General features: G+C 34.9%; 213 protein-coding genes, 2 tRNA genes, 1 other RNA gene, 2 pseudogenes, 1 riboswitch and 6 other annotated features. Of the genes and pseudogenes, 54 read left to right on the top strand and 164 right to left on the bottom strand.

Going from position 1 to position 215,666, the window contains the following annotated elements:
* Positions 1 to 207: 207 nt before the first annotated feature.
* Positions 208 to 1,299 (bottom strand): GPR endopeptidase, encoded by a 1,092-nt coding sequence (gene gpr, locus ACXYMZ_RS09585; RefSeq protein ID WP_458948169.1) that lies wholly within the window; start codon positions 1,297 to 1,299, stop codon positions 208 to 210.
* Between the two features lie 245 nt (positions 1,300 to 1,544).
* Here gpr and rpsT point away from each other — a divergent pair, with 245 nt between their 5' ends.
* Positions 1,545 to 1,811, top strand: a complete 267-nt coding sequence (rpsT, locus tag ACXYMZ_RS09580; protein ID WP_458948168.1) for a 30S ribosomal protein S20 — start codon at positions 1,545 to 1,547, stop codon at positions 1,809 to 1,811.
* 93 nt (positions 1,812 to 1,904) lie between these two features.
* Here rpsT and holA read toward each other — a convergent pair whose 3' ends face one another.
* Entirely contained in the window at positions 1,905 to 2,924 is a 1,020-nt protein-coding gene (gene holA / locus ACXYMZ_RS09575) for a DNA polymerase III subunit delta (RefSeq protein WP_458948167.1), read from the bottom strand.
* A 149-nt stretch (positions 2,925 to 3,073) separates the two neighbouring features.
* Between holA and ACXYMZ_RS09570 the strand changes: the two genes are divergently transcribed.
* The gene (locus ACXYMZ_RS09570) at positions 3,074 to 3,208 is read left to right on the top strand and encodes a YqzM family protein (protein ID WP_458948166.1); all 135 of its coding nucleotides are present in this window, start codon (positions 3,074 to 3,076) and stop codon (positions 3,206 to 3,208) included.
* 114 nt (positions 3,209 to 3,322) lie between these two features.
* Here the strand turns inward: ACXYMZ_RS09570 and ACXYMZ_RS09565 are convergent, their stop codons facing one another.
* The 11 genes from ACXYMZ_RS09565 to ACXYMZ_RS09515 all read right to left on the bottom strand — a co-directional run bounded on the left by ACXYMZ_RS09565 (position 3,323) and on the right by ACXYMZ_RS09515 (position 12,025).
* Entirely contained in the window at positions 3,323 to 5,608 is a 2,286-nt protein-coding gene (locus ACXYMZ_RS09565; protein ID WP_458948165.1) for a DNA internalization-related competence protein ComEC/Rec2, read from the bottom strand.
* 28 nt (positions 5,609 to 5,636) lie between these two features.
* Positions 5,637 to 6,191 (bottom strand): ComE operon protein 2, encoded by a 555-nt coding sequence (locus ACXYMZ_RS09560; protein WP_458948164.1) that lies wholly within the window; start codon positions 6,189 to 6,191, stop codon positions 5,637 to 5,639.
* Between the two features lie 70 nt (positions 6,192 to 6,261).
* Positions 6,262 to 6,870 carry a helix-hairpin-helix domain-containing protein gene (locus ACXYMZ_RS09555; protein ID WP_458948163.1) on the bottom strand — a complete coding sequence of 203 codons (609 nt, stop codon included), beginning with the start codon at positions 6,868 to 6,870 and terminating at the stop codon, positions 6,262 to 6,264.
* Positions 6,871 to 7,000: 130 nt separating this feature from the next.
* Complete coding sequence (locus tag ACXYMZ_RS09550; protein WP_458948162.1) at positions 7,001 to 7,747, bottom strand: class I SAM-dependent DNA methyltransferase; 747 nt, start codon at positions 7,745 to 7,747, stop codon at positions 7,001 to 7,003.
* Positions 7,748 to 7,750: 3 nt separating this feature from the next.
* Entirely contained in the window at positions 7,751 to 8,107 is a 357-nt protein-coding gene (gene rsfS, locus ACXYMZ_RS09545; RefSeq protein ID WP_458948161.1) for a ribosome silencing factor, read from the bottom strand.
* Positions 8,108 to 8,111: 4 nt separating this feature from the next.
* A complete protein-coding gene (gene yqeK, locus ACXYMZ_RS09540) occupies positions 8,112 to 8,678 on the bottom strand; it encodes a bis(5'-nucleosyl)-tetraphosphatase (symmetrical) YqeK (RefSeq protein WP_458948160.1) in 567 nt (188 codons plus the stop codon).
* Positions 8,668 to 9,234 (bottom strand): nicotinate-nucleotide adenylyltransferase, encoded by a 567-nt coding sequence (locus ACXYMZ_RS09535; protein WP_458948159.1) that lies wholly within the window; start codon positions 9,232 to 9,234, stop codon positions 8,668 to 8,670. The genes yqeK and ACXYMZ_RS09535 overlap by 11 nt, the downstream gene beginning before the upstream one ends.
* Before the next feature lie 17 nt (positions 9,235 to 9,251).
* Positions 9,252 to 9,542 carry a ribosome assembly RNA-binding protein YhbY gene (gene yhbY / locus ACXYMZ_RS09530; RefSeq protein WP_458948158.1) on the bottom strand — a complete coding sequence of 97 codons (291 nt, stop codon included), beginning with the start codon at positions 9,540 to 9,542 and terminating at the stop codon, positions 9,252 to 9,254.
* A 1-nt stretch (position 9,543) separates the two neighbouring features.
* A complete protein-coding gene (aroE, locus tag ACXYMZ_RS09525) occupies positions 9,544 to 10,389 on the bottom strand; it encodes a shikimate dehydrogenase (protein WP_458948157.1) in 846 nt (281 codons plus the stop codon).
* An 18-nt stretch (positions 10,390 to 10,407) separates the two neighbouring features.
* Complete coding sequence (gene yqeH, locus ACXYMZ_RS09520) at positions 10,408 to 11,508, bottom strand: ribosome biogenesis GTPase YqeH (protein ID WP_458948156.1); 1,101 nt, start codon at positions 11,506 to 11,508, stop codon at positions 10,408 to 10,410.
* A 1-nt stretch (position 11,509) separates the two neighbouring features.
* The gene (locus ACXYMZ_RS09515) at positions 11,510 to 12,025 is read right to left on the bottom strand and encodes a YqeG family HAD IIIA-type phosphatase (protein WP_458948155.1); all 516 of its coding nucleotides are present in this window, start codon (positions 12,023 to 12,025) and stop codon (positions 11,510 to 11,512) included.
* A 396-nt stretch (positions 12,026 to 12,421) separates the two neighbouring features.
* Between ACXYMZ_RS09515 and sda the strand changes: the two genes are divergently transcribed.
* Positions 12,422 to 12,562, top strand: a complete 141-nt coding sequence (gene sda / locus ACXYMZ_RS09510; RefSeq protein ID WP_458948154.1) for a sporulation histidine kinase inhibitor Sda — start codon at positions 12,422 to 12,424, stop codon at positions 12,560 to 12,562.
* 139 nt (positions 12,563 to 12,701) lie between these two features.
* On the top strand, positions 12,702 to 13,412 hold the full coding sequence (gene sigK / locus ACXYMZ_RS09505; protein WP_458948153.1) for an RNA polymerase sporulation sigma factor SigK: 711 nt from the start codon (positions 12,702 to 12,704) through the stop codon (positions 13,410 to 13,412).
* 58 nt (positions 13,413 to 13,470) lie between these two features.
* Here sigK and mtnN read toward each other — a convergent pair whose 3' ends face one another.
* The 19 genes from mtnN to cymR form a co-directional block, all read right to left on the bottom strand.
* The gene (mtnN, locus tag ACXYMZ_RS09500; protein WP_458948152.1) at positions 13,471 to 14,157 is read right to left on the bottom strand and encodes a 5'-methylthioadenosine/S-adenosylhomocysteine nucleosidase; all 687 of its coding nucleotides are present in this window, start codon (positions 14,155 to 14,157) and stop codon (positions 13,471 to 13,473) included.
* Between the two features lie 31 nt (positions 14,158 to 14,188).
* Positions 14,189 to 14,863, bottom strand: coding sequence for a YrrS family protein (locus ACXYMZ_RS09495; protein WP_458948151.1), 675 nt, complete (start codon positions 14,861 to 14,863; stop codon positions 14,189 to 14,191).
* Positions 14,864 to 15,109: 246 nt separating this feature from the next.
* A complete protein-coding gene (locus ACXYMZ_RS09490; RefSeq protein WP_458948150.1) occupies positions 15,110 to 15,751 on the bottom strand; it encodes a hypothetical protein in 642 nt (213 codons plus the stop codon).
* A 255-nt stretch (positions 15,752 to 16,006) separates the two neighbouring features.
* Entirely contained in the window at positions 16,007 to 16,690 is a 684-nt protein-coding gene (locus ACXYMZ_RS09485; RefSeq protein ID WP_458948149.1) for a hypothetical protein, read from the bottom strand.
* Positions 16,691 to 17,306: 616 nt separating this feature from the next.
* Entirely contained in the window at positions 17,307 to 17,783 is a 477-nt protein-coding gene (greA, locus tag ACXYMZ_RS09480; RefSeq protein ID WP_458948148.1) for a transcription elongation factor GreA, read from the bottom strand.
* A gap of 150 nt (positions 17,784 to 17,933) precedes the next feature.
* The gene (udk, locus tag ACXYMZ_RS09475; RefSeq protein ID WP_458948147.1) at positions 17,934 to 18,563 is read right to left on the bottom strand and encodes a uridine kinase; all 630 of its coding nucleotides are present in this window, start codon (positions 18,561 to 18,563) and stop codon (positions 17,934 to 17,936) included.
* A 15-nt stretch (positions 18,564 to 18,578) separates the two neighbouring features.
* Positions 18,579 to 19,220: an O-methyltransferase gene (locus tag ACXYMZ_RS09470; protein WP_458948146.1), complete on the bottom strand. Its 642-nt coding sequence runs from the start codon at positions 19,218 to 19,220 to the stop codon at positions 18,579 to 18,581.
* A gap of 95 nt (positions 19,221 to 19,315) precedes the next feature.
* Entirely contained in the window at positions 19,316 to 20,431 is a 1,116-nt protein-coding gene (mltG, locus tag ACXYMZ_RS09465; protein ID WP_458948145.1) for an endolytic transglycosylase MltG, read from the bottom strand.
* 186 nt (positions 20,432 to 20,617) lie between these two features.
* Positions 20,618 to 20,908 (bottom strand): DUF1292 domain-containing protein, encoded by a 291-nt coding sequence (locus ACXYMZ_RS09460; protein ID WP_458948144.1) that lies wholly within the window; start codon positions 20,906 to 20,908, stop codon positions 20,618 to 20,620.
* 13 nt (positions 20,909 to 20,921) lie between these two features.
* Positions 20,922 to 21,335, bottom strand: a complete 414-nt coding sequence (ruvX, locus tag ACXYMZ_RS09455) for a Holliday junction resolvase RuvX (protein WP_458948143.1) — start codon at positions 21,333 to 21,335, stop codon at positions 20,922 to 20,924.
* The gene (locus tag ACXYMZ_RS09450; RefSeq protein WP_458948142.1) at positions 21,336 to 21,602 is read right to left on the bottom strand and encodes an IreB family regulatory phosphoprotein; all 267 of its coding nucleotides are present in this window, start codon (positions 21,600 to 21,602) and stop codon (positions 21,336 to 21,338) included.
* A 93-nt stretch (positions 21,603 to 21,695) separates the two neighbouring features.
* Positions 21,696 to 24,341 (bottom strand): alanine--tRNA ligase, encoded by a 2,646-nt coding sequence (gene alaS, locus ACXYMZ_RS09445; RefSeq protein ID WP_458948141.1) that lies wholly within the window; start codon positions 24,339 to 24,341, stop codon positions 21,696 to 21,698.
* Positions 24,342 to 24,469: 128 nt separating this feature from the next.
* Positions 24,470 to 24,669, bottom strand: a binding site (T-box leader).
* A 43-nt stretch (positions 24,670 to 24,712) separates the two neighbouring features.
* The gene (locus ACXYMZ_RS09440) at positions 24,713 to 25,780 is read right to left on the bottom strand and encodes an AI-2E family transporter (protein WP_458948140.1); all 1,068 of its coding nucleotides are present in this window, start codon (positions 25,778 to 25,780) and stop codon (positions 24,713 to 24,715) included.
* A gap of 65 nt (positions 25,781 to 25,845) precedes the next feature.
* Positions 25,846 to 26,031 carry a hypothetical protein gene (locus ACXYMZ_RS09435; RefSeq protein ID WP_458948139.1) on the bottom strand — a complete coding sequence of 62 codons (186 nt, stop codon included), beginning with the start codon at positions 26,029 to 26,031 and terminating at the stop codon, positions 25,846 to 25,848.
* A 63-nt stretch (positions 26,032 to 26,094) separates the two neighbouring features.
* Positions 26,095 to 28,407, bottom strand: coding sequence for an SF1B family DNA helicase RecD2 (gene recD2 / locus ACXYMZ_RS09430; protein WP_458948138.1), 2,313 nt, complete (start codon positions 28,405 to 28,407; stop codon positions 26,095 to 26,097).
* A gap of 25 nt (positions 28,408 to 28,432) precedes the next feature.
* Complete coding sequence (locus ACXYMZ_RS09425; protein ID WP_458948137.1) at positions 28,433 to 29,095, bottom strand: tetratricopeptide repeat protein; 663 nt, start codon at positions 29,093 to 29,095, stop codon at positions 28,433 to 28,435.
* 15 nt (positions 29,096 to 29,110) lie between these two features.
* The gene (gene mnmA, locus ACXYMZ_RS09420) at positions 29,111 to 30,223 is read right to left on the bottom strand and encodes a tRNA 2-thiouridine(34) synthase MnmA (RefSeq protein ID WP_458948136.1); all 1,113 of its coding nucleotides are present in this window, start codon (positions 30,221 to 30,223) and stop codon (positions 29,111 to 29,113) included.
* A gap of 14 nt (positions 30,224 to 30,237) precedes the next feature.
* On the bottom strand, positions 30,238 to 31,380 hold the full coding sequence (locus ACXYMZ_RS09415; RefSeq protein ID WP_458948135.1) for a cysteine desulfurase family protein: 1,143 nt from the start codon (positions 31,378 to 31,380) through the stop codon (positions 30,238 to 30,240).
* Positions 31,381 to 31,459: 79 nt separating this feature from the next.
* Complete coding sequence (cymR, locus tag ACXYMZ_RS09410) at positions 31,460 to 31,879, bottom strand: cysteine metabolism transcriptional regulator CymR (protein WP_458948134.1); 420 nt, start codon at positions 31,877 to 31,879, stop codon at positions 31,460 to 31,462.
* A 200-nt stretch (positions 31,880 to 32,079) separates the two neighbouring features.
* Between cymR and ACXYMZ_RS09405 the strand changes: the two genes are divergently transcribed.
* Together ACXYMZ_RS09405 and ACXYMZ_RS09400 are read left to right on the top strand one after the other, a co-directional pair.
* Positions 32,080 to 33,390, top strand: a complete 1,311-nt coding sequence (locus ACXYMZ_RS09405) for a replication-associated recombination protein A (protein ID WP_458948133.1) — start codon at positions 32,080 to 32,082, stop codon at positions 33,388 to 33,390.
* Positions 33,391 to 33,435: 45 nt separating this feature from the next.
* On the top strand, positions 33,436 to 34,077 hold the full coding sequence (locus tag ACXYMZ_RS09400; protein ID WP_458948132.1) for an RsfA family transcriptional regulator: 642 nt from the start codon (positions 33,436 to 33,438) through the stop codon (positions 34,075 to 34,077).
* Between the two features lie 84 nt (positions 34,078 to 34,161).
* On the opposite strand, the gene ssrS is transcribed toward ACXYMZ_RS09400, so the two are convergent.
* From ssrS to hisS, 3 genes are all read right to left on the bottom strand, one after another.
* Positions 34,162 to 34,336: non-coding RNA, 6S RNA (gene ssrS / locus ACXYMZ_RS09395), on the bottom strand.
* A 180-nt stretch (positions 34,337 to 34,516) separates the two neighbouring features.
* The gene (gene aspS, locus ACXYMZ_RS09390) at positions 34,517 to 36,295 is read right to left on the bottom strand and encodes an aspartate--tRNA ligase (RefSeq protein ID WP_458948131.1); all 1,779 of its coding nucleotides are present in this window, start codon (positions 36,293 to 36,295) and stop codon (positions 34,517 to 34,519) included.
* Between the two features lies 1 nt (position 36,296).
* The gene (gene hisS / locus ACXYMZ_RS09385) at positions 36,297 to 37,577 is read right to left on the bottom strand and encodes a histidine--tRNA ligase (protein WP_458948130.1); all 1,281 of its coding nucleotides are present in this window, start codon (positions 37,575 to 37,577) and stop codon (positions 36,297 to 36,299) included.
* Positions 37,578 to 37,654: 77 nt separating this feature from the next.
* Positions 37,655 to 37,872 (bottom strand) — a binding site (T-box leader).
* 175 nt (positions 37,873 to 38,047) lie between these two features.
* Between hisS and ACXYMZ_RS09380 the strand changes: the two genes are divergently transcribed.
* Positions 38,048 to 39,118 (top strand): N-acetylmuramoyl-L-alanine amidase, encoded by a 1,071-nt coding sequence (locus tag ACXYMZ_RS09380; RefSeq protein ID WP_458948129.1) that lies wholly within the window; start codon positions 38,048 to 38,050, stop codon positions 39,116 to 39,118.
* A gap of 43 nt (positions 39,119 to 39,161) precedes the next feature.
* Here ACXYMZ_RS09380 and dtd read toward each other — a convergent pair whose 3' ends face one another.
* The 6 genes from dtd to ACXYMZ_RS09350 form a co-directional block, all read right to left on the bottom strand.
* The gene (dtd, locus tag ACXYMZ_RS09375; protein WP_458948128.1) at positions 39,162 to 39,608 is read right to left on the bottom strand and encodes a D-aminoacyl-tRNA deacylase; all 447 of its coding nucleotides are present in this window, start codon (positions 39,606 to 39,608) and stop codon (positions 39,162 to 39,164) included.
* A gap of 30 nt (positions 39,609 to 39,638) precedes the next feature.
* Entirely contained in the window at positions 39,639 to 41,843 is a 2,205-nt protein-coding gene (locus ACXYMZ_RS09370) for a RelA/SpoT family protein (RefSeq protein ID WP_458948127.1), read from the bottom strand.
* A gap of 165 nt (positions 41,844 to 42,008) precedes the next feature.
* Positions 42,009 to 42,521 (bottom strand): adenine phosphoribosyltransferase, encoded by a 513-nt coding sequence (locus tag ACXYMZ_RS09365; protein WP_458948126.1) that lies wholly within the window; start codon positions 42,519 to 42,521, stop codon positions 42,009 to 42,011.
* On the bottom strand, positions 42,511 to 44,826 hold the full coding sequence (gene recJ / locus ACXYMZ_RS09360; protein WP_458948125.1) for a single-stranded-DNA-specific exonuclease RecJ: 2,316 nt from the start codon (positions 44,824 to 44,826) through the stop codon (positions 42,511 to 42,513). Before recJ ends, ACXYMZ_RS09365 begins: the two co-directional genes overlap by 11 nt.
* A 78-nt stretch (positions 44,827 to 44,904) precedes the next feature.
* Positions 44,905 to 47,154 carry a protein translocase subunit SecDF gene (gene secDF / locus ACXYMZ_RS09355; RefSeq protein ID WP_458948124.1) on the bottom strand — a complete coding sequence of 750 codons (2,250 nt, stop codon included), beginning with the start codon at positions 47,152 to 47,154 and terminating at the stop codon, positions 44,905 to 44,907.
* A gap of 38 nt (positions 47,155 to 47,192) precedes the next feature.
* The gene (locus tag ACXYMZ_RS09350; RefSeq protein ID WP_458948123.1) at positions 47,193 to 47,480 is read right to left on the bottom strand and encodes a post-transcriptional regulator; all 288 of its coding nucleotides are present in this window, start codon (positions 47,478 to 47,480) and stop codon (positions 47,193 to 47,195) included.
* Positions 47,481 to 47,596: 116 nt separating this feature from the next.
* Here ACXYMZ_RS09350 and spoVB point away from each other — a divergent pair, with 116 nt between their 5' ends.
* Complete coding sequence (gene spoVB, locus ACXYMZ_RS09345; RefSeq protein ID WP_458948122.1) at positions 47,597 to 49,147, top strand: stage V sporulation protein B; 1,551 nt, start codon at positions 47,597 to 47,599, stop codon at positions 49,145 to 49,147.
* A 68-nt stretch (positions 49,148 to 49,215) separates the two neighbouring features.
* Positions 49,216 to 49,593: a TIGR04086 family membrane protein gene (locus ACXYMZ_RS09340; RefSeq protein WP_458948121.1), complete on the top strand. Its 378-nt coding sequence runs from the start codon at positions 49,216 to 49,218 to the stop codon at positions 49,591 to 49,593.
* Between the two features lie 160 nt (positions 49,594 to 49,753).
* Here the strand turns inward: ACXYMZ_RS09340 and yajC are convergent, their stop codons facing one another.
* From yajC to ACXYMZ_RS09250, 18 genes are all read right to left on the bottom strand, one after another.
* Positions 49,754 to 50,011 carry a preprotein translocase subunit YajC gene (yajC, locus tag ACXYMZ_RS09335; RefSeq protein WP_458948120.1) on the bottom strand — a complete coding sequence of 86 codons (258 nt, stop codon included), beginning with the start codon at positions 50,009 to 50,011 and terminating at the stop codon, positions 49,754 to 49,756.
* A gap of 45 nt (positions 50,012 to 50,056) precedes the next feature.
* Complete coding sequence (gene tgt / locus ACXYMZ_RS09330; protein WP_458948119.1) at positions 50,057 to 51,199, bottom strand: tRNA guanosine(34) transglycosylase Tgt; 1,143 nt, start codon at positions 51,197 to 51,199, stop codon at positions 50,057 to 50,059.
* A gap of 15 nt (positions 51,200 to 51,214) precedes the next feature.
* Positions 51,215 to 52,240, bottom strand: a complete 1,026-nt coding sequence (gene queA, locus ACXYMZ_RS09325; RefSeq protein WP_458948118.1) for a tRNA preQ1(34) S-adenosylmethionine ribosyltransferase-isomerase QueA — start codon at positions 52,238 to 52,240, stop codon at positions 51,215 to 51,217.
* Between the two features lie 20 nt (positions 52,241 to 52,260).
* On the bottom strand, positions 52,261 to 52,458 hold the full coding sequence (locus tag ACXYMZ_RS09320) for a DUF2905 domain-containing protein (RefSeq protein ID WP_458948117.1): 198 nt from the start codon (positions 52,456 to 52,458) through the stop codon (positions 52,261 to 52,263).
* Positions 52,455 to 53,459 carry a Holliday junction branch migration DNA helicase RuvB gene (gene ruvB, locus ACXYMZ_RS09315; protein WP_458948116.1) on the bottom strand — a complete coding sequence of 335 codons (1,005 nt, stop codon included), beginning with the start codon at positions 53,457 to 53,459 and terminating at the stop codon, positions 52,455 to 52,457. Before ruvB ends, ACXYMZ_RS09320 begins: the two co-directional genes overlap by 4 nt.
* 18 nt (positions 53,460 to 53,477) lie before the next feature.
* Complete coding sequence (gene ruvA, locus ACXYMZ_RS09310) at positions 53,478 to 54,074, bottom strand: Holliday junction branch migration protein RuvA (RefSeq protein WP_458948115.1); 597 nt, start codon at positions 54,072 to 54,074, stop codon at positions 53,478 to 53,480.
* A gap of 109 nt (positions 54,075 to 54,183) precedes the next feature.
* The gene (locus ACXYMZ_RS09305) at positions 54,184 to 54,918 is read right to left on the bottom strand and encodes a YebC/PmpR family DNA-binding transcriptional regulator (protein WP_458948114.1); all 735 of its coding nucleotides are present in this window, start codon (positions 54,916 to 54,918) and stop codon (positions 54,184 to 54,186) included.
* A 110-nt stretch (positions 54,919 to 55,028) separates the two neighbouring features.
* A complete protein-coding gene (locus ACXYMZ_RS09300) occupies positions 55,029 to 55,565 on the bottom strand; it encodes a YhcN/YlaJ family sporulation lipoprotein (RefSeq protein WP_458948113.1) in 537 nt (178 codons plus the stop codon).
* Between the two features lie 134 nt (positions 55,566 to 55,699).
* Entirely contained in the window at positions 55,700 to 56,440 is a 741-nt protein-coding gene (gene nadE, locus ACXYMZ_RS09295; RefSeq protein ID WP_458948112.1) for an NAD(+) synthase, read from the bottom strand.
* An 83-nt stretch (positions 56,441 to 56,523) separates the two neighbouring features.
* The gene (locus ACXYMZ_RS09290; protein WP_458948111.1) at positions 56,524 to 57,426 is read right to left on the bottom strand and encodes a LysM peptidoglycan-binding domain-containing protein; all 903 of its coding nucleotides are present in this window, start codon (positions 57,424 to 57,426) and stop codon (positions 56,524 to 56,526) included.
* Between the two features lie 487 nt (positions 57,427 to 57,913).
* A complete protein-coding gene (pheA, locus tag ACXYMZ_RS09285; RefSeq protein ID WP_458948110.1) occupies positions 57,914 to 58,768 on the bottom strand; it encodes a prephenate dehydratase in 855 nt (284 codons plus the stop codon).
* Positions 58,769 to 58,790: 22 nt separating this feature from the next.
* Entirely contained in the window at positions 58,791 to 60,071 is a 1,281-nt protein-coding gene (gene obgE / locus ACXYMZ_RS09280; protein ID WP_458948109.1) for a GTPase ObgE, read from the bottom strand.
* Entirely contained in the window at positions 60,072 to 60,596 is a 525-nt protein-coding gene (locus ACXYMZ_RS09275; RefSeq protein WP_458948108.1) for a Spo0B domain-containing protein, read from the bottom strand.
* Between the two features lie 160 nt (positions 60,597 to 60,756).
* A complete protein-coding gene (gene rpmA / locus ACXYMZ_RS09270) occupies positions 60,757 to 61,047 on the bottom strand; it encodes a 50S ribosomal protein L27 (protein ID WP_458948107.1) in 291 nt (96 codons plus the stop codon).
* A gap of 14 nt (positions 61,048 to 61,061) precedes the next feature.
* Positions 61,062 to 61,391, bottom strand: coding sequence for a ribosomal-processing cysteine protease Prp (locus ACXYMZ_RS09265; RefSeq protein ID WP_458948106.1), 330 nt, complete (start codon positions 61,389 to 61,391; stop codon positions 61,062 to 61,064).
* Between the two features lie 12 nt (positions 61,392 to 61,403).
* Positions 61,404 to 61,712, bottom strand: a complete 309-nt coding sequence (gene rplU / locus ACXYMZ_RS09260; RefSeq protein WP_458948105.1) for a 50S ribosomal protein L21 — start codon at positions 61,710 to 61,712, stop codon at positions 61,404 to 61,406.
* 14 nt (positions 61,713 to 61,726) lie between these two features.
* Positions 61,727 to 61,804: a sequence feature (ribosomal protein L21 leader region), on the bottom strand.
* A gap of 70 nt (positions 61,805 to 61,874) precedes the next feature.
* Positions 61,875 to 62,585 carry a site-2 protease family protein gene (locus ACXYMZ_RS09255; protein WP_458948104.1) on the bottom strand — a complete coding sequence of 237 codons (711 nt, stop codon included), beginning with the start codon at positions 62,583 to 62,585 and terminating at the stop codon, positions 61,875 to 61,877.
* Between the two features lie 130 nt (positions 62,586 to 62,715).
* Positions 62,716 to 63,477 carry a peptidoglycan DD-metalloendopeptidase family protein gene (locus tag ACXYMZ_RS09250; RefSeq protein ID WP_458948103.1) on the bottom strand — a complete coding sequence of 254 codons (762 nt, stop codon included), beginning with the start codon at positions 63,475 to 63,477 and terminating at the stop codon, positions 62,716 to 62,718.
* A gap of 122 nt (positions 63,478 to 63,599) precedes the next feature.
* Here ACXYMZ_RS09250 and ACXYMZ_RS09245 point away from each other — a divergent pair, with 122 nt between their 5' ends.
* Positions 63,600 to 64,073, top strand: coding sequence for a GNAT family N-acetyltransferase (locus ACXYMZ_RS09245; RefSeq protein ID WP_458948102.1), 474 nt, complete (start codon positions 63,600 to 63,602; stop codon positions 64,071 to 64,073).
* A gap of 53 nt (positions 64,074 to 64,126) precedes the next feature.
* On the opposite strand, the gene minD is transcribed toward ACXYMZ_RS09245, so the two are convergent.
* The 8 genes from minD to ACXYMZ_RS09205 form a co-directional block, all read right to left on the bottom strand.
* Positions 64,127 to 64,924, bottom strand: a complete 798-nt coding sequence (gene minD, locus ACXYMZ_RS09240; protein WP_458948101.1) for a septum site-determining protein MinD — start codon at positions 64,922 to 64,924, stop codon at positions 64,127 to 64,129.
* Complete coding sequence (gene minC, locus ACXYMZ_RS09235) at positions 64,917 to 65,603, bottom strand: septum site-determining protein MinC (RefSeq protein WP_458948100.1); 687 nt, start codon at positions 65,601 to 65,603, stop codon at positions 64,917 to 64,919. Before minC ends, minD begins: the two co-directional genes overlap by 8 nt.
* 44 nt (positions 65,604 to 65,647) lie before the next feature.
* Positions 65,648 to 66,181: a rod shape-determining protein MreD gene (gene mreD, locus ACXYMZ_RS09230; protein ID WP_458948099.1), complete on the bottom strand. Its 534-nt coding sequence runs from the start codon at positions 66,179 to 66,181 to the stop codon at positions 65,648 to 65,650.
* Positions 66,181 to 67,071: a rod shape-determining protein MreC gene (mreC, locus tag ACXYMZ_RS09225; protein WP_458948098.1), complete on the bottom strand. Its 891-nt coding sequence runs from the start codon at positions 67,069 to 67,071 to the stop codon at positions 66,181 to 66,183. The genes mreD and mreC overlap by 1 nt, the downstream gene beginning before the upstream one ends.
* 15 nt (positions 67,072 to 67,086) lie before the next feature.
* Entirely contained in the window at positions 67,087 to 68,124 is a 1,038-nt protein-coding gene (locus tag ACXYMZ_RS09220; RefSeq protein WP_458948097.1) for a rod shape-determining protein, read from the bottom strand.
* Positions 68,125 to 68,358: 234 nt separating this feature from the next.
* A complete protein-coding gene (radC, locus tag ACXYMZ_RS09215; RefSeq protein ID WP_458948182.1) occupies positions 68,359 to 69,033 on the bottom strand; it encodes a RadC family protein in 675 nt (224 codons plus the stop codon).
* A 168-nt stretch (positions 69,034 to 69,201) separates the two neighbouring features.
* Positions 69,202 to 70,014 (bottom strand): hypothetical protein, encoded by an 813-nt coding sequence (locus ACXYMZ_RS09210; RefSeq protein ID WP_458948096.1) that lies wholly within the window; start codon positions 70,012 to 70,014, stop codon positions 69,202 to 69,204.
* Positions 70,015 to 70,107: 93 nt separating this feature from the next.
* On the bottom strand, positions 70,108 to 71,388 hold the full coding sequence (locus ACXYMZ_RS09205) for a bifunctional folylpolyglutamate synthase/dihydrofolate synthase (protein ID WP_458948095.1): 1,281 nt from the start codon (positions 71,386 to 71,388) through the stop codon (positions 70,108 to 70,110).
* 70 nt (positions 71,389 to 71,458) lie between these two features.
* Here ACXYMZ_RS09205 and ACXYMZ_RS09200 point away from each other — a divergent pair, with 70 nt between their 5' ends.
* Positions 71,459 to 72,334, top strand: a complete 876-nt coding sequence (locus tag ACXYMZ_RS09200; protein ID WP_458948094.1) for an ATP-grasp domain-containing protein — start codon at positions 71,459 to 71,461, stop codon at positions 72,332 to 72,334.
* A 246-nt stretch (positions 72,335 to 72,580) separates the two neighbouring features.
* On the opposite strand, the gene ACXYMZ_RS09195 is transcribed toward ACXYMZ_RS09200, so the two are convergent.
* Positions 72,581 to 72,961, bottom strand: coding sequence for a hypothetical protein (locus ACXYMZ_RS09195; RefSeq protein WP_458948093.1), 381 nt, complete (start codon positions 72,959 to 72,961; stop codon positions 72,581 to 72,583).
* Between the two features lie 316 nt (positions 72,962 to 73,277).
* Positions 73,278 to 75,920, bottom strand: a complete 2,643-nt coding sequence (locus ACXYMZ_RS09190; RefSeq protein WP_458948092.1) for a valine--tRNA ligase — start codon at positions 75,918 to 75,920, stop codon at positions 73,278 to 73,280.
* Between the two features lie 49 nt (positions 75,921 to 75,969).
* Positions 75,970 to 76,197, bottom strand: a binding site (T-box leader).
* A 113-nt stretch (positions 76,198 to 76,310) separates the two neighbouring features.
* Between ACXYMZ_RS09190 and ACXYMZ_RS09185 the strand changes: the two genes are divergently transcribed.
* On the top strand, positions 76,311 to 76,499 hold the full coding sequence (locus tag ACXYMZ_RS09185) for a hypothetical protein (RefSeq protein ID WP_458948091.1): 189 nt from the start codon (positions 76,311 to 76,313) through the stop codon (positions 76,497 to 76,499).
* Here the strand turns inward: ACXYMZ_RS09185 and ACXYMZ_RS09180 are convergent.
* From ACXYMZ_RS09180 to hemA, 4 genes are all read right to left on the bottom strand, one after another.
* Positions 76,496 to 77,500 (bottom strand): hypothetical protein, encoded by a 1,005-nt coding sequence (locus ACXYMZ_RS09180; protein WP_458948090.1) that lies wholly within the window; start codon positions 77,498 to 77,500, stop codon positions 76,496 to 76,498. The genes ACXYMZ_RS09185 and ACXYMZ_RS09180 overlap by 4 nt on opposite strands.
* 60 nt (positions 77,501 to 77,560) lie before the next feature.
* A complete protein-coding gene (locus ACXYMZ_RS09175; RefSeq protein WP_458948089.1) occupies positions 77,561 to 78,409 on the bottom strand; it encodes a LysM peptidoglycan-binding domain-containing protein in 849 nt (282 codons plus the stop codon).
* Between the two features lie 142 nt (positions 78,410 to 78,551).
* Positions 78,552 to 79,832 carry a glutamate-1-semialdehyde 2,1-aminomutase gene (gene hemL / locus ACXYMZ_RS09170; RefSeq protein WP_458948181.1) on the bottom strand — a complete coding sequence of 427 codons (1,281 nt, stop codon included), beginning with the start codon at positions 79,830 to 79,832 and terminating at the stop codon, positions 78,552 to 78,554.
* 3 nt (positions 79,833 to 79,835) lie between these two features.
* The gene (gene hemA / locus ACXYMZ_RS09165) at positions 79,836 to 81,128 is read right to left on the bottom strand and encodes a glutamyl-tRNA reductase (RefSeq protein WP_458948088.1); all 1,293 of its coding nucleotides are present in this window, start codon (positions 81,126 to 81,128) and stop codon (positions 79,836 to 79,838) included.
* A gap of 129 nt (positions 81,129 to 81,257) precedes the next feature.
* Between hemA and ACXYMZ_RS09160 the strand changes: the two genes are divergently transcribed.
* Positions 81,258 to 81,743 (top strand): LiaI-LiaF-like domain-containing protein, encoded by a 486-nt coding sequence (locus tag ACXYMZ_RS09160; protein ID WP_458948180.1) that lies wholly within the window; start codon positions 81,258 to 81,260, stop codon positions 81,741 to 81,743.
* A 237-nt stretch (positions 81,744 to 81,980) separates the two neighbouring features.
* Here ACXYMZ_RS09160 and yihA read toward each other — a convergent pair whose 3' ends face one another.
* From yihA to ACXYMZ_RS09100, 12 genes are all read right to left on the bottom strand, one after another.
* On the bottom strand, positions 81,981 to 82,562 hold the full coding sequence (yihA, locus tag ACXYMZ_RS09155) for a ribosome biogenesis GTP-binding protein YihA/YsxC (RefSeq protein WP_458948087.1): 582 nt from the start codon (positions 82,560 to 82,562) through the stop codon (positions 81,981 to 81,983).
* Complete coding sequence (gene lon / locus ACXYMZ_RS09150; RefSeq protein WP_458948086.1) at positions 82,552 to 84,879, bottom strand: endopeptidase La; 2,328 nt, start codon at positions 84,877 to 84,879, stop codon at positions 82,552 to 82,554. The genes yihA and lon overlap by 11 nt, the downstream gene beginning before the upstream one ends.
* Before the next feature lie 235 nt (positions 84,880 to 85,114).
* A complete protein-coding gene (gene clpX / locus ACXYMZ_RS09145) occupies positions 85,115 to 86,392 on the bottom strand; it encodes an ATP-dependent protease ATP-binding subunit ClpX (RefSeq protein WP_458948085.1) in 1,278 nt (425 codons plus the stop codon).
* A gap of 243 nt (positions 86,393 to 86,635) precedes the next feature.
* Positions 86,636 to 87,925 carry a trigger factor gene (tig, locus tag ACXYMZ_RS09140; RefSeq protein ID WP_458948084.1) on the bottom strand — a complete coding sequence of 430 codons (1,290 nt, stop codon included), beginning with the start codon at positions 87,923 to 87,925 and terminating at the stop codon, positions 86,636 to 86,638.
* A gap of 117 nt (positions 87,926 to 88,042) precedes the next feature.
* Positions 88,043 to 89,017 (bottom strand): tetratricopeptide repeat protein, encoded by a 975-nt coding sequence (locus ACXYMZ_RS09135; RefSeq protein ID WP_458948083.1) that lies wholly within the window; start codon positions 89,015 to 89,017, stop codon positions 88,043 to 88,045.
* 123 nt (positions 89,018 to 89,140) lie between these two features.
* Positions 89,141 to 89,214: transfer RNA gene (locus ACXYMZ_RS09130), tRNA-Arg, on the bottom strand.
* 1 nt (position 89,215) lies between these two features.
* A tRNA-Gly gene (locus ACXYMZ_RS09125) sits at positions 89,216 to 89,289 on the bottom strand.
* Positions 89,290 to 89,443: 154 nt separating this feature from the next.
* Positions 89,444 to 90,040 carry an XTP/dITP diphosphatase gene (locus ACXYMZ_RS09120; protein WP_458948082.1) on the bottom strand — a complete coding sequence of 199 codons (597 nt, stop codon included), beginning with the start codon at positions 90,038 to 90,040 and terminating at the stop codon, positions 89,444 to 89,446.
* Complete coding sequence (gene rph, locus ACXYMZ_RS09115) at positions 90,009 to 90,803, bottom strand: ribonuclease PH (protein ID WP_458948081.1); 795 nt, start codon at positions 90,801 to 90,803, stop codon at positions 90,009 to 90,011. Before rph ends, ACXYMZ_RS09120 begins: the two co-directional genes overlap by 32 nt.
* A gap of 122 nt (positions 90,804 to 90,925) precedes the next feature.
* Positions 90,926 to 91,990 carry a GerMN domain-containing protein gene (locus ACXYMZ_RS09110; protein WP_458948080.1) on the bottom strand — a complete coding sequence of 355 codons (1,065 nt, stop codon included), beginning with the start codon at positions 91,988 to 91,990 and terminating at the stop codon, positions 90,926 to 90,928.
* Between the two features lie 108 nt (positions 91,991 to 92,098).
* Positions 92,099 to 92,911 (bottom strand): glutamate racemase, encoded by an 813-nt coding sequence (gene racE, locus ACXYMZ_RS09105; RefSeq protein WP_458948079.1) that lies wholly within the window; start codon positions 92,909 to 92,911, stop codon positions 92,099 to 92,101.
* An 18-nt stretch (positions 92,912 to 92,929) separates the two neighbouring features.
* Entirely contained in the window at positions 92,930 to 93,382 is a 453-nt protein-coding gene (locus ACXYMZ_RS09100) for a MarR family winged helix-turn-helix transcriptional regulator (RefSeq protein WP_458948078.1), read from the bottom strand.
* A gap of 299 nt (positions 93,383 to 93,681) precedes the next feature.
* On the opposite strand from ACXYMZ_RS09100, the gene ACXYMZ_RS09095 reads away from it, so the two are divergent.
* Complete coding sequence (locus tag ACXYMZ_RS09095) at positions 93,682 to 93,906, top strand: helix-turn-helix domain-containing protein (protein ID WP_458948077.1); 225 nt, start codon at positions 93,682 to 93,684, stop codon at positions 93,904 to 93,906.
* Between the two features lie 46 nt (positions 93,907 to 93,952).
* Here the strand turns inward: ACXYMZ_RS09095 and ACXYMZ_RS09090 are convergent, their stop codons facing one another.
* The 4 genes from ACXYMZ_RS09090 to ACXYMZ_RS09075 all read right to left on the bottom strand — a co-directional run bounded on the left by ACXYMZ_RS09090 (position 93,953) and on the right by ACXYMZ_RS09075 (position 97,665).
* Positions 93,953 to 94,411 (bottom strand): acyl-CoA thioesterase, encoded by a 459-nt coding sequence (locus ACXYMZ_RS09090; RefSeq protein WP_458948076.1) that lies wholly within the window; start codon positions 94,409 to 94,411, stop codon positions 93,953 to 93,955.
* 65 nt (positions 94,412 to 94,476) lie between these two features.
* Positions 94,477 to 95,241 carry a succinate dehydrogenase iron-sulfur subunit gene (sdhB, locus tag ACXYMZ_RS09085; protein WP_458948075.1) on the bottom strand — a complete coding sequence of 255 codons (765 nt, stop codon included), beginning with the start codon at positions 95,239 to 95,241 and terminating at the stop codon, positions 94,477 to 94,479.
* 20 nt (positions 95,242 to 95,261) lie between these two features.
* On the bottom strand, positions 95,262 to 97,013 hold the full coding sequence (sdhA, locus tag ACXYMZ_RS09080; RefSeq protein WP_458948074.1) for a succinate dehydrogenase flavoprotein subunit: 1,752 nt from the start codon (positions 97,011 to 97,013) through the stop codon (positions 95,262 to 95,264).
* Positions 97,014 to 97,044: 31 nt separating this feature from the next.
* The gene (locus tag ACXYMZ_RS09075) at positions 97,045 to 97,665 is read right to left on the bottom strand and encodes a succinate dehydrogenase cytochrome b558 subunit (RefSeq protein ID WP_458948073.1); all 621 of its coding nucleotides are present in this window, start codon (positions 97,663 to 97,665) and stop codon (positions 97,045 to 97,047) included.
* 387 nt (positions 97,666 to 98,052) lie between these two features.
* Here ACXYMZ_RS09075 and ACXYMZ_RS09070 point away from each other — a divergent pair, with 387 nt between their 5' ends.
* Positions 98,053 to 98,487 (top strand): YslB family protein, encoded by a 435-nt coding sequence (locus ACXYMZ_RS09070; protein ID WP_458948072.1) that lies wholly within the window; start codon positions 98,053 to 98,055, stop codon positions 98,485 to 98,487.
* Between the two features lie 43 nt (positions 98,488 to 98,530).
* Here the strand turns inward: ACXYMZ_RS09070 and uvrC are convergent, their stop codons facing one another.
* From uvrC to ACXYMZ_RS08995, 15 genes are all read right to left on the bottom strand, one after another.
* Positions 98,531 to 100,333 carry an excinuclease ABC subunit UvrC gene (gene uvrC / locus ACXYMZ_RS09065; RefSeq protein WP_458948071.1) on the bottom strand — a complete coding sequence of 601 codons (1,803 nt, stop codon included), beginning with the start codon at positions 100,331 to 100,333 and terminating at the stop codon, positions 98,531 to 98,533.
* Between the two features lie 83 nt (positions 100,334 to 100,416).
* Positions 100,417 to 100,731 (bottom strand): thioredoxin, encoded by a 315-nt coding sequence (gene trxA / locus ACXYMZ_RS09060; protein WP_458948070.1) that lies wholly within the window; start codon positions 100,729 to 100,731, stop codon positions 100,417 to 100,419.
* A 149-nt stretch (positions 100,732 to 100,880) separates the two neighbouring features.
* Positions 100,881 to 101,852, bottom strand: coding sequence for an electron transfer flavoprotein subunit alpha/FixB family protein (locus ACXYMZ_RS09055; RefSeq protein WP_458948069.1), 972 nt, complete (start codon positions 101,850 to 101,852; stop codon positions 100,881 to 100,883).
* Positions 101,853 to 101,877: 25 nt separating this feature from the next.
* A complete protein-coding gene (locus tag ACXYMZ_RS09050) occupies positions 101,878 to 102,651 on the bottom strand; it encodes an electron transfer flavoprotein subunit beta/FixA family protein (protein WP_458948068.1) in 774 nt (257 codons plus the stop codon).
* Positions 102,652 to 102,680: 29 nt separating this feature from the next.
* Complete coding sequence (locus ACXYMZ_RS09045; RefSeq protein WP_458948067.1) at positions 102,681 to 103,454, bottom strand: enoyl-CoA hydratase; 774 nt, start codon at positions 103,452 to 103,454, stop codon at positions 102,681 to 102,683.
* A gap of 95 nt (positions 103,455 to 103,549) precedes the next feature.
* Positions 103,550 to 104,143 carry a TetR/AcrR family transcriptional regulator gene (locus tag ACXYMZ_RS09040; RefSeq protein ID WP_458948066.1) on the bottom strand — a complete coding sequence of 198 codons (594 nt, stop codon included), beginning with the start codon at positions 104,141 to 104,143 and terminating at the stop codon, positions 103,550 to 103,552.
* A 101-nt stretch (positions 104,144 to 104,244) separates the two neighbouring features.
* A complete protein-coding gene (locus ACXYMZ_RS09035) occupies positions 104,245 to 105,945 on the bottom strand; it encodes a long-chain-fatty-acid--CoA ligase (RefSeq protein WP_458948065.1) in 1,701 nt (566 codons plus the stop codon).
* 272 nt (positions 105,946 to 106,217) lie between these two features.
* Positions 106,218 to 106,628: a DUF350 domain-containing protein gene (locus ACXYMZ_RS09030; protein WP_458948064.1), complete on the bottom strand. Its 411-nt coding sequence runs from the start codon at positions 106,626 to 106,628 to the stop codon at positions 106,218 to 106,220.
* A 28-nt stretch (positions 106,629 to 106,656) separates the two neighbouring features.
* Positions 106,657 to 108,996 (bottom strand): endonuclease MutS2, encoded by a 2,340-nt coding sequence (locus ACXYMZ_RS09025; protein WP_458948063.1) that lies wholly within the window; start codon positions 108,994 to 108,996, stop codon positions 106,657 to 106,659.
* An 11-nt stretch (positions 108,997 to 109,007) separates the two neighbouring features.
* Positions 109,008 to 110,726 (bottom strand): DNA polymerase/3'-5' exonuclease PolX, encoded by a 1,719-nt coding sequence (polX, locus tag ACXYMZ_RS09020; RefSeq protein WP_458948061.1) that lies wholly within the window; start codon positions 110,724 to 110,726, stop codon positions 109,008 to 109,010.
* A 150-nt stretch (positions 110,727 to 110,876) separates the two neighbouring features.
* Positions 110,877 to 111,422 (bottom strand): CvpA family protein, encoded by a 546-nt coding sequence (locus tag ACXYMZ_RS09015; protein ID WP_458948060.1) that lies wholly within the window; start codon positions 111,420 to 111,422, stop codon positions 110,877 to 110,879.
* Positions 111,423 to 111,425: 3 nt separating this feature from the next.
* Positions 111,426 to 111,689 (bottom strand): cell division protein ZapA, encoded by a 264-nt coding sequence (zapA, locus tag ACXYMZ_RS09010; RefSeq protein WP_458948059.1) that lies wholly within the window; start codon positions 111,687 to 111,689, stop codon positions 111,426 to 111,428.
* A gap of 213 nt (positions 111,690 to 111,902) precedes the next feature.
* Positions 111,903 to 114,332 (bottom strand): phenylalanine--tRNA ligase subunit beta, encoded by a 2,430-nt coding sequence (gene pheT, locus ACXYMZ_RS09005; protein ID WP_458948058.1) that lies wholly within the window; start codon positions 114,330 to 114,332, stop codon positions 111,903 to 111,905.
* Between the two features lie 14 nt (positions 114,333 to 114,346).
* Entirely contained in the window at positions 114,347 to 115,381 is a 1,035-nt protein-coding gene (gene pheS / locus ACXYMZ_RS09000) for a phenylalanine--tRNA ligase subunit alpha (RefSeq protein WP_458948057.1), read from the bottom strand.
* A gap of 334 nt (positions 115,382 to 115,715) precedes the next feature.
* A complete protein-coding gene (locus tag ACXYMZ_RS08995; RefSeq protein WP_458948056.1) occupies positions 115,716 to 116,453 on the bottom strand; it encodes a TrmH family RNA methyltransferase in 738 nt (245 codons plus the stop codon).
* 128 nt (positions 116,454 to 116,581) lie between these two features.
* On the opposite strand from ACXYMZ_RS08995, the gene sspI reads away from it, so the two are divergent.
* The 3 genes from sspI (at position 116,582) to ACXYMZ_RS08980 (ending at position 118,294) form a co-directional block, all read left to right on the top strand.
* Positions 116,582 to 116,803, top strand: coding sequence for a small acid-soluble spore protein SspI (gene sspI / locus ACXYMZ_RS08990; RefSeq protein ID WP_458948055.1), 222 nt, complete (start codon positions 116,582 to 116,584; stop codon positions 116,801 to 116,803).
* 89 nt (positions 116,804 to 116,892) lie between these two features.
* A complete protein-coding gene (locus ACXYMZ_RS08985) occupies positions 116,893 to 117,372 on the top strand; it encodes a DinB family protein (protein WP_458948054.1) in 480 nt (159 codons plus the stop codon).
* Between the two features lie 286 nt (positions 117,373 to 117,658).
* On the top strand, positions 117,659 to 118,294 hold the full coding sequence (locus ACXYMZ_RS08980; RefSeq protein ID WP_458948053.1) for a lytic transglycosylase domain-containing protein: 636 nt from the start codon (positions 117,659 to 117,661) through the stop codon (positions 118,292 to 118,294).
* Positions 118,295 to 118,334: 40 nt separating this feature from the next.
* On the opposite strand, the gene ACXYMZ_RS08975 is transcribed toward ACXYMZ_RS08980, so the two are convergent.
* Positions 118,335 to 119,420 (bottom strand): M42 family metallopeptidase, encoded by a 1,086-nt coding sequence (locus ACXYMZ_RS08975; RefSeq protein ID WP_458948052.1) that lies wholly within the window; start codon positions 119,418 to 119,420, stop codon positions 118,335 to 118,337.
* A gap of 89 nt (positions 119,421 to 119,509) precedes the next feature.
* The gene (locus ACXYMZ_RS08970) at positions 119,510 to 119,995 is read right to left on the bottom strand and encodes a dUTP diphosphatase (protein ID WP_458948051.1); all 486 of its coding nucleotides are present in this window, start codon (positions 119,993 to 119,995) and stop codon (positions 119,510 to 119,512) included.
* Positions 119,996 to 120,186: 191 nt separating this feature from the next.
* On the opposite strand from ACXYMZ_RS08970, the gene ACXYMZ_RS08965 reads away from it, so the two are divergent.
* Positions 120,187 to 120,579, top strand: a complete 393-nt coding sequence (locus ACXYMZ_RS08965) for a sigma-w pathway protein ysdB (protein WP_458948050.1) — start codon at positions 120,187 to 120,189, stop codon at positions 120,577 to 120,579.
* A 23-nt stretch (positions 120,580 to 120,602) separates the two neighbouring features.
* Here the strand turns inward: ACXYMZ_RS08965 and ACXYMZ_RS08960 are convergent, their stop codons facing one another.
* The 5 genes from ACXYMZ_RS08960 to infC form a co-directional block, all read right to left on the bottom strand.
* Positions 120,603 to 121,184 (bottom strand): TVP38/TMEM64 family protein, encoded by a 582-nt coding sequence (locus ACXYMZ_RS08960; protein ID WP_458948049.1) that lies wholly within the window; start codon positions 121,182 to 121,184, stop codon positions 120,603 to 120,605.
* A gap of 122 nt (positions 121,185 to 121,306) precedes the next feature.
* Positions 121,307 to 121,576, bottom strand: coding sequence for a DUF1294 domain-containing protein (locus tag ACXYMZ_RS08955; RefSeq protein ID WP_458948048.1), 270 nt, complete (start codon positions 121,574 to 121,576; stop codon positions 121,307 to 121,309).
* A gap of 63 nt (positions 121,577 to 121,639) precedes the next feature.
* Positions 121,640 to 121,999, bottom strand: coding sequence for a 50S ribosomal protein L20 (gene rplT, locus ACXYMZ_RS08950; RefSeq protein ID WP_458948047.1), 360 nt, complete (start codon positions 121,997 to 121,999; stop codon positions 121,640 to 121,642).
* Positions 122,000 to 122,052: 53 nt separating this feature from the next.
* Complete coding sequence (gene rpmI, locus ACXYMZ_RS08945) at positions 122,053 to 122,247, bottom strand: 50S ribosomal protein L35 (protein WP_458948046.1); 195 nt, start codon at positions 122,245 to 122,247, stop codon at positions 122,053 to 122,055.
* 84 nt (positions 122,248 to 122,331) lie between these two features.
* Entirely contained in the window at positions 122,332 to 122,838 is a 507-nt protein-coding gene (infC, locus tag ACXYMZ_RS08940; RefSeq protein ID WP_458948045.1) for a translation initiation factor IF-3, read from the bottom strand.
* 71 nt (positions 122,839 to 122,909) lie between these two features.
* Positions 122,910 to 123,040: a sequence feature (ribosomal protein L20 leader region), on the bottom strand.
* A gap of 124 nt (positions 123,041 to 123,164) precedes the next feature.
* Between infC and ACXYMZ_RS08935 the strand changes: the two genes are divergently transcribed.
* Positions 123,165 to 123,335 carry a DUF5325 family protein gene (locus ACXYMZ_RS08935; protein ID WP_458948044.1) on the top strand — a complete coding sequence of 57 codons (171 nt, stop codon included), beginning with the start codon at positions 123,165 to 123,167 and terminating at the stop codon, positions 123,333 to 123,335.
* A gap of 13 nt (positions 123,336 to 123,348) precedes the next feature.
* Here ACXYMZ_RS08935 and ACXYMZ_RS08930 read toward each other — a convergent pair whose 3' ends face one another.
* Both ACXYMZ_RS08930 and ACXYMZ_RS08925 read right to left on the bottom strand, forming a co-directional pair.
* Positions 123,349 to 124,155: an inositol monophosphatase family protein gene (locus ACXYMZ_RS08930; RefSeq protein WP_458948043.1), complete on the bottom strand. Its 807-nt coding sequence runs from the start codon at positions 124,153 to 124,155 to the stop codon at positions 123,349 to 123,351.
* Between the two features lie 128 nt (positions 124,156 to 124,283).
* On the bottom strand, positions 124,284 to 124,481 hold the full coding sequence (locus ACXYMZ_RS08925; protein WP_458948042.1) for a hypothetical protein: 198 nt from the start codon (positions 124,479 to 124,481) through the stop codon (positions 124,284 to 124,286).
* Positions 124,482 to 124,731: 250 nt separating this feature from the next.
* Here ACXYMZ_RS08925 and ACXYMZ_RS08920 point away from each other — a divergent pair, with 250 nt between their 5' ends.
* A complete protein-coding gene (locus ACXYMZ_RS08920) occupies positions 124,732 to 125,349 on the top strand; it encodes a YktB family protein (RefSeq protein WP_458948179.1) in 618 nt (205 codons plus the stop codon).
* 42 nt (positions 125,350 to 125,391) lie between these two features.
* Here the strand turns inward: ACXYMZ_RS08920 and ACXYMZ_RS08915 are convergent, their stop codons facing one another.
* Together ACXYMZ_RS08915 and ACXYMZ_RS08910 are read right to left on the bottom strand one after the other, a co-directional pair.
* Positions 125,392 to 125,661 carry a UPF0223 family protein gene (locus ACXYMZ_RS08915; protein ID WP_458948041.1) on the bottom strand — a complete coding sequence of 90 codons (270 nt, stop codon included), beginning with the start codon at positions 125,659 to 125,661 and terminating at the stop codon, positions 125,392 to 125,394.
* Between the two features lie 11 nt (positions 125,662 to 125,672).
* Positions 125,673 to 126,629 (bottom strand): NAD(P)H-dependent flavin oxidoreductase, encoded by a 957-nt coding sequence (locus ACXYMZ_RS08910; RefSeq protein ID WP_458948040.1) that lies wholly within the window; start codon positions 126,627 to 126,629, stop codon positions 125,673 to 125,675.
* Positions 126,630 to 126,905: 276 nt separating this feature from the next.
* On the opposite strand from ACXYMZ_RS08910, the gene ACXYMZ_RS08905 reads away from it, so the two are divergent.
* Positions 126,906 to 128,147 (top strand): hemolysin family protein, encoded by a 1,242-nt coding sequence (locus ACXYMZ_RS08905; RefSeq protein ID WP_458948039.1) that lies wholly within the window; start codon positions 126,906 to 126,908, stop codon positions 128,145 to 128,147.
* A 270-nt stretch (positions 128,148 to 128,417) separates the two neighbouring features.
* A complete protein-coding gene (locus tag ACXYMZ_RS08900; protein WP_458948038.1) occupies positions 128,418 to 129,185 on the top strand; it encodes a SurA N-terminal domain-containing protein in 768 nt (255 codons plus the stop codon).
* Positions 129,186 to 129,299: 114 nt separating this feature from the next.
* Here the strand turns inward: ACXYMZ_RS08900 and ACXYMZ_RS08895 are convergent, their stop codons facing one another.
* From ACXYMZ_RS08895 to ACXYMZ_RS08865, 7 genes and pseudogenes are all read right to left on the bottom strand, one after another.
* Positions 129,300 to 130,163, bottom strand: a complete 864-nt coding sequence (locus ACXYMZ_RS08895; protein ID WP_458948037.1) for a polysaccharide deacetylase family protein — start codon at positions 130,161 to 130,163, stop codon at positions 129,300 to 129,302.
* A 109-nt stretch (positions 130,164 to 130,272) separates the two neighbouring features.
* Complete coding sequence (lpdA, locus tag ACXYMZ_RS08890) at positions 130,273 to 131,682, bottom strand: dihydrolipoyl dehydrogenase (protein ID WP_458948036.1); 1,410 nt, start codon at positions 131,680 to 131,682, stop codon at positions 130,273 to 130,275.
* 4 nt (positions 131,683 to 131,686) lie between these two features.
* A complete protein-coding gene (locus ACXYMZ_RS08885) occupies positions 131,687 to 132,982 on the bottom strand; it encodes a dihydrolipoamide acetyltransferase family protein (protein WP_458948035.1) in 1,296 nt (431 codons plus the stop codon).
* Positions 132,983 to 133,007: 25 nt separating this feature from the next.
* Complete coding sequence (locus ACXYMZ_RS08880) at positions 133,008 to 133,985, bottom strand: alpha-ketoacid dehydrogenase subunit beta (protein ID WP_458948034.1); 978 nt, start codon at positions 133,983 to 133,985, stop codon at positions 133,008 to 133,010.
* Between the two features lie 3 nt (positions 133,986 to 133,988).
* Complete coding sequence (gene pdhA, locus ACXYMZ_RS08875; RefSeq protein WP_458948178.1) at positions 133,989 to 135,032, bottom strand: pyruvate dehydrogenase (acetyl-transferring) E1 component subunit alpha; 1,044 nt, start codon at positions 135,030 to 135,032, stop codon at positions 133,989 to 133,991.
* Between the two features lie 336 nt (positions 135,033 to 135,368).
* A pseudogene (locus tag ACXYMZ_RS08870) lies at positions 135,369 to 135,590 on the bottom strand (DUF2188 domain-containing protein); the annotation flags it as partial.
* A 116-nt stretch (positions 135,591 to 135,706) separates the two neighbouring features.
* On the bottom strand, positions 135,707 to 136,378 hold the full coding sequence (locus tag ACXYMZ_RS08865) for a YkyA family protein (protein ID WP_458948033.1): 672 nt from the start codon (positions 136,376 to 136,378) through the stop codon (positions 135,707 to 135,709).
* Positions 136,379 to 136,564: 186 nt separating this feature from the next.
* On the opposite strand from ACXYMZ_RS08865, the gene def reads away from it, so the two are divergent.
* From def to rnjA, 3 genes are all read left to right on the top strand, one after another.
* Positions 136,565 to 137,116 (top strand): peptide deformylase, encoded by a 552-nt coding sequence (gene def / locus ACXYMZ_RS08860; protein WP_458948032.1) that lies wholly within the window; start codon positions 136,565 to 136,567, stop codon positions 137,114 to 137,116.
* Positions 137,117 to 137,737: 621 nt separating this feature from the next.
* On the top strand, positions 137,738 to 137,947 hold the full coding sequence (locus tag ACXYMZ_RS08855; RefSeq protein WP_458948031.1) for a DNA-dependent RNA polymerase subunit epsilon: 210 nt from the start codon (positions 137,738 to 137,740) through the stop codon (positions 137,945 to 137,947).
* 3 nt (positions 137,948 to 137,950) lie between these two features.
* Positions 137,951 to 139,618 (top strand): ribonuclease J1, encoded by a 1,668-nt coding sequence (gene rnjA, locus ACXYMZ_RS08850; protein WP_458948030.1) that lies wholly within the window; start codon positions 137,951 to 137,953, stop codon positions 139,616 to 139,618.
* 50 nt (positions 139,619 to 139,668) lie between these two features.
* Here the strand turns inward: rnjA and ACXYMZ_RS08845 are convergent, their stop codons facing one another.
* From ACXYMZ_RS08845 to cbpB, 4 genes are all read right to left on the bottom strand, one after another.
* A complete protein-coding gene (locus ACXYMZ_RS08845; protein WP_458948029.1) occupies positions 139,669 to 140,334 on the bottom strand; it encodes a potassium channel family protein in 666 nt (221 codons plus the stop codon).
* Between the two features lie 111 nt (positions 140,335 to 140,445).
* On the bottom strand, positions 140,446 to 142,188 hold the full coding sequence (locus tag ACXYMZ_RS08840) for an ABC transporter ATP-binding protein (protein WP_458948177.1): 1,743 nt from the start codon (positions 142,186 to 142,188) through the stop codon (positions 140,446 to 140,448).
* Between the two features lie 115 nt (positions 142,189 to 142,303).
* On the bottom strand, positions 142,304 to 144,055 hold the full coding sequence (locus ACXYMZ_RS08835) for an ABC transporter ATP-binding protein (RefSeq protein ID WP_458948028.1): 1,752 nt from the start codon (positions 144,053 to 144,055) through the stop codon (positions 142,304 to 142,306).
* Between the two features lie 152 nt (positions 144,056 to 144,207).
* The gene (cbpB, locus tag ACXYMZ_RS08830) at positions 144,208 to 144,657 is read right to left on the bottom strand and encodes a cyclic-di-AMP-binding protein CbpB (protein ID WP_458948027.1); all 450 of its coding nucleotides are present in this window, start codon (positions 144,655 to 144,657) and stop codon (positions 144,208 to 144,210) included.
* A 455-nt stretch (positions 144,658 to 145,112) separates the two neighbouring features.
* On the opposite strand from cbpB, the gene ACXYMZ_RS08825 reads away from it, so the two are divergent.
* From ACXYMZ_RS08825 to ACXYMZ_RS08815, 3 genes are all read left to right on the top strand, one after another.
* Positions 145,113 to 145,964 (top strand): metallophosphoesterase, encoded by an 852-nt coding sequence (locus ACXYMZ_RS08825; RefSeq protein WP_458948026.1) that lies wholly within the window; start codon positions 145,113 to 145,115, stop codon positions 145,962 to 145,964.
* Between the two features lie 104 nt (positions 145,965 to 146,068).
* Complete coding sequence (locus ACXYMZ_RS08820; RefSeq protein WP_458948025.1) at positions 146,069 to 146,647, top strand: SCO family protein; 579 nt, start codon at positions 146,069 to 146,071, stop codon at positions 146,645 to 146,647.
* Between the two features lie 131 nt (positions 146,648 to 146,778).
* Complete coding sequence (locus ACXYMZ_RS08815; RefSeq protein ID WP_458948024.1) at positions 146,779 to 147,252, top strand: YkyB family protein; 474 nt, start codon at positions 146,779 to 146,781, stop codon at positions 147,250 to 147,252.
* 5 nt (positions 147,253 to 147,257) lie between these two features.
* On the opposite strand, the gene ACXYMZ_RS08810 is transcribed toward ACXYMZ_RS08815, so the two are convergent.
* Complete coding sequence (locus tag ACXYMZ_RS08810) at positions 147,258 to 147,596, bottom strand: hypothetical protein (protein WP_458948023.1); 339 nt, start codon at positions 147,594 to 147,596, stop codon at positions 147,258 to 147,260.
* Positions 147,597 to 147,715: 119 nt separating this feature from the next.
* Here ACXYMZ_RS08810 and ACXYMZ_RS08805 point away from each other — a divergent pair, with 119 nt between their 5' ends.
* A complete protein-coding gene (locus tag ACXYMZ_RS08805; RefSeq protein WP_458948022.1) occupies positions 147,716 to 148,624 on the top strand; it encodes a DMT family transporter in 909 nt (302 codons plus the stop codon).
* Positions 148,625 to 148,707: 83 nt separating this feature from the next.
* Here the strand turns inward: ACXYMZ_RS08805 and ACXYMZ_RS08800 are convergent, their stop codons facing one another.
* The gene (locus ACXYMZ_RS08800) at positions 148,708 to 148,866 is read right to left on the bottom strand and encodes an FbpB family small basic protein (protein WP_458948021.1); all 159 of its coding nucleotides are present in this window, start codon (positions 148,864 to 148,866) and stop codon (positions 148,708 to 148,710) included.
* Positions 148,867 to 149,096: 230 nt separating this feature from the next.
* Between ACXYMZ_RS08800 and lepB the strand changes: the two genes are divergently transcribed.
* The 4 genes and pseudogenes from lepB to ACXYMZ_RS08780 all read left to right on the top strand — a co-directional run.
* Positions 149,097 to 149,618, top strand: coding sequence for a signal peptidase I (gene lepB, locus ACXYMZ_RS08795; RefSeq protein ID WP_458948020.1), 522 nt, complete (start codon positions 149,097 to 149,099; stop codon positions 149,616 to 149,618).
* Between the two features lie 278 nt (positions 149,619 to 149,896).
* Positions 149,897 to 151,054, top strand: coding sequence for a zinc-ribbon domain-containing protein (locus tag ACXYMZ_RS08790; protein ID WP_458948019.1), 1,158 nt, complete (start codon positions 149,897 to 149,899; stop codon positions 151,052 to 151,054).
* A 32-nt stretch (positions 151,055 to 151,086) separates the two neighbouring features.
* Entirely contained in the window at positions 151,087 to 152,226 is a 1,140-nt protein-coding gene (locus ACXYMZ_RS08785) for a S1C family serine protease (RefSeq protein WP_458948018.1), read from the top strand.
* A gap of 141 nt (positions 152,227 to 152,367) precedes the next feature.
* Positions 152,368 to 152,448 (top strand): annotated as a pseudogene (locus ACXYMZ_RS08780) (YjcZ family sporulation protein); the annotation flags it as partial.
* Positions 152,449 to 152,515: 67 nt separating this feature from the next.
* On the opposite strand, the gene ACXYMZ_RS08775 reads toward ACXYMZ_RS08780, so the two are convergent.
* Complete coding sequence (locus ACXYMZ_RS08775) at positions 152,516 to 153,880, bottom strand: TrkH family potassium uptake protein (RefSeq protein WP_458948017.1); 1,365 nt, start codon at positions 153,878 to 153,880, stop codon at positions 152,516 to 152,518.
* Positions 153,881 to 153,899: 19 nt separating this feature from the next.
* Positions 153,900 to 154,310, bottom strand: a complete 411-nt coding sequence (locus tag ACXYMZ_RS08770) for a YwpF family protein (RefSeq protein WP_458948016.1) — start codon at positions 154,308 to 154,310, stop codon at positions 153,900 to 153,902.
* Between the two features lie 187 nt (positions 154,311 to 154,497).
* Here ACXYMZ_RS08770 and ACXYMZ_RS08765 point away from each other — a divergent pair, with 187 nt between their 5' ends.
* From ACXYMZ_RS08765 to spoVAE, 6 genes are all read left to right on the top strand, one after another.
* Positions 154,498 to 155,232 carry a hypothetical protein gene (locus ACXYMZ_RS08765; protein WP_458948015.1) on the top strand — a complete coding sequence of 245 codons (735 nt, stop codon included), beginning with the start codon at positions 154,498 to 154,500 and terminating at the stop codon, positions 155,230 to 155,232.
* 22 nt (positions 155,233 to 155,254) lie between these two features.
* Entirely contained in the window at positions 155,255 to 155,995 is a 741-nt protein-coding gene (gene nfsA / locus ACXYMZ_RS08760) for an oxygen-insensitive NADPH nitroreductase (protein ID WP_458948014.1), read from the top strand.
* Between the two features lie 128 nt (positions 155,996 to 156,123).
* A complete protein-coding gene (locus ACXYMZ_RS08755) occupies positions 156,124 to 156,579 on the top strand; it encodes a hypothetical protein (protein ID WP_458948013.1) in 456 nt (151 codons plus the stop codon).
* Positions 156,580 to 156,603: 24 nt separating this feature from the next.
* A complete protein-coding gene (gene spoVAC / locus ACXYMZ_RS08750) occupies positions 156,604 to 157,077 on the top strand; it encodes a stage V sporulation protein AC (protein WP_458948012.1) in 474 nt (157 codons plus the stop codon).
* Positions 157,077 to 158,093, top strand: coding sequence for a stage V sporulation protein AD (gene spoVAD, locus ACXYMZ_RS08745; RefSeq protein ID WP_458948011.1), 1,017 nt, complete (start codon positions 157,077 to 157,079; stop codon positions 158,091 to 158,093). The genes spoVAC and spoVAD overlap by 1 nt, the downstream gene beginning before the upstream one ends.
* A complete protein-coding gene (gene spoVAE / locus ACXYMZ_RS08740; protein ID WP_458948010.1) occupies positions 158,090 to 158,440 on the top strand; it encodes a stage V sporulation protein AE in 351 nt (116 codons plus the stop codon). Before spoVAD ends, spoVAE begins: the two co-directional genes overlap by 4 nt.
* A gap of 38 nt (positions 158,441 to 158,478) precedes the next feature.
* On the opposite strand, the gene ACXYMZ_RS08735 is transcribed toward spoVAE, so the two are convergent.
* The 3 genes from ACXYMZ_RS08735 to ACXYMZ_RS08725 form a co-directional block, all read right to left on the bottom strand.
* Entirely contained in the window at positions 158,479 to 159,462 is a 984-nt protein-coding gene (locus ACXYMZ_RS08735) for a zinc-binding dehydrogenase (RefSeq protein WP_458948009.1), read from the bottom strand.
* A 201-nt stretch (positions 159,463 to 159,663) separates the two neighbouring features.
* Positions 159,664 to 160,239: an energy-coupled thiamine transporter ThiT gene (thiT, locus tag ACXYMZ_RS08730; protein WP_458948008.1), complete on the bottom strand. Its 576-nt coding sequence runs from the start codon at positions 160,237 to 160,239 to the stop codon at positions 159,664 to 159,666.
* Positions 160,240 to 160,333: 94 nt separating this feature from the next.
* Positions 160,334 to 160,439: riboswitch (TPP riboswitch) on the bottom strand.
* 55 nt (positions 160,440 to 160,494) lie between these two features.
* Positions 160,495 to 162,276: a M3 family oligoendopeptidase gene (locus ACXYMZ_RS08725; protein ID WP_458948007.1), complete on the bottom strand. Its 1,782-nt coding sequence runs from the start codon at positions 162,274 to 162,276 to the stop codon at positions 160,495 to 160,497.
* Between the two features lie 305 nt (positions 162,277 to 162,581).
* Between ACXYMZ_RS08725 and ACXYMZ_RS08720 the strand changes: the two genes are divergently transcribed.
* Complete coding sequence (locus tag ACXYMZ_RS08720; protein WP_458948006.1) at positions 162,582 to 163,118, top strand: YceI family protein; 537 nt, start codon at positions 162,582 to 162,584, stop codon at positions 163,116 to 163,118.
* A 46-nt stretch (positions 163,119 to 163,164) separates the two neighbouring features.
* Here the strand turns inward: ACXYMZ_RS08720 and ACXYMZ_RS08715 are convergent, their stop codons facing one another.
* The 4 genes from ACXYMZ_RS08715 to ACXYMZ_RS08700 all read right to left on the bottom strand — a co-directional run bounded on the left by ACXYMZ_RS08715 (position 163,165) and on the right by ACXYMZ_RS08700 (position 168,291).
* Positions 163,165 to 164,025 carry a VanW family protein gene (locus tag ACXYMZ_RS08715; protein WP_458948005.1) on the bottom strand — a complete coding sequence of 287 codons (861 nt, stop codon included), beginning with the start codon at positions 164,023 to 164,025 and terminating at the stop codon, positions 163,165 to 163,167.
* Between the two features lie 303 nt (positions 164,026 to 164,328).
* Positions 164,329 to 165,537: an NAD(P)/FAD-dependent oxidoreductase gene (locus ACXYMZ_RS08710; protein WP_458948004.1), complete on the bottom strand. Its 1,209-nt coding sequence runs from the start codon at positions 165,535 to 165,537 to the stop codon at positions 164,329 to 164,331.
* 404 nt (positions 165,538 to 165,941) lie between these two features.
* Positions 165,942 to 167,648 (bottom strand): GMC family oxidoreductase N-terminal domain-containing protein, encoded by a 1,707-nt coding sequence (locus tag ACXYMZ_RS08705; protein WP_458948003.1) that lies wholly within the window; start codon positions 167,646 to 167,648, stop codon positions 165,942 to 165,944.
* On the bottom strand, positions 167,632 to 168,291 hold the full coding sequence (locus ACXYMZ_RS08700) for a gluconate 2-dehydrogenase subunit 3 family protein (RefSeq protein ID WP_458948002.1): 660 nt from the start codon (positions 168,289 to 168,291) through the stop codon (positions 167,632 to 167,634). Before ACXYMZ_RS08700 ends, ACXYMZ_RS08705 begins: the two co-directional genes overlap by 17 nt.
* Positions 168,292 to 168,467: 176 nt before the next feature.
* Between ACXYMZ_RS08700 and ACXYMZ_RS08695 the strand changes: the two genes are divergently transcribed.
* A complete protein-coding gene (locus ACXYMZ_RS08695) occupies positions 168,468 to 169,022 on the top strand; it encodes a DUF421 domain-containing protein (RefSeq protein ID WP_458948001.1) in 555 nt (184 codons plus the stop codon).
* Positions 169,023 to 169,169: 147 nt separating this feature from the next.
* Here the strand turns inward: ACXYMZ_RS08695 and ACXYMZ_RS08690 are convergent, their stop codons facing one another.
* Positions 169,170 to 171,323, bottom strand: a complete 2,154-nt coding sequence (locus tag ACXYMZ_RS08690) for a type IA DNA topoisomerase (protein ID WP_458948000.1) — start codon at positions 171,321 to 171,323, stop codon at positions 169,170 to 169,172.
* 218 nt (positions 171,324 to 171,541) lie between these two features.
* Here ACXYMZ_RS08690 and ACXYMZ_RS08685 point away from each other — a divergent pair, with 218 nt between their 5' ends.
* Complete coding sequence (locus ACXYMZ_RS08685) at positions 171,542 to 172,279, top strand: pirin family protein (protein ID WP_458947999.1); 738 nt, start codon at positions 171,542 to 171,544, stop codon at positions 172,277 to 172,279.
* A gap of 48 nt (positions 172,280 to 172,327) precedes the next feature.
* Here ACXYMZ_RS08685 and ACXYMZ_RS08680 read toward each other — a convergent pair whose 3' ends face one another.
* Positions 172,328 to 172,999, bottom strand: coding sequence for a PspA/IM30 family protein (locus ACXYMZ_RS08680; RefSeq protein WP_458947998.1), 672 nt, complete (start codon positions 172,997 to 172,999; stop codon positions 172,328 to 172,330).
* Between the two features lie 448 nt (positions 173,000 to 173,447).
* Positions 173,448 to 174,566, bottom strand: a complete 1,119-nt coding sequence (gene ald, locus ACXYMZ_RS08675) for an alanine dehydrogenase (RefSeq protein ID WP_458947997.1) — start codon at positions 174,564 to 174,566, stop codon at positions 173,448 to 173,450.
* A 246-nt stretch (positions 174,567 to 174,812) separates the two neighbouring features.
* Here ald and ACXYMZ_RS08670 point away from each other — a divergent pair, with 246 nt between their 5' ends.
* Complete coding sequence (locus tag ACXYMZ_RS08670) at positions 174,813 to 175,241, top strand: universal stress protein (protein ID WP_458947996.1); 429 nt, start codon at positions 174,813 to 174,815, stop codon at positions 175,239 to 175,241.
* Between the two features lie 52 nt (positions 175,242 to 175,293).
* Here the strand turns inward: ACXYMZ_RS08670 and ACXYMZ_RS08665 are convergent, their stop codons facing one another.
* Both ACXYMZ_RS08665 and ACXYMZ_RS08660 read right to left on the bottom strand, forming a co-directional pair.
* Positions 175,294 to 176,493: an acetate kinase gene (locus ACXYMZ_RS08665; protein ID WP_458947995.1), complete on the bottom strand. Its 1,200-nt coding sequence runs from the start codon at positions 176,491 to 176,493 to the stop codon at positions 175,294 to 175,296.
* A 24-nt stretch (positions 176,494 to 176,517) separates the two neighbouring features.
* Positions 176,518 to 177,498 (bottom strand): class I SAM-dependent methyltransferase, encoded by a 981-nt coding sequence (locus tag ACXYMZ_RS08660; protein ID WP_458947994.1) that lies wholly within the window; start codon positions 177,496 to 177,498, stop codon positions 176,518 to 176,520.
* Positions 177,499 to 177,681: 183 nt separating this feature from the next.
* On the opposite strand from ACXYMZ_RS08660, the gene ACXYMZ_RS08655 reads away from it, so the two are divergent.
* Positions 177,682 to 178,479 (top strand): NAD kinase, encoded by a 798-nt coding sequence (locus ACXYMZ_RS08655; RefSeq protein WP_458947993.1) that lies wholly within the window; start codon positions 177,682 to 177,684, stop codon positions 178,477 to 178,479.
* A 101-nt stretch (positions 178,480 to 178,580) separates the two neighbouring features.
* On the opposite strand, the gene ACXYMZ_RS08650 is transcribed toward ACXYMZ_RS08655, so the two are convergent.
* The 5 genes from ACXYMZ_RS08650 to refZ form a co-directional block, all read right to left on the bottom strand.
* Positions 178,581 to 178,772, bottom strand: a complete 192-nt coding sequence (locus ACXYMZ_RS08650) for a small, acid-soluble spore protein, alpha/beta type (RefSeq protein WP_458947992.1) — start codon at positions 178,770 to 178,772, stop codon at positions 178,581 to 178,583.
* 107 nt (positions 178,773 to 178,879) lie between these two features.
* Positions 178,880 to 180,079: a tRNA uracil 4-sulfurtransferase ThiI gene (thiI, locus tag ACXYMZ_RS08645; protein ID WP_458948176.1), complete on the bottom strand. Its 1,200-nt coding sequence runs from the start codon at positions 180,077 to 180,079 to the stop codon at positions 178,880 to 178,882.
* Positions 180,080 to 180,085: 6 nt separating this feature from the next.
* Entirely contained in the window at positions 180,086 to 181,225 is a 1,140-nt protein-coding gene (locus ACXYMZ_RS08640; RefSeq protein ID WP_458947991.1) for a cysteine desulfurase family protein, read from the bottom strand.
* 197 nt (positions 181,226 to 181,422) lie between these two features.
* Positions 181,423 to 183,117, bottom strand: a complete 1,695-nt coding sequence (gene ezrA, locus ACXYMZ_RS08635; protein WP_458947990.1) for a septation ring formation regulator EzrA — start codon at positions 183,115 to 183,117, stop codon at positions 181,423 to 181,425.
* 190 nt (positions 183,118 to 183,307) lie between these two features.
* A complete protein-coding gene (gene refZ, locus ACXYMZ_RS08630; protein ID WP_458947989.1) occupies positions 183,308 to 183,913 on the bottom strand; it encodes a forespore capture DNA-binding protein RefZ in 606 nt (201 codons plus the stop codon).
* Between the two features lie 169 nt (positions 183,914 to 184,082).
* Here refZ and ACXYMZ_RS08625 point away from each other — a divergent pair, with 169 nt between their 5' ends.
* Positions 184,083 to 184,562, top strand: coding sequence for a GAF domain-containing protein (locus ACXYMZ_RS08625; protein WP_458947988.1), 480 nt, complete (start codon positions 184,083 to 184,085; stop codon positions 184,560 to 184,562).
* A 59-nt stretch (positions 184,563 to 184,621) separates the two neighbouring features.
* Here ACXYMZ_RS08625 and ACXYMZ_RS08620 read toward each other — a convergent pair whose 3' ends face one another.
* Positions 184,622 to 186,436: a sensor domain-containing diguanylate cyclase gene (locus tag ACXYMZ_RS08620; protein WP_458947987.1), complete on the bottom strand. Its 1,815-nt coding sequence runs from the start codon at positions 186,434 to 186,436 to the stop codon at positions 184,622 to 184,624.
* Between the two features lie 413 nt (positions 186,437 to 186,849).
* Between ACXYMZ_RS08620 and rpsD the strand changes: the two genes are divergently transcribed.
* Positions 186,850 to 187,452 (top strand): 30S ribosomal protein S4, encoded by a 603-nt coding sequence (gene rpsD / locus ACXYMZ_RS08615; protein WP_458947986.1) that lies wholly within the window; start codon positions 186,850 to 186,852, stop codon positions 187,450 to 187,452.
* 60 nt (positions 187,453 to 187,512) lie between these two features.
* Here the strand turns inward: rpsD and ACXYMZ_RS08610 are convergent, their stop codons facing one another.
* Both ACXYMZ_RS08610 and ACXYMZ_RS08605 read right to left on the bottom strand, forming a co-directional pair.
* Complete coding sequence (locus tag ACXYMZ_RS08610; protein ID WP_458947985.1) at positions 187,513 to 188,553, bottom strand: lipid II:glycine glycyltransferase FemX; 1,041 nt, start codon at positions 188,551 to 188,553, stop codon at positions 187,513 to 187,515.
* A 32-nt stretch (positions 188,554 to 188,585) separates the two neighbouring features.
* The gene (locus tag ACXYMZ_RS08605; RefSeq protein WP_458947984.1) at positions 188,586 to 189,806 is read right to left on the bottom strand and encodes a carboxylate--amine ligase; all 1,221 of its coding nucleotides are present in this window, start codon (positions 189,804 to 189,806) and stop codon (positions 188,586 to 188,588) included.
* Positions 189,807 to 190,085: 279 nt separating this feature from the next.
* Between ACXYMZ_RS08605 and cuyB the strand changes: the two genes are divergently transcribed.
* Positions 190,086 to 190,883 (top strand): cysteate racemase, encoded by a 798-nt coding sequence (gene cuyB / locus ACXYMZ_RS08600; RefSeq protein WP_458947983.1) that lies wholly within the window; start codon positions 190,086 to 190,088, stop codon positions 190,881 to 190,883.
* Between the two features lie 66 nt (positions 190,884 to 190,949).
* On the opposite strand, the gene motS is transcribed toward cuyB, so the two are convergent.
* The 4 genes from motS to tyrS all read right to left on the bottom strand — a co-directional run bounded on the left by motS (position 190,950) and on the right by tyrS (position 194,897).
* The gene (gene motS / locus ACXYMZ_RS08595; RefSeq protein WP_458947982.1) at positions 190,950 to 191,687 is read right to left on the bottom strand and encodes a flagellar motor protein MotS; all 738 of its coding nucleotides are present in this window, start codon (positions 191,685 to 191,687) and stop codon (positions 190,950 to 190,952) included.
* Between the two features lies 1 nt (position 191,688).
* Positions 191,689 to 192,510, bottom strand: a complete 822-nt coding sequence (gene motP, locus ACXYMZ_RS08590) for a flagellar motor protein MotP (protein WP_458947981.1) — start codon at positions 192,508 to 192,510, stop codon at positions 191,689 to 191,691.
* 173 nt (positions 192,511 to 192,683) lie between these two features.
* Entirely contained in the window at positions 192,684 to 193,418 is a 735-nt protein-coding gene (locus ACXYMZ_RS08585) for a FixH family protein (protein ID WP_458947980.1), read from the bottom strand.
* A gap of 204 nt (positions 193,419 to 193,622) precedes the next feature.
* Complete coding sequence (gene tyrS, locus ACXYMZ_RS08580; protein ID WP_458947979.1) at positions 193,623 to 194,897, bottom strand: tyrosine--tRNA ligase; 1,275 nt, start codon at positions 194,895 to 194,897, stop codon at positions 193,623 to 193,625.
* Between the two features lie 61 nt (positions 194,898 to 194,958).
* Positions 194,959 to 195,171, bottom strand: a binding site (T-box leader).
* A gap of 118 nt (positions 195,172 to 195,289) precedes the next feature.
* Here tyrS and ACXYMZ_RS08575 point away from each other — a divergent pair.
* From ACXYMZ_RS08575 to ACXYMZ_RS08555, 5 genes are all read left to right on the top strand, one after another.
* The gene (locus tag ACXYMZ_RS08575; protein WP_458947978.1) at positions 195,290 to 198,277 is read left to right on the top strand and encodes a transglycosylase domain-containing protein; all 2,988 of its coding nucleotides are present in this window, start codon (positions 195,290 to 195,292) and stop codon (positions 198,275 to 198,277) included.
* Between the two features lie 125 nt (positions 198,278 to 198,402).
* Positions 198,403 to 199,053, top strand: a complete 651-nt coding sequence (locus ACXYMZ_RS08570; protein WP_458947977.1) for a GNAT family N-acetyltransferase — start codon at positions 198,403 to 198,405, stop codon at positions 199,051 to 199,053.
* A gap of 2 nt (positions 199,054 to 199,055) precedes the next feature.
* Positions 199,056 to 199,706, top strand: coding sequence for an acetoin utilization AcuB family protein (locus ACXYMZ_RS08565; protein WP_458947976.1), 651 nt, complete (start codon positions 199,056 to 199,058; stop codon positions 199,704 to 199,706).
* Complete coding sequence (locus ACXYMZ_RS08560) at positions 199,703 to 200,872, top strand: acetoin utilization protein AcuC (protein ID WP_458947975.1); 1,170 nt, start codon at positions 199,703 to 199,705, stop codon at positions 200,870 to 200,872. The genes ACXYMZ_RS08565 and ACXYMZ_RS08560 overlap by 4 nt, the downstream gene beginning before the upstream one ends.
* A gap of 73 nt (positions 200,873 to 200,945) precedes the next feature.
* Entirely contained in the window at positions 200,946 to 202,421 is a 1,476-nt protein-coding gene (locus tag ACXYMZ_RS08555; RefSeq protein ID WP_458947974.1) for a Mur ligase family protein, read from the top strand.
* 46 nt (positions 202,422 to 202,467) lie between these two features.
* On the opposite strand, the gene ccpA is transcribed toward ACXYMZ_RS08555, so the two are convergent.
* Entirely contained in the window at positions 202,468 to 203,478 is a 1,011-nt protein-coding gene (gene ccpA / locus ACXYMZ_RS08550; protein ID WP_458947973.1) for a catabolite control protein A, read from the bottom strand.
* A gap of 416 nt (positions 203,479 to 203,894) precedes the next feature.
* Complete coding sequence (locus ACXYMZ_RS08545; protein ID WP_458947972.1) at positions 203,895 to 204,968, bottom strand: bifunctional 3-deoxy-7-phosphoheptulonate synthase/chorismate mutase; 1,074 nt, start codon at positions 204,966 to 204,968, stop codon at positions 203,895 to 203,897.
* Positions 204,969 to 205,173: 205 nt separating this feature from the next.
* Between ACXYMZ_RS08545 and ACXYMZ_RS08540 the strand changes: the two genes are divergently transcribed.
* Positions 205,174 to 207,315, top strand: coding sequence for a cell division protein FtsA (locus ACXYMZ_RS08540; protein WP_458947971.1), 2,142 nt, complete (start codon positions 205,174 to 205,176; stop codon positions 207,313 to 207,315).
* A gap of 91 nt (positions 207,316 to 207,406) precedes the next feature.
* On the opposite strand, the gene ACXYMZ_RS08535 is transcribed toward ACXYMZ_RS08540, so the two are convergent.
* The 8 genes from ACXYMZ_RS08535 to ACXYMZ_RS08500 form a co-directional block, all read right to left on the bottom strand.
* On the bottom strand, positions 207,407 to 207,967 hold the full coding sequence (locus tag ACXYMZ_RS08535) for a YtxH domain-containing protein (protein WP_458947970.1): 561 nt from the start codon (positions 207,965 to 207,967) through the stop codon (positions 207,407 to 207,409).
* A gap of 26 nt (positions 207,968 to 207,993) precedes the next feature.
* Entirely contained in the window at positions 207,994 to 208,401 is a 408-nt protein-coding gene (locus ACXYMZ_RS08530; protein ID WP_458947969.1) for a DUF948 domain-containing protein, read from the bottom strand.
* A gap of 245 nt (positions 208,402 to 208,646) precedes the next feature.
* Entirely contained in the window at positions 208,647 to 209,966 is a 1,320-nt protein-coding gene (gene murC / locus ACXYMZ_RS08525) for a UDP-N-acetylmuramate--L-alanine ligase (RefSeq protein ID WP_458947968.1), read from the bottom strand.
* A 125-nt stretch (positions 209,967 to 210,091) separates the two neighbouring features.
* A complete protein-coding gene (locus tag ACXYMZ_RS08520; protein ID WP_458947967.1) occupies positions 210,092 to 211,198 on the bottom strand; it encodes a nicotinate phosphoribosyltransferase in 1,107 nt (368 codons plus the stop codon).
* Between the two features lie 272 nt (positions 211,199 to 211,470).
* On the bottom strand, positions 211,471 to 213,570 hold the full coding sequence (locus ACXYMZ_RS08515) for a DNA translocase FtsK (RefSeq protein WP_458947966.1): 2,100 nt from the start codon (positions 213,568 to 213,570) through the stop codon (positions 211,471 to 211,473).
* A gap of 139 nt (positions 213,571 to 213,709) precedes the next feature.
* Complete coding sequence (ytpR, locus tag ACXYMZ_RS08510; protein WP_458947965.1) at positions 213,710 to 214,312, bottom strand: YtpR family tRNA-binding protein; 603 nt, start codon at positions 214,310 to 214,312, stop codon at positions 213,710 to 213,712.
* Between the two features lie 20 nt (positions 214,313 to 214,332).
* Positions 214,333 to 215,139, bottom strand: a complete 807-nt coding sequence (locus tag ACXYMZ_RS08505; protein ID WP_458947964.1) for a DUF1444 domain-containing protein — start codon at positions 215,137 to 215,139, stop codon at positions 214,333 to 214,335.
* Between the two features lie 31 nt (positions 215,140 to 215,170).
* Positions 215,171 to 215,488, bottom strand: coding sequence for a thioredoxin family protein (locus tag ACXYMZ_RS08500; RefSeq protein ID WP_458948175.1), 318 nt, complete (start codon positions 215,486 to 215,488; stop codon positions 215,171 to 215,173).
* Between the last annotated feature and the right edge of the window lie 178 nt (positions 215,489 to 215,666).

The following is a 215,666-nucleotide window of genomic DNA, read 5'->3' as shown; positions in this document are numbered from 1 at the left end:
GGATTTGGACGGGTTACCACCTGACTATATCCATTATAAAGGACTTTTTCTTTGCATCATAGTAAATTAGTGAAGATTATGGGTATTTTAAATATTTCGTATTAATTAATGCAACGCTAGTGAAATCTAGTAAATTTTTAATAGAGTAAACATAAATAAACCACAAGGGGATTTTTATAATATAAAATCATCCTCTTGTGGTTTATCTTATCGTGTAAAGTTTGATGCATTTTGATTTGTAATATTATCATGGAGTGCATCGTTAATACCGTTAGCTAATAAATGTGCCATATCAAGCATAAATCCATCAACTTCTTTTGGAGTAACCATTAAGTTATATCCAATCGGAGTTAGCACTTCTGAAATTAACTTCCTTTTTTCATCCTCTGTTAGACCACCAACTATACCCAAAACCGTTTCTCTTTGTTCTTGGTCTGGTAAATCATTTTCTGTTAATTTTTTATTTCCGAAAGCAAAACCTGCTGGTGCTAAGGCTTTCCCAGGCCTATCTTTTTCTTCCCATTCTCTGCCGAAGTGCTTTAACAAGAAATCAATTGTATCACTTGTGATCGTAACTGCATCAACGACTGTAGGTACTCCTACTGCTATAACGGGTATACCAAGCGTTTCGTAACTTAATTCTTTTCTTTTATTTCCCACTCCTGAACCTGGGTGTATACCTGAATCAGATAATTGAATGGTTTCGTTCACTCTCTCAATGGAGCGGGAAGCTAAGGCATCTATCGCTATGATAAAATCTGGCTTTGCTTGCTCTACAATCCCTAATACAGTATCACTTGTTTCAATTCCAGTGATACCCATAACACCAGGAGTTATTGCCGAAACAGGACGATAACCATCGGCAACTGTTTCATATTCGAGTTTAAATAAATGACTCGTAATTAAAATCTTTTCAACTGTCATTGGTCCCAATGCATCTGGTGTCACGTTCCAATTTCCTAACCCAACTACTAAACCTTGCGCATCTGGGGGGATATTATTTTTCTCTAGCAATTGGCGAAGCTCCTTTGCAAAGACGCCTGCAGCTAATTCTTGTTTTTTCGTGTCCTGCAATTTTACCCCGTCAGCATAAATGGTTACATATCTTCCTTGTTTTTTACCGATATTCTCTTCGCCTAGTTGATCGATGTCAACATATGATATTTTTACATCATCTACCATTCGCTCTTTAAAAACTACGCCTTCTAATTCTTTCGTTTTCTTTTCTGTACTTACATACATATCACGGGCTTCAACAGCTAAATCTGTCCGGACTTGAAAATCTTTTGGCTCTACCATATACATAACACCTTTCATTTCATCATCTTTTTATATTTTTAAGCTAAAATATGTTATTATTAGAATGAACCAAAATGTAGAATTCATACAGACAGCATTCGATATTAACAATTCTATTGAAAACATTTGTACATTTTGATAAAATAACTCTTGTTAATGAAAAAGCGAATGATTGAAAATGAAGTGTATAAATTGGTATGCTTTTATTAACCACAGATTGTCATGCTATTTTAGGAGGTGAAAAAATGGCTAATATTAAATCAGCAATTAAACGTGTAGAAACAAACGAAAAGAAACGCTTAGAAAACCAAGCGAAGAAATCTGATATGCGTACTTCTATCAAACAAGTTGAGAAATTTGTTGAAGCAAACGATGTTGAAAACGCACAAGCAGCATTGAAAACTACTTTGAAAAAGATTGATCAAGTAGTACAAAAAGGTATCATCCACGAGAATAATGGAAATCGCCATAAAACTCGTCTAATTAAAAAAGTTAACGGACTTGGAGCGTAAGGCTCTGGTGCAATAATAGAAGTGGATATTAACCACTTCTTTTTATTTTGTTTACTTTCAAAAAAAACGATCCTTCTATGGGATCGTTTTTCTTTATGCTGCTTCGATTAATTCGTAAAGAAGTAATTCAAATGCCAGATCTTTTTCGACTTTTCCTTGTTTTATGTTTGCGTCGGTATCTGCTAGTTGAATCATGATTCGCTCTAATTTATCTACGGTAAATTGTTTCTCGCGATTTAATGCTATTTTTACCACATATGGATGGACTCCAAGCTGTTTCTGGATTTGAAACTGGCTATAGCCTTGTTGTTTTAAAAGTTTAACTCGAAGAATAGATCTAAATTGAAAAGCAATTAAGCCAATCATCGCAATTGGTTCTTCTTTCATTTTTAATAAATCCTTAAAAATTGTTATTGCTTTTTGAAGATCCCTTGCAATCACTGCATCGACAAGCCTCAATGAAGAACTATTTGTTGTATGTGATACTAAATCTTCTGCTATTTCCTTTGTAATAACTCCATTTGAACCAGCATAAAGCGCTAATTTATGTATTTCATTTTCTAATTGGTGCAAGTTAGTAGAAAGCTCTGTTTCAAATATTTCAAATGCTTCCTTTGAAATTGTTATATTTAATTGCTTTGCTACTGAGTCGATCCATTGATTTAGTTCACGATCCTTTATTGCGTTACATTCTGCAACAACGGTTTGTTTTTTAATTTGCTTACTTATTTTTTTACGCTCATCAATTTTCTCATAAGGAGCAATAATAACTAAAGTTGTATAGTCAACAGGTGCTGATAAATATCTCTCAAGAGCTAAAACATCGTGTTCAAAAGGAATTTTATCTGGTTTCGCTTTTAAGAAGACTGGATTTGTAGCTATAACTAATTTTTTTTCACTAAAGAATGGATAAGTTTCAGCATCATTGATTACTTCTTCTATGGGAGTTTCTTCTAAATCATAGACAGATAAACTATCCTCATCATCTTTTGTGACCTTTTCAATCAGCTGTTTTTTTAAATTTTCACGAAAATATGCTTCTGATCCATATATGAAATAAACAGGTTCTATCTTGTTTTTCTTAATATTTTTTAAAACTTCCATGTATGACATTTTGCTTCACCCCAGATTTATTATATAATAACCCTATAGAAAAGAATAGTTATGAAGGATAATTTGAGTTTTCTACAACAAATGGTATTTCGAGTAGATTTTTATGGTGATTTATCTTATAATTAAAAAGGATGATAGGAGGGGTAATGATGAATGAATTTGAAAAGAATCCACAACATAAAGGTAACGATATAATTGAAGCTGGTACTGGGTTTGTATTCTCATTTGTATTCTTTTTTCTTATTTTTGGTATTGGAGTAGTATTTAGTGTTTTAGGTGGTTAATACATAACCTAACTTAAAAATTTAATGCATCGGAACAAAAGAGACTTTTTAGAAGTCTCTTTTTTATTGTTTGTCTTTGTTATGAGCATAAACACTCTGAAAATAATGCCTCTATTACTCATTCTTAAATATAAAAAAACTACCTGCCTCATCAATATACTGATACTGGACCGCCCCATGTTTGTCCGTTCTAAAGATTTGGATCTTTTGGTTTGTTAGTGTTTCTATGACTTCATTTGTCGGATGTCCGTAACGATTATTATTACCCACGGGAATTAAAGCTATTTTTGCATTGATTTGCTCAAGAAAATCCTGATCAGTAGACGTACTACTTCCATGATGTGCAACTTTCAATACGTCTACATTTAGCTTATACTTCTTAATTAATTCTTTCTCTTCTTCTTTTGTAATATCCCCTGTAAACAGCCAAGTCTTTCCACCTATTTCTGTATAGAGTACAAGTGAATTCTCATTTGATTTTTGTTTATCTCGAATTGGTGATAAAACTGTTAATGATTGTTCATTTAGTTTAATCGTTTTTCCCTGAGTTAAAGAATATATATTCACTTTTGACCGCTCTATTTCTTCTAAAAATTGTTCATTTACTGGAAAATATTCACTCACAAATATATCTTCCACTACTCCATCTTCAATCATGTATTTCACACTGCCAATATGATCTAGGTCATCATGAGTGAGAAAAAGCGCATCTATTTTATGAATACCTTTCGAACGCAAATACGGTTGAATGACTTGTTTATAAACTGTATTTGTTGGCTCCATATCTTCAAACGAAAACCGAGCGCCAGCATCGATCATATACACCCCTCTCCGATGTGGTTGCTCAATAATAAATGCATCGCCCTGTCCGATATCTAACATCGTAACATAGCCTCTTGGCGATAAATAAGGAGTAGACGCATAACCTATAATTAACGATATTAATAAAAGGAATGCTATAAAAGCATGTTTAGATCTTTTATTCTGCAAATAAAAAAACGCAGTCAATAAAATAACATAGTAAATAAGATAAAACCATAAAGGAATATCTGTTAGAAAAAGAGGAAAGTCTAGCCAACGATCAACCCACTGAATCATAGTAATCACTATATGATGAGTCCCAATAAAGAAATTATCAAAGATCGCAAGGAGTGTATTTGGCAAGAATGAAAGTAACAGAAGGATAAACATAAAAGGAATAACAAAAAGCGAAAAATATGGAACTACCAATAAGTTTAATATGATGGATAGTGGTTGCAAAATGGAGAAATAATCTAGCTGTAAAGGGAGAATAACAATTTGAGAGACAAAGCTGATCATAAGTATTTGGTATGCCGAGGACGGTACAGTGGCTAACCATTTTTTAGTTAAAATAATACCAAATGTAACGACAAACGAAAACTGAAACCCGATATGATAAATCAAGTATGGTTGAAAGAAGATCAAAATTAGAAAGACGAGGCTAATTACATCTTGAACATAAAATTTAATTTGCATTTTCTTTGCTAGTAGAAGCAATACAACCATAAATACAGCACGCAATACGGAAGGTTGCCCTCCTGCTAAAACAGCATAAATAGGAAGGGATAAAAGTACAATTGTTTCTGCTTTTTCTTTTGTAAGCAAATTAAGCTTTACCAATCCAAAATAAACGATAGCCACTATAATGCCTATATGGAGCCCTGAAATGGCTAATAAATGGGATAAACTCCACCTTTGAAAGGTATCTAGTACTTGTTCATCAATTTCTGAGCGTTCACCTAGAACAAGTGCTTTTAACCATGCACGGGTATATGGACTTAGCTTACTTGGAGCTTCGTCTAATAGCTTTAATCTTAACGTATAAAAACGTTGGAAGAATAAGGAACCCTCACATTCAATATTAGTCAATTCTTTTAGGACAATTTGATAAGAGATGTTTTTTGTTAATAAATACTTTTGATAATTAAATTGACCCGGGTTTGTTGCTTCTGCTGGTAGTTCTAATTCACCAATCACACTACAAGCTGCTCCATATTTTAATTGTCTTAATTGAAGAGAATTGATCTCCTCATCATTAGGAAAATATAAAATAATAATTCGTTGGTTAAGGGTTGTTTCTTCTATTACTAGCTCTATTTTATTCGAATTGAAAACTGGTTCACTAACAATTTTCCCATGAAAATTTTCCTGCTCATACCCAACCAATTCTTCACTAGCTACAATTTCAAGTGATGGAATGTGATGAAAATAGTAGAAAAAACTAAGAATCGCTAATGAAAAGGTCAATAAGGAAATTCGTTTATCATAAAAAAGATAAAACAACCAAATAAAAGCTAGTAAGAAGAGGTTTATATTTAAGATTACGGATAGAGCCGCAAGTAGTACTGTCAATGCAATAAGGTGCCAATGACCTCTCATTTACCTCCCCCTTACAAGCTAAAAATAGTTATTTTCCTAAGAACAATCGCTGTGCTTCTTTCTTTAATTCTTCCGTTTCACTAGACTCTTCTAAGTGATTTAATAACTCGCTTACTAATTGAGTTTTTTCCTGGAAATTAGTATCTACCGCTAAATATTCAAGCTCAACTTTTTTAGTTGCAACCCCAGCTTCCTCGAAAAGCATAATAGCATACTCATGGTTTCGATAGTCTTCAGCGTAAAAAACTGTCTGAATACCGCTTTGAATAAGCTGTTTACAACATTGTAAACAAGGAAAATGCGTAACATAAACATCTGCGCCTTCAGTTGGCACACCAAATTTCGCACACTGTAATAGAGCATTTGCTTCCGCATGAACCGTACGAACACAATGTCCATCAATGACATAGCATCCATCATCGATACAATGAACACTACCTGTTACACTACCATTATATCCACCAGCAATAATTCGTTTGTCTCTAACTATCGTTGCACCAACCATTAATCTTGTACAAGTACTTCTTAATGCGAGTAAATGACTTTGTGCCATAAAATACTGATCCCAAGATATTCTTTCCAAGTTAAATCCCCCTAAAAGTCTTCTTTTTCAATAGTTTACCCGTGCTGTAAGTTAGAAGTCAATCAAACACTTAAGGAATCTGAATTTGATCGATAAAATTCTGTAAAGTTTTCTCTCCAATTCCCGAAACTTGCAATAAATCTTCTGGAACCCTAAACATACCGTTTTCTTCACGGTACTGAATAATTGCCTGTGCTTTTGAAGGCCCAATGCCATTTAACGTCTCAATTTCTTCTCGAGTTGCATAATTTATTCTTACTTTCCCTCCTGTAGAAGGTGAAGGAGAATTTTCTACCAACGCACCATCTTCTGCAATTTTCGGGACAATAATTATCATTTCATCCTGAACCCTTTGGGCAAGATTGATTTGCGTTTCATCTGCATTTTCTGTAAAACCTTGTGCAAGTTTGATCACATCGTTAACTCTAGAATCTATCTTCAACTCGTATACTCCCGGCTTATTTACTTCACCTTTTATATCAACTAGAATAATATCCGACTCTATTGTTTGGACCTCATTCACAGCTGGATTTGACTGTTCGTCATCACCAACAGCTACCAGTCCAGATGATTGATGGGCTATCCGGTTAACATTAGAATCATTTGTGAATAAGAAAAAAATGACGGCTACCAAACAACCAGCTACAACAAAGATTATCTTCTTTAATGTTTCGGTCAAATTGAAATCACTTCCTTTGTAGGGGGTTAGTACAGAGATAAATAAGTGGAATTTGGGGTTAATAGATTCTATTCGACATCTTCTCTAAAAATCCTGCAAACAAAAAAAGGGAGAGATTTTACTATTATCTCTACCCTTTTATAGCTGAAAAGAATATTCTTGAAGGATTTTCACCTAAGTTTTCTACTTTTGTAGAAAAATCAGCATATACTTTGATATTTTCGAATCCAGATTCTATTAAAATATTTTTATAAAAATTTATTTTATAGGTTCTTTGGACGTGCTGCTCGTCAAACCTCTCATATTTACCTTCCTGTAAATAAAAAAAGGTTAAATCATGATACATTTCTCCTTGTTCATCACCTGGGGAACATTTCCAGATATAAGAGATTTCATCCTCTACTTCGGCAAATGTCTGACCTAGATAATATTCCTCTATATATTCTAAATCATGGACATCGAACAAGAAAATTCCACCTGGTTTTAATGTATCATTTATATTTTTCATCGTTTTCGAAAGCTCTTCTGGCTCCGTAATATAATTTATTACATCACAATAGCTAATTGCTACATCATAATTACTTAATCCATCTAGTTCTCTCAAATCCTGTTGTAACCACTGGATATTTAATCGTTGTTCTGTTGCTTTTTGGCTTGCAATCGCAAGCATATCTGATGAGTAATCAACGCCTGTCATCTCATATCCTTTGCTTGCTAACTTCGTCGTTATTTCACCAGTACCACAACCAAAATCAACCATACGTTTGGTATCACCCGAATGATTTTTTAAGATCTCTTCAGTAAAAGAAACCCATTCATCATATGGGGCATGCGCCATTAGATAATCATATAAATTTGCCATTTGTTGATAAGACATAAGTTATCTCTCTTGTCCAATCTGTAATGGAAGCTCTCTTGCGTCGCCCCAAAGTCTTTCTAGATTATAATAACTTCTTTCATCCTTATGGAAAATATGACAAACAACATCACCTATATCTAACAGGACCCATCTTGCTTGTTCCATTCCTTCCATTCTATTCACGTTTATTCCACGCTCTTCCATTTTATCTTTAATTCCGCGAGCAATTGCTTGCACTTGTCGCTCCGTATTTCCGTGACATATTAAGAAATAATCTGCAACCAAGGATACTTCATTCATATCAAGCGCAATTATATTTTCAGCAAGTTTATCATCACAAGCCTCTGCAACTGCATTAACAACATCTATTGTATTCATCCATTTATCCCTCCATTTTTTTGTGTAGATCATTATAAGCAAATACCGAATCCGGATATAGCGTTACTTCTTTATTTAAAAGATGTTGCAACGTATTTCTAGAAATTAACCAGCATGCTAGATCAAGGTTTTCATTCGCAGCTTGACGAACTTCGGTTAATCCTGGGAAATTCCGGCCAGGTTCAATATAATCTGCAAGGTAAATAATTTTATCTATTTGAGACATACTTGCTTTTCCAGTTGTATGGTAACGAATCGCACTTAAAATATCTTCATCAACTATTCCGTATTTTTCTTGTACGACAACTGCTCCCACTGGACCATGCCATAATTCAAAGTGAAAATCTAATAAATCTTTTGGTAAATCAGAGGACAGAATAAGTCTTTTTAATTCATCTAAGGGGAACTCTTTTGCATAATCATGAAAAACAGCTGCTAGCTTAACTTTCCCAACTTGTGCATTATATCTTTTTGCTAGAGATTCGGCAACTTCAACAACCCGCATCGTGTGTGAAAACCGTTTTTCGCTTAGCATCGCTTTAACAGCAGCTACCGCTTCATTAAATTCCATAAAGATGTTCTCTCCTTATATAGTCGTAGACCTCATTTGGCGTAAAATATTTAATTGAGCCACCGTCAAGTAACCGATCGCGAAGTTTTGTAGAAGAAATATCAATTAGAGGAATTTCTACTTTTATGATTTCATATGGCGACTCAAGGCTATACCCTGTTCGCTTCACACCTACAAAACGTACGAGTTTAACTAATTCTTCGATGTCTACCCAATGCGGTAAATAGTCTACCATATCTCCACCAATAATAAAATAGAATTCACAATTTGGGTATTGCTTGTTTAATTCTTTTATTGTGTCGATAGTATATGACTTTCCTGAACGATTTATTTCTATTGTGTTGATTTTAAAAGCAGGATTATCCTCAATTGCAAGTTCAGTCATTTTAATTCGATGGTTCGTTTTTGTGTTAGAACTATCTTTATGAGGAGGTATAGATGTTGGAATAAACCATACCTCTTCTAAATCTAACGCTAGTCGAACTTCCTCGGCAATAATTAAGTGGCCAAGATGTGGCGGATCAAATGTGCCGCCTAATATCCCGATTTTCCTCATAGAAACTCCCACCCGATTTATGGTAATTTGATTTCTTTATTCGTTAGTGACTCTTTATAGAGCACAATATTATTTCCGATGATTTGTACAATTTCTGCATTTGTTTCCTCTGCTAATTCAGTTGCTATGGAGTCTTTATCTTCTGAAGCATTTTGTAAAACACTTATCTTAATTAATTCTCTTTTCTCTAGAACATCAGCTATTTGACTAACCATATTTTCATTTACACCTATTTTTCCTACTTGAAATATCGGTTTTAAATGATGTGCCTCTGCACGTAAGAAACGTTTTTGTTTTCCTGTTAACATATTATCTTCCTTCCAAAATATCTTGTAGTTGAATATCCATATTTGTAACACTGACATTTTTGCCTGTCCATATTTCAAAAGCATACTGTGCCTGATAAAGTAACATTGTATGTCCTAAATGAATATTTGCATTTAAAGCTTCTGCTTGTTTTAAGAACTTTGTCTTCATTGGCTGATAGACAATATCACTTACGACTGCATTCTTTTTTAACTTATTTATTTTCAATGGTGTTTGCTCTTCATTTGGCTCCATGCCTAAGGATGTCGTTTGAATAATTAAATCATATTGGTCGAGAACCTTATCGACTTCTTCTAAAGTATATATTTTAGTATTCGTATTCCCTTTATTTAAAGAAGCAATTATTTCAGCTTTTTCAATTGTACGATTGGTAATATCCACTGTCTGTATTGGTTCTTTCGTCAATGCATAGTAAATAGCTCTAGACGCACCACCACTACCAATAATTAATACCTTTAAGTTCTTATTTGAAAACAAACTTGGATAATTACTTTTTATAGCACGTAAATACCCTGCACCATCCGTATTATAGCCAATCCATTTGCCATCCTGCAGTAGGACTGTATTTACCGCTCCCATTACTTGAACTGTTTCGTCTACCTCATCCAGATAATCTATGATCTTTTCTTTATAGGGAAATGTTATATTAAAACCATTGAGATTTCTCTCTTTCAATTCACTTATTTTCAAATCAAAATTATCGTCTGGATGAATTTCAAATAAGGAATATTCCCCTTCAAGACCTGCTTTTTGTAAGAAACTCTTATGAAGCCAAGGAGACATAGAATGTTGAATTGGATAACCGATTAATGCGAAATTTAACGACATATCATTTCTCTCCTAACCTTATATTAGAGGGTTTCTCAAAGATACTGCAATCCCCTTAGGACTATGAACAACGACTGTAGATTGTTCACCTGTGACCGTTATCCAACCTAAGCCAGGGAAGATAATATCCGTTCTTCCGTCTGTTAACTTATAAGCATGTTCTGTAAATGCAGGTAGTAAATCTTGGCTCTCCTCATTTGGTGGTTGTAATAACTTTCCATGATGCTTTCTAAATAATTCATCAGCATTTTCCAATTTCGTACGATGAATTTCTAATTCATTTGAGAAATAACAAATAAATGATTGCCTTTCTCCTTTAACAAAGTCAATCCTTGCTAAACCACCAATATATAATGTCTGTTGATCATTCAATTGATAAACTCGAGATTTAATTTCTTTTCTTGGAGTGATTACTTTTAAATCTTCTGCAGAAAGGAAGTGCGAAATCTGCTGTTTATTAACAATCCCCGGTGTATCTATCAAATTAGATTTGTCATCCAAAGGAATCTTTATGAAACCAAGTGTCGTTCCTGGGAAATAAGAAGTTGTGATTACATTATTATGACCTGTCGAATCCTTAATTAAAGTGTTAATGAATGTTGATTTACCAACGTTCGTAGTACCGACAATGTAAACATCTTTTCCTTTTCGATAAAACTCAATTTCATCTTTTAATTCATCAATTCCAGTTTTCTTAACGGAAGAAATTAAGAAGACATCTTTAACCTTAATTCCTGCATCTTTTGCTTCTTTCTTTAACCATTGAATTAACTTATTTGGATTAGTCGATTTTGGTAGTAAATCTAATTTATTACCTACCAAAATAATCGGATTATCTCCAGTTATTCTAGGTAAACTCTTAATAAGCGTCCCATTTACATCAAAAATATCAATAATATGGACAATTAGACCTTTTGATTGGCTAATACTAGATACCATATTTAAAAAATCATCATCAGTTATTGGTACATCTTGTGTTTCATTATAATGTTTTAATCTAAAGCAGCGTTGACATAGTATTGTTTCTTTCTCTAAAGCTGATTCAGGTGTGTATCCAAGACCATTTTTGTTCGTCGTTTGTATTTCGGTCCCACAGCCTTGACATTGTATTGTTTCCATTTTACTCCTCCCAGCTAATCTTACCTTTTGAACGGAAATAGTTTAAGATTCTTCTTTCGATTTTTCGGTTAAATTTAGTGATTTTTGCGTCTGTTTCTACAATAGGTACAACTAAAATCGTGTAAAAACCTGCTGAATTACCACCCAGCACATCTGTTAAAAGTTGATCTCCTATTACAACAACTTCGCTTCGGTCCAATCCCATCTCTTTAGCAACTCTTTTAAAAGCTCTGCTTAGAGGTTTTCTAGCACTATAAACATATGGAGTTCCAAGTGGATCTGAGAATGCTTTTACTCTTTCTAGCTTATTATTAGATAAAATAGTAACTTTTATTTCGTGTTGCTTCATTAACTCGAACCATTTAACAATCTCTGGCGTAGCATTTTTTACATCCCAAGCAACAAGCGTATTGTCTAAGTCAGTAATGATACCTTTTATTCCTCTTGCTTTCAAAGCTTCTGGTTGAATATCAAATATAGTTTTTACATTTTCATTAGGTAAAAAGCGCCTTAACAATATTTACACCTCATTATAGTTCTATTCACAAAACGATTGTATTTGAGTTTTTTAAATCAATCTCTTCCTTATAATATCCTAGTTGCGAATAAAGTTAAACCTGCAATAGGTAAATTCATGCAATTTCACGATATATCTTAGAAATAAGTTATCCGTTTATTTAAGAATATGCCAAAAAATTTGATCAATCGTTCGACAAATTGTGACAAGCGCTTTTTTGTGGATAACTTTACACACAAAATGCCCCCTTCTATGTAAACAATTAAACAACTTATTAATCATTTATGCACAAGTTATCTACAGTTAACTGTAGATAACATCTAACTTGTCCTCAAATAAGAAACATGGTAGATTAACTATAGTAAATAATTAACCATGCATTAGGAGGGACTCATAATGCAAAATTTATCAGATGAATTACTACTTGAATCGTACAACACAGCCAGAAAATTAAATTTGAACGAAGACTTTTTATCCTTGATGAAAAAAGAAATCGAAAAAAGGAGGCTTGTAAAAGAGAAGAGTACTTCTTGTTAAGACTTCAACTTCCACGCTCGATCATTACTTCATAAAGATAATTTCACAAGGACAAACACAAATTAAGCTCTTGTGTCATACACTTAACTATGGGCAATCGCCTATAGTTATGTACTTTGACTTTAGGAGGTGTTTGTATTTGTCAGGAATATTATCTACACTCGCTATATTAATAAAAGAAACCATCTATTTTGTTTCCTACATTAAGAACCATGCCTTTCCCCAGCCTCTTTCATCAGATGACGAAGCAAAATACCTAAAAGCCATGCAAAATGGAGACGGTGAAGCTAGAAATAAACTTATCGAACATAACTTACGCCTAGTTGCCCATATTGTGAAAAAATTCGACAATACCGGTGAAGATACAGAAGATCTAATTTCCATTGGTACGATTGGGCTTATTAAAGGTGTAGAAAGCTTTTCAACAGATCGTGGAACCAAACTTGCTACTTATGCTGCTCGGTGTATTGAGAATGAAATCCTCATGCACCTAAGAGCGCTCAAGAAAGTGAAAAAAGATGTTTCGCTTCATGATCCTATTGGCCAAGATAAAGAAGGTAACGAGATAAGTCTCATTGATATACTGGAAGCAGAGAATCAAAACATTATTGAATTTATCCAGCTAAATATGGAAGTCGATAAAATTCAAGAATTCTTCCGTGTGTTGGATAACCGCGAGAAAGAAGTCATTGTTTATCGTTATGGATTACATGATAAAGAAGAAATGACTCAAAGAGAAATTGCTAAGAAGTTAAATATTTCTCGTAGCTATGTATCACGAATCGAAAAAAGAGCATTGATGAAAGTTTTTCATGAGTACTATCGTCAAGAACGCCAGAAAAATAATTAAATGATTAAAAATGAAAAGAGCATTCTTCCCAATAATACTGGGAGGAATGCTTTTTAAGTTAGAGCTTTTGAACAACATTCATAATCAACTCAGCTGCGTTTTTAGCTGCTTTTTCTAAAAACTCATCGAATGAATTAGCAGATTCTTTTCCTGCAATATCTGATAATGCACGGATAACAACAAATGGCGTACCATACTGATGACAAACTTGTGCGATTGCTGCAGCTTCCATTTCAGCTGCAATCATTTGCGGGAACCTTGCACGAGCTTCTTCAACCTTAGTGGTCTCTTCCATGAAAGAATCTCCTGTAGCGATCATTCCAATTTCGTGATTTATATCAAACGATTGAACAACACCTTTTGTTAAATCAATAAGTCTTAGATCTGCTTTAAATGTCTCAGGTAGACCTGGTACTTGACCGTAGGCGTAATTAAATGAAGTTACGTCTACATCATGATGAACAACTTCACTCGAAATGACGAGATCACCCACATCTAGATTTTCAGAATACCCACCAGCAGAGCCTGTGTTAATAATTAAATCTGGTGAAAATCTTTCCATCATAATTGTTGTTCCCATGGCAGCATTTACCTTACCAATACCCGACTGAAGTAAGATTACTTGTTTACCCATTAGTTTTCCTTGAATAAAGCGACTTTTAGCTACTTCAACTTCTTGCGCCTCTTCCATGTTTTCTAATAAAAGTGCAATCTCTTCATCCATTGCGCCAATAATTCCGATCATCTAATAACCTCCTGGTTTGTATAAACTAATTTTAAATGTCATTTTCAACTAATACTTCGACCATTGTGGGCTGCCAACCTTCGTTATCAACCCAAGATAGATAAACTCGATAAAAGTCAGTATAAGCACTATTTGAAACAGTCGAAATTACTTTTTGGTAGCCACCATTCCCTACCCAAATTTCATTTATATCGTCTTCAGCCAATCCTGTTACCATAGAAACTGCTCGTTTTATTTCAATTCTATCTGCTGAACCTTCAGCGAATACAGTTTCGTGAGGGCCTGTCTGTTCTGTCCCGATAGGAGGCCAATTACCTGTGATGACTTCAATGACATTATCATCATCTGATTCTGATACTTCCACTTCAACATCATCAAATTCAGGGTTAGTCTCTTCTTCATCAGAGTTATTCTCTGATTCATTTTCGTTTGTTTCTTCATTATCATTATCTTCATTGGAGTTATCACTTGATTTCGTGTCTTCATCATTATCTTCTTCCTCAACTTCAATAAAGAAGCCTTCATCTTCAGTTTGTTCGTCCTCTAGAGGGCTATCGTCTGCAACTTCATCCCCACCACCGAAAATCCATATTCCTATTAGCAACACAACGAGCACGGCAGCAATGATAAGAGCATATTTAATGAAGATATTATTTCTGCGACGCTTTTCAAATTTCTTTAAGCGAGTACCATTCATATCGTCCATCATGGAACCTCCTTCATCAACTAAATTAAAGTATATGACAATACAAATATTATTTTTAACTATATAGAATTCTATTATAGTATTTAATATGTTTAGCGACAACTGTAACAGAAAAAAATACAACTGCTTCAATATCGAAACAGCTGTTTTTACTATCAGATAAAATTCAATTGCTACTCACGTAAATTATCAATTCACTACACTATCTACTGTTTCTGTTGAATCATAATTTTAAGTAATGACACCTTATTCATGTCTTGCCATGTTATCAGGAATAACCCAGATAACTTGGTTACTCGTACCAGCTGCTACGTTACCTTCAGCCTTACCAAAGAAATATTCATCAGCTGTATAAATGTCCCCTATAAACTGAGCATTCTTTTCTTCGCCTGGTTGTATTTCACCTTCAAAAACTTCAAGACTGTCAAACATCTCCGCACCATTAGAAGAACCAGAGGCTTCCAAATCGTCTGTAATTTCCATATCGTACATTATTTCTTCGGCGAGAATAACATTGTCACCAATATTTTTAAAAGTTAGTTCTAGAACGATTAGTTCATCAAATAAAGAAGGTTCACCATCTAGTTCAGAACCTACAATTTCTGCAGAATGCAATGTAACTTCATAAGTTCCTAATGTAGTTTGAAAAACGCCAGTATCACCAATTGTAAGATCACGTTGATCCTCCTGAGTTACTTCAAATAAGCCGTTCGATGAGTCGGATGTGCTTTCGATATCATTACTATCTTCAGTTGCTGCTCCCTCTTCCTCAGCCTCAGTAGTTATAGTTGCACTTTTATCATTATCATCATTATCGTCACTTGTACTACACGCTGACAATGTAAAAATAAATAGAATCAAACTAAGTAAAATCATTGCTTTCTTCATTATGAATCCTCATTTCTTTCATTTTCATTTGTGATGCATAGATAATTTTCAAATGAGCAAAGTTCGATCGCCAACCCGCGTATCCTCTATGGTTCTTCAATAGCTTTTATTTCGTTTTCTGTAGTTTCACTCTTCTTTTTCCGATGTTTAAGTAATTGCTAATTCTTATGATACTGAACATTCCTCAATATTTCCTATACCACTTGCAGCTTGAAATATGTATAGGGACAAATCATAAGTTTATCCCTAAGGTATTTATTCGTCTCTAGTTTCTTCATCCAAGATAGTAAACCTTATTTCGTTATGACCTCCAGAAGCGACTGATCCTGAACTTGAACCAAAATAGTATTCATCAGCAGTTCTAGTATCTGCTATAAACTGCGCTTCCCTTTCTTCACCTGGTGCGATTCTACCTTCGAAGAATTCGATACTATCAAAAGAAGCAGCTGCATTCGTATTATCAGAGCCTTCTAAATCTGTTCTTATTCCAAGGTTTATCATGACATCTTCAGCAATAATTGGTAAATCACCGACATTCTTAAATGTCATCTCTAATAGAATGATTTCATCCAATAAAGCTTCTTCTCCATCAAGTTCTGTACCAACCATCTCTGCAGTATGAACCGTTAATTCATAAGTACCAATAGATGTTTGAACAAGCGCAGTATCTCCTAGTCTTAAATCAGTTTGAGCCTCTTCCGTCACTTTGAAAGAGCTGTTCATCGTATTAGACCCTGTTCTTGTTCTACCACCCTCTACTTCTTCGTTACTTTCTTCCTCATCTTCTTCCTGTGTATCCTCTGGTTCAATATCATCAGTTACTTCAGTTTCTGAATCTTGATTCTCATCTGTAGTTGTTTCTTCAGCATCATTGCCACAAGCAGCTAGCAATGTAACGGAAAGTAGTCCCGTTAGTAATAACAATAATAGTTTCCTCATTTTGACCTCCATATAAACTAAAAGCAAATTAATTATGATTTTTAACTTTTTCACGAACGTTACACCTAATATTACTAAATTGTTCACAAAATGGTAAGGCTTTTTATTAAAAACAGTAGTTGTTACCTATGTTACAATTATTAATATATTGAATTCATTGGAATTATCTAATGAATTCAATGTAGATTTTGCTTAAAAGCTTTTGTTTTAAGTAAGAGTCAATTCCTACGTACGGATTTTAGCTAATTTTCTCCTTAACTAGATTTAGACTCTATTGAAAATGATAGTTTTTAAAATCTTCATAAAGAGAAGTTTTTTAAAAAATAGAAGCAAGATAGGTAATTCAAAGCCAGAATACTATAGTATTAAATATCCATTAATTATAACGACTGAGTAATTAGACTTATTTGTAACGTATCTGTAATATAAATGTAATAATAACTATTTTATTTATCCCTAGTAAAGTATTAATTAGGTTAGTTTGATTCATCAAAAATTACAATACTATCTGACACTCAAATGAAATTCTATTTGAAATTAAAATAAACATATGCTTACAAAAAAACCAAGTCTGCAATGAGACTTGGTTTTTATTTGTTCTATTATTAGTTTCTTACTATTCTACTTTCGTAATACGCACCTGAATGTCCCCACCTGGAGTATTTACAGTAACCTCTTCGCCAACTTCTTTTCCAAGTAAGCTTTGTGCAATTGGTGAGTCATTTGAGATTTTACCTTCAAATGGATCTGCTTCAGCACTACCTACAATAATATACTTTTCTTCTTCACCATCTGGAAGCTCTTGGAATGTAACGGATTTACCTAATGAAACGATATTTGAATTCGTATCATTATTTTCTATAATAACTGCATTACGAACCATTTTTTCAAGTTGAGTAATTCTTTGTTCAACAAATGCTTGTTCTTCTTTTGCAGAATCATATTCCGAGTTCTCTGAGAGATCACCAAAATCACGAGCGATTTTAATTCGCTCAACAACCTCTTGTCTTCGATCAGTTTTTAAAAATGTTAACTCTTTCTCTAATTTCTCTTTTCCCTCTTCTGTCATATAATAGCTTTTCTCTATAGACATCTAAAACACTCCTTTATAATTTCCAACATTTACACGTTGATTTACATTAGTTAAGATATAATGTATGCGCTTCATTTCTAAATATGAAGAGATACTATCCACCATCATGGCAGATTTTCTTAGATAATTCAATATCTATTTGAAGTTTACTTACATTTTATTTGATAAAATTGTTGAAATTTTACTTGCAAGTATGTCAATTGCTACTCGATTTTCTCCACCTTCAGGAATAATGATATCCGCATATCGTTTTGTTGCTTCAATAAACTGTAAATGTGCTGGTCGCACACTAGTTAAATATTGATCAATTACTGAATCAAGGCTACGACCTCTCTCCTTGATGTCACGTAGTAATCTGCGAATAATTCTTAAATCAGCATCTGTATCAACAAATACCTTAATATCCATCAGATCCCGTAGTTCGGCATCCTCTAATATTAATATACCTTCGACGATAATTACATCCTTAGGCTCCATTGGGATGACTTTATCAGATCGTGTATGCATTTTATAGTCATACACTGGTTTTGAGATGATTTGATCCTTTAATAGATCCTTTATATGCTGAATTAGCAGTTCATTATCAAATGCTAATGGATGATCATAATTTGTATTTAATCTTTCTTCAAACGATAGATGACTTTGATCTTTATAATAATAATCCTGTTCTATTACCAAGATAGATTTATCAGTGAATTGATCAAAAATAGCTTTTGTAACTGAAGTTTTTCCACTTCCACTTCCACCTGCAACACCTATTACTAATGGTTTATTATTCACTGCAATTTATCTCCCTTAATCTTTCTTATAACTTATCATCACGCCATCTCCGAGCGGGATAATTGATGTAATATATTCTGGATGTAAACTAACACTTTTATTATAGTTTCTGATTTTTTTTACCATATTTCTTAATCGTTTCGGAGCAAGCTCAGGTTGTAAAACATATCCTCGAAAAAGAACATTATCAGTAACGATAATTCCGCCCTTACACAACAGTGGGTGTGCAAGTTCAAAAAAGTCTTGGTACTTACCTTTTGCAGCATCAATAAATATGAAATCAAATGTCACATCATCTATTGTTAGTTGATCCATTACTTCTAAAGCATCACCAAGATGAACTGTGATTTGTTTCTCTTTGTTTTGTTTAGTAATGTTTGATATGGCTTCATTGTATCTTATTTCATCTTTTTCAATCGTAGTTATATTAGCATTCGGATTTGCTTCGGACATTCGCAATGCAGAGTAACCAATAGCAGTTCCAATTTCTAATATATTTTTAGGTTTGTGGATTTTAATTAAGTTCAGCATATAATCAATACTTACACTACTCATGATTGGTACATTGTTTTCAATTGCATATGCTTCTAATTCTTTTATCCAAGAATCCTTTGCAGGTAAACATTCCTCTAAATAGCTTTCTATCTGTTCATCCATATATAATACCTCTTTTTTATAAAATACGATTCCTTTTAAAAGGAGAAGAGTCTGAGAAATAACATTTACGGTTATCACTCAAGCTCTCCGAAGTCTTACCTATATGTTTGTATATTTTGGTTGTGTTCATCAAGTGTTTCGGCATAATAAATATTTCCAGCACTGTCATGTAAGAAATAGAAATAATTATTGTTTGCTGGATTTATAACTGCTTCAAATGAGCTCATGCCAAAGTTGCTTATTGGGCCAATAGGAAGCCCTTCAATATAATAAGTGTTATATGGTGATTCTATTTCTAAGTCCTCATATAATACCCTATCTTTGTGTTCCCCATGTGCATACAATACAGTTGGATCTGTTTGTAGTCGCATCCCTTGTTCTAGACGGTTATAGAACACTCCTGCTATCTGTTGGCGTTGATCATTAGCACCGGATTCTTTTTCAATAATCGATGCAAATGTGAGTGCCTCATGAACGGTAAAATCTCTGTTAGCTATTGTGTCTAGGTAACCAGTCACTACCGAATTAGTCTGATCTAGCATCATTTCAATAATGGACTCAATGGAAGGGTCCTCTTCATATATATCATAAGTAATACCAAATAAATACCCTTCTAACGGTGTTCGTATATCTTCATGCAATATATCTTCTGAAAGAATATTAGGATATCTACTTATTAAATCATTCAGATAATCTTCATCATTTGCAATTTCAACAAAATCCTCACTAGTAAAGGAGAACTTTCCAGAAAAGATTTCCGCTATTTGTTCCACAGTTAACCCTTCAGGAACTGTCACCCGGTGGGTAGGTTCGAGAACTATCTTCCCACTCTTAAGTGATTCTATAATTTCATCGAGCGTCATCGTAGGGCTAAACGTATACTCGCCTGCTTGGAAACCAGATTCATTTTTAAAACTTATATAAAACCTAAATATAAGTGCACTATTTATAATATTATTTTCTTCCAAGATGGATGCTATCGTTGAAGTTGAAGAGCCAATTGGTATCTCAATATCAACTGTTTCTTCACTTTCTGAAGCCACAGGTTCTAGTCCGCTTTTCACGAAAGAATAACCCCAAAACACAGCTACTACAAGGGCTATTGTCACTAAAAATAATACGATAAAAACAATTTTACGAATCGTACTTGCTTCCTGACCTTTGGCATTTCTATTTTCTCTAAATCTATTTAGGAAATTACCTTTTGACATAAGACCTCTCCCTCTAACTCGGTTTAATCAATGAAATGAATAAGTGAAACATCTGTTGATGCAGTGATAAACATTTAGTTTCACCTATTGGGCGAGTTCTTCCTGTGAGGAAAACACCCTATCATTTTATGCAGGGAAAAGCTGATGTCCTCTTCAGACATCAGCTCAATTAAACATTTAAGATGGTTAATCTTCATTTTCCTCTTCTTCTGCTAATGTTTGGAGCATTTCTTCAACCATTTCCCATTCCTCATCCGATTCGATAGGGAATAAAGAGAAATCTTCTTCATCATCGTCTCTTTCTTCATAACGAAAAGCATATACTTCAACTTCGTCATCTTCAGCCTGTTCAATAGGAACAACAGCAACATATGACTGTTCTGTCTCGTCTACATCAAATGTAAATAATACTTCGAATAAATGTTCATCGCCGTTTTCATCAGGAATGATGATTCTTTCTTGTTCTTCTAATGGCATGTAGTCACCTCATTTATTTTTGATCAAGATACCCCTGTAATATCATTACAGCAGCCATCTTGTCGATTACCTTTTTTCTTTTTTGCCTGCTTAGATCTGCCTCAAGCAAGACCCTTTCGGCAGCCATCGTAGATAGACGTTCATCCCACAACACAACTGGTATTCCAAACTTCTTTTCAAAGTGTCTAGCATATCGCTGCGATGCTTCGCCACGTTCACCGATTGTGCCATTCATATTTTTTGGCAATCCAATGACAGCTTTAGTAATTTCATACTCATCGATAATCTTCTTCAATTCTTCATCTGCAGAAGGAATATTACTCTCATTCCAATAAATAGTTGTTATACCTTGAGCTGTCCAACCGAAGGCATCACTAACAGCTACACCTATGGTTTTCGACCCTACATCTAATCCTATAATTTTCATCTAATTGTTTTTCTGCTCTTTCAAATAAAATTTCACAAGCTCTTCAATTACTTCATCTCGTTCGACTTTGCGTATTAAGTTTCTCGCGTCTTTATGTCTTGGGATGTATGCAGGGTCACCAGAAAGTAAATAACCTACAATTTGATTGATTGGATTGTATCCTTTTTCCTGCAATGCTTCATGTACAGTAAAAAGAATTGTTTTAATATCTTGTTCAAATGGTTCGTCTGAGAAATTAAATTTCATTGTCTTATCAATTGAACTCATTGTGACACCTCATTCCAAGTTTTTCCCACTTCACATATTCTATCATATATATTAAAAACATTATAACCTTTTCAAGTGATAGTTACAAACCCATTAGCCATTTATCGTTTGTGATACATATTTCTTAACGGATTCTAATGCTTCTGCAATTTTTTCAGGCTTGCTTCCTCCAGCTTGTGCCATATCTGGACGGCCACCGCCACCACCACCGCAAATTTCCGCAGCTTGTTTAATTAAATGACCAGCATGTAATTTACGTTCAATTAAATCTTTTGAAACTCCAGCAGCTAATTGAACTTTTCCTCCTTGTTCAGTAGCTAACAGAATAACAGCTGATTCTAATTTTTGTTTTAATTCATCTACCATATTACGTAGCTGATTCATATCTTTAACATCTACTTGTTGAGCTAAAACAGTGACTCCTGATACATCTTCTGCCTGCTCAACGATGGAAGCAGTACCTACATTAGCTAGTTTCGCACTAAGTGACTCATTTTCCTTTTGTAGATTCTTTAACTCTTTTTGTAAGCCAGCAAATTTTTCGATTGTTTGTTTATCTTCATTTGCTTTTACAAGTGATTTAACTTCATTTAGGATTTCAGCTTTTTCATTTAAGTATTGGTAAGCAAGTTTACTTGTTACTGCCTCAATACGTCTTGTACCTGCTCCAATTCCACCTTCAGAAACAATCTTAAATAAACCAATCTCAGATGTATTTCGTACGTGGCACCCACCACAAAGCTCAACACTAAAGTCACCAACCTGTACTACGCGAACAATATCGCCATACTTCTCACCAAATAACGCCATCGCTCCTAATTCTTTTGCTTCATCAATTTTCATTGAATTTATTGCTACGTCAATGGAATTCCATATTTTCTCGTTCACAATCGACTCAATTTCTACAATCGCTTCACTTGATACAGCTTCAAAGTGTGTGAAATCGAAACGTAATCTGTCAGGAGTAACTAAAGAACCTGCTTGATTGACATGGTTTCCTAACACATCTTTTAATGCTTGATGTAGTAAATGTGTTGCTGTGTGATTTTTAATAATACTATTACGGAACCTTTCTTCAACAATCGCTCTTACTTTATCACCTTGCGCAATCTCACCATCTTTAACAACTACACGATGAATATGCTGGCCTTTTGGTGACTTTTGTACGTCTTTAACATAGAGACTAGCATTGTCAGTATAGATCCAACCCGTGTCAGCTACCTGTCCACCACTTTCAGCATAGAAAGGTGTTTCTGCTAAATAGAGATAAACTTCATCGGCTTCTTGAGCGGATTGAATTATTTCGGTCTCATTAAAAATAGTTGCAATAGTAGTAGTCAACTCTAACGTATCATAACCTACAAAGCTACTCTCTACATCGATTTCATTCATTAGGCTATTCTGCACTTGCATGGAGTCGACTTTTTGCCTTGCACTTCTAGCGCGCTCTCTTTGCTTTTGCATTTCGTTTTCATATTCTACTTCATCTATTGTAAAACCATGTTGTTCTACATATTCAGCAGTTAGCTCTTTAGGGAACCCGTACGTATCATACAAACGGAAGACTTCTTTACCAGGAAATACTTTGTTTCCTGCAGCCTCTTCTTGTTTAATAATAGAAGTAAGAATTTCTAATCCATCATTTAAAGTCTCGTGGAATCGTTCCTCCTCCACTTTTATTATCTTTATAATATAATCTTTTTGTTCAAGAACCTGTGGATAATGATCCTTCATAATCGAACCAACTGTTTCAACTAAGTCATGCATAAATGGTTGCTCGATACCAATGTCTTTTGCGAAGCGAATTGCTCTTCTTAACAACCTTCTTAATACATAACCACGGCCTTCATTAGATGGAATTGCGCCATCACCGATAGCAAAACTAACTGTTCGAATATGATCAGCAATAACTTTATAAGCAGTGGTTGCTTTCTCTTCTTGCCCATAAGTAAGATTTGCTATTTCTTCAATTTTATTAATAATAGGCATAAATAAGTCTGTCTCGAAATTTGTAGGTACATCTTGAATTATTGATACTACTCTTTCTAGTCCCATTCCAGTATCAATGTTTTTCATTGGCAGTGGTGTATACGTATCATCAGGGTTGTGATTGAATTGAGAAAATACGAGATTCCAGATTTCTAAATATCTACTATTTTCTCCACCTGGATATAATTCAGGATCATTTAAATCATTTCCATACTTCTCTCCACGATCATAGAAAATTTCCGTATTTGGTCCACTTGGTCCTTCCCCGATATCCCAGAAGTTTTCTTCTAAACGAATGATTCTTTCTTTAGGAAGTTTAATTTCATGAAGCCAAATATCGTACGCTTCATCGTCTTCAGGGTGTACGGTAACTGACAATAAATTCTCGTCGAAATCAAGCCACTTTTCACTTGTTAGAAACTCCCAAGCAAACTGGATTGCTTCTTTCTTGAAATAATCCCCAATTGAGAAATTACCTAGCATTTCAAAAAATGTATGGTGTCTTGCTGTATACCCTACATTTTCTATATCATTCGTACGAATCGCTTTTTGTGCATTAACGATCTTCGGATTATTTGGCACTACTCTACCATCAAAGTACTTCTTCAATGTAGCAACACCACTATTAATCCATAAAAGACTTGGATCATCGACCGGTACAAGTGATGCACTCGGTTCCACCGCATGATCTTTCTCTTTAAAGTAATCGATAAACATTTGTCTAACTTCAGCAGATGTTAACTGTTTCATATAAAATCCCTCCATAAAATACTTTTGTTATTCCAGAAATGGCGCTGTTAAAGTTCATTGGTGTTGAGGATAAACCCGCTTCGGACTTTAACATAGCGAATAAAATAAAAAAATCCCCTCTCTGCAAATGCAGGGACGAGATTGTCGTGGTACCACCCTAATTATGAATATAAATTCATCACTCTAGCATGGTAACGGTTTGAAACCGGCGGGGATTAGCCGCACTCTAATGGTAGCATTCCATAATCTCTTGTTAGGATTCTTCCAGCAATGAAATCCCTCTCTAGAAACAAAAAAATTATGTACTGGTCATTTTTAACGATTTAAAATATATTCTTCTGACGATATTATATTGAAAAAACCTTATGATGTCAATTAGTAGTCGTCCACGGGGATAAATGAATGTAAAATACTTTCAAAATAGTAAGCACCGGCACGGCCAAAAGCATTCCAATCACACCAAATAATTCACCACCCAATAGCAATACAAAAATAATTGCAACCGGATGGATATTAATACTCTTTCCTACAATATAAGGAGAAAGTAAGTTCCCCTCAATAATTTGAATAACAACCACAGCAATAATCACATATAAAGCTAAGCTTGCAGACACTGTATACGCGAGGATAACTGCAGGGATTGCTCCAATAATTGGACCGAAATAAGGAATAAGATTTGTGATTCCAAAGAGAATTGCGAGTAACAAGGCATATGGAACATCCAACCATTTAAATATCAGAAAAGTTGTTAGCGCTACAAACGAACATACGATTAACTGTCCCCGAATATATCCGCCTAAATTTTTATCAATTCCTTCAGCAACCTTCTTAAAGTATTGCCTATTTTTCGTTGGAATGATTTTCATAAAAAATCCTTTTAACAATTGTTGATCCTTTATAAAATAAAAGACTAAAACTGGAATAACAGTAATGATTATAATCATATCGAAAATATGCATGAACCCATTCATTAATTTCGTTAATAATTGGTCTAGAATCGCTTCTATATTAGTAAAAAGTCCATCCACCTTTTCATGGACGGTCTCAGGAAGAAAAGCAGTATAATCATATATACTATAAATAAAGTCATCATACATTTTAATAAACTCAGGAAAATTCTGTGTTAAGTCATTTAACTGTTGAATAATTAATGGGTAAACACGATAAAATAGAAAACCTATTCCCCCAAAAAATACCGTATATATTAAAAGAACTGCCAAACCTTTATGTATTTGGTGTTTGTTTAGAAAGGATATCAAAGGATATAGTAAATACGCTAAAAAACCAGCTATTAAAAACGGAAGTGATATTCTCCAGATAAACTGGAAAAAGATAATGTAGATTGGATATGTTTTATAAACCAGATAGGAGAATATCAATAATAAAATGGCAAATAATAGTAAATAAATAAGATTTTTATTTTGAAGGAACCGAAGCATAGTAACACCTCCAATAGTTGAAAGGTCTTTTAAAACAGTTAAAGCTCTTTAACTAATCGGAGTCATTAAATACTTCTTTCTTCTTCTGTAAATAAATCATTTAGTGGACTCAGACTTCCGTCCATTTCTATTTGATGTAAGTTAATTTTATTTTTATCTACGACAACTTCAATATAACAATTCCAACAATAATATGCGTGTAATCCTATTTTCCCTAGGTTACTTCCTCTACAATTCGGACAATCCACCACTATCAACTCCTGATTAAGAACTATATAATAGCCTAACCAGAAATATTATGAACTATACTTTTTTTACATGAAATCATAAGGACTAATTTCTTCTTCATCTGTTTCTGTCTCTGGCGAACTATCCGTTTCTAACCTTTGTTGTAATTGACTAACAAGTGTTGTATAACGACTATTTGTATCTATTGTCGCCACACCTCGAAATAATGCTTCTTTTTCCCCACAAATGATAAGTGATTTTTTACTTCTTGTTATAGCAGTATAAAGTAAGTTCTTCCTTAGCATTCGATAGTAGGAGGATAAGACAGGTAAAATGACGATTGGAAATTCACTGCCTTGTGACTTATGAATGGATATACAGTACGCATGCATGAAGTTACTATAGTCTTTTCTCTCATATACAATCTCTTTTTCTTCAAAAGCAATAACAACCTGTTCTTTTTTTTCAACATTTTCTTTCTCAAAAAAGATTGCAACGATTTCTCCAATGTCCCCGTTAAAGATTCCATCTTCTGGTTGATTAACGAGCTGAATTACCCGATCACCGACACGATAGTTTGTATCATGCACCTTGATTTCTTTCTTCTTCTCTGTTTTTGGATTAATCATTTCTTGAAGTTCAATATTAATTCGGTTGATGCCAGCTTCTGTCCGATAAATCGGTGCTAGTACTTGAATGTCATTCGGTTCTATTCCTTTATCAACTGCACGCTTATAGATAGTTGCTATCACTTGGACCATCTGTCTTTCATTTGCTTGAATAAAGCTAAAATCACTCGCATTTTTTAATGATTCTTCTTCCAATGCATTATTCTTTATTTCATGTGCAAGTTGGATGATTTTTGAACCTTCTTTTTGACGATAGACTTCATTTAGTCTTACGATAGGAATTCTTTCACTTGATAAAAGATCTGAGAGCACCTGACCAGGTCCAACAGAAGGCAACTGATCTTCATCTCCGACTACTAAAACCTGCATATTATCGGGAATTGCTTTAAATAAATGATTAGCAAGCCATATATCAACCATCGAAAACTCATCAACAATTAAGAAGCGACCAGATAGTGGATTGTTTTCATCACGGTCAAACGTGGTATGCCCATCCCATCCTAATAGCCGATGTACAGTTACGGCTGGAAGGCCAGTTGACTCACTTAATCTCTTTGCTGCTCGACCAGTAGGTGCTGTTAAGACAAAAGGAAATTCTCCCTTGCTCTCATAATCATCTATATCTAAGGAAAGGTCATGAATCGTTGCATAAGCCTTAACGATTCCTTTAATTACTGTCGTTTTTCCTGTCCCGGGCCCACCCGTTAATATCATTAATTTAGAATGCAATGCTTTCTCAATTGCATTAAATTGTTCTTTCCCATAACTCAGTACTTCTTCCTCTTCAATTTCACCTGTAATTTTTAATAATTCTGCTAGGGTTGTCTCTGATTCAACTGGCTTTCTTATAATTCTGTTGAGATTTCCTGCAAAATTATCTTCTGCATAATATAAGGAAGGTAAATAAACATTTTTATCTATTACAATGACTTTCTTTTCAGCGTTTAAAGCTTCTAATCTTTCCAAGATGACTTCTTTTTCAAGTTGGTATAGGCCTAGTAGCTGATAAACTTCTGCAACACAATCATCAATAGGTAGATAAACATGACCATCTTGAATACTTTTTTGAATGACAAAAATACATCCAGCCCCAATTCGGTTTGGATGTGTCATGGAGATGCCATTTGCTGCAGCGATACGATCGGCAGTTTGAAAACCAAATCCATCAACATCAAATACGAGTTGATAAGGATCGTCGTGAAGCACAGATATGGCCTCTTCCTTGTATTTTTGATAAATCTTTTGTGCCATTTTTAGACCGAGTTGATAATTTGATAGTGAAATCGCAACATTCTCAAAGCCCTGATGCTCTACTAAACTTTCAAATAAAGAGTTTGCTGCTTTTTTACTAAGACCAGAAATATTGTTTAGATAAGATGGGTCATCTAAAATTTTCGGGATTGCATTTACACCTAATTGGTCAACAATTTTTGTTGCAGTCTTAACACCAATTGCGTAAAATAAATCGCTTGAAAGGTAACTAATTAAACCTTCTTTTGTATCGGGGATATATGTTTGATAAGAATCAACCCGATATTGAACACCAAACCGTGAATGGTCCTCAAATTCTCCAAAAAAGAGATACATGTTTTCTTCTGTCAACTGTGTAAAGTACCCTTTTACTACAATTTCCTTCTCGTCGAAATCTTCGTTCGTTTCATCGATTAGAACTTTTACGATCGAGAAGTTTTCCGCTTCGTTGTTGAAAATCGTATATAGTACAGTACCTTTGATAAACTTTTTTTCGGTTAGACTCTCTTCGTTTTCCATTATAAACAACCCCACATTTCGTTGCTTAATTCTCTTTAAGAAACTTCTCTATCTGTTTCTTGCCATTTCCGGCTAAGTAGTGCTCAGGATGGAATTTTAATGCAAGATCAAAATGCTCAAGTGCTTTATCAGGGTCTTCATTAAATGCAGCAATGACGCCCAAATTATAATGGGCATCACTGTGCTCTGAGTCCATGGCTATTACTTTTTCAAAAACGGTTTGAGCTTCCTCTAGTAAGTTTGATTGTGCTAAGGATAGTCCGTATTGGAATAAATAATTCACATCCTCTGGCTCTAGTTCAGTTGCACGAAGCAAGTATGGTAAAGCCAATTTAAATTGGTCCTGATATTGTAAGGAAAGCCCTAATAAATAATAAACATCCGCTTCTTCTAAACCATTCGCCATTGCCGTTTGGAAAAACTTTTGAGCTTCTTGATAATTTTCCTGTTCAAAAAATAAATTACCCAAGCCAAAATAGGCTGTTGCTGCTTTTTTATCTAACTCAATTGCTTTCAAGAAAAACCTTTCCGCACGCTCTGTTTCATTTATTTCAGTCAATAAATTTCCGAAATTTATATAACCGATTGGATCTTTAGGGTTTTCTTCAATAATTTCATTAAAAAGCTTTGCTGCTTCCTCATAATTTCTATCTTTCATATATTCGATTGCTTGTTTATTTTTATCCATTGCAAAGCTCCTAACTTAACCAACGTATTGCAGTTGTTCCTTATTCTTCATCACTTTGTCGATTGTCGCCCCACCTAAACAAACTTGTCCATCATAGAAAACAACTGCTTGTCCTGGAGTAATCGCACGTTCGCTATTAGCAAAATCTACACGAACGGTATTATCATCTAAAATAGTAACTTTCACATCACTATCTTTTTGACGGTATCTAAATTTCGCCGTACAAGTAAAACTCTCTTTAATATCATCTGGATTTATCCAGTTAACATCTGTTGCTATTAATGAATCAGAATATAATTTTTCATTTTCATAACTTTGTTCTACATAAAGTACATTATCTTGTAAATTCTTTCCAACGACAAACCACGGGTCTCCCGCTCCACCGATACCTAGACCTTGTCTTTGACCAATTGTGTAGTACATTAATCCATCATGCTTTCCAATTACTTCACCAGCTAATGTTTGCATTTCACCAGGTTGTGCAGGTAAATACTCACTTAGGAACTCTTTGAAATTTCTTTCTCCGATAAAGCAAATTCCAGTTGAATCCTTTTTCGTCGCAGTTGCTAGGTTATGCTTTTTCGCAATCTCTCTTACTTCTGATTTCTCAAGATGTCCTAAAGGAAACATTACTTTTTCTAGTACATCACTTGAAAGTTGGTTAAGGAAGTAAGTTTGATCCTTGTTATTATCTACTCCACGAAGCATTTCTACTTTCCCATCAACATTTCTAACTTGTGCATAATGCCCTGTAGCCAAATAATCCGCACCTAAAGCTAATGCATGGTCTAAAAATGCTTTAAACTTAATTTCTTTATTACACATTACATCTGGATTCGGAGTACGACCAGCTTTATATTCGTCAAGAAAATAAGTAAACACTTTATCCCAATACTCTTTTTCAAAGTTAACCGAATAATACGGGATATCTAACTGATTTGCTACGCGCACAACATCATCAAAGTCTTCTGTTGCGGTACAAACGCCAAATTCATCTGTATCATCCCAGTTTTTCATAAAAATCCCTACAACATCATAGCCTTGCTCTTTTAAAAGCAATGCTGCAACTGATGAGTCTACTCCACCACTCATCCCAATAACGACACGAGTGTTTTTATTTTCATTCATATTTATCACTTTCCTTAATTTATTAATCTTTTTATGATTTTTGCAATCCTTTTTGCAGCCTCTATTACATTTTCTTCCGAATTCGCAATTCCAAAGCTAAAACGAATTGAGTTGGTTGTGCATGGGTTACCTTCTCCAAACATTGCACTAAGTACATGCGATGGTTCAATACTTCCAGCAGTACATGCACTTCCACTAGAAGCTGATATTTTCGATAGATCTAAATTCGCTAGTACTTGTTCAACATTTGTACCCGGAAAACTTATATTTACAATAGAAGGAACAGTCTCATTCATGCTCCCATTGACTTCAAAGTTAACTTCTTCATTTTTAAATTGTTCTATAAAAAGGTTTTTATACTGTTGATATTCCCCGTATTTTTTATTCTTCGTTTCCTCTGATAACTGAACAGCTTTCTCAAGACCAACTATTGCAGGAACATTCTCGGTTCCAGGTCGGCGCTTTCTTTCCTGTTCACCGCCAAAGAAAAGGGTATTAATTTTTACAGTCTCTTTTGCATAGAGGAAACCAATTCCTTTAGGTCCATTTATCTTATGTCCTGAAACGGTTAGTAAATCAATATTCAAATCTTTAACATTTATATCAAGTAAGCCATAAGCCTGAACTGCGTCTGTGTGAAAATAAGCTTGATGGTCTTTCATAACTTCACCAATTTCTTTAATTGGTTGAATAACACCAGTTTCGTTATTTACGTACATGATTGAAACTAGAATTGTATCTTCGCGTAGAGCCTCTTGCAAATCTGCAATCTTAATTTGACCACTTTCATCTACTGGTAAGTATGTTACTTCGAAACCCTGAGTTTCCAAATATTCAGCAGCATGAAGAACAGCATGGTGTTCTTGTACGGTAGTAATAATATGGTTTCCAGACGCCTTATTTGCGAGTGCAGTACCGATCAATGCAATATTATCGGCTTCTGTTCCACCACTTGTAAAAAATATTTCTTTTTCGTCTGCTTGAATACTTTTTGAAATTGTATAACGAGCACCATCTAGTAATTTTCTTGCTTTTCTACCAGAGGAATGTACGCTAGATGGATTTCCATAAACGTCATTAAAAACAGCAGTCATTGCTGTAGTTACTCTTGGATCCATTGGAGTTGTTGCCGCATGATCTAAATATATCTCTTCCATTAAAGTAAATTCCCTTCTAACTAGAGTAAAACTTTTTTTATGTGGCTGTGTTAAAGTTAATTGTTATTGTGAGCATGGCTTAGATATAAAACATATATGCTTCTGATTCTTGGTTACCATCTGAGTGGACAAGGTCGTCAAGGGTTGTCGTATCTAATACATCTCTAATGGCATCACGGATTCGAATCCACAAAGCTTGCTGTGCCGGTTTTTCATCTTCTATACCCTCAACAAGAGTAATCGGCCCTTCTAATGCACGAATAATATCACCAGCTTTTATTTCATTAGGCGCCTTTGAAAGTTTATAACCTCCGTAAGCACCTCTAATACTTTTTATTAACCCAGCATTCCTAAGAGGAGTAGCTAATTGTTCTAGGTAGTGATCAGATAAATCATTATCTTTCGCAATCGATTTTAAAGACTTAGGACCCTCACCATAATGTTTCGCAAGTTCCACCATAATCGTAAGTCCATATCTTCCCTTTGTAGTAATTTTCATTCCTGCACCTCTTCCCAAAAACCAAAATCATCTATATCATTATTTTAAATTTGTTCCTATAATTAAACTCATTAGAGCATTATACTACTTTTCTTATAGTCTTTACACTAATTGATATTATAACATGAAATCTCTTCCTCTTGCATTTAAGCTATTTGAGGATTAAGCTTTAACTATAACATTTATAAAGGGCGATTTAGATGAAACAACAACCATTAGCATTACGTATGCGACCTGAACATTTAGATGACGTGATCGGTCAAGAGCATCTAATTGGCGAGGGTAAATTAATAGATCGAATGGTAAAAGCAGAACGACTTGCATCAATGATTCTGTTTGGTCCTCCTGGTACAGGAAAGACTTCAACAGCTTTTGCCATAGCAAAGACTGCTGGTTTCAAAGTGAAATTATTGAATGCAGTAATCGATAAGAAAAAGGATATGGAAATAGTTGTTGAAGAAGCGAAAATGACAGGGCATGTCGTTCTCATTCTTGATGAAGTACACCGTCTCGATAAAGCGAAACAAGATTTTCTACTACCACATCTAGAAACAAATCTCATTACAATGATTGGATGTACAACGAGTAATCCATTCCACTCTATAAATCCTGCAATTCGAAGTAGATGTCATTTATTTGAACTAAATTCACTAGGACCAGAAGATGTTAAAAAAGTTTTACTTCGTGCGATTGATGACGAAACGAATGGTCTAGGGAAATTAAATATTGATATTACAGATGAAGCATTAGAACACTTCGCGAACAGTGCGAATGGAGATATGCGTCAAGCATTAAACGGTTTGGAACTTGCAGCAGCGTCCACACCAGAAGATGATAATGGTATTATTCATATTGATTTAGCAACATCAGAACAATGTATGCAAAAGAAGAGTTTTTCACATGATAAGGACGGAGATGCACATTATGATGTCCTATCAGCTTTTCAAAAATCAATACGTGGAAGTGATGTAAACGCATCTCTTCATTATTTAGGAAGATTAATTGAAGCTGGAGATTTAGATAGTATTGCCAGAAGAATGCTAGTTATTGCCTATGAGGATATTGGACTTGCTAATCCACAAGCAGGACCTAGAGCGCTAGCAGCCGTTCAAACTGCAGAACGTTTAGGATTTCCAGAGGCAAGAATTCCACTTGCTGTAGCGATTACAGAACTTGCTTTATCACCAAAATCAAATACAGCTTATAAAGCATTAGACCATGCATTAGCTGATATTCGTAGTGGAAAAAGTGGAGATATTCCATTACATTTGAAGGATGCACATTATAAAGGTGCGGAAGAATTGGGTAGAGGCACGGATTATAAATATCCACATAACTATGATGGAGCATGGGTTCCACAGCAATATTTGCCTGATAGAATTAAGAATCAGAAGTATTTTCACCCTGTTGAAACTGGTAAATTTGAAAAGGCTATGAAACAGGTATATGAAAAAATTCAAAGAGACTCAAAGAATACGTATAATTCCTCTTTCTCTGGTAATAATAAATAGAAACAACATATTCTATTGTTTTATAGAGAAAAAGGAGTTGTTCGTATGGCCAAAGTAAGACAGGATGCCTGGTCACATGAGGATGATTTACTATTAGCAGAAACCGTCCTTAGGCATATTCGTGAAGGAAGCACACAATTAAATGCATTTGACGAGGTTGGTGATAAATTGAATCGAACCTCTGCAGCATGTGGGTTTCGTTGGAATGCAGAAGTACGTAATAAATATATTCATGCAATCGACCTTGCAAAAAGACAAAGAAAAGAAATGAAACGTTCACAAGCACTAAGTGGTAATCTTAAAGTGAAGCAACAAATAGAATTTCCTACTAAACCAAACTTTGATTTTCAAAATGAAACTAGTAGTGAAATAACGATAGATAAAGTTGTAGCGTTTCTAAAAAACCTAAAACAAGACTATTATGCTTCAAATCAATCAAAAGCAACAATTGAAATGAAAGAAAAAGAAAATATTAGCTTGAAAGAAAAAGTCGAACAATTAAAACGTGAGCTTGAGCAAACCGAAAAACAGCTTGAAACCATTCAAGAGGATTACCAAACGTTCATTCAAATTATGGACCGTGCAAGAAGAATGACTGTTTTACAGGATGAACAAAAATTTGTAGCCCCTGCTTTTCGAATGGACAAGAATGGGAATCTCGAACAACTAATCAATCAGAGTAAATAATCCTCCCATTATTCATTCTGGTTTTCTAAAAAAACTGCTACAAAGATTTTAGTCTTCGTCGCAGTTTTTTTATTCTATGTACCGATCAATCCCGATTATGCCGTCCAGGTAAAGTTTTGATCCCGCTTTTCGCAGGTGGGTGCCCTGTTCCATCATACGTGATTGCCAATGAAGGCAATTTGTATAATGGAAACGTCGGGCTCCCTTTCAAATGTTGTTCGGTCAAAATACTTTGTATGAACGTACACATCAGGATTGAGGGATAATTCTTAATTGTAAATTTATATTAACACAACCAAATTATCGATGCAAGCTATTAAAACAATTCATCGATTATTTGGCTTGTCCTTTTTAAAATGTTGAGTAAATAGTTCGTACGCTTGGAAATCGGAATAGAAAAGGGATACGAGGTTTTCGCCTGTATCCCTTTTTAAAATTATTATTTATTTTTGGTTTCTTTCTTTGCAATTGCAATAGATAACTCTTTTAATTGCTCATTTGCTACTTCGTTTGGCGCTTCTGTTAAGAGGTCTGAAGCAGAAGCTGTTTTTGGAAATAGAATGGTATCTCTTAGATTTGATCTACCTGCAAGGAGCATAACGATTCTATCCAGTCCGAGTGCAATCCCTCCATGAGGTGGTGCACCGTGTTCTAGAGCTTCAAGCAAGAATCCAAACTGCTCTCTAGCTTCTTCCTCAGTAAACCCAAGTACCTCAAACATTTGATCCTGAATCTCTTTCTTATAAATCCTTAGAGATCCTCCGCCTAATTCATAACCATTTAGTACGATATCGTAAGCATTCGCTAGAACGCTTCCTGGATCAGTCTTTAACTTTTCTAAATCGGCTTCAACAGGAGAAGTAAATGGGTGATGTGCCGCAAAGTAACGACCAAGCTCTTCGTCATATTCTAGCAATGGCCAATCAGTAACCCATAAGAAGTTGTATTTTGTCTCATCAATTAAACCTAATTCTTTTCCTAGCTTAAGACGTAAAGCACCTAAGCTATCGAAAACAACATTTGTCTTATCTGCTACAAATAACAATAAGTCTCCGTCAGCTACGTCCGCTAATGAAACAAGTGCAGTTATTTCTTCTTCAGAAAGGAACTTAGCAATAGGTCCTTTTAATTCCTCGCCCTCAGCTTTAAGCCAAGCAAGCCCTTTTGCCCCATATACATTTACATATTCAGTTAGCTTATCAATATCTTTACGTGAGAAGTTAGCAGCTTGATTTTTTACATTTAATAAACGAACGCTTCCTCCATTTTCAATCGCACCTTTAAAGACTTTGAAATCAGACTTAGCAAATACCTCAGAAGCATTAATCAGTTCAAGGTCAAATCTTGTATCTGGTTTGTCAGAACCAAAGCGATTCATTGCTTCGTTATATGTCATTCGTTTAAGAGGTAATTCAATATCTACATCTTTTACTTCTTTCATGACATATTTCATCATCTCTTCTGTCATGTTCATAATTTCTTCGCTTGTTTGAAAAGATGTTTCAATGTCAATTTGAGTAAATTCTGGTTGACGATCCGCACGTAAATCTTCATCACGGAAACATCTGGCAATTTGATAATATTTTTCAAAACCACTCATCATAATTAATTGTTTAAATAATTGTGGAGATTGTGGCAGTGCATAAAACTCACCAGGATGAACCCTACTTGGGACTAAATAGTCTCTTGCACCCTCTGGTGTACTCTTTGTTAAAATTGGTGTTTCCATTTCTAAAAACTCTTCGTTATTTAAGAATTCACGAATCGCTTTTGTAGTCTTATGACGCAGTTTAAACGTTTCTTGTAAGCTGGAACGACGTAAATCAATATAACGATATTTTAAACGAAGGTCTTCGGAAACATCCGTTTCATCTTGAATCGCAAAAGGAGGTGTTTTTGCTGTATTAAGGATTTTTAAACTAGAAGCAATGACTTCAATCTTCCCAGTTTTCATATTAGGATTGACCGTACCTTCATCTCTTCCTACAACCTCACCAGTGATTTCAACAACATACTCGGAGCGAATCGTATCAGCAACAGCTAACGCCTCACTTGACACATCCGGATTAAAAACTGCTTGAATAATACCTGAACGGTCACGAAGGTCAATAAAGATTAATCCACCTAAATCACGGCGCTTTTGCACCCAACCACGTAATAAAACTTTTTCGTTAATATGTTGTTCATTTAATGAACCCGCATATACTCTTGCCTGCATATTATTGTCCTCCTAATAACTTTCCTTTAATCTCATCGCTTAATGATGCAATTGGGACTTCTGTTTGTTCACCAGTTCCCATATCTTTTAATAAGATAGTATCTCGCTCTAGTTCCTCTTCACCTAGAATAAGTACTAATTTTGCTTTTAGTCTATCAGCAGCTTTGAACTGCCCTTTCATCTTACGGTCTTGATAATCTTTATCAACTTGAATCCCTGCATTTCGGAGGTTATGGATGATTGGCACTGCTGCCTTCTCTGCTTTTTCACCGACAGCAACTACATAACAATCCAATTCTTCTTCAACTGGTAACTCGACACCTTCAACTTCAAGTGCTAGTAAGAGTCTTTCGATACCCATTCCAAAACCAATTGCAGGAGTACTTGGTCCACCTAACTGGTCAATAAGCCCATTATATCTGCCACCACCAGCTAAAGTGGTTATTGCTCCAAAGCCTTCCGCATTACTCATAATTTCAAATGCTGTATGGTTGTAATAATCCAAGCCGCGTACTAACGTTGGATCAACTGTATACTCAATTCCAATCGCATCTAAATAACTTTTCACTTGTTCAAAATATACTTTTGATTCTTCGTTTAGGTAATCAAGAATAGACGGTGCTGTGCTCATTGCCGGGTGATCTTTATCCTTTTTACAATCTAAAACACGTAATGGATTTTTTTCTAATCTGCCTCTGCAATCATCACAAAGTTCATCAACATGTGGTGTAAAGTGATCAACTAATGCTTGTCGGTGGCTTGCTCTACTCTCATTATCCCCTAAAGAATTAATTACTAGTGATAAAGATTTTAAGCCTAATTCTTTATAGACTGTCATTGCCAGGTCAATTGTCTCTGCATCAACGGCGGGATTAGAACTTCCTAATACCTCTACACCAAACTGATTAAGCTGGCGCATTCTTCCTTTTTGTGGTCGTTCGTAGCGAAACATCTCTGCAAAATAGTATAATTTTATTGGTTGGTTTACTTCCCCATATAATTTATTCTCCACATAAGCACGAGCAACTGGTGCTGTACCCTCTGGTCTAAGTGTAAGACTTCTTCCCCCTCGATCTTCGAAGGTATACATTTCTTTTTGAACAATATCTGTTGTATCTCCAACTCCACGCTGAAAAACTTCTGTATGTTCAAATAAAGGAGTACGAATTTCTTTATAATTGTAACGACGACAGATGTCTTTCATCTTTTCTTCTACGTACTGCCAAGCTTTGCTATCCTTTGGTAAAATATCTACGGTACCCCGTGGTGCTTTCATATTCATGAGATACGCCTCCTTTATTTTGTTAAATAATTTTAAATTCATTAAAAAAATATAAAAAATCCCGTCCCTTATAAAATATAAGGGACGGGATTTACCCGCGATGCCACCCTAGTTGATGTATGAATACACCCGCTCTTCACAGTTAACGCCTGCAAAACGTATGTATCTACTTGAATTTCAATACATATCCTCTGGAACGTCTTTCATTAGTCTATGAAATAAAGATGTTTACAGCCAATGACATCTTCTCTCTTGATTTCTAGTTTCTAACTACTTTTTCCTTCTACGGTCAATTTATATAAAATTATTTCATTTTATGGAATGAATATAATATTAAACTTTTCGATCGGGATTGTCAAGATTGTTTCTTATCACCAGTTTAGTTTTGCCATAAACTTGGATTTCTATTATACTTAAGTTCAAATTTACAATAAAAAAAGTCTAATCTTTTTGTTTGGGGGAAACAGGCATTGTCGCAAAAGAAAAACATTCTATTAGTAAGCTTTTTACTTCTTAGTTTTCTTTTTATACAACCAATATTTGCAAAAGAAGCTTTAATAGAGGGAAATAATCTAAATGTAAGAAGTGGACCAGGAACAGAGTATGAACCTGTTGGACAAGTTAACAGTGGGGAAGTATATGAAATAATAGAAGAAGAAAATGATTGGGTGAAAATTCAGCTGGAAGATAATGCTGGCTGGGTTATTAAAGAATTCATTACAGTAAATGATGATGAGAATAATGAAGAATCACAAGAAATAGAGCAACCAATTCCAAGCAAAATGGAAACAGTTATAATCCAGCACGATAATACCCATTTAAGAGCTGGAGCTTCAACGGACAGTGAGATCATAACTTATGTGGATCGAGATCATACTTTTGATGTCATTTCTGAAACTGAAAACTGGCTAGAAATTACAGACGGAGAAATCACTGGCTATGTCAACCGTCAAATTATAAATGGTGATACGAAAAGAAGTAAATCAGCTGGCTTAAAAAACAAAACAATTGTTATTGACCCAGGACATGGTGGTCGAGATGTCGGGGCAATCGGAGTGAATGGCTCCTATGAGAAAGATATTTCATTTTTAACAGCAAGTGAACTTGAACGCGAATTAATCGCCTTGGGTGCAAATGTAGTAATGACTCGAACGAATGATGCGTTTATCCCTCTAAGCAGTCGAGTCCTATTAGCTAACGCAGTCGATACAGATGTATTTATAAGTTTTCACTACAATAGCTTCCCTGAAGCACCTTCAGCAACAGGTGTTGAATCATTCTATTACCATGACCAAGATAAACCACTTACAACTTTCATACATAATGAAATTATTAAAGAAACGGAAGAACGTGATCGCGGGGTTACATTTGGTAATTTTCAAGTAATTAGACAAAATTTTAAACCAAGCGTCTTACTCGAACTTGGATTTCTATCAAATCAAGAGAATGAAGCATTACTAAATACAAATGCCTACCAACGAAAAATCGTCTCAGGCATCATTAATGGGTTACAAAAGTATTTTAATATGAATGATTATTAAGCAAAACTGGCTGTACACAACAAATGTTATGTACAGCCAGTTTTTATTTGTCTTTACTATCTAATATGATTGTCACTGGTCCGACGTTTGTAAAAGCGACATCCATCATGGCACCGAATTCCCCGGTTTCTACTTGAATATTATTCTTTACTAGTTCATCATTAAATTTCTCATAGAGTTCTTTTGCTTGATCAGGTTTTGCAGCCTGAACAAAACTTGGACGTCTCCCTTTTTTCGTATCTGCATAAAGTGTAAATTGAGATATCGATAAAATGCTACCTCCAATATCTATTAGAGATAGATTCATCTTCTCTTCTTCATCTTCGAAAATACGTAAATGAATAATCTTATTTACTAGATAATCAATATCCTCAATAGTATCTTCATGTGTCACACCTAGTAGAATTACGAGTCCATCATCAATAGAACCGACTATTCTTTCATCAACTGTGACTGATGCATTTTTCGCTCTTTGTATTACTGCTTTCATGTTGAAAATCACTACCTTCCCGAAGAGGAATTAATTTATTGTTCTTGTTACTGAGTATACATCAGGAATTTTCTTCAATCTCTCGACGATTTTTTTCAAATGACTCGTATTTTGTATGAGGATTGTTAAGTGAATAATTGCCATTTTATTTTTATCTGTTTTTCCATTCACATGTGTAATATCTGTTTTCATTTCACTTACTGCTTGAAGCACTTCATTGAGTAACCCTCGACGGTCATAGCCAGAAATTTGTAAATCAACATGGTATTGTTTTAAATCAGTTTCATGCTCTTCCCAAGCTACTTCAATATGTCTTTCTTTTGCTTCATCAGTATGAACATTTGGACAGTCTGTACGGTGAACTGATACCCCTCGGCCTTTTGTAATATAGCCAGAAATCTCATCACCTGGTACAGGATTACAACATTTGGCAAGACGAACCAATAAGTTATCAATGCCTTCTACTTTAACACCTGATTCTTTTCGGTAAGTGCGATTTACTGGTTTCTCTGTATTAGCCTCGGTCAATATTTTATTTACTTTATCTTCTTTTTCTCGCTCTTGTCGAATATGATCCGTTAACCTAGTTGCAACTAATGCTGCTGTAATTCCATGATAGCCAACCGCAGCATAGAGATCATCTTCATTGGTAAAACTAAATTTATCATAGACTCGTTGCAGGTTTTCTTGCGTTAATACCTCTTTTGGTAAAATGTTTAACGCGCGAATTTCTCTTTCGACTGCTTCCTTACCTTTTGTAACGTTTTCTTCTCTACGTTGTTTCTTGAAAAATTGCTTAATTCTACTTTTGGCTTGAGAGGTTTTGGTGATTTTCAACCAATCCTGTGATGGCCCATAGGAATGTTTCGAGGTCATCATTTCAATAATATCGCCATTTTTTAATTTATAATCTAAAGGTTCCATTTTACCATTAATCTTCGCACCAATTGTTTTATTTCCTACCTCTGTATGAATCTTATATGCAAAATCAATCGGTACAGAGCCAGATGGTAACTCGATTACATCACCTTTTGGTGTAAAGACATAGACCATATCAGAAAACAAATCGATTTTTAAGGATTCGATAAACTCTTCTGCATCTGGCGTTTCATTTTGCCAATCAAGAATCTCTTTAAACCAAGAAAGTTTTTCTTCAAAGGTTTGTCTTTGACTATTTTTTACTTGTTTACCTTCTTTATATGCCCAATGTGCAGCGATTCCATATTCTGCAATTTCATGCATTTCTTTTGTTCGAATTTGAACTTCAAGTGGATCACCTTTTGGACCAATAACTGTCGTATGAAGGGATTGATAAAGATTTTGCTTTGGCATCGCAATATAGTCTTTGAATCTGCCAGGCATAGGTTTCCAGTTTGTATGAATAATTCCTAAAACCGCGTAACAATCTTTAATACTGTTCACGATAATACGGACTGCAAGTAAATCATATATCTCATTAAATTGCTTATTTTGTTTCATCATTTTTTGGTAAATACTATATAAATGCTTTGGTCGCCCTGACATTTCTGATTCAATATTTACTTCAGCTAATTGATTTTTTAACTGATTAATCACAACTTCTATATATGTTTCACGTGCTTCACGTTTCTGCTTCATTAATTGTACGATTCGGTAATACTGTTGGGGATTCATATAACGTAATGCCGTATCTTCTAGCTCCCATTTAATCGTAGAAATTCCCAAGCGGTGTGCTAAAGGTGCAAAGATTTCAATTGTTTCATTAGCTTTTATACGCTGTTTTTCAGGTGGTAAATGCTTAAGCGTGCGCATATTATGTAACCTATCCGCAAGCTTAATAAGAATTACTCGAATATCTTTCGCCATTGCGACAAACATTTTTCGGTGATTTTCAGCCTGTAATTCTTCTTTAGACTCGTATTTAATTTTCCCTAACTTTGTGACACCATCGACTAAAAGAGCAACTTCATGGTTAAATGCTTCTGTAATTTCTTGAAGTGTGACTTCCGTATCTTCTACTACATCATGTAAAAATCCTCCAGCAATTGTTTCAGCATCCATTTCTAGCTCAACTAAAATGCCAGCTACTTGCACTGGATGTATGATATACGGTTCACCTGATTTTCTAAATTGTCCTTCATGTGATTTTTCAGCAAATTCATATGCACGTTTAATAAACGCAATATCTTGATCAGATAGATATTTGCTTGCCATTTCTAATAACTCTTCAATTGTCATGATTTCATCTTTAGCCATCTAATCACCTTTATCAACAGTCTTTATGTAAAATAAATTTACTTTGCAATATTATATGCTTTTCTATTGAAGCTGTCTAACTATAAGTGTAATCACCATTTAATACCAGTATGTAAAAGAATAGGTCTGACTTTATAAAAACTGCCAGACCTGAACATATTCATATTAGTAACTTGTTAGGGATAAGACATCATAACCTACAAGTTTTTCCATTCCATCTAAATAACCAAGTTCAACTAAAAATGCACAACCAACAACGATTCCACCTAATGATTCAACTAATTTAATTGTAGCTTCTATTGTGCCACCTGTCGCAAGTAAGTCATCAGTAATTAGGACACGTTGACCAGGAGTAATAGCATCTTTATGAATGGTTAGGACGTTCTCGCCATACTCTAATCCATAATCTACTCTTATAACTTCTCGAGGTAATTTACCTTCTTTTCTAACTGGTGCAAAACCAACCCCAAGTGCATAAGAAACTGGACAGCCTATAATAAATCCTCTTGCTTCTGGGCCAACAACAATATCAATTTCTTTTTCCTTAGCAAAATCAACAATATCATCTATAGCTGATTTAAAAGCTTCACCGTTTGCCATTAGTGGTGTGATATCTTTAAATGATATCCCTTCTTTAGGCCAATCTTGTACAATTTCAATATGTTTTTTAAAATCCATTCAACTTTTCCTCCTTGGGAACCCCCAAATAGTCTACATTCGTTTCAAACCAATTTCTAAATTCTGGATAACTCGAGTAGTACAATTGTTTTTCAATTTCTTGTTGATGCAACCGATCTTGATAGATAGTCGATTCTTCTAAATCTTTTTTTGTTGAATCTGGATTAATTTCAACGACACCATTATTTGTATTGATGAAACCTAATTCCTTAAATACTTGAACAATAAATATAATCTTATCCCGTGACCATGACTTTAACTTCATCATTGCGTGGATTTCAGTTTTCATATCCACTTTCTCTTGTTTCATAACGTTGGCATAAAACCATACAAAATCATCACGAGAAGGAAATGATGTTAAATATGCACTATCATTTATATGATAACATGCATAAATGTTTTTAGGCTGTGATTCATTTAAGATTTCTATTAAATTTTTAGTTTTCGTTGGTAATTCATATAAAACGATGTTTTGATATTTTTTTAACTCTGAAAAGTCAGCATCATAGGATATGTAGGCATAGTTAGGATACTCTCTAGCTTCAGTGTTTGACACAAAAATAGTATCATCCTGTGGTAAGTGGTCTAGTTGATAGTTTTTTCTGCCTCTGTAATCAAATAATTGCCATTCATCAATCCGAATATCTTGAACCATAATCTGTGCTTTCCGATTACCATTCCATTCGTTAATGTTTAATTCTCCAACTAGCGAAAGCTCCGTATTCGGTGAAATTTGATGATATTGTTTTCCTAACCCAAAGGCAATCCCGTCTAGTGTCTTGCCTTCTTCAGCAAATTGTAGTTTAAGATGATTTTTATTACCACCAATTTGTCTAATATCAGATGGTATATGGGATAACTTAAAAATTGGTTTAGGATTTCCCATCCCATACGGTGCAAGTTGATTTATTTCATCTACTAACTTTTCATTGACTTCAGGCAGTGTAATCGTGCCACTAACAAGAATTTCTTGTTTAAAATCTTCAGGTGCTACTTCTTCTGATAGATAAGTATTCAATGCAGATTGTATCTTTGCTATTTTATCTATTTCTATTGTCATACCTGCTGCTTGCGCGTGGCCACCAAAATTTATAAATAAGTCTCTAATTTTCATGCAATTTGTAAATAAATCAAATGCAGGAATACTACGTGCCGAGCCTTTCAATATAGCTTTTTCTTCATTCACATTTAAAACAATTGCAGGACGATCAAACTTTTGTACAAGCCTCGAAGCAACAATACCTAGAACTCCTTCATTCCAGTTAGCCTTCGAAACAATAATTACATCCTTCGCTTTAGGATCTACCATTGCTTCAGCCTCAAGAATAATCTCACTTACAATCCTCTGTCTCTCTTGATTTATTAAATCAACCTCTTCTGCCAGATATTTTGCCTCATCTAGCGAATCCGTGAGTAGGAGTTGTACAGCAAGGCTAGCATCTTGTAGTCTGCCTACAGCATTTAATCGTGGTCCTATCATAAAGCCAATACTTTCTTCGGTAACTTTACCTTCAATTTTACAAATGTTTTTCAGTGATTGAATACCTGGACTTTTACTTACAGTTAGCGCATCCAAGCCGTAATAAGTTAAAATTCTATTTTCATCTTTTAAAGAAACTAAATCCGCAATCGTCCCAATCGCGACATATTCCAATAAATGTTTCGGAAAATAACCTAAGAGGTATTCTGCGAGTTTAAATGCTACGCCAACACCAGCTAAATCTTTAAAAGGATATGCTTCAGATAGCTGTGGATGAATAATAGCAGTGACATTTGGTAATTCACCCTGTGGTTCATGGTGGTCTGTTATAATCAAATCTATTCCAAGAGCTTTTGCAACATTCGCCTCATGTATTGCAGTAATACCAGTATCAACCGTAATTATTAAAGAAACAGATTGATCCTTCGCGTAATATATCGCATCTTCGTTTAACCCATAACCTTCAGAAAAACGATTCGGAATATAGAAATCACATATCGCGTTTAATTCATTCAATGCTTTCATTAATACTGTAGTTGACGTCACACCATCCGCATCATAGTCACCATAGACTAGAATTTTTTCTTCCTTCTCAATTGCCTGATGAATTCTATCGGCGGCTATATCTATATCTTTCAAATTTTTAGGATGATGTAAGTTTTCGATATCAGGTGTTAAGAAACTTTTTGCTTCTGATGTATTTCTTATTCCTCTTTGTAGTAATAACTTCTCTACTACTGGAGAGATTTCTAGTGGTATATCTTGAATTAATTCTTCAGTTTCTGGTTGTTCAATATCTTTCCATTTTGCCTTACTCTGTAACATAAATTCACCCCTGACTAGTCTATTATACAAAAGACTATCAGGGGTAGCAATTTAATACGTTCCATTTGTTAAATTATATTAAACTACTGGTCCGTCTAATTTTTTCTTCTTTCTAAAGTCTAACGGTTTGTCTTTCAAGTTTCTTCCTCTCCATACTAACCAAATTTGGGAAGCTAGGAATAGAGATGAGTAAGTACCTGCAAGTAAACCTATCACTAATGCTAGGGTAAAGGTGAAAATTGATGAAGTACCTAGTATTAGGAAAGCAAAAATAGCAATTAATGTTGAAATTGAAGTGTTCATCGTTCTTGTAAAGGACTGAATAATACTTCGGTTAATAATTTTTGCTAAATGACTGAAATTCGTAACTCGTTTATCCTTTTGAATGTTTTCCCTAATACGGTCAAAGATAACAATCGTATTATTTAAGGAATAACCAATGATTGTCAGTATTGCTGACACAATTGTTATATCAAATTCTATTTGCGTGATACTAAAGACAAATAACATGATAAACACGTCATGTAATAATGCAATTACCGCAGTAATACCAAAAATTATCTCAAATCGGAAGGCAATGTATATGATAATGAAGAAAGCAGCAATTGCAACTGCATAAATTGCATTTTTCACTAATTCTTGCCCTACAATCGGCGAAACTACACTAACTCCAGGTTCTACTCCATAACTATCATTAATTGTATCTTGAACCTCAGCTACGTCTTGATCTATCAAGACTGTTTCAAAGCGGGCAACAGCAATATTACTATTATCCCCTGATAAAACAATCGATTTAGCCTCTAAGTTTAGACTCTCAAAAGTAGATTCAATCTCTTCTATACTTAATGTTTCTTCCGTAATTATTTCAACTCTGGTTCCACTTGTAAAATCAATACCTGGATTAATTTTAAAGATTAGTATGGTTATAGATCCTAATATAATGAGTAAAGTTGTAAAGATAAAGAACTTTTTGCGATGTTTTACAATGTCAACATTTCGCTTAAATAATTGTGGTTCTTCTTCCTCAGCATCAAGGTCTTTAATTTGATTCGTTTTTACACCAAACCATGAATGTTTACCTTTCAAGTAACCACTCTTGACCCAAAAGCCTGTTAATAATCTTGTTCCAAATACAGCTGTAAGGAAGCTAACCAAAATACTAATAATTAACATGGTAGCAAAACCTTTAACTGAACTTGTCCCAAAGATAAATAGAACTACTGCAGCAATCATTGTTGTAAGGTTTGCATCGAGAATCGTTCGGAATGAATTTTTATTTCCACTCTCAAATGCTGCCTTAATAGACTTACCTGATCTGATTTCCTCTTTATAGCGTTCAAAGGAAATGACGTTTGCATCTACAGCCATCCCAACACCCAGAATAAGTGCAGCTATACCTGATAGCGTTAAAATACCATTCATTAGGTAAAATACGAGTAGAACTATAAATGTATATACTACTAAATTAATAGAAGCAATGATTCCAGTAAATCGATAAGCTATAATAAGGAATAAAATTACCAGTGCGAGACCAATTATTCCTGCAAATACAGTGTCATTTAATGCTTGCTCACCAAATTGTGCCCCTACAGAAGTAGAGAAGATTTCTGTCATATGTACAGGGAGTGACCCAGAATTAATGACATCCGCTAACATCTGTGCTTCTTCAACTGTGAAGCTACCACTTATCATAACACTTGAAGTATGTAATGGGGCGTCAACACTTGGTGAGGAAATAAACTTAGGATCTTCTTTCATTACTTCTTCAGCGAAAGAGTCTCCTTCTTCAAAATCCATCCAAATAACCAACAGATTATCTGGTCTCATCTGACTGATCTCAGTGGTCACTTCCCCAAACTTATTCGAATCATTTAATTGCAATGTGACAATTGGTAAATTTGTTTCCGAGTGAAAATCTTGTTTGGCACTACCGGCTCTAATATCAGAACCGTCCATATATTCAACATCATTTACATCACGGAATGATAATTGTGCAGATGTAGCTAGCATATCACGTGCTTGTTGCTGGTTCTCGACCCCTGCAAGCTGCACCCTGATACGATCTTCACCTTCTATATCAATAACAGCCTCACTGATACCTAGACGGTTTACACGGTCATTTAACGTACGTACAGTACCTTCCATTAAACTTTGTGATATATCTTCGTCAGTATCAACAGGTGTTACTTCATATAAAACTTCAAAGCCACCTTGTAAATCTAAACCTAGATTAATATTTTTTGTTACTCCACTTGTCGATGTTCCAATCACAATACCTAAAGCAATTACGATTAGAAAAAAGGCGACTAATTTGCCTCTCTTTTTCATTTAAACCTTTCCTCCCTGTTTAGCGAGTATCCTAAAATCTACTCTGTTTTCATAATAGCTGCAATTGAAGCCATTAAATCATCATTTTTAAATGATTCCACTGTCAAATAACTCAAGTAGGTAGATGATTGTAAATGCATAATATCATTTGCAACTTGATGAAGTTTTTTCTCAGGATCACCTTTCCATACTTTCGCAATTAGGCATTTCCAGACATCATCATTTGTAGCTTGACTATAACCCATTATATGTAATTCTTCTACTTTACTAATTAAAAAAGGAACAACAAACTCCTTCCACTGTGACGCATTTTTTATCGCATCCATATTCATTCCCCCTAGTATTATGGAGTATTCGAATTAACTTGTCATGCTTGACCATATAAAGTACATATACTTCATTGTATATTAATTTTTATTTTTTGAGAAGGCAGGAAGATAAAATGACCAAACAAACATTTTTACAAGGAGCTTTAATTTTAATTATAGCAGGTATGATTACCCGCTTTCTTGGTTTTATTAATCGAATTGTTGTCGCTCGACTAATAGGCGAAGAAGGTATGGGACTCTACATGATGGCCCTACCTACTCTATTCCTTATCATTACCTTAACACAATTCGGTCTTCCTGTTGCCATTGCGAAAAGAGTTGCAGAAGCAGATGCAATCAATGATCAAGCCAAAATCAAAAAAATTCTTGTTGTTTCTTTAGCTTTTACTGGTTCAATTAGTCTTGTTCTTAGTATTGCTATGTTTTTTGGAGCGCCACTCATCGCAAATAGTTTATTAACAGATGAACGTACATTGTATCCCCTGCTTATGATAAGCCCAATTATTCCAATTGTTGCAGTATCTACTGTCTTGCGGGGCTATTTTCAAGGTAAACATAATATGAAGCCCCAGAGCTATGCTCAAGTAATCGAACAAATTGTTCGGATTGTTTTTGTGTATATTTTTATAACCATCCTGCTTCCTTATGGCGTAGAAATAGCAGCAGCAGGAGCGATGTTAAGTGTAGTAATCGGTGAATTAGTATCTGTTATTTATATGATGTACCAGTTTAATTATAAAAAGCTTAAGAGATTTAGGCTTTCGCTTTTTCGTAGTTCAAGAGAAACGATAAACTCTTTATTCTCCATTGCTCTTCCAAGTACAGGCAGTCGCTTAATAGGTTCAATTTCTAATTTCCTTGAACCGATTTTAGTTTCTCAAGCACTAGCAATCGCTGGAATTTCTAGTATTGCAGCCACCAAACAGTACGGAGAATTAGCTGGATATATTATACCATTATTATTCTTACCAACTTTTATTACACATTCTCTAGCTATTGCATTAATCCCATCCATTGCTGAGGCTGGCGCTAAGAATAATCACGCTGCCATTCATTATAGAATTCATCAGGCCATTCGTATTTCATTTGCTTCAGGAGCACTTGCCACAATCGTCCTCATACTTTTTTCAAAGCAGATTTTATTTTATATGTACGGAAGTGATAATGCTTCACAGCTCCTAATTTTAATGGCACCTTTTTACATCTTACTATATATACAGGCACCTTTACAAGCAGCGTTACAGGCGATGGATTTAGCGAAGGAATCCATGTGGAATAGCTTAATTGGTGCTATTGTAAAACTCGTTATCATTTTTCTATTAGGATCCAATCCAAATTTCGGTATGCAAGGAGTTGCGATTGCCTTATCAACTGCTGTCTTATTGGTTACCGTTCTCCATCTTGCGGTATTAAATAAAAAGATTTCCTATACCATTCCTTTAAAAGATTTCTTCAAAATGATTCTATTAGCTTTAAGCACTTTCTTTATTGGAATTATCCTAAAGCAATTCTATTTGTTATCGACCCCACATGTTTTAAAATTTCTAACCGTACTAGTTGCTTTGTCGGTTATTTATTGTTTCATTCTCTATATTTTACGATTTATCACGAAAGATGAACTAAGAGCAATTCCTTTGTTTAATCGTTGGTTCCCAAATAATTAATATTTGTTGGTCTATATCTATTGGCACTGAATAAATTGATACTAGGACAAACATAAGGGGGATGACATATGAAAAAACAGTCACTTGCTATCGTCTATGGTTGGATTTTTATTCTTACTTTCATACTAATTGGCAGCTTTATACTTGCTCTATTATTACAATTTACTACGATAAGTTCATCAATGCTTTCTTGGGTTTCATTTGCAGTAGGATTACTAGGTTTATTCATTGGTGGGTTAATTACAGGAATGAAAGGCAAGAAAAAAGGATGGATTTACGGAGGATTAACTGGTGCGGGATTTACTTTGTTTATCTTTCTCGTACAATTCTTAGGTTTTCAGAATGGCTTCTCACTCGAACAAATCATCCACCACAGCGCATTCATTCTCGCCGCAATGTTCGGTGGAATGATCGGAGTCAACTTATTTACTAATACAGCGGAATAGTTTTTTAGAAGGAAACAGTTAAAAGTCTATAAATAAAAATAACCTTATGAGCAAATTAGATGCTCATAAGGTTATTTATTTTGCAACTCTATGTATAGACCTGCGCACTATTTAAAAGCAATAGATTACACACCTATTGCTTTTATCATGAAATAAAAATTTACTGTACAACTTCACGAATTGCACTTCTGTCGTATGTTAATTTTGTACCTTCACCAGTGATTAGCACGATCGTACCTTCATCGATTGCATGAATGGTAGCGTGAAAACCACCAATTGTAATGATTTTATCACCTTTTTGTAGGTTATCTTGCATTGTTCTTACTTGTTTCTGTCTCTTTTGTTGTGGACGGATTAATAAGAAGTAAAAAATAACAAACATTAAAATAATCGGTAACAAAGCAACTAATGTATCCATTTATTCCCCCCCTTTCTCAAACAATATACTAGAGGATACGAGCTTTTAGAAGTTTTTTGCATTTGGTTTATTTAGCCCATATTGCTCAAAAAATTCCTCTTTAAAATCACCAAGTCGATCTTCACTTATTGCAGTTCGTACTTGCTCCATCAATTTTAACAGAAAATGAAGGTTATGATAAGTAGTAAGTCTGAATCCGAATGTTTCATTACATTTAACTAAATGACGAATGTAAGCACGTGAATAGTTTTTACACACATGGCAATCACAATTCTCATCAATTGGACCAAAATCACGAGCATATTTTGCATTACGGACGACAAGTCTTCCGTTAGATGTCATACAAGTTCCATTTCTAGCAATACGAGTTGGTAATACACAATCAAACATATCAATACCACGGATTGCCCCGTCAATCAATGCATCCGGAGAACCAACTCCCATTAAATATCTAGGTTTATCAGCAGGTAATTCAGGAGTTGTAAACTCTAAAACACGATTCATTACATCTTTTGGTTCGCCTACAGATAATCCACCGATTGCATATCCTGGAAAATCTAATGAAATTAAATCACGTGCACTTTGTTTTCTTAAGTCTTCGAACTCTCCACCCTGCACGATACCAAATAATCCTTGATCCTCTGGTCTTTCATGTGCAGACAAACATCTTTCTGCCCAACGAGAAGTACGCTCAACAGATTTTTTCATATAATCGTGTGTTGCAGGGTACGGAGGACATTCATCAAAAGCCATCATGATATCTGAACCAAGCGCATTTTGAATATGCATGGCTTTTTCAGGAGAAAGAAATAGCTTGTCTCCATTCAGATGATTTCTAAAATGCACCCCTTCTTCAACGATTTCTCGCATATCACTTAAACTAAAGACTTGAAATCCACCTGAGTCTGTTAGAATTGCGCCATCCCAGTTCATAAACTTATGAAGACCACCAGCTTCTCTAATGATATCTTCACCAGGTCTTAGCCATAAATGGTAAGTGTTTGATAAGATAATATTTGCATCCATTTCTTTTAATTCTTCAGGACTCATCGTCTTAACAGTCGCCAAAGTTCCTACTGGCATGAATGTTGGCGTATCAAATGAACCATGAGGTGTATGGACTCTTCCTAAACGGGCACCAGTTTGTTTATCTGTTTTTATTAATTCATATGTTATTGGTGTTGTCATGTAATCTTCCTTTATTTATATAATTAACATCGCATCGCCGAAACTAAAGAAGCGGTATTCTTCTTTTACTGCAGTGTGATAGGCAGAAAGAATTTTATCTCTACCGGCAAATGCACTAATCAACATAATTAATGTTGACTTTGGCAAATGGAAGTTTGTTATCAAACCATCAATTGCTTGAAATGTATATGGTGGATAAATAAATATATCTGTCCAACCACTTGTCTCAATAAACTTACCATAATCTTTCGCGATTGTCTCTAACGTGCGTGTTGAAGTTGTTCCTACAGAGATTATTCTACCGTTTTTATCTTTTACGTCATTTAATATTGCTGCTGTTTCTTTTGTCATATGATAAAACTCAGCATGCATTTCATGATCATCAACTGACTTAACACTTACAGGACGAAATGTTCCTAATCCAACATGAAGTGTAATGAAAGCAATTTGAATCCCTTTTTCTTTAAGTTGACTAAGTATTTCTTCAGTGAAATGTAATCCAGCAGTAGGAGCGGCAGCGGAACCTTCTTCTTTCGCATAAACTGTCTGGTATCTATCTTTTTCGGAAAGCTGTTCACGAATATATGGTGGTAAAGGCATTTCTCCAAGTTTATCTAGCACTTCATAAAAAATACCCTCATAGGAAAATTCAAATATTCTTCCACCATGGTTTTCTATTCCAGTACATACTGCTTTAAGTTCACCATTACCAAAAATTAGTTCTGTACCCACTTTTACTTTCTTCGCTGGTTTTGTTAATACTTCCCATGTATCTGATTCTTGTTGATGAAGTAGGAGTACTTCAATTTTTGCCCCTGTATCTTTTTTTATACCATAGAGTCTAGCAGGTAAAACTTTTGTGTCATTCAATACTAAACAATCACCTGGGTTTAGATAGTCTACAATATCTGTAAATATTTTATGTTCAACTGCATCTTTTTCTCGATCTACTACAAGTAATTTTGATGCAGAACGATCTAAAAGAGGTGTCTGTGCAATTAACTTTTCCGGTAATTCAAAATCGAAATCATTTATATTCATACGTTAATCCTTCCTTACCTTTACCTGAATTTCCCAATAAAATAAAAAACAAGTGTTAAAACGATACTTACTACGATTGATGTTACGATAGGAAAATAAAAAGTAAAGTTGCCTGTTTTAAACTGGATATCACCTGGTAATTTTCCAATAAATCTCCATAATAATCCTATTATAATTAATACAATACCTGTAATAATTAAGAACTTACTTATATTCATTGGCCATCAGGATCCTTGATACCAAAATGCGCATATGCTTTCGCAGTTACTACTCGTCCTCTTGGCGTTCGTTGAATAAATCCCATTTGCAATAAATAAGGTTCATAAACATCTTCAATTGTTTGGGCTTCTTCACCAATGGTTGCTGCTATTGTGTCTAAACCAACAGGGCCACCATTAAATCCTTCGATTATTCCCTTTAATAATTTATGGTCGATATGGTCTAAACCGGCGTCATCAACTTGTAGCATTCCAAGAGCAAGATTCGTTACTTCCAAACTAATTTTACTTTCTCCTCTAACCTGAGAGATATCGCGAACTCTTTTCAGTAGCCTGTTAGCAATTCGAGGTGTTCCTCTTGAGCGTAGCGCTATTTCGTCTGCAGCTTCTTTTGTAATAGACGTATCAAATATTTCAGCTGTTCTTTCCACAATTGCGGTTAAATCTTTCTGCTCATAAAAATCAAGTCGACTTAATACCCCGAATCGATCCCGTAATGGTGCAGTTAGTAACCCAGCCCTCGTTGTAGCTCCAACGAGTGTAAATGGCGGGAGATCAATTCGCACAGACCGCGCACTTGGTCCAGTTCCTATAACAATATCTAAAAAGTAATCTTCCATTGCTGGATACAATACTTCTTCTACAACACGTGGTAAACGATGAACTTCATCGATGAACAAGACATCTCCTGCCTCTAAAGAAGAAAGGATCGCAGCTAAATCACCGGCTCTTTCTATTGCTGGTCCTGAAGTGGAACGGAAATTTACACCCATTTCATTGGCTATAATTGCTGCGAGTGTTGTTTTCCCTAATCCTGGTGGTCCGTAGAGTAACACATGGTCAAGTGGTTCTTCACGCATTTTAGCCGCTTGGATAAATATCTTTAAGTTTTCTTTTACTTTATCCTGGCCAATGTACTGATCAAGTGTTTCTGGACGAAGACTTAGTTCTATTGTCAAATCTTCTTCGTGAATTTCTCCAGTAATCATTCTTTCTTCCATCAGTTAATTGCTCCTTTCTTAATTTTTCATAAGTAACGCAAGTGCTTGGCGAATTAATTCATCTGATTTCTCTGCTTTTGCTTTTCTTAAAGTAGGCAATATTGGAGAGATTTCTTTATCTGTATAACCCAAAGCTTTTAAAGCATCCTCTGCTTCTTTTAATGCTGTTACATCTTTAACTGGAATTTCTGTTTCAACAGGAGCAACAGAAAATACAGTAGTTAATTTTCCTTTTAGATCTAAAATAATTTGTCTCGCTGTTTTCTTTCCTACTCCAGGAAAGCTCGTCAAATATTTCTCATCTTCATTTTCTACTGCTGATACAAATGCTGGTATATCTACTGTGCCTAAGATTGCTAGAGCACTTTTTGGACCAATACCAGATACCGAAATTAATTTTGTAAATAAATATTTTTCATCTTTGTTTTTAAAGCCATATAATACTTGAAAATCTTCACGAACATAATGATACGTATATATGAATACTTCTTGTTTTAATAAGTCTTGGAAATAAAAAGGGTTGGAACAAATTAATTCATATCCGACTCCGCTGGCTTCAACAAGTACTGCATCGTCATGAATTTCTGTTAACTTCCCTCTTACATATGCAATCATTTAAACTCTTCTCCTTTATAAAACTTTCTCTCTTTATACTACCATATTCGGCAATAAAGGATGAAACTTCTATCCCATAAGTATGGAATAGAAGTTTCAGTAAAATTTATTAATCATTTGATTGTTCAAGGTTATGATGAATATCTTGTACATCTTCACTTTCTTCAAGTAACTCGATTAATGCTTGCATTTTTTCCTCATCTTCTGCAGACAATGACGAATAATTTTGTGGGATTAGAGTAATTTCACTATCTAAGATTTCAAATTCCTTTTCACTTAAATAGTCGACAACTTCCTGGAAGCTTTCTGGGCTAGTCAGAATTTCATACACACCATCTTCAGTTGAAATATCGTCCGCTCCAGCTTCCAAAGCTTCAAGCGTCATTTCATCTTCATCAATTTGACCAGACTCATTATTAATGACAATGACACCTTTTCGGTCAAACATGAAGGATACACTTCCGTTTTCACCTAAGTTTCCACCATTCTTTTTAAATGCATGTCTAACTTCACCAGCTGTGCGGTTTTTGTTGTCTGTAAGGGTATTTACGATGATAGCAATACCACCCGGGCCATAACCTTCATAGGTGATTTCCTCAAAGCTCATGCCATCAAGCATTCCTGTTGCTTTTTTAATATTTCTATCTATATTATCATTCGGCATATTATCTGCCTTCGCTTTTTCAATCGCTGTTCGTAACGCAGGATTCATTGCAGGGTCCCCACCGCCTGCTTTTGCTGTTGTATAGATTTCTTTTGCATGGCGCATAAATATTTTTCCTCGTTTAGCATCTTGTGCGCCTTTTCTTCTCTGTATATTATGCCACTTAGAATGACCAGCCATTGGACATTCTCCTCTCTAGAAATTTCTTTACTAACTATATCAAAAAAAAGGCATATATAAAAGTAATCTCTATAAAATATAGTTAGTATTGCTCTAGAAAGATAAGTGATTTAATTATCCACATTAAAAAAATCATTAAATATGGAGTCTATCTGTGGTTTTGCATGATGCTCCTTTAGCCTTTGCCAATGGCTATGGTCGGAGAATACAATCACTCGTTTATTTTCATCATTAATCATCTCTTGCACTTGCTCTTCAATTTCCGGAACAACGTTCATATCATGGTTTCTACCAAAAACATTATCCCGTAATCTGAGTGCTACAAAAACTTGATCATCAATTACTCTAACTTCAGTCATGACAATATCTCTATTTTTCATTAATTCCTTGGCAATTCTCTGACTTTCTTCTGTCGTATAGGGATCTGTGTAGTGCTCCATGTCGTTATCTGACAGCTTTTCTGTTTGAATTCTCCTTACATCAACATATTCCTCATAATAATCTAATTCCTCTTTTAAGAACCACTGATTCCTTAATTGTTGTGGGTGAGGGCGATTAAGATCATCATTTGTATTTTTTAACGTTATATCATTCCCACATCCAACTAAAAGGAACAACGCTATCATTATTATTATTTTTTTGAACATAAAAACAACCTCCTTATTTATAGTTTGTATAAGAAAGGTTGTTTTACACATAAAACGATATATCATTCGGTGGGAGTTTTTACCACTACCACTTCTTCAAGCCTGGATCGACTCCTATTTTATTAATAAAAATGTTAATTTCTCTTATATTTCGGTAAACTATCTCTTTTGTGACTTGTACGGCGATGCATGGATTCAATTAATTCTTTATCAGCTTCGTCAATTTGCTTTCCTTCTAAATAAGCATCAATGACGTCGTATGATACACCCATTTCCATTTCATCACTTTGTTCTTCCCATAAATCTGCACTAGGAACTTTTTCAACTACGTTAGGAGGAACTTGAAGAACTCTAGCCATTTCTCTAACCTCTGTTTTTGTAAATTCCACTAGTGGCTGGATGTCTACACCACCATCCCCGTACTTTGTGAAATAACCTGTATACCATTCCGCAGCATTATCTGTGCCTACTACTAAATAATTATAATGAGCAGCCAAGGCATATAAGGTATTCATTCTTAGTCTTGCACGTAAATTTGCATTAGCTAACTGGTCCGCATCTAAATTTAATGTTTTACTTTCTTCAAGTGCTTGAGTAATCCCTTGGTACATTACTGTATGGGTTTCTGTAAGATCAATCTTTAAAGGTGTTAAGTTACAAGCTTCTAATACATTCTTTGCATCTTGTAGGTTCAATTCACTTGTATGAATCGGCATCATAACTCCTAATGAGTTATCAGGATAAGCACGCTTAATTAGATTAGCAACAACTGCGGAATCTAATCCTCCACTGACGCCAACTAGCAAGCCCTTTGCCCCAGCTTTTTCTGTTGTTTCACGCAGCCATTCCACAATCTTATCAATATGTTTCTCCATTTTAAATCCCGCTCCTTCATCTTCATATAATATTTCAAGTATGAAGGAGTATTCCCGAAAAAGTCAAGAAACTAACAGGGTTCTTATTTATCCTTTTCCTTATCTGTTGCAGAATCCTCATTTACTGCCGGAGGTCTAGGAAAGAACTCTGGTTCATTTTTTCTGTCAAAATGTGAAAAGTCATTTGTTGGGTAAAGTTGATCTATTTGTTGTTGGTTCATTTGTTGTTGATACATTGGTTGTTGCATTGGTGGCTGAGGCATTGTATGTTGATGCATTTGTTGTTTCATAGACGGATAAGGCATTGAATATGCTGGCTGCTGGTAGTGATTATTTTGTTGCATAGCGTAAGGTGAATACATTGGTTGAGATTGCTGACCGCAGCATCCAGTTGGCATGTGGTTGTAGTATGGCATCATCGCTTGATGCTGACAGCAAGGACAATAATGAGCCGGTGCCATATTCGTGCAAGGTGCATAATAATTGTCTATTGGAGACTGATACATTGGCATTTGTTGAGTAGGTTGAACATAGCTTTCTTTTGGTTGCTTAGGTACCTCCTGTTTTGGTATTTGTTTTGGCTGCGTTTTTGGTTTGGCTTCTTTCGCTTTTTCTTTCTCTTTCTTTACTTCTGGGAACATTGTTGTTGGATAAAAATCATCCATACCTTCTAAGCTAGGTAATGTGATTGATTTATCACCTTGGAGTTTAGGGGACTCCGTTATTTGCAACTTTTTTGTAGGTTCGGTAGGCTTTGGTATTGTTTTTGGTTCGGCTTTTGGCGTAACAACTTTTTCTTTCGGAGATGTCTTCTTCTTACTTTCCTTTAATTTTCCTGTAGAAGGAATTCTAATCTTCATTCCAGGCATAATCATATCTGGGCTTGCTAAGTGTGCATTCAATTCTTTTAACTCTTCAAAATCTACATTATATTTTTGGGAAATCTCCCATAAAGTATCTCCCTTTTGAACAATGTGTATTTTCAAAAGAACTTGCTCCCTTCTTTATCGATCTAGACTAATTATTCTATATCAACATATGCAACAACAGCCCAAAAGTTAACTATAAAACACAACTTCATTTGAAGGAAGCTTTTATAGACCTTCCATCTACTCTAAAGTAAGTGAATTAATCCTGCATAAACTAAATAAAGAAAAAACGTTAGATACTATGATAGTAAATAACGTTTATTGGTGTATTAATTTAATGAAAATTTTTAACTTAATTTATGGATTTATTAAATATAGTTCTTTGATACATCATCGCTAAAGGGTGAGAACACTAAAATGAGCTTCGGAAATATACGAAGACTCCAGCGGGATGGAAGGCAACGGCGAGACCCCACAGTGCGCAAAGCGCGCGAGGAGGCTCGTCAGCCGCCCGCGGAAAGCGTAGTATATTTCCGAAGCGGGTTTTTCCTCTTATTAAGATTGAACATAAATATTACATAATCTCTTAAGAGTCACATTAACTTTAAAGATCATCCATATGATAAACAGGATATGTTCCTAGGATGTTAACTTCACAGCCTAGTGCTTCTAACTCTCCTTTAACTCCAGGGAATAAAGCATCATCATATGTTTGGTTAACATCTACGATAAAGAAGTAATTTCCTAACCCAGTTTTTGTTGGGCGAGATTCAATCTTTGATAAGTTCATTTTTCTCCAAGCGAAGGCCGATAATATTTGGTGTAAAGCACCAGCCTGATCACTAGGTAAAGTAATTTTTAGCGTCGTTTTTTCTGCTTTAATTTCATGATTAATCTTTACAAGTTCCTCATTCTTAGTAAGAACAATAAACCTTGTATGGTTATTCGGATAATCATGGATATTATCTTTTAAGATATTCAATCCATATTCTTTTGCAGCCAAAACATTTCCAATTGCCGCAATTGGAAATGTTGAATCTGCAACTAGCTCTGCAGCTCTTCCAGTAGATGTTGTAAACTCAATCTTTGGTGAGTTTAAGTTTTTGTGAATAAACTGATGACATTGCGCGATAGCATGACTATGTGAATGTACTTCAGTAATGTCTTCGTACCCTCCAGTAAAGTCTGGTCTAACGAGAAGATGCTGTTCGATAGGCACGACTATTTCTGCAACGACTGGTAAGGATACCTGATGAATTAAATAATCAACAGTTAATTGGACAGTTCCTTCAATTGCATTCTCAATTGGAACTACTGCAATATCAATTTCATCATTAGCTACAGCATCTATACATTCTGGGATGGTTGTATAACTAACTTTATGTTCTCCGTTAAATGCAGTATCAACTGCTAATTTTGTAAAAGTCCCCTTTGGACCTAAGTATCCTATCTTTGTCACCGTATTCACTCCACAATCTATTTTATTCTATAAATTCAAATTCGTAATCTAAAATATGAACAGTATCGCCATCACGGGCTCCCCGTTGTCTTAGGGCTTCATCTACACCCATACCTCTTAGTTGACGAGCAAATCTTTGAATAGACTCGTCTCTAGAGAAATCAGTCATCTTAAATAACCTCTCTAACTTGTTGCTATGCAATTCAAAGGATCCATCTGGATTACGAGAAATAACCAAATCATCTTCCTCTTTGTGGTGGCGATAAACAACCGTTTTCTCTAAATCCTCAAGATCAGTTTGTATTTTTGGAATAGTATCTAGTACATCAGCTATCGCATAATTTAGTTCTTTGAGACCCTCTCTTGTGATTGCTGAAATTTCATATACTTTTGTATCAGCAGGCAGCTTCTCTTTAAATGCTACTAAATTTTCCTCTGCTCCAGGCATTTCCATTTTATTTGCAACAATTATTTGCGGTAATTGTGTTAATTTAACATTATACTCTCTTAGTTCTTCATTAATCGTTTCATAATCTTCATAAGGGTCGCGTCCTTCTGTTGCAGCCATATCAATAATATGAACGATTACACGTGTACGCTCTATATGTCGTAAGAACTGATGGCCAAGACCAACACCCTCACTTGCACCTTCTATCAATCCAGGCAAGTCAGCCATTACAAAGCTTCTCTGATCACCTGTATCTACAACACCTAAATTCGGTGCTAACGTCGTGAAATGATAATCGGCAATCTTTGGTTTTGCAGCACTAACCACTGATAGTAGTGTGGATTTACCTACACTTGGAAAACCTACTAAACCAACATCAGCAATTACCTTTAATTCAACTTTGATATTTCTTTCTTGTCCTGGCTCACCATTTTCGGCTATTTCAGGAGCTGGATTTTTTGGAGAGGCAAATCGAATATTTCCTCTACCACCTCGTCCACCTCTTGCGATTAAAGCTCTCTGCTCATGTTGCGTTAAATCAGCAATGACTTCCTCTGTATCTTCATCAATTACAACCGTTCCTGGTGGCACTGGGATTACCATGGCATCAGCATTCTTACCGTGCTGAGACTTACTCATCCCGTTCTCTCCACGCTTACCTTTAAAATGTCGTTGAAAACGGAAATCCATGAGTGTATTTAAGCCTTCGTCAACCTCAAAGATAATATCTGCGCCATCTCCACCATCACCACCTGCTGGACCTCCAAGTGGTACATATTTCTCTCGACGATAAGCTACGATTCCATTTCCGCCATCACCAGCTTTTACATAAACACTGACCTGATCTACAAACATCTAATTCACCTCATTATTGATTGGAATATGAAAGTGATAAATAATCTCTCCACTTTCAATTGTCCTTTCAATCTTTTCAAATTTAGCCAATAATTCTTCCTCTACTTTATGTGAATCTAATTTTAGATAAACAATTACCTTACATGTTTCTATGTTATCCATAAATTCAATTTCAATGGAGTAAAGATTTTTCGGATTCGTAATTACTAACATTTCTTGCATGATTACATTTAACTTCTCTACAACATTATTATCAGCGTGTTGTAAATTTTTCTTGATATCAATGGCATAAGTTACTTTAAATCGATTATAATACTTTGGAAATTGTAGAAACCAGAGATATGTATTCGGCATATTTAAATTTAATAAATCTCTTTCATTTTGAAAATATTCTAGGAGGTTGGTAAGACTTATATCTGCTTTTTCAACATCTCGTAAGCTAATATATCCATGTATTAATTGCACATGATTCAAAATATCATGACGGTATTGTTGAAGTACCTTCACTACATCATGAGATTTCATTTGATTAACCCTCCTATATTATAGAAAGTATAGCAGAAACATATATATTCTTCACTACTATAGCATAATTTCCCCGGCTCACGAACCAATCTAGTGCACATTATAATGATAACAGAAATAAAAAACTCCAGTCTACCTGACTGGAGTTTAATGAGTTATATTATGCTTCCTGAGCTACAGGAAGTATACTTACTTTCTTACGGTCACGACCGTAACGTTCAAATTTAACAACACCATCAATTTTCGCGTAAAGTGTGTCATCTGAACCAATACCTACGTTTTCACCAGGATAAATCTTAGTTCCACGTTGGCGATATAAAATAGATCCACCTGTTACGAACTGTCCATCTGCGCGTTTTGCACCTAGACGTTGTGACGCTGAGTCACGTCCGTTACGAGTACTACCAGCACCTTTTTTTGTTGCAAAGAATTGCAAATCTAGACGTAGCATTCAGTTGCACCTCCTTAGGATTCAATTATCCTTATAAATTTTCCATACTCATTTTCAATCGATTTTAAGGAAACAAGCATTCCTTCGAAAAGAAGTTGTGCTTTTTCACTCTCTTTATCGTCATGCATTTTGGGAAAAGCAACCTTTAAATAGCCGCCTTCTCCACCCTGCTCAATTTCTAAGTTTACTTCACTTAATTCCATAACTGCATTCACTGTTCCTATGGATACAGCCGAAACTCCTGCACAAACTAAATCATACCCATATGGGCCACTTTCAGCATGTCCAGAAAGCTCAATCGATTGGATAAAATTATCTTTTCGTTTTACAGTTACTCGAATCACATGAATCTACCTTTAAGCATTAATTTTGTCGATTACTAACTTCGTATAAGGCTGTCTATGACCTTGTTTACGATGGTAGTTTTTTCTACGCTTGAATTTGATAACATTAATTTTCTTTTGACGACCTTGTTTTTCAACTTTAGCCGTAACTGTTGCTCCATCAACGAATGGAACACCAACTTTAACAGTGTCTCCACCTACAAAAAGAACTTTATCAAATGTAACAGTTTCATCTGCTTCAGCAGCAAGCTTCTCAACGTAGATTACTTGACCTTCTTCTACTTTAACTTGCTTACCACCTGTTTCAATAATTGCGTACATACCCGGCACCTCCTTAATTAACTCAGACTCGCCATACAGGCACTTTTTTTATAAAAAAGTTCAAAACCTGATCTGTGCGGTTGTAGCACTGGTGCTACGATGAATAACGTATTAACATTATCACGAAACACTATATCATGTCAAGCTAATTTCATGCTGTTTTCATCTTAATATCTCATATAATGTCTCACGATACTGCTTTTTATAAAAATAAGCATGCAATAAATCCATCTCATCTATATTATCAGCTAAATCTGGCTTATCGGTAACAATAAGCGTATGTTTTCTCTCTCTTTTAAAACTACTAAAAACATCGATTAACTTACTGTCTCCTGAACAATATAGTGTCTCCAGACGACTTACCGGTTGAATGCCTTCATAGCGTTTTAATAAAAATCTTAGGAATAAATAAAATCTACGTTTCCATTCCAATTGATTTTCAAAGAATATAAATAAAATAATACAAAGAAAGCTTAATGTAAATGGGAAAAATAATAGATGACCAATAAATAATACACTGCATAATACCATCGATATTAGCAACGCTACATTATAGGAGGCTCGGTATGGATATTTTAAAGTCATTAAAAAGAAAAGTAATTTCCCTCCATCAAGTGGCCAGATAGGAAGCAAATTAAATAAAAGAATGACTAGATTGTATGTAATTGCTGTTTGATACAATGTTTCATTCATTAATCCTATTTCATGTAAGAGGACAAAGATTAAATATATTGTTAAATGCTGTGCTGGTCCAGCAATCGTTACGAGTACATCTTCTTTCATACTCCGTGTCCCATAATCGTCCGTCTCCATTACTCCACCAAATATCCATAACATTATTTTTCGAATTCGCCACTTAAAAATTTTTGCCATTGTATAATGACCCATTTCATGTACGAAGACAATAAAAAAAATGATGAATAACTCCACGAAAGTTCCTGTTATGATTGACAAAAAAATAAACAAGAAAAAAATAGGATGTAAATGAATTGGTGGTAAAAAATTAGTTCGCATCATCCACCTCTATCACCTGTACTGGATCTAGATAAGAATTATCTCTTTCTAAAGAAAAATACAATGCTTCCTTGCCTTCCTCAGGAGTAAAGCTGCCAATGCGTTGATGAGCACCAACATATTGGTAATGATGAACTTCGATATCACTAAGAAAACCGTAACTAGAATCTGTACCATCTGCATGTTGAATAATTACTGTTCTATCCGTATCTGACTTCTTTCCTGCGAAAATAACAATACCAGGTTGATGAGAGAATACATCTGTCTCTTTTCCTGGTGTTATCTTCACTCCTTTTCCATTGACTTGAAAGCTTTCAGTGATTTGTCCATTGACAGGAAGTGCAGCAGGATAATCCTCGGATGATTTAAAGTCAGTTTGTGACGGGAAAGCTAATGGGGAACCAAATACTTCTTGGTACCATGTATTTACTTTCGCAAATGGGAAATCATTTTTTAATAAATTCGTCGTAACTTCTTTCGGTTTTGATAAAAGATTATTATTACTTTCCATTAGAATTGCAACCGAGAAAAATAATATTCCCGATAGGATTACTTTAAATACAAGTCCAGCTAAAAAAGGCTTTGACTCTCTACGTTTGATTGTATACCCGGATATTTCTGGTGGGTAGCCATGTTTTTCCTCGATGTCATGGATTTGCATCGGCATATTCATATCTGTTGGCAATTGATTTCCCCGGGTTTTCTTTCGACTTTCAATTGATTTTCTAACTTTTTTTATTTTTTTATTCATTCCCTCACCAACTTTCCTATACTCACTTTTATATATATGGGACAAGGTTAAATTTAAGAACGGAATTTCTTCCTTCTAATTTCTGAAAAGTTATATTATTATAGGGTTGGAGGGGATAGTGTATGTTGATTCGTGAGATAGAGAAAAAGGACAATAAAATAGTAAAAGAAATCATACAAAACTCATTAGAACTACATCAGTTGGATATTCCGGGTTCAGCTTATTTTGACCCACAGCTTGGCTATTTGTATGAATACTATAAGGAAATAGATCATGCAAAATATTGGGTAGTTGAAGTAAATGGTGAGGTAGTTGGTGGAGTTGGAATCGCACCATTTAATAAGGAGAAAGGAATTTGTGAGTTACAAAAGCTTTATTTAAAACCTACACACCTAGGATTAGGATTAGGTAAACAATTGATGGATCAAGCACTTAACTATGCTCGTACACATTATAAAGCTTGTTACTTAGAAACCATGCATAAGCTAGCACCTGCAGCAAGACTATACGAAAAACTCGGCTTTACACTCTTAAGTGAACCTATTCCAGGCTCTGATCATTCTGCAATGGATGCTTGGTACTTAAAAGAATTTTAATTTCAAAACAAAAAAATCCCTTATTTGAGGGATTTTTTGTTGAAAACTATTTATTATTTTTTGCTAAAAAAGCTTTTGAATTTTTGGAGTACACTTTTTTCATCTTCTAATGATTGAAGTGCCACGTTTTCACCTAGAATTCTTCTAGCAATGTTACGGTATGCGATGGATGCTTTCGAAGTTGGATCTAAAGCGACAGGCTCACCGTTATTCGAAGCTTTAATTACTGCTTCATCATCAACGACAATACCAATTAATTCTATCGATAGTAATTGTACGATATCATCTATTTCTAGCATTTCACCAGATTTCATCATATGATTGCGAATTCGATTAATTACAAGTCTTGGAGGTTCTTTCATATCTTCCTGTTCTAGTAAACCGATAATTCTATCTGCATCACGGACACTTGAATTCTCAGGGTTTGTTACTACAATTGCACGATCTGCACCAGCAATGGCATTTTGGAAACCTTGCTCAATACCTGCTGGACAATCTATTATAATATAATCATAATCTTGTTTTAACTCAGCAACAATTTTCTTCATACCTTCAACCGTTACAGCTGATTTATCACTTGTTTGTGCTGCTGGAAGTAAACTTAATGTATCAAATCGTTTATCACGAATTAAAGCTTGATTTAAACGACAGCGCCCCTCAATAACATCGACTATATCATAGATAATTCTATTTTCTAATCCCATAATAACATCAAGGTTACGCAGCCCAATATCTGTATCTATTAAACAAACTTTTTTCTCTAGTAAAGCTAATGCAGTTCCGATATTTGCGGTAGTCGTCGTCTTTCCAACTCCACCTTTTCCAGATGTAATTACTATTGCTTCACCCATTTTGAATTCTCCTTTCAAACCTGTTTACGTCATCTCTCAATTGTGAAAGAAGTTGTATCCGATCTATGATAATCTTATCTTCCTCTCCATCTATAAAGCCACATTCCATATAGACACCGTCTGACTCGTAGTCTGGTGCTCGACTAATAAAGTCTGCAATTCGCAGTTGTGTGGGCTTCATATAGGAAGCTGCGATAAATGTATTTCGATCGCCACTATACCCGGCATGAGCAATTCCATACAGATGACCAATAATATAAATATTTCCTGTTGCCATAACTTTTCCGCCTGGGTTAACATCTCCAATAAGTAATAAATCACCAGTTACTTTTAGCACCTGTCCTGAGCGGATGACTCTTTTTTCTAATTTAATTTCGCTTTCATCTTTCCAACGTATTGCATCATCGAGATGAATAACATTTGCTTCAATTGATTCTATCACGAAGTTTTGATCTTTCTCGATCACGTCTTTTAATGTTTGCCTCTTCGTATCATCTAAATAACGATTACCAGACTGCACACTGACTGGTACGACAGGTTCTTCTCGATTATGTTTTGTTAATAAAAGCTTCTCTTCTAATTCTTTTAAAGCTTCATCAAAAGAAGCATCATCACTAATAAACAGTGTAAGCCCTTCTCTTGTACCTTTAATTGTAATAAGTTGCTTATTTTCTTGCAAAGTTGTTCACCTCTTTTTCCTTACCAACATCAAAACTATGTATATTATGAATCATTACTCAACTGCTCATTACCCCAATGAACCATCTTCTTTTTAAATAATGGGTACAGAATTAGTAGGAAAATTAAGTTAGCAGCTATTGATGGTAACAATCTTTGTAATAAATAATCCTGCCAAATCATTCCCGTAATATTCACTACATAATAAATTGTATATATTGATAGTTCAGCTATCATTAGCCCCAAAATTCCAAGAAGGATTAATACGAATATGTTTCGTTGGAGAAGCCGTTGCAGCCCATGAATAATATAAATAGTTAATCCATATGAAAACATGTATACACCTAATACTTCCGTGTAAATGATATCTATTAATAAACCGAAAATAAAAGCGTAGACAACGGAATAGTAAGTGGATTCTGTATCATAATAAATCGCAATATAAATTAGAAATACAAGTACCCAGTGAGCAATTATTAAATAATCACTTAAAGCAATTGAAGTGGGAAGTAAGTTGATTGCTACGCCTTCAAATATCACTAGAAAGAACAGAATGAGGGGTAAGTATATTCTTTTCATTACTCCTCGTCCTCCTCAACTGCTTCCTCACTGTCATCTACTTGTCCAATTTCACGATCTAATACAAGTACATGATTGATTTCATACATATCTGCGGCTGGTTCAACAAGCGCTATTTGAGTTAAACCATATTGGTCAGAAACAACTTCTCTTACAACTCCTATAGGAACACCCGCTGGAAACACACCACCCATACCTGATGAAACTACTAATTCATCTTCTCCGATTTCCTGGATGGAATCTTCAATAATTCGAAACATAAGTGATTCTGTTTCATAATCATATCCTTCAATCATACCAAAGACATTTCCGTCTTCTTCTCGTGAAACCATTGCCGAAATTCTATTAAACTGATCGAAACCTGTTAATAATTTCACAGTAGAAGTAACTTTACTTGCAGTTTGTATTTTTCCAATCATACCCTCAGCAGTCATCACAAGCATATTCGCTTCTACTCCATGTTCTTTTCCTTTATTAATGGTCATCAATTCTAACCAACGTTCAGGCGACCTTGACATAACTACTGCCTGAATTGTTTCGTGGGTTCGGATCGAATCCGAATCTAATAACTCTAAAGCAGATCGTAACTGCTCGTTTTCTTTATTAATTTCCTGAACATCGTACGCCAATCCTTTATACTGACTGATTTGTTCTTTTAATATCTGATTCTCTTCATATGTGTTACGAAAATCTTGTATATTCGTTACGATATCAGTTGTGAAATTAACGGGTACGTGAATAACATATTGAATCCAACCTACCGTATCATTTATTATTTCTTCTGCGAAAGTTACATTTACTCTGTCTCGTAAGGAATAACCAATAAGAACGACGAGTATAATGAAACCAATCAAAAAGATAAACGGTCGTTTATTTCGCATAAATCGCATCTAAAAAACACCTACTTATTTTTTTAAAGAACCCGTTGAAACATTTGTATCGCGAAAATGCTGAATATAATCGATCGACATTCCAGTTCCAATTGCAACACTGTCCAACGCTTCCTCTGCTATAAATACTGGAATCTTCGTTTCATTACTAATTACTTCGTCAATATTTTTAAGTAATGCCCCACCACCTGATAATACGATTCCACGATCCATAATATCTGCTGCTAGTTCAGGCGGAGTTTTTTCTAATGTATTTTTAACAGCTTCAATAATTAAATCTACTGTATCACTTAAAGCTACAGCAATTTCTTTTGCACTTATTGTAATTGTTTTTGGTAAACCTGTAAGTAAATCTCTTCCTCTAATATCCATCTCAATATTTTCAGTCACTTCTCCAGCAGTACCGATATCCATTTTAATAGATTCTGCAGAACGTTCACCAATTAATAAACTGTACTGTTTACGAATATAATTAATAATTGCGATATCCATATTGTCGCCAGCTGTGCGAATCGATTTGCTAGTAACTACTCCTCCAAGAGAAATAACCGCAACCTCTGTGGTTCCTCCGCCAATATCTACAATCATACTTCCAGTTGGTTCCCAAACAGGTAAACCTGAACCGATTGCTGCTGCGAATGGCTCTGAAATAGTGAAGGCATCTTTTGCACCTGCTTGTTTCGTAGCATCAATGACTGCACGTTCCTCTACCATGGTAATTCCAGAAGGTACACAAATCATTACATTCGGTTTTTTTGCAAATATTGAACGGCGACGCATCGCTTTTTTAATATAATAATTCATCATCGACGCAGTGGTGTCATAATCAGCAATTACACCATCTTTCATTGGTCTAATGACAGTAATATTCCCAGGAGTTCTCCCAATCATATTTCTCGCATGACTTCCAACAGCCTCTATTGCACCGGTTTCTGCATTTTTTGCTACTACAGAAGGTTCTCTAACAACAATTCCTTTGCCCTTTACAAACACTAGTGTATTGGCAGTACCTAAATCTATCCCTAAGTCCTGTGAAAAATTAAAAAGTGCCAATCCAATCTCCCTCTCCGGTCACGTTTCATTAATATGTAGTTTAACTATATCTATTTCTGATAATTGATGCAAACGCATATTATTATAGTCTATAAATAAAAACGGTAATAAGCGCCACTTTCATACTTCAAAAGAAAAATGGCGCTGTTTAAGTCATTCCTATAATATTATACGAAAAAACATAGAAAATAGATAGTGTAATTCATATGGTTGAACAAATAATAGTAGATGAAGTTATAAATACCCTTTCTCTTTTAGTGAAACAAATTTTCTATCACCAATAATTAGGTGATCAAGTACTTCAATACCAATCATTTTACCAGACTCAACTAACCTTCTAGTAACGTGAATATCTTCCTGGGAAGGACTGGGGTCTCCGCTGGGGTGGTTATGCACGACAATAATTGAGGCAGCTGAACGTTTTACGGCTTCTCGAAACAACTCGCGTGGGTGTACTATACTTGCATTAAGGCTTCCAATAAATAAGGTTTCCCTATGAATCACTTGGTTTTTCGTGTTTAAAAATAGCGCGACAAAATGTTCCTGCTTCAATGTTCGCATGTCCTCCATGACAAAGTTAGCCCCATCATCTGGTGAACGGATAACATAGTGTTCATTCGGACGAAATTGACTAGCTCGCTTTCCTAGTTCTAATGCGGCAAGAACTTGTACACCTTTTGCGGCTCCGATTCCTTTAATTGCTGTCAGCTCTTCTATAGTCGCATCTTGCAGTAATTTAAATCCTTCAAAATGCATCAATACTCTACTTGCGAGTGTCATAACGGATTCTTCTTTTGAACCTGTTCCTAATATAATTGCTAAAATCTCTTGGTTGGTCAGATGGCTAATACCTAATCGAATCGCTCGCTCTCTTGGCCGATCCTCTTTTGGTACATTTTTAATCAAAATACTCAATGTGACACCTCCTCTCATTTTATCTCAAGATACCTGTTACCATTTCATTTTACAAATCAGTAATTTTGAGTTTTATCTTGGAGATTTTCATTAAAAATATAAAAACCCCCTGCTGAAATTTAAATTATCAGAGGGAGTTAAATAAGTATAAATATATTTTTACTAATTACCTAATTGATTATATAAATACATTATTTCTAAATAAAATTCATCATTATTTTTATTTTCATTAGACTTTAAGTAATTACTTAAAAACCCTAAAGTAGTTGATGCAGGGATTTTTTGCGTCAAGTCACCAAACGCTGTTTGATCCTTTACCATGATGGTACTATTCCAAACGGCAAGTAATTCTTCTAGCCAAACTTTTTCTTCCGTGGTGAGTTGTAATTCACTATTTGTAGTAGTCCATTTCTTTGTGTAAAATTCCAAATTTGTATCTTGGTACTCACTTGCTTTTATTTTTGCCAATTCTTCTGTTTCAAAAATTCCTGAGAACAAATAATACTGTGTATCCTGCTCCCATATAAACGACGGAATATGATCCGGCAACGTATTTACCTGCCAATCTATCGCGTTCTCTTCTGTACTGAAGACCCCTGCTTGAAGCACATATCCTGAAAGCTCTGGCAAAGCTGTTGATTCTGTCTCAGCAACTGAAACTGGTTGACTAACTTCTTTTACTTCAACACTAGCGGTAGTATCATCATCCATGAATGCAAACATATGCAATGCACCATAACCATATAAAAGTCCTATCATGCTTGCAGCTAGTACGGTAAACAGTACGAGTAAAAATGCGGATGAGTTTCTTCTTTTCTTCTTTTTTGGTTGATGAAAAACAGGGATAGTATCAGGGTTATATTCCTTTTTTTCCATGCTTTCATTATGAATAATTTGAAACCGTTTGGCAGGATCTTGATTTTCTATATTCATAAACCTTTCAAATTCATCATCGTTATTCTGTTTATTATTCATCTCTTCACTCCTAACTTGTACGACTTTTTTTCACTCTAGCACAAGCGAGTTAAAAAAAGAGATGAATTTTGTCAGGCTTCATAATAAAAATTTCTACATATCTAGACGATTCTCATTGAAATAATTTCTTACCAGCGTGATGAAATGTAAAGAACCAGTAATATAATATGACTTCTCCTTGTTTTTCGTAATTTCTTTCATGATATATTGCCAATTTGAATGTTGATAGATATTATCCTTAGCGATACTCCCAATTAATTCATCCGTTGAAGCAGCGCGTGGATGATCAAATGTTGTTACTGTTACTGAAGTAAAATAGTTAGATAAGCGTTTCAGCATATCCATTGTATCTTTATCCTTAAAAGCAGCTACAATCACATGTTTTTCAAGTGATGCATCATAGCTCTTTACGGTTTCAATAAACGCTTGAACACCAGCGCTATTGTGAGCTGCATCGACAATTATTCTGGGGTTATTATGTATCGTCTCAAATCTGCCTGGTAGTTGTAATTTAGCTATTTTCTTTAATACGTTTTCCCAGCTAAGATTAAATCCCTTGTTTTCTAAAACCTCTAAAGCTTTTAATGCTAAAGATATATTTTTAAATTGATGCTCTCCTTGGAGCTGAAGTTTTACTTTATGCTCATTTGAATTACTTCTCCAGATTATCTCATCTTGATTCTGTGATTTTTCATAAGTAAAGCTGTCACCAAATACATGAAGCTCACTTTCCGTACTTTCTGCTTCACGCTTTATTACTTGAAGCGCTTCTGGAACCATTTCTCCAATAATTGCAGGAGTATTCTTCTTAATAATCCCTGCTTTATGAAATGCTATTTCTTCTAGCGTTTCTCCTAAAAAGTCTGTATGATCAATCGAGATATTTGTTATGATCGTTAACAATGGATGGACAGTGTTTGTCGTATCAAACCTACCTCCCATGCCTGTTTCAATTAAAACAATATCTCCACGCTCAGCAAAGAACATAAAAGCAGCCACGGTTAGAATTTCAAACTCGGTAGGGGCCATACCTTTCTCATCTAACTTCAACACTTTTGGATGTAAATTATTCAGTATTTCTACTAAGGTGCTCTCACTTATTTCAGTATCATTTAATAAAATATGTCCTGTTAAGCCAGTAAAACTTGGTGAGGTGAAAATTCCAACTTCATAGTTATTCGCACGTAAAGCAGCATTTATAAAATGTAGTGTCGAACCTTTCCCATTCGTTCCGGCAATATGGATTGCTTTAAATTTTCTCTCTGGATGATTTACCTCTTGTAATAACGCTTCGATACGTTCCAACCCAGGTTTGATTCCTAACTTTTTTCTATGATTGAAAAACGATTCAACCTCATGTAATGTAGAAAACATGGGAACACCACTTTCTTAGACAGATAGTTTTCTTTAATTATAACAGAAAGGATATTTCACTTTGAATAAAATGGGATGGATAATATACAATGGCAATTTGCCTGGAGATAAATTTTTAGACTTTGCCGAGATGCTTCAAGAAGCTGGAGAAAATCATGGTAGTAAAGTACAAATTATAAAAAACAATGAATTGCTTAGTTTGTTATCAACAAATAGTCTAGGACTTCTTCCTGAGGTCACTCTACCTGACTATGTTGTATTTACAGATAAAGATATTTATTTAGCAAGACAGCTGGAGTATTTAGGGATACCTGTTTTCAATCAATCAGAAGCGATAGCAATTAGTGATGATAAAATCGCAACCTATCAACAACTTTCCAAATTAAATTTACCAATACCTAAAACAATTATTGCACCAAAAATCTTTATTGAAGGTACTTTTAGCAAGGATATTATTGAGCATGCAATCATAGAAATTGGCTTTCCCATGGTAATCAAGGAGGCTTTCGGATCATTTGGTGAACAAGTGTATCTTGTCGAAACGAAAAATGAATTACAGAAGATAATTGACAAGATCGGAAATAAACCCTTTGTCTTCCAAGAGTTTATTGCAACGAGTTATGGTGTTGATATTCGTCTTCAAGTTGTAGGTGACGAAGTAGTTGCAAGTATGAAGCGGAAATCAAAAAATGATTTTAGAGCAAATATTACTGCTGGCGGAACGATGGAATCATATACTCCTTCGATTGAAGAAAAAGAATTAGCTGTAAAAGCTACCAAGGCCATTGGGGCAGACTTTGCTGGTGTCGATCTATTATACGGGGAAAACAATCAACCAGTAATCTGCGAAATAAACTCGAATGCACATATACGTAATTTATATGAATGTACAGGGGTTAATGCAGCAAATCATATAATAAAATATATTTTAACTGAAATAAAATAAACGAAGTGCCTCATTCAGTTAACTGTTTCTGTTGTTAAAAATAGGGTTATATAAAGTAAACACAAATTTTTCAACACATATTTATACAGTCAACGAACATTCATAAAGAAAAAAACGTTCAGGAAGTCTGAGCGTTTTTTAATAAATCCGAATCTAATTATGGTTAAGCAGTCGTTATTTTATATAAATCAACTTATAAAACTACTATTACCTTTTTTAATATGTACACATTTGTTTGACACTACATTATTTCATCAGTTCAGAAAAATACCTTTTAATATCTTCTGGCAATTCCTCAACTGCAAGAATTCTTAATATTTCCGTTCCAGGAGATGTCATAATTACATAAGATTTATTACCATAATCAAAGAGCGTAAATTGCCCTACCTTTTTCGCAGTATTTCCTTGAATATAATTAAAATCTTTTTCTGCAAAACTATCTTCGTATCCGTCTAATAACAGTTTTTGTATATCTTCAAAACTATTTGCAAAAGTGAGTTCTTGATACAATTCAAGTGAATTTCTAGGTGGTAAAAACAACATAAAATAAATTGAAGCACCTATAATTAGTAAGACTAAAACTAAGTAAATAATCCAATCTTTTAATGACCTTTTCTTTCTAAGCATCATTTCCTCCTCTTTTTCTGGTGTAATAATTTAACACATTAACTCTAACAAGAACATTTCATAATCTTTTGTTTATTTTACCATATAAATCAAATTAGATTTAAGGGAATGTTAAAACTCTAATATTTTGACATAGACTTTTTCAATATCCAATTAGTTTATTGTAATGAATGGTATGCTTCACATTAAAAAGTATTGAAAAAGTAAAAAGAGAGACACCAATTCATTTACGAATGATGTCTCTCAAGAAACCTTTTATTAAAAGACTTCGCCCCGTTATTTGAACAACTTACGTTCATACGGTTATCTCTTAATATTAACCTTTTAATTCTGTCAATCTTGCTTTCACTTTTGCTTGTTTATCAAGATAATCTTTTTCTTTTTGTTTCTCTTCTTCGACAACGGAATCTGGAGCTTTGCTTACAAATCCTTGATTCGCAAGTTTCTTTTGAACTCGTTCTACTTCTTTCGTCCACTTTTCTAATTCTTTTTCTAATCTTTTAATTTCCTTCTCGAAATCAATTAGACCTTCAAGTGGTAAGAAAATTTCTGCTCCAGTTACGACAGCTGTCATTGCTTTTTCTTTCATTTCGATTTTACTTGCAATCGATAATTCTTCTGTATTACAGAAGCGTTCGAGATATTCACGATTGCCATCTAACTCTGATACAATATCTTCGTTTTCAGCTTCGATAAACATGTTGATTTTTTTCGACATTGGTGTATCAACTTCTGCACGAATGTTACGTACAGATTTAATAATTGATACCAAGCGAGACATTTCTTTCACTGCTTTTTCATCTTGGAAGTCTTTATTTACTTCTGGCCAGCTAGCAATGGTGATTGATTCCCCTGCGTGCGGTAACTGCTGCCAAATTTCTTCTGTAATGAATGGCATATATGGATGCAATAAACGCATTGTTTGATCAAGCACATGAGCCAATACGGATTGAGTCGTTTTCTTCTTAGCTTCGTCATCTCCGTATAGTGGAAGTTTTGCCATTTCAATATACCAGTCACAGAATTCATCCCAGATAAAGTTGTATAAATGACGACCTGCTTCCCCAAATTCATATTTCTCCGTGTTTTTTGTTACTTGTTCAATTGTTTCGTTCAAACGAGTCAAAATCCACTTATCAGCTAAGGATAGATCACCTGTTAAATCAATGTCTTCATACGTGAAGCCTTCAAGATTCATTAAAGAGAAACGTGACGCATTCCATATTTTATTGGCGAAGTTCCAGGTAGATTCTACTTTCTCCCAATAAAATCTTAAATCTTGCCCTGGCGTTGATCCTGTTAGTAAGAAATAACGAAGTGAGTCTGCACCGTACTTTTCAATAACATCCATCGGGTCTACACCATTACCAAGTGACTTACTCATCTTTCTACCTTCTGAATCACGAATTAAACCGTGAATCAAAACATCGTTAAATGGTTTTTCACCTGTAAACTCTTGGGACTGGAAAATCATTCGTGCTACCCAGAAGAAGATAATATCATATCCGGTTACGAGCACTCCTGTTGGGAAAAAACGTTTGAAGTCTTCAGCATCAGTATCTGGCCAGCCCATCGTTGAAAATGGCCATAATGCAGATGAGAACCATGTATCAAGAACATCTTCGTCCTGCTCCCAATTTTCAATATCGGCTGGAGCTTCTTTACCAACATAAATCTCTTTCGTCTCTTTATGGTACCAAGCCGGAATACGGTGTCCCCACCAAAGTTGACGTGAAATTACCCAGTCTCTTATATTTTCCATCCAATGTAAATACGTTCTTTCGAAACGTTCTGGATAGAAATCTACTTTCCCTTCACTCTGCTGCAATTCAATTGCTGCATCAGCCAATGGTTGCATTTTTACGAACCATTGAGTGGATAAATAAGGTTCAACAACCGCTCCACTACGTTCAGAATGTCCTACTTGATGAACTCGATCTTCAATTTTAAATAGTACTCCAAGTTCCTCAAGTTCCTTTATAATTTCTTTACGACATTCAAAACGGTCCATTCCTTCATATTTTCCAGCATTTTCATTCATCGTGCCATCTTCATTCATTACGAGGACACGCTCAAGGTCGTGACGATTACCAATTTCGAAGTCGTTTGGATCGTGAGCTGGTGTAATTTTCACCGCTCCTGAACCTAACTCTCTGTCTACATAATCATCAGCTACAATTTTTATTTCACGCCCCACGATTGGAAGAATTACTGTTTTACCAACTAAGTGTTGGTAACGTTCATCATCCGGATGTACGGCAACAGCTGTATCTCCAAGCATTGTTTCAGGACGAGTCGTTGCAATTTCAATAACTTCATCACTGTCTTTGATAGGATATCTCAAATGATAAAATTTGCCTTCAACCTCTTCATAAATAACTTCAATATCGGATAATGCAGTTTTTGTTTGTGGATCCCAGTTAATGATATACTCGCCGCGATAAATAAGACCTTTTTCATATAGTTTTATAAATACTTCTTTAACAGCTTCAGATAAACCTTCATCTAAAGTGAAACGCTCTCTTGAGTAATCAAGGCTTAAGCCTAGCTTTTCCCATTGTGAACGGATAAAGTCAGCATATTCTTCTTTCCATTCCCAAGCTTTTTCAAGGAACTTTTCTCTACCAAGTTCATAACCACTCGTACCCATTTCTCTAAGTCTTTCTTCAACTTTAGCTTGTGTAGCTATTCCTGCATGGTCCATTCCTGGAAGCCATAGTACATCATAGCCTTGCATTCTCTTCATTCTTGTTATTGTATCTTGCATGGTTGTATCCCATGCATGGCCAAGGTGAAGTCTGCCAGTTACGTTTGGTGGTGGAATTACAATGGAATACGGTTCTTTGTTCACATCTCCAGTAGCTTCAAAGAATTTTCCATCTAACCAAAATTGGTAACGGCCCGCTTCAACTTCTCCCGGGTTGTATTTTGGTGGCAATGAATTTTTGTTTTCTGTCATCAGAATCTTCCTCCTTTAATTTAAAAATCAAAAAACCCTTCTCATCCTAATAAAGGACGAAAAGGGTTAGCTTCCGTGGTACCACCTTTGTTTACAAATAACTTTCATTTGTACACTCATCGTTTGATATCGGTTTTAAACCGGCACACTTCTACTCTCCTTCAAAGTGGCTGCATCAAGGGCGACCTTCCAAAATAACCTTTCTAGGAAATTCTCAGTAATCATTTCCCTTCCTGTAGATGTTTATCTCGTACTCTTCCCTATCCATTGCATCTAAATTATTTGATTATGATTTATTCTAGCGATTAACAGCCAAAACGTCAACTATTATTATCCTGTTGCATATAATTATCTTATACCTTATGAAAAGTAATGACAAGAGGTGAAAATATGGCTCGTTATTATCGATATCGTTTACCACCATGGGCGAGAAAATGTTTATGGGCAATTGAAAAAGCAATGGCACCCTTATTAATTTATCAAATACTACGAACATTCATCTTTCCAACCACATTGGATGTTTTTTTATTAGGCATTTTTGTAATTGTATTCGTTGCCTTTTATCTAAAGTGGATTTAAGTTTGCTCATTCTTATTTTCTGAAGCCTGAAAATCATAAATACGGTCATTAAATTTTAACCCAAATACGATTGTTCTATACAATTCATCTATTTGCATCGTCTGTTTTAGCATAGAGGCTTTTTGTCTTTTTGTTGATTGGTATTTTTCTAATTCTAATAAATAAGGTTCGACATTCAATAAATGGAGCGTTGTTATAGCTAACTCTATTAGTTGAAGTGGGTTTTCATCAAGATAGCTGGGAAAAGCGTCTAAAAGTAGATCAATCGAACGATAACTTCGCTTAGCTTCCATACTAAATACATCCAGTAAATCATGCATGGAATGATTATAAGAGCCGAATTCCCAATTAATAAAATACGAATCAAGAAAATGACTCTGTTCTAATTTACCATGAATGAGACTATTCCCCCAATAAACTTCTTCATCAAGCTCTCTAATAATTGTAGCTGTTAATTGTTGTGATTGTTTCATAGCGTATGAAAGATCACGATAATGGGTTAACACTTGTAACTCTAATGGGGAAGGATATAGTTTCCTTTCAAACTTCTCAACATATTGGAGAGCTTTTTGTTCTAGCTTCATGCAATGATTCTGATAAGTCTTAAATTCTTCAAGAACATCCATTTCTTTTACGTTTGTAAGCTGTTTCGTCTGTAAATGAATGGTTCCTAAAGTTCGTAAATATTTACCGAAATCTTCTTTGGAGGGTTCTTTTTCTGTTGTCTTTACCCATGGCAATAGATAGTAGACTTCCCCTTCTGCTTCAACATAAAGCTTTCTATCTACTGTTAAATAAATTGGCAAGATCCCTGATAAATTCTTTTCCTGTGCGAGATGATATATTTGCAACCACTTGTTCACATTATTTGTTTTTAGATGACTTCTTTTGAGTGCATACATTTTACCATTTGCTTTTATCTGAGTGAGACGGTCTGTTATTGGAACAACACCTTGAGGAAAAATATGATATTGTTTCAGAATTTCAGTAAATTTATTCACAGAGATCCCCCCAGCCTAGTATGTAAAAAACCCCTTGTAAAATTTAGCAAGGGGATATAACTATTTTTTTGGTATATATAATAGTTGCCCTTCTTGAATATCAAAATCTTCGTCTAGTTCATTTTGCTTTATGAGTTGTAAAGTACTAATTTGAAATCTTTCGGCAATCGTTTCAATCGTATCGTCTTCTTGAACAATACATAATTTCAATTTTGAGTATCGCTCTTCTGTCTCACCACGAAACATATCTTTTAAATAGCCAAGGTCCTGTACTTCTTCTACAACTTCACTATCTTCTTCCTCTTCCTCTACTCGAATATCAATTTCAATTTCCTCACGTGTTTCTTCTAATAATTCTTCAGTCTCTTCTTCTTCTTCCGGGCTTTTCAATTCGAATTCAAAGCTTGGAAATGCTAACTCTTCTATACTTTCTTCCAACTCTTCTTCACGATTTTCCTTCAACGGCGTTGCTGCTTTATTTATTCCGTTTATTTTTGCAACTGCTTTAAGTTTTAAGTGGTCATTTGTTGGAAATTCATAATTAAAATCTAGCATTTCTATCTGGATATCTTCTAATTCAGTTACTCGATACAAAGGAACAGAGATTTCGATAGGTAATGGATGTGAGAACTCTTGTTTATTCTCATCGACTTCTGTTATACTCTCGATGTATCTTTTTGCTGTGAAATCTTCTTGTTCGAGTGTTAATTCTTCTCTATTTTCATCTAAAACAGCCTGGAACTCACCTTGCAGCATAATCTCTCCACGAATGGTAACATATTCATCGTCTGCCTGCACACTAACATTTGGCTCTAGTGAAATCGTTAATAACTCTTCTACATGAGAACCCTGATTAAAATACACCGATTCTACTAATTCAAACTGAAATTCGTTATTATCTTGAGGCAAATGTATTTCCTCCTTTCAAGAATTTACAAGAAAAATAATCTTAACATACACTAACTATATGAAAAGATGATTCTACATATGCATGAAAAAAACTGATGATTTCTATAGGTAACTAAGAAATCATCAGTTTAAATTAATTGTTTTATAAAGTTGCAAATACCTTGTGTATCGCTTGAATGGTAGTTGAAATATCTTCATCCGTATGTGCTGTTGAAAGAAAAAGTCCTTCAAATTGTGAGGGTGGTAAAAAGATACCCTCTTTGATCATTCCTTGGTAATAAGCTGCAAACATTTTTGTGTCTGAGGTTTGCGCTTTCTCAAAATTTATTACTCTCTCTTTCGTGAAAAACACACCTAACATTGAGCCTACACGATTAATGTGAAGCGGTATCTTATATTTTTCTTTTGCTTCGATAAAACCTGATTCGAGCTTGTCGGCTTTTTTATTTAATGATTCATATGCTTCTTCGTCCATTGCGCTTAATGTTTCATACCCTGCCGTCATCGCTAACGGGTTTCCTGATAAAGTACCGGCTTGATAAATCTTACCAGTAGGGGCTAAATGCTCCATGATTTCACGTTTCCCACCAATAGCTCCTACAGGTAAGCCTCCACCAATAACTTTTCCTAGGCATGTTAAATCTGGATGCACCTGATAATAGCCCTGTGCTGAATGGTAGCCCACACGAAAACCTGTCATTACTTCATCGAAAATTAGCAAGGAACGATAATCTGTTGTAATCTCTCTTAATTTCTCTAAGAAGTTATTAATTGGAGGTACTACACCCATATTTCCACATATAGGCTCTGCAATTACAGCTGCAATCTTGTCCCCATATTGCTCAAATGCTACTTTCACACTTTCGAAATCATTGTAAGGTACGGTTATTGTATTGCTTGCAACAGATGCAGGCACACCAGGACTATCTGGTAGGCCAAGAGTAGCAACACCTGAACCTGCTTTTATTAGTAATGAATCCCCGTGTCCATGATAACTACCCACAAATTTGAGTATGATATCCCTACCAGTATAGCCGCGTGCCAAACGAATGGCAGTCATCGTTGCTTCTGTTCCTGAATTCACCATGCGAACCATTTCTACGGAAGGGACACGATCAATAACCAACTTTGCCAATTTATTTTCAGTTAACGTAGGCGTTCCAAAGCTCGTCCCTTTATCAACAACTTCTTTTAGTTTTGTTGTGACTCGTTCGTCTGCATGACCTAAAATTAACGGTCCCCAGCTTAGTACATAATCTATGTACTGATTTCCATCGATATCAGTAATATGAGCTCCCTTACCCTCTTTCATAAAAAGCGGTGACATTCCTACAGATCTGAATGCACGTGCAGGTGAATTGACACCACCTGGCATTAGTTCAACAGCTTCCTTGTATGCATCTATCGATTGATTAAATTCCATCAATTATTTAAACCCCTTTATTTTTTGTGATTCATTCTCTATACCAAAAATATTTGTAAATAGTTCCAATACCTCTTCCGCATTTTCATTCGTTGCTAACTGCTTCACTTTTAGAATTGGTTCTTTTAATAATTGATTCATCATACTTTTTGTATGCTTATGAAGAAGCTTTCTTTCTCTCTCTGTTAAATCAGGCATTTTCCGAACGAGACTATTCATTGTTTCTTCATGAATATGTGTCGCCTTTTCTTGAAGAGCTGAAATAGCTGGTGATGCATGACTACGATTCATCCAATCATTAAAGAAAGTAATCTCTTCTTCTAAATTTTGTTCAATTTGTTTTGCTGCAGTTTTTCTGCTTTCGATATTTTCATCCACGATATATTTTAAATCATCAATATCAAATAATGAAACACCTGTTAAATCACTAACCTTTGGGTCTATATCTCGAGGTACAGCGATATCAATTATAGTGAGTGGCTTTCCAGGTCTTTGTTCAAAGATTGGTTTGAGCATTTCTTTTTTAATGATAAAACCATCAGCTGACGTAGAACTAATTAAAATATCTGCATCAATTAAAGTAGATGATAAATCCTTTAATTGTTTATGACTTATAGTATGCTTTAAAGCAATCTCTTCCGCATTTCTAGCACTTCTATTTACTATCGTAACTTCTCGCGTTTTTGCTGTTTTTAAATAATTTACAGCTAACTCTGCCATCTTCCCTGCACCGACTACAACGGCTTTTTTATTTTCCAAAGAGCCAATATGTTTCTTCGCAAGTTCAACAGCAATATAACTAATCGATGTAGGATATTCTCCGATAGCTGTCTGATGTTGTGATTTCTTACCAAAAGTAATAGCCCGCTTAAATAATTCATTAAAAGTCTTGTCAGTAGTTCCATTTTGTTGAGAAAATAAAAAAGCATCCCTTACTTGACCAAGAATTTCTGTTTCACCTAGAACCATAGAATCTAATCCTGTCGTTACACGATATAAATGATTCATTGCTTTATTATTTGATTCAACTTTTATGTATTTCTTAAAGTTACTTTTATCTAATTGAAACCAGTCAGCTAAAAAACTGATAATATCTTTTGTTCCTTTTTCTATATCTTCAACAACTGCATAAATTTCTGTACGATTACAGGTAGAGATAATGACATTTTCAATTATGTCTACTTGATTTTCTAAAGTTTGCATCGCAGCTTGTAAGGAGTCTTCGGTAAAAACCAGTTTCTCTCTAATATTTACAGGAGTTGTCTTAAAGTTAAATCCAACCATCATAATATGCATTTCTAATCCTCCTGAAAACCGTGCTTTCTAAAATGATAATCTACTTATGTAATTATAGCATAAAGAGAAATGTCCTTCGTTCCTATGGTACAATATAAAAATAGATTATTTCCATTTCTAGGGGGAGAAATGCTCGTGAACAAACAAAACTCATTAATAGCCTATATACTTATAGGGGTAGGTGTTTTCTTTCTTTTACGTGAACTTAAACTACCTATATTTACGAATTTTTATTCTTGGCAAACGATCCTAATTGTGATTGGGATTGCTTTTCTAATTCATAGTTACCGTGGCAAAAATTATGAACAAATCTTCACTGGTGTATTACTGCTTGGCATAGGTATCCACCTTCATGGAATTCAGAATTACAGTTTTTGGATTGATCATTGGGGAATGTATCTTTTAATTCTTGGCTTAGCATTTTTATTACGTTACTTTAAGACAAAGAACGGATTACTCATGGCTCTCCTTTTTATAGGAGTAGGCGCGTTACTCGTCTTTTCCAGTCAGTTTAATACTTATTTTTACTGGATAAACGACCTTTTCCGCTTAGCAGAAAAATTCTGGCCGATCCTTATTATTATTTTTGGAATCATCCTACTCAGAAAAAAATAACCGTCAATGGATGTAATATCCACTGACGGCTTTTTATTATTTAGGAAAATAAAAACTCCTATGATGCGGATATTATTAGTGGGTAGCCACGTCCGGCTCCAGCGCCCACCGACTATCAAACTTCACACTCCTCCAATCGATAAGTCAACATCGGTTCGTACCTCACCGTGTTTCCTTTATCTCATTGCGAAGTGCTCCAGTTTGTTCGTCGCTGAACGGGCGCTTGCGCCTTTGCTATTATAAATATTGTCTAATTACTTTCCATGCTTCTTCTTTTCCCTCACCAGTTTCTGAAGAAAAAGGAATCAAAACATCGTCTGCATCCAATTCGAATGTGTTTTTGACCTGTTTAATTTTCTTATGGCGTTCTGATTTTTTTACCTTATCAAATTTTGTTGCAATAACAATAATTGACATCTCATTATGCTTTAGAAAATCATACATTTGTACATCGGCATCGGTTGGTTCATGACGAATATCACACACAAGAATAACCGCCTTCAAAGTGGAGCGATTTTGGAAGTATTCATCCATCATTTGCCCCCACTTTGCTCTCTCAGCCTTAGAAACCTTCGCATAACCATAACCTGGGACATCGACAAAGTAAAAACTTTCATTAAGCTTGTAATAATTCAATGTCTGCGTCTTTCCTGGTTTTGAAGATGTTCTTGCAAGGTTTTTTCGATTTATTAATGTATTAATAAAAGAAGATTTTCCCACATTTGATCGTCCTGCTAACGCAATTTCTGGTAAACCATCATTAGGATAATGGTTTTGATTAACAGCACTTAATATAAACTCTGCTTGATTAATTTTCATTGTTCTCCCCCACTAATGCAATCTCTAGCACTTCATCTAGATGTCGCACAGGAATAAACGTTAAATTCTCTTTCACACTTTCAGGAATTTCTTCAATATCTTTTTCATTTTCAGCTGGAATAATGATTGTTGATAAACCAGCGCGGTGAGCACTCAATGTTTTCTCTTTTAATCCACCAATTGGTAGAACTCTACCTCTCAACGTGATTTCTCCAGTCATTCCTACTTCTTTACGAATTGCCCTGCCTGTTAAAGAGGATACAAGTGCTGTAGCAATCGTAATTCCAGCAGATGGCCCGTCCTTCGGTGTTGCTCCCTCTGGCACATGCACATGAATATCATATTTTTCATAAAAATCTTTAGCAATATTTAATTCATCTGTTCTTGATCTGACATAACTGAATGCTGCTTGTGCCGACTCTTGCATCACATCACCAAGTTTTCCTGTTAAGATTAACTTACCTTTTCCAGGATAATGTGAAACTTCAATTGATAAGATATCTCCACCTGCTGAAGTATATGCAAGCCCAGTAGCTGCTCCAACCTGATCTTCTAATTCCATTAAACCATATCTAAATGTTGGTTTCCCTATTAAATCTTCCATATTCTTTTCTGTAAGTACGACACGTTTTTTATCACCAGAAATAATAATTTTTGCAGTTTTACGAGCAATTTTCGCTAGCTGCCTTTCTAAACCACGGACACCAGCTTCTCTTGTATAAGTTCTGATTAGCTTTAATAAAGCATCATCTCTTACTTGTAAATTCGAAGCCGTTAAACCATTTTCTCTTATTTGCTTAGGAAGTAAGTGTTCTTTTGCGATATGAAGTTTTTCTACCTCAGTATATCCAGCAATAGAGATTAATTCCATACGATCTAATAGAGGTCCTGGGATATTAGTTACACTATTTGCTGTTGCTAAAAATAATACTTTTGATAAATCATAGGTCTCTTCAATAAAGTGATCACTAAAATTACTGTTTTGCTCAGGGTCTAGTACCTCAAGCATTGCGGAAGAAGGATCTCCTCTAAAGTCGTTTGACATTTTATCAATTTCATCAAGCAAGAATACTGGATTTATCGTACCAGCTTTCTTCATACCTTGGATAATTCTTCCAGGCATTGCACCTATATATGTTCTGCGGTGTCCTCGAATTTCTGCCTCATCACGAACCCCACCAAGTGAAATTCGGACAAAATTTCGGTTTACTGAATTAGCAATAGAACGAGCAAGTGAAGTCTTACCTACTCCCGGTGGTCCAACCAGACAAAGAATTGGCCCTTTAATTGAATTTGTTAATTTTTGTACAGCTAGATACTCTAAAATTCGTTCTTTAACTTTTTCAAGGCCATAATGATCTTTATTTAACACCTTTTCAGCGGTGTTTATATTAATTGTATCTTGAGTTTGTTTTTTCCAAGGTAAATCAACTAGCCATTCGATATAGTTTCTAATTACTGAGTTTTCAGCAGAATTTTGTGGTATCTTTTCAAATCGAGCTAATTCTTTCATTGCTACATTATGAATATGTTCCGGCATTTCTGCTTCTTCAATTCGATCCCTTAAATCTATTACTTCTCCCGATTTTCCGTCACGGTCACCGAGTTCTTTTTGAATTGCTTTTAGCTGTTCACGTAAGTAATATTCCTTTTGGGTCTTTTCCATGGACGTTTTAACTCTTTGACCAATTTTCTTCTCAATATCTAATACTTTCTTTTCATTGGTAATCAATTTAATGATTTCTTCTAAACGAGTTTTTACATTAGTTAGTTCAAGTAAAGCTTGTTTATCTTTTAATTTGGCAGCTAAATGAGATGTTATAATGTCTGATAATCGACTAGCATCTTCTATGTCTGCTACAGTTTCATATGTTTCATTGGAAACTTTTCGTGAAAGTTTTGTGTACTGTTCAAATTGTTTTAATAAAGAGCGTACTAATGCTTCCTCTTCGTTACTATGTTCATAAATCTCTTCTAATTCTTCTACCTCTACGATGAGTTCATTTTTGTCATCAACTAACTTGTTAATTTTATAACGACTAAGACCCTCAACTAGTACTCTCAAAGTACCATTGGGTAATTTCATCATTTGGTTTACTTTTGCGAGTGTGCCCACTTCATAAATGTCTTCTAATTTCGGCTCATCTATGCTCGTTTTCTTTTGAGCTGCAAGAAATATAAGTTTGTCGTTTAGCATGGCATTTTCTAGTGCTGCTATTGATTTATCTCTTCCTACATCTAAATGTAAAACCATGGATGGAAAGACAATTAATCCACGTAACGGCAGGAGGGGCGTTTCTTTTATATATTTAACCATTTCAACAACCTCCGTGTCTATGTATGTAATTATTAGTATGACCCATTTATTAAAAAATAGGTGCTGTTTCAGTTGTATGATATTGGATTATCAATTCCGCTTAAATTCAAATTTCTAAAAAATAAATATGAAAAAAATAGAGACTGGCTGGCATTATACTCCAAATAATAAATACTAGAGCATAATGCAACAGCCAGTCTCCATTCATATTAGGAAAGTGTACTTTCTTTCAACATTATGCACTTTCTTTTGGTAGCTTCTCATTTCCTTCAATTACTGTTCCATCACGAAAGACAAGCTTTGGACTAGTGTCATCATCAATTACTGTTTCTTTCGTTATTACACATTTCTCAATGTCATCACGTGAAGGTAGTTCAAACATTACATCACGCATTATACCTTCAATAATGGAGCGCAAACCTCTTGCACCTGTTTTACGTTCAATTGCTTTTTTCGCAATTTCTAGTAATGCATCTTCTTCAATTTCTAAGACAACATCATCCATTTCAAATAACTTTTGATATTGTTTAGCAAGTGCGTTCTTAGGTTTCGTTAGAATCTGAACAAGAGCGTCCTCATCAAGTGGAGTGAGGCTTGCAATTACTGGAATTCTTCCGATAAACTCTGGAATTAAGCCGTAACGTAATAAGTCTTCTGGAAGAACTTTTGATAATAATGCTGCCATATCAAGTTCATCTTGTATATCTGTTGAGCCAAATCCAATAACTTTTTCCCCAAGACGACGTTTAACTACTTGGTCGATTCCATCAAATGCTCCACCAACGATAAATAGGATATTCGTTGTATCGATTTGAATGAATTCTTGATGTGGATGCTTTCTTCCACCCTGTGGTGGTACACTTGCAACCGTTCCTTCTAATATTTTAAGGAGTGCTTGCTGTACACCTTCACCAGATACATCTCTAGTAATCGATGGGTTCTCTGATTTTCTAGCTACTTTATCTATTTCATCAATATAAATTATACCTTTTTCAGCTTTTTCTACGTCATAATCTGCAGCTTGAATAAGTTTAAGAAGGATGTTTTCTACGTCTTCTCCAACATATCCTGCTTCTGTAAGGGATGTAGCATCTGCCATAGCAAATGGAACGTTAATAATACGTGCTAAAGTTTGAGCGAGTAATGTTTTACCACTACCTGTAGGTCCAATCAAAGCGATATTACTCTTAGAAAGTTCTACATCGTCACTTGATTTCAACGAGTTGATACGTTTGTAGTGATTGTAAACAGCTACAGATAAACTTTTCTTTGCATCATCTTGTCCGATTACATAATCATCAAGGATCTCATTGATTTCTTTTGGCTTAGGAATTTCAGTAAATTCCATAGTGTCTTCTGCGCCTAATTCTTCTTCAACTATTTCTGTACATAGCTCAATACATTCATCACATATATATACACCAGGTCCAGCGACTAGTTTTCGAACCTGTTCTTGGCTTTTACCACAGAAAGAACATTTTAATTGCCCTTTCTCTTCATTAAATTTAAACATTTCTTCACCCCTATAGTTCATAAGAAAATTAATTCAGATTTGATTATAGTCAATCATATCAGATACAAATTGAAAAACAAAATGATAAACCTTTTAACGATACAAAAAGTATATATACTTATTTATATGTTCACGAACAAATAATAAGTCAGTTATATTTAATCCTTATTAAAATAAGATAGAACCAAGGCGCAGATAGTCGCACCTTGGTTCTAAGTTACTTATAATTAATCAAATTATAAATTATTCAGCAGTTTTACTGTTTTCTACTAGTACGTCAATTGCTTTTCTCATTTTAATATCGTTATCAAGTGTTTCTGTATTGCCGCCAAGCATTTGGATAAGCTGTTCTGCTTCTACACCGTACATCGAAGCCATGTTAGAAAGCTCTTCATTAATATCTTCTTCAGTAACTTCGATATTTTCAGCGTCTGCAATTGCTTCAAGTGTTAAGCTTGTTTTCACACGCTTCCCAGCATCTTCTCTCATTTGCTCTTTAAGCGCTGCTTCGTCTTGTCCTGAGAATTGTGCATACATTTCCATTGTCATACCTTGCATTTGTAGACGTTGTTCGAACTCAGTGAACATTTGATCTAGTTCATTCTCAACCATTACTTCAGGAATTTCTACTTCAACAGTTTCTGTTGCTTTATTGATTAAAGCTTCACGTTTAGCTGTATCTGCAGCCTGTTTTCTTTGGCTTAAAAGTTCTTCTTTTTTCTTCGCTTTTAATTCTTCTAAAGTTTCAACTTCATCGTCTACATCTTTAGCGAATTCATCATCTAGTTCAGGAAGTTCTTTTGTTTTAATTTCATGAATTGTAACTTTGAACATAGCATCTTTACCTGCAAGTTCTTCTGCATGGTAGTCTTCAGGGAAAGTAAGTTCAACTTCAGTTTCTTCTCCTGATTTTTTACCTACTAGTTTTTCTTCGAATCCAGGAATGAATTGTCCTGAACCAATTTCTAAACTATGATTTTCACCTTTACCACCATCGAAAGCTTCACCATCAGTAAATCCTTCAAAGTCGATAACAACTGTATCTCCTTCTTCTACTTCGCCTTCTTCTTTAACAACAAGCTCTGCGTGATTTTCTTGTAGGTGAGTTAATTCATGATCCACATCTTCGTCAGTTACTTCAACTGATTCTTCTTCTACTTCTAAACCTTTGTATTCGCCTAGTGTAACTTCTGGTTTCACTTCTACTTCAGCAGTAAATACTAAGGCTTTACCTTTTTCAATTTGTTCGATATCAACTTCAGGTTGATCAATTGGAAAAATTCCAGCTTCATCAATAGCATTTGTATATGCATTTGGTAAAACGATGTCAACTGCATCTTGATAAAGTGATTCTACTCCGAAACGTTGCTCGAATAATCCACGAGGAATTTTCCCTTTACGGAATCCAGGGATCTGTACTTCTTTTGAAACCTTTTTAAACGCTTGATCCAACGCTGTGTCAAATTCTTCTGCTGATACTTCAAAAGTTAAAATTCCTTTGTTACCTTCTTGTTTTTCCCAATTTACTGTCATAAATAATTCCCTCCAAAATCTATTGTTTAACTAACAACCTTTTATTTTTAAATGACGATTTCAATTTTACAACCATCTCATTATATCACAAATCATATGCCTTTCAAGCATTTCTATTTATTCGTTAATAATAGTCGTATAAAGTATTTCACTCGTTTTAATCTCTTGGATATAGTGGGCATATTCGTCGTTTTCGTTTGCACTCTCTATCTCTTTTAAATTTAAGTATTCTTCCCCAATAATTATTAGTGACTCGGCAACTAATTCTGCATCTTCTATGGGTGGTGAAATTGGATAAAGGACATAAAGATACTTCTCAAATAACTTTTCAACTAACTTATATAGAGTCGGATTTTTATGTTCTAACTGTTCTATTGTTTGATAGACAGCGTTAGCAAATAGATTATCTTTTATATCCGGAGTCTGTTTTGGGATCATTTTAATATGAACACCAAATTTATGTATATCTACGGGTTTCGTAACTCCCTTTTCTTTGAGCCAAAGAAATATTGCCGATTTGTTTAATGGATGCACATACTCATTGGAAAGCAGGGAGACAACTTTTTCACTCGGTGGCAATTTTAATTTACTAATTTTATTAATTAACCGCCATTGTTCTATATGATTCTCTTGATTTACAGCATCGTATAGTGCATCTAAATAGATATTTGAGCGATCTGTTTCAACATCTAAACGCATCTTCTCGCTCATCTCATAGAGTTGTCTAAACTGGGCGACTAAGTTATCACGAATATTACCATTTTCTAATTCGCTTTCTACTATATCCATCAGCATGCCGTATTGGTTTGTTTGAAATAAAATCGTTAAATAAATATGTATGTATTCATCATAATGGACATCTTTCACACTAATTAATGTTTCGCATAAATCTTGTGCCTCTTCATAGCGTTCCAATTCCATTAAGCAGATTAGCTTCCCTGTGTAAATATCATGGTTTTCTACTTGATGATCAAGCAGCATGTTTAGCTTAGCTAATCCTTCTTCAAAACTTCTATCTTTAATCGCTCGAACACTTTCTACTTCTAAAGTTTTTTGCCACTTTGGAAAAAGAATAATATTCTTTGTTTCCATTTATCAGATTCACCTCACATCCTATATTAAATTTATATATACTATTCAAAGCCATTACCCTCAATATAGACAATTTAAACATAAAAGAAAAGAGAAACCTAATTAGGTTTCTCTTTTCTTTAACGACCCGAGCAGGATTCGAACCTGCGACCTACAGATTAGAAGTCTGTTGCTCTATCCAGCTGAGCTACCGGGCCATGGAGCGGGTGAAGGGAATCGAACCCTCATCATCAGCTTGGAAGGCTGAGGTTTTACCACTAAACTACACCCGCATATTTTTTACTTATTTAATATTACTCTATTAAAGTAATTAAATAAATTGGTGAAAATTGACTATCAATTAAAGTCGACAAGATTTATTATAGGCATTAATAATTTTTTTGTCAACATTTATTTTTAATGCCTATAATTTTTATTCAAAAACTTTTAAAATAATACTTTCAGCCAGTCGTCTAATTGCTTGATTGCTTCACTACGGTGACTGATTTTATTTTTTTCTTCTGGAGATAATTCTGCCATAGTTTTGTTATACCCGTTTGGAATAAATAATGGATCATAGCCAAAACCATGCTCGCCCTTTGGAGAATATCCTATTTGCCCATGACAATAACCCGTTTTGAAAATTGTTTCTTCCCCTGGTCTCGCAATTGCTAGGGTACAAACAAATTTTGCAGTACGTTTTTCTTCAGGAACGTTTTCTAAGTTTTTTAGAAGTTTATTATTATTTTCACTATCACTTTTATCTGCTCCTGCATATCGTGCGGAATAAATTCCAGGTTCACCATTTAGCGCATCTACCATTAAACCAGAGTCATCTGCTAGAACTGCTTTATTTAAGATATGAGCAATTTGTTCAGCTTTTAAAGCCGCATTTTCTTCAAAGGTAGAGCCTGTTTCTTCAATATCAGGAATATTATTTTCTAAATCATATAAGGAAAGTACTTCTATTCCATATTTTTTAAAGAAATCTTCAAATTCTTTAATTTTCCCTTTATTCTTCGTTGCTATTACGATTTGTCTCATCTTTTGACACCTCATCTTCACTATCAAAATGGATAAGTTCTGCTATGTTGCCTAGAGCTTCCTTCTGGATTTCAAAGATTTCTTTTACTCCTTTTTCAGCTAAAGAAAGCATCATCATCAATTGTTTATTTGAAAAAGTAGCTTCTTCACCTGTACCCTGAATTTCGACAAATTCACCAGTTCCAGTCATAACAATGTTCATATCCACATGTGCTTGATGGTCTTCCTCATAATCTAAATCAAGAATTTCTACCCCACTAGGCAAGACTCCTACTGAAGTTGCAGCTAAGTAAGATTTTACCGGCATTTCTTCAATTACTTTTTTCTCAACTAATGTTCCTATTGCTAACGCCATCGCTACAAATGCTCCTGTAATTGAAGCGGTTCTTGTTCCACCATCTGCTTGAATGACATCACAATCAATCCAGATTGTTCTTTCACCAATCTTTTCTAGATCTACTACAGAACGTAAAGCTCTACCGATTAGGCGTTGAATTTCCATTGTTCTTCCTGTGACTTTCCCTTTAGATGACTCACGAATAGTTCGCTGTGCAGTTGCACGTGGCAACATAGAATATTCAGCGGTAATCCAGCCTTTTCCTTGTCCACGCATAAATGGTGGGACTCTATCTTCGACACTCGCGTTACAAATTACTTTTGTATTTCCTACTTCAATAAGTACAGACCCTTCAGGGTGGCTGATATAATCTTTTGTTATTTTAATTGGTCGCAATTCATTTACCGTACGATTATTACTTCTCATGATATATCCTCCTTCAGTTCGCATTTTAGCTTATCATATTTCTTCATAAATAAAAAATCCAAAAACAAAACCAGCAGATATTTATCCTGCTGGTAATGGGAGGAACGCATTAAATAATAAAATCATAAAGCTTCTGAGCGATCAAATATTTCTGTACTAACTGGTTGGCTATATGCTTCGCCATTTTCATTTTTCAGTTGTTCTTTATTATCTACTTTAATATCAACAGCTTCAATCTGATCATGCATGCTAAGTGTTCGAACAATTGTCTCAACCACTTCATCAGCTATAACTGCATTTTCATTGTCAGTTAAAATCGCATCATTGAAAATTAATTCGAGGACTCCATCCCTTAGTACTGGTTCGTTCATCAACGAAGTCCCACTATTAAACACATGGACGACATTCGAGTCATAGCCTGGACCATTGATTAAAGACGATATAATAGATTGGTAGCGATTATTATCCTTCGTCTCTACATATTGTGTGACTGGAATATAATAACGATTTCCTTCGTATGCTGCAGGATAATACATTGTGACAGCCTCACTATGCATCATATCTGTCCCATCTGGATTTACAATGTTGATTCCATTTGCTCTGGAATAGCTTTTTCCTATAGCTGTACCATTGACTGGCATCTCATGTAATGGGTGCCCATTAATCCATAATTGAACTTGTTCAACACTGTCAAATTGCGTTAATGTGTGCGTAATTGCTTCAACAATTTTCACTTCATCTGCTGCTTGATATTCTTTAAACTCTTCCGAAAAATCAACGATCATCGTGCCATCCTCTTGGAGATTTAATCCTAAGATTTCTGTTCCAGCAGGAAGTACAGCACGGAATCCGTTTGGTAATACCTCCGTAATCGGTCCATCAACTATTAAATACTCCAATACTTGCGTAGCTACCTCTTGTGACTCTAACAACGGAAGATCCAAAGTTTGAGAGGCTACCATACCATTTGCGTCAATTAGATATAATTGTCTTGCAACGGTTTCTAACCCTTCAATTGAACCACTATCCTCCTGAGTAACTTCATGTCCAGTTTCTTTGTCCTCGTTTACAGCTTCTGCATTCTCAGGTGGGTCGATTTCTAATGAGGATTGCTCTCCTTGGAAACACGCTGCTAAAAATAACAGAGAACAACATGTACCAGCTAAAACTACCTTTTTTACTTTCATGCTATAACCTCCTACGATGGTATGTACTACTATATATACGAGCTCTTTTCTAAAAAAGAACAGCACAAAAGAAAAAGATTAATCACTTCCTCGTCTTAGAAGAAATAATTAATCTTTTTCAATATTTGCTGTAGCAATAGAAACGTTATCAAGCATACCAAATTTAAATATCTTTTCGGCTATTTGTTTAAATACATCTACTCCTCCAGTTGTATAAAATGTATGGTGTAAAGGAAGTTCTTTTGTATTTAATAATTTTTTAATTTCTAGTACCGTACTCGTTTCTCTAGCGGTTTCTTCACTTGAAGAAATTACATTCACCTCGTCTCCAACCACTTCTTGAATGACTTCCTTTAATAAAGGATAATGGGTACATCCAAGAATTAAAGTGTCTATATTCGTTCTTTTTAAAGGCTTCAGTGTTTCCTCAACAATCTGTCTAGTTTGTTCACTAGAGAAGTTACCTTGCTCCACAAGCGGAACGAATAAAGGGCAAGCTAAAAGTTCAACATGTAATCTAGAATTTATATTTTTAAGAGCCTCTGGATATGCTCCACTCTTAATCGTTCCTTCTGTACCAATAACACCTATATGTTCATTACTTGTCACTTTGATAGCTGCACGACTTCCAGGATTGATCACACCAATAACCGGAATGTTTAAGTTTTCTTTTAATTCGTCTATGGTAAAAGCTGTCGCTGTATTACAAGCAATTACTAATAATTTAATATTTTTTTCAAGAAGAAAGTTCACCATTTCCCAGGTAAATGTTCTAACTTCTTCTTCCGTCCGCGGTCCATAGGGACAACGTTTTGTATCCCCGAGATAAATTAATTCTTCCTTTGGTAATTGGCGCATGAGCTCATAAGCCACTGTTAGGCCTCCAACACCAGAATCTATTACTCCTATAGGTCTGTCCAAATCTGTTCCGCCTTCTAATTATTTTTCATTTACATGTTTCATTTGATCATATAAAAGTTCAAGAATATCATGTAATGCGACTTTTTCTTCCTCACTAAAACTGGATAAAACTTCATCTAAGTAATTTTGTCTTTCTTCAATTACTTCATGGATAATTACCTTGCCTTTTTCCAACAAATGAATACGAACGACCCTTCTGTCTTTCTGATCTCTTACTCGCTGAACGAGGTCATTTTTTTCCATTCGATCGACAAGGTCGGTTGTGGTACTAAACGCCAAGCTAATTTTATTGGAGAGTTCTCCAATTGTTAAATCCCCTTCTTCTAATAGCCATTGCAAAGCAACAAACTGTGGAGAAGTTATAGGATAGTTATTTAAAATTTTTCTTCCATTTTGTTTTATCATTCCTGATACATAGCGAATCTTTTTTTCGATTTTTTTAATTGTATCTGTCGTAACTTTATTTTCCATTCTTGAACCCCCTGCAATTTCACGAATACAATCTAAACTAAGGTCATCTTGTGATAAGTATAACAAATTATTTAGATATAGATAGTAATAAAATACACTTATCCTCATAATTTGCAGGGAAATGTAGAAAAATCTGTTTATATTAATATAGTGTTCGTTTGTAAGGAACCAATATGAGCTATTTATTTTTTAGAGGATAGGCTACTTTTCCAGCACTTATTTCATTTATCTTCATAAGCTATAATGACTAAATAATTCCCTTCAAAAAGCAGCTCTACAGAGCAAGGAGGGGTTATCATTTGAAGGATAATGACTATCAACCAAAGCAACTACTAACGAAGCGCGAAAAAGAGGTATTTGAGCTGCTAGTACAGGATATGACAACGAAAGAAATCGCCCAAAAATTATTCATATCGGAAAAAACCGTGAGAAATCATATTTCGAACGCGATGCAAAAATTGGGTGTAAAGGGGCGCTCGCAAGCTGTGGTTGAGCTTCTCAGAATGGGAGAACTGAAGCTTTAAAAATAAACCGACTTTCCTTGATGAGAGTCGGTTTATTTTAGTTTATTTATTTTCCAGATTCAACTTTTCCAATCATTTTTTCTTTAATAGACTCTGGAATTCTTTCAGGTTTTCCTTTTTCTAAGTCAATAAATACAACTCGGCCGCGCCCAGTTAGTGTAACTTCTCCTGCTTCATTGACAGCCATATAATGAATGTCAGCAGAACTATTGCCGATTTCATTTACTTTTACATAGAAATCAATTGTTTCATTAAAAAACATTTGCTTTAAATAATTACATTGCAGGTCAGCAACTACCATTCCATGTTTTTTTACATCAATATCATCATAGAGGCCGATTGCTTGTAAATACTCAATACGAGCTTCTTCAAAATATACAAAGACAGATGTGTTATTAACGTGCCCGTATAAATCTGTTTCTGAAAAACGAACTTTGATAGATGTTGAGAATTCAAATTCAGAACGCCATGTATCAAAATTATCTATATAATTGATAGAACTCATGTCAATATCTCCTTAGCAAAAAATGGCCCTTTCCACAAGATGGAAGGACCATTTAATTTTATATATTATAGTGACGAATCTGCACCAAAGAAGCTCTTGAATGCATGGATGTTAGTAGCTCTGTTCATTGCTGCGATCGAAGTTGTTAAAGGTATTCCCTTCGGACAAACTTGCACACAGTTCTGTGAGTTACCACAGCCACTAATTCCACCGTCATCCATTAATCCTTCTAAGCGTTCACTTGCATTCATTGCACCTGTTGGATGTGCATTAAATAAACGTGCTTGTGAAAGTGCTGCTGGACCAATGAAATCTGATTTATCATTAACGTTCGGACAAGCTTCTAAACATACACCACAAGTCATACATTTAGATAATTCATAAGCCCACTGACGTTTGTTTTCTGGCATTCTCGGTCCTGGTCCAAGATCATGTGTACCATCGATTGGAATCCAAGCTCTTACTTGTTTCAATGCATCAAACATACGCTCACGGTCTACAATTAAGTCACGAACAACTGGGAATGTAGTCATTGGTGCTAAACGAATTGGCTGCTCTAATTGATCAACCAATGCCGCACATGATTGTCTTGCTGTTCCATTAATTACCATAGAACATGCTCCACAAACCTCTTCCAAACAACTCATTTCCCACATTACTGGTGCTGTTTCTTTCCCCTCTGCGTTTACTGGATTTCTTTGAATCTCCATTAAACCAGATATAACGTTCATATTCTTTCTATAAGGTATATGAAACGTTTCGTCATAGGGCTCAGACTCGGGACTGTCCTGACGAGTTATAATAAATGTAACTGTACTTTGTTCAGCCATTTTTACTGTTCTCCCCCTTATTATGATACCGTTGTGTAATCACGTTTACGCGGTGGGATCAATGAAACATCAATCTCTTCATAGCTAAATACTGGTGATTGTGTCTCTTGATCGAACTCAGCGATAGTTGTTTTCATAAACTCTTCATCATTACGCTCTGGGAACTCAGGTTTATAATGAGCACCACGACTCTCGTTTCGATTGTAAGCACCAATTGTGATTACGCGTGCCAGATGTAACATATTTTTCAACTGACGTGTAAACATAACCCCTTGGTTACTCCAACGTGATGTGTCGTTAATGTTTATATTATTCCAACGTTCTAGTAATTCTAGAATCTTTTCATCCGTTTTTAGTAGTTTTTCATTTTCACGAACTACTGTAACGTTATCAGTCATCCATTCGCCTAGCTCTTTATGAATAACATAAGCATTTTCTTCGCCCTTCATATTCAGCATAGCATCGAATGCTTCTTGCTCTTCGCGTACTTTCGCTTCGAATAATTCGTCGCTAATATCTTCCGCATGTTTATCTAGTCCATCAATATATTCAATTGCTTTTGGACCAGCAACAGACCCACCATAAATTGCAGATAGTAACGAATTCGCTCCTAAACGGTTTGCTCCGTGCTGAGAGAAATCAACTTCTCCAGCAGCAAAGATACCAGGAATATTCGTCATTTGGTTAATATCAACCCATAGACCACCCATTGAGTAGTGAACAGCTGGGAAGATCTTCATTGGTACTTTACGAGGGTCTTCACCAACGAACTTCTCGTAAATCTCAATGATTCCACCAAGTTTAATATCTAATTCCTTTGAATCTTTGTGAGAAAGATCAAGGTAAACCATATTTTCCCCATTAATACCTAACTTTTGGTTAACACAGACATCAAAGATTTCTCTTGTTGCAATGTCACGAGGTACTAAGTTTCCATAAGCAGGATATTTCTCCTCTAGGAAGTACCAAGGCTCACCATCTTTATATGTCCAGATTCTTCCACCTTCCCCACGAGCGGATTCACTCATCAGGCGAAGCTTGTCATCTCCTGGAATCGCGGTAGGATGAATTTGGATAAATTCACCATTCGCATATTTAACACCTTGTTGATAAAGAATACTTGCAGCAGATCCTGTATTGATCATTGAGTTCGTTGACTTACCAAAGATAATTCCAGGTCCACCAGTTGCAAATATTGTCGCGTCAGAACGGAAATAGCGAATTTCATGCGTTTTAATATCTTGAGCAATAATTCCTCTTGCGATTTCCTCTTCGTCAATAACTGCTTGAAGGAATTCCCATCCCTCATATTTTGTAACAAGTCCTTCAACTTCAAAACGTCGAACTTGTTCATCTAATGCATATAGTAATTGCTGACCTGTAGTAGCACCTGCATATGCTGTACGGTGCATCTGAGTTCCACCAAAGCGACGGAAATCCAGAAGACCTTCTGGTGTACGGTTAAACATAACACCCATACGGTCAAACATATGTATAATTCCAGGAGCCGCATCACACATTGCTTGAACTTGAGGCTGGTTTGCTAAAAAGTCTCCACCGTATACTGTGTCGTCAAAATGAAGCGCTGGTGAGTCACCCTCACCTTTCGTGTTAACTGCTCCATTTATTCCACCTTGAGCACATACAGAGTGAGAACGTTTTACAGGAACAATTGAAAATAAATCTACTTTTACGCCCGCTTCTGCTGCTTTTATGACTGCCATTAAACCTGCAAGACCGCCACCAACAACAGCAACTTTACGATTACTCATTTATTAAACTCACTCCTTTTATTTCTAGCTATTAAACACCAAACGCAAATTGAATTAATGTTCTTACACCTAAGTAACTAACTGCAAAGAATACTCCAATTACTACATAGGTTAAGATTACTTGAGATCTTGGTGTTTGAGTAATACCCCATGTTACAAAGAAACTCCATAATCCATTAGCAAAATGGAATACTGCTGCAATTACACCAATGATGTAGAACCAGAACATAAATGGATTGGAAAGAATTCCTTCCATTAAGCTATAGTTAGCTTCAGCATTTCCTAAACCAATTTGAACACGTGTTTCCCAAACGTGCCATGCAATAAATACTAGAGTTATAATTCCAGTCCATCTTTGTAGCTTGAACATCCAGTTACGGAAAAATCCATATCTTGACACATTATTTTTCGCAGTAAATGCTATGTATACCCCTAAAATTGCATGATACAAAATTGGCAGATAAATAATGAAAATCTCCAAAAGTATTACAAAAGGAAGACTTCCCATAAATCCTGCTGCTCTGTTAAAGCTTTCTTCTCCATACACGGCGAAATGGTTAATTACTAAATGCTGTACTAGGAAAATTCCGATCGGGACTACACCAAGTAAAGAATGCAATCTTCTCCAATAAAATTCACGTTGCCCTGCCATGTTACCCCCCCTTATATAATTGTCATTTAATATAGATCATTTTAGGTGGTAATGCTTACATATTATTCAGCAAAATCTTCTAAAATGAAACAAATCTGTAACATATTTATTGTACTTCTAACTTCATAAACCGTCAAGACAACGACTAAATTATCTACCAAATTAGCAAATTTTCGTAAAAGTACTAGATAAACTTGATAATTATCATTTTACGATAGATAATTAGAATAGCTTTTTACAAATGTCCTATCCTATATAATGATAGGACATTAAAGAGTTGCTTCATTTTAGCTAAGTAGAAACATTAGCTTGAATCTATTATTATACATACATAGTATTTCTTATATTTTAACAGAAAGTACTGTTGTTTTGGAAAGGAAGAGTTTCATGGATTTAGAAAATAAATTATCCACGATTCAGTTGGATGAATTATATACTGCTGGTGCAGGATTTGACATATTAAGATACGTAGCTCTGCCAGAACTTTTAGGTGAAGAAGCACCTACATTGCTTTATTATATGGGAAGAAATCTAGCAAGAAAATTTGAAATGCAATCGATTGAAGACGTCTGTTACATATTCGAAAAGCTCGGTATTGGAAAACTAGAACTCGTTAAAGAAAAGAAGCATAAAAGGATTTTTCATCTGTTAGCAGATTCAGTAGTTCTCCGTTTAAAAGCTTCTTTTGAAGCGGATTTTCGTCTGGAAGCAGGATTTCTCGCTGAAGCAATTAAAACGATTGATGGAATAGACTGTGAGTGTATAGAAGAAATTAACAAACGTATTCATCAGGTTCAGTTTTCAGTTATCTCTGTAAAATAAATAAAAATGCTACAAAGAAGGTAAGCACCTCTTTGTAGCATTTTTATTTTTCATTATTTATTTCTATTTCTTCTGGTTTATTTAAATGATCTATTATTTGTTGAGCTGTATTACTAGGTATACCTAGCTTGGTAATTTCTTCTATTGTTGCATCTTTAATTAGAGAAATCGATTTAAAATGCATAAGTAGCAACTTTTTTCTTTTTTCTCCAACCCCTGGTATCCCATCTAATGCAGATTGGAACAAACCTTTTCCTCGTAAATCTCGATGAAATGTAATTGCAAAGCGGTGGACCTCATCTTGAATTCTTTGCACGAGATAAAACTCTGGTGATTGTCTTTCCAGCTGAATTACTTCTGGTGGTGAACCATAGAGTAATTCACTTGTTTGGTGCTTCTCATCTTTCACCAGGCCTGCTACAGGTATATCAAGCCCTAGTTCATTTTCTAAAATGTCTAAAGCGGAGCTGATTTGACCTTTTCCACCATCAACTATAATTAAATCTGGTAATGGTAAATTTTCTTTTAAAACACGTGTATACCTTCGACGAATTACTTCTCGCATTGTTTCATAATCATCTGGACCTTCGACTGTCCTAATTTTATATTTACGATAATCTTTTTTACTCGCTCTACCGTCAACAAATACAACCATTGCTGATACAGGATTTGTTCCTTGAATATTAGAGTTATCAAAAGCTTCAATCCGGTGAGGGGTAGCGATATTTAAAATTTCACCTAAATGTTCATTTGCAAGAACTGTTCTTTTCTCATCTCGTTCAATTAATAAGAACTTTTCATTCAAAGCTATTTTTGCATTTTTTGTAGCTAATTCAACAAGTTCTTTTTTCCCGCCACGATATGGTGTATGGACATTCGCCTCTAAGAGCTCAGCTATCAGTTCATTATCAGAGCCAATAGGGAGTAGAATTTCTTTTGGCTTTAAATGATTTTGATGGAGATAAAAACGACCGATATAACTATTAAACGCCTCTTTTGCGTCGTCGTAAAAAGGAAAGATTGTTACATTTCTTTCAATTAATTTTCCTTGTCTTACAAAAAACACTTGGACACACATCCAGCCTTTATCATAGCTATAACCAAATATGTCACGATCTGTCTGATCACTAGAAGTCATTTTTTGTCTTTCCATCACAATTTCAATATGCTGAATCTGATCACGCAGTTCTTTTGCTCTTTCGAAATTGAGGGACTCACTAGCCTCGTACATTTTCTTCGTTATATTGTCTTTAATATCCTTAAAACCGCCTTCAAGAAAAGCAGCTATTTCTTGAACGATTTTTGCATAATCTTCTTTTGAAGGTGGCTGTTCACTACATGCTAAGCATTGATTTAAATGATAATAGAGACATGGCCTGCCAGGTGGGTTATTACATTTTTTTAATGGATATAATCGATCTAGTAATTTCTTTGTTTCTCTCGCTGCTATTACGTTTGGATAAGGGCCAAAGTATTTTCCTTTATCCTTTTTCACTTTTCGTGTAATGAGGAGACGAGGGTGTCTTTCGGAAGTTATTTTCAAATATGGATAAGACTTATCATCCTTCAGCATGACATTATATTTTGGGTCATACTTTTTAATTAAGTTCATTTCCAGAATCAAAGCTTCTAATTCTGATGAAGTGACAAAGTACTCAAAGTCTACAATTTCTTGTACCAATCTTTGCGTTTTACGATCGTTTGCACCAGTGAAGTAAGAACGAACACGATTTCTTAATTTCTTTGACTTCCCAACATAAATAATCGTGCCATGTTTGTCTTTCATCAGATAGCATCCTGGATTTGGTGGTAGTATTTCTAATTTTGATTTTATATTATCGTTCATTGTAATCAATCCTTATATTTCAGAAAAATCCCTTGTTAAAGTCAACAAGGGATTTTTAGTTTCGTTATTTAATTGTACACAAATTAAGCGTGTTTGTTAATTAAATTTGTTAAAGCTTCTTTTGGTTGGAAACCAATTGCTTGGTCTACAACATTTCCGTCTTTCATTAAAAGTAATGTTGGAATACTCATTACTCCATATTTACTTGCTGTTTCTTGGTTGTCATCAACGTCTAATTTGACGATTTTTACTTTATCTGCCATTTCGCCATCAATCTCTTCTAAAACCGGTGCAATCATTTTACAAGGTCCACACCATGGAGCCCAGAAGTCAACGAGAACGAGTCCGTCAGAAGTAGATTCAGCAAAGTTTTGATCAGTTACGTGTGAAATTGCCATTCTTATTTCCTCCTTTAATAAATATCATCTTGCTTAATAAGAAGTATATCACCGTTGTTATTCACTGCCTAATATTATGCTTTTGAAAATAACGGCTCTTTATAAAAAGAGACCAACCTTTACATTAAAGGAGTTGGTCTCTAAGTAAATTATGCTTTTACAGCTTTAATTTCTTCGATCAATGCTGGGAGTATCTCGAATAGGTCTCCGACAATTCCATAATCTGCAATGTTGAAGATATTTGCTTCAGGATCTTTGTTGATTGCAACGATTACTTTAGAGTTAGACATACCTGCCAAGTGTTGGATTGCACCCGAAATACCAACTGCAATATATAGATCCGGAGTAACTACTTTACCTGTTTGTCCGATTTGTAAAGAATAATCACAGTAATCAGCGTCACAAGCTCCACGTGAAGCTCCAACTGCAGCACCTAATACATCTGCAAGTGCATATAGTTCGTCAAAACCTTCTTTACTTTTCACACCTCGTCCACCTGCGATAACAATGTTTGCTTCAGATAAGTCAACACCTTCAGAAGTCTTTCTTACCACTTCTTTTACAATGGTACGAATATCTGCAACTTCAACATCTTTAGAAGTGATTTCACCAGTTCTAGAATCATCACGTTCTAACATTGCTATGTTATTCGGACGGATTGTAGCAAAGATAAGTCCAGCTGTAATCATTTTTCTTTCAAATGCTTTCCCTGAATAAATTGGACGAATGAATTCAGTTGTATCGCCATTATGTTCAATGCCGATTACATCTGACACAAGTCCTGTATCTAATTTAGCTGCAAGCTTTGGTGTTAAATCTTTTCCAATTGACGTATGACCCATTATTATTCCATCAGGGTTCTCGTCATTCGCTACAGCTAATACTGCTTGACCAAATCCTTCTGATGTATAAGCGTCTAACTTATCATGTTGGACAGTTACTACTCGATCTGCACCATAATAAATTAATTCTTGTGCTTGTTCTTCTAAGTTACTATTACCTAAAACAACACCAACTATCTCGGCATCGTTGTTAATTGTTTTTGCAGCCGCAATTGCTTCAAATGAAACATTACGTAAAGTTCCTTCTCTACCTTCAGCTATTACTAATATTTTACTCATGTCTCTACCCCTCTTCCTGTATCAATTAAAGTACTTTCTTTTCGTTTTTTAATAAAGATACTAATTCCTTCACCTGATCAGCTACTTCACCTTCAAGAACTCTTCCAGCAGCTTTTTCTTCAGGTAAGAAGATTTCAATTGTTTTCGTTTTTGGTTGAAGTTCATCTTCATCTAAATCTAAATCATCAAGTTCTAATTCTTCTAAAGGTTTCTTCTTCGCTTTCATGATCCCAGGTAAAGATGGGTAACGTGGGTCATTTAATCCTTGTTGACAAGTTACTAATAGAGGCAGAGTTGTTTCAATGATTTCAACGTCACCTTCTACGTCTTTTTCAATGTTCACTGTTTCACCATCAATTTTTAGACTTGTAATCGTAGTAACATAAGGAATCCCTAATGCTTCAGCTACCCTTGGGCCAACTTGTCCACTCGCCTCATCAATAGCAACGTTCCCAGCTAAAATTAAGTCAACATCTCTATCTTCGAAAAACGCTTCAAGAATTTTCGCAGTAGTATACTGGTCACCTTCTTCAAGGTCATCCTCTGTATTAATTAAAACTGCTTTATCAGCACCCATTGCTAGAGCAGTTCTTAATTGTTTTTCAGAATCTTCATCACCAATTGTTACAACCGTTACTTCTCCACCATGAGCATCACGTTGGAGAATTGCTTCTTCTACTGCATATTCATCATATGGATTGATGATGAACTCTGCACCATCATCGTCAATTTCCCCACCTGATACACTGATTTTTTCCTCAGTATCGAATGTCTTTTTAAGTAGTACATAGATATCCATTTATTTTCCTCCTAGTCCTTGTGTAAATATTATTTATCATTGAAATTAGGTTTTCTTTTTTCTAAGAATGCTTGAATTCCTTCTGAAGCATCTTCAGATCCAAATACTTTTCCAAATGCCCTTGCTTCAGCCTCCGCACCTTTCACTAAACGATCTGGACGGCTGTAACCTATTAACTCCATAATGTGCTCAATTGTCAGTTTACTTTTCATAGCAATTTTTTCTGCAAGCGCTTTACTTTCATTGAAAACTTCAGCGTCAGCTACTGCTTTATTTGCTAAACCGATTTTTGCTGCCTCATTACCCGAGATTGGATCACCTGACAAAATCATTTCCGTAGCTTTAGCTGCCCCTACATAATGTGGCAAACGCTGCGTTCCAGCAAACCCCGGAATTATTCCTAAGTTTAACTCTGGTAGACCGATTTTAGCATTTTCCCCTACGATTCTTATATGACAAGACATCGCTAATTCTAGTCCACCACCCAAAGCTGCACCATGAATGGCTGCAATTACTGGTAACTTGAAATCTTCAATTCTCTGAAACACTTTCTGCCCATTCAGAGCAAGAGATTCATAGTCTGAAGCCTCTTGTAAGGAAGTGAATTCCTTTATATCTGCACCTGCTGAGAAAAATCGTCCCTCTCCATGAAGTACAACTGCCTTTACTTCTGGATTTGCTTCTATTTCAGTAAGCTCTTTATCGATGTCTTTAATAATTTGACTTGATAAAGCATTAGCTGGTGGACTCTGAATTGTTAGGTAAGCTACATTATTTTTTACTTCTTTATTTAATGTACTCATCTCTTCCCCCCTCATCATCTTATATTCTAATAGATTATCTAACTTTTTGAAAATATTTACTCATATTTTTTATAAAAGTTAGTAATCAAGATTAATTAACTCTTTGCGCTATAACGCAATCCTTCTGTAATAAATTGGTGTACTTGATCTGTGAGACCAGTTAATTCGTACTTACTATCCTTCATTACCCAGTTGGTCACTACTTCATCAAGCGTTCCAAAAATCATTTGTCTTACCAAAGCTGTATTAATATCATCTCTAAATTGCTTGCTTTGTTTTCCCTCCTCTATAATCGAATCAATTATATTTAGATAAGGTTTTAAAACTTTATTGATTTGCAGTCTCAAAGAATAGTTAGATTGTCTTAATTCTAGCTGCGTAACTATTGCAAGCTTTGGATTTTCTTCGAGTTGATTAAAGTGCATGTAAATAAGTGTTTTTAATTTTGTATTGGTATCTCTTTGTTCTTTTGTAGCATTAGCAATCTTCTCGATGAATTGGCCCATTTTTTCTTCAAATAATGATACAAGTACATCTTCTTTATTTTTAAAATAAAGGTAAATTGTTCCGTCTGCTACGCCTGCTTCTTTAGCAATTTTTGAAACTTGTGATGCGTGATAGCCATTTTCTGCAATAACATTCACAGCGGCATCAATAATTTGTTGATACTTTGGTTTACTACTCTTCATGATTCTGCTCCTTAAAATATAAGATGGAAATATGAATGAACAGTCATTCATATTTCCATCTTATAAGTTTCTAGATATTATGTCAATCGTTTAGTCATTTTTCATGATACTGGTTTTGCGGTTTCTTCTTGTTTATTTAATTCTTCTTCTAGTAACTTCCTTCGTAAGATTTTACCTACAATCGTTTTTGGTAGTTCATCTCTGAATTCATATTTTCTTGGGATTTTAAATGCTGCAAGGCGTTCTCTTGTAAACGCATTCAATTCTTCTTCTGTTACTTGATGACCATCCTTTAAAACAATAAACGCTTTTACTGTCTCACCACGGTATGGATCTGGAACCCCTACAATAACTGCTTCTTGAATTGCTTCGTGCTCATATAGCACTTCTTCAACTTCGCGTGGATAAATATTAAAGCCACCTGCGATAATCATATCTTTCTTACGATCAACAACATAGAAATATCCTTTTTCATCCATATAGCCCATGTCTCCTGTATGGAACCAACCATCTTTCAAAACATTATCTGTTTCCTCTGGGTTATTCCAATAGCCTCTCATAACTTGAGGTCCTTTGACAACAATCTCTCCAGTCTCACCTGTCGGAACTTCTTCACCTGTTTCCAAGCTTACTACTTTTGCATCGGTATTTGGCCAAGGTAATCCAATACTACCATTAATGCGATTACCCCAAACAGGATTTGCATGTGTTACTGGGGAGGTTTCTGTTAAGCCATATCCTTCAACGAGTCTACCACCTGTTATTTGTTCAAATTTATCTTGAACTTCTTTTGGTAAAGCAGCTGAACCACTTATACATGCGCGTATAGAAGATAAATCATATTTACTAATATCAGGATGATTGATCAAACCGATATATATTGTTGGTGCGCCTGGGAAAAGTGTCGGTTTTTGTTTATCAATAACTTTTAAGACATCCTCAGCATTAAACTTCGGCATGAGAATCATTTTCGATGCTTGTTTCACCGCAAAGTTCATAACTGTCGTCATACCGTAAACATGGAAAAATGGTAAGACTGCAAGAACGGTTTCTTCTCCTGGTTTTGTTTTATATAACCACGCTTCACACATTTGAAGATTCGCTACTAAATTATAATGTGTTAATATAACGCCTTTCGGGTGACCAGTTGTTCCACCAGTATATTGTAATAGTGCAATATCATTTTTCGGATCAATTTCAGGTTTTTTGAATTCTGGTTTACTATTTTTCATGATATTTTGCCATACATGTGTATCTTCACTTTGTTCTACTTTTACAACCATATTATATTCCTTTTTTTGAATAAAGGGATAAATTAAGTTCTTTGGAAATGGTAAGTAATCTTTAATACCTGTTACAATCTTATGCTTTAACTTCGTTTTTCCTTGAACATTCGTGACTCTTGGTAAAAGTATATCTAAACAAATAATAATTGATGTATCCGAGTCTTTTACCTGATACTCCAATTCTCTTTCTGTATACAATGGATTTGTTTGAACAACTGTTCCCCCTGCAAATAAAATTCCATAGTAACTTATTACTGCTTGAGGACTGTTCGGTAACATAATAGCTACTTTATCCCCTTTTTGAAGCCCTAAAGATTGTAAATAATTAGCAAATTGTTTCGCTTGTGTGTAGAGTTCACCGTAACTTAGCTCTTTACCCATAAAATGAAGCGCTTTCTTTTCTGGGAATTTTGACGCAGTCTCCTCTAGGAAACTAGAGAGTGGCTTTTCTTCATAATCAATGTGGATAGGTATTTCTTTAGGATAATGGTCATGCCATAATTTAGTTACTTCCATGAAATCTCCTCCTTTTTATTATACTATACCAACATTAGTGATTAATTTCTATATTTAGAAAGTTTTTTATATAATTATATTAAAAAAACAACTCACTTCTGCTAAAATAATGAGTATTTGAGCCCAGAAGGTGAGTTGTTTAATTATATTTCAATTCTCCACTATTTATTCATATTACTTAAATATATAAAAGACACCAACTGCCAAGAAAATAATAGCTACTGCAAAAAGTATCTTTGCTAATCTTTCGAAGACCATTTCTGTCTCCCCCTTTAACTCACAATGCTTGCACCAATTACAAAGGCCATACCTATTGAGAATATCATGGAAAGTAAGCCAACTGCATTATTTCCCTTTCCAATTTCTTCGTCTACTTTTATAGTTGGAAGTAAAAATTCAAAGATGAAATAACCAGATAATAATAAAACAAAACCGAAAAATCCCCAACCTACAGTTTGAAGTAATGTATCATTATGCTCAATTGAGTAACGGAAAATAGTAGCAATACCAAAGATTTTCCCCCCAGTTGCCATCGCTACAGCAAGATTTCCTTTTTTAATTTCTTCCCAATTTTTATAGGATGTTACGAGTTCAAAAATCGCTAAAAATACAAGCGTACAAATAATTACTACACTAAATCTTGCGGCAGTAATGACAATAATGTTTTCCCAGAATCCTTCCATATGAACATCCCTTCTCCTCTGATGAGAATTATTTCAACTCTAACACAGATACTCCACTACCGCCTTCTCCACTCGCTCCCATTCTAGAAGCCGAGATAGCTGGGTGAGATTTCACAAAATCTTGCACCCCAGTTCGTAATGCACCAGTTCCTTTACCATGTATGATTGATACCTTTGAATAGCCTGCTAATAAGGCATCATCAATATACTTCTCTAGCTTTAAAATTGCATCCTCAAAACGTTCACCTCTAAGGTCAAGTTCTGGACGAACATGGTAGTTTGATCCTTTGATGGTTGCTACTGTCTTTTCAGGTTGTTGCTTTTGCTTACCTATATATTGTAAATCTTGACGTTTTGCTTTTACTTTCATAATACCGACTTGAACCATGTATTCATTCTCACTTAACTTTTCAAGAACTGACCCTTGCTGGTTTACTGTTAGTAATTTTATATCGTCACCTGGGTGGAGTTCTTTTGAGTCTGTCTTACTTGAAACTTTTTTCTTCTTCGACTTTGTTAGGTTCGGCCTTGCATCTTCAAGCATTTTTTTGGCTTCAATCCACTCATGCTCTTTCAATGTTGCGGATGTTTTCATTTTACGAACTTCTTCTACAATTATTTCTGCTTCTTCTCTAGCTTTATTTAAAGCCTTTTCTGCTTTTTCTTCAGCTTTTCTATAGATTAATTCTTTTTTATCCTCTAACGCTTGCCATTCTTTTTCAATCTCTGTGCGTAATTTTTCACTTTCCAGTAAAAATTGATGCGCTTGCTCGTATTCCTTCTCTGAATCAAGCTGAGACTTTTCTAAAGAAGCAATCATGTTTTCAACGTTCTTTGAGTCAATTCCAACTAGTCCTTTTGCTCTTTCAATGATTTCGTTGTTTAGACCTAAGCGCTTCGAAATTTCAAAAGCATTACTTCTACCAGGCACTCCAATTAATAATCGATATGTTGGTTGAAGTGACTCTACGTCAAATTCAACTGAAGCGTTAATCACATTTTCACGGTTATAACTATATGCCTTCAGCTCTGGATAGTGTGTAGTAGCAATTACTCTAGCGTCTCTCGAGATCACTTCATCAAGAATTGCCATTGCAAGAGCTGCACCTTCTCCTGGGTCTGTTCCTGAACCTAATTCATCAAATAAAACTAATGAATGTTCATCTACCTCTTCTATGATTTGAACAATATTTTTCATATGGGAAGAAAATGTACTTAAGCTTTGTTCGATTGATTGTTCATCACCAATATCTGCAAAAACATCATTGAAAACTGCCAACTGACAATCATCATGTGCAGGTATTTGTAATCCTGACTGTGCCATTATAGTACAAAGTCCAATCATTTTTAAAGTTACTGTTTTACCACCGGTATTTGGCCCGGTAATTACGATAGTTGTATAGTTTTCACCGATTTCAACATCATTCGCAACAACTTCATCATCTGGGATTAGGGGATGTCTTGCTTGCTGCATTTTAATAATCCCTTTGTTATTCATTGTCGGCTTTGCAGCTTTCATTTTTTTACTTAGTTTTGCTCTCGCTGAAATAAAATCAATTTTAGCCAAAATTTCTAAGTTCACAAGCAATGTCTCACCATTTGTAGCAATTGCTGACGATAACGCTGCTAAAATCTTTTCGATTTCTTGTTTTTCCTTTATGAGTGCTTCTTGTAACTGATTATTTAAGTCTACAACTGCCTTTGGCTCCATGAATAGCGTTTGTCCAGAAGATGATTGATCATGAACGATTCCGCCAACTTGCGAACGATACTCATGTTTAACTGGCAGCACATACCGATCATTTCTAATTGTGACAATTGAATCTGATAGCATATTACTATGTGTTCTCGTATAGCTTTCTAACTTTTCACGAACTCTTGATTCAAATGTTCGAATGGATGAACGTAAGCCTCTTAAGGTTGACGATGCGTTATCCAAAACATCTCCATTGTCATCGATACATGCTTTAATTTCTTGCTCGAGTTCTCTGAGTGAAAATACAGCCTCCGTCATACTCTTTAAGATTGGAAAGCCTTCTTCCAAACCTTCTATAAAATGCTTTAATTGTCTGCCACCATAAATAGTGTTTGCAATATCTAAACACTCTAAGGCAGAAAGTGTACCGCCAATACTCGTACGTTTTATACTTTCACGAATATCACGGATCCCCCCGAATGGTATTGCTTTATTTAATCTTAATATCTGGACAGCCTCATCCGTTTCTTCTTGCAAAAGATTCACTTCGTCTAGGTCAATACTAGGTGTAATTTTACGTGCTAGTTGCTTACCTAAGGAGGTTTCTGCATGCTTTATTAACTGCTCGATAATTTTGTTAAATTCTAATACTCGCTTCACGCGATCGTTCATAAAAAACACCTCTATTTATTACGATTAAAGAAATCAATTAGTTTTTCTTTTGTCCATGTATTTAATACTGTTTCTGGTCTAATAAAGCCTTTTTTTGCTATACTTACGCCATAATTCATGTCATCTAACATTTGGTAATTATGAGCGTCTGTATTGATTGCAAGCTTAACGCCAGCCTCTTGTGCAAGTCGCAACCAGTGGGCTGCTAAATCTAAACGATTAGGGTTTGCATTCAATTCAAGCGCTGTATTTGTTTCTTTCGCTTTTTCAATAAGTTTCTCTACGTTAACAGAATAACCATCCCGGCGACCAAGTAATCTTCCGGTCGGATGGGCGATAAGTGAGACATATGGATTTTCAAGTGCATGAAATAGTCTTTCCATGATTTTATCTTCACTTTGATTAAAACTAGAGTGAATAGCTGCAATAACATAGTCCATTTCTTTTAGAAATTCATTTGAAAAGTCTAACGTAGCATCTGGCAATATATCCATCTCTACCCCTGCAAAAATATGGATGTCTTGATACTTTTCATTTAGCTTTAAAATTTCTTCGCGCTGTTGTCTAAGACGAGTTTCATTCAATCCATTGGCGACCCTTAGATACTTTGAGTGATCAGTGATTGCTATATATTCATAGCCTTTTGCTCTTGCTTTATTCACCATTTCCTCTAATGATTGGGCACCATCACTCCAAGTCGTATGCATGTGGATATCTCCGCGTATATCTTCAAGCTCGATAAACCTTTGTTCTTCTTTAAATAAATCAAGTTCTCCCACAGCTTCGCGCATTTCTGGTGGAATAAAGTTTAGTCCAAAATGCTCAAAGAACTCCTTTTCAGTTGAGAACTGAAGGACTTCATTTGTAGCTTCTACCTCAACACCATATTCATTAATTTTTTCACCACGGGATTTTGCGAGCTGGCGCATCGCTACATTATGATCCTTTGATCCTGTAAAATGATGAAGTGTCGTTGCAAACTCTTCAGGTTTTACGATGCGAAAATCTACATTAATATCAAATACTTCCTCTATTGTAACAGAGACTTTCGTATCACCTTTAGCAATTACCTCTTTTATTGTCGGGTATTTTAATAACTCTTCTTTGACTATCGTTGGCTCATCTGAAGCGATGATATAATCTAAATCTTTAATTGTTTCTTGCATTCGTCGCAGACTACCTGCTTGTGAGTATTGTTTGACAGCTTTAATTGTATCCAAGTATGCTATTATTTTCTCTGCAATTGGAAGCATAATAGCTATGGATAAGCGTTCAGGACGCTTCCCTGACTCTTCAAGAGCGAGAAGGATATTTTCTACTGTCTTTTTACCGAAGCCTGATAGTTTCTCTACTTCGCCATTTTCACAAGCGTGTTTTAATGTGTCAGCATCAATAATATTTAGTTCTTTATACAGGCGAGATAGTTTTTTACCACCTAAGCCCGGAACACTTAATAAGGCAATCAACCCTTCAGGAATTTCTGATTGAAGCAATTCTAATTCTGATGATTTTCCTTCTGTTATGTATTCGGTGATTACTGCTCCAGTGCCTTTTCCGATGCCTTTGATTTTCGTAAAATCTTCTATCTCATCTAGAGAGCGTTGATCTAACTCTAATGATTGGGCAGCTTTTCTATAAGCAGAGATTTTAAATGGATTTTCTCCTTTTAATTCTAGGTATGTTGCTATTGTTTCTAATAAATTTATGACATTCTTTTTATTAATCTTCATGTTTAAATCACCTAATCTTTATATATTTCAATTATCGTATGTTGAACGTAAAAAAAGACCTATTTTCGTTGTTAGATACTATTCTACACGCTCTGCAGAAGTATTACTAATACGACGAATTGGTCTTTAGTTACGAATGTGAAGCAACTATTATTCCTTCATTACATATGTAGTGATTAACTCAAATAGTTTTTCAGAAAAATATGGTGTGTTCTCTAGCATGAAAAGTGCAAGAGATGAATTGTTGATTGCATCAAGTATTGGTTCGACTGGCGCGAGGGCAAGAATAAATAAAATAATGAAAACAATTAAATAGACTTCCACAAACCCTAATGCAGCACCCGCTAGTTTATTAACCGATCTTATTAAAGGGATAGATGCAACAAAATCTAGCATAGAAGCGATAATTTGTAATAGAATTTTTACTGCAAAGAAAATAATAGCAAAAGATATAATACTATAAAATGATAATTCTAATGGTAGTACTTGTAAAAATTCAGCCCATTTTCCATCATCTGAAACTTCTCGATATGGAATCCATAATTTTAATTTTTCGGCTAAATCATCATAATACATTGCTGCCACGATAAATGCTGTTATGAAACCAATTAAATGTAGTAATTGCAAAATAAATCCTCTATTTAGACCAATAAACAAGCCAAATAGTAATAAAATAATAATAATTAAATCAAGCATTTCTTATTGATCCTCTTTCCTTTTAATAGAACCTAATAATTTTGCATAATCTTCTTTTAGTTTTAGATAGTCATTCATTGTATTTACTGCTGTTAGTACAGCTAGTTTTGTTGAATCTAAATGACGATTGTGTTGATGAATCTCATTCATTTTTTGATCGACTAGACTAGCAACCAAATCAACATGGCTTTCTGACTCATTTCCAATAATCGTATATGTTTTATTATAAATTTCTACACTTATTTTACTTTTCTTCTGTTCAGTCATGGTGGTTCTCCCCCCAACAATGCTACAATTCATGATACCATACGTTTTTTATAAAAAGAAGCATTTTCTTGCCTTCTAAGATTTCTATATAAAACATATATATTAAATTATCGTTTGAGATGTTTTATACCGGTAACTTTATCATTAATAAAGAATGTAAAAAATGTTGTACGTTGATTTATAGCAACGTACAACATTTTTATAATGAATAAATTATGATCGGACATAGCCGTTATATTTATCTGCAACTGCTTTTACTACTTGTTGATAGGAAGCTTCTACTTCGTCATCTTTTAATGTTTTTTCTGGATCTTGGTAAACGAGATGATAAGCGATTGATTTCTTACCTTCTTCTAGATGCTCTCCTTCATATACATCAAAGATATCTACTTGTTTTACTAAAGGAGCACCAATTTCATAGATAAGTGTTTTTACATCACCTGCTGATATATCCTCATCTAAGATGAATGCAATATCGCGTGTAATTGCTGGGTATCTAGGAATACCAGTAAAGCTTGGAATATTCTCGTATGCATCTATTACTGCATCAAAATGGATGTCAAATACATACACTTCTTTTAAGTCCGCTTCTTTGGCAAGTCTTGGATGTAGTTGTCCAAGAAAACCAATAACCTCATTGTTCCGTTTAATTACTGCAGTACGGCCTGGATGCATGTCATTTAGTTGTGCTTGCTCGAAAGTCACGTCTAGCTTCAATAAATCAAATAAACCTTCCACTATTCCTTTCACAACATAGAAATCTACCGGCTTCACTTCTGCTTGCCATTTATTTTCTAGCCAGTTTCCAGTCATTGCTCCTGAAAGACGTGAGATTTCTTGCGGTTGCTTTGAAATAACTTTTTCGTCAGAAACGAAAATGGAGCCAGCTTCATAATAAGCAATATTTGATTGATTACGTGCACTATTGTACGTAAGTGAACGAATTAAATCAGGAAGAATACTTAATCTTAAATACTTATGATCCTCACTCATTGGTTTGGATAACTCAACAGGTACTGGATTTTGTTCTAAAATCTCTGGGCTAATAAGTTTTTCACTATTTGCTTCATCAGTTAAAGAATAGGTTCTATTCTCCATTAGACCAACGCCCTGTAGGTAAGCTTTTACTTCCCGTTTTACCCTTTGTGCTTCGCTTAATCTTCCTACTTGTCCTTCACTACTAGGCAAAGTAAATGGTAAATTATCATAGCCATACATTCTTGCGACTTCCTCTAACATATCTTCGAAAATCGTAATGTCTTGTCTTCTTGTAGGAACCGAAATTTTAAAGTCCTTTTCACTTTGTTCGAAGTTAAACTTTAATCGTTTTAGAATCGAAGCAATCTCTTCTTTGGAAATAGATGAACCTAATCTATCATTTACTTTATCCGTATTAATTTCAACTGTTTTTTCATCATAATTTAAAGTGTCGTGCTCGCTGACCCCATGTACAACTTTACCATCTGCATACTTCTCTAAAAGATGACAAGCGCGTAAACCAGCTTTCTTAACACGATTTGGATCTACACCTTTTTCAAATCTTGTACTTGATTCACTGCGAAGTCCTGTTTGTTTAACAGTTCTTCTAACGGATGACGAATCAAAATACGCTGCTTCTAATAAAATCGTTCTCGTTTCATTAGTCACTTCTGAATCTGCTCCACCCATAACACCTGCTAAAGCAGTTGGTACCGAACCATTTGTAATTACGAGATTCTCAGCAGTCAATTTGCGAGTTTGCTTGTCGAGGGTCACCATTTCCTCGCCCTCATTTGCTCGACGTACAACTATGTTGTTGGAATCAAATTTTTCATAATCAAACGCATGTAGGGGTTGTCCATATTCTAATAACACATAGTTTGTGATATCAACTACATTATTAATCGGACGAATTCCAGCTGCCAATAAATAATTCTGCATCCATAATGGAGAGGATTTAATGACAACATCTTTTACTACAAACGCTCCATAATATGGATTTAAATCTTCTGCTTCAACCTTAACCGAAATATAATCGTGAATTGATTCATCTATTTGATTAGTCAATTCCTCTCCAGGCAACTTAATTGGTTTATCAAGAATCGCTGCAACCTCATATGCAACACCTAACATACTTAATGCATCTGCACGATTTGCCAATACATCAAGCTCTAAGATTGCATCATTTAAGTTAATCAAAGGGGCTACATCTTCTCCAGCTTCCACTGATTCAGGTAATACAAAGATTCCTTCAACAAATTCCTGTGGGATAAACTTTTCTTTAATTCCTAACTCTTGTAAAGAACAAATCATACCGTTTGATTCAACACCACGAATTTTCGCTTTCTTAATTTTGAAATTTCCTGGTAAAACAGCACCAGGTTTAGCCACAATTACTTTTTGACCTTGAGCAATGTTCGGCGCACCACAAATAATTTGTAAGTTTTCTGCTCCTACATCGACAGAGCAGATGCTTAACTTATCTGCATCTGGATGCTTTTCACATGTTAGTACATGTCCAACGACAAGATTGTCGATGGATTCACCAATATATTCGATACCTTCTATTTCAATTCCTGACTTTGTAATTCTTTCGGCTAAATCCTCAGGAGAAATTTCACCTAAATCAACATAGTTATTCAACCAATTATATGATACGTACAATGTTAACTACCTCCTTAAGCATGATGATATTGTTTTAGGAAACGAATATCATTCGTGTAAAAACTGCGAATGTCATCTACACCATATTTGAGCATCGCAATACGATCTGGTCCCATTCCAAATGCAAATCCTGTATATTCATTCGGATCATAGCCACCCATTTCCAATACTTTCGGGTGAACCATTCCTGCACCTAAAATTTCAATCCAACCTGTTCCTTTACATACATTACAACCTTCTCCATTACATACCTTACAAGAAATATCCATTTCTACAGATGGTTCTGTAAACGGGAAGAAACTTGGTCGAAGTCTAATATCACGATCTTCTCCAAACATTTTCTTAGCGAAAATATTCAAGGTCCCTTTCAAGTCACTCATACGAATGTTTTTATCAATGAGTAATCCTTCGATTTGAGTAAATTGATGTGAATGCGTAGCGTCATCACTATCTCGGCGATAGACCTTACCAGGACAAATGATTTTTATCGGCTTTTCACCTTTAGCTTCTTGCATTGTACGTGCTTGCACTGGTGAAGTGTGCGTTCTTAGTAGTAACTCATTTGTAATATAAAACGAATCCTGCATATCTCTAGCAGGGTGGTCTTTTGGAAGGTTTAATGCTTCGAAGTTATAATAATCTGTTTCTACTTCTGGACCTTCTTTCACTTCATAGCCTAAACCAATAAATAAATCTTCAATCTCTTCAACGATACTTGTTAATAAATGTGGCCCACCGACATTAACTTTACGACCAGGTAATGTCACATCAATAGTCTCCATTTTTAACTGCTCTTCTAATGCTGCATCTTCAAGGACTTTTTGTTTTTCTTCGATTGCTTCTGTAATTGTGTTACGTACTGTATTTGCGACTTCTCCAATGATAGGTCGCTCTTCTGGGGATAACTTACCCATTCCTTTTAATACTTGAGTAATCGATCCCTTTTTACCTAAAAAAGCAACACGTGTGTCTTGAAGGTCTTTCATTTCTTCTACTTCTGAAATTTGATTCAGAGCCTCTTGTTGCAAAGCCTCTAACTGATCCTTCATCATTTATTCCTCCTTAAATAAGTTAAAAAAAACAAATAAAAAAACCCCTCCCTAAAAAGGGACGAGGTTATTATTTCGCGGTACCACCCTTGTTGACAGTATAAATAAACTGTCCAACTTGTTTTGATAACGGATTAGAGTCCGGAACACCTTTATTTGCATAAAACAAAGTCCAAGTGTCTGCTCCAGAGTGAAAATGTACGCTTACAACAATAGAAATGTTTACAGTCTAAGACATCTCTTCCCTGAATTGCTGTGTACTATCGTACAAGGCTCTTTCAAAGCTTTATTATAATTATATTCATTATAGATAATTTACTCATTTGATGCAACTCTAATTCTTTAAGTGATACATTAAAATCCCTGCCGCTATCGCTACATTCAAAGATTCAGCTTTTCCGTAAATCGGAATAGTAACTCGTTTATCAGCAGTATTTAATAGCTGACTGTCGACACCAGCACCTTCATTTCCTAAAAGAACCGCAACCTTCTTAGGAATCGCAAGGTCCTGGTAGCGTGTTGCATCTTCTAAAGCTGTCGCCCAAATTTCAAATCCTTCTTCCTTTAACGTTGCAATCTTTTCCCCCAGGTCGGCAGTGTAAATTGGAACATGGAAAAGAGAACCCTGTGTTGCACGGATAACCTTGTCATTGTACAAATCAACGGTGCCCTCACCTAAAATAACTGCGTCGATCCCAGCAGCATCAGCTGTTCGAATGATAGTGCCTAAGTTCCCAGGGTCTTGTATTCTGTCAATTAATAAAATATGATTACCTATTAATTGTTCTTCCTCTGGGATTGATAAGACAGCTGCAATTCCTTGTGGTGTTGTCGTTTGTGAAACTTCTTGGAATACTTGTTTACTAACGATCTCCACTGAATAGTCATTGGCCCACTCAGGAACTTCGGTAAACTCTTCCATAATAATTTCTATTATTTCAACATTATTTTTCCATGCTTCCTCAACCAAATGCAAGCCCTCAATTAGAAATGCACTTGCATCATTTCTACCTTTTCTCTTATGAAGCTTTTTCCATGCTTTAACTTTTTCATTTTTAATTGATGTTATCAAGATTGTCATCCTCTATCATTACATTCTTAATTAGTAAGTTTTTTAGCTCTTTTCTTTTTCTATCATACATATTATTCCATGCTTTGGTCAAACTAAGTTTATTATCTAACTAATAGGAGGAACAACTAATGGACTTAAACTTACGAAAAGCAATTCTTAGTAATATATCTGAAAATGATAAATCACAATTAGAAGCAACAATTGTTGATGCGATTCAAAATGGTGAAGAAAAGATGTTACCTGGTCTAGGTGTACTATTTGAATTAATTTGGCAACAATCCGATCCATCAGCAAGAGATGAGATGGTCAATTATCTTGAATCAGGAGTAAAACAAGCGAGTATGCATTAATATTTATCTGTAAATTAGTGCAATTTCTTTGGCAACCCTATTTCTCATGATAAACTATAGCTATCATACGAAGGAAAAGAGGGCTAAAGATGTATAGAAAGATAAAAGACTTTGTTTCTGATTGGGAAAGTGCTCGGTATGGGACAATACAAATACTTGAGGCAATGACTGATGATAAGTTAGATCAGTCCATTGTTAAAGGACATAGCACATTAGGATGGCTAGGTTGGCATATCACTACTGCTCAAAGTTATTTCGGTGGATTGGTAGGTCTTGACATTCATATTCCTGGCGATTTAAAAAATGTTCCAAGTAAAACAAGTGAAATCGTTGAGGCTTATAAAGTTGTAAGTCAAGAGTTACTAACAAAGGTTGAAGAAGATTTTACAGATGAATCACTTGAAGAAAATGTCGACATGCATGGGACTCCTGCACCTCGAGGGAAAATTTTGCGCACGCTACTTGACCACCAAACTCATCATCGTGGTCAAATGACGGTATTATTGCGCCAAGCTTCCTTAAGAGTTCCAGGTGTTATGGGGCCAACAAAAGAAGATATGGAAAAATGATTGAAATCGGGACAGGATTATCATTCAGGTTATATCTGAGTGATTCCAGTCCCGACTTACTTTCTAGTACATACCCAACACTGTATTAAATTTTCCAATCACTCAACAACTACAAGTTCTACAATTATTAAATTTTCTCCCCCTTTCATTGTTATTAAATCTACCAGACTTATATTTTTCACAAAGTCTCTTGATTTCTGCTATTCATAAATCTTTCACAAAAGTTTATTTGATTATACCTTTCATTTCTTGTAAAATAGGAATAGTAAAAGTAGGAGCGATAATAATGGAAATTAGAGATTTACAACAAATGATACAATTACAAGCTATGAACACGATGACATCTGGATTTACAAATGGAAATAACAGCTCTGCTTTTCCTGACCTTGCTTTTAAACAACTACTACAGGAAAAAATAAACTTAGCAACTTCCAAAATGAATCAAACAGTTAATCCAACCGAAAATAGCATCCCATTTGGGCAGGTACCTACCCTTCCGTATGCTCAGTTTATGCAATCTCCAACAACGACTCAACCGAATCAATCGACAGCTTTTGATTCCATTGTTGCCGAAGCGAGTAGCGTATACAATATTGATCAAAAACTGATTCATTCCGTAATAAATGCTGAATCAAGTTATAATCCAAATGCAACCAGCAGATCTGGTGCCGAGGGACTTATGCAATTAATGCCTGGTACAGCTCGTGGCTTAGGTGTTGTTAACTCCTATGACCCAAGAGAAAATGTATTTGGTGGGACAAAATATTTAAGACAAATGTTAGATAAATATAACCAAAATGTTGAACTCGCGCTTGCGGCTTATAACGCGGGACCAGGTAACGTCGATCGATATAATGGTATACCACCATTTACGGAAACAAGAAATTACGTTACTAAAGTAATGAATAGTTATTTAGCATAGAAAAAACAGCAAGTTGATATTATTCAACTTGCTGTTTTTATTATGCTAAAATTAATTCTTTTACTGTTTCATTATCTAACTTCTTAATTACTTCTACAATTAGTTTCACTGCATTTTCAAAATCATCACGATGTAACATTGCAGCATGTGAATGGATGTAACGACTTGCAACAGTAATAGAAAGTGATGGAACACCATTTGCTGTTAAATGGATCGCACCTGAATCTGTTCCACCGCCAGCAATCGAAGTATATTGATATGGTATTTCTTTCTCGTCAGCTGTTTTTAGAACGAGCTCACGTAAGCCCTTATGAGAAATCATACTAGCATCATATAGTACGATTTGTGGGCCATCTCCAAGTTTACTGTCTGCTTCATGCGGTTTAATTCCTGGAGTATCCCCAGCAATCCCTACATCAACACCAAATCCGATATCTGGATTGATTTTATGTGCTGCTGTACGTGCCCCACGTAAGCCGACCTCTTCTTGAATTGTTCCAACACCATATACAACGTTCGGGTGATCAACATCTTTTAATTGTTTTAATACTTCAATTGCAATCGCTAAACCAATACGGTTGTCCCAAGCTTTTGCAAGTAACATTTTTTCGTTTTTCATTTGTGTGAACTCGAAATAAGGAACTACAGAATCACCAGGTGAAACTCCAAACTCTTCTGCTTCAGCCTTACTTAATGCTCCGATATCAATAAACATATCTTTGATTGCATAAGGTTTCTTGCGAGCTTCTGCTGATAAAACATGTGGAGGCTTTGAACCGATTACTCCAGTAATGTTTCCTTTTGCGCTCATAATTGTAACACGTTGTGCTAGCATTACTTGATTCCACCAGCCACCAACTGTTTGAAAGTATACAAATCCTTTATCATCTATACGAGTAACCATGAAACCTATCTCATCAAGATGTCCAGCAACCATAATTTTAGGGCCATTTTCGTCACCAACTTTTTTAGCGATCGAACTTCCTAGATTATCAGTAGTTACTTCATCTGCAAATGGTGTAATGTATTTTTCAAAAACTTCTCTTACTTCTCGTTCATTACCAGGAATTCCATTAGCATCTGTTAAATCCTTTAGCATTGTTAATGTTTCGTCTAACTTAGTCATTTTTTACTCCCTTTCTATATAAGACTTTCAGAAAATGTTCAGACTACTTTAGTATAACGTAATATTTTAGAAAAACAAAACTTGTCCCTTTAGTATCCACTATTCTGTCTTTCAAAATTTATTTCATTCTTTACAAAATATGCTTGTTGGATTGCTTCTTCTGTAAAGCCTAACAATTGTCCAAGCTTTAGATACTCGGTAAATAACTCGTTATATTTTTCTTTATTTGGATTTTCTTTAAAAAATGCTGCTTTTAAAAATATGTTATTAAATTGCTCTGTTTCACTTAATTCACTTGGTTGGAGTTTCGTATCTTCATAACGATAACTTTTCGCTAAACCAATTGACAATAAAAAGTGGATTCCATCCACATATTCGGCAAGAACGACATCATCAGCACTTCTTTTTTTAGTGCTCCAAAACTTGAAACAACGTGTTTCATTCGCGAGTTCTCCAAGTTCGACTAATAATGCTAAGTATCTTTCATTAAATAAATCTTGGCCTTCAACTTGATGATTCTTATGTATATATGAATCTAACTGCTCTTGCATAGAATAAAGCTTGTCCCAGTTCATCTTTTTCCCATCCTTTTAAAAGTTTATTAATTTTTTTTGATAAAACGAAACTTTATGTAGTGATACCTCGTAATTATAGTATATACTTTGAAAACTTAGTTGTCAGCAAGCATATCGGTGACAAACTTTATTGTATTTATGTTATAAAAGGTATGCATACTTCTTTACTACCAAGCAAGGGGATGATAGAAATGCTCGTATTATTTTTTCGATTACTTATTCTGCTTGCTATAATTCTCCTTATTTATACATGGGTTGAGTATTTGAGAAGCTCGGAAAGAAAAATGAGGATAGCTCGTAGCACAAATACATTTTACTTTGATGACGAAGCGAATAATAGTAAGAAGAATCTACAGTTTGTATATCGTGGATGTCTTTTTGAAGGGGAAAAATACGTAGGAACTACAGAGAATTCTTTTGAAGTTCTAAATATACATGTTACTGTTCGGGATCCGATAGATTTGCACGGGATAACACGGGATGACCTATATTTTTTAGAAAATGAAATACTTTTGCGCTATCCCCATGCTAGAATTGAATGGAAACATCCGATAAGTCAACTGATTTTAACTCCTATTGAGTGAGCTTTCATACACTCAAATAGGAGTTAATTTGTGTTACTCGCTAAAGGAAAGAAATCCTTCCATTTTATAATTATTTCTTTTTTTCTTAGAAGGTAAAGAATAGGTAGTAATAGTACCATAATAATAGAAATTAAGACCGGTGACAGGTTAGAAATGGTACCACCAATTGAAGTATAAATAAATGCCAGAGGTATATTTGAAAGCAGAGATGCTTTCGCGTAGTCTTTGAATCCAGAAGTGATTTGAATAAGGCAAAGCGATAATAGATGAAAATGAATAAACGGAATTAATCTTAGAATGATAATTTGTGACTTAGTCAGCTCGCTACGTTCTCCTAACACCCTCTCTTTTATTCGAGAAAGACTTTTTGATGTATTTGGTAATTTAAAGTAAATACCATAAAATAAAATACTAGAAATGGTTACACCTATTAGCGAATAAATACTTCCAGCTACTGGACCAAATAAAATTCCTCCTGTTATACAAATGAATACAACTGGAATAAAAAGGAATGGCCTTAAAAGATGAAAGCAAATAAACAGGAGCGGTGCAAATAAACCACCAACTTCAATAAAATTTATGACGTTCATGCTAATCGCTTCCATAGTTTCCTCCCTCTATTCGTTAGTAGGATACTTTACGTGTTTAGGAAGAACAATAATGTACTTTTTCTATTGCCAGCAAATCACTTGCTACTTTATCTATATGAAAGAAGGCCAGTCTTATATTACATGTTATAGAAAGCGTATATAAATAACCCTATATTTAATACAATTAAAATAGGAATTCCAACTGTAAACCTCGCATGTTTTGTTTTATGACGAAATAACTTCATACCAATATATGTACCGATTGCACCACCAAGAATGGAAAGCAAGAAAAATGTTCTTTCCGGAATTCTAAATTGATTTTTAATCGCTTTTTGTTTATCAATCCGCATTAAATAGAATGTAATAATATTTACTACAGCAATATATGCAAAAAGTGAATTCTCCATAATATTATATCCCCTTAAAGTAAAAAAAGGTCAATTCCATATCAAACGGAATCGACCTAATTGTTATTTTTTAAGTGCGTCTTTAGCTTGGTTTGCTAATTGAGTAAATGCTTCTGCATCATTGATTGCAAGATCTGAAAGCATTTTACGGTTAATATCAATACCAGCTAATTTTAAGCCGTGCATTAATTTGCTATATGAAAGCTCATTTAAACGTGCTGCAGCATTAATACGAGTAATCCATAACTTACGGAAATCACGTTTCTTCTGTCTGCGGTCACGATATGCATACTGTCCTGATTTAATAACCTGTTGTTTTGCTACTTTAAATAATTTACTCTTAGAGCCGTAATATCCTTTAGCTAACTTAAGGATACGTTTACGACGACGGCGTGTTACTGTTCCACCTTTTACACGTGCCATTTTAATTCCCTCCTAGTACTATATCTTTCCAATTTTATTCTCGTAACTACTACTTATTTAGGTAGCATAGAATCGATGCGTCTTAAATCTCCAGCTGAGACCATAGCACCTTTTCTTAGTTTACGTTTTTGTTTTTGAGATTTATTTGCGAATAAGTGACTTGTATATGCTTGAGATCTTTTTAGATTTCCAGATGCAGTTCTCTTAAAACGTTTTTGTGACCCTTTATGGGTTTTCATTTTTGGCATTACATATCCTCCTAAGCTATAATTACAACATATTTTATTAAAAATGCTTAAGCACCTTTAAAATTATCTTACTAAATAAGAATGTTATTGTTTCTCAGTTAATGGAACTACCATCATAAACATGTTACGACCTTCCATTTTAGGTTTTTGTTCAACCGTTGCAATATCCTTTACTTCTTCAGCGAAGCGATCTAACACTTCACGACCAAGTTCTTTATGGGTAATCGCACGACCACGGAAGCGAACAGCAACCTTAACCTTATCGCCTTTTTCCAAGAATTTTCTAGCGTTCTTCAGTTTCGTTTCAAAATCATGATCGCCAATACCTGGTGTAAAACGGACTTCTTTTACATTGATAACTTTTTGTTTTTTACGCGCTTCTTTATCTTTCTTTTGCATTTCGAAGCGGTATTTACCATAGTCCATAATACGAGCTACTGGTGGTTTTGCATTAGGAGCAACTAAAACTACATCTAGATTTCTTGTTTGTGCAATTTCCATTGCTTCTTGATGTGTCTTCACACCTAGCTGATCACCGTTTGAATCAATTAATCGAACTTCTCTCGCACGAATCTTCTCATTAACATTCATATTATCTTTGCTAATCTCGAGCCACCTCCAAAATTTTTGTACTTCTGATCTTTATTGACAGGTTTATTTACACATAAAAAAAAGTGTCGGTATCTACTGCACCCACACGTGTCCCCTAAATATATTAGAATATCTCTAGGAACCAGCCAACTACTTAAAACAGTGTTGGACAGGTGAGAAGCGGGTGCTTCTACTTGTCTTTAGATCATATTATTTAATTCAACTTTTAAAGTATAGCATTCTATATGTTTTTTGTCAAACCAACCTTGGAAAATTTATTAATATACTATATACTACTATTGGAATTAAAAAGTCGAGGTGCTTGCATGAAAAATGTTAATTGGTCATTTTTAATCTTAGCCGTTTTAGTTGTAACTATGTTTATTGCAGTTGGATTTGCGATTGCGCTACGTAATGTCTGGCTGATTATATTGTTTATAGTATTAGGATTTTTCTTAATGGGATACGGTATTTCATTGAAAAGAAAAGCAAAGTGACTCTATTCAACAGTCACTTTCTTCCCTCTTCTATAAACTTTAATAGTTGGCCTTGTAACATAGTGTTACAAGTAAGAATGGTATTAACTTTAAGCATTTCTGGTTTTTCACCGTACAGGTTCGTTGTCACACCACCAACTTCATTTACAAGTACCATACCCGCTGCAATATCCCATGGTGCAAGCCGCATGGAAAAATACCCATCAAGTATTCCCTCTGCTACATAAGCAAACTCTAATGCTGCTGAACCATATGTACGAGTACCACGGACAGTTTTTACTAACTTCTGCATCTCTCGTTCATCAACTATCCGATTTTCACAGAGAAAATGATGATTTAATGCAATAATCGTCTCATTTAAATCCTTATCCATTTGAAGTTTCGGTAAACGGATGTCATTTTTGAAAGCACCTTCTGTACGCTTTGCATGGTATAATTCATCTGCCATGACATCATAAATTAATCCAATTTCCCCAACTCCATCTACATAAACTCCAATAGAAATAGCAAAGTTCTTCTTCTGATGGACAAAGTTCATTGTTCCATCAATTGGATCAATGATCCATACAATGCCTTCTAACTTTTCTACATCATCACCAAAACCCTCTTCACCAATTATTAAATGATTAGGATATGCTTCTTTTATTTTAGAAATGAAATAAATTTCCGTATCTTTATCGATTTCTGTCACAAGGTCGTTTGGATTCGATTTAGTAGTAATGGTATGTGGCTCATACATTTTGTCTTTAATTCGCTGCCCTGCTTCTAAAATCCATTGCTTAGCATTTGTATAAATTTCTTCACGAACTAAGTTATCCAATACTATTTCCCCCAGTGTTTCAATTTATCTCATATTGTACCAGAAAATGAATGGTTATTCACAATAAAAGGACTCCATATTTATTTGACCATCAAAAAGATACCCAAATAAATATAAAGTCCTGTAGCTTAAATTTCATCTTCAGTTAATTTTGTTAGTTGATAGTGTAGTGCCTTTAATTTTTCTTTTGCTTTAATGATTTCCGTCGTATCATCAGCCTGCATCGCCTCAAAAAGATTCATCAACTCATAATCTATTTCCATTCGAACAACTGGCAACTTCTGTTTGGCTTCCTGTTTCTCAATTGCCTGCATAAGATACTTCATTTTATCACACCTCTCTATTGTAGAGCTTTCGATTTATTCTTTATTTTAGTTTATGATGATTTCTACAGGAAGTTCTATTTATAAGCGGAACTTATATTTCTTATCTTTGTTTTTCCCATAATTTACGAATTTTAAACATCTGAAAACTCTAAAAGCTTATAAATAAATAATAAAGTCATGTAAATTGACAAAGGAAAGTGATTCCTTAATAATTATTATTGTAATGTATTTTCGAGAAGGGATGAGTTGTATGGGTTTTTCTGGGTTTACTGAACATGATTTTAATACATTTTTAATAGATGGATTAGACGCACGAATGGAAGCAATTCAAAATCGAATTCAGCCTAAGTTTCAAATTCTTGGTGAGGAACTTACACAAGAATTATCTATGAAACTCGGAAATGAAATGTATCTACATATTGCAAGACATGCAAGAAGAACTGTAAATCCTCCGAATGATACTTGGTTAGCAATTTGCGATAATAAGCGAGGATATAAAAAACATCCACATTTTCAAGTAGGATTATTTGATGATCGACTTTTTATTTGGTTAGCACTCATTTATGAATTACCAAGTAAACAAAATATCGCTAAGGCTTTTCTAGATAGCTACAACGATATTAAAGATCTGCCTGACGATTTTGCAGTGTCGCTTGATCATATGAAAAAAGATTTTATTTCATTAGATGATCTTTCGGAGAAACATCTCAACCGCTTCAGAGATGTTAAAAAAGCTGAATTATTAGTAGGGAGAGTCTTGAATTTTGATGACCCGATTGTGCAGGACGGCGATAAACTCTTAAAGACAATCAAGGATACATATCAAGATCTGATTCCTTTCTATCAATTAGCAATGCGCTCCAGATAGTAAAACCGATGTGATTTAACTAATCACATCGGTTTTTATCTTTTAATACATCTTTATATATTTTTCATCTGTTTCTCTTGCTCTTTTTACAACCAGATATGCACTATAATTAGAAGACTGCTCAAACTCTTTAAACAAAGTCTTTTCCTCACTTTTTGAAGGAACAATTTCCTTGAATCGACGATATAGTGCGATGATATCATCACGTAATACTTTGGATTCATATGCTTTTTCAATCAATGAAAAGAATTGAACGACATCAACGATTTCTTCTGTTGACCAACTTTCATCTATTGGATATTGATACGCCATAAATCTTCACCTCATTTTGACCATTTATTTCGGATTTCTTCAGCCTCATTTATAATGTTATTAATCAACTCTTCAACGGTGGGAATATCGTGGATTCGCGCAACAGCCTGTCCTGCCCAACCGAATCCTTTCGTATCATCACCTTCTAAAATATATTGATTATTTACTTTGCCACTTATGTAATCTTTCAGGGCTTCGTATCCGAGGTTTTGTTCTTCAATTTCTAAGATTTTATCTGCCCAAGGCCCTTTAAGTACTCTTGCTGGAGCACCAATGCTTCGCTTGATTACAACTGTGTCTTCTTCATTAGCATCTAAAATGGCTTGTTTATAACCTTGATGGGCATGACTTTCTTTTGTTGCGATGAACCTTGTACCCATTTCAATACCTTCTGCACCAAAGCTAAGTGCAGCCATTAAACCTCGACCATCTACAATTCCACCTGATGCAATGACAGGGATTGACACATTATCAACTACTTGCGGAGTTAGAATAAAAGTACCTACATCACTGCGCCCAAGATGGCCACCACCTTCTTGACCAACAACCATCACAGCATCAGCCCCTAATTCTTCAGCCTTTTCTGCTTGTCTACGTGCTGCAACTAAAACGAGTTTCTTCATATTATGTCCGCTAACCATATCCAATACACCTTTTGGATTTCCACCAGTAACAGAAATAACTGGAACCTGTTCTTCGATCGCTACCTCAACCATTTCTTCAAAAGGTCTGCCATGTTGGCCAATCGCATAATTCACACCGAATGGTTTGTTTGTCATCGCTTTCATCTTTCTTATTTCTTCACGTAGCGCATCAGGTGAATCGAGTGACATTGCCGTTACTTGTCCTAGACCACCTGCATTTGAAACTGCTTCAGCCAAGTCTGAGTATGCAAGATGAGCTAATCCACCTTGAATAATTGGATATTTAATTCCTAATAATTTTGTAACCCTTGTTTCAAAAGTCATTGCCCTATCCCCTCTCCAACATTTCTCTAACACTAGTTTAGCATTAGTTTCTTCAATCTGTTAATAAAATAGTATGAGTAAAGGAAAAGAGAAAACAACTCATATCTTTATTTGATGTTTCTATCTTACAGAACAAGGTACTTCTATACTAATCTGATTTTAATCTTTTTACTAACGATATCTAAGTCAATAGAAAGTTAGATTAACTTACTTGCATATTCAAGTTTCTTGTAGGAAAATTGATGGATAACAATATATTAGAGTGGGTGAAGGAGTTTGACCTTATTAATTGTAGGCATTATTTTATTATTTATCGCATCTAGTTATTTTTCTGGAAGTGAAACAGCCTTGACTGCAACAAACGAAATGAAGCTACAACTTAAAGCTGCAAATGGTGACAAAAAAGCAGAACGCTTATTAAAATTGGTCAATAATCCTGATTTATTTATCCCTGGGATATTAATTGCAAACAATGTACCTAACATTGTTCTACCCTCACTTGTGACGATTGTAGCACTTGAGTATGAATGGAACTTAGCAATTACGACAGCCATATTGACAGTATTAATTATCATTTTTGCAGAAGTTATGCCGAAGTCCGTTGCGGCAGCGTTTCCAGAGCGAATTGCTCATATTGTCTATTACCCGACAATGATTATTCTTCAGATTTTGAAACCTTTCATTTGGGCTTTGAACCTACTGACAAGAACAACAATCAAGCTTCTCGGGCAAGATGATGGTAAGCAAATAACAATTTCTAAGGCAAAGATGCGCGCAATGGTAGATATTGCACATACAGAAGGAACGTTTAAAAGTGACGAGATGAGTCGTCTAAAGTCTGTATTAGATTTTAAAAGTTTAAATATCGCTGACGTTTTAAAAACACATCGTATTGACATGCAATCTCTCTCTATACATACAACTTATGAGGAAGCATATGAGTTTGTATTATCTAATCGTTACACGCGTTATCCTATTTACGATAAAGATGTGGATCATCTTGTAGGAGTGTTTCATTCAAAAGCAATGCTTGCTTGGGCGCAAAATCCCGAAAAGAGCATTCGGGAATATGCAGATATGGATCCATTATATGTTTTTGAATTTAACTCGATTGATGTAGTATTTAAGCGAATGATGCAGGAACAGAAGCATATCGCAATCGTTTTAGATGAGTATGGTGGTACAGAAGGCTTAATTACTCATGAGGATTTAATTGAAACGATGATTGGACAAGATATTGAGGATGAATTGGATGAGCATAATTCATTAATTATTAAAAATACAGGGACAAAGATAGTTTGTGATGCAAAACTATCCTTACATCAACTAAATAATGTCTTTCAAACAAACATTCCGGAAGATGCTGATAGTTTGGCTGGATTTATTCTCACGATGTTTAACTACCTACCGCAAACCGGTGATGCATTCACTTATGAGAATCTAGAATTTAAAATATTGAGTGCAAACGAACGAAAAATTAATCTCGTTGAAATTAATAAAAAAGAGGATGTCTCTTAGTAGACTTCCTCTTTTTACTTTTCGCCTATCCATGATTCCACTGATAAATTTAATCTGAGAGTCTGCATACTTAGGTGTTAATTCTACTAGAGCTTTTCTATACTTTTTACACATTCATTGATTTTTTTATAGAAACTAAGCTCTAAGTCGGTCATAGCAACACCTAGAAATATTACAAGAGATGAAATTATTGGTTTTCTGATTTTGTTTGAGTTTACATATAATCTTGTTCTGTTAAAATGGGTTTACTTGGTTTAAAGGAGGATTTTTTTGAATAAAAAATGGTTAGTGAGTATATCTCTCGTGTTACTCGTATTTCTTCTCGCTGCTTGCAGTGGTGATGAGGAATCAAAAGAAGAATCAGAAACGTCAACGCAGGAAGCTGAAGCAATCCCAGGGGCAGGTGCAGAAATGCCGGAGCCTGATTTAGAGGGCATTCCTGATGTGGTTGCAGAAATAAACGGTGAAGAACTTTCAAAAGAAGAATTTGAAATGACTTATACTTCTCAATTTCAACAAGCAATGATGCAAGCACAGATGAGTGGTGAAGAAGTTGACCAAGAACAATTGAAAGCTCAGGTTGTTGATGCTTTGATTGGTCAAAAGCTTATTGTACAAGAAGCTGAAAAGAATGATTTTGAGGTTTCAGAAGAAGAGATGAATGAAACACTTGATATCCTTGTCCAACAAAATGGGCTTGAAACTCAAGAAGCACTTCTTACTGCTTTAGAAGAGCAGGGCACGAGTGAAGATGAAGTTATGTCTGTGATTGAGACACAAATCAAAATAGATAAGCTTATTGCTCGTGAATCTGGTGATGTTGAGCCGTCAGAAGAAGAGGTTCAAGAGATGTATGATATGTATGTCGCTCAGTTAGAACAGATGAATGAGGAAAATGAGGAAGAAGTAGAGGTTCCATCGTTTGAAGAATTAGAACCGGATCTCATTGCACAAATTAAAGCAGCAAAAGAATCAGAAACTTATCAGAAGCTTATTGAAGAACTTCGCTCAGATGCGGATATCACTAAAAATTTATAAGCTGAAAATTATTATGAAAACGCTCAGAAATTTCTGAGCGTTTTTTGCTTGTCATTTATATTAAGTGATTCTGGTATTTTCAACCTCAACCGAACCTATTATTCTATTTGCTTTTTATTTAACTTCTATTAAATTAGGGTCAACTATTTCATAACCATTTTCTCGTAGCCCCAAAACAATTCCTTCTAGCGCATCCTTTGTCCATTCTCGATCATGCATTAAAAGGTTTGCACCTGGTTTTAATAGTGAATAGTCAATATCAATTTCTGGTGCTTCTCCAGTGATCATTGCTTCTGTTAGTTTTTCTGCATTCATATAGGGCTCAAAGTAATCATAGCCATACGTCCAATTCATAAGCACCATTCCGTCTTCCTCAACGACAGCCTTTGAATAATCCGAGTTCATTCCGTGAGGCGCGCGGAAGAACTTTGGTCTTTCTCCAATAATTTCTTCGACTCTATCACTTAAACTAATAATCTCTTCATATTGTTCATCTTCAGGAATATCAGGAATAACCGGATGTGAATACGTGTGGTTTCCAATCAAGAAGCCCATTTCATGAATTTGTTTTAAAGCCTCTTCTTCTTCAGGTGAATCTAAAAAATGACCATTCACAAAAAAGATTGCATTTGCATCTAGATTGCTTAATATTTCTGCCATTTCTAATGTATAAGTTGCTGGAGCGTCATCAATTGTTAGTAAAACAACATCCTCTTCGACTCCATCTCCTAGAGGTACAACTGATGAGTTCTCATCAATATAATATTGTGCTTCTATAATTTCTTCTTGTTCTTCACTTGTTTCCTCTTTGTCATTTTCAATATCTTTTTCTGTTGCTTCAATATTATCGTTATCTTCTGTTTGCTCTTCGGCAATATTATCTTCTTCTACAGGCTCGGTTGTTTCGTTTTCTTCATTATCGGCACACGCTACTAGTAAAAGTATTAGTGTTAATAGGCTTATAGTTAATTTTTTCATTCGTAATATTCCTCCTGATGTAAGCTACTACCATAATTATAGAGATTAGGAAAATAAATAACAAGAAAAAACGGTAGCCTGATTTAGACTACCGTTTGAATATCAGTTATTACTTCATCATATGAATCGGTTTACCAATCGCTACTTCTGCTGCTTCCATTGTGATTTCTCCCAATGTTGGATGTGCGTGGATTGTTAAAGCAATATCTTCTGCAGTCATTCCAGCTTCTACCGCTAGTCCGATTTCAGAAATCATATCACTCGCATTTGGCCCGGCAATTTGACCACCAAGCACTAGACCGTCTTCTTCACGTGTAACAAGTTTCAAGAAGCCGTCCGTTGCATTAAGTGAAAGTGCACGTCCATTTGCTCCGAATGGGAATTTCCCAACCTTAACTTTGTAACCTGCATCTTTAGCTTCTTGTTCTGTTAAACCAACAGACGCTAATTCTGGTTCTGTGAATGCAACAGCTGGCATTCCGATATAATCAATTTCAGATTTCTCTCCACTGATTACTTCTGCTGCAACTTTACCTTCGTATGACGCTTTATGTGCTAAGGGTAAACCTGCAGTAATATCACCAATTGCATAAATGTTATCCAGGTTTGTACGGCATTGTTTATTCGTCTTCACTAGTCCTCTTTCATCTAGTTCAAGACCAATTTCTTCTAAACCGATTTCACTTGTATTCGGTTTACGGCCGACTGTAACCATTACGTAATCTGCTTCAATTGTTTCTTCTTTACCTTTAACTTCATACGTAACTTTAACTCCGCTATCAGTCTCTTCTACACCTTTAGCCATTGCTTCTGTTACGATTGTTGCACCTTTACTCTTCAAACGCTTTTTAACAGGTTGTGTCATTTGTTTTTCGAAACCACTTAGAATGTCTTTTGCACCTTCAAGGAACACAACTTCTGTACCAAAGTTAGCATAAACAGATCCTAACTCAGTACCCACATAACCTGCACCGATGACTACTAACTTTTTAGGAATTTCTTTTAAGTTAAGAGCACCAGTTGAATCTAAAACTCTTTCAGAGAATTTAAAGCTAGGAATTTCGATTGGAGTAGAACCTGTAGCAATAATACAATTTTTAAACTTGTAAGTTTGCGAGTTTTTCTCATCCATAATTTTTGCAGTATTTTGATCTACAAAGTAAGCTTCACCATTTACAATATCTACTTTATTACCTTTAAGTAAACCTTCAACACCTGAAGTAAGCTTATCAACGATGGAAGATTTCCATTCTTGAACTTTTGAAAAATCAACAGTAACGTTCTCTGCCTTAATTCCAAGCTCATCGATTCCATGAGCTTCTGCAGCCTTTTGGCCAGCTGAAATTAATGCTTTAGAAGGTATACAACCAACGTTTAGACAAACGCCACCTAAAGCACCTTTATCTACGATTGTTACTTTTTGTCCTAGTTGTGCAGCACGGATTGCAGCAACATAACCACCTGGTCCTGCTCCTACAACAAGTGTATCAACTTCTACCGGAAAATCTCCTACTACCATTCTATTACGCCTCCATCATGATTAGTTGTGGATCATTAAGTACTCGTTTAATTTGGTTCAATGCCAACTGCGCAGTTGCACCATCAACAAGACGATGATCAAAGCTTAGAGATAATGCAAGTACAGGAGCAATTACAACTTCACCATTGCGTACAATTGGTTTTTCTGCAATTCTACCGATTCCAAGGATAATAGCTTCAGGGTAATTCAGAACTGGTGTAAACCACTGACCACCTGCAGAACCAATATTTGTAATTGTGTTCGAAGCTCCAGACATTTCCTCTGCTGTTAGTTTACCATCCCTAGCTTTTTCTGCCAAGATACTGATTTCTTTAGAAATATCAAATAATGATTTTCTATCAGCGTCCTTGACTACAGGAACTAATAAACCACGATCTGTGTCTGCTGCAATTCCAATATTATAATAATGTTTCTCAACAATTTCTTCTGTTTCTTCATCAATCATTGAATTAATTACTGGATACTTTTTAGATGCTGAAATCAAAGCTTTAACAACATACGGTAAGAATGTTAATTTGATATCTTGTTCTGCTGCGATATCTTTAAATTTCTTACGATGTGCAACAAGTTCTGTCACATCTACTTCATCCATAAGTGTCACATGTGGCGCTTTTGTTTTCGAATTTACCATAGCTTTTGCGATAGCTTTACGTATATTTGTCATTTTTTCTCTTGTTTCAGGATATGTTCCTGTAGGTACTGTAACAGATTTTTCTTTCACTTCTTCTGTTTCTTCTATGCTTTCCGTTTCAGTAGTATCTTCTTTAACCGAATCACCACTTAAGAATGCATCAATATCTTCTTTTAAAATCCTACCGTTTTTTCCGCTACCTGAAACATCTTTAATATTTACATCTTGTTCACGAGCGTATTTCCTTACAGATGGCATCGCAATAATCATTGTAGAATCATCTTCATCGGATGCTTCTACTTCTTGCTTGTCTTCTGTTTTGGTTTCTACTTTCGTTTCTGTATCTTCTTCAGGCTTTGTTACTTCTGGTTCAACTTTCGTCGTTTCTTCAGCTTCGTCGGATTCATAGCCTTCTGCGTCAATTGTAACAAAGACATCACCAACGCGAGCTACTTCACCCTCTCCCACTTTGATACTTTTAACTGTACCTTCAACAGGGGAAGGGATTTCTACGACAGCTTTATCATTTTGAACCTCACATAAAACATCATCTTCATTAATTGCATCGCCTTCTTTAACAAACCACTTAACAATCTCACCTTCAGCGATTCCTTCACCGATGTCAGGGAATTTAAATTCAAATGCCATTCTATCTACCTCCTATCGATTTTTTTTAGAAGTTAATTACTTGTTTTGCTTTCTCAATTACATCGTTATGGTTAGGTAACCAAATTTCTTCCGCTTCTGAGAATGAATATACTGTATCTGGAGCTGTTACACGTAATACTGGTGCTTCTAGATGTAGAATTGCTCTTTCTTGAATCTCAGCCATCACGTTAGCTGCAACACCAGCTTGACGTTGTGCTTCTTGAACAACAACTACACGATTTGTTTTCTTAACTGATTCAAGAATTGTATCATAATCAATTGGAGATACAGTTCTTAAATCAATTACTTCTGCTTCAATTCCTTCTTTAGCAAGCTCTTCAGCAGCTTTCAAACAAGTATGAACCATTGCGCCGTATGCAACAAATGTAATATCTTTACCTTCGCGTTTAACTGCAGCTTTACCAATTTCAATTGTATACTCTTCCTCTGGAACCTCTTCACGGAATGAGCGGTACAGCTTCATATGTTCTAGGAAGATTACAGGGTCATTGTCGCGAATTGCAGAAATTAATAATCCTTTAGCTTCATAAGGAGTAGATGGTATAACAACTTTCAATCCAGGTTGTTGAGCTACTAAACCTTCTAATGAGTCAGCATGTAACTCAGGCGTGTGAACTCCCCCACCGAATGGAGCGCGAACTGTAATTGGTGCGTTAAAATGTCCACCAGACCTGTAACGCATACGTGCCATCTGTCCACTCACAGAGTCCATAACTTCATATAAGAAACCGAAAAATTGAATTTCCGGAACTGGGCGATAACCTTGTAGAGCCAATCCGATTGCTAGACCACCGATTCCTGATTCAGCTAATGGTGTGTCAAATACTCTTTCTTCACCAAACTCTGCTTGTAGTCCTTCTGTAGCACGGAAAACCCCACCGTTTTGTCCAACGTCTTCACCGAATACAAGCACATTTTCATCATTCTTTAACTCATTGCGCATTGCATCTGTAATAGCTTGAATCATCGTCATTTGTGCCATGATTTACTTCGACTCCTTTGCTTCATATACTTCTAACTGTTCTTGTAAGTTAGCTGGAAGTTCTTCATACATATTATTAATTAAGTCAGTAACTTTCTGTTTCGGATACTGATCCGCTTTTTTAATTGCTTCTTTAATATCTTCTTTTGCTTCTTCAATTACTTTTTCTTCATCTGCTTCTGTCCATAAGTTTTTCGACTCAAGGAATTTACGGAAACGGACAATCGGGTCTTTTTTCTCCCATTCTTTATCCAGATCTTCTGTACGGTAACGTGTTGGATCGTCCCCTGACATTGTATGAGGGCCGAAACGGTAAGTAAGTGTTTCAATTAATGTTGGTCCTTCTCCATTAATTGCACGGTCACGAGCGTCTTTCGTTGCTGCGTAAACTGCAAGAACGTCCATCCCATCTACTTGAATTCCTTCGATACCTGCTGCAACTGCTTTTTGAGCTAATGTTTTAGCAGCTGTTTGCTTTTCTACTGGAACAGAGATTGCAAATCGGTTATTTTGTACGATAAAGATAGCTGGTGCTTTATATGCTCCTGCCATATTGATTCCTTCATAGAAGTCACCTTGTGATGTACCACCATCACCTGTATATGTTATCGCTACATTTTGTTTGCCTCTTAATTTCATTCCTAAAGCAACACCTGCAGCTTGAACGTATTGTGCACCAATTATAATTTGTGGAGCAAGCGCATGTAGATCATCATGGTATTGATTTCCATGAAAATGCCCTTTTGAGAACAGGAATGCTTGGTATAAAGGTAAGCCCTGCCAAATTAATTGTGGAACATCACGGTAACCCGGTAAAATGAAGTCTTCTTTCTCAATTGCAAATTGACTTCCTAGCTGTGATGCTTCTTGACCAGCAGTTGGTGCATAGAAGCCTAATCTTCCTTGACGGTTTAACGCAATTGAACGTTGATCAAGAATTCTAGTGTATACCATTCTACGCATTAACTCTTTTAAGTCATCGTCTGAAAGCTCTGGCATATCCTCTTCGTTAACGATTTCTCCATCCTCATTCAAAATCTGGAACATTTCAAATTGACTTTCAATACTCTCTAATACATGTTTCAAGATGGTCACTCTCCTTTAAAATAATCTGTTATATAAAATATTTTTAAATTACTGGTACAAAGCATGTCCTTCTAAATATTATCTTATTTTATGTAATTGGTCAATTACAAAGTTTAGTCACATAATCACCACTATAACAAGCCGCATTTGATGTTATAGAACAATCAAAAAACTTATTTCTGTTGCAATACAGAACAACAGTGAATACTAATACAGTAAGTACATGAAGCATGTATAAAAGAATAAAGGCCACCTTAGGGGCAGCCGTAAGCGTTTTGTTATTTAATTATTATCTTTGCTTGATCTCGTTGTCGGTTTTCCATATTTTCGGTAATGTTCTCTTTCATCGGAGTCTGCATTTTCATACCATTCTTTCGCAGTATCAATTGCAATCGGAATTGCCCGTCCTTCTTCATAACCATCATCAACCATCGAATTTGCAATATCAATTGCTTTTTTCCTCGTCACATCTTCTAGGTTTTTCATAGAGTCAGGATAATCTTCCATTGTCCAAGGCATCTATATCACTCCTTTAGTAGTAATTATTTCCCTTCAAGCCTGGAATGAAACATGGGGTCGGTTCTCCTGTCGCACTAGAGTGCAACAGGAGAACCGACCCCATGTTTCATTAAAAATTATTCACTTTCTTCATTTTGATTGTAGGTAACATTCATTTCTGCGGCTTCATAGAATTCTTTTTTAAATTGATTATACGAAACAGTTAATTCATTAAATTGATCATTTAATGTAAAGATTGATTCATAACTTTCATTAACTTTTTCAATATGTTCATTTAACGTTTCTTGCTCTAAGTCTTCTAATTGAAGCATTTCATATAATTCCCTCTCTAATTGCAGGGATTCCATATAGGCGGCATATAGCTCATCATAGGTTGAGTAGCGTTCGACCATGGTATTATACATTTCATTTGCTTTCTCATTTGCAGCTTCATCTTCAAGGTCAGTTAATAAATCTTCTATAGAATGGAATTCTTCACTTGCGCTAGTGATACTCTCCTGCTCTAGATTAACTTTCTCCTCACGTTCATCAATGACAGCTAATGCTTCATTAGCAAGTGCAGTTATTTGATCAAATTCATCCATATCTAATTCAATAATTTCTGCATAAATATCTTGTTCCTGCTTTTCTAACGTAGTAATTTCACTTTGTTGATTTTTGTAGTCTTCTTCTAAGACAACTGTTTCTTCCAGGTGCATATGTATTTTTTCTGCTGTACTTTCACCGCTACATGCAGCAAGTACAGTTACTAACCCTATCAATAGAATGATAATCCATTTTCGAGCCATTCTTTTCCCCCCTAAAATCATTTTCTAAGCACATCTTCAATGAGTATAACACAATCTATTGTCCCACCGAAAGTACGGTTATCCATCGTATATATAGTTAATATATGTGTTATGTAGATTTAGTATGTTAAAATAGTAGCAAACATATACTTACTTGTACAATCACAGAGTTAGGAGAAATGATAAATGATTACGATGGACGATATAGTTCGTGAGGGACACCCTTCCTTAAAAAGAACTGCAAAAGAAGTGGAAGTACCTATCTCGACTGAAGATAGAGAGTTATTAGAGGATATGCTAACATTTTTAAAAAATAGCCAGGATGATGAAATTGCGGAAAAATACAAGCTACGACCAGGCGTTGGCTTAGCTGCACCTCAGCTAGGGATAGAAAAAAGATTAATCGCTGTTCATTTTGAAGATACAAATGGAAAGTTATATAGCTACGGACTTGTTAACCCTAAAATTGTTTCGCACTCGGTGGAGGAAACATTTTTACAGACTGGTGAAGGTTGTTTATCGGTAGATCGTGAAATCGAGGGGTATATTCACCGTTATAAACGAATTACAGTTAAAGCAACTGATATGGATAACAATCCAGTGAAGCTACGTCTGAAAGGTTATATTGCTGTTGTCTTCCAACATGAAATCGACCATTTAAATGGAATTATGTTTTATGATCATATTAATAAAGAAAATCCATTTTTCATTCCAGACAATTCATCACCCGTTGAATAATAAATAAAAGATGTCCACTTAGTTGGGCATCTTTTATTATTATTTGGGCATGTATAAATTAAGGAGTTTGGCAAAAAATACTAGTATCTAGCAACAACACATTTAATTTTGTTATTTCAAATGATTTTAGCTCGTAAGAATAGGGTAATACTATAAATAGTGATTAAAATTAATTATTTTTTTGTTTATCATTTCAAATTTCTTAATTTCGTACTATACTATAGATAAGTCGATTGGAACGGTATAATGTTTTGTTGCTTTTCTTAATTTATGAAAGGAGACGTGTGTAAACATGTTAAAACGCCTTAGAGAAAAGCTGAAGAAACGTTGGAAAGACTTTATAGGTGGAAAAGGACGTGTACCTACAACTTATAAATAGAACTGCATAAATAAGTAGACTTAGAAGTTTTCCTTTTAAATCTACGTTCGTGCAAATTTGGTTCCAAAGAAATTTGGTAACTATAGTTTCTACAACCAATCACAATTTAATAAATTCTTTATGTATGCCACGGAAACATACATTGGAAATTAATAAATAGCGTCAACATGTATTATTGATCGAAATGTCACGATACATGGCTTATTTGATACGTCGTAAAAGAAAATGATAGGAGAGATTAAATGATATTTAAAGTATTATTCCAAGAAATAGCTGATGAAGTTCCTGTAAGAGAAAGAACGAAAAGTATTTATATTGAGGCAGACTCAGTACGTGATGTACGTGAGCTGTTAAAAGAAAGAAACTATAATATCGAGTATATCCAAGAATTAGATGAGGCACATCTAGCATATGAAAAACAATCCGAAACCTTTGAATTGGAGAAATTTTAAATTATGAAATTCGTAAAAAATGACCAAACTGCAGTCTTTGCTTTAGGCGGACTCGGTGAAATTGGTAAAAATACGTATGCAGTTCAGTTTCAAGATGAGATCATCATTATTGATGCTGGAATTAAATTCCCTGAGGATGAGTTATTAGGAATTGATTATGTTATTCCTGATTATACGTATTTAGTCCAAAACCAAGACAAAATTAAAGGATTGATTATTACCCACGGACATGAGGACCACATTGGTGGAATCCCTTATCTGTTACGTGAAATAAATGTGCCGATTTATGCTGGAAAACTCGCTATTGGGTTAATTAGAAACAAACTCGAAGAACATGGTTTATTAAGAAATGCAAAACTAACGACAATTCAAGAAGACGATGTTATTAAATTCCGTAAAACATCTGTAAGTTTTTTCCGTACAACGCATAGTATTCCTGATTCATACGGGGTAGTTGTTAAGACTCCTCCAGGAAATATCGTTCATACAGGTGATTATAAATTTGATTTTACTCCAGTTGGAGAACATGCCGACTTAACGAAGATGGCAGAGATCGGAAAAGAAGGCGTACTTTGCTTACTATCCGATAGTACAAACAGTGAAGTTCCAGGTTTTACAATGTCAGAAAGCGTAGTTAGTGAAAGTATCAACGATATTTTTAATCGTGTAGAAGGTCGTTTAATTTTCGCAACCTTTGCATCAAATATCTATCGCTTGAAGCAAGTAATCGATGCTGCTGTAAAACATGGCCGTAAAGTTGCTGTATTTGGACGCAGTATGGAAAACGCAATTAATTTAGGGTTAGAGCTTGGCTATATCCATGCTCCAAAAGAAACATTTATTGATAACCATCAAATTAATCGCCTGCCTGCTGATGAAATTGCAATTTTATGTACTGGTTCACAGGGTGAAGCGATGGCTGCCTTATCAAGAATTGCTAACGGTACGCACAAGCAAGTACAATTAATTCCTGGAGACACGGTAGTATTCTCATCTTCTCCAATCCCAGGAAATACGATTAGTGTTAGTAGAATTATAAATAAACTATACCGCGCAGGCGCAGAAGTTATCCATGGTCAATTAAGTAACGTCCATACTTCTGGTCACGGTAGTCAAGATGAACAGAAATTAATGTTACGTCTAATGAAACCAAAATTCTTTATGCCAATCCATGGGGAATATCGTATGTTGGTAGAACATAATAAACTAGCTATAGCTTGTGATGTTGCACCTGAAAACTGCTTCACACTAGATAATGGGGACGTTCTTGCGTTAAGTAAGGATACTGCAGATATTGCAGGTAAAATCCCTGCTGGTACTGTTTATATTGATGGTAGCGGCATTGGTGATATTGGTAATATTGTTCTTAGAGATCGTAGGATTCTATCTGAAGAAGGACTTGTTATCGTTGTAGTCAGCATCAATATGAAAGAATTCAAAATTGCTTCAGGACCAGATATCATCTCTAGAGGATTCGTATATATGAGAGAGTCTGAAGATCTTATTAAAGAAGCGCAAGAACTTGTAACTGTTCATTTAAATAAAGTTATGAGTCGTAGAACGAATCAGTGGTCTGAAATTAAAAATGAAATCACTGATACAATTGCACCATTCTTATTTGAAAGAACAAAACGACGTCCAATGGTACTTCCAATTATTATGGAAGTTTAATTTAAAAAACTTATTAAAACACCCTAGCAAAGGTCTGCTAGGGTGTTTTTTTAACGTTCTATTACTAGTTTTTTCTCAAAAAGATCAATATCCTTATCTTCGCCAATTACGATTAATATATCTTCAGATCTGATTGGATCATCTACTTCAGGAGAAACGATAATATCTTTTCCACGCTTTAACGCGACTATATTACAGCCATACTTCGCTCTAATATCCAGTTCGATTAAAGTCTTACCAATCATTCTCTTGCCTGCCCTTACTTCAACAATACTATGGTCATCTGAAAGCTCAAGAAAATCAATAATATTACTTGATAGTAGGCTTTGTACTAGCCTTTTACCCATATCACGTTCGGGATGGACAATTTGATCAACACCTAACTTTCTCAGAATTTTTTCATGATAATCATTTTGAGCTTTTACAGTTATTCTTTCTACTCCCAAATCTGTTAAAATAACAGTTGTCAAAATACTCGCCTGAATATTTTCACCAATTGCGACAATGACATGTTCGAAATTATGAATCCCAATTTCTTTTAATGATTCCTCGTCAGTAGAATCTAAAATCACTGCATGTGAAACGATATTCTTGAATTCATTTACTCGTGTTTCATTATTGTCTATCGCTAGTACATGTTTACCTTCGTTGCTTAATTCTCTACATATACTACCGCCAAATCTACCGAGTCCAATTACTGCGAAATCCTTTGCCACCTGATTACCTCCATCCTACTTAACTATTCATATATATTACCATAATCAGTGCGAAACAGATAAAAAGAAGGAGACAAATGATATCGTCTCCTTCTAATATAGATACTCTGATTATTCTTTATCGAGCATTGTAAATTGGGATTTTACTAAATCATAGTACTTTCCTTTTTGACTAATCAACTCAAAGTGATTCCCTTGTTCTAATATCCTACCATTTTCAAGTACAAAGATCTTGTCGGCATCGCGGATTGTTGATAGGCGATGGGCAATAATGATAGAGGTTCTTCCTTTTAATAATAGCTTCAAGGCCTTTTGAATTTTTACTTCAGACTCTGTATCAATACTTGCGGTTGCTTCATCCATGATAATAATGCTAGGATTTGCTAATAATGCACGTGCAAATGAGAGTAGCTGTCTCTCCCCTGCTGATAAGATATTTCCACGCTCTTCTACCTCTGTAAAATATCCATTTGCAAGTCGTTGAATAAAGTCATCCGCTCCTACCACTCGAGCTGCTTCCATTACTTCTTCATCTGTTGCATCTGGTCTACCAAAGCGTATGTTTTCAATGATGGTACCTGAGAAGATAAATGTATCCTGTAACACGACACTTATTTTTTCTCGTAAAGTTAAAAGCTGTACATCACGTAAATCATGTCCATCTATCTTCACTGCACCTTTTGTCGGATCATAAAACCTACTGATTAAGTTAGCGATTGTAGACTTTCCACTTCCCGTATGACCTACTAAAGCAATCGTTTCCCCAGCATGCATTTTTAATGAGATTTCATGAAGAGCTATACGGCTTTCATCATAAGAGAATTGGACTTTATCAAACTCAATATTCCCTTCCATATCCTCAAATACGTAGGCATTTTCTTTCTCTTCTACATTTGGCTGCTCATCTAGGAATTCAAAAATTCTTTCGGAAGATGCCATTGCCATCAGTAATTGTGTATACATCTGACCTAAGCGAGAGATTGGTTCCCAGAACATGCCTGTGAAAAATGCAAAGGCTACGAATGTACCAATAGAAATTCCGCCATTTCCTTCACCCAATAAAATCAAGTATGCACCGAATACAATTAAAATTATCGTTCCAATCGCATCACTCAGATCAACAAACGGTCTAAAGAAAGCGGTTTTTCTAGCAGCATTCTTAAAACTGTCGAAGAATCCTCTGTTTACTCCGTCAAAGAATTCAGCATTCTCGTTTTCCTGGGAGAAAGATTGTGTGATACGCATTCCCTGGATACCTTCATTTAAATGTGAGTTCATTTTTGATTGATGAATACGAACTTCTTGCCAAGAACGACGTATATTTCTACGTAATCTAGTCGAGATGTAGAACATAATTGGAACAACAATCAATACCGCAATTGCCAATTGTGGGCTCAGAACAAATAATATGATAATGATTCCAAGTAAAGTGATCGTATCCATTAATAAATTAATGATTCCATTTGTGAATAACTCTTGAAGCGAGTTTATATCATTTAATATTCGTACCAATATGGAACCCGCTGAACGATTATCAAAAAATCGATGTGACAATCGTTGAACATGTGAAAATAAATGATGGCGTAAATCGTATATGACGTTTTGGCCTAAGAGGTTCACCCATTTTATTCTAAATGTGTTCGCTCCATAATTTAGTAAGTATAATACTCCTATAATAACAACTAACCAAGTTAATAGACTGGTATTTTTATTTTCAATGGCTACATCAATTGCTACCTGACCGATTAGGATTGGTACGGTTAAGCGCACAAATGTTGAGATCAACATCATAAGTATCGCAGCAGGTAAGTATGTTTTAGAATACGGCTTTAAATATTTTAAAAGACGTAACATTTGTTTCCAGTTAAATTGCTTTTCGATAACTTGCTCAACTGTATAATGGAACCTTGTTAAATGATTTTTCTTCTCTTCCTTTTTTACATTTTCCAATGCTTTACCTCCTATTCCACTACTGATTAACAGCTTCCATTATTTCTTGTCTATCTTGATATTGAATATTATAGATACGGCGATAAATACCGTCTATCTCCAATAACTCTTGATGTGTACCTCTTTCCTTCACTTCCCCTTCTTCTAACACTAAAATTTCATCAGCGTGCTGTAAAGAAGAAATTCGATGTGCAATGATAAAAGAGGTCCTGCCTTGCATCACTTCTTTTAAAGCTTCTTGGATTCTAAATTCCGTTTCCATATCAACTGCAGAAGTTGCGTCATCCAATATTAAGATGCTCGGATTGATACAAAGCGCTCGTGCGATTGCAATTCTTTGCTTCTGGCCTCCAGATAATCCCATTCCTCGTTCACCAAGGAACGTATCGTAACCATTAGGCAATTCCATAATGAAATCATGAGCTTGTGCACGTTTTGCTGCATCTATTATCTGATCATCAGTGACTAACGGTTGACCATAAGCAATATTCTCTCTAATTGTCGTGGAGAATAAAAATGGTTCTTGAAGAACAAACCCAATATTGCTTCGCAGTGTTTTTAATTTATAATCCTGAACAGGGCGGCCATCAACTAACACTTCACCTTCATCTGCTTCATAGAATCTCGTAATTAGTTGAGTAATACTTGTTTTTCCTGACCCTGTTGCTCCAATTAATCCAATTGTCTTCCCTGAAGGAGCTTCGAAACTAATATTTTTTAATGCAGCATCATCATCTTTAACATAATTTAAAGTCACATTATTAAATGTCACATCACCTTTAATCGGAACATCAATTGCATCTTCTTTTTCTGTAATATCTTCATACTCATCAAGAATCTCTAATAAACGTTCCCCTGAAGCTTTCGCTTGTGAAAATTGGTTAACTACAAATCCTAGGTTCATTAATGGTCCTAGAATGTACCAAACAAGACTGAAGAAAGCTACTAAGGCACCAAGTGCCATTTGTTCTGAGATAACAAGATATCCTCCATACCCAAGCAATGAAACGACTGCAATATTTCCGATGAACTCCATAAGGGGGAAATATTTAGCCCAAAGCGTTGAAGTATAGATATAGTTCTGGCGATAATCATCATTACTTTTAGAAAAACGGTCAATCTCAAAATCTTCTCTTGAAAGAGACTTAACTGTATTCATCCCACTAATATTTTCCTGAACTCTTGTATTTAATTTACCAAAAGAACGTCTAATACCACGGAAAGCTGGGTGCACTTGCTTATCAAACTTATAGACAATCACACCTAAGAAAGGCATTGCAAGCATTGTAACAACAGCAAGTGGTGCCGAATAATAAAACATGATACTTAAACTTACAGAGATCAATAAGACGATTCTAATTAACTCTGCAAATCCCGCAGATAAGAAGAAGCGAAAGCCCTCAACATCAGCAGTTAATCTAGACATAATATCGCCTGTCTTTGAGTTATCGTAGTACTTGAATGATAATACTTGGAGTTTATTGTAAAGTGCGTTACGCAGCTTAAATACGGATGTCATACCGAATATATCTCCTAAGTATTGAAAAGAAAAACCTGAGATTGCTTTAATCATCATAAGTCCAAAGAATATGATTGCAAGGTAAGGCATTAGTGCATAATTATCCTTTAAAACCACTTCATCAATCGTGATTTGTAGAATTATTGGATAAACAACTGTTATTACTGTAAAGAGCACGAGAAATAATAATGACCAAAGAAAGTATTTTTTATATGGCCAATAAAATCTCTTAAGTCGTTTGAAAATATCCAATCTTGTTCCTCCTTCAAAAGTTTCGTAATTATAAATATAACGGAATTCGAAATAAATTGCTATCTTTATTTTAAAAAGTAGTAACAATTTTATTAAAACAAATTAAAAAATACATCCTCCACTAAGAGAATGTATTTTTAATATGGTTATATTTATTTCTTAAATTCTTTTGTATAAATATCTTTTTTAATTTCTTTTAAGATTGCTCGTCTTGTTAAGATGCCGTCGAAGAATCCGTCTTCATCGACTACACACGCAAATGCGTGATCAATTACTGCATTTAACCCATCAATTAAGCTTTCGTCTTTCGTAACTCTAGGTATATCCGTATTCATAACTTCATGCACTTGCATATTGGATAACTTTTCAAATTCGATTCTCTCTAAGCCTAGAATTTCATTTAAAATTACTGTCTTTCCAATGATACCTGCTAACTTATAAGATGAATCCAGAACTGGGACGGCAGCATAACCTGACTTGATTAAGACAAGTAACGCGTGTTCTAATGGATTATTTAATTGTACATGTGCTACTTTTTCGGATGATATCATTAATTCTTCGATTGAAATGTTTTGAATTTGTTTCTCTTGCATTGTACTCATACAAATTACCCCCTATTTATTGACTTAACTTTAAATAACTACTTTAAAATTCACTAAATAAGCATGTCAATAAGAATCGTACCCTTTTTTTATAACAACAAATCCTCACTAATAATTTTTTAAAAAAGCTTATTTTACTGACTATTTATATTGTATCAGATAACAAGCCAGTTATTGAAACAATATGCCGGAATTATTTTCATCTAAGAAGTAAATTAATTTTATCTAGTTATAAATAGGATATGATTAACCATTTACTTTTGCTTGTAAGTCATTTTGAGTTGTCATACAATGTGTTAAGATAGTTGAGTATCGAAGTAGTTCAAAGAGAAATATGTTGTAGAATTACTTTACTTAATTAAAGTCTATCCTTTTACCAAATAGATGTCAACTAATTAACAGACAATTTCGATATCTGGTATAAAACTACTAATTCAAACGAAGGATTGAAATATATGAACCGAAGATCATTTTTAAAAAGGGCAATCGGCTCTTTCGTAGGACTAATTGGATTAGTTGGCGGAACTTTTTTTTATGGTAGAGAAATAGAACCCTCCTCTCTTCAAATTAGAAAAGAAATTATTCAATCAAAAAAAATACCAGAACAACTACACAATAAAAAAATCGTTCAATTTTCTGATACACATCTTGGCTTCCATTACTCTATAGAAGATTTAGAAGAACTTGTAACTGAAATAAATAACTTATCACCTGATATAATCGTTTTTACTGGAGATTTAATTGATGATCCCAAATACTCTAATGAAGAATTTGAACAAGCAATTTCACAATCCTTATTAAAATTAGATGCCCCAGAAGGGAAGTATTGGATCTATGGAAACCATGATCATGGAGGTTATGGAACAGACAGACTTTTAGAGATTATGGATAATGCAGGTTTTACTTTATTGCAGAATAGTCATGTAGAAATTCACTCTAACTTTATAATAGCCGGTATAGACGACATGATGCTTGGTAAACCTGATTTACGAGCCGCACTTGCGAATGCAAATCCTAATTCGTTTACAATGCTCCTTGCGCATGAACCTGACTTTGCGGATACAGCGGTTCAATTTCCTATTGATATACAATTATCTGGGCACAGCCACGGTGGTCAAGTGCGCTTACCTATTCTTGGTCATCTATATACTCCAATATATGCGGAGAAATATGTATTAGGTAAATATCGAATCGAGAATAAACTTGATCTATATGTCAATGCCGGTATTGGAACAACGAGGCTACCATATCGCCTGTTTTGCCGACCCGAAATTCATGAATACACACTAAAAGCAAAGATGTCATAAAGGTTTCACACGAAACGAATCTAAAATACTAAAAAAGACTTTAACAAATGTTATACTTGTTCTAAATGCACTTATTCTATTTATGAAAGGAAGTCTGTCTATTCATGAAACGACTATTTTTTGGACTGACATTGGCATTCTCCCTTTTTCTTGTTGGCTGTGGAGAAGCTATTGAAACAAATATGAACGAGGATTTTATTGAATTTGAATTTACCAATCAAGATAACGAACCTTTTGCTCTTGATGATTTAAAAGGCGATTACTGGATTGCTAATATGATTTTTACTAATTGTGATACAGTTTGCTTACCAATGACTGCTAATATGAAAAATTTACAAGATCAAATGGCTGAAGAAGGTTTTGATAATGTTCAGCTAGTTTCATTTAGTGTCGAACCTGATTATGATACACCTGAAATTTTAAAAGAGTATGGAGAAAGCTATGGTGCTGACTTCAGTAATTGGAACTTCTTAACAGGCTATGACTTTCAGACAATAAAAGAAATATCAATAAAAACATTTAAAAGCTTATTAGCTGAAGCACCTGAAGGAACAGACCAAGTAACGCACGGTGTTAGCTTTTTCCTAGTTAATCCTGAAGGTACTGTTATTAAAAACTATGATGGTGTGAGATCGGCAAGTATGGAAACAATCATGAATGATTTACGAAAATTGAACGAGTAAATACACCATGCCCTGCAAATCTTGATACTTTGCAGGGTTTATGTTTTTGTTTTTTCTGGATAATCTATTTGATTAATAACGGCTGTTACGTTACGATTGAATTATTAAATGTCGAAAGGAGGATAAAGTGATTGATAGAAGAAGAACGTCTAGATGAAATTGCACAAGCTATTTTTACTGTTAACCGTCATGCAAAAACTGCACCAGAGCCACAGCATTTATATTTTGTAAAAAAAGAAGCTATAAATAAATTAATAAAAGACAATGATGCGAAAAAGATAGGTTTACATTTTTCAGAGCGTCCGAAATTTAGTAATCAGCACTCAACATTACTTGTACAAGTCGGGAATTATTACTTTCATATTCCCCCAACAAAAGAAGACTTCAAGGAATTAGAGCATCTTGGCTCATTAGATAAAAATTACCGTAATCCCCAAACAAAAATGTCACTTTCCCAAGCAAAAAGGATTTTGTATCCATTGATTGATTGGAAACCTGAGCAAAAAAGTAAACAGAAAGTTAAAAGAGAATACTCATCAGCATATTACACCCCCTCTTCCCTTGGTAAAATGGAATGGCCACCATCAAATAAAAGAAGATATTAAAAGCGTTAAAGTCTCCTAACTTTTAGCGCTTTTTTTACTAATCTTTTAAAAACAAAATATAAACTTCTGCATGTAACAAATATTATCCCAAACATCCCTATTATTTGAAGTAATAATGGAATGAATTCTGTTATTCTTTGTGCTTGATTGGTGTACCATAAATAAATCACAAATAAATTTATAAATAATATACTTCCAAAGAAATAACTAAGTAAATAATAGAGTTTACGTTTCATTCCATAATTCACTAACTGATACATAAAGTAGAATACGACGGTAAATAGGCATAATACTGCCAATAAGAATATTGCTTGGTAGTTATAAATAATTAAATCCGCTTCCATTCTATCCCTCTCTTTCAGTAAGCCATTAAAAGTATTGCCTCCCTTAAATATAGATATACTTCTAAATTACCTTTATAATTAGAGTCATATGATTTCCTATAAGAAAGGCAGAGATTGAATTGAACAAAGCATTTATAAGCATTATCATTGGCGCTACACTCTGGGGAACAATAAGTTTCTATGTAAAAAATCTCTATGCATTCGGGTTTTCACCGATGGAAGTCGTCACCTTAAGAGCTTGGACTTCTGCTTTGATTCTCGTATTATACTTTTTGATAACATCGCCAAAAACTTTAAAACTACATAAATTTACAGATATCAAATACTTTATTGGTACAGGTGTTTTTAGTATTATCTTCTTCAATTATTGTTTATTTACTGCAATTGAAATTTCATCTATACCAGTTGCCACAGCACTTTTATATACTGCTCCTGCTTTTGTAACGATTTTGTCGTTCTTCTTATTTAAGGAAGCTTTGACAAAGGTAAAAGTTATAGCGCTCATTATTACATTATTTGGTACTAGCCTAGTAGTTGGTTTAATTCCTTTTAATACAGAGGCTTTTAAGTTTGCAAGTATTGTATTTGGTCTTGGATCAGCCATTGGATATGCTTTTTATAGTATTTTTAGCAAGTACGCTTTAGAGAAATATGGTAGTTTAACAATTACGACCTTTACTTTTCTTGTAGCTGCCGTTACATTACTTCCCTTCTTTCCTTATAAAGAAAAAGGAGCCTTACTGTTTGAACCAGAGGTATTGTTTTATGCTTTCGGTCTAGGTTTACTACCAACTGCAATCGCTTATATCATTTATACATATGGATTAAATCATACAGAAGCATCGAAAGCTTCCATTCTAACGACAATTGAACCCGTTGTAGCTACTATTATTGGAATCTTTATATTTAAGGAATCCTTTTCTTTTATTCAAATGTTAGGGATGGCTCTCATTATCGGTGCAGTAATTCTAATTCAAGTGTATGGAAGCAGAGCTGTCTATGCTCGGAAGGTCTTGAAACGTGAATAAGCCTTAAGATGGACAAATATAAAAAGCAGAGCTTAAATTTAAGCTCTGCCTTTTATATTAATTCATTTTCTACAAGTAATAGTTTAAACTTTGTTGTCTGTTTGCTCTCTGTGTTTTAGAGCAGACGCTTCGTGTCTTTTTTCTAATCGCATTTCTAATTGATCAATTCTATTCTCATCTTTTAAAATATCTTGGATATTTTGGTCGACTAATTGGTCATAGTTTAAACGCTTTGGTCTCATTTGCTGCACCCCTTTACAAAGTACTATTTCTACTATACCCCATTTTCCAACCTTTCAGTCACAATTGCGTGAACATTTTATTAATTAATTTTCTAAATTAGCCAAAACTTCACTATTAAGTCACAATTGCATCTTCTTTTTAGTGATTTAATCTATTAAAAAAGAATTACTTTTGAATTCGATAAGTCAATTTTTCTATGATAATATGGATAAATGAAGGGATGATCGAGATGAAAAGTAAATCTAGTAATAGCTGGAAAGAATGGATAAGAGCAATTGTATTCGCTGTGGTGATTGCATTCATTCTACATACCTTTGTTTTTGCAACTTCTGTTGTTGAAGGCGAGAGTATGGAACCAACTTTGGAAAATGGAGATAAACTAATCTTCAATAAGTTTATCTATTTTATAGATGAGCCAAAAAGAGGCGATATCGTAATCATTGAACAACCAACTAAAAATTATGTGAAACGTATTATTGGATTACCTGGAGAAGTAATAGAAATAAAAAATAATTCTATTTACATTGATGGTGTAGAATATAAGGAGTCTTTTTTAAGAGAAGCTGACCTAGATAAAACTGGCACCCACGGGCCTTTTACTCTTGATGAAGACAGTTATTTTGTTATGGGAGATAATCGTGCAATAAGTAAAGATAGTCGCAATGGCTTAGGCTATATTGATCGTACAGAAATTATAGGAAAATCCGAGATAATTATTTACCCATTTAACAATTGGGACTTAACGCGTTAAGGTTACAATATTTCTCATAAAAAATAGGCAGTCGTTATAATTACGACTGCCTATCTTATTATTTATCGTTGTCAAACACACAGTAGCCAATATTTAGTGCAAGAATTGTAAATAGAACCAATGCAAATAGTACTTCCATTTCGCTGCACTCCTTTCAATGTCATCTTAATTATATAAACTATTATGTAATAATTTCCTTACCTTTATAATACCAACTTTCTCCGACTATTGAAAGCGATAATGTGATAAAATTAGTAAAAGTATCTGGAGGTGAAATTATGCTCTATTGTCCTCATTGTGGAACACCAGTAAAAGAGGAAGAAAGTTATTGTATTAAATGTGGCAAGGCTCTTCCAGAAGACATGTTGACACGAACAGAAAGAAAAAAAGAAATATCTAAATGGTGGATGCTTCCTATCCTTTCTATACTTGTTGTCGTACTTGCAGTTGGAGCATATTCTTTTTTACTCCAACATAAATCTGCTAAAGCCTTGGAATTATATAATGAAGCTGAAGTATTGCTTATGGAAGAAAATTATACGGAAGCTAATGAGTTACTACAAGCATCATTAAATCAAAAAGAACATTTCTCTCAAGCAGAAGTTTTATATAATTACACAAATGTAGCGAATCAAACAGAAGAAGAATTAGTAGAAGTTCAGAGACTACTCGAAAATGGTGAATTTGAAGAATCCATTGCACTAATTTCTACTTTAGAAAGTAAATTAACAGCTTTTCACGGTCCAGCGGTCAGCCTCTTAATCGAAAAGCTTAATAACTATTATGCACTCGCAAAGTTAGAACAATTAAAAGTAAAATTAGATGATGGTCCTTCATTTAATGAACTTCGGATACTGATTTGGGAAGCTGATGAAATCAACCACCCAGAGTCACCTGAGATCGTCTCTTCTATTCGGGAAAGAATTATTGATTATACTTTTTCTAGAGCAAGTGAAGAGCTTAATAATAATCAATTTAATGATGCTATATTAATTGCCGAAGATGGCTTAAAATATGCTCCGGATTCTGAAAAGCTCCAAAGTTTATTAACAAACATAAATAAAGAGAAGCTTGCTTTTGAAGCAGACGCGAAAGACAGAATGGAACAAGCGATTGATACTGCATCAAAAGAGCACCAAATAAATGAAAATGATGCAATTGAATTATTATCTGTGAAATTAGAGAATAATGCAGATGATGAAGTCGTTATTAAAGGTGAAGTAAAAAGCAATGCTACCGTACCAATTGATTCTATTATGGTAGAGTATGTATTGTTAAGAAATGATGAAGAAATACTTACAAATGAAATTTTTGTTTTCCCAGATATGCTTTATCCTTTAGAAAATGGGAAATTTGAATTTACACATTTTGATTTGAAAGAGAAAAGTACAAGATTAAAAGCAGAAGTGAAAAAAATAACCTGGTATACAAATTAACTTCTGTGCTAAATCTTCTGAGGTGAGACTTCATGAGGCACAAACGCTATCTACCACTTATCCTATCTGTTCTTTTTTTACTTTTTGGTGGATTTTTATTTGTAAAACAGTATACAGATTGGAAAGCAAATGAACCTGAAATTAATCAACCAATCGTTTCAATGATTACAGAGGAGTCAAGTACACTAGATTTAAAATCGATCATCTATGAAGCGGAAAAAACAGTTATACAAATTGAAGGTCAAAACGAATACCAAACAATTACTGGTTCTGGATTCTTATATAATGACAAAGGCGACATCATTACAAATGCACATGTTATTCAAGACATGGATTCAATTTATGTCCGAACAGCAAATGCACAATTCTATCCTGCTGCGATTGTCGGAATTAGTGAGGAAACAGATATAGCAGTTATCCGCGTTCCACAATTAGCCAATATGGATTATTTACCGATATCGGAAGAATTAGCTGAAATTGGTGAAGAGATTATTGCACTCGGGAGTCCACACGGATTTCAAAATACAGTTACATTAGGTATTATTTCTGGAACAGACCGTGATTTCCAAGTAGATGGTTATGACTATTCTAATGTGTATCAGATATCTGCTCAAATTACACATGGAAATAGTGGTGGTCCTTTAATTAAGAGAGAAACTGGGGAAATTATTGGCATTAATTCTGTAGGTACAGAAGATGGACTATTAGGATTTAGCATTCCTATAAGCGAAGTGATTGAACAAGTCCAAGAGTGGTCAAATACTGCTGTGAATGATCAATTAGAGTTCCCTAGTGTAATTGACATGATTAATCAGGATAATATGGAGCAAGGTCTTCAGGATTCTATTTATTTAACAGAACATTTTTGGGACAGTATTGCAATTCGAGATTATGTAAATGCATACTCCCTTCTTGCTAGTGATTTACAAAAAGGCACATCCTATTCAGATTTTAGAAATCGTTATATTGCTATCGTTGATTTAGACTTCTCAGAAATTGAAAGTAATGTCGTTGAAAATAATCAAATACAGACAACTATTACTGTAGAAATTGAAAAAAGAGATGAAGCTTCAGAAGATGAATATATTTCTTCTGAAAGACAATTTGAATTTATTTTTGCGTACGAAAATGACCAATTGAAGATTGTAAATATGAATGAAGTTACCAATTAATAAGGAAGGATAAATTCTTAACTGTGCGAATGTCTATACCTAATTTTCACCTCTTGCATATAGTAAGACAGTAGAGGTGGGAGGTGAGTTTCTATGGGCTATGGATATGGTTTCGGTCAAGGTTGTGGATATCCAACTGGTGGTGGCTATGGAAATAATTTTGCGTTAATCGTAGTATTGTTTATCCTACTCATCATCGTAGGAGCAGCATTTTACTTTTAGGATTTAAATAGAGGCAATGACAAAAGTGGTTTGTTTGATAAAACCCTTTTGTCTCTGCCTCATTTTTTTATCCAATCAGAATTTTTTCTTTTGGATATTGAACTTTATCCTTTGCTTTTTTGGGTTTGAAGGAGAATAAGATGGTAAGGATACCTACCCTTCCAACAAACATTAAAATCATTAGAGCAATCTTACTCAAGCTGCTCAACTCTCCAGTTATCCCAAGCGATAAGCCAACAGTTCCAAAAGCAGAGGTAACTTCAAATAAAATTTGTTGCAAAGTAAATTCCTCATTCATTGAAATAAATAATACAGAAATAAACATGATGAAAATTGCAACGATAAATACTGAGATTGCTTTAACAAGGTCATCTTCATTAATTTCACGATTAAATACTCGAACATGCTTTTTCCCACGAGCATACGCTATGATAAATAAAAGAACTAACGCAAAAGTAGTTGTTCTAATCCCACCACCTGCACTGCTTGGAGAAGCGCCTATAAACATTAATAAAGAAATAAACAACTGATTGGCGTCAGTAAGTAAATCAATATCTAAAGTTGATAAACCACCACTTCTCGTTGTTACCGATTGGAATAAAGCATAAAATAACTTTTCATGCCAAGCACCAGTCATAAAAAAACGATTATAATCAAGTAAATATATTCCTATTGTACCAATCACAATTAAACCAAAGAAAGTTATTGTGGTGATTTTAAAAAATAGACTAAATCTAAATAGGTTGTGAGCATTTCTTTTTTTAAAAAGAAATTCCCTAATTTCTATCAACACAGGATAACCAATTGCACCGAATATGATTAGAAACATCACAATGCTTTGTATAAAGTAATCGTTTGAGAAAGGTTGCATGGATTCGCCCGAAAGATCAAATCCACCATTTGATATAGCTGTTATCGTAGTAAAATAACCATTAAAAAATGCTTCAGACAATGTCGCATAATACTTTTGATAATATAAACCTAAGATGAGGATGGATATTCCCTCCACAACTAAAACCAGGATAGAAATCTCTTTAATAAGACGAACCATTCCAGTAAAGCTCGTTTGATTTTGATCGGTCATAATTAAACGGCGTTCTGCAAGTCCAATTTTCTTTCCAAGAAAAAGCCAAATTAATGTGCTTGTAGCCATAACACCAACTGCGCCAAGGTGTAATAATATAGTAATCAGGATTATCCCAAATGTACTAAAAGTTTCACCTAGTTGGACTGTTGTTAAGCCCGTAACGCTTATCGCACTTACAGCCACGAATAATTTATCAATAAAAAGTATAGATACTTCATCCTGGTAGGCATACGGAATGGACAGTAGGATTGTAGAGATAGCAACAGTTAACAGATAGAGAATAATTAAAACCTGTACTGGAGTTAGTTTGGTAATCCATTTGTATTTTAGCCGCGTTGAGGTCATCACAAACTTCCTTTATCCGTTAAATTTTTTCTTTGAATTTTTCAAGAAGAACGTCTCCTTTATGCCCTTCTTCAACAAGCTCTTGTAAATATGCTTCTAATTTGGTTGTTCTTTGATCAATCATTTTTCCTAAAAATAAGACATTCATCCGATCTCCAATTTCTTTGATTCCAATGATTTTTGAGAGACATGTCGCTTTCTCATTTAATTCTGTTGTAATTTTTACATGTACAATTAGTTCATCATGAGTTGCTTGAATCTGCTTAAAATACTCCATATACTCTTTTTCAACAAAAGCTTCGATTAACCAATTATGGTCGTTATCTTCTCTATTGATGATAAGTCCATCAATTAGTGGGACATCATTTGCTTTATATGGTGCTGCATCATAATCTACAATCTCTATCTTTTTTAATTTAAATGTTTTCATCATACATCCCCTCTCTTGATAGTTGAAGTGTATCAAATTTATCTGCTATTGAAAATGGAAGATATAATAAAAATAACCACCTCACCTGCAAAAAACAAAGAAAATGCATGTAAAATAGAATTATTGTATAATTAAGTCGATCTGTAAAAACAGATTTGCCAATAAACATTAGCTTAAGGAGTACGCTATGATTAAATTTGCAACTTTACTATTGATGGCTACTATACTAACTGCATGTACTACTGAAAACAAAGATGCAATTTCTAAAGTAGAAGAAGTTTTTGAGAATGCTCCTGCTGATTTGGAAGTTGCTGATGAAGAAATGGAAGAGGCTCGTGAAGGAAAAGTTCAATTTATTGAATTTAACCTCGAGGAAGAGAATATCTTAATTGATATTAATAAAGTACCTATTCTTGCTGAGTACTTAAATCCTCTCGAAAACCCACAGAATGCCATAGAAAATATGTCTATTGAAAGACTAGATATTACGAATGAACCAATTTATTTATTGAGCTTTTCTTGTTCGAATGATCGTTGTTCTTATCTAATCTTCCACGAAAATCAAGAGAAGCAACCTTTTCTTCTTGCTGATTTGGCCGAGTTTTCACATATTATTTTATCACCAGATGAAACGAAAGTTGCTATTCAATTTAGTCGCTCCATAGAGGACAAGGTTCCATTAAATAATATTGTTATTTTTGATATTTTAAACTGGCAATCCCTGCCTCTTTACAATGAAGAACTGACTTCAAATATCTTAAATTTTAACTGGCCATTTGTATCTGTTGAGTGGATAGATGAGGATCATCTATCAGTTTCTATTCCGGAAATTGTTGAATTAAATAAAGAATCCTATAATGAATGGAGTAGTTCTACCACAAATTCTGTTCAGACAGTAATTTATCAATTGTATGAAGATTAACACCTAAGAAAGGAAGAAAGCAATGAATGAAACGATTCAATTATTACATAATCACCGCTCTATTCGTAAATTTACCAGTGAAAAACTTTCTAACGAACAAGTAAGAATAATTGTCGAAGCAGGACAACGAGCTTCTACTTCAAGTAACGTAATGGCATATTCTATTATTGGGGTTACAGATGATACGCTTAAAAAGGAATTACAAAAAGTATCTGGACAACCCTATGTAGAAGACAATGGCTACTTATTTGTTATTTGTGCTGATTTAAAACGACATGTTGAGCTTGCCTCAGATGAAAATAAAGATGCTATCATAAATTCAATTGAAACAACCGAGCAATTTATTGTAACTGTTACAGATGCAGCTTTAGTAACCCAGAACATGGTGATCGCAGCAGAATCACTTGGCTTGGGTATTTGTTTCCTTGGAAGTTTAAGGAATGACATCAAACGAGTTGATAGCTTATTAAATTTGCCAGATTACGTTATTCCTTTATATGGGCTTGCTGTAGGTTATCCAGAACATAAACCAGAGGTAAAACCGCGATTACCTTTTGAAGCAGTATTTCATGAGAATGGATATGAGAAGGACAAGCAACGTTATATTGAAGATTACGATGAAACACTTTATAAATACTACAAATCTCGTTCATCCAATAATCGTGCTGATAATTGGTCAAATCAAATGGTTGATAAATTTAGCCAATCGACGAGAACAGATGTCGGTCCATATGTGCAATCAAAAAAGTTAAATCAAAAATAGTGCGATACGAGCAAGTACAGAGAACTCACTCTCTGTACTTGCTTTTTTTGTTGTAGGAAGGAAATACCAAGTATATTTCAAGCGGATTACCAAAAAATATAACCATAATTATTCGCAGGAGGAAGAACATGCCTTTTAGATTATGGATTCTACCAGTAATCCTATTACTCATCCTTAGTGCTTGTACAAATACGACAAATCCAGATGAACAACGTCAAAAAAATAACATTTCGTTCAGTCAGACTTCAACAAATATTAATCAGAATACGGCTGCATTTGTTAAGAAGTTTATCAAAGCAAACAAAGATCATGAAGAAGTATACGCAGTTAATACAACTGATAAATTAATCTTAGCTGTCATTCCAAAACAGCACGATCGCTTTCAATTAAAAGATTTCCGTAAAGAAATCGAAAAAGAATTAGGATATGAGCTAAGACAAATGGACTTAGAAGTTACAACAGATAGAAAAATTGCACTTGAGATAGAAGCACTTGAGGAGAAAATTAGAAACAAGAAAATTTCCAAACATGATCTTGAAAGGGAAATGGAAAGGATTATTAAACTTTCCAAAGAAGAAACCTAACTTACAAGGAGAGAAGCAAACACTATGTCGAAACAAAAAAAGTCACCTCAGGATGTCGAAGAATATAAAGATTTCCTAGAAAAAAAAGAAATCAAACGTCCTCTACTAAAAAATTGCATAAAAGCTTTTCTTGTCGGAGGATTTATCTGCTTTATTGGACAATTAATTTCTACCTTTTATATATATAATTTCAATTTTACAGAACAGACTGCTGGAAATCCGACAGTAGCAACACTTATTTTCATAACCATGCTCCTAACTGGATTCGGTCTTTACGATAGAATTGGACAATTTAGTGGTGCTGGTTCTGCTGTTCCCGTAACAGGATTTGGCAATGCGGTAATATCTTCAGCAATTGAATACCGTACAGAAGGGTTTATCCTAGGCGTAGGTAGCAATATGTTAAAACTAGCTGGGCCAGTAATTGTTTATGGTGTCTTTTCTGCATTTGTCGTTGCCCTTATAAAAACGATCCTCATTCAATTGGGGGTCATCTAATGTTACTTGGAAAGCAGACCTGGACTTTCTCAAACCCGCCAGTAATCCTTGCAACTGGAACCGTTGGGGGGCCTTTTGAAGGTGAAGGCCCAATTAAAAATGATTTCGATAAAATAGTTGATGATAATCGAGTACAAGAAGCATCTTTTGAAAAAGCACATCAAAAACTTATGGAAGAAGCTATAGAATTTGCCGTTCAAAAAGGAAATATCACAAATGAAGATGTAAATTTTTTTATTAGTGGAGACTTAATTAATCAAATGACTCCAACAAATTTTACTGCGCAAACGGTTGGGATTCCATATCTCGGATTATTTAGTGCTTGTGCGACAACCGCTGAAGGATTAGCATTAGCTTCTATAATAATGGATGCAAATGGTGCCGACTATATTGTAACTGGTAGTGCTAGTCATCATGCTGCAGCTGAGCGACAATACCGCTACCCCAATGACTATGGAGGACAGAAGCCTCCAACTGCCCAGTGGACGGTGACTGGTGCTGGATGTGCATTATTAGGAAAAACAGGCACAGGCCCTAGAGTTACATCTGCAACAATTGGTAAAGTAGTTGATCTGGGGATTACTGATCCTTTTAATATGGGTGGAGCGATGGCGCCTGCAGCAGCAGAAACGATTGCTACTCATTTAAAAGAAAGAAATCTAGAGCCCAGTTATTACGATCTTATCGTAACCGGTGACCTTGGTGAAATCGGTAGACAGACATCTTTAGACTTACTAAGGAAACAACAAATTAACCTTTCTGAGAAACAATATTTAGATTGTGGGCTCACTATTTATGGGGATAAAAAGCATGTTTTAGCTGGCGCAAGTGGTTCTGCATGTTCGGCTGTTGTAACTTATGGACATCTATTAAATCGAATGAAAAAAGGGGAAATATCACGGATGTTATTTGTAGCTACTGGAGCTCTTCATTCAGCCGTAAGTATTCAACAAGGTGATTCAATACCCTGTATCGCTCATGCAGTTTCTATTGAAATGGAGAGTGGAAACATATGATATTTTTCTGGGCATTTGTTGTCGGAGGTATAATCTGTGTAATTGGTCAAATTATGTTCGATGTTTTTAAACTGAGTCCTGCTCATACGTTGAGTATATTAGTAGTTGCTGGGGCTGTACTTGATGGTCTTGGATTGTATGAACCACTTATTGATTTTGCTGGTGCTGGTGCGACTGTACCAATTACAAGTTTTGGTAATTCACTTGTCCATGGTGCTATGGCTGAAGCCGAAAAACATGGGCTCATTGGTGTAGTTACTGGAATGTTCGAGGTAACTAGTGCTGGTATTTCTGCAGCAATTATCTTTGGTGTTATTGGAGCAATTCTATTTAAAGCAAAAGCTTAAAAGTAAGAGCATATTCAAAAAGAATATGCTCTTGTTTATTAATTAGAAATGTTAAAGACAATTTTTCCAAACTGTGAGTTTTCTTCTAAGATATCGAAAGCTTTGTTTGCATCTTTTAAGTCTATGACAGAATCAACAACTGGATGGATGTTGTATTCCTCCATCATATGAAGAAGTTCTTTTAATTCTTCTCGACTGCCCATTGTCGATCCGATTAATTGATATTGTCCATAGAAAAACTCTCTCAAATTCAGATCAACTACATCTTCTGTTGTAGCTCCAAACGTGACAATTTTTCCACCTTTTTTTAATACTTCTAATGTACGATTAAATGTCGCAGCACCAATACTATCTATAGCAAGGTCGATTACAACATCTTCTAATTCTTTTTTCCAATCACTATGTGTAGATATTGCAATATCCGCACCGATCTTTTTAGCTTGCTTCAATTTGGCTTCACTTCGGGAAGTAACTACTACCTTTGCTCCAATACTTTTAGCCAATTGAATAATGAAAGTACTGACCCCACTACCTGCTCCAGGTATAAATAATGTGTCTCCTGCCTTGATTTGACCCTTTGTTACTAATGCACGGTAACCTGTCAATCCTGATAAAGCAACCGTGCCAGCTTCTTCCCATGAAAGGTAGTTAGGTTTTTGTTCAACCTGATCTTCAGATAAAACAATTTTTTCTGCAAAAGTTCCATTATCAGGCATCCCTAAGATATCAAAACTAGGAGGTGGTGCATCCGAGTTGTTCTTCCAACGAAGCGATGGATTTATAATTACTTCGTCACCTACCTGAACAGATGATACGGCTTCTCCAATCGATTCAACAATTCCTGCTCCATCTGATCCAAGGATAAGTGCTTTTTTGTCACTCCCATGACGTCTAGGAATATAAAGGTCTCTGCGATTTAATCCTGCAGTTTTTAATTTAACAACAACTTCTTTTTTTCCTGCTACTGGCTCGGGCATATCCTTTACTTTTAATTCTCCATATTCTAATACAAATGCTTGCATGACCTTCCCCCACTTCCAAATATATTTTATACTTAGAAGTATACTAATAATTCATACATCATGCTATTACTTTGATTCATTCTAGGTACTCCTCATAACACTAAGCTTTAACCGCGTGTAATTAAAAACCCCTATTAGTACAGCTGCTTTATGCAGATGACTAATAGGGGATTTTTTATGTGAGCAGATTCCTTAAAACAATTAATTAGTAGCTAGATTCAACAACGTTCTAGGTTGTTTGTGGAACAAGAAAAAGACAAGTACTGCTGATAATACAAATGACGGGAACATATAAGACGCATTATAGATTAGTGAATAAATCCATGGTGATTGCCCTTCAACTGCAGATCCGAAAAATACCGCTCCTGCAACATAGTGTGCTAAAAATCTTAATACAGAACCTACTAAGACACCAGCAGTAATATAAGTTAAATAAGTTTTCACCTTTCCATCTTTAACCGCTTCTTGAATTTGCTTAGCAAAGATACCAGCAAAACCTATTACTGTAAAGGCAATTGCATAATCAATGAACCCTTGTAACGGTGTTAGAATATACGCATTTCCTACAGCAATCTGTAACATCCCCCAAAGGAAACCAGATAATAAGCCACCTTTTATTCCCCAACGGAACGCAACAATAAATACAGGAATCATTGCAAATGATACAGATCCGCCTTGTGCCCATAGCTTAAAGGATAGTGGTAATATATCAAGTAATAATGCAAGCGCTGTAAATATAGACACTTCTACTAAAAATAAGATTTTCTTTCGATTCAATGAATTAACTCCCCTTTTGAAAGCATTTTTTCCAACAAAAAAAGCAATGCCAAGGGAAGGTCCTGATGGGGAATCCGCTCACATTGCTTTTTTATCCATCAAAAAACCACAATCCCTACGCTAGTATTAACTAACAGGTTCTAAGGGTCTGAACATTTACATGTTCACTCTCAGCTTCAATAGCTCCCCCTGTAGGCTTTTCATTTACTTTTTTTGTTATCTTTAGTATACAGAATTAAATCAATAATTACAAATTTACAGCGATAGGAACTCTTCTACATCCTCTACACAAAGAGCGATCGCATCTTCCCAAAAATCAGGTTTCGTTAAATCAGCATTAAGGTGTTTCATTGCTAAGTCTTCTACAGTCATACGACCTGTATCTTGTAATAGTGCAATGTAATCATCTTCAAAGCTACCACCTTGTTTTTTAGCGTAAGCATAAATTCCAAGACTGAAAAGATAACCAAATGTATAAGGGAAATTATAAAACGGAACTCCAGTAATATGGAAATGTAATTTTGATGACCAGAAGTTTTCATCATAGTCAGCCAAAGCATCTTGATAGGCTTCTTTCTGTGCATCAATCATTAATTCATTTAATCGATTTACAGAAACGAATCCATTTTCTCTTTCTTTATAGAAGTTTAATTCAAAAATAAAGCGTGCATGAATATTCATGAAGAATGCTACACTTCTGCTTACCTTATCTTCTAGCATTGCTAATTTTTCTTCTTTAGAGGAAGCATTATTAACTGCAGCATCAGCTACAATCATTTCTGCAAAGGTTGAAGCTGTTTCAGCCACATTCATCGCATATCTTTGATTTAAACCATGTAGATCATTCATCACATGTTGATGATATGCATGACCTAGTTCGTGAGCTAAGGTTGATATGTTGGAAGCAGTTCCTGAGTATGTCATAAAGATTCTCGTCTCTTTGCTATCGGGGAAACTTGTACAGAAGCCACCTGGTCTTTTACCTGGACGGTCTTCTGCTTCAATCCAACGATTTTCAAATGCTTGCTGTGAAAAATCTGCCATTTTCGGACTGAATGCACGGAAGTGTTCAATGATAAAGTTTGCTCCATCTGTATAGCTAGACTTTTGTTCCGTTTTTGATACTGGTGCATTCACATCATAAACACTTAATTTTTCAAGTCCTAATAGTTCAGCTTTTTTATTTAAATACTTAACAAAATGATGTTTGTTATTCGTAATTGCTCGCCACATCGCATCTAATGTCCCTTGTTGCATACGGTTAATTGTTAGCGGCTCTTGTAAAATATTATCCCATTTACGGTGTTTGTACGTTTGGATGCGGAACCCGGCTAAATTATTAAGGGTTTGAGCAAATAATGGTGCTTGCTCACTCCATGCTGCATCTAATTTTTCATAAACATATTTTCTGAACTCTCGATTAGGTGAACTTAGTTTATTTGAAGCCTGACCAATAGAGTATGTATTTACCTCGCCATCTTCTTCAAGTTCAACCTTCATTGTACCTACTAGTGTGCTGTACATTTGATTCCATGCATGGTAACCATTCACTGCTAAATCACTAATTAATACCTCTTGTTCTTTAGGTAATAAATCTTGAGCGTTTGTTCGATATTCATTTAAAATATAAGTAAGTTCTTTTAAATTCTCATTTTGGAGTAACTGATTCCATTCTTCTTCAGGAATTGATACAATTTTATCTCTAAAAGTAGTCATAATTCCACTAAATTCTGCACCGAGGGCACTTCGGTCACCAACAAGGATTTCAGCTTCTGCATCATTTACATCTTGTGCACTAAGACAACTTACAAATGCTCCTGCTTGTCTTACCTTCGTCATTATATTTTCTAACGCATCGATAATTTTTACTAATTTTTCATCTACGTTTTTTTCATTCGGTTGGAATTCTTCGAGTTGAACAGATAAACTTTTCATTTCTTTTTTAATATCTTCTATATATCTCTTAAACTCTAAAGATGTGCTCCCTCCTTCAAAAATTGAATCTAAGTCCCATTTTGGATTAAACGCCTTCTGCATACTATCTCTCCTCTTATAATATGATTTTCGTTATCTTTTAATTATAACGAAATATCAGATATTCTCTATTTTAAAGGAAATAATTAGGAATAGAAAGTTTAACAGTGGATAAAAGAAGGAATAGATAATAGTTAGCCTAAACATCTTAGTATACTAAGGTTTTTTTAGAAACTAATTTTATATTTAAATAAACAATTTTTAATTAAAGATACTTGACATTAGTTATTTATTAATCTATACTAAGTATCATAAAGTAAGTAACGTAATCTACTTTTAAAAAATAATTTACATGGAGGTCATTTAACATGACAAAAACAAATTGGAACGTAGACACAGCACACAGTGAAGTAGGATTTTCAGTAAAACATATGATGATTTCAAAAGCGAAAGGTACTTTTGATAAATTTGATGGTACTTTTGTTCTTAATCCAGAAGATTTAACAGATGCAACAATCAATATTACAATTGATGCTGCAAGTGTTAACACTCGTAACGAAGACCGTGATAACCACCTTCGTTCAGGCGATTTCTTTGATGTAGAAAATCATCCTAACTTAACTTTCGTTGCTACTGACATTAAAAGTACTGGCGGAAATAACTATGATGTAACTGGAGATTTAACAATGCGTGGTACTACTAAGCAAGTTACTCTTGATGTGACATTTGAAGGACAAAGTAAAGATCCAATGGCTGGCGCAACTGTAGCTGGTTTCAGCGGTAAAACTTCAATTAGCCGTGAAGAATTTGGTTTAACTTGGAACGCTGCTTTAGAAACTGGTGGCGTACTAGTATCTGATGATGTTAAAATCCACTTTGAATTAGAGCTTCAAAAAGCTGAATAATTTATAATGCCAAAAAGCAGTATTCTCTTCGGAGGATGCTGCTTTTTTAATTACTTTTAAAATAACCGACAGTATCACTGGACAGCATTTCAATATAAAGATTTCCTTTAGATGCTCTTGCTTTAATTACAATCGGTTCGTTATAAAGATTTTTAAAAGAAAAATCTGGTCCCCACCAACTTACTGTTGCGTCGCGGCCGGGAGGAACATAAGGTACATCTCTACTATGTGTATACCTTTCTAAAATCTGAATTCCATCTTGCTCTACTGCATTATATAATGTTGAGGAAACCTGACAAATACCTCCACCAATGTCTTCTGCAAATTCACCTCGAACAATCACCTGTGCCTTTTTGTAGCCTCTATCTTTCGTTCTCTCACCAACAACTTCGTTAAATGAAAACGATTCTCCAGGGAAGATGACCGTTCCATTAATTGCTTGGGTTGCAAGTTTTATATTAATACTTCTATCTTCATTGGATGAGTTATATCTTGTTGCATAGGAACCCAATGATTTACTACTTAATTCTTCAAGCAACATCCTATCTACTCTAGGGCTGACATTTTTTATTGGTATGTGCATGTATTCTTTTGATGAATCATAATAAATGTTAAAAAAGTCTTTTTTAAATTGATAATGATCTAAACTTTTCCCGTCCTTACCATCGACAATATTAAATAAGTCATCGAACGTAGCATTGACTGGAGGAATTTGTACTTGTTCTCTTAAAGATTCAATTAATGTATGTAACCTCGTTTGATCAATAAAGGCTGTATCGATTGGCTCTATATTATAATGCAATACCTCATCTTTTTGTAATGTTATTTGCTTCGCATCTACGGAAGATACTATTGGAAAAACCGAACTTGTTATTAGTATGATTAGTATATTAGATAAGAACTTCATGAAACCACCTCAAAACTATTATGTCTTAAAATACATAGAGCATACTAAAAATGAGATGTTGATTTTGAAGCGCATTCGATAATCTAGGTAAAAACTTTAGAATAAAAAAATCGCCTAACTATATTCAGCTAGACGATTTATCTTATTAAAATTTAGCGAAAGTCTCTTGAGTCTTCCATCGAATTACTTACTGCACGGTATCCGACTAATGCAGCAATAACAAATAATGTGGCACATAATACTCTTTTCATTATTTATCTACTCCTCTTTCCCGAATTTGTTGGATTTTAGTAGAAGATTAACTTAAAATGGGATAAATTTACCTTTTTTAAGCATTGCTTTTGTTCCACCAACAGCAAGTAATGCACGGTTATCAACAACCTTCTTCATTGCAGCTGCTCGTTTACCTTGTAATTTTACTCCATCAAAGATGTTACCAATTCCATCAGAGAATCCTAGTGATGCTACTGTACCTTTGTTTTCGAAAACAAAATCTTCAATTGGTAAACCATATAATGAATTCTTAATATTTTTAGCTACAGCAACACCTTCTTGCATTGCTAGTTGTCCAGTTGGAGGGAATGGTTTGCCATCTTCTTTGTTCATTGTCCAAGAACAATCTCCAATAATAAACACGTTATCTGATCCAGGTAATTTAAGATCAGCTTCAACTGTTACTTTACCTCTGAATAATTCGAATCCTGATTTTGCAAGTACTGGACTTCCTGTTACTCCACCAGTCCATACGCTTGTACCAGCTTTAATTAACTCTTTATCTTCTCCAACAATAAATCCTTCTGGAGTACATTCTGAAATAGCTGCACCAATTCTAAATTCTACACCGCGATCTTCTAATGATTTTTTAGCATAAGCAACTAATTCATCATCAAATACTGGTAAAATTGAAGGTGCTGCTTCTACGTTAATAATTTTTGCTTTATTACGTGGGATATCATATTTCTTACATAGTTCAGGAATTTTATCTGCTAATTCACCAACAAACTCAATTCCTGTGAATCCACCACCACCAACTAATACAGTTAGGTCGCTTTCATCTGTAGATTCACCACTGCTATACTGTGCAAACTTATATTCAATATGTTCTCTAATAACACGTGAGCTATCAATATCTTGAATGAAGAATGCGTTCTCATCCATTCCTTTAATACCAAATGTGTTAGTAACGAAACCTAGTGCCACTACTAAATAGTCATATGCAACTTCGCTGTTTTCTAATACAACACGCTGTTCATCTTTCTTAACCTCTACAACAGAATCATAGATTAAACGAACACGCTTAGGATTCACAACATCAGAAATCATATAACGCGCTTGGTTATGATTAATCGTTCCTGCTGCAACCTCATGTAGCCAAGTTGTTTCATAGTGATAATTATGTTTATTTATCAGTACAATCTCAGCTTCTTCTGGTGATAACTTTTGAGCTAATTGACGAGTAGCTGTAAGACCAGCATACCCTGCACCCAATACAACTATTTTGGGTTTATTCATAATAAAACACCATCCCTCATTAATTTTTCTATATGTAATAGGAGTTTAAAATTATTATGCAGTAGCAATATGTAGATCAATAAAATGCCCCTACTACTAATGATTATACTTCCCTTCACAATAATATCAAATTTCATTTAAATATGCTAATTATGTAACGTACTTTAGAAAGTTTTGCAAAATAAAATAAATTACTATCATTCGTTATGAAATTCTTGTTATATCTAGTTTAAATCGTAACGTGGATATTTTTTTCTTTCCACTCGCTTCTACCTATTTTCTCATAAGACCCTATTACTCGCAACAAATCGGATTATTATTAACTTTCTGGACTACATAGTATTTTCAATGGTTCAGACACAACAAAAAGAAGTCGATTAATTAACCGACTTCCTTGATTTAGTTCAAGAAGAGAAGTATTTATTCGCAAGTTTTTCCGCCGTTCGGGTTGCAAGCGCCTGTGTTGTTAACGTTGGGTTTGGCCCACCAAGTGAGTTATACTGCACACTATTGTCAGCAATATATAGTCGGTCTACTTGATAAGCTTCACAAGAAGTATCAACGACAAATCCCATACGCATCGTACTTTGTATATGAATATAATAATCTTTTGGTAGGTTTGTTCGGTGAATTTTCCCAGCACCTGCCGAGCGCAACATCTGTGTTCCAATTTTAACTAGCTGCTCTCTTCTCTCTCTAGATTTTTTTGTTGGATTGTAAAGAATATTTGCTACTGGGCCATGTTCATCTTTAATATGTGGATCAAGTGCCACTCTATTTGCAAAATCTACCTCGTCACCAGTTACAATAAGCAATGTTAGCGTTCTTCGGTAATCCTCCATTGATTCTTGTAGATTTTTACCAACTACCCGCCCTTCAGTGTCACCAATGGCAGGATCTTTAGTACGTAAAGCATCATATCCTGATTGACTGAAACCAAATACAGACATCGATGCAATACCAGGACTTTCACCAAGATTTTCAATCATGCCTAATCCTGGGTAATCAAGCCTTGCCCCAGATGTATGTCCGATAATCGGGTTAATATCTGGAGATCCTATCGCATTCATTATTGTTTCCTGATCAAATGTACCTGTAACAAGATCCATATAGTGATTGGTAAGCCCTCTACCGACCCAGGAATTTTGAGGGAGTTTGGAATTTAGCCATAGCCTCGGGGTTTCAATGCAACCTCCAGCCATTACTACTACTTTTGCTACTATTTCTTCTATTTCCCCTGTCCAAGTGTCACGAACTTGAACGCCTTTTGCTTTTTTTCCGCGCTCCGGGCTATCCTCAGTCAATACTTTCATGACAAATACATTTGGACGAATGCTTACATTGCCAGTCTGTAAGGCTTGAGGAATGTAGCTGATATTAGTCGATCGCTTTGCCATTCGGTTATGTGACGGACCATATGGACAACCTTGCCCACAATGCCCACTCAATGTACAACCTTCCATATGACTTACTTCTTCAAGGGAATAATCGGTATCCATCAACTTTTCATTCGGTGGTAAAATAGCATTTGGCTGTGGACGGTAACCGGGTTCGGTAACATCTAATGTAGCATTAATTGAATATCCAGCCTGCTCTGCTGCATGATAAAACATAGCTTCCTTTGAAGTCGTTGGAGCAAACTCAACAGGCAAAATCGCTTCTACTTTTTCATAGTATGGAATAAGTTCCTGATAACTTATCGGCCATTCTTTTATTGCTTCTGGAAAGGCGCGTAGTGAATTCGCGTAATAATGGATTGTTCCTCCACCAACAGCTGCCGTTTGCCATAGAAAAGCTTGATTAGGAATGTTTCTGTACCACGGAGCTCTCCGTCTATCAGCAGAACCAAAACGAAACTTTCCAGTTACCACGTCATCCATATCATTTTCTAGCCTAGTAAGCTGCTGCCTATACAGCACACCGTCCAAGTCATCTGGATTGCTACTTTCTTTTGGCCCTCGTGTTTCATTTGGCTTTGGCCAGTTTTTATTTCCGTACCATGGTCCTGCTTCCAAAACGAGAACTTTCATTCCTTTTTCTCCGAGTTCTTTGGCAATCACTGCCCCTCCGCCACCAGCCCCTATGACGATTACATCAGGATTCTGCTTCATGCTCGAACCTTCTTTCTATATCCGACATTCTTAGTAAAAACCCACGGAAATCTCTGTAACCATAAGCTACACCAGGGTAACCGACCTGCTCCCATCCCCAAGGGAAAAATTCAAGCCTGCGAAGCTGCGGAGGATAAAGTCGTGTAGAACCATATGCTGGCCACTCCGAGTAGTATCCGAACATAGAAAATCTATTTAATGCATCAATAACATGTTTTATAAAACCAGCATTATTTCTGAAAGGTTCAGGTAGAGAATACAAATCAAGTTGAAGATTTTCTAATGCAGATAGAGTTTGCAAACGATCTTTTCTTGAGAGGCTGGAAAAAATCCCACCGCCAGAAAACGACCCTTCGTTTGTTGGTTTGATTTGATTAAAAGATACGAGCTGTTTCGCTGCAGCATCTAGCAATTTTGCTGTGGGAAGGGATAACGAGATAGTAATTTGATACAACTGTTGCTGGATAGCAACATAGTGATTAAGAGCATAGATAAGATATTCATGAACTCCCATATCCTTACTAATATAGCCATATTCACTTGGAAGACCAGGAGGTAATATGGCATCGGTTAGCGCTTGAAATGTTGTCTTTATATAATCTTGCGTGGGGACTGAGTATTGAATGATAAACACCCCTTTCATAATAAATGCACACACTATTAGTATATTTTTGTAGTTTTCATTTATGAATCAAATACCAATTATTTGGAATGATATTCATATATTTTAAAACGCATCCAATTTTGGAGGTTGATATAGTGTAAGACTTTAATTGGATATGGCATACAATTGTTATTTTTTATGGTGGAAGATTTATCTTGAGATTAGCAGGTAGAAAATCAATATCCCAGATGACGATTACGCAGGTTATTGTAATGATTGGTATTGGCTCCTTGTTAATTCAGCCAATAGCTGACAAAGGTATCTTTCATACCTTGGCTGTCGGTTTTTTAATGATTTTATTGATGATTGTTACGGAGTATTTAGAAGTGAAATTTGATTTCTTGGAAACGATCTCGACTGGTAAAGCTAAAATTGTTATAGAAAACGGAAAAATAGATACGGATACTTTAAGAAAGTTGCGAATGAGTGTGGATAGGCTTGAAACACGATTAAGACAGTCAGGGGTTACTTCCTTAGAAGATGTGAAGTATGCAACGATTGAGGTAAGTGGACAAATAGGCTATGAACTACATGAGAATAAAAAGCCAGTTACAAAAGAAGATCTTCAACTATTAATGCAAGAAATAGCGCACTTAAAAGAATCACTAGGACTTGCCAACAAGCCTACACTACCTACAAATGAAAAGCAGAATGATAATATTTTTAATGAAGTAAAAACGAAAAAATTTGAAGGAAAGCAGGAACCTTAACAAAACGACAGTATAATTTTTATATGAACATTAACTTCGCTTACCATAATTGTAGACCAAATAATTAAAGGCCATCCACTACGGATGACCTTCATCAAAAATAAAATGCAGCTTATTTTATACAATTCCGTTTACAAGTATTCCCTTCTACTTTTTACGATAATTCGCAAATTCAAAAGTAATTTTACTATCTTCTAATTTAAGATATGCATTAAATCGTTTTCCTTTTTTAGATATCATTCCTTTAATCATGCTAGTCTTTCCTTTTGTGCATAAATCTTTGATATTTTTTTCTGTCAGTTTCTTCCCTAATATCTGTCCAGGGAAATTTTGTTTACAGCCATTTTCGTGCTCAGAACAGCGGTAATACGTTTTTCTTTGAATAATATTCCCTTTTTTACAACTTGGACAAGTTGCAATTTTGGTATTATTTTGTGTGACAGCTAAACTTTCGTTAAGTTCCTTAACATCCAATTGCTTTGGTGTTTCTTGGATTAATTTTTCTATGAATCTAGCAATACTAGAAATGAAATATCTAGGCTCCCCTTCACCATTCCCTATCTTCTTTAAATAGGTTTCCCATTTTGCAGTCATCGAAGGACTTGATAGAAGGTTACCTTGTATTGATTGACAGAGGATCTCTCCTTTTTTTGTGACACTTACAATATTTTTATTCACCTGAATATAGCCATGCCTTTTGATTGTCTCGATAATACCACTTCGAGTTGCTTCTGTACCTAAGCCTTCTACTTCTTTTAATATTTCCATTTCCTCTTCATTATCTATATCTTTACCACATGTTTTCATCATGTTAATTAATTGACCTTCAGTATAAGGTTTAGGAGGTTTTGTCATTCCTTTTTTCATTTTTATTTCTCCTGATACCTTCTCATTTTCTTCTAAAATAGGAATCCGTGCTTCTTCATCTTTCTTCTTAACGCTTTCTTTTTGAGCGAATGTAAATAGTTCTCTCCAACCTTTGCTTATTTCCGTTTTTCCCACCGATTCAAAATCAAGCTCGTTTACATCTGTAATTACCTTTGTTTCTTCGTAAATATAATCCGAATGAAACATTGCTAATGTTGTTTTTAAGATTTCAAAATACAGATTCCGTTCCATGACGGATAATCCTTGTATCTTTTTCTCTGTCGGAATCGTCTTTGTAGGTATGATCGCATAATGCTCTTGAACTTTAGAATTATCTACATATCGCTTATTCGGTCTTTTTGAAGCTACTGGAAAATTGGCGCCTGCAATTGCTTGATAACGTTCCACATTTGCACTTAGATATGCAAATTCATTCGTCGTTATGAACTGTGTATCTGTTCGTGGATAGGTAACTAATTTTTTCTCATACAAGCCTTGAACAGTCTTTAAAACATTTGCAGGGCTGTATTTCCATTTTCTATTTGCAGTAGATTGTAAAGTTGAAAGAGCGTGTAATTTTGGTGGCTTAATATGTCTTTCTTTTTTCTTAATAGATTTTACAAAACCATCATTTTGTTCCGATATATTATGTTTCTCCATAAGGGCTTGGACTTCTTCTATTTTTTCACTTTTTATTTTTGCTTTTCCTTGATATATACCATTCTTAGCAGTAAAGTTACCTTCTATTTCATAAAAAGGAGTCGCAACAAACTGTTCAATTTCTTTTTGTCTTTGATAAATAAGATATACAGTTGGAGACTGAACTCGTCCAATCGATAGACTGTCATCAAAACCTTTCTGTTGTAGCAGTAGTGTAAATAACCGACTGCCGTTCATTCCTACAAGCCAATCACTTATTTGGCGAGTTTTTGCTTCATAATAAAGTAACATGTCTTTTTGATTATCATGTAGGCTATTAAAACCTTTTCTTATTTCATCAGCCTCAAGTGAGTTGATCCAAAGCCGTTTAATTTCTTTATTTTTTGCTCCTGTCATGTAGTAAGAGGAATAAAAAATATTAGATCCTTCCCGATCGGAGTCGCAACCATTTATTATAGTACCAATTCTAGGATCATTAAATAACTTTTTAATAAAGTTAAACTGCTCTCTTTTATCATAAGAAACTTTGTACTCATAGTTGTCAGGCAAGATTGGTAGTGATGATAAGTTCCAAGTTGCCCAGTCCTTACGATATTCCTTTGGTTCTTTCAACTCAACCAAATGGCCAATTCCCCAAGTAATGACCGCACCATTTGGGAAGGTTTGACAAGGGTTTAATTCTATATGTGTTTTATGACGTTTTTTAATAGAAAAAGCTTCCGCGTATGCCTTCGCTTGAGAAGGTTTTTCGGCGAATATTGCTACAGTACTCATTCTAAATGCTCCTTCTTTTAGTAATTTATATCGTTACATTCCTTAATTATTTACAGTTATTAAATTTAATTCTAATGCACGAACATATATTCTTATACTATAGAATGAATGAATTTGCTAATGAAGTCAATCAAAATACTCTCAGCAGATTTATTGCTATCTCCCACAATCTTACCCATACTTAATATAATAACGAATTTAATAGGAGGTCTCTATCTTTGGTAAAGATATTGAAATATGAAAGTCATACGCAACCATTTAAAGGTTATTTTAACATTACAAGAGTACATCCAGGTAAGATTTTAGGAGCTTCCAGTAATGATCTTGCGTTTGGCCCTCTTTCAAATATTGATCATGCTTTTATGAAAAAAGGGTTAACTGTAAAAATGCATGAACATAAAAATGATGAAATCCTAAGCTATGTTTGGAGAGGTACTTCACAACATAGAGATTCTGCTGACTTTGAAGCTCCAATTGAAAAAGGGAAATTAATGCTTATGAATGCTGGCGAAAGTTTTTGGCATGAAGAAAAGGTCAAAAACGAAAACGGTGATGTGGAAATGTTACAGATTTTCGTTCGCCCTAAGAAATCTAATTTGCCTGCACATATTCAATTTCATGAGAAGCCATTAATGAATGAAGACTGGTATTTAATGGCGGGACCTGAAGGTAGTGAAGCACCATTATTTTTTAGACAAAATGTCTATATCTATGATGCTCATCCAAAAGCTGGTCAAAAAATGCAAATTCCAGATATAGAAAATTATGAGCCTTTTCTGTATGTGCTAGATGGAGAACTAACGGTTGAAGACACAATAGTGAGTAAGTACGAGGCTGTTACTTCTGTCAATGAAAAATTAAGTGATATACAAGCGACTAAAGATTCGACGCTTGTATTATTCTTAGTTGATATGGATGTTCCGATGTCATTGGACGGGACGATAAGTGGAGTTTAGTAAATAAATTTATTAAAAAGAAGCAGCGCAAGTGGCTGCTTCTTTAGATTACTCGTCTTTTCCTAGCTTTTTCTTGAGTGCAGCTAATTCATCGTCTACATCATTTGTAATAAGGTCTTTGAATTCATCATCTAAAGTGCGGCTTGCTTGTGAGAGATCTTCAGATGTCTCTGCTTCTGCTTCAAAACGTAGAACTTTTTCTTCCATACGGTCGAATCCTTGGCGTGAATCATCTGAACCAATAGATGACATCGCACGGTTCATTTTTGTTCTCGTTTTTGCTGATTCAGCACGGGCTTTTAATGAATCTTTCTTAAGATTCATTTCTTGGTATTCACGTTTCATTTCATCTAATTTCTCTCTTAAGGAATCTACATCTGCTTTTGCACGTTCCCATGATTCATTTAAACTCACTGCAGTTGCTTCATGATCTTTTTTATCTTGTAAAGCACGACGAGCTAGGTCATCATTTCCAGCTGCTACAGCTTGCTCTGCTTGCTCTTGACGTCTGTCAACTAGTGCTTGAGCGTCATTCGCTTTTCGTTTTAACATTTTTTCATTTGCAATTTGTTTAGCAATTGCAGCTTCTGCATCACGGATATCCTCACCCATATCACGTAAAAACTGATCTAACATTTTTACTGGATCTTCTGCCTTATCAATCATGGCATTTAACTCTGAACTAACTACTGTTTTCATTCGTTTAAAAAATTGAAACATAGAATCTCCTCCTTAAGTATATTTTCCTTTTAAATTCTAACTTTACCAAGAGAGTCAGTTTAAGACGCTAAGTCACATCTGAAATTCTCTTCTCTCATTCATACGAAGCTTAGAAAAAAAGGTTTCAAAAAAAGATAGAATTTTTATAAAAAAGCATTGGAAGCCTTCTCCAATGCTTTTTATTCTCTAGGATATAACAAAATTTCTAGGGTGTGGATATTATAAGCGGTAGAGCCACGTTCGGCTCCAGCGCCCACCGACTATCAAACTTCGCACTTCTTCAATCGATAAGTCAACATCGACTCGTACCTCGTCGTGTTTCCTTTATCTCACAAAATAAGGGAAGTTCAACTAAAACCGCGACATCACGTCGCAACGTTGAACCACCCCACGTCCTGTGGGGCGCAGTTTGTACGTCGCTGAACGGGCGCTTGCGCCTTTGCTCTAATTAATTATTCAATAAAGAGTTTGCATTTTCATATTCTAATCCATGTGCTTCTGCAACTGCTTGATAGGTTACGAAACCTTCTAAAGTGTTAATACCTTTAAGAATTGCTTCATTATCAAGTGATGCTTGTCTATACCCCTTATTCGCTATTTGTAAAACATAAGGTAATGTAGCATTTGTAAGTCCAACAGTTGCAGTCTGTGGAACAGCACCAGGCATATTGGCAACTGTATAATGCACGACATCATGTTTTAGGAATGTTGGGTTGTCATGAGTTGTTATTCGATCACTTGTTTCAAAGTTCCCACCTTGGTCAATCGCAACGTCAATCATAACAGAGCCAGGAGACATTTGCTTCACCATTTCTTCTGTAACTAGAACTGGAGCCTTAGCACCTGGAATAAGTACAGAACCAATAACCAAGTCAGATTCAATTACTGACTGTTGAATATTATGTGGATTAGAAATTAAAGTGTTAATGGAGTTACCAAAAATATCATCAAGCTGGCGTAGTCGATCTGGATTTAAATCGATGATCGTAACTTTAGCGCCTAGACCAATAGCGATTTTCGCGGCGTTTGTACCTACGACCCCACCACCAATAATTGTGATTGTTCCTCTTGATACTCCAGGAATTCCAGAAAGTAAGATCCCTTTTCCACCTTTAGGATGCTCTAATAATTGCATTCCTACTTGTGTTACCATTCTACCAGCAACTTCACTCATCGGAGTAAGTAATGGTAAAGAACGATTTGGTAATTGAACTGTTTCATATGCCATTCCAACAACTTTATTATCAATTAAAGCCTTAGTTAATTCAGGCTCGTTTGCTAAATGTAAATAAGTAAATAAGATTAGCCCTTCGTGGAAGTATTTAAATTCTTCTTCCTGTGGTTCTTTTACTTTTAAAACGATATCTTGATTCCAAGCTTCTTCTGCTGTATCAACAATTACTGCTCCTACTTCTTGATACTGTTCATCAGAAAAACTAGAACCATTTCCTGCCCCTGATTGAATGAAAATCTCATGCCCTGCTTCTTTTAAAGAGAAAACACCAGACGGTGCCATTGCTACACGATTTTCATTATTTAATATCTCTTTTGGAATACCAATCTTCATCAAGTAATCCTCCCATTTCTTCAATTAAGTAGACTTTCTTCAGTCTTAATTGTATCAAATTGTATCCTATAAAGCACCTAGTTTGAAGAAACTTAGAAATATTTATAATTCCTAGTGATTATGCAAGTTTGAAAACCAAATTTGTTTAAAAGAATATATAAATATGTCTGATTTCTTACTATTTTCTGTTTAGTGTTGTTCTACCGTGGTAAAGGATATATAATATAGATGAAAGGGGAGATAACGATGGAGTATAAAAACATACTAATTGCAGTCGATGGATCTGAAGCAGCAGAAAAAGCATTCAACAAAGCTATTGAGATTGCAAAACGAAATGGAGCTCGCCTAATCGTTGCTCATGTTATCGATTCGAGAACATTTGCAACAGCAGAAGCATATGATCGTACACTTTCAGAGCGTGCGGAGCAATATGCAAAAGAATTATTAGATGGTTATATTGAAAATGCTAGAAATGAAGGTTTAACAGATTTGGTAAGATGTATTGAATATGGTTCGCCAAAAGTTAAAGTACCAAGAGACATCGCTGAGGACTTTAATGCAGACTTAATTATTTGTGGTGCTACTGGTATGAATGCAGTTGAACGTTTCCTTATTGGTAGTGTATCTGAAAGTATTACTAGACATGCAAAATGTGATGTACTCGTTACTAGATAATAAAACTTAGAGCCCTTACCTCCTTTTACCAATAAGGAAGCAAGAGCTCTTTTTATTTTACTTTTTCTAATTTACTTAATCGCATTGTATCCCTAGCAATCATCAGTTCTTCATTCGTAGGGATGATAATTACTTTAACAGGTGAATGTGGATGATTAATAAACTGTTCTTTTCCTCTAACATTATTCAAACGTTTATCCCAATACACACCCATGAACTCTAGACCAGTTAAAATCTTCTCACGGACGACATCACTATTTTCACCAACACCCGCGGTAAAGATAATCGCGTCAACCCCTGACATCTTCGCAGCATACGATCCAATATATTTATGAATTCTTTCAGCAAAAACAGTAAGCGCTAGTTCTGCTCTTTCATCCGTGTCTGCTTTTTCTTCAATATCTCTTAAATCACTTGAAAAACCTGACAAAGCTAACATTCCACTTTCTTTGTTTAAAACATTTATGACCTCATCAGCTGTCTTCCCTGTCTTATCCATTATATACGGAATTAATGCAGGATCTATATCACCAGAACGAGTTCCCATCGTAACCCCTGCAAGAGGTGTAAAGCCCATCGAAGTATCAATCGATTTACCACCCTCTATGGCAGTTACACTAGCACCATTTCCAATATGACATGAGATAAGACGCAACGATTCTAGTGGAGCTCCGATAAGCTCTGCAGCTCGAACGGAAACAAACTTATGGGATGTCCCATGAAATCCATATTTACGTATACCATATTCCGTATAATATTTTCTAGGTAAACTATATAAATAAGATGACTTAGGCATTGTTTGATGAAATGCCGTATCAAAAACAGCAACCATTGGAACATTTGGTAGTACTTCTTTGAAGGCATGAATTCCTGCCAGATTTGCTGGATTATGCAAAGGTGCAAGTTCAGAGACTTCCTCAATAGCTTGCATTACTTCCTCAGTTATCAGAACAGAATCACTAAACCTCTCTGCTCCATGGACAACGCGGTGCCCAATCGCATCAATTTCTTTAAAGGATTGAATCACATTCGACTCAATCAAAGCTTCAAGTAACAATTTGACAGCTTCCTCATGATTTTCAATGTTTGTAACTTTTTTATTTTTTGTTCCATTCGATTCTATTTGGAAAATAGAATCTCCGATACCAATTCTTTCGATAACCCCTTTGGCACTAACGGTTTCAGATGGTAATTCGATTAATTGGAACTTTAATGACGAGCTTCCAGCATTAATTGCAAGTATATTACTCATAATATCACTCCAACTATTGTCATTTTATTTATAAGTATCAAACCAAAGATTCATTTGTTTTAAAATATCTGCCATTGCATTTTGATTATTTAAATCAGGCATTTGTACAAGTAGTGGTTGTTTTGGATTCTTCGTATTTTCGCCTTTTTTCTGTAAAATAACGATGCTTTTAACATGTCGCTTTGCTTTAAAGATTGTTTCAGGTAATCGTAAAACACCGATGATATGTGCGTTCTCTCTTAAAAAGTGATTGAGTTTGTCTGATTGTTCACTATCAAATAGAAAGTCTGGAACAACAAAAATCAAGTAGCCTGCTTCTTTTGTATACCGCAAACTTTGTTCAATAAATAAGTGATGTGAAAATGCATGACCTTCATCTGCCATCAATTTGTATTCACTAGCTTGAACGTCATCTGGGTAATAACCCACGGGAAGATCTGATACAACTAAATCTACAGGGTCCAATAGTAATGGTCGTAAGCTATCTTGATGGAAAAATTGAATTTCTCTCTTTTGCAAATTCGCAAGTATTGCTGATAGTTGGATAAGTGTCGGATCAACTTCACTTGCATAAGCCTTTTTCTCTGCAGATAAGCGTTCCATTACGGTAATTAACAAATTACCTGTCCCACTTGCTGGATCGAAAAGGCTAAGTTCTTTTTTATCAGCCATCAATTGATTTGCTAAGTAACCAACGATTAATCCAATAGATTCAGGTGTCATCAAGTGTTGTTCTTGAGTAGTTCCTTTCATTCCATTTAATATAGCTAACTGGATTGCTTTTCTTAAATCTTCGAGTGTATAATTTATCGATTTTATTTCAGTTAAAGCGACTTCAAGCTTCTTTTTTAAAATGTCATCTAAATCATCAGCAGGTGCTTCATAAAATAAAGTTTCCATTACTTCCGTAAGACTATCTAGATACGGTTCATATAGATGCTGCATGACTTCTTCTGTATATCCATTTAACCATTCATATAACTGTTCAACATTCGACTTTTTCATTTTAACTCTCCTAGTATATTATCTCTACCCTATTATGAATAAATCCAAGAGCATTGTCCAACGATTCACATATGGCTTAACAGGAGTCTCCCTTATTTTTTCAACAAATCGTCTTAAATTGGATAAGTTTTCTCAAAATGTTATTATAAAATTAAATACTCTTAAGAAGGGGAAGTTGTCCTCATGAAACGAAATAAAATTTTCTTCTATTATTTACACGAGGAAGACACGAATCAAAAAGTAAATAAACTAATTGAAGTAGCGAACGAAAATGATTTTATTATTGTGGATAACCATGAAGATGCTAATATTATAGCTAGTATTGGTGGGGACGGCACATTCTTACAAGCTGTCAGAAAAAGTGGTTTTCGCCAAGACTGTTTATACGTGGGTATTACAAGAGAAGACGAATCTGGTCTTTACTGTGATTTTAACCTTGATAACTTTAATGAAATGCTAAAAGCGATTATGAATGAAGAAGTAGAAGTACGTAGATTTCCGCTAATAAAAGTACAAGTAAATGACGGAAATTCATATTATTGTTTGAATGAGGTAAGTGTTCGTTCAACCATTGTAAAAACAATAGTAATTGACGTCACAATTGATGACAATCACTTTGAAACATTTCGGGGAGATGGCTTAATTGTTGCTACACCAACTGGAAGTACAGGCTATAGTAAATCTGCAAACGGTGCTGTCATAGACCCTTTAATTTCTGGTTTCCAAATTGCCGAAGTAGCTTCATTAAATAATAATCAATACCGTACACTAGGTTCTCCATTTATTTTAAACAAACAACGTAAACTGACATTAGACATTCAACAAATGGGAAATGACCATCCAATTATAAGCTTAGATAACGAAGCCTTCCCAATCCGACGAATTTACAACATAAAAGTAGAAATGGATGACCATGTTATCAAAACAATAAAACTAAAAAACAACTCCTACTGGGACAGAGTAAGACGAACATTTTTGTAATATCTAACTAGAAAAGCGTTATTTCACTACTTAAGTGAAATAACGCTTTTGAATGTTACATCGTTAATTTCTAACGACATTATATTCATTTTAATTTTAAATTAACCACGCATTTGTTGCTGTGCCATTGATACAAGTCGCTTCGTAATTTCTCCACCGACTGAACCATTAGATCTTGATGTTGAATCTGGCCCTAGCTGAACACCAAACTCTTGAGCAATTTCATATTTCATTTGATTTAAAGCTTGCTCGGCACCAGGGACTACTAATTGATTAGAAGTATTGTTAGCCATGTAAGCTCACCTCCTTAGTAACCATAGCATGTGCTGATTGGAAGTGAATCATGTATGAAATATATTAGAACTTCTTGGTAAGAATGTTAGATAGTAGAACGCAACGATTAAAAGAGCTCTTCAAAGCTTTCTTGTTCTTTTTTAGAAGTTATCTGAATGGTTTCAATGCCTTCAATTGCTTCTTCAATGGAAGCAGTGAAATCATAAGTTGACTCATATTGATTTACTTTATCAACACGAGGCTTTGTTTTTGGCGATTTTGGAACAAAAATAGTACAGCAATCCTCATATGGTAAAATAGATGTTTCATATGTCCCAATTTCCTGTGCCATATTAATAACATCTTGTTTATCCATTGCAATAAGTGGTCTTATAACTGGATAATTTGTCACTTGATTGATAGCATGCATGCTTTCCATCGTTTGACTAGCAACCTGACCAAGGTTTTCTCCCGTTGTAAGGGATAGTATTTTTTCATTTTCACATACTGCTTCTGCAATTCGAAACATCATTCTGCGCATAATTGTCATTGCATAGCTATCAGGCATTTCTCTAAATATTTCTTGTTGCAATTTAGTAAATGGAACAATATGAACCTTAATTGGTCTACCATATTCCGTTAGTTTTCTTGAAAGATCGATCACTTTTTGTTTTGCTCGTTCACTTGTATATGGTGGTGAGTGGAAATGAATTGCTTCAAGTTGCACGCCACGCTTCATTGCAAGATAACCAGCAACAGGACTATCTATACCTCCAGATAACAGTAACAAAGACTTTCCTGAGGTACCTACAGGTAATCCTCCAGCTCCACGTTCATTTCTTGAAGTGATATATGTTGCTTCGCCGCGGATTTCAATTTTAATTTCAATATCTGGCTCATGAACATCTACGGTAATATCTTCTGTATTCACTAATAAATGTGTACCTAATTGTTGATTTATTTCTTGAGTAGTAAAAGGAAACCCTTTATTAACACGTTTTGTAGAAATTTTAAACGTGTTAATATTATCTCCCTTATTTAAAGCGATAAGTGCCGCTTCTTTTATTTTCTCTATATCATTTTCAACTTTTATTGCTAAACTTAAGCTTTGGATACCAAACACCTGCTTACAGATGTCCATGATCGGATCTGGATCATTTCCATTTAACAAGATAAACATTCTACCCTGTGTTCTACTAACCTTAACACCAGGAAAAATTTTTAATTTTGCTTGCAAATTTTCTTGTAATTTTACAATAAAACTTCTAATGTTTTTACCCTTAAGAGACATTTCTCCATAACGGATTAAAATATGATCATATATCATCATTATCTACCTCAATGCTTCCCTAAATTTATTCAATGATTCTTTTAACACTTTTACAAATGTATAAATCTCTTCCACAGTATTATGATAAGATAAACTAATTCTTAGTCCAGAGATTGCAATTTCTCGATTAAAACCACATGAGGCAAGAATTCTACTTTCGTCTTTTTCCTTGGAAGAACATGCAGACTTTGTAGATATAAAAATATCCTTTTCTCCTAGCATATGAATAATTACTTCCGGTTTCACACCAGGAACAGAAATATTCATAATATGAGGTGCCCCGTTTTGCGGGCTGTTTATGTGAACATCAGGAATATTTTTAAGTTCTGTGCGTAATATACGTGCCATTTCTTCTAATTCTTGAAAGTTATTTTTATGATTTTCCATTGTTAAGCGAAGTGCTCGTACGATAGAAACGGCCCCAGCAAGATTTTCCGTACCGGATCGTACTCCTTTTTCCTGTTGACCACCATCAAATAATGGAAACAAACTTGTGTGCTTTTCTACGTATAAAATCCCTGTGCCTTTAAGTCCATTTATTTTATGACCGGAATAGGTACATAAATCTATCCCAGAATCTTTCAATTTGAGTGGTATTTTCCCTAAACTTTGAACAGCATCAACATGGAAAAACAATTTTGGATACCGCTTTGCAATCAGACCAATTTCTTCAATTGGTTGGACGGATCCTAATTCATTATTTACATGCATAATACTTATTAATATTGTATCTTTTCGAATTGCCTTTTCTACATCCTTTACTTTTACGACACCTTCCTTGTTAACTGGTAGGTACGTGACTTCAAACCCTAATTTTTCTAAGCTTTGACAAGCCTCATCTACGGATGGGTGTTCAATAGAAGTAGTAATAATGTGTTTTCCACGGTTTTGATGCTCAAGAGCAATTCCTTTTATCGCGATATTATTCCCCTCGGTACCACCAGAAGTAAAGATTATTTCTTCATCTTCTACTTGCAATAGCTCAGCTGCTTGTCTTCTTGCTGTTTTGAGTAGATTTTCAGAAGTTCCACCTAGCTGATGAATCGATGATGGATTTGCAAAAAATTGCTCCGTCACTTTTTTAAAGCTTGCAACTACTGACTCTTCTGGAATTGTCGTTGCGCTATTATCTAAATATATCAATGTTCTCTTCCTTCACTCATAAGATTCAATTTTTAAGTCGAACAAATTATTAATGATCTAACATGTACAACAAAATAAACCTGTGCATAATACTTTATGCATCATACTTGAATATGCGTTAAAATACAAATACTTTGCAACCTAAACATAAGAAAAAGCTGTGAAATAATCGCCTATTTTCACAGCTTTTTCTTATGTTAACTATTACTTACTAATTGATTTTCTTCAATATATTTTAATGCACCTGGTTCTACTTCTTCAATTGCTTTTGCCGCCTGTTCAAGAGACAATTCATACTCATATGCTCTAAAAAGTCTTTCAGATTCTAAAAGCTTTGCTGCTAAAATTGGATTTCTACTTCGGTATCGATTCGCATATTGAATGACCTGTTCTGTTAAATATGCCTGATCGAGCATGACGTCGATTTGGTCTGTCGCATGATTGATAGAGTTATCAGCCTCAGCCAACGCACGGTGTACTTCACTAGTATCTAAAGGTTGTTTTTGTAACGTTTTTAAAACCTTTTTAACTTTTTCTTCTGCTTCCTCAATGCTTGTCCATATAAATGTAGGAACACCTGGAATATTACTCTTTCTTAGGCGTCTGATAAGTTCATTTATACGATTACGCATATCAATTATCTTATCTTTTGCAGCAAGTTCATCTTTTCTTAGAGATTGAATCGCTTCTTTAAAGGTTTTATGTTTTGCTTCTAATTCTTCAATTTGTTTTAGTCCGGCTTCTACACGTTGACGAACCTCTGTGTTGGCAGTACTATTTTCTTCTAGATTATCCATTACCTTTTGAAGTTCTTCCCTTAAATCATTTGTACGCTTTCCAATCACAAAGAACTTTTCTAATTCCGCATCCTCTATATAATATGCTCTTTTAAGATGTTCTACTTCTTCTTTTGTCTCTTCAAATGAAGTAGCTAAATTTGTAATTGCATCATTATAATTAGGTAACTGCTCTTCAATATAATTTTTAGCTATTGCTTCTTTTTCTAATTGATCGTACATCTCAGTAACTTTCTCATTGATTTCATCTAGATATGTTTTAGCTTCTTCTAATTTACCTTCTTCGAGTAGTTGAAGAACGCTCGTTAATCTTTCTTCATATGTAGGTATATCTTTTTCAAAGTTGAGATGTTCAATGTAATAGCCGCCTGATCTCATTTCTTTTATTCCAGATCTTAAATTATCAATTTGTGAAGGCAATTCATGTTTTGCATTTTTATATACATCAGGAAAGCTTTTAATTTTATCCTTTAACTCAACCAATTCAACATTGACTTTAGTTACAAGATGTTTTGCTTCAATGTAATTTCCTTCATCAACTTCTTGATAATACGTAGCAATTTTTTCTTCTAATTTTTTAATTTCAGTTTCAAAGTAATCATCTGCTTTTCCGTATTGATACCTATTTTGGGAAATCATCCGATACAATTCTTTAATCTCAGGTTCAAGTTCTTCCACTTCTTGCCTACTGACTTTTTCAGATTCCAATAAATCATCTAATTCATTAAGGATTTTCTCTATACTACTTTCAACAGCGTTTAGTATCTCCTCGGCTTCTTTTAAAACTCTCTTGCCTTTTGGAATCATAAAACGATCCGCTGCTTCTTCAGCATCGAGAAGGTGCTCTTCAATATCCGCCAATTCCTTACTTACTATGTAGTCCCATCTTTCTTTCCACGCTTCAAATCGAACGAGCGTTTCTCCCGAAAGGTTTAAGGTCTTAATCTGCCCCAACTGAGATGCTACATTCCTGCTCATAATGTCGAGTTTCCACGATTCTAAGCGATCGACATTATCGTACACTCTTTTTCTAAGTATTAATCCGATGACTGTTAATGCAATGATTGCTAAAATTATTCCGATTATAAGTTCCATAGCATACCTCCTAGCCCCTTTCAATTCAGAGGATTTCTCCATATAAATAATAGTAAAATAAGTTCTGTAAACAATTTTCAAAATTACAAAGGGTATTGTTCTTATAATAGCATGTTAATAGTATAAATGGCTAAGAAAAACAATATTTTGTCAAATAAATAGATTTTTTAGATATAATTAACCGATTTTCTTAATTTTCGACAATGAATTGCACCCATTTTTGAATGGTAGAAACATATTTTTTTACAAACATTTCATGTGAGTATTTCCCAACGACTTGGTTACGCCATTCATTATGTAAAATATAGGGAGTAATCAGCATTCCTTTAAATTGCATTAATAAGAAGCTTTTTTGGTCGCCAGCCTGTCGTTTGCCTGCTAAGGCTTGTAAAAATACTCTTTCTATATAATGATTCTCTTTCGCTAGGTATGTCACAGCCATTTCCCTAACGAAGATGGAGTCAAGACTAAGTTCACGTTGGATAAAACAAGATAATTGATGTTTCGATTGCTTGTACTGTATAATTACAAAAATTAATTTATTTAAACGCTCTGCTGCGGTTAAATCTTCGGTATCTCTTAATGCTTCTTCGATTTTTTCCAAGTATTCTTCATAATAATCGGAGACTGCATATTCTAAAAGTCCTTGCTTTCCTTTGAAATAGTAGCTAATGGAAGATACGTTTACTGTAGCCTTATCTGCAATATCTCTTACCGACGTACCATCGAAACCTTTCTGAAAAAATAAGGAAGAAGCAGCTTCGATTACTTTTTGCTTTGATGGATTTTTCTTCATAGTGATCACCCCTTACTCTCTGTTTACGACAATGCAACAAAATTCCCTGCATTTTTCTTTCGACATCTTTTATTGTCTTGTCGAATGCTGTAACTTAATACTTAGCTATAATTACTATTTTAAATTATAATGGATACCATACATCATTTCATAGTAAAGGAGACTAATCATGTTTGAACAAAAAACATATTCAAATGATAAAGTTAAGGATTATGAATTATTATTAAAACAGTTAGAAGCTCTATCCGAAGATGAAGAGGATCAAATAGCCATTCTTTCTAATGCTTCTAGCTTACTTAATCAATTTTTAGATAATGTAAATTGGGCTGGGTTTTACCTGTGGAAAAATGATGAACTTGTATTGGGACCATTCCAAGGACTACCTGCATGTGTACGAATTCAATATGGTAAGGGAGTTTGCGGAACCGCTGTAAAACTAAGAGAAACGCAAAGAGTGGAAGATGTGCACGCATTCCCAGGACATATTGCTTGTGATGCAGCAAGTCAGTCTGAGATAGTCGTTCCAATTATAATTAACGATGAGGTATTTGGCGTGTTAGATATTGACAGTCCTATCAAAAATCGTTTTGATGAAACAGATCAACTATATTTAGAAAAATTCGTGGAAACATTGATACCATATTTATAAGATTTTTATCTAAAAACGAACAGCAATTCATCTGCTGTTCGTTTTTATGTACTAAGAATTTATGATGTCACAACACAGTTTTTATTATCCGCTTTTGCCCGGTATAATGCTTCATCTGCTTTTAGAAATAGAGTTTCATAAGTGGTGTCGTCTCCGCTATACCAATAGGAAATCCCACAAGAAACCGTAATGCGTGGGTTTGTATTTTCAGAGATTGCTATCCGAATGTCTTCAGCTTTATCAAAGGCATCGTCTAGATTCAGATCTGGGAAATAAACAGCTAGTTCTTCCCCACCCCATCTAGTTGGAATCCCGTGATCACCGACACTTGTTTCCATAACTTGAGCGACTTGTTTTAATACTTTATCCCCAACATGATGCCCATATTTATCATTAACTTTTTTGAAATCATCGATATCAAGAATCAATAAAGAGCCAGACTTCCCTTCACTCATATGTTCCTCTACCTTTTCTTCAAGATATCTTCTTGAATATAACTGGGTGAGAAAATCTGTAATTACTGTAGTTTGTAATCGCTCTTTAAGCATTGTATTTGAAATCACTACAGATGAATGCTGCATAAGCGATTGAATAAGCTTGAAAGCATCAAATGTAAAATGATATCTTTCCTCATGAAGAATGACAGCAAACCCCATGCTTAACCCTGAATATAACATTGGAATTACCATTATGGAGTGATAATCCAAACCATCTTTATCAAAACTTCCACTGAAAATTGGTTCAAGATTCACATCTACTTTTTCTTTTAAATACTGGATAAGTTCTTTCCCATCGTCTTCCATAAACAGAAACGTACTGCCTGCTAATACATTCGCTACTTTATTTGATTCTTCATCATAGTAAATAAACCCAACTTCGGATGCATCAGTTAGAGAACGTATTTTACTACTAATATGAGATGTAATCTCTGTCAGCTCACTAGAAGCATTGAGTTCATGGATGATTTCGTTCAATAACGTTAGGTTAGTTACCTGTATTAAAGAATCCTCGTATAATATTGTTTTTTCTAATGCTTTACCTGCTAAAATTGCAAACTCCGTGATAAAGTCTAGTTCATATTTACTAAAATATTTATCGATAGGAATGATTAGTTCTAAAACTCCATATACACTTTGTTCTCCTATTAAGGGAGCGTAAATATATTTTAGTTGCTCGTTTATCCTACTCTCAATTTCCAATTCACCTGTCATGAACACCTTTGTTCTAACCTCATCAATGTTCTCATCTGTATATTGCATAATCTTTATAGGCAAGTCGAGGTTCGTTTCATGCTCTTGAGTTAAGTGTAAACTGTATTCATATTGTCCATATCGATTTTTAAGTGCATTAGCAACTTCTTCAAGAATGATATCTTTATCATTTGATTTTATTAATTTCGTACTTAAATCTAGAAGGAATTTATTGTTACGGCTTTGGTTTTGATTAACATTCATTACCGTAAGGATGGAGATTACTTTTTCTAAGTTTTCGTCTAATAATGACTTCATTTCACTATTTATTGCTGATTTTGATGCAACATAAAGATATAAGATTTCGTCCTCTGAAAGACGGAATTGTAGTAAGTCTTCTACGTTACGCTCTTCACTTTTAATTAAAATATCAGTAATTGATACTTCTGATAAACCGATAGACTGCTTATTAAGTTGAACTTTATTTGTATCTCCAATTTCAGTAACTAAAATCAATGAAGCTGTTCTTTCATAGAATACATAAAAAGCACTGTGATCAACATTTAAATAATCAAAAAGTGCAGATAATAAGTTCTGGAAAATTTCATCTCTCCAATTATCCTTAATAATACTGTTACTTACTATATTAAAGAACACTGCTTGAATACTTTCATCATTTTTCATTTAATCACCTATTTTTAGTTGATCTATTATGTGTAATTAATTTATTACATTATACCCCATCTAGTACTGTTTTCCCACATAATTTAATTTAAAACAGATTTTCTTTTTAAAATAGGTTAAAAGAACTATTTTCAACTAGTTAATTAATATTATAGTCAAATTAAAATGAGAATGATTATATGCCAGTTGACTTTTCTATGAATAAATAATATAATATTGGTTGTGTAAATTTAAAGGTAGCCTTAGCGACTGAACTATTGTAACTAGTTTGTTCCTCAAGCCTAAATAAAGGTTAGAAGGTGTATCGTGTAACTCTCTGCTACTGGAGCGATGGTACAAAAAAACAAACTAGCCAACAGAATTAGCGCAGCTATTTATCTTTATACAAAATAAAATTAAAGGAGGAAATGTCTATGTCACGCTATACAGGTCCTGTATGGAAAAAATCTCGACGTTTTGGCATTTCATTAACTGGAACAGGTAAGGAATTAGATAAGCGCCCTTACGCTCCTGGACAACATGGTCCGAACCAAAGAAAGAAAATCTCTGAATACGGCTTGCAGTTGCAAGAGAAGCAAAAACTACGCTTCATGTACGGATTAAACGAACGTCAATTCCGTAACCTATTCAACAAAGCTGGTAAAATGAAAGGGATCCACGGTGAGAACTTCATGATTCTTCTTGAATCTCGTCTTGATAACCTTGTTTACCGCCTAGGTCTAGCTCGTACGCGCAAACAAGCTCGTCAGTTAGTAAACCATGGTCACGTTTTAGTTGATGGTAGTCGTGTTGATATTCCATCTTACGCAGTAACTCCTGGACAAGCGATTAGCTTACGTGAGAGATCACAAAACCTAGCTATCGTTAAAGAAGCTCTTGAAGTAAATAGCTTCGTTCCTGAGTACACTACATTTGATGCAGAAAAGCTAGAAGGTTCTTACACTCGCTACCCAGAGCGTTCTGAACTACCAGCTGAAATCAACGAACAGTATATCGTTGAGTTCTACTCACGCTAATACAATTTAAACTTAAAAACCCTTAGCTTCTCATTTTTTGAGAACCTAAGGGTTTTTTAATTAGTCGTTGTTGCCTCTATTTCGGATTTTCTTTACAAGTGGCAGGCCTTTTTCAAATATGTTATACATCAAAGGTTTGTATACTTTATTAATTTCGCCTATATATTCCACATGACCATCTTTATCAAGAAATCTCTTCTTGAAAGCATAGAGTCCGTCTGATTGTGAGATTTCAAAGAAGCCACCAAAGTCGTATTGGATTGCGCCCTCTTCTATTCCCCATTTAATCATTTCATAGTTCATTACCTGATTTGCACTTAGGTTTCTTTTAACATTTGTGCTACCAGCATATAAATAATATAATTTTCCATAATAATTTATGGTAAGTGCAGCTGATAAAATATCATCTTCATGGTATGAAATGTAGATGCGAGCATTTTCATAAGAGTCACGAATTTGTTTAAAGTATTCTAGTGGACGAATATTGATTTTATTTCTTTCAGACATTATCTTATATGCATCATAAAATAACTCGATATCTTTATCATCCCTCGAATACCTAGTCTCTACACCTCTTTTGATTCCTCTTCTAATATCACTGCGTAATTTATTTGAAAAACGCATCATAATAGATTCTTCATCATGACCTTCTAAAGGCAGAACCATATTTAAACGTGGTTGAATTAAGTTATCTTGCTCATCATCTTTTGAAGTTAACTTAAAACCAGCATTTTTATATAAGGAATAAAGTTCATCTGAATAGCTTGCTTCGGGATCAAACTTTAACATAATTGCTTTATATTTTTTTGCGATACTATCTACTTCTTTAATCAATCTTTGAACTAAATCCAAATCATAAATATCACAAACTGGTCCTCGTGGAGCATATAACATACTGTATCCACCAGGTAAACGCTTGATAAGAATTGACATTGCAGCAATTATCTTACCATCTTCCTTTAGATAGACATACTCTTCTCCCCAGCCTTCTTTTACATCTGTCCATCTACGATCTTGAGTCATCGAACGAAATGGGGAGCTTCGAACAAATTCATCATATTCATTTACAAGATCCTTGTTCGTTTTATCTAAAATAGCCATTCTCTTAATCCTCCAATAAAAATCCACTATACTTATTCTTTTAGTTTAAAGTATTTCTCAAATCTACCATAATAGCTCTTATAGTATGATTTTAACTTATATCTCCGTAACAATCCTAAATCCTTCTTATAATAAAGTGTATTTGATGTTTTTCCCTCTTTAAATCTAGCAATTACCTGATCTTTGAGGTCTTCATCCATCGTATACTTTATCAAAAGATCTTTAGGTACCGCGTGCCATAAATGGTCGTTTTTTCCGTAAACTACTTCAGATTGCTTGTCATATACCAAATCATCAACTAAGAATTTTGCCATATTGTAACCATTTGCTGTTACAAAATAACTGCTTCTACCTTGTCTTATGTTCAATTCAAATATTTTGTACTTGCCATCACGAACATCATACTTTAGATCAATATTTGCATACCCTCTAAATCCGATGCCTTCAAGGAACTTTTTATATTTATCATAGATTTCTTGATTTTCTTCACCTATGATTCCAACATAATTACCAATTAGAGTTGGAGTATAGTCTTCTAGAATTACTCTCCCAAGACACATCATTTGTACTTTTCCATGTTGATTAACGTATGCATTTAAAACACGCATGACGGTATCATTTCCAGGTATGTAGTCTTGAATAATCAATGAATCTGTATAAGTAGAAGAATAAATTTGAGAAATAATTAATTTGAAGTTTTCCTTGTCATGAACTACATATGCTTTTTTCTTCCCTTCAAATTGAGCATTGAAATAAGTCATGCTGTCTGAAGGTTTTATTACGACTGGAAAATCGAAAGGAAGCTCTATGTCAGCATCCATTCCTTTTTTGAAAATTACTGTATCAGGAAAATCGAGATCGTACGTCTCACACATTTGATAGAATTGTTCTTTGTAAACTACTTGATCCATCAATGTTTCGCTAATAAATGGAAGTTCATAATAGTCTTCTAGTTGTTGACGATTTCTAATAGCTAACTCTGCATAATTTTCATTACTTGCTATTACGAGAAGCTTATCAGCTCTAGCACTAAGCTCCTTATGTACTTGTAACATTATTTCAACAAATTTTTCAGGATCATCTAGTTTTTCATGTATTTTTTTATCGACGATTTTACTATGCATCGTTGGTAAAATGTGGCCCTTCGTTAGTATAATACTAGTAATTCCATATTCCTCATGAAAAGCACGTGCCATTCCATAAGCATTTTCATCAGAACCTAGTATTACTGGAAGGAAGTCTAATTTACTCATAAGCTATATCCTCTTTTCTAATAGCGGTTTAAAACCTGTCATTTTCTATTTATTTAAGGTGAATCTTTAGTAATTGTATAAGTTTAATCAAATCATAAATATATTTTCGGCAAATTACCTACACTATATAGTAACAATATGTGACAACAACAGTCAAACTTTGCTACAAACAGTATAGCAATCCATTGACACAAAACATTAATTCATGCAATATTAGTTTATTAAATATATGTTTTTTGATTTTGGTATCGATAAATGAAAGTATATTTTTTTAAGGCTATGTTACAGTTCGGTACTGTTCGGATAATAATCCGTAAAGGTCTCAAACTTTTAGCTTTAACAATGCTATTATCAAAAGCTTTCGGTGGTGTAAATATGAATTATAAATTAGGAGTAATAGGTGGCATGGGGCCATTAGCTACAATGATATTTTATAAAAGGATTATAAAACATACATTGGCTAACAAAGATCAAGATCATATCGATATGATGATTCTTAACCACGCTACAATGCCCGACAGAACTCGGGCAATCTTAGAAAAAAAAGAAAAAGTATTTCTTGAAACGGTAAAAAAAGATATTGAATTAATGGAAACAGCTGGCGTAGCTAATATCGCTATCCCATGTAATACATCGCATTATTTCTATAAAGAAATGCAGCAGATGACAAATATTAATATCATCAACATGATAGAAGAAACGGCGAGTTTTGCTTATAATCAATATGGTGAAAATAGTAAAGTTGGTATTTTGGCAACAGATGGTACAATTTCTACAAATGTTTATAAAAACACTTTCAAAGAAGCAAGGTTGAATCCGATTCATCCAGATCAAGAAACACAAGGAAAAGTAATGGACATCATCTACAGTATTAAATCGGATGTTAATTATAATCCCGAAGTACTGAATAGTATTATAAGTGACTTTATAGGCAAAGAAAATTTAGATTGTGTTATTTTAGGATGTACTGAATTGTCCACTGTACCTATTAATGAAGAAATAAAACAATATTGTATTGATCCACTTAATATCTTAGTACAAAAATCAATTCAATTATCAGGAAAAAATATGATATAAATTAGTAGTGAACGAAAGCCACTTAAAATCTCAATGGAGGTTAAGTGGCTGTTTCTATATAACAAACTATTCTTTTAAAATGACTATTTCTACTCTACGATTTTGAGCCATATTTTCGGCAGAGTCATTCGGTGCAATTGGTTTCGTTTCACCATACCCAGCTATTCTAAACCTTGCTTCATTTAAACGCTGTTCATCAATAAAATATCTAACAATTGTACTTGCTCTAGCTCCAGACAATTCCCAGTTCGAAGGATACACAAAGCTACTCATTGGTCTATTATCTGTATGACCTTCAATCACTATGTCATTTTCAATTGTAGAAAGTAGCCTACCTATTTTTATTAGAAATGGCAGCCCTTCATCGAGAATTTCTGCCTCTCCAGGATTAAAGAATAAATAATCTTGTAAAATTAATTCTACTCCTTCTTCCGTTCGGTTAGCAGAAATCACTTCATTTAAATCGTTTTCTTCCAGAAAGGTTTCGACTTCAGTCATTAAAGAATTTAGAATTTCCTCGTCACGCGCCTCATTTTCTCTATCTAATGGAAAGCTAAAAAAGTCTTCGTCATCTTCCGTATCTACACTACTTGGCGTATCTAACGGCACAATCGAAGGGTAAAAATCAAAGATTCCTCTATTTTGGAAGGACTCTGTCACCATTTCGAATTTATTTTGACTAATTTGAGACATAGAAAAAAGCAAGATAAAAAATACCAATATTAATGTAACCATATCCGAATAGGTAACCATCCATGATGGTGCTCCACTGTCATTGGCTTTTCTTATTCTCCTACGTTTCATTTTATCTGTCCCCTACATTTCTAGTATCTTTATTATAGATGTTGACATCTAATTCATTTTTGGAGTCATGTGAGAGAAAAGCACTTAGTTTCTCTTCTAGTAATCTAGGGTTTTGACCTGATTGGATACCAACAACCCCTTCAATAATAATTTGTCTAATAAAAATCTCTTCATTACTTTTTGCTTCTAATTTAGCTGCCATTGGAAGAAATACTAAGTTTGCAAGCACAATCCCGTATAGTGTAGTGATAAGAGCGACCGCCATGCTTGGCCCAAGTGAAGCTGGATCAGATAATCTATTAAGCATTAAAATTAAGCCAATCAGCGTCCCAATCATTCCCCAAGCTGGTGCATATGCTCCAGCTTTCTCTAACAATGTTCTACCTTGGTAATGTCTTTCTTCCATCGCAGTTATTTCTGCTTCCATAATATCTTTAATATCTTCTGGTTCAAGTCCATCAACAAGGAGTAAGACACCTTTCTTAAGATAAGCATCGTCAATCGTATCTAGTTTATTTTCTAAAGCTAGAACCCCTTTTCTCCTTGCCTCTTCAGACAATTCAACAAACAATCGAATAAGTTCAGGCAGGCGCATATCGTTTTTATACATTGTTTCTTGAATTATTTTTCCAGTGTGTTTGATTTGATCGAATTTAAACGTTATTAACATTGACCCTGTCAATCCACCAATTACAATAAAAATACTCGTAATATCTATAAATGAAGTTACTCCTTCTCCACCACTATCAGACAATATTGCTAGCATGATCATTATAAAGCCGATAGTAATACCAATCGGAGTCAATAGGTCCCTTGTTCTCATAAATTAATCCCCTTACTCTCCATCACAAGATTTAGTCAATAAAGTTTTAAAATAACTCCTTGATTATATCGACTATTCCTACAAATGTTAAAATATAAACCCTCTAATAGTAAAGTTCATCAAAAATAAAGCAGCTCTAACCTGATAAAGGCAAAGCTGCTTATATTTTTATTTTACTCTACAGTAACAGTATACTCGTCATGTTCATGTAAGTCAGCATCATCTTCCACATGAACAACAACCTTATATGTCCCAGTTTCAGAAAATGTATGATTTGCTTCATACTCACCCGGTGAAATTTCTTCTGCATCAATCCAGTTTGTACCTTGTGGATTCCCATCAGGAACAACTTCATAACGCACAGATACTTCACTTAATGGTTCACCATCCATTTGTAAATGTACGACTAACTCAGTCTCTTCACCAGCTGAAATAACTTCTTCTTGATCAAAATGGGAGTGGAATCCATCAGTATGTGCATGCTCATGTTCTTCTTCTTCAACGACATCTCCGCCATCACCGATAGTAATTGATGTTAAAGGCATCGTGTGCAATCCTTCTGCAGTAGTATGTGCATACATTTCATATACACCGTCTTCAGAGAAGGTTACTTCAGCTACATAAGCTCCGTTCTCTGTATGAACACCATCGATTTCTTCACTATTATCTTCGTCACCCATAAGCCAGTATTCGAATTTTACTTCATCGGCATTTTCAACAGGGTCTCCACCGTATGTAACAATAGCTTCTAATTCAATTACTTCATCTACTTCTGCAGACTCTGGTACTTTAAAATCAACCGCAAGAATAGGTAATTCTTCTTCTACCTCATCCACTTCATCATTACTACCACAAGCAACTAAAAATAGTAGAGTAAATCCTAATAGTGCAAGTAAAATCTTTTTCATTTTTATTACCTCCGATATAAATCTAAAATGAACCTACAAATGATGCCAATAATTGTTCTGATTACTAAATTATTTAACATCCCCTAACGTAAATGTACCAGTCTTATGTATATGTATCAACATGAACAGATGACAATCCATCGACAATTGATAGCCAAGAAAAAAGCTTAAGATAATATTCTATCCTAAGCTTATTTTATCATTTTAGTTGAATTTGATGAGTGTGTATTTCTTTTTCCCACGTCTTATTATTGTAAAGCGATCTTCAATGCGATCAACTTCTGTAACTTCATAGTTCGTATCTTGCTGTCTTTCACCATTTATATAGATGGCACCATTTTGAATATCTTCTCGCGCTTGTCTTTTAGATGGTGAAATCTTTGTATTCACAAGTAAATCAACAAGTCCGATATTTACTTTTTCCAAGTTCTCTGTAGGTACATCCTTGAAACCTTGTTCAATTTCACTACCGGATAAATCTTTTAAATCTCCGCTAAATAGAGCTTCGGAAATTTTAATCGCTTGCTGTAACGCAGCTTCCCCGTGAACCATTTCAGTCATTTCTTCTGCTAAACGCTTATGAGCAACACGAGCTCCCGCATTATTTTCTACTTCTTCTTCCAATTTATCAATTTCTTCTTTTGATAGGAAGCTAAAGTATTTTAAAAACTTAATAACATCCCTATCATCTGTGTTAATCCAGAATTGGTAAAATTCATATGGTGTGGTCTTTTCTGCATCTAACCAAACAGCATTTCCAGCCGTTTTACCAAATTTAGTACCATCTGCTTTTGTAATTAACGGAACTGTTAAGCCAAAAACATTAACCTCTTCTTCTTCTGGATTTTTTCTTGTACGTCGAATGAGCTCCATACCAGCCGTAATATTCCCCCACTGGTCACTTCCGCCAATTTGTAGCTGGACGTTCTCTTCTTCATATAGTTTCATGTAATCAATCGATTGTAACAACATATAACTAAACTCAGTAAAAGTGATCCCTTGTTCAATTCGGCTTGAAACGGACTCTTTAGCAAGCATGTAATTGATGCTGAAATGTTTTCCTGTATCTCTTAAAATTTCAATAAAAGTCATTTTGCTTAACCAATCATGGTTGTTACGAGAAATCACAGGATTCTCGCCTTCCCCAAAGTTAACAAGCTTTCCAATCTGGTCTTGAATACTTCGAGCGTAACCCATCACAACTTCCTCGCTATTCAAAGAGCGCTCTGTTGAACGACCACTTGGATCCCCTATCATCCCTGTCCCACCACCAACAAGTGCGATCGGCTTATGACCTGCTTGTTGGAAACGTTTCAACATAATGATTGGGACAAGGTGTCCAATATGCAGACTATCAGCAGTTGGGTCAAAACCACAGTACAGTGAGATTGGTTGATTTTCTAAATGTTTTTCAAGTCCCTCTCTATCGGTTGTTTGGTGGATTAACCCACGCCATTCTAACTCTTCTAAAATATTCATTGTCATTTCTTCTCCTTTATATTCAGATAAAAAAGTAAATAAAAAAAGCCCTATCCTCTAAAAAAGGGACGAGCTTGAACACGCGGTACCACCCTTGTTGCAATAAAATGCCACTTGGTATTGTTAACGATGTTTCCACCGTTCTTTTAGCTACTAACCAAAAGAATTGCTCCAGATTGTAATTCACCAATAGATTTATATTGACTTGCACCTACCGTCAACTCTCTTTTATATAGTGATCTATTAGGCTACTGCGATCCTTCTTCACAAACGCTTTATTATTAATTCATATTTATAGCATATATAATAAGATTATGCAACAATTCTAAAAAAAGATTCATGTAAAAATATAGATATGGTATAATTATAAAGGAATTTTAGGAGGTTTTCAAATGGATTTCAAAGACTATATGAAAAATGCTCTTCAAAAAGTAAAAAATATATGGAATACCGGCAAAGTCCAACGCACTAGCAGGATTACCTATGGTGTTTTTTGGAATATTGTATTATTTTTTGTGATTGTTGGCTTTATTGGGTTTGTATTTATTGGCGGAATCGGAGCAGGTTATTTTGCATCGCTCGTGAAGGATGAACAAATTCGCGATTATGAGACGATGGCCCAAGACATCTATAATTACTCCGAAACCTCACGAATGTTTTTCGCGAATAATGTCTATTTTGGAGAAGTAAGTGCTGACCTTCATCGTGATGAAACAACACTCGATGATATTGCTCCATTACTTATTGATGCGGTAATTGCAACCGAGGACGAATATTTTAATGAACACCAAGGAATCGTACCTAAAGCAATTTTACGAGCAGTGTTACAAGAAGTTTCAAGCGCACCTGTTCAATCTGGTGGGAGCACGCTGACCCAACAATTAATTAAGAATCAAATTTTAACGAATGAAGTCTCTTTTGAGAGAAAGGCTAAAGAAATTCTCTTGGCACTTCGTCTCGAACGTTTCTTCGAAAAAGACGAAATTCTAGAAGCATACTTAAATATTGTTCCTTATGGTAGAGACGCTTCTGGTAGTAATATTGCTGGTATACAAACAGCTGCACAAGGGATATTTGGTATAGATGCCGATGAAGTTAATCTTGCGCAAGCTGCATACTTAGCTGGTCTCCCTCAAAGTCCATCTGCTTACACCCCATTTGCTAGTGGTGGTGGACTGAAAAGTGAAGAAGGCATTCAAGCAGGCTTGAATCGTATGATGACGGTACTAAATCGTATGCTTGAAATGGAATATATTACGGAAGACCAATATAACACAGCAAAAAACTATGATATTGTCGCTGATTTCAAACAGGAAGAAGAAACTTCATATGAACAATATCCAATTTTAACAGGAGAAATTCAGCTCCGTGCAGAAGATATCCTTTTTAATCATTTTATTGAAATGGATGGTTATACAGCACAAGACCTAAGAGCAATTCCTGGTCTACGTGAAGAGTACAGGGATAAAGCAGAACGAGCTATTCGTATGAACGGATACGAAATCCATACGACGATTGATAAAGAAATTTATGATGCTTTTCAAGAAGTGGCAAAAAACTATCAACACTACGGTCCGAATACAATTACCCCAATAAAAGATGGGGATGGAAATATTGTTGATGAAAAAGAACAATACGTTCAAACCGGAGCTGTAATGATAGAAAATTCAACAGGAAAAATCATAAGTTTCCTCGGCAGTCGTGAACATAGTCTTGAAGATGAACTTAATTATATGAAAGCAATCAGATCTAATGGTAGTACGATGAAACCATTATTAGCATACGGCCCAGCACTAGAAGAAGGTCTAATCCACCCTGGAACACCTATTGCTGATGTTCCTTTAATCGTACCTGATGGTAGTGGAACTACAGAAATTAGAAACGTAGATAGGAAACACCAGGGAATGCTTTCCGCACGCGAACATTTAGCGAAATCTCGAAATGTGCCTGCTGTGAAAACTTATATGGATCTAATCCCTATAAACCCTGTTGAGAAGTATCTTACTAAAATGGGGATTACTACAGTTGGTCCTAATGAATATGCCAACCCTTCGCTTTCGATCGGTGGGACAACATATGGAGTGTCTCTAGAAGAGAATGGTAATGCATTTGCAACTATCGCGAATTATGGAGAGTCAGTAGATACTTATATCATCGATAAAATCACAACAAAAGATGGCGAAGTTATCTTTGAACATAAGATTGAACCTACTAGAGTCTTCTCACCTGAAACAAGTTATTTACTAATTGACATGTTACGTGACACAATAACACAAGGTACTGGAACATATTTAAATTCACAGCTTAAATATGGCAGTGTGGATTGGGCTGGAAAAACCGGTACATCTCAGAATACTGAAAACGTACATTTCATGGGGGTTAATCCAAACATTACATTTGGTAGTTGGCTAGGTTATGCAATACCAGATTCACTTTATTGTGGCTGGTGTGATTTATCACATGGAAATCGTAACATGAAACTTTGGGCAGAACTAATTAATGCAGCAAGTGATATTAATCCTGAGTTAGTTGCACCACAAAATAGATTTGAACAGCCAGAAGGAATTGTTTCAAGAAGCTATTGTGCAATTTCTGGATTACTACCAAGTGAATTATGTGAGCAAGCAGGCTTAGTAAAAACCGGTTTATTTAATGCAAAATTCGTTCCAACAGAAAGAGACAATAGTTTAACAACTGGAGCCCACGTGCGAATTGGAAACCGTTCCGTAGTTGCTGGATCGAATACGCCTAGTGAATTTACGAATGGTGACGGTCTAATGTTTACTCCAGAGTTTTTAATTAAACATGGAATTGATAAAATTGATGACCCATCCTTAATGATACCTTTGAATGGTGATCGTAGTAAGTGGGAAAACATTGGGATACCGATTGGCAGTATAGAGATTGGCGAAGACATTGATGATGATGGTAGACCACCTGCTCCTCCTACAGGGGTAAAAACAAGTAGTAACCAATTAACTTGGGATAAATCAAGTAGTAATGATGTTATTGGTTATCGTATTTATGAAGCAAAAGAACCTGGCGGGAAATTTTCCCGTATTGGCAGTACAGATTCAACTTCATTCAGTATCAATGCTAGCTACGGATTATACTATGTTCGCTCTGTCGATTACTTTGGTGTAGAGTCCAAGGAATCAGCAACAGTTACTATAGGGGATGCACCAAAAGCTAAAGAGAAAGAAGATAAAAAAGAAGAAAAAGAAGACAATAATAAGAAAAACGAAAATAAGAACAACAAAGATAACAATAGCAATAACGGTAATGGCAACGGCAAAGATAATAACAATGGTAAGGGCAATTCAAACGGTAATGAAGAAGAAGATGAAGATGAGGAAGAAGAAAATAATGGTGAAGATTAAAAAGCAAGAGCTAATCGCTCTTGCTTTTTTTCTTATGTAAAATGAGTTTTCAAAAAATACTAAAAAAGAGTGACCAAATAATGTATAATGAATGTAAGCGATTTATTTCTTAAGGTGGTGAAGTGTTGGAACATAAGAAAACAAAATATTCGTTGTCCTATGAAACATCAATGGGAACGATTACAATTGAAGGCCCCCTAACTTCAGATGAATTAAAAAAATATGAGTTTCATGATAAATTAATAGCCTTTCGCCCTGCTCACAAACAATTCGAAGCATTATTATCAATAGCAGACTTTCCAGAAGGAAGAATAATTGTAGCAAGAACAGAAAATATGATTGTAGGGTATGTTACATATCACCATCCTGACCCTTTAGAACGTTGGTCCACATATAATATGGAAGATCTCATTATGTTAGGCGCGATTGAAATGATTCCTGAATACCGTGGAGAACGCGTAGCCTCTAACTTATTAAAGATTTCCATGATGGATGATTACATGGAAAATTATATCGTTATATCTACTGAATATTATTGGCATTGGGATTTAAAAGGCACTGAATTAAGCATCTGGAATTACCGAAAAATGATGGGTAAAATGATGGCTAAAGGCGGACTTCAGCCAGCAACGACAGATGATCCAGAAATAATTTCTCATCCAGCTAACACACTAATGGTTCGTATAGGAAAAAATGTTTCAGAAGAATCAATCGAAAAATTTAATCAATTACGCTTTCTCACTAGATATAAACAAAGAAAAAGGAATGAGGGATAGAAATGTTAGTTGAATCAATTATGAACACTGATGTTGTTACACTTCCACCTACAGCGACAATTGAAGAAGCTCTAATCCTATTAAAAAAACATCGCATCCGGCATATCGTGATTGTTAACGATCAGGAACAAGTAATTGGTATTGTTTCTGATCGGGATGTGCGTGATGCAAGTCCTTCAACTTTTATCAAGGACGGTGACCGAGCAGTCTTACAAAACGAAATTCAAACGATTATGAGTCAGCCTGTTATCACTATTCACCCACTCGATTTTGTAGAAGAAATTGCAAAAATCTATTACGATAAAGAATTTGCTTGTTTACCAGTTGTCAGTGACGAGAAACTGGTTGGTGTCGTAACGGAAAAACATATGTTATACAACTTAATTCAATTAACCGGTACACACGTACGAGGCTCGCAAATTGAAGTTAAAGTTCCCCATCGTCCAGGAATTTTACCAGAAGTTGCTCAGGTTTTCGGCAAGCATAATGTAAATATTGCTTCAGTACTTGTTTATCCATATAAAGATGACCCGGAACACAAAGTTCTAGTTTTCCGTGTACAAACGATGAATCCTATGCCAATTATTAAAGATATCCGTGAAGCGGGTTTTAAGCTACTTTGGCCAAACAATATAATGGAGCCTAAGCTATGACAAAAAGAGCTAAATTTGTTTTCTCAGATGATTTTTTAACATATAAATTCAATGAAAATCATCCTTTTAATCAAAAACGTTTAATTTTAACAAAGGAATTATTAGAAGCAGAAAATCGTTTGGATGAGGCTGATATTATTCCTCCACGGTTGGCTACAGATGAAGAATTAGCATTGTTCCATGATGTTCAATATATTGAAGCTGTGAAAAAAGCTAGTCAAAATCGGCTGGATAAAGATGAAGGTCTAATTTTTGGATTAGGTACAGAAGACACACCAATGTTTGAAAATATGCATGAAGCCTCCAGTTATCTTGTTGGAGGCACTCTGGCTGCTGTTGACGCTGTTTTGACTGGTGAGGCTAATCAAGCACTTAATTTAGGTGGCGGCTTGCATCATGGCTTTCAAAGACAAGCTGCGGGATTTTGTATTTATAATGATGGTGCAGTTGCATGTAAATATATAAGAGAAAAGTATAATTTACGTGTCATGTATATTGATACAGACGCTCATCACGGGGATGGTGTACAACTAGCTTTTTATGATGACCCAAATGTCTGCACATTTTCCATTCATGAAACAGGACGACATCTTTTTCCTGGAACTGGATATGTAAACGAGCGAGGAAGTAAAAAAGGTCATGGATACTCCTTCAATTTGCCGATTGATGCTTTTACACAGGACGAGTCATTTCTTGAATTATACGAAACAGCTTTTAGAGAAATAGCAGAATACTTTAAACCAGATGTCATCTTAACTCAAAATGGTGCAGACGCACATGTATTTGATCCTTTAACGCATTTATGTGGTACGATGAACATTTATGAGAGAATCCCTCAAATCGCACAGGAAATAGCTAATATATATTGCGACGGGAAATGGATTGCTACTGGCGGTGGGGGTTATGATATATGGAGAGTCGTTCCACGAGCATGGGCACAGCTCTGGAGTGTGATGCGGTATGGAGAAACCATTAAAGGGGAAATTCCATCCATGTGGCTTGATAGATGGCAATCTGACACGGACCTCACCCTACCTTCTTTTTGGCATGACGGTAAAGAGGCGTTCCCAGAGATTCCGAGAAAAAAAGATATTGAAGATAAAAACCAAAAGACACTTACAAGCCTTTTGAAGTATTTACACTCTCCATTAAATAATAATTCCTAATCCTTTTCTATATTAGACTTTATCGTTAATTGTCGATATAATTATTTAGAAATTGATGGAGAGGAATGGGATCATGAAATTAAATAAACTACTTAAATCACTTGATATAATAAATAATCCAAAAACAGATAATCTTGAAATTGATAATATCGCATATCATTCACAAAAGGTTTTTGCTAATAACCTTTTCGTATGTATTCGTGGATATAAAACAGACGGACATAAATATCTAAAACAGGCTGTTGAAGCTGGAGCAATCGTTGCTGTCGTCGAAGAAATTCAGGAAGATGTTATGATTCCTCAATTTTTAGTAGAAGATAGTAGAAAAGCATTGGCATTATTAGCGTCAACATTTTACGAGCATCCTTCAGAAAAATTGAAGATGATTGGTGTTACAGCAACAAATGGTAAAACGACGACATCTTATATGATAGATGCAATACTAGAGCCAGAAATCTTCCGTACAGGTTTAATTGGGACTGTATCCATTAAAAATGGTGACAAAAAAATACCATCTGATTTAACAACGCCAGAATCACTAGATTTACACCATCATTTGAATGACATGGTAAACAACGACGTTTCTCATGTGACAATGGAAGTTTCCTCGTCTGCATTAGAATTGAATCGTGTCTATGGTGTTGATTATGATATTGTCACATTGAATAATATTAGTTTAGAACATATTGATGCACATGGTTCATTTGAAAGATATTTTGAGGTTAAGTCTAGCTTAATAAAAAATGCAAAAGAAGAAAGTGTAGCAATCCTAAATTTAGACGATAAATACTCTGCTTCTTTAGTAAACGAAACGAAAGCAAATGTATTAACGTTTGGTCTCGAAAATAATGAAGGACATATTCATTGCAACAACTTGGACTTATCAACAGGCCGAGCAAAGTTTTCATTCGAGATTTTAAAAAGCTTTGAAGTAGATGGATTAAAGTTTATGCCGAGTTCTTTTGATGTTGAATTGGCTGTTCCAGGTCTTCACTCCGTTTATAACTCTATGGTTGCGATTATTGTTGGACTAGTTAACGGGATTCCAAGCGCATCCATTACAAAGAACCTCTTGAATTTTAAGGGTGTCCCTAGAAGATTTGAGTTTATCTATGAGGATACATTTAAAATTGTCGATGATCATTTTGCAAATCCTGGGAATATCGATGTTACGATGGGAACGCTAACTGCAATGGATTTTGAAAAACTCCATCTAGTCTATGGTATTCGTGGACAAAGGGGAGCAAAAATAAATCAAGAAAATGCGGAAGCAATTATTAAGTGGGCAAAAAAACTTAACCTAAATGAAGTAACAGCTACAAGAAGTATCTCGCATACAACGCCAAAGGATGAAGTAACTGACGCAGAAGTCAAAGCCTTTATGGACACAATGCAAAAGGCAAATATTAAAGTCAATCTCTATGATGAACTTCCTGACGCGATCAATCTTGCAATTAAAAATGCAGAAAACGATGACCTTGTTTTACTTGCAGGATGCCAAGGAATGGACCAAGCCGCAGAAGTAGTAAATGAAATGATGAAAAAATAAAATTAGGAGCAGTTGAGACGAAATATAATGTCTCTCCTGCTCCTTTTTAATTGTCTTTAGATATAGTAGAATTTCTAATTTCTAATCGATGAGGAAGAATTACATTGCTCTCTTCCACTTCTTCTTTATTCATATATTTCGTCAAAAGACGCATTGCAACAGCACCAATATCATATACCGGCTGAACAACTGTCGACAACGTAGGACGAACCATCTTAGCGAGTCTAGTGTTATCGAAACCAAACACTTGGATATCTTCAGGTACTTTATATCCTTTATCTTGGAAACCATGAATAACTCCAACAGCAATCTCATCCAACGTTGCAAAAACAGATGAAGGCAATTTATCTAATTTGAGAATTTTATCTACCGCATAGAGACCAGCGTTATACGAAGATTCTCCTTGGATAATAAATTCATTATTAAAATCAATATTCGATTCCTTCAATGCACGCTGGTAACCTTCGAACTTCAAATTATTTACGACTGTGTCACTCGTACCCATTACAAAGGCAGGTTGTTCGTTATTATTATTTTTAATTAATTCCATCGTCGCTTCATAGGCTGCAAGCTCATAATTAATATTTACAGAAGAAATCTCTTTTGTAGAGTCGTACGTACCAGCTAAAACAACTGGCACTGGAGCAGTTTTAAACTGTTGTATATGCTCCTCGGAAATATTTTCACCCATGAAAACAATTCCATCCACTTGCTTCTCAAGCATAGTATTGATTAATTCGATTTCCTTTTCTTTAACCGAGTCTGAATTACTTAAAATTATGTTATATTTATACATTGTTGCAATATCTTCAATACCACGTGCTAATTCAGCGAAAAATATATTCGATATATCTGGAATAATTGCACCTACTGTTGTCGTTTTCTTACTAGCTAAACCACGTGCAACAGCATTCGGACGATATCCTAGTCTTTCAATTGTTGCTAATACTTTTTTTCTAGTCGTCGGTTTCACATTCGGATTCCCATTGACAACTCTAGAAACTGTAGCCATGGACACGTTCGCTTCTCTAGCTACATCATATATTGTTATATTCACATTCACTACCTCCTATAGTTCGTCCTCTTTTTTATATCATACTCTACCATGAAAACTTTTTCAAAAATAACGTTAAAAATTCACAAATTATTTACAAAGGCGCAAGCGCCCGTTCAGCGACGTACAAACTGCGCCCCACAGGACGTGGGGTGGTTCAACGTTGCCACGTGATGTGGCGTTCTTAGTTGAACATCCTTTTCCTCTCCTCAAGATAAAGGAAACACGGCGAGGTACGATCCGATGTTGACTTATCGATTGAAGGAGTGCGAAGTTTGATAGTCGGTGGGCGCTGGAGCCGGACGTGGCTATCCTGCTAATAATATCCATACTTTTGATTTTTTATCATTTATTATACTAAAATAAAATAAAAACCCTAGCTAAATAGAAAACTTAGCTAGGGCAGAATTATTTCAGGTTTATTTTAAACGATTTTCTAGATCTGAAATTTCTTCAAAGAATTTATCAAACGTTGGGATATCCATTTGTTGTGCTGAGTCAGAAAGAGCAACAGCTGGATCTGGGTGAACTTCTGCCATAACTCCGTCAGCACCAATTGCAAGCGCTGCTTTAGCTGCAGGAAGCAATAAATCTCTTCTACCAGTTGAATGTGTAACGTCAACAAATATTGGTAAATGTGTTTCTTTCTTAAGTACAGGTACAGCAGAAATATCTAATGTATTTCTTGTAGCTGTTTCATACGTACGAATCCCACGTTCACAAAGAATAATATTAGAGTTTCCACGTGACATGATGTATTCTGCTGCATTTATAAATTCTTGAATTGTTGCAGATAGACCACGCTTTAATAATACAGGTTTTTTAGCATCCCCTGCTGCTTTCAATAACTCGAAGTTCTGCATGTTTCTTGCACCAATTTGAATTACATCAATATAATCAACTGCTTCTTCAATCTGTGCTGGAGTAACGATTTCACTAATAACTGCGAGATCATATTCGTCTGCGACACGTTTTAAGATTTGAAGTCCTTCCAAACCTAACCCTTGGAAATCATATGGAGATGTACGAGGCTTATATGCTCCTCCTCTTAATAACTTAAGGCCTTTTGCCTTAACTGATTTAGCTACTTCTGCAACTTGCTCGTAACTTTCAACTGCACATGGACCAAAGATATAATTCGCATTACCATTTCCAATTGTAGCGCCATTTATTTCAATTACTGTATTCTCAGCTTGTCGTTTTCTGGAGACAAGTAAATCTTTTTTACCATCATCTTCTTGAAGTTCAAGCCCAGCTTTAAATATTTCTTTAAAAATATGATCAATTGTACTATTTTTAAATGGACCATCATTATGTTTCTTAATTTGATCAAGCATTTCTCTTTCACGTACAGGATCAAAGCGATATGTACTCTGTTTCGCCTTTACTTGTCCAATCTCTTGTACCAACGCAGCACGTTGATTGATTAAATCTAAAATCTCTAGGTTTACGCCATCTAGCTGACTTCTAAGCTCTTCTATTTTATTACTCATCCTATACGCCTCCTAAGCTAAATTTTAATAATTAGTCACAATTATAGCCAAATATCTATCGTTTGTCACTATTTACTTTTTTAAAACAATTATTATACAGAATATACGACAAAATAATTATCATTCATTGTATGGTCATGGTACTATTTATATATGAGGAAATATTAATTTCCTATTGCTTTCGTTGTTTAGAAGGGGGTTATGTGTGTTGAGTAAGACTATTTTTTCTTTAGATATCGGTACAAGATCTGTAACTGGTATTCTTATAAATCAATCAAAAGAAAGTTTTTCTATTTTGGATTATTATACAATTGAACATAAAGAGCGCTCGATGCGTGATGGACAAATTCATGATGTTATTGCGGTAGCAGAAGTTATTAAAGAGGTTAAGAAGAAATTAGAAGAGAGAAATGCAATAAGTCTAAAAGAAGTTAGTGTCGCTGCTGCTGGTAGAACACTAAAGACAATTGAGGCTAGTGCTTCTGTAGACTTACTAGAATACCCACTTAAAACAGCTCAAGATATTAAGCATTTAGAACTGTCAGCTCTTAAGGTTGCACAAGAAAAGCTAGCTAGCGAACAAGAGAAGGACAAGTATAGCAATTACTACTGTGTTGGCTATTCTTTATTATATTACAAGCTTGATGATGAGATAATTGGCTCTTTAATTGAACAGCAAGGACAAGTTGCAAGTGTAGAAATTATTGCTACCTTCCTTCCAAAGGTTGTTGTTGAATCATTATTAACAGCATTAAAGTTAGCGGATTTACATATGGATGCAATGACACTTGAACCAATAGCTGCCTTACATGTCTTAATTCCTGAGTCAATGCGTAGATTGAACGTAGTCTTAGTCGATATTGGCGCTGGAACTAGTGATATAGCTATTGCCAATAAAGGCACGGTAGTTGCATATGGAATGGTTCCAATTGCAGGAGATGAAATTACTGAAGCGATAAGTGATCATTATTTGCTTGATTTTCCTGAAGCCGAATCCGTAAAACGCCAAATTGTAAATGAAGGTAAAGCGGAAATCATGGATATTCTAGGTTTTGGTGATGAGGTTACCTACAACGATTTATTAACTGCAGTTGAAAATGATATTAATAAATTAGCGAGTCGGATCGCTAACGAAATATTAGCGCTTAATACTCAATCACCACGAGCCGTCATGCTTGTGGGTGGAGGAAGTTTAACTCCAAATATTACTGAACTAATTGCAGAGAAATTAGATTTACCTGGTAATAGAGTCGCAGTCCGTGATGTCCAAGCAATAGCCAACCTAATTAAGGATGATAAAATACCTGCTGGCCCAGATTTTGTGACACCAATTGGTATTGCAATAACCGCTCAAGAAAGACCTGTTCAATATGTACAAGTAAATGTAAATGATGCAAGTGTCCGTTTATTTGAACTGAATGAACTCACAGTAGGTGATGCATTAGTACAAGCTGGTTATGAAATCAATCGTATGTATGGCAAACCTGGTTTGGCTAAGTTTGTTAAGATAAACGACAAAGAAATCACGATTCCAGGAGAATTTGGTAAAGACCCTGAAATATATTTAAACGGCGAAAAAGTAGAGGTTACTACAAACATTAAAAACGGTGACGTCATTCAGATAAATAAAGGAGTCGACGGCACACCTGCCGAACTTACTCTTGCAGAATTAATTAATAGTGAAGAGCAGAAAAAGATTCATTATAAAAATAAGGAATATGTTATTGGTAATATTTATTTTGTAAACCAAGCCCATAAAGAACCTACTTATATTGTGCAAGATAACGATATGATTGAATGGAAAAATATTGAAACAATTAAAGACTTTCTTGAATTCTATAATATAAATCATACGATTACAACAAAATTTCCAGTGATCATCAATCAAAAGCATCTACAACTTTCAGTTGGAGAAACAAAAATTCTTATTAACGGAGTGCAGGCTAGTTTAGTTGAGCATCTAAGTCATCAAGATCAGTTAGAGATTATTCCTGCTAAAAATCCAACTGTTGAAGATTTATTTACCTTTTTAAAAACAAATTATTGGGATGCAATTACCATATACTTTAATGATGAAAAAGTGACTTTGAAACAAGAAGCCTATCTTGTAAAGCGTAATGATGAGACTCTTTCATTAGATAGTCTTGTTCAGATGAATGATCGAATAAAAATAACAGAAAAACAGACATTCCCATTTATTTTTCAAAATGTTTTTCGTTATGTAGATATTGACTTAACAAATGTACAGGGTACTTTTAAATTATATTGTAATGATGAGCAGGCAGCTTTTGATACGAAAATAAAGACTGGTGATAAACTTTCTATCCTTTGGGAACAAAATAATTAATTTAAATTGTACTTTCAAATGTAAAAAATCTCCCTATGTGTTGTTTTAACACTTAGGGAGTTTTTATTTTCATTGGTAAATTAGATAAAGATTATTTTTGATTTTCTACTTTATCTGCTGCTTCTTCTGTTTTCTTAACTGCTTTATCTGAAGCTTTTTCAACTTTCTTTTCTGCTTCTTTTGCTTTTTTATCTACGTTTTTTTCTGCTTTATCAGCAGCTTTTGTTGCTTGTTCAGAAGCTTTATTCGTAAGATCTTCAGCTTTTTCTGCTACTTCTTCAGTTTTACTTGCTGCTTTCTTTGTTAAGTCTTGTGTTTTTTCACTAACTACTTTAGTGACTTCCTGCGCCTTTTCTGCTGCAGATTTTGATAACTGTTTTGTTTTTTCAGTAAGATCTGTAGAAGTGTCGAGAGCTTTCTTCTTTAAGTCAGAACCAGTGATATAAGCTTTATCTTTCCAGTCTGATCCTTTTTCTACAGCCATCTCTTTAAATTCGCCTGCACGGTATTTAACTTGCTGTGCACCTTTACTTAGATCATCACGTGTTTCTCTACCTGATTTTGGTGCTAGTAGTAACGCTGTAGATGCTCCAATTATTGCTCCTAAAGTTACGCCCATAATAAAATCTTTTGAATTGTTATTCTCTGCCACGTCGATTCCCTCCATATAATTGTAATTTAACTACTTTTTTTCTTAAAAACATATTCTAAAATAGATGCTCCCCATTTAACTGCTTCCGAAGCTTTCTCTTGCTCTTGATGTGATGCTCGGGAAATACTATTTGTAAGCTGTTTCAAGGATTGATCAAATTCCTGCATTGTTTCACCAATGCCTTTTGCTCCATCAAGCAAACTATCAACTTTCATTGACTTTTGCTCAACATCATCAGCTAAGCGATTTGTTTTCGTTAATAATGCTGTTGTTTGATCAGTTACTCCCTTCATTTGTACCTCAATGCCCTCTAATGTTGTTGAAACATCACCAAGAAATTCTTTCGTCACTTTTACAGTATTAATAATGTAAATAGTTAAGACAACAAGAGCTATAACTGCAATTATTATAGCGATGTAAAGCATAATTTCCATAAGATAAAACAGCTCCTTTATTAAATATAAATATTTACTTTGTCTAAGTGACTTTCCTTAAAAAATGTTTTTACCAGTACTTTTTTAAATATACCCTAACTCCCTGTCCTTAAACATTTGTCGAAAGAAAATATCTATAGATTCGTTATAAATAGTATATATGTAAATAAGAATTTTTTCGAATAATATGGCAGAATGTTTATTAAACTAAACAAAAAAACTTGTAGAAATAAATCTACAAGTTTTTATTTGGTAATAAATTCATCAAGAGCATCTGTTTCTGATTTATATGCTTCAATAAACTTTTGGATATCTCCTGCTCCCATAAAGATAATTACACCATCTTTATATTGTTCAAGGACATGGGTTTCTTCAATATCGAGAATTTCACAGTCATCCACTAATTCTTGTAAGTCACCAATGGTCAGCTTACCTTGTTCTTCTCGGGCAGATCCAAATATTTCACATAGATAGACAGCATCTGCTCCTGAAAGACTATCCGCAAATTCCTGTAGAAAAGTCTTTGTTCTCGTAAATGTATGTGGCTGGAATACTGCAACAATTTCTTTTGTTGGGTATTTCTTTCGAGCCGATTCAATTGTTGCCATGATTTCTCTAGGGTGATGTGCATAATCATCAATTATAACTTGGTCGCCAATTTTCTTTTCTGAAAAACGACGTTTCACTCCAGAAAATGTACTTAACTTTTTAATATCATCAACTTCCATATTTTCATAATGACAAATTGCAATAATTGCTAGCGCATTAAGTATATGATGATCCCCAAATAGAGGGATTGTAAATGTATCGTAGAATGTATTTCTTACAAAGACATCAAAAGTTGTTCCATCTTCAGTAATCTTAATATTCTGTGCTTGAAAATCATTTCCTGACCCTAAACCATAATAAACTACTGGTACTTTTGCTGTAATTCTTTGCAGATATTCGTCATCCCCACAAGCAATAATGCCCTTCTTAACTTTATTAGCCATTGACTGGAATGCGTCAAACACATCGTCAACACTAGTAAAATAATCAGGATGATCGAAATCAATATTCGTCATAATTGCATAGTCTGGTTCATAACTCAAGAAATGGCGGCGATATTCACATGCCTCAAAAACAAAGTATTCGCTTTCCAAAAAGCCCTGACCTGTTCCGTCTCCAATTAAATGAGCAGTTGGAAATGCCTCATTTAAGACATGAACAAGTAAACCAGTAGTCGATGTTTTACCATGTGATCCAGTTACTGCAATACTTTTATATTGTTTAATATATTCTCCAAGAAATTCATGGTATCTATAAAATTTACAGCCTAAACGTTTTGCTTCTTGTATTTCTTCATGATCATCAGAAAAAGCGTTACCTGCGATTACAATATATTCTTCTTTTATATTATCGGCGGAAAACGGAAGAATAGGAATACCTTTCTTAACAAGTGCTTCTTCTGTAAAAAATGACTTGCTTACATCAGAACCTTGAACTCTCTCTTTAGAGTCGAAAAGTATTTGGGCGAGCGCACTCATCCCTGTTCCCTTTATACCAATAAAATGGTAAGTTGTCATAAAAAAGAACCTCCAAATGTTCAAAAAGGATTTTACTTACTATTTGTGATAGATTATCACACAAGTAATCATTATAGCAAACAATCTACCACATGAACATGCTTCTTTCATCCTATCCCACTAGGTTATTGTTGATATTCTACTTGTTCCAGTCTAGGGTTAGGACGATATTTCCGTCCTTCTTTCGCTTCTGGTGAACCATTCAGCAGTACAAGATCTCCTGTAAACCCAACATTTAAATTTAACAAACTTCTACCAACTCCATACATATCAACTGGTACATTTGCATCTTCAAATTCTTTGATTCTTTCTTCGGTAAATCCACCAGTAACCATGATTTGAACATGGCTAAAGCCTTCTTCATCAAGTGCACTCCGTAATGCGAAGAGTAATTCTGGATTAACACCTCGAGGATCAAAAGTCCCCATCAAATGATGGTTCCTTAAGAAATATTTATCTACTAGAGTTCTCGATGTGTCCAGTCTGACTGATCTTAATTTATCCCCAAACTTTTTAGCTACTTTTAGTGAGTCTGTAATAACATCATTATTATAGTCAACGAGAGCTGCTAATTCATCATCTGGGAACATCTCATGGTAAGCTTCTGCTGCTGCAACAATATCGCCCCGAAACATTTGAATAAGTGCGTGTGGCATTGTTCCCATACCTTCTTTACCCCACCATTCGTTCATCGCGTGTGTTGCTTGGGCTGTTGAGCCACCAATGAATGCTGCGTACCCATCACCAGCTTGAGTTGTATAATGATCATCACGGTCTCCCATAAAAATAACGGGCTTTTGCTTACCAGATAATCTCGCGGCTTTTACCACATTGTATACATTCGTCGCTACAGATGTTCTTCTAGCTAGTATTCCATCAATTATCCCTTCGAGGAAACCAAACTGTTGATATGCACCAGAAATCGTTAAAACAGTTTCGTAAGGACTAATTTTGTCGCCATCTTTTAAAGAATTAATTTCTAATGTTTCAGGGTTTTCAGCAAAGGTATGTAGCAATGCGATTACTTCATCTGTTCCACAAAGAACAGCATTTTTGCGTTGGAAAAATTGCATAGTAACATAATTATTTGGTAATTTTTCCTCGGCAATTTTCTTGGTTTTTAAGAAGTAGACGGCTGAAAACCATCCTTCACCTATTCTTTCGTCAAATTTGAATGTTTTATTTGTTAAGCGATCTATCTGTCCTGATAATTTTTGTTCAATTTCTTTCATGACTTAAGCTCCTTATAGTAAACATTATGATATTTTTAGTAAAGGCAAGACTAAATCTAATTGTTGATATGAGGAACAAACCCGCTTCGGAAATATACTTCGCTTTCCGCGGGCGGCTGGTGAGCCTCCTCAGTCGCAAGCGACTTGCGGGGTCTCACCGTTGCCTTTCATCCCGCAGGAGTCTTCGTATATTTCCGAAGCTCAATTTAGTTTTCTTATTTTTTATATAAAAATCAAGAATATAAACATTAACATAGTCTAGGTGGAAAGTTCTAAGCATCAATCGCTGATTCGGTTACTAGTACTTCTCTAGGTTTGCTACCGTTTTGACCGGATATGATTCCCTTTAATTCCATATTATCGATTAACCGAGCTGCTCGGTTATAACCTATTTTAAAATGACGTTGTAACATTGATGTGCTAGCACTTCCGTGATTTAAAACAAATTGAATGACGTCTTCTAGTAGTTCATCTACGTCCTCATCTGGCTGGAACTGCTCCAATAGTTGTTCTTGTTCAAATAAATAGTTAGGTTCGGCTATACTCCTAGCAAATGCTGTTACTCTTTCAATTTCTTCATCGGATACAAATGGGCCTTGTAATCGTACACTTTTCCCTTTACCATTTTCGATAAACAACATATCTCCTTTTCCAAGGAGTTTTTCTGCGCCACCAGAATCAAGTATTGTTCTAGAATCAATCTGTGAAGAAACACTAAAAGCAATTCTTGTTGGGATATTGGCTTTTATTAATCCCGTAATGACATCAACAGATGGTCGTTGTGTTGCTAATAAAAGATGTATGCCACAAGCTCTTGCTTTCTGAGCAATTCTACTAATCGAATTTTCAACATCTTGCGGAGACATCATCATTAAATCTGCCAACTCATCAATAACAATTACAATGAATGGCATTTTTTCTTCCCGTCTACCGCTACTAATTACTTTATTATTATAGCGTTCAATATCTCTTACGCCTTCTTTAACAAATCTTTCATAGCGCTCTTCCATCTCATTTACAGCCCACTTTAGACTTTGAGTAGCTGCTTTTACATCTGTAATTACAGGAGCAACTAAATGCGGGATACCATTATACGGAGCAAGTTCTACCATTTTAGGATCGATTAATAAAAATTTCACATCTTCATGGCTTGCTTTGTATAAAATACTTATTAAAATAGAGTTTATACAAACACTTTTTCCTGATCCTGTTGCTCCAGCAATTAGCCCATGAGGCATTTTTTGTATATTTGTTACTTTTGGTTCACCTTCAATTGTAAGTCCTAATGCAATAGAAAGTGGCGATTTGCTTTCTTTAAAATGCTCTGTTTCAAAGATTTCTTGCAAGCCAACTGTTTGAGCTGTTGGGTTCGGTACTTCAATACCGACTGTATTTTTCCCTGGTATCGGTGCTTCAATACGTATATCTTTTGCAGACATATTTAATTTCAAGTCATCGCTTAAATTTCTTATCTTACTAACTTTCACACCCATATCAGGTTGCACTTCGAATCTTGTAACTGCTGGACCTTGTGTTGCTTTAACAACCGTCGCAGATACATTAAAGTGACTTAATGTTTGTTCAAGCATTCGTTGTTGTTCTTCCATCCATAAATCATTTTCTGCATTTACAGGAATAGGATCATTTAAAAGATGCAGTGGTATTTCTTCCTGTTTAACCACTTCCGAATGTTTTATGGTACTGGTTTCTTTCATTCTTTTCTTCTCTTGATATCTTTGTTTATCTATTGGATTCATGACAACATTATAAGGATGAACTTGATTTTCCTGTTTACCTTTTCTTCTATCTTTTCTAGATTTAACTCTTTGTGGTAATTCTGACTTCATTTTATTCTCTTTTTGTTCTTCTACCCTTTTTTCTTCGTGAATAGGCTTTATTTCTTCAGTTACCGTAATCGGTTCGTATGATTCAGAAGGAATATCTTCTTGGATTATTTTTTCTACTTGTGATTCTTTTTTACGTTGGAAAGCTGGTACATCCTCAATTTTATTTTTTGGTTTTTGAAAACCATAAATTGGTGATGGCACGTCAGATGCTTGAAAAGGCGGCGCATTTTCTCGTTTATAAATTTTTCGTGTCTCTTGTTCACTTGTGCGCTTTCTCGGAACGGGTTCGGTATTTCTCTGTTGTTTCCGTCTAACATATGCAGGAGCATCTTCTTTCTTAGACGCTTGCACCGTTTCGTCAGGAATTATTGGAAACCGAAAAGATCTATCCCGCGGATATTGATAGGAAATCTTTGGCTTAATATCTTGTTCACCGGTTCTATTCAATCGCTTATCAGTTATATCATTATTGCTATTTTCATTTTTAAATTTCTGTATTACTTTTTCTTTCCATCGCTTCCACATATCTTTCACTCTTTTCTACTTACAATACATCGTACTTCTTCCATTTTACCAGTTTTCCAATTAATTTGTAGTATTCTATCCAAAAGAAAGACGCATGCTCGAAAGTCACGGCAGCATGCGTCGTAATTAAGATCTTATATTAAAATACAAATTCTTCTCCAGCTTCGTATGTTTCATCTAAAACATAGATTCCTTTTTCTTCTGGAGCATTAGGCAATCCCAGTTCCTTTTGAGAACAAATCATACCGTTTGAAGGAACACCTCGTAATTCTGTTGGTTTGATTTGCAATCCACTAGGCATTGTTGCACCAACTTTAGCAACTACAACCTTCTGACCTTTATCCACATTTGGAGCACCACAAACAATTTTTAGTGTTTCATTACCTACATCCACCTGACAAACACTAAGTTTATCCGCATTTTCATGTTGAGATTTATCTGTTACATAACCAACAACAAATTTCGGACTTAAATCAAAATCTAGTGTGTCATTAAGATTGTTCTTCTGGAAAAATTCTCTGATATTGTCTAAGAATGATTCAGTTAATTTAATTGCACCTGTTTCTTTCATTTCAAAGTGCTTAGATGCTTGAAAGATGTTATAACCTAATACTTTGCCATCATTACTAGTAATTTTCGTAATATCGCCAAATTTCTCGTGGCTTAATTCGTAACGATTACCTTCCTCTATAGGGATAAGTAATACATCACCGATTCCTTTTGGATTATAAAATACGTTCATTGTTCTGGTTCTCTTCCTCTCTAATCTTTTTCTGGGCGATTTTTTGCTAATATGAAAATTGGCTCTAACTTTTTGTCCTCATAAATAAATGGCAAGGAGGTTATTGGTATCCTTCCATCCGTAAAATATTTCATCGTAAGTTGAGCAAGGATATCATAGCCTGTTTTATTTTGAATATCTGCAATAACTAAAACATCCTGGTGTGGGGTTGCAACAGCCATGTCACCTTTCATGTTTACCTTCATCTCTTCTAAAAATGCATCATTTAAAATACGTGACGCATCATAGCCGTCCTGTGTTGCGATAAAATAGAAATCATTATCGGCAACCGTGTCGACTTTCGGTTCTGTAGACAATGATCTAGCATTGAAAAGTGCGATTTCATCCGTTCGTTTCTTCGTCCAACCAGCTTCAGACAGTAAACTTTCATCTATTAAGCGATACGATTTTCCCTCATCAAGCGCATAAAAAATTCTAGTTTCAGCTGTATGGTCACGATAAACAAGTTTCTTTCCAGTCTTTGTTTTTCTCGGAAAAGATGTAGAACGAATAACTGGGAAAACATGCTTTTCCATTCCAATTAGATTTACTTCTTGTTTCATCATTCGTAGAGCCTCTGAAATATGCTCTGTCACTTCAGTAATTGCTTCCTCACCGCGACGATCATATTTAGCGATGAGATTAGGGAGCGTTAGTGTTAGCCCCTGCTTTGTATCTTTCCATTCAATTCTTAACTTGTCATCTTTACGATTAAATTTAAAAGTATATTGCTCATTATCCAGTTTTTCTTTTAAAATATCGTACATCTTAGTACTCGTCATTTTCATCGATGCTTACCTCCTTCAATTACTGAGATCTTTATTTAGCGAAGCCATCGATAAACTGAGTAATCTCTTCTTTCGTTTTACGATCCTTGCTAACAAAGCGTCCAACTTCCTCACCGTTCTTGAAAGCTAGAAAGCTTGGTATACCAAAGATATTTAATTCTTGAGCAAGCTCAATATAATCATCGCGATTCACTTCGACAAATGTAAAGTCTTTATATGATTCAACTATTTCAGGTAATATTGGTTCGATCACACGGCAATCTGGACACCAGCCTGCACTAAACATAAATACAACATTTTCATTTTCTTTTAATTGATTAAATTGATCTACACTTTGTAGTAATTGCATATAATCAGCTCCTTTTACTTCTCTTATCATACCCCTGTTTTTCTTCTGATTCAATTCTCAAGCCTTCTCAACTCGATTCTTGCCTTTGTTCATCCATTCACTGGTAAAATAATCCCTTAACGCATTTCGTTTAATAGATTTATTGTTTCATAAGTGTATTACATTTACTTTTTTAGTT

Source organism: Oceanobacillus sp. CAU 1775, assembly GCF_054482815.1.
The sequence above is the reverse complement of the archived record's forward strand: the minus strand, read 5'-3'. Positions and strand labels throughout refer to the sequence as shown.

Excerpts from the sequence above, each read along its gene's own strand:
- ACXYMZ_RS08705 (WP_458948003.1), bottom strand. The coding sequence starts at position 167,648 with ATGAAGCAGAATCCTGATGTAATCGTCATAGGGGCTGGTGGCGGAGGG.
- ACXYMZ_RS09070 (WP_458948072.1), top strand. The coding sequence starts at position 98,053 with ATGGATTTAGAAAATAAATTATCCACGATTCAGTTGGATGAATTATAT.
- ACXYMZ_RS09040 (WP_458948066.1), bottom strand. The coding sequence starts at position 104,143 with ATGAAGAGTAGTAAACCAAAGTATCAACAAATTATTGATGCCGCTGTG.
- ACXYMZ_RS08810 (WP_458948023.1), bottom strand. The coding sequence starts at position 147,596 with ATGGAAGCGGATTTAATTATTTATAACTACCAAGCAATATTCTTATTG.
- mreC (WP_458948098.1), bottom strand. The coding sequence starts at position 67,071 with ATGCGATTTATGCGAAATAAACGACCGTTTATCTTTTTGATTGGTTTC.
- ACXYMZ_RS09300 (WP_458948113.1), bottom strand. The coding sequence starts at position 55,565 with ATGTTCAAAAAAATAATAATAATGATAGCGTTGTTCCTTTTAGTTGGA.
- ACXYMZ_RS08920 (WP_458948179.1), top strand. The coding sequence starts at position 124,732 with ATGGGTTTTTCTGGGTTTACTGAACATGATTTTAATACATTTTTAATA.
- ACXYMZ_RS09030 (WP_458948064.1), bottom strand. The coding sequence starts at position 106,628 with ATGGAAGGATTCTGGGAAAACATTATTGTCATTACTGCCGCAAGATTT.
- ruvX (WP_458948143.1), bottom strand. The coding sequence starts at position 21,335 with ATGAAAATTATAGGATTAGATGTAGGGTCGAAAACCATAGGTGTAGCT.
- ACXYMZ_RS08605 (WP_458947984.1), bottom strand. The coding sequence starts at position 189,806 with ATGAGTAAATTAGACTTCCTTCCAGTAATACTAGGTTCTGATGAAAAT.
- ACXYMZ_RS09405 (WP_458948133.1), top strand. The coding sequence starts at position 32,080 with ATGAAACAACAACCATTAGCATTACGTATGCGACCTGAACATTTAGAT.
- ACXYMZ_RS08765 (WP_458948015.1), top strand. The coding sequence starts at position 154,498 with ATGATTAAATTTGCAACTTTACTATTGATGGCTACTATACTAACTGCA.
- ezrA (WP_458947990.1), bottom strand. The coding sequence starts at position 183,117 with ATGGAACTTATAATCGGAATAATTTTAGCAATCATTGCATTAACAGTC.
- cbpB (WP_458948027.1), bottom strand. The coding sequence starts at position 144,657 with ATGAGTACAATGCAAGAGAAACAAATTCAAAACATTTCAATCGAAGAA.
- ACXYMZ_RS08500 (WP_458948175.1), bottom strand. The coding sequence starts at position 215,488 with ATGCAATTACTACAAAGTGTAGATCAATTTAATCAATTAAAAGAAAAT.
- secDF (WP_458948124.1), bottom strand. The coding sequence starts at position 47,154 with ATGAAAAAGAGAGGCAAATTAGTCGCCTTTTTTCTAATCGTAATTGCT.
- ruvA (WP_458948115.1), bottom strand. The coding sequence starts at position 54,074 with ATGATTGCATATGTAAGAGGGAAGTTAACAGAAATTCATGACGATGCA.
- greA (WP_458948148.1), bottom strand. The coding sequence starts at position 17,783 with ATGTCTATAGAGAAAAGCTATTATATGACAGAAGAGGGAAAAGAGAAA.
- ACXYMZ_RS09450 (WP_458948142.1), bottom strand. The coding sequence starts at position 21,602 with ATGAGTTCAATTGATAAGACAATGAAATTTAATTTCTCAGACGAACCA.
- ACXYMZ_RS08585 (WP_458947980.1), bottom strand. The coding sequence starts at position 193,418 with ATGAAAAAGATTTTACTTGCACTATTAGGATTTACTCTACTATTTTTA.
- ACXYMZ_RS08965 (WP_458948050.1), top strand. The coding sequence starts at position 120,187 with ATGCTCGTATTATTTTTTCGATTACTTATTCTGCTTGCTATAATTCTC.
- hemA (WP_458948088.1), bottom strand. The coding sequence starts at position 81,128 with ATGCATATTATGATGGTTGGATTTAACTTTAAGACAACTCCTGTAAAT.
- ACXYMZ_RS08785 (WP_458948018.1), top strand. The coding sequence starts at position 151,087 with ATGAGGCACAAACGCTATCTACCACTTATCCTATCTGTTCTTTTTTTA.
- hemL (WP_458948181.1), bottom strand. The coding sequence starts at position 79,832 with ATGGAATTTAATCAATCGATAGATGCATACAAGGAAGCTGTTGAACTA.
- spoVAC (WP_458948012.1), top strand. The coding sequence starts at position 156,604 with ATGTCGAAACAAAAAAAGTCACCTCAGGATGTCGAAGAATATAAAGAT.
- ACXYMZ_RS08885 (WP_458948035.1), bottom strand. The coding sequence starts at position 132,982 with ATGGCATTTGAATTTAAATTCCCTGACATCGGTGAAGGAATCGCTGAA.
- ACXYMZ_RS09110 (WP_458948080.1), bottom strand. The coding sequence starts at position 91,990 with ATGAAAGTAAAAAAGGTAGTTTTAGCTGGTACATGTTGTTCTCTGTTA.
- alaS (WP_458948141.1), bottom strand. The coding sequence starts at position 24,341 with ATGAAACAGTTAACATCTGCTGAAGTTAGACAAATGTTTATCGATTAC.
- spoVAD (WP_458948011.1), top strand. The coding sequence starts at position 157,077 with ATGTTACTTGGAAAGCAGACCTGGACTTTCTCAAACCCGCCAGTAATC.
- yhbY (WP_458948158.1), bottom strand. The coding sequence starts at position 9,542 with ATGTTAACAGGAAAACAAAAACGTTTCTTACGTGCAGAGGCACATCAT.
- ytpR (WP_458947965.1), bottom strand. The coding sequence starts at position 214,312 with ATGAACGTATTTTATAATCCAAAAGGAATCGGTGATGTATTACTTATC.
- polX (WP_458948061.1), bottom strand. The coding sequence starts at position 110,726 with ATGAAGATTAATAAAAAGAATGTCATAAATTTATTAGAAACAATAGCA.
- thiI (WP_458948176.1), bottom strand. The coding sequence starts at position 180,079 with ATGATATATGATCATATTTTAATCCGTTATGGAGAAATGTCTCTTAAG.
- ACXYMZ_RS09255 (WP_458948104.1), bottom strand. The coding sequence starts at position 62,585 with ATGGCAAAAATTTTTAAGTGGCGAATTCGAAAAATAATGTTATGGATA.
- ACXYMZ_RS09055 (WP_458948069.1), bottom strand. The coding sequence starts at position 101,852 with ATGAGTAAAATATTAGTAATAGCTGAAGGTAGAGAAGGAACTTTACGT.
- ACXYMZ_RS08575 (WP_458947978.1), top strand. The coding sequence starts at position 195,290 with ATGGATTTCAAAGACTATATGAAAAATGCTCTTCAAAAAGTAAAAAAT.
- murC (WP_458947968.1), bottom strand. The coding sequence starts at position 209,966 with ATGACAACTTACCATTTTATTGGTATAAAGGGAACAGGGATGAGTGCG.
- spoVB (WP_458948122.1), top strand. The coding sequence starts at position 47,597 with ATGACCAAACAAACATTTTTACAAGGAGCTTTAATTTTAATTATAGCA.
- ACXYMZ_RS08560 (WP_458947975.1), top strand. The coding sequence starts at position 199,703 with ATGACAAAAAGAGCTAAATTTGTTTTCTCAGATGATTTTTTAACATAT.
- ACXYMZ_RS09370 (WP_458948127.1), bottom strand. The coding sequence starts at position 41,843 with ATGGCTAAAGATGAAATCATGACAATTGAAGAGTTATTAGAAATGGCA.
- mreD (WP_458948099.1), bottom strand. The coding sequence starts at position 66,181 with ATGAAAAGAATATACTTACCCCTCATTCTGTTCTTTCTAGTGATATTT.
- rplU (WP_458948105.1), bottom strand. The coding sequence starts at position 61,712 with ATGTACGCAATTATTGAAACAGGTGGTAAGCAAGTTAAAGTAGAAGAA.
- ACXYMZ_RS09320 (WP_458948117.1), bottom strand. The coding sequence starts at position 52,458 with ATGAATATAAGTAAGTTCTTAATTATTACAGGTATTGTATTAATTATA.
- obgE (WP_458948109.1), bottom strand. The coding sequence starts at position 60,071 with ATGTTTGTAGATCAGGTCAGTGTTTATGTAAAAGCTGGTGATGGCGGA.
- cymR (WP_458948134.1), bottom strand. The coding sequence starts at position 31,879 with ATGAAAATTACTACAAAGGGAAGATATGGACTTACGATTATGGTGGAA.
- ACXYMZ_RS08820 (WP_458948025.1), top strand. The coding sequence starts at position 146,069 with ATGAAACGACTATTTTTTGGACTGACATTGGCATTCTCCCTTTTTCTT.
- ACXYMZ_RS09460 (WP_458948144.1), bottom strand. The coding sequence starts at position 20,908 with ATGCCATTAGAAGAACAAGAAAGAATCATCATTCCTGATGAAAACGGC.
- ACXYMZ_RS09400 (WP_458948132.1), top strand. The coding sequence starts at position 33,436 with ATGGCCAAAGTAAGACAGGATGCCTGGTCACATGAGGATGATTTACTA.
- ACXYMZ_RS08985 (WP_458948054.1), top strand. The coding sequence starts at position 116,893 with ATGTATAGAAAGATAAAAGACTTTGTTTCTGATTGGGAAAGTGCTCGG.
- tgt (WP_458948119.1), bottom strand. The coding sequence starts at position 51,199 with ATGACAACACCAATAACATATGAATTAATAAAAACAGATAAACAAACT.
- ACXYMZ_RS09565 (WP_458948165.1), bottom strand. The coding sequence starts at position 5,608 with ATGAGAGGTCATTGGCACCTTATTGCATTGACAGTACTACTTGCGGCT.
- ACXYMZ_RS08690 (WP_458948000.1), bottom strand. The coding sequence starts at position 171,323 with ATGAGTACTGTAGCAATATTCGCCGAAAAACCTTCTCAAGCGAAGGCA.
- ACXYMZ_RS08625 (WP_458947988.1), top strand. The coding sequence starts at position 184,083 with ATGTTTGAACAAAAAACATATTCAAATGATAAAGTTAAGGATTATGAA.
- ACXYMZ_RS08955 (WP_458948048.1), bottom strand. The coding sequence starts at position 121,576 with ATGGAGAATTCACTTTTTGCATATATTGCTGTAGTAAATATTATTACA.
- rph (WP_458948081.1), bottom strand. The coding sequence starts at position 90,803 with ATGAGAAGTAATAATCGTACGGTAAATGAATTGCGACCAATTAAAATA.
- ACXYMZ_RS09135 (WP_458948083.1), bottom strand. The coding sequence starts at position 89,017 with ATGGAAACAAAGAATATTATTCTTTTTCCAAAGTGGCAAAAAACTTTA.
- recD2 (WP_458948138.1), bottom strand. The coding sequence starts at position 28,407 with ATGGAAAACGAAGAGAGTCTAACCGAAAAAAAGTTTATCAAAGGTACT.
- aspS (WP_458948131.1), bottom strand. The coding sequence starts at position 36,295 with ATGCAGGCAAGAGTATATGCGGGTTCATTAAATGAACAACATATTAAC.
- ACXYMZ_RS09200 (WP_458948094.1), top strand. The coding sequence starts at position 71,459 with ATGGGATGGATAATATACAATGGCAATTTGCCTGGAGATAAATTTTTA.
- ACXYMZ_RS09025 (WP_458948063.1), bottom strand. The coding sequence starts at position 108,996 with ATGAACGATCGCGTGAAGCGAGTATTAGAATTTAACAAAATTATCGAG.
- ACXYMZ_RS08650 (WP_458947992.1), bottom strand. The coding sequence starts at position 178,772 with ATGGCTAACAATACTTCTAATCAATTAGTAGTCCCTGGTGCCGAGCAA.
- ACXYMZ_RS09035 (WP_458948065.1), bottom strand. The coding sequence starts at position 105,945 with ATGGAAGTAACTAAATTATGGCATGACCATTATCCTAAAGAAATACCT.
- ACXYMZ_RS09190 (WP_458948092.1), bottom strand. The coding sequence starts at position 75,920 with ATGACAGAAAACAAAAATTCATTGCCACCAAAATACAACCCGGGAGAA.
- ACXYMZ_RS08680 (WP_458947998.1), bottom strand. The coding sequence starts at position 172,999 with ATGTTTCAATTTTTTAAACGAATGAAAACAGTAGTTAGTTCAGAGTTA.
- ACXYMZ_RS09485 (WP_458948149.1), bottom strand. The coding sequence starts at position 16,690 with ATGAGGAAACTATTATTGTTATTACTAACGGGACTACTTTCCGTTACA.
- lepB (WP_458948020.1), top strand. The coding sequence starts at position 149,097 with ATGAAAAGTAAATCTAGTAATAGCTGGAAAGAATGGATAAGAGCAATT.
- ACXYMZ_RS09205 (WP_458948095.1), bottom strand. The coding sequence starts at position 71,388 with ATGTTTTCTACATTACATGAGGTTGAATCGTTTTTCAATCATAGAAAA.
- ACXYMZ_RS08565 (WP_458947976.1), top strand. The coding sequence starts at position 199,056 with ATGTTAGTTGAATCAATTATGAACACTGATGTTGTTACACTTCCACCT.
- ACXYMZ_RS08735 (WP_458948009.1), bottom strand. The coding sequence starts at position 159,462 with ATGCAAGCATTTGTATTAGAATATGGAGAATTAAAAGTAAAGGATATG.
- ACXYMZ_RS09550 (WP_458948162.1), bottom strand. The coding sequence starts at position 7,747 with ATGTCTTATCAACAAATGGCAAATTTATATGATTATCTAATGGCGCAT.
- ACXYMZ_RS08895 (WP_458948037.1), bottom strand. The coding sequence starts at position 130,163 with ATGAAAAAATTAACTATAAGCCTATTAACACTAATACTTTTACTAGTA.
- ACXYMZ_RS09015 (WP_458948060.1), bottom strand. The coding sequence starts at position 111,422 with ATGCTTGATTTAATTATTATTATTTTATTACTATTTGGCTTGTTTATT.
- yihA (WP_458948087.1), bottom strand. The coding sequence starts at position 82,562 with ATGAAAATTAATCAAGCAGAGTTTATATTAAGTGCTGTTAATCAAAAC.
- ACXYMZ_RS09160 (WP_458948180.1), top strand. The coding sequence starts at position 81,258 with ATGCTCGTGAACAAACAAAACTCATTAATAGCCTATATACTTATAGGG.
- ACXYMZ_RS09305 (WP_458948114.1), bottom strand. The coding sequence starts at position 54,918 with ATGGCTGGTCATTCTAAGTGGCATAATATACAGAGAAGAAAAGGCGCA.
- nadE (WP_458948112.1), bottom strand. The coding sequence starts at position 56,440 with ATGGAGAAACATATTGATAAGATTGTGGAATGGCTGCGTGAAACAACA.
- ACXYMZ_RS08620 (WP_458947987.1), bottom strand. The coding sequence starts at position 186,436 with ATGAAAAATGATGAAAGTATTCAAGCAGTGTTCTTTAATATAGTAAGT.
- ACXYMZ_RS08840 (WP_458948177.1), bottom strand. The coding sequence starts at position 142,188 with ATGTTACGTCTTTTAAAATATTTAAAGCCGTATTCTAAAACATACTTA.
- ACXYMZ_RS08660 (WP_458947994.1), bottom strand. The coding sequence starts at position 177,498 with ATGAAAAAGTCGAATGTTGAACAGTTATATGAATGGTTAAATGGATAT.
- ACXYMZ_RS09495 (WP_458948151.1), bottom strand. The coding sequence starts at position 14,863 with ATGGACGATATGAATGGTACTCGCTTAAAGAAATTTGAAAAGCGTCGC.
- ACXYMZ_RS08725 (WP_458948007.1), bottom strand. The coding sequence starts at position 162,276 with ATGCAGAAGGCGTTTAATCCAAAATGGGACTTAGATTCAATTTTTGAA.
- ACXYMZ_RS08925 (WP_458948042.1), bottom strand. The coding sequence starts at position 124,481 with ATGAAGTATCTTATGCAGGCAATTGAGAAACAGGAAGCCAAACAGAAG.
- ACXYMZ_RS08970 (WP_458948051.1), bottom strand. The coding sequence starts at position 119,995 with ATGAACTGGGACAAGCTTTATTCTATGCAAGAGCAGTTAGATTCATAT.
- ACXYMZ_RS09440 (WP_458948140.1), bottom strand. The coding sequence starts at position 25,780 with ATGCTTCGGTTCCTTCAAAATAAAAATCTTATTTATTTACTATTATTT.
- yqeK (WP_458948160.1), bottom strand. The coding sequence starts at position 8,678 with ATGGAATTTAATGAAGCGGTAGCTGCTGTTAAAGCGATGCTAAGCGAA.
- yqeH (WP_458948156.1), bottom strand. The coding sequence starts at position 11,508 with ATGGAAACAATACAATGTCAAGGCTGTGGGACCGAAATACAAACGACG.
- tyrS (WP_458947979.1), bottom strand. The coding sequence starts at position 194,897 with ATGAATATTTTAGAAGAGTTAGAATGGCGTGGGTTAATCCACCAAACA.
- sspI (WP_458948055.1), top strand. The coding sequence starts at position 116,582 with ATGGACTTAAACTTACGAAAAGCAATTCTTAGTAATATATCTGAAAAT.
- ACXYMZ_RS08720 (WP_458948006.1), top strand. The coding sequence starts at position 162,582 with ATGACAAAAACAAATTGGAACGTAGACACAGCACACAGTGAAGTAGGA.
- holA (WP_458948167.1), bottom strand. The coding sequence starts at position 2,924 with ATGTCATACATGGAAGTTTTAAAAAATATTAAGAAAAACAAGATAGAA.
- ACXYMZ_RS08520 (WP_458947967.1), bottom strand. The coding sequence starts at position 211,198 with ATGAAAGAAATTGAACAAAAATTATCAGGACAGATAGATCGCTTAACA.
- ACXYMZ_RS08710 (WP_458948004.1), bottom strand. The coding sequence starts at position 165,537 with ATGAATAAACCCAAAATAGTTGTATTGGGTGCAGGGTATGCTGGTCTT.
- ACXYMZ_RS09120 (WP_458948082.1), bottom strand. The coding sequence starts at position 90,040 with ATGAGACAAATCGTAATAGCAACGAAGAATAAAGGGAAAATTAAAGAA.
- ACXYMZ_RS09350 (WP_458948123.1), bottom strand. The coding sequence starts at position 47,480 with ATGGATGCGATAAAAAATGCGTCACAGTGGAAGGAGTTTGTTGTTCCT.
- ald (WP_458947997.1), bottom strand. The coding sequence starts at position 174,566 with ATGAAGATTGGTATTCCAAAAGAGATATTAAATAATGAAAATCGTGTA.
- motS (WP_458947982.1), bottom strand. The coding sequence starts at position 191,687 with ATGAAACGTAGGAGAATAAGAAAAGCCAATGACAGTGGAGCACCATCA.
- ACXYMZ_RS09275 (WP_458948108.1), bottom strand. The coding sequence starts at position 60,596 with ATGAAATCTCATGATGTAGTGAAGGTACTTCAACAATACCGTCATGAT.
- recJ (WP_458948125.1), bottom strand. The coding sequence starts at position 44,826 with ATGTTACAGAGTAAGGCAAAATGGAAAGATATTGAACAACCAGAAACT.
- rplT (WP_458948047.1), bottom strand. The coding sequence starts at position 121,999 with ATGGCACGTGTAAAAGGTGGAACAGTAACACGCCGTCGTCGTAAACGT.
- gpr (WP_458948169.1), bottom strand. The coding sequence starts at position 1,299 with ATGGTAGAGCCAAAAGATTTTCAAGTCCGGACAGATTTAGCTGTTGAA.
- sdhB (WP_458948075.1), bottom strand. The coding sequence starts at position 95,241 with ATGGCTGAACAAAGTACAGTTACATTTATTATAACTCGTCAGGACAGT.
- ACXYMZ_RS08915 (WP_458948041.1), bottom strand. The coding sequence starts at position 125,661 with ATGGCGTATCAATATCCAATAGATGAAAGTTGGTCAACAGAAGAAATC.
- ACXYMZ_RS09535 (WP_458948159.1), bottom strand. The coding sequence starts at position 9,234 with ATGAGGAAAATCGGGATATTAGGCGGCACATTTGATCCGCCACATCTT.
- spoVAE (WP_458948010.1), top strand. The coding sequence starts at position 158,090 with ATGATATTTTTCTGGGCATTTGTTGTCGGAGGTATAATCTGTGTAATT.
- uvrC (WP_458948071.1), bottom strand. The coding sequence starts at position 100,333 with ATGAACGATAATATAAAATCAAAATTAGAAATACTACCACCAAATCCA.
- ACXYMZ_RS08980 (WP_458948053.1), top strand. The coding sequence starts at position 117,659 with ATGGAAATTAGAGATTTACAACAAATGATACAATTACAAGCTATGAAC.
- ACXYMZ_RS08800 (WP_458948021.1), bottom strand. The coding sequence starts at position 148,866 with ATGAGACCAAAGCGTTTAAACTATGACCAATTAGTCGACCAAAATATC.
- ACXYMZ_RS08935 (WP_458948044.1), top strand. The coding sequence starts at position 123,165 with ATGAAAAATGTTAATTGGTCATTTTTAATCTTAGCCGTTTTAGTTGTA.
- lpdA (WP_458948036.1), bottom strand. The coding sequence starts at position 131,682 with ATGGTAGTAGGAGATTTTCCGGTAGAAGTTGATACACTTGTTGTAGGA.
- pheS (WP_458948057.1), bottom strand. The coding sequence starts at position 115,381 with ATGAAGGATCAGTTAGAGGCTTTGCAACAAGAGGCTCTGAATCAAATT.
- ACXYMZ_RS08530 (WP_458947969.1), bottom strand. The coding sequence starts at position 208,401 with ATGGAAATTATGCTTTACATCGCTATAATAATTGCAGTTATAGCTCTT.
- ACXYMZ_RS09415 (WP_458948135.1), bottom strand. The coding sequence starts at position 31,380 with ATGGAAGAGATATATTTAGATCATGCGGCAACAACTCCAATGGATCCA.
- ACXYMZ_RS09570 (WP_458948166.1), top strand. The coding sequence starts at position 3,074 with ATGAATGAATTTGAAAAGAATCCACAACATAAAGGTAACGATATAATT.
- nfsA (WP_458948014.1), top strand. The coding sequence starts at position 155,255 with ATGAATGAAACGATTCAATTATTACATAATCACCGCTCTATTCGTAAA.
- ACXYMZ_RS09185 (WP_458948091.1), top strand. The coding sequence starts at position 76,311 with ATGGCTCGTTATTATCGATATCGTTTACCACCATGGGCGAGAAAATGT.
- tig (WP_458948084.1), bottom strand. The coding sequence starts at position 87,925 with ATGACAGTAAATTGGGAAAAACAAGAAGGTAACAAAGGAATTTTAACT.
- ACXYMZ_RS09100 (WP_458948078.1), bottom strand. The coding sequence starts at position 93,382 with ATGGAAAATAAAGTTACGACAGATACAATTAAAAAAATCGAAAAAAAG.
- ACXYMZ_RS08770 (WP_458948016.1), bottom strand. The coding sequence starts at position 154,310 with ATGAAAACATTTAAATTAAAAAAGATAGAGATTGTAGATTATGATGCA.
- ACXYMZ_RS08665 (WP_458947995.1), bottom strand. The coding sequence starts at position 176,493 with ATGAGTAATATACTTGCAATTAATGCTGGAAGCTCGTCATTAAAGTTC.
- ACXYMZ_RS09195 (WP_458948093.1), bottom strand. The coding sequence starts at position 72,961 with ATGCTTAGAAAGAAAAGGTCATTAAAAGATTGGATTATTTACTTAGTT.
- ACXYMZ_RS08700 (WP_458948002.1), bottom strand. The coding sequence starts at position 168,291 with ATGAAAGGGGTGTTTATCATTCAATACTCAGTCCCCACGCAAGATTAT.
- ACXYMZ_RS08910 (WP_458948040.1), bottom strand. The coding sequence starts at position 126,629 with ATGACTTTTGAAACAAGGGTTACAAAATTATTAGGAATTAAATATCCA.
- ACXYMZ_RS09365 (WP_458948126.1), bottom strand. The coding sequence starts at position 42,521 with ATGGATTTTAAAAAACATATTGAAATTGTACAAGATTGGCCTAAAGAA.
- clpX (WP_458948085.1), bottom strand. The coding sequence starts at position 86,392 with ATGTTTAAATTTAATGAAGAGAAAGGGCAATTAAAATGTTCTTTCTGT.
- rpsD (WP_458947986.1), top strand. The coding sequence starts at position 186,850 with ATGTCACGCTATACAGGTCCTGTATGGAAAAAATCTCGACGTTTTGGC.
- refZ (WP_458947989.1), bottom strand. The coding sequence starts at position 183,913 with ATGAAGAAAAATCCATCAAAGCAAAAAGTAATCGAAGCTGCTTCTTCC.
- ACXYMZ_RS08715 (WP_458948005.1), bottom strand. The coding sequence starts at position 164,025 with ATGAAGTTCTTATCTAATATACTAATCATACTAATAACAAGTTCGGTT.
- minD (WP_458948101.1), bottom strand. The coding sequence starts at position 64,924 with ATGGGTGAAGCAATAGTAATTACATCTGGAAAAGGTGGAGTTGGAAAG.
- def (WP_458948032.1), top strand. The coding sequence starts at position 136,565 with ATGATTACGATGGACGATATAGTTCGTGAGGGACACCCTTCCTTAAAA.
- ACXYMZ_RS09340 (WP_458948121.1), top strand. The coding sequence starts at position 49,216 with ATGAAAAAACAGTCACTTGCTATCGTCTATGGTTGGATTTTTATTCTT.
- ACXYMZ_RS09245 (WP_458948102.1), top strand. The coding sequence starts at position 63,600 with ATGTTGATTCGTGAGATAGAGAAAAAGGACAATAAAATAGTAAAAGAA.
- ACXYMZ_RS08775 (WP_458948017.1), bottom strand. The coding sequence starts at position 153,880 with ATGACCTCAACGCGGCTAAAATACAAATGGATTACCAAACTAACTCCA.
- rnjA (WP_458948030.1), top strand. The coding sequence starts at position 137,951 with ATGAAATTCGTAAAAAATGACCAAACTGCAGTCTTTGCTTTAGGCGGA.
- lon (WP_458948086.1), bottom strand. The coding sequence starts at position 84,879 with ATGGTTAAATATATAAAAGAAACGCCCCTCCTGCCGTTACGTGGATTA.
- sda (WP_458948154.1), top strand. The coding sequence starts at position 12,422 with ATGCAAAATTTATCAGATGAATTACTACTTGAATCGTACAACACAGCC.
- ACXYMZ_RS08865 (WP_458948033.1), bottom strand. The coding sequence starts at position 136,378 with ATGGCTCGAAAATGGATTATCATTCTATTGATAGGGTTAGTAACTGTA.
- ACXYMZ_RS09490 (WP_458948150.1), bottom strand. The coding sequence starts at position 15,751 with ATGAAGAAAGCAATGATTTTACTTAGTTTGATTCTATTTATTTTTACA.
- ACXYMZ_RS09210 (WP_458948096.1), bottom strand. The coding sequence starts at position 70,014 with ATGAATAATAAACAGAATAACGATGATGAATTTGAAAGGTTTATGAAT.
- ACXYMZ_RS08960 (WP_458948049.1), bottom strand. The coding sequence starts at position 121,184 with ATGGAAGCGATTAGCATGAACGTCATAAATTTTATTGAAGTTGGTGGT.
- ACXYMZ_RS08655 (WP_458947993.1), top strand. The coding sequence starts at position 177,682 with ATGAAACGAAATAAAATTTTCTTCTATTATTTACACGAGGAAGACACG.
- hisS (WP_458948130.1), bottom strand. The coding sequence starts at position 37,577 with ATGAATATGAAAGCACCACGGGGTACCGTAGATATTTTACCAAAGGAT.
- ACXYMZ_RS08975 (WP_458948052.1), bottom strand. The coding sequence starts at position 119,420 with ATGACTAAGTTAGACGAAACATTAACAATGCTAAAGGATTTAACAGAT.
- aroE (WP_458948157.1), bottom strand. The coding sequence starts at position 10,389 with ATGTCGTTAAATTTCGCATTAATCGGTTATCCAATTCAACATTCTATG.
- rpmI (WP_458948046.1), bottom strand. The coding sequence starts at position 122,247 with ATGCCAAAAATGAAAACCCATAAAGGGTCACAAAAACGTTTTAAGAGA.
- ruvB (WP_458948116.1), bottom strand. The coding sequence starts at position 53,459 with ATGGAAGAAAGAATGATTACTGGAGAAATTCACGAAGAAGATTTGACA.
- sdhA (WP_458948074.1), bottom strand. The coding sequence starts at position 97,013 with ATGAGTAATCGTAAAGTTGCTGTTGTTGGTGGCGGTCTTGCAGGTTTA.
- rpmA (WP_458948107.1), bottom strand. The coding sequence starts at position 61,047 with ATGCTACGTCTAGATTTGCAATTCTTTGCAACAAAAAAAGGTGCTGGT.
- ACXYMZ_RS09045 (WP_458948067.1), bottom strand. The coding sequence starts at position 103,454 with ATGAGTACATTAAATAAAGAAGTAAAAAATAATGTAGCTTACCTAACA.
- ACXYMZ_RS09425 (WP_458948137.1), bottom strand. The coding sequence starts at position 29,095 with ATGGATAAAAATAAACAAGCAATCGAATATATGAAAGATAGAAATTAT.
- mltG (WP_458948145.1), bottom strand. The coding sequence starts at position 20,431 with ATGTCAAAAGGTAATTTCCTAAATAGATTTAGAGAAAATAGAAATGCC.
- ACXYMZ_RS08505 (WP_458947964.1), bottom strand. The coding sequence starts at position 215,139 with ATGAAAATGACGAGTACTAAGATGTACGATATTTTAAAAGAAAAACTG.
- ACXYMZ_RS09075 (WP_458948073.1), bottom strand. The coding sequence starts at position 97,665 with ATGGCAGGGCAACGTGAATTTTATTGGAGAAGATTGCATTCTTTACTT.
- ACXYMZ_RS09090 (WP_458948076.1), bottom strand. The coding sequence starts at position 94,411 with ATGAGTTCTATCAATTATATAGATAATTTTGATACATGGCGTTCTGAA.
- rpsT (WP_458948168.1), top strand. The coding sequence starts at position 1,545 with ATGGCTAATATTAAATCAGCAATTAAACGTGTAGAAACAAACGAAAAG.
- zapA (WP_458948059.1), bottom strand. The coding sequence starts at position 111,689 with ATGACTGAACAGAAGAAAAGTAAAATAAGTGTAGAAATTTATAATAAA.
- mtnN (WP_458948152.1), bottom strand. The coding sequence starts at position 14,157 with ATGATCGGAATTATTGGCGCAATGGATGAAGAGATTGCACTTTTATTA.
- ACXYMZ_RS08610 (WP_458947985.1), bottom strand. The coding sequence starts at position 188,553 with ATGGCTATTTTAGATAAAACGAACAAGGATCTTGTAAATGAATATGAT.
- cuyB (WP_458947983.1), top strand. The coding sequence starts at position 190,086 with ATGTTACAGTTCGGTACTGTTCGGATAATAATCCGTAAAGGTCTCAAA.
- queA (WP_458948118.1), bottom strand. The coding sequence starts at position 52,240 with ATGAATATAAATGATTTCGATTTTGAATTACCGGAAAAGTTAATTGCA.
- infC (WP_458948045.1), bottom strand. The coding sequence starts at position 122,838 with ATGAATGTTAATGAGAAGATTCGTGCGAGAGAAGTTCGATTAATTGAT.
- yajC (WP_458948120.1), bottom strand. The coding sequence starts at position 50,011 with ATGGATACATTAGTTGCTTTGTTACCGATTATTTTAATGTTTGTTATT.
- ACXYMZ_RS08515 (WP_458947966.1), bottom strand. The coding sequence starts at position 213,570 with ATGTGGAAGCGATGGAAAGAAAAAGTAATACAGAAATTTAAAAATGAA.
- mnmA (WP_458948136.1), bottom strand. The coding sequence starts at position 30,223 with ATGAATGAAAATAAAAACACTCGTGTCGTTATTGGGATGAGTGGTGGA.
- dtd (WP_458948128.1), bottom strand. The coding sequence starts at position 39,608 with ATGAAAGCAGTAATACAAAGAGCGAAAAATGCATCAGTCACAGTTGAT.
- ACXYMZ_RS08555 (WP_458947974.1), top strand. The coding sequence starts at position 200,946 with ATGAAATTAAATAAACTACTTAAATCACTTGATATAATAAATAATCCA.
- ACXYMZ_RS08670 (WP_458947996.1), top strand. The coding sequence starts at position 174,813 with ATGGAGTATAAAAACATACTAATTGCAGTCGATGGATCTGAAGCAGCA.
- ACXYMZ_RS08825 (WP_458948026.1), top strand. The coding sequence starts at position 145,113 with ATGAACCGAAGATCATTTTTAAAAAGGGCAATCGGCTCTTTCGTAGGA.
- motP (WP_458947981.1), bottom strand. The coding sequence starts at position 192,510 with ATGAGAACAAGGGACCTATTGACTCCGATTGGTATTACTATCGGCTTT.
- ACXYMZ_RS08880 (WP_458948034.1), bottom strand. The coding sequence starts at position 133,985 with ATGGCACAAATGACGATGATTCAAGCTATTACAGATGCAATGCGCAAT.
- ACXYMZ_RS09050 (WP_458948068.1), bottom strand. The coding sequence starts at position 102,651 with ATGGATATCTATGTACTACTTAAAAAGACATTCGATACTGAGGAAAAA.
- ACXYMZ_RS08545 (WP_458947972.1), bottom strand. The coding sequence starts at position 204,968 with ATGAGTAATAAAATAGAAGAGCTTAGAAGTCAGCTAGATGGCGTAAAC.
- pdhA (WP_458948178.1), bottom strand. The coding sequence starts at position 135,032 with ATGTTCCAGATTTTGAATGAGGATGGAGAAATCGTTAACGAAGAGGAT.
- ACXYMZ_RS09470 (WP_458948146.1), bottom strand. The coding sequence starts at position 19,220 with ATGGATGAACAGATAGAAAGCTATTTAGAGGAATGTTTACCTGCAAAG.
- rsfS (WP_458948161.1), bottom strand. The coding sequence starts at position 8,107 with ATGAATACAATAGATGTTGTTAATGCAGTTGCAGAGGCTTGTGATGAT.
- ACXYMZ_RS08790 (WP_458948019.1), top strand. The coding sequence starts at position 149,897 with ATGCTCTATTGTCCTCATTGTGGAACACCAGTAAAAGAGGAAGAAAGT.
- trxA (WP_458948070.1), bottom strand. The coding sequence starts at position 100,731 with ATGGCAATTTCACACGTAACTGATCAAAACTTTGCTGAATCTACTTCT.
- ACXYMZ_RS08855 (WP_458948031.1), top strand. The coding sequence starts at position 137,738 with ATGATATTTAAAGTATTATTCCAAGAAATAGCTGATGAAGTTCCTGTA.
- ACXYMZ_RS08755 (WP_458948013.1), top strand. The coding sequence starts at position 156,124 with ATGCCTTTTAGATTATGGATTCTACCAGTAATCCTATTACTCATCCTT.
- ACXYMZ_RS09250 (WP_458948103.1), bottom strand. The coding sequence starts at position 63,477 with ATGAATAAAAAAATAAAAAAAGTTAGAAAATCAATTGAAAGTCGAAAG.